General features: G+C 37.9%; 211 protein-coding genes, 6 tRNA genes, 2 rRNA genes, 1 other RNA gene, 6 pseudogenes and 2 riboswitches (1 of these 228 cut by a window edge). Of the genes and pseudogenes, 134 read left to right on the top strand and 92 right to left on the bottom strand.

Features of this window, described 5'->3' with window-relative positions; genetic code table 11:
• The 6 genes from ACPT8Q_RS05120 to ACPT8Q_RS05145 all read left to right on the top strand — a co-directional run.
• Window positions 1-1886: ribosomal RNA gene (locus ACPT8Q_RS05120) — 23S ribosomal RNA — on the top strand (it extends 1012 nt beyond the left edge of the window).
• Window positions 1887-2038: 152 nt separating this feature from the next.
• A 5S ribosomal RNA gene (gene rrf, locus ACPT8Q_RS05125) occupies window positions 2039-2154 on the top strand.
• Between the two features lie 240 nt (window positions 2155-2394).
• On the top strand, window positions 2395-3324 hold the full coding sequence (locus tag ACPT8Q_RS05130) for a LysR family transcriptional regulator (protein ID WP_050949451.1): 930 nt from the start codon (window positions 2395-2397) through the stop codon (window positions 3322-3324).
• 9 nt (window positions 3325-3333) lie between these two features.
• On the top strand, window positions 3334-4053 hold the full coding sequence (gene azlC / locus ACPT8Q_RS05135; RefSeq protein ID WP_050949450.1) for an azaleucine resistance protein AzlC: 720 nt from the start codon (window positions 3334-3336) through the stop codon (window positions 4051-4053).
• Window positions 4050-4379: a branched-chain amino acid transporter permease gene (locus tag ACPT8Q_RS05140; RefSeq protein ID WP_005670246.1), complete on the top strand. Its 330-nt coding sequence runs from the start codon at window positions 4050-4052 to the stop codon at window positions 4377-4379. Before azlC ends, ACPT8Q_RS05140 begins: the two co-directional genes overlap by 4 nt.
• Window positions 4380-4481: 102 nt before the next feature.
• On the top strand, window positions 4482-4715 hold the full coding sequence (locus ACPT8Q_RS05145) for a YgjV family protein (protein WP_050949449.1): 234 nt from the start codon (window positions 4482-4484) through the stop codon (window positions 4713-4715).
• Between the two features lie 75 nt (window positions 4716-4790).
• Here the strand turns inward: ACPT8Q_RS05145 and prfC are convergent, their stop codons facing one another.
• Complete coding sequence (gene prfC / locus ACPT8Q_RS05150; RefSeq protein ID WP_061671252.1) at window positions 4791-6371, bottom strand: peptide chain release factor 3; 1581 nt, start codon at window positions 6369-6371, stop codon at window positions 4791-4793.
• Between the two features lie 337 nt (window positions 6372-6708).
• On the opposite strand from prfC, the gene ACPT8Q_RS05155 reads away from it, so the two are divergent.
• The 7 genes from ACPT8Q_RS05155 (at window position 6709) to ACPT8Q_RS05185 (ending at window position 21169) form a co-directional block, all read left to right on the top strand.
• Window positions 6709-7497, top strand: a complete 789-nt coding sequence (locus ACPT8Q_RS05155) for an SDR family oxidoreductase (RefSeq protein ID WP_038439640.1) — start codon at window positions 6709-6711, stop codon at window positions 7495-7497.
• Between the two features lie 79 nt (window positions 7498-7576).
• A complete protein-coding gene (gene rnb / locus ACPT8Q_RS05160; protein ID WP_061671251.1) occupies window positions 7577-9556 on the top strand; it encodes an exoribonuclease II in 1980 nt (659 codons plus the stop codon).
• A 400-nt stretch (window positions 9557-9956) separates the two neighbouring features.
• Entirely contained in the window at window positions 9957-17405 is a 7449-nt protein-coding gene (locus ACPT8Q_RS05165) for a YadA-like family protein (RefSeq protein WP_061671250.1), read from the top strand.
• A gap of 235 nt (window positions 17406-17640) precedes the next feature.
• A complete protein-coding gene (gene pxpB, locus ACPT8Q_RS05170) occupies window positions 17641-18282 on the top strand; it encodes a 5-oxoprolinase subunit PxpB (RefSeq protein ID WP_061659681.1) in 642 nt (213 codons plus the stop codon).
• Window positions 18279-19208, top strand: coding sequence for a 5-oxoprolinase/urea amidolyase family protein (locus tag ACPT8Q_RS05175; RefSeq protein ID WP_061671249.1), 930 nt, complete (start codon window positions 18279-18281; stop codon window positions 19206-19208). Before pxpB ends, ACPT8Q_RS05175 begins: the two co-directional genes overlap by 4 nt.
• On the top strand, window positions 19195-19932 hold the full coding sequence (gene pxpA / locus ACPT8Q_RS05180; protein WP_061671248.1) for a 5-oxoprolinase subunit PxpA: 738 nt from the start codon (window positions 19195-19197) through the stop codon (window positions 19930-19932). Before ACPT8Q_RS05175 ends, pxpA begins: the two co-directional genes overlap by 14 nt.
• 43 nt (window positions 19933-19975) lie before the next feature.
• On the top strand, window positions 19976-21169 hold the full coding sequence (locus ACPT8Q_RS05185; protein WP_061671247.1) for an NRAMP family divalent metal transporter: 1194 nt from the start codon (window positions 19976-19978) through the stop codon (window positions 21167-21169).
• A 76-nt stretch (window positions 21170-21245) separates the two neighbouring features.
• Here the strand turns inward: ACPT8Q_RS05185 and argG are convergent, their stop codons facing one another.
• The 5 genes from argG to erpA all read right to left on the bottom strand — a co-directional run bounded on the left by argG (window position 21246) and on the right by erpA (window position 26846).
• Complete coding sequence (argG, locus tag ACPT8Q_RS05190) at window positions 21246-22580, bottom strand: argininosuccinate synthase (RefSeq protein ID WP_061671246.1); 1335 nt, start codon at window positions 22578-22580, stop codon at window positions 21246-21248.
• 176 nt (window positions 22581-22756) lie between these two features.
• Window positions 22757-23629 (bottom strand): phosphoribosylaminoimidazolesuccinocarboxamide synthase, encoded by an 873-nt coding sequence (locus ACPT8Q_RS05195; protein ID WP_061671245.1) that lies wholly within the window; start codon window positions 23627-23629, stop codon window positions 22757-22759.
• 165 nt (window positions 23630-23794) lie between these two features.
• Entirely contained in the window at window positions 23795-26140 is a 2346-nt protein-coding gene (gene mrcB / locus ACPT8Q_RS05200) for a penicillin-binding protein 1B (RefSeq protein ID WP_061671244.1), read from the bottom strand.
• 6 nt (window positions 26141-26146) lie between these two features.
• On the bottom strand, window positions 26147-26500 hold the full coding sequence (locus ACPT8Q_RS05205) for a YacL family protein (protein WP_061671243.1): 354 nt from the start codon (window positions 26498-26500) through the stop codon (window positions 26147-26149).
• Window position 26501: 1 nt separating this feature from the next.
• The gene (gene erpA / locus ACPT8Q_RS05210) at window positions 26502-26846 is read right to left on the bottom strand and encodes an iron-sulfur cluster insertion protein ErpA (RefSeq protein ID WP_021035408.1); all 345 of its coding nucleotides are present in this window, start codon (window positions 26844-26846) and stop codon (window positions 26502-26504) included.
• 136 nt (window positions 26847-26982) lie between these two features.
• On the opposite strand from erpA, the gene map reads away from it, so the two are divergent.
• Window positions 26983-27789: a type I methionyl aminopeptidase gene (map, locus tag ACPT8Q_RS05215; protein ID WP_061671242.1), complete on the top strand. Its 807-nt coding sequence runs from the start codon at window positions 26983-26985 to the stop codon at window positions 27787-27789.
• A 92-nt stretch (window positions 27790-27881) separates the two neighbouring features.
• The gene (gene glnD, locus ACPT8Q_RS05220) at window positions 27882-30473 is read left to right on the top strand and encodes a bifunctional uridylyltransferase/uridylyl-removing protein GlnD (protein ID WP_061671241.1); all 2592 of its coding nucleotides are present in this window, start codon (window positions 27882-27884) and stop codon (window positions 30471-30473) included.
• A 109-nt stretch (window positions 30474-30582) separates the two neighbouring features.
• Here the strand turns inward: glnD and ACPT8Q_RS05225 are convergent, their stop codons facing one another.
• Window positions 30583-30684, bottom strand: coding sequence for an SEL1-like repeat protein (locus tag ACPT8Q_RS05225; RefSeq protein ID WP_230304901.1), 102 nt, complete (start codon window positions 30682-30684; stop codon window positions 30583-30585).
• A 577-nt stretch (window positions 30685-31261) separates the two neighbouring features.
• On the opposite strand from ACPT8Q_RS05225, the gene wecA reads away from it, so the two are divergent.
• Entirely contained in the window at window positions 31262-32329 is a 1068-nt protein-coding gene (wecA, locus tag ACPT8Q_RS05230) for a UDP-N-acetylglucosamine--undecaprenyl-phosphate N-acetylglucosaminephosphotransferase (protein ID WP_050949439.1), read from the top strand.
• A 127-nt stretch (window positions 32330-32456) separates the two neighbouring features.
• Here wecA and ACPT8Q_RS05235 read toward each other — a convergent pair.
• Together ACPT8Q_RS05235 and orn are read right to left on the bottom strand one after the other, a co-directional pair.
• Window positions 32457-32532: transfer RNA gene (locus ACPT8Q_RS05235), tRNA-Gly, on the bottom strand.
• Window positions 32533-32626: 94 nt separating this feature from the next.
• The gene (gene orn / locus ACPT8Q_RS05240) at window positions 32627-33175 is read right to left on the bottom strand and encodes an oligoribonuclease (protein ID WP_050847501.1); all 549 of its coding nucleotides are present in this window, start codon (window positions 33173-33175) and stop codon (window positions 32627-32629) included.
• A gap of 70 nt (window positions 33176-33245) precedes the next feature.
• On the opposite strand from orn, the gene rsgA reads away from it, so the two are divergent.
• The 9 genes from rsgA (at window position 33246) to ACPT8Q_RS05285 (ending at window position 42155) form a co-directional block, all read left to right on the top strand.
• Window positions 33246-34286 (top strand): small ribosomal subunit biogenesis GTPase RsgA, encoded by a 1041-nt coding sequence (gene rsgA, locus ACPT8Q_RS05245; RefSeq protein WP_050949438.1) that lies wholly within the window; start codon window positions 33246-33248, stop codon window positions 34284-34286.
• Window positions 34287-34443: 157 nt separating this feature from the next.
• On the top strand, window positions 34444-34701 hold the full coding sequence (ptsH, locus tag ACPT8Q_RS05250; RefSeq protein ID WP_005654341.1) for a phosphocarrier protein Hpr: 258 nt from the start codon (window positions 34444-34446) through the stop codon (window positions 34699-34701).
• Window positions 34702-34780: 79 nt separating this feature from the next.
• On the top strand, window positions 34781-36508 hold the full coding sequence (gene ptsI / locus ACPT8Q_RS05255; RefSeq protein ID WP_050949437.1) for a phosphoenolpyruvate-protein phosphotransferase PtsI: 1728 nt from the start codon (window positions 34781-34783) through the stop codon (window positions 36506-36508).
• A 59-nt stretch (window positions 36509-36567) separates the two neighbouring features.
• Window positions 36568-37068: a PTS glucose transporter subunit IIA gene (gene crr / locus ACPT8Q_RS05260; RefSeq protein ID WP_005688036.1), complete on the top strand. Its 501-nt coding sequence runs from the start codon at window positions 36568-36570 to the stop codon at window positions 37066-37068.
• Between the two features lie 137 nt (window positions 37069-37205).
• Complete coding sequence (locus ACPT8Q_RS05265) at window positions 37206-37301, top strand: hypothetical protein (protein WP_005689745.1); 96 nt, start codon at window positions 37206-37208, stop codon at window positions 37299-37301.
• Window positions 37302-37415: 114 nt separating this feature from the next.
• On the top strand, window positions 37416-37781 hold the full coding sequence (locus ACPT8Q_RS05270; protein ID WP_005688032.1) for a YgiW/YdeI family stress tolerance OB fold protein: 366 nt from the start codon (window positions 37416-37418) through the stop codon (window positions 37779-37781).
• A gap of 63 nt (window positions 37782-37844) precedes the next feature.
• Entirely contained in the window at window positions 37845-38510 is a 666-nt protein-coding gene (locus ACPT8Q_RS05275; protein WP_061671240.1) for a response regulator, read from the top strand.
• Window positions 38507-39862, top strand: a complete 1356-nt coding sequence (gene qseC, locus ACPT8Q_RS05280) for a quorum sensing histidine kinase QseC (protein ID WP_005689743.1) — start codon at window positions 38507-38509, stop codon at window positions 39860-39862. Before ACPT8Q_RS05275 ends, qseC begins: the two co-directional genes overlap by 4 nt.
• Window positions 39863-40127: 265 nt before the next feature.
• Window positions 40128-42155: a BCCT family transporter gene (locus tag ACPT8Q_RS05285; RefSeq protein ID WP_050949436.1), complete on the top strand. Its 2028-nt coding sequence runs from the start codon at window positions 40128-40130 to the stop codon at window positions 42153-42155.
• Window positions 42156-42191: 36 nt separating this feature from the next.
• Here ACPT8Q_RS05285 and ACPT8Q_RS05290 read toward each other — a convergent pair whose 3' ends face one another.
• Window positions 42192-43667, bottom strand: coding sequence for a leucyl aminopeptidase (locus ACPT8Q_RS05290; RefSeq protein WP_032823616.1), 1476 nt, complete (start codon window positions 43665-43667; stop codon window positions 42192-42194).
• 106 nt (window positions 43668-43773) lie between these two features.
• Here ACPT8Q_RS05290 and lptF point away from each other — a divergent pair, with 106 nt between their 5' ends.
• The 3 genes from lptF to metE all read left to right on the top strand — a co-directional run bounded on the left by lptF (window position 43774) and on the right by metE (window position 48414).
• Window positions 43774-44877 carry an LPS export ABC transporter permease LptF gene (gene lptF / locus ACPT8Q_RS05295; RefSeq protein ID WP_005664886.1) on the top strand — a complete coding sequence of 368 codons (1104 nt, stop codon included), beginning with the start codon at window positions 43774-43776 and terminating at the stop codon, window positions 44875-44877.
• Window positions 44874-45950, top strand: a complete 1077-nt coding sequence (gene lptG, locus ACPT8Q_RS05300) for an LPS export ABC transporter permease LptG (RefSeq protein WP_050949435.1) — start codon at window positions 44874-44876, stop codon at window positions 45948-45950. Before lptF ends, lptG begins: the two co-directional genes overlap by 4 nt.
• Before the next feature lie 193 nt (window positions 45951-46143).
• Window positions 46144-48414: a 5-methyltetrahydropteroyltriglutamate--homocysteine S-methyltransferase gene (gene metE / locus ACPT8Q_RS05305; protein ID WP_050949434.1), complete on the top strand. Its 2271-nt coding sequence runs from the start codon at window positions 46144-46146 to the stop codon at window positions 48412-48414.
• Window positions 48415-49061: 647 nt separating this feature from the next.
• Here metE and ACPT8Q_RS05310 read toward each other — a convergent pair.
• Both ACPT8Q_RS05310 and ACPT8Q_RS05315 read right to left on the bottom strand, forming a co-directional pair.
• Window positions 49062-50072 carry a phage portal protein gene (locus ACPT8Q_RS05310; protein WP_061671239.1) on the bottom strand — a complete coding sequence of 337 codons (1011 nt, stop codon included), beginning with the start codon at window positions 50070-50072 and terminating at the stop codon, window positions 49062-49064.
• A gap of 9 nt (window positions 50073-50081) precedes the next feature.
• Window positions 50082-51749: pseudogene (locus tag ACPT8Q_RS05315) on the bottom strand (terminase large subunit domain-containing protein); the annotation flags it as partial.
• Between ACPT8Q_RS05315 and ACPT8Q_RS05320 the strand changes: the two are divergent.
• From ACPT8Q_RS05320 to ACPT8Q_RS05390, 15 genes and pseudogenes are all read left to right on the top strand, one after another.
• Window positions 51737-51916 (top strand): annotated as a pseudogene (locus ACPT8Q_RS05320) (GPO family capsid scaffolding protein); the annotation flags it as partial. The pseudogenes ACPT8Q_RS05315 and ACPT8Q_RS05320 overlap by 13 nt on opposite strands.
• A gap of 21 nt (window positions 51917-51937) precedes the next feature.
• The gene (locus ACPT8Q_RS05325) at window positions 51938-52987 is read left to right on the top strand and encodes a phage major capsid protein, P2 family (RefSeq protein ID WP_050949432.1); all 1050 of its coding nucleotides are present in this window, start codon (window positions 51938-51940) and stop codon (window positions 52985-52987) included.
• Between the two features lie 11 nt (window positions 52988-52998).
• Window positions 52999-53649, top strand: coding sequence for a phage terminase small subunit (gene gpM, locus ACPT8Q_RS05330; protein ID WP_050949431.1), 651 nt, complete (start codon window positions 52999-53001; stop codon window positions 53647-53649).
• A gap of 292 nt (window positions 53650-53941) precedes the next feature.
• Window positions 53942-54448 (top strand): head completion/stabilization protein, encoded by a 507-nt coding sequence (locus tag ACPT8Q_RS05335; RefSeq protein ID WP_050949430.1) that lies wholly within the window; start codon window positions 53942-53944, stop codon window positions 54446-54448.
• The gene (locus ACPT8Q_RS05340; protein WP_005653052.1) at window positions 54448-54657 is read left to right on the top strand and encodes a tail protein X; all 210 of its coding nucleotides are present in this window, start codon (window positions 54448-54450) and stop codon (window positions 54655-54657) included. The genes ACPT8Q_RS05335 and ACPT8Q_RS05340 overlap by 1 nt, the downstream gene beginning before the upstream one ends.
• A gap of 1 nt (window position 54658) precedes the next feature.
• On the top strand, window positions 54659-54880 hold the full coding sequence (locus ACPT8Q_RS05345) for a phage holin (RefSeq protein WP_005689816.1): 222 nt from the start codon (window positions 54659-54661) through the stop codon (window positions 54878-54880).
• Window positions 54873-55391, top strand: coding sequence for a lysozyme (locus ACPT8Q_RS05350; protein WP_050949429.1), 519 nt, complete (start codon window positions 54873-54875; stop codon window positions 55389-55391). The genes ACPT8Q_RS05345 and ACPT8Q_RS05350 overlap by 8 nt, the downstream gene beginning before the upstream one ends.
• Window positions 55376-55726 carry a chemotaxis protein gene (locus ACPT8Q_RS05355; RefSeq protein ID WP_050949428.1) on the top strand — a complete coding sequence of 117 codons (351 nt, stop codon included), beginning with the start codon at window positions 55376-55378 and terminating at the stop codon, window positions 55724-55726. Before ACPT8Q_RS05350 ends, ACPT8Q_RS05355 begins: the two co-directional genes overlap by 16 nt.
• Window positions 55641-55904, top strand: coding sequence for an Rz1-like lysis system protein LysC (gene lysC / locus ACPT8Q_RS05360; RefSeq protein ID WP_076773352.1), 264 nt, complete (start codon window positions 55641-55643; stop codon window positions 55902-55904). Before ACPT8Q_RS05355 ends, lysC (ACPT8Q_RS05360) begins: the two co-directional genes overlap by 86 nt.
• The gene (locus ACPT8Q_RS05365; protein WP_162790730.1) at window positions 55901-56134 is read left to right on the top strand and encodes a hypothetical protein; all 234 of its coding nucleotides are present in this window, start codon (window positions 55901-55903) and stop codon (window positions 56132-56134) included. Before lysC (ACPT8Q_RS05360) ends, ACPT8Q_RS05365 begins: the two co-directional genes overlap by 4 nt.
• The gene (locus tag ACPT8Q_RS05370; RefSeq protein WP_230304903.1) at window positions 56131-56355 is read left to right on the top strand and encodes a hypothetical protein; all 225 of its coding nucleotides are present in this window, start codon (window positions 56131-56133) and stop codon (window positions 56353-56355) included. The genes ACPT8Q_RS05365 and ACPT8Q_RS05370 overlap by 4 nt, the downstream gene beginning before the upstream one ends.
• The gene (locus ACPT8Q_RS05375; protein ID WP_050949427.1) at window positions 56285-56707 is read left to right on the top strand and encodes a phage virion morphogenesis protein; all 423 of its coding nucleotides are present in this window, start codon (window positions 56285-56287) and stop codon (window positions 56705-56707) included. The genes ACPT8Q_RS05370 and ACPT8Q_RS05375 overlap by 71 nt, the downstream gene beginning before the upstream one ends.
• Window positions 56708-56798: 91 nt before the next feature.
• Window positions 56799-57194, top strand: a complete 396-nt coding sequence (locus ACPT8Q_RS05380; RefSeq protein ID WP_230304904.1) for a hypothetical protein — start codon at window positions 56799-56801, stop codon at window positions 57192-57194.
• Between the two features lie 101 nt (window positions 57195-57295).
• On the top strand, window positions 57296-57535 hold the full coding sequence (locus ACPT8Q_RS05385) for a hypothetical protein (RefSeq protein ID WP_230304905.1): 240 nt from the start codon (window positions 57296-57298) through the stop codon (window positions 57533-57535).
• Window positions 57468-58760 (top strand): phage tail tape measure protein, encoded by a 1293-nt coding sequence (locus tag ACPT8Q_RS05390; protein ID WP_258894726.1) that lies wholly within the window; start codon window positions 57468-57470, stop codon window positions 58758-58760. The genes ACPT8Q_RS05385 and ACPT8Q_RS05390 overlap by 68 nt, the downstream gene beginning before the upstream one ends.
• 111 nt (window positions 58761-58871) lie before the next feature.
• On the opposite strand, the gene ACPT8Q_RS05395 is transcribed toward ACPT8Q_RS05390, so the two are convergent.
• From ACPT8Q_RS05395 to sohB, 10 genes and pseudogenes are all read right to left on the bottom strand, one after another.
• Window positions 58872-60245, bottom strand: a complete 1374-nt coding sequence (locus ACPT8Q_RS05395; RefSeq protein ID WP_061671238.1) for a sodium-dependent transporter — start codon at window positions 60243-60245, stop codon at window positions 58872-58874.
• A 57-nt stretch (window positions 60246-60302) separates the two neighbouring features.
• Entirely contained in the window at window positions 60303-60938 is a 636-nt protein-coding gene (gene nth / locus ACPT8Q_RS05400) for an endonuclease III (protein ID WP_005688005.1), read from the bottom strand.
• A gap of 179 nt (window positions 60939-61117) precedes the next feature.
• On the bottom strand, window positions 61118-61825 hold the full coding sequence (locus ACPT8Q_RS05405) for an electron transport complex subunit E (protein ID WP_050949068.1): 708 nt from the start codon (window positions 61823-61825) through the stop codon (window positions 61118-61120).
• 1 nt (window position 61826) lies between these two features.
• Window positions 61827-62450 carry an electron transport complex subunit RsxG gene (gene rsxG / locus ACPT8Q_RS05410; protein ID WP_111688988.1) on the bottom strand — a complete coding sequence of 208 codons (624 nt, stop codon included), beginning with the start codon at window positions 62448-62450 and terminating at the stop codon, window positions 61827-61829.
• A complete protein-coding gene (rsxD, locus tag ACPT8Q_RS05415) occupies window positions 62450-63526 on the bottom strand; it encodes an electron transport complex subunit RsxD (RefSeq protein WP_050949070.1) in 1077 nt (358 codons plus the stop codon). The genes rsxG and rsxD overlap by 1 nt, the downstream gene beginning before the upstream one ends.
• A 4-nt stretch (window positions 63527-63530) precedes the next feature.
• Window positions 63531-65990 carry an electron transport complex subunit RsxC gene (gene rsxC / locus ACPT8Q_RS05420; RefSeq protein WP_050949071.1) on the bottom strand — a complete coding sequence of 820 codons (2460 nt, stop codon included), beginning with the start codon at window positions 65988-65990 and terminating at the stop codon, window positions 63531-63533.
• Window positions 65991-66572, bottom strand: coding sequence for an electron transport complex subunit RsxB (rsxB, locus tag ACPT8Q_RS05425; protein WP_050949072.1), 582 nt, complete (start codon window positions 66570-66572; stop codon window positions 65991-65993).
• An 87-nt stretch (window positions 66573-66659) separates the two neighbouring features.
• Entirely contained in the window at window positions 66660-67238 is a 579-nt protein-coding gene (rsxA, locus tag ACPT8Q_RS05430) for an electron transport complex subunit RsxA (RefSeq protein ID WP_005631902.1), read from the bottom strand.
• 95 nt (window positions 67239-67333) lie between these two features.
• Window positions 67334-67468 (bottom strand): annotated as a pseudogene (locus ACPT8Q_RS05435) (OmpA family protein); the annotation flags it as partial.
• Between the two features lie 117 nt (window positions 67469-67585).
• Window positions 67586-68647, bottom strand: a complete 1062-nt coding sequence (gene sohB / locus ACPT8Q_RS05440) for a protease SohB (protein WP_050949073.1) — start codon at window positions 68645-68647, stop codon at window positions 67586-67588.
• Window positions 68648-68846: 199 nt separating this feature from the next.
• Here sohB and ACPT8Q_RS05445 point away from each other — a divergent pair, with 199 nt between their 5' ends.
• Window positions 68847-69512 carry a curli polymerization inhibitor CsgI-related protein gene (locus ACPT8Q_RS05445; RefSeq protein WP_050949074.1) on the top strand — a complete coding sequence of 222 codons (666 nt, stop codon included), beginning with the start codon at window positions 68847-68849 and terminating at the stop codon, window positions 69510-69512.
• A 67-nt stretch (window positions 69513-69579) separates the two neighbouring features.
• Window positions 69580-71736, top strand: a complete 2157-nt coding sequence (yccS, locus tag ACPT8Q_RS05450; protein WP_050949075.1) for a YccS family putative transporter — start codon at window positions 69580-69582, stop codon at window positions 71734-71736.
• 98 nt (window positions 71737-71834) lie between these two features.
• Here the strand turns inward: yccS and ACPT8Q_RS05455 are convergent, their stop codons facing one another.
• Window positions 71835-72377: a KdsC family phosphatase gene (locus ACPT8Q_RS05455; protein WP_116965264.1), complete on the bottom strand. Its 543-nt coding sequence runs from the start codon at window positions 72375-72377 to the stop codon at window positions 71835-71837.
• A 9-nt stretch (window positions 72378-72386) separates the two neighbouring features.
• Complete coding sequence (locus tag ACPT8Q_RS05460) at window positions 72387-73322, bottom strand: KpsF/GutQ family sugar isomerase (protein ID WP_162987610.1); 936 nt, start codon at window positions 73320-73322, stop codon at window positions 72387-72389.
• Between the two features lie 162 nt (window positions 73323-73484).
• Here ACPT8Q_RS05460 and rnpB point away from each other — a divergent pair.
• An RNA gene (rnpB, locus tag ACPT8Q_RS05465) (RNase P RNA component class A) lies at window positions 73485-73861 on the top strand.
• Between the two features lie 76 nt (window positions 73862-73937).
• Here the strand turns inward: rnpB and ytfE are convergent.
• Window positions 73938-74609 (bottom strand): iron-sulfur cluster repair protein YtfE, encoded by a 672-nt coding sequence (gene ytfE, locus ACPT8Q_RS05470; protein WP_116940043.1) that lies wholly within the window; start codon window positions 74607-74609, stop codon window positions 73938-73940.
• A gap of 314 nt (window positions 74610-74923) precedes the next feature.
• Window positions 74924-75065: riboswitch (molybdenum cofactor riboswitch) on the top strand.
• On the opposite strand from ytfE, the gene moaA reads away from it, so the two are divergent.
• The 4 genes from moaA to moaE all read left to right on the top strand — a co-directional run bounded on the left by moaA (window position 75054) and on the right by moaE (window position 77336).
• Window positions 75054-76067, top strand: coding sequence for a GTP 3',8-cyclase MoaA (gene moaA, locus ACPT8Q_RS05475; protein ID WP_116965271.1), 1014 nt, complete (start codon window positions 75054-75056; stop codon window positions 76065-76067). Its footprint overlaps the riboswitch before it by 12 nt.
• A gap of 86 nt (window positions 76068-76153) precedes the next feature.
• Window positions 76154-76636 carry a cyclic pyranopterin monophosphate synthase MoaC gene (gene moaC, locus ACPT8Q_RS05480; RefSeq protein WP_005642378.1) on the top strand — a complete coding sequence of 161 codons (483 nt, stop codon included), beginning with the start codon at window positions 76154-76156 and terminating at the stop codon, window positions 76634-76636.
• Window position 76637: 1 nt separating this feature from the next.
• Entirely contained in the window at window positions 76638-76883 is a 246-nt protein-coding gene (gene moaD / locus ACPT8Q_RS05485) for a molybdopterin synthase sulfur carrier subunit (RefSeq protein ID WP_005650054.1), read from the top strand.
• Window positions 76884-77336: a molybdopterin synthase catalytic subunit MoaE gene (gene moaE, locus ACPT8Q_RS05490; protein ID WP_116965267.1), complete on the top strand. Its 453-nt coding sequence runs from the start codon at window positions 76884-76886 to the stop codon at window positions 77334-77336.
• A gap of 54 nt (window positions 77337-77390) precedes the next feature.
• Here the strand turns inward: moaE and ACPT8Q_RS05495 are convergent, their stop codons facing one another.
• Window positions 77391-80036: a PqiB family protein gene (locus tag ACPT8Q_RS05495; protein ID WP_005667177.1), complete on the bottom strand. Its 2646-nt coding sequence runs from the start codon at window positions 80034-80036 to the stop codon at window positions 77391-77393.
• Complete coding sequence (locus tag ACPT8Q_RS05500; protein WP_005667179.1) at window positions 80020-81270, bottom strand: paraquat-inducible protein A; 1251 nt, start codon at window positions 81268-81270, stop codon at window positions 80020-80022. The genes ACPT8Q_RS05495 and ACPT8Q_RS05500 overlap by 17 nt, the downstream gene beginning before the upstream one ends.
• 183 nt (window positions 81271-81453) lie before the next feature.
• Between ACPT8Q_RS05500 and proQ the strand changes: the two genes are divergently transcribed.
• The 9 genes from proQ to odhB all read left to right on the top strand — a co-directional run bounded on the left by proQ (window position 81454) and on the right by odhB (window position 93637).
• Window positions 81454-82092 (top strand): RNA chaperone ProQ, encoded by a 639-nt coding sequence (gene proQ, locus ACPT8Q_RS05505; protein ID WP_005667181.1) that lies wholly within the window; start codon window positions 81454-81456, stop codon window positions 82090-82092.
• 27 nt (window positions 82093-82119) lie between these two features.
• Entirely contained in the window at window positions 82120-84201 is a 2082-nt protein-coding gene (prc, locus tag ACPT8Q_RS05510) for a carboxy terminal-processing peptidase (protein WP_005667183.1), read from the top strand.
• Between the two features lie 73 nt (window positions 84202-84274).
• Entirely contained in the window at window positions 84275-85744 is a 1470-nt protein-coding gene (locus tag ACPT8Q_RS05515) for a L,D-transpeptidase family protein (protein ID WP_005667185.1), read from the top strand.
• Window positions 85745-85759: 15 nt separating this feature from the next.
• Window positions 85760-86320 carry a YcbK family protein gene (locus ACPT8Q_RS05520; RefSeq protein WP_005632553.1) on the top strand — a complete coding sequence of 187 codons (561 nt, stop codon included), beginning with the start codon at window positions 85760-85762 and terminating at the stop codon, window positions 86318-86320.
• Window positions 86321-86371: 51 nt separating this feature from the next.
• Entirely contained in the window at window positions 86372-87127 is a 756-nt protein-coding gene (locus ACPT8Q_RS05525; protein ID WP_005667187.1) for a TatD family hydrolase, read from the top strand.
• Between the two features lie 9 nt (window positions 87128-87136).
• Complete coding sequence (locus ACPT8Q_RS05530) at window positions 87137-87775, top strand: MBL fold metallo-hydrolase (protein ID WP_005667189.1); 639 nt, start codon at window positions 87137-87139, stop codon at window positions 87773-87775.
• Between the two features lie 435 nt (window positions 87776-88210).
• Window positions 88211-89296, top strand: coding sequence for a YadA family autotransporter adhesin (locus ACPT8Q_RS05535; protein ID WP_005667194.1), 1086 nt, complete (start codon window positions 88211-88213; stop codon window positions 89294-89296).
• 197 nt (window positions 89297-89493) lie between these two features.
• The gene (gene sucA, locus ACPT8Q_RS05540; RefSeq protein WP_005667196.1) at window positions 89494-92301 is read left to right on the top strand and encodes a 2-oxoglutarate dehydrogenase E1 component; all 2808 of its coding nucleotides are present in this window, start codon (window positions 89494-89496) and stop codon (window positions 92299-92301) included.
• 106 nt (window positions 92302-92407) lie between these two features.
• On the top strand, window positions 92408-93637 hold the full coding sequence (gene odhB, locus ACPT8Q_RS05545; RefSeq protein WP_050949083.1) for a 2-oxoglutarate dehydrogenase complex dihydrolipoyllysine-residue succinyltransferase: 1230 nt from the start codon (window positions 92408-92410) through the stop codon (window positions 93635-93637).
• Window positions 93638-93751: 114 nt separating this feature from the next.
• Here odhB and nrdB read toward each other — a convergent pair whose 3' ends face one another.
• The 7 genes from nrdB to ACPT8Q_RS05580 form a co-directional block, all read right to left on the bottom strand.
• Window positions 93752-94882 (bottom strand): class Ia ribonucleoside-diphosphate reductase subunit beta, encoded by a 1131-nt coding sequence (gene nrdB / locus ACPT8Q_RS05550; RefSeq protein ID WP_005650087.1) that lies wholly within the window; start codon window positions 94880-94882, stop codon window positions 93752-93754.
• Window positions 94883-95030: 148 nt separating this feature from the next.
• A complete protein-coding gene (locus tag ACPT8Q_RS05555; RefSeq protein WP_050848624.1) occupies window positions 95031-95339 on the bottom strand; it encodes a hypothetical protein in 309 nt (102 codons plus the stop codon).
• A gap of 9 nt (window positions 95340-95348) precedes the next feature.
• On the bottom strand, window positions 95349-97619 hold the full coding sequence (nrdA, locus tag ACPT8Q_RS05560) for a class 1a ribonucleoside-diphosphate reductase subunit alpha (RefSeq protein WP_050949084.1): 2271 nt from the start codon (window positions 97617-97619) through the stop codon (window positions 95349-95351).
• 254 nt (window positions 97620-97873) lie between these two features.
• Complete coding sequence (gene dolP / locus ACPT8Q_RS05565; RefSeq protein WP_032823584.1) at window positions 97874-98455, bottom strand: division/outer membrane stress-associated lipid-binding lipoprotein; 582 nt, start codon at window positions 98453-98455, stop codon at window positions 97874-97876.
• Window positions 98456-98511: 56 nt separating this feature from the next.
• Window positions 98512-99096, bottom strand: a complete 585-nt coding sequence (locus ACPT8Q_RS05570) for a D-sedoheptulose-7-phosphate isomerase (protein WP_032823582.1) — start codon at window positions 99094-99096, stop codon at window positions 98512-98514.
• A gap of 12 nt (window positions 99097-99108) precedes the next feature.
• Window positions 99109-99468, bottom strand: coding sequence for a YraN family protein (locus ACPT8Q_RS05575; protein WP_050949085.1), 360 nt, complete (start codon window positions 99466-99468; stop codon window positions 99109-99111).
• Window positions 99468-101195 (bottom strand): penicillin-binding protein activator, encoded by a 1728-nt coding sequence (locus tag ACPT8Q_RS05580; RefSeq protein WP_050949086.1) that lies wholly within the window; start codon window positions 101193-101195, stop codon window positions 99468-99470. The genes ACPT8Q_RS05575 and ACPT8Q_RS05580 overlap by 1 nt, the downstream gene beginning before the upstream one ends.
• A gap of 71 nt (window positions 101196-101266) precedes the next feature.
• Here ACPT8Q_RS05580 and rsmI point away from each other — a divergent pair, with 71 nt between their 5' ends.
• The 3 genes and pseudogenes from rsmI (at window position 101267) to ACPT8Q_RS05595 (ending at window position 104288) form a co-directional block, all read left to right on the top strand.
• Window positions 101267-102118 (top strand): 16S rRNA (cytidine(1402)-2'-O)-methyltransferase, encoded by an 852-nt coding sequence (gene rsmI, locus ACPT8Q_RS05585; RefSeq protein WP_050949087.1) that lies wholly within the window; start codon window positions 101267-101269, stop codon window positions 102116-102118.
• A 101-nt stretch (window positions 102119-102219) separates the two neighbouring features.
• Window positions 102220-103668, top strand: a complete 1449-nt coding sequence (gene tldD, locus ACPT8Q_RS05590; protein ID WP_050949088.1) for a metalloprotease TldD — start codon at window positions 102220-102222, stop codon at window positions 103666-103668.
• Window positions 103669-103783: 115 nt separating this feature from the next.
• Window positions 103784-104288: pseudogene (locus ACPT8Q_RS05595) on the top strand (NlpC/P60 family protein).
• Between the two features lie 69 nt (window positions 104289-104357).
• On the opposite strand, the gene fbp reads toward ACPT8Q_RS05595, so the two are convergent.
• Window positions 104358-105359: a class 1 fructose-bisphosphatase gene (gene fbp, locus ACPT8Q_RS05600; RefSeq protein WP_050848629.1), complete on the bottom strand. Its 1002-nt coding sequence runs from the start codon at window positions 105357-105359 to the stop codon at window positions 104358-104360.
• A gap of 234 nt (window positions 105360-105593) precedes the next feature.
• On the opposite strand from fbp, the gene truA reads away from it, so the two are divergent.
• Window positions 105594-106403 (top strand): tRNA pseudouridine(38-40) synthase TruA, encoded by an 810-nt coding sequence (truA, locus tag ACPT8Q_RS05605; RefSeq protein WP_042602063.1) that lies wholly within the window; start codon window positions 105594-105596, stop codon window positions 106401-106403.
• 92 nt (window positions 106404-106495) lie between these two features.
• On the opposite strand, the gene ACPT8Q_RS05610 is transcribed toward truA, so the two are convergent.
• From ACPT8Q_RS05610 to ACPT8Q_RS05635, 6 genes are read right to left on the bottom strand one after another with little or no spacing between them, the layout of a single operon-like run.
• Window positions 106496-107512 (bottom strand): YeiH family protein, encoded by a 1017-nt coding sequence (locus ACPT8Q_RS05610; RefSeq protein WP_042602064.1) that lies wholly within the window; start codon window positions 107510-107512, stop codon window positions 106496-106498.
• 11 nt (window positions 107513-107523) lie between these two features.
• On the bottom strand, window positions 107524-108333 hold the full coding sequence (locus tag ACPT8Q_RS05615) for an ATP-binding cassette domain-containing protein (RefSeq protein ID WP_021035346.1): 810 nt from the start codon (window positions 108331-108333) through the stop codon (window positions 107524-107526).
• Window positions 108333-109382 carry an oligopeptide/dipeptide ABC transporter ATP-binding protein gene (locus ACPT8Q_RS05620; RefSeq protein ID WP_005647374.1) on the bottom strand — a complete coding sequence of 350 codons (1050 nt, stop codon included), beginning with the start codon at window positions 109380-109382 and terminating at the stop codon, window positions 108333-108335. The genes ACPT8Q_RS05615 and ACPT8Q_RS05620 overlap by 1 nt, the downstream gene beginning before the upstream one ends.
• Window positions 109383-109385: 3 nt before the next feature.
• Window positions 109386-110273, bottom strand: a complete 888-nt coding sequence (locus ACPT8Q_RS05625) for an ABC transporter permease subunit (protein WP_425622256.1) — start codon at window positions 110271-110273, stop codon at window positions 109386-109388.
• Entirely contained in the window at window positions 110263-111228 is a 966-nt protein-coding gene (locus ACPT8Q_RS05630; RefSeq protein WP_005653118.1) for an ABC transporter permease, read from the bottom strand. The genes ACPT8Q_RS05625 and ACPT8Q_RS05630 overlap by 11 nt, the downstream gene beginning before the upstream one ends.
• Window positions 111228-112922: an ABC transporter substrate-binding protein gene (locus ACPT8Q_RS05635; protein WP_050949092.1), complete on the bottom strand. Its 1695-nt coding sequence runs from the start codon at window positions 112920-112922 to the stop codon at window positions 111228-111230. The genes ACPT8Q_RS05630 and ACPT8Q_RS05635 overlap by 1 nt, the downstream gene beginning before the upstream one ends.
• A 69-nt stretch (window positions 112923-112991) precedes the next feature.
• Between ACPT8Q_RS05635 and ACPT8Q_RS05640 the strand changes: the two genes are divergently transcribed.
• Window positions 112992-114404: a YcjX family protein gene (locus tag ACPT8Q_RS05640; protein WP_050949093.1), complete on the top strand. Its 1413-nt coding sequence runs from the start codon at window positions 112992-112994 to the stop codon at window positions 114402-114404.
• Window positions 114405-114442: 38 nt separating this feature from the next.
• Here the strand turns inward: ACPT8Q_RS05640 and ppc are convergent, their stop codons facing one another.
• A complete protein-coding gene (gene ppc / locus ACPT8Q_RS05645) occupies window positions 114443-117082 on the bottom strand; it encodes a phosphoenolpyruvate carboxylase (protein WP_061671236.1) in 2640 nt (879 codons plus the stop codon).
• 182 nt (window positions 117083-117264) lie between these two features.
• Complete coding sequence (gene purR / locus ACPT8Q_RS05650; RefSeq protein ID WP_032824085.1) at window positions 117265-118275, bottom strand: HTH-type transcriptional repressor PurR; 1011 nt, start codon at window positions 118273-118275, stop codon at window positions 117265-117267.
• 357 nt (window positions 118276-118632) lie between these two features.
• Here purR and dapD point away from each other — a divergent pair, with 357 nt between their 5' ends.
• Window positions 118633-119460, top strand: a complete 828-nt coding sequence (gene dapD, locus ACPT8Q_RS05655) for a 2,3,4,5-tetrahydropyridine-2,6-dicarboxylate N-succinyltransferase (RefSeq protein ID WP_021035339.1) — start codon at window positions 118633-118635, stop codon at window positions 119458-119460.
• A 59-nt stretch (window positions 119461-119519) separates the two neighbouring features.
• Here the strand turns inward: dapD and purA are convergent, their stop codons facing one another.
• A complete protein-coding gene (purA, locus tag ACPT8Q_RS05660; RefSeq protein WP_061671235.1) occupies window positions 119520-120818 on the bottom strand; it encodes an adenylosuccinate synthase in 1299 nt (432 codons plus the stop codon).
• A gap of 129 nt (window positions 120819-120947) precedes the next feature.
• Window positions 120948-122300, bottom strand: a complete 1353-nt coding sequence (lysC, locus tag ACPT8Q_RS05665; protein WP_061671234.1) for a lysine-sensitive aspartokinase 3 — start codon at window positions 122298-122300, stop codon at window positions 120948-120950.
• Window positions 122301-122605: 305 nt separating this feature from the next.
• Between lysC (ACPT8Q_RS05665) and ACPT8Q_RS05670 the strand changes: the two genes are divergently transcribed.
• From ACPT8Q_RS05670 to ACPT8Q_RS05690, 5 genes are all read left to right on the top strand, one after another.
• Window positions 122606-122682: transfer RNA gene (locus tag ACPT8Q_RS05670), tRNA-Met, on the top strand.
• A 5-nt stretch (window positions 122683-122687) separates the two neighbouring features.
• Window positions 122688-122772: transfer RNA gene (locus tag ACPT8Q_RS05675), tRNA-Leu, on the top strand.
• Between the two features lie 28 nt (window positions 122773-122800).
• Window positions 122801-122875, top strand: a tRNA-Gln gene (locus ACPT8Q_RS05680).
• 47 nt (window positions 122876-122922) lie between these two features.
• Window positions 122923-122997 (top strand) — tRNA-Gln (locus tag ACPT8Q_RS05685).
• Between the two features lie 151 nt (window positions 122998-123148).
• A complete protein-coding gene (locus tag ACPT8Q_RS05690; RefSeq protein WP_061671233.1) occupies window positions 123149-123727 on the top strand; it encodes a DUF2726 domain-containing protein in 579 nt (192 codons plus the stop codon).
• Between the two features lie 98 nt (window positions 123728-123825).
• Here ACPT8Q_RS05690 and rplY read toward each other — a convergent pair whose 3' ends face one another.
• On the bottom strand, window positions 123826-124113 hold the full coding sequence (gene rplY / locus ACPT8Q_RS05695; RefSeq protein WP_050847556.1) for a 50S ribosomal protein L25: 288 nt from the start codon (window positions 124111-124113) through the stop codon (window positions 123826-123828).
• 213 nt (window positions 124114-124326) lie between these two features.
• Here rplY and ACPT8Q_RS05700 point away from each other — a divergent pair, with 213 nt between their 5' ends.
• Complete coding sequence (locus ACPT8Q_RS05700) at window positions 124327-124932, top strand: DedA family protein (protein WP_005660522.1); 606 nt, start codon at window positions 124327-124329, stop codon at window positions 124930-124932.
• A 46-nt stretch (window positions 124933-124978) separates the two neighbouring features.
• On the opposite strand, the gene ACPT8Q_RS05705 is transcribed toward ACPT8Q_RS05700, so the two are convergent.
• Together ACPT8Q_RS05705 and ACPT8Q_RS05710 are read right to left on the bottom strand one after the other, a co-directional pair.
• On the bottom strand, window positions 124979-125383 hold the full coding sequence (locus ACPT8Q_RS05705; RefSeq protein WP_061671232.1) for a YhcB family protein: 405 nt from the start codon (window positions 125381-125383) through the stop codon (window positions 124979-124981).
• A gap of 28 nt (window positions 125384-125411) precedes the next feature.
• Window positions 125412-125762 (bottom strand): RidA family protein, encoded by a 351-nt coding sequence (locus tag ACPT8Q_RS05710; protein ID WP_005660525.1) that lies wholly within the window; start codon window positions 125760-125762, stop codon window positions 125412-125414.
• A gap of 111 nt (window positions 125763-125873) precedes the next feature.
• Between ACPT8Q_RS05710 and ACPT8Q_RS05715 the strand changes: the two genes are divergently transcribed.
• Together ACPT8Q_RS05715 and ACPT8Q_RS05720 are read left to right on the top strand one after the other, a co-directional pair.
• A complete protein-coding gene (locus ACPT8Q_RS05715) occupies window positions 125874-126590 on the top strand; it encodes a YwiC-like family protein (protein ID WP_061671231.1) in 717 nt (238 codons plus the stop codon).
• Window positions 126591-127133, top strand: a complete 543-nt coding sequence (locus ACPT8Q_RS05720; RefSeq protein ID WP_061671230.1) for a tetratricopeptide repeat protein — start codon at window positions 126591-126593, stop codon at window positions 127131-127133.
• A 13-nt stretch (window positions 127134-127146) separates the two neighbouring features.
• Here ACPT8Q_RS05720 and ACPT8Q_RS05725 read toward each other — a convergent pair whose 3' ends face one another.
• Complete coding sequence (locus ACPT8Q_RS05725) at window positions 127147-127554, bottom strand: Cd(II)/Pb(II)-responsive transcriptional regulator (protein ID WP_061671229.1); 408 nt, start codon at window positions 127552-127554, stop codon at window positions 127147-127149.
• An 89-nt stretch (window positions 127555-127643) separates the two neighbouring features.
• Here ACPT8Q_RS05725 and ACPT8Q_RS05730 point away from each other — a divergent pair, with 89 nt between their 5' ends.
• The 6 genes and pseudogenes from ACPT8Q_RS05730 to ACPT8Q_RS05755 all read left to right on the top strand — a co-directional run.
• The gene (locus ACPT8Q_RS05730) at window positions 127644-128327 is read left to right on the top strand and encodes a DUF4198 domain-containing protein (RefSeq protein WP_061671228.1); all 684 of its coding nucleotides are present in this window, start codon (window positions 127644-127646) and stop codon (window positions 128325-128327) included.
• 12 nt (window positions 128328-128339) lie between these two features.
• Window positions 128340-128825, top strand: a complete 486-nt coding sequence (locus ACPT8Q_RS05735; protein WP_061671227.1) for a hypothetical protein — start codon at window positions 128340-128342, stop codon at window positions 128823-128825.
• The gene (gene cbiM, locus ACPT8Q_RS05740) at window positions 128825-129445 is read left to right on the top strand and encodes a cobalt transporter CbiM (protein ID WP_061671226.1); all 621 of its coding nucleotides are present in this window, start codon (window positions 128825-128827) and stop codon (window positions 129443-129445) included. The genes ACPT8Q_RS05735 and cbiM overlap by 1 nt, the downstream gene beginning before the upstream one ends.
• On the top strand, window positions 129445-130077 hold the full coding sequence (locus tag ACPT8Q_RS05745) for an energy-coupling factor transporter transmembrane component T family protein (RefSeq protein WP_061671225.1): 633 nt from the start codon (window positions 129445-129447) through the stop codon (window positions 130075-130077). The genes cbiM and ACPT8Q_RS05745 overlap by 1 nt, the downstream gene beginning before the upstream one ends.
• The gene (locus ACPT8Q_RS05750; RefSeq protein ID WP_061671224.1) at window positions 130078-130695 is read left to right on the top strand and encodes an energy-coupling factor ABC transporter ATP-binding protein; all 618 of its coding nucleotides are present in this window, start codon (window positions 130078-130080) and stop codon (window positions 130693-130695) included.
• A 6-nt stretch (window positions 130696-130701) separates the two neighbouring features.
• Window positions 130702-130833 (top strand): annotated as a pseudogene (locus ACPT8Q_RS05755) (hydrogenase expression/formation protein HypE); the annotation flags it as partial.
• Window positions 130834-130921: 88 nt separating this feature from the next.
• On the opposite strand, the gene ACPT8Q_RS05760 reads toward ACPT8Q_RS05755, so the two are convergent.
• The 3 genes from ACPT8Q_RS05760 to purE all read right to left on the bottom strand — a co-directional run bounded on the left by ACPT8Q_RS05760 (window position 130922) and on the right by purE (window position 133905).
• The gene (locus ACPT8Q_RS05760; protein WP_061671223.1) at window positions 130922-132112 is read right to left on the bottom strand and encodes an amino acid aminotransferase; all 1191 of its coding nucleotides are present in this window, start codon (window positions 132110-132112) and stop codon (window positions 130922-130924) included.
• Between the two features lie 141 nt (window positions 132113-132253).
• Window positions 132254-133342 carry a 5-(carboxyamino)imidazole ribonucleotide synthase gene (gene purK / locus ACPT8Q_RS05765; protein WP_061671222.1) on the bottom strand — a complete coding sequence of 363 codons (1089 nt, stop codon included), beginning with the start codon at window positions 133340-133342 and terminating at the stop codon, window positions 132254-132256.
• A gap of 68 nt (window positions 133343-133410) precedes the next feature.
• Window positions 133411-133905: a 5-(carboxyamino)imidazole ribonucleotide mutase gene (gene purE / locus ACPT8Q_RS05770; RefSeq protein WP_050949108.1), complete on the bottom strand. Its 495-nt coding sequence runs from the start codon at window positions 133903-133905 to the stop codon at window positions 133411-133413.
• 160 nt (window positions 133906-134065) lie between these two features.
• Here purE and pepN point away from each other — a divergent pair, with 160 nt between their 5' ends.
• The gene (gene pepN, locus ACPT8Q_RS05775; RefSeq protein WP_061671221.1) at window positions 134066-136675 is read left to right on the top strand and encodes an aminopeptidase N; all 2610 of its coding nucleotides are present in this window, start codon (window positions 134066-134068) and stop codon (window positions 136673-136675) included.
• Window positions 136676-136742: 67 nt separating this feature from the next.
• On the opposite strand, the gene ribE is transcribed toward pepN, so the two are convergent.
• Window positions 136743-137357, bottom strand: coding sequence for a riboflavin synthase (gene ribE / locus ACPT8Q_RS05780; RefSeq protein WP_006996444.1), 615 nt, complete (start codon window positions 137355-137357; stop codon window positions 136743-136745).
• A 43-nt stretch (window positions 137358-137400) separates the two neighbouring features.
• On the opposite strand from ribE, the gene hmrM reads away from it, so the two are divergent.
• From hmrM to tyrS, 3 genes are all read left to right on the top strand, one after another.
• Window positions 137401-138795: a sodium-coupled multidrug efflux MATE transporter HmrM gene (gene hmrM, locus ACPT8Q_RS05785; RefSeq protein WP_050949110.1), complete on the top strand. Its 1395-nt coding sequence runs from the start codon at window positions 137401-137403 to the stop codon at window positions 138793-138795.
• Window positions 138796-138803: 8 nt separating this feature from the next.
• On the top strand, window positions 138804-139520 hold the full coding sequence (gene sfsA, locus ACPT8Q_RS05790) for a DNA/RNA nuclease SfsA (protein ID WP_005647288.1): 717 nt from the start codon (window positions 138804-138806) through the stop codon (window positions 139518-139520).
• 200 nt (window positions 139521-139720) lie between these two features.
• Entirely contained in the window at window positions 139721-140908 is a 1188-nt protein-coding gene (gene tyrS / locus ACPT8Q_RS05795) for a tyrosine--tRNA ligase (RefSeq protein WP_050949111.1), read from the top strand.
• An 82-nt stretch (window positions 140909-140990) separates the two neighbouring features.
• Here tyrS and ACPT8Q_RS05800 read toward each other — a convergent pair whose 3' ends face one another.
• From ACPT8Q_RS05800 to ACPT8Q_RS05830, 7 genes are all read right to left on the bottom strand, one after another.
• Window positions 140991-141938, bottom strand: a complete 948-nt coding sequence (locus ACPT8Q_RS05800; protein WP_005657007.1) for a ribose-phosphate pyrophosphokinase — start codon at window positions 141936-141938, stop codon at window positions 140991-140993.
• 1 nt (window position 141939) lies between these two features.
• The gene (gene ispE / locus ACPT8Q_RS05805; RefSeq protein ID WP_050949274.1) at window positions 141940-142881 is read right to left on the bottom strand and encodes a 4-(cytidine 5'-diphospho)-2-C-methyl-D-erythritol kinase; all 942 of its coding nucleotides are present in this window, start codon (window positions 142879-142881) and stop codon (window positions 141940-141942) included.
• Between the two features lie 11 nt (window positions 142882-142892).
• Complete coding sequence (gene lolB, locus ACPT8Q_RS05810; protein WP_162690726.1) at window positions 142893-143513, bottom strand: lipoprotein insertase outer membrane protein LolB; 621 nt, start codon at window positions 143511-143513, stop codon at window positions 142893-142895.
• A 71-nt stretch (window positions 143514-143584) separates the two neighbouring features.
• Complete coding sequence (locus ACPT8Q_RS05815) at window positions 143585-144835, bottom strand: multifunctional CCA addition/repair protein (RefSeq protein WP_048954423.1); 1251 nt, start codon at window positions 144833-144835, stop codon at window positions 143585-143587.
• 6 nt (window positions 144836-144841) lie between these two features.
• Window positions 144842-145453 (bottom strand): TIGR04211 family SH3 domain-containing protein, encoded by a 612-nt coding sequence (locus ACPT8Q_RS05820; RefSeq protein ID WP_048954422.1) that lies wholly within the window; start codon window positions 145451-145453, stop codon window positions 144842-144844.
• Between the two features lie 65 nt (window positions 145454-145518).
• Window positions 145519-146781, bottom strand: a complete 1263-nt coding sequence (locus tag ACPT8Q_RS05825; protein ID WP_021035309.1) for an inorganic phosphate transporter — start codon at window positions 146779-146781, stop codon at window positions 145519-145521.
• Window positions 146782-146805: 24 nt separating this feature from the next.
• Window positions 146806-147486 carry a TIGR00153 family protein gene (locus tag ACPT8Q_RS05830; RefSeq protein ID WP_005647270.1) on the bottom strand — a complete coding sequence of 227 codons (681 nt, stop codon included), beginning with the start codon at window positions 147484-147486 and terminating at the stop codon, window positions 146806-146808.
• 223 nt (window positions 147487-147709) lie between these two features.
• On the opposite strand from ACPT8Q_RS05830, the gene ACPT8Q_RS05835 reads away from it, so the two are divergent.
• The 10 genes from ACPT8Q_RS05835 (at window position 147710) to ACPT8Q_RS05880 (ending at window position 158457) form a co-directional block, all read left to right on the top strand.
• A complete protein-coding gene (locus ACPT8Q_RS05835) occupies window positions 147710-148150 on the top strand; it encodes an HvfX family Cu-binding RiPP maturation protein (protein ID WP_005653243.1) in 441 nt (146 codons plus the stop codon).
• 38 nt (window positions 148151-148188) lie between these two features.
• Window positions 148189-148425 (top strand): HvfA family oxazolone/thioamide-modified RiPP metallophore, encoded by a 237-nt coding sequence (locus tag ACPT8Q_RS05840; RefSeq protein WP_032824069.1) that lies wholly within the window; start codon window positions 148189-148191, stop codon window positions 148423-148425.
• A 60-nt stretch (window positions 148426-148485) separates the two neighbouring features.
• A complete protein-coding gene (locus ACPT8Q_RS05845) occupies window positions 148486-149409 on the top strand; it encodes an HvfB family MNIO-type RiPP peptide maturase (protein WP_005623843.1) in 924 nt (307 codons plus the stop codon).
• The gene (locus ACPT8Q_RS05850) at window positions 149399-150115 is read left to right on the top strand and encodes an HvfC family RiPP maturation protein (RefSeq protein ID WP_005660567.1); all 717 of its coding nucleotides are present in this window, start codon (window positions 149399-149401) and stop codon (window positions 150113-150115) included. The genes ACPT8Q_RS05845 and ACPT8Q_RS05850 overlap by 11 nt, the downstream gene beginning before the upstream one ends.
• A gap of 319 nt (window positions 150116-150434) precedes the next feature.
• A complete protein-coding gene (locus ACPT8Q_RS05855; RefSeq protein WP_050949113.1) occupies window positions 150435-151481 on the top strand; it encodes a CYTH domain-containing protein in 1047 nt (348 codons plus the stop codon).
• A gap of 231 nt (window positions 151482-151712) precedes the next feature.
• Entirely contained in the window at window positions 151713-153089 is a 1377-nt protein-coding gene (gene radA, locus ACPT8Q_RS05860) for a DNA repair protein RadA (protein ID WP_050949114.1), read from the top strand.
• A gap of 91 nt (window positions 153090-153180) precedes the next feature.
• Window positions 153181-153660: a leucine-responsive transcriptional regulator Lrp gene (lrp, locus tag ACPT8Q_RS05865; protein WP_005653255.1), complete on the top strand. Its 480-nt coding sequence runs from the start codon at window positions 153181-153183 to the stop codon at window positions 153658-153660.
• Between the two features lies 1 nt (window position 153661).
• A complete protein-coding gene (locus tag ACPT8Q_RS05870; RefSeq protein WP_050949115.1) occupies window positions 153662-156421 on the top strand; it encodes a DNA translocase FtsK in 2760 nt (919 codons plus the stop codon).
• A 17-nt stretch (window positions 156422-156438) separates the two neighbouring features.
• The gene (gene lolA, locus ACPT8Q_RS05875) at window positions 156439-157056 is read left to right on the top strand and encodes an outer membrane lipoprotein chaperone LolA (protein ID WP_050847573.1); all 618 of its coding nucleotides are present in this window, start codon (window positions 156439-156441) and stop codon (window positions 157054-157056) included.
• Window positions 157057-157116: 60 nt separating this feature from the next.
• The gene (locus tag ACPT8Q_RS05880; RefSeq protein WP_050949116.1) at window positions 157117-158457 is read left to right on the top strand and encodes a replication-associated recombination protein A; all 1341 of its coding nucleotides are present in this window, start codon (window positions 157117-157119) and stop codon (window positions 158455-158457) included.
• A gap of 85 nt (window positions 158458-158542) precedes the next feature.
• Here the strand turns inward: ACPT8Q_RS05880 and aroA are convergent, their stop codons facing one another.
• The 3 genes from aroA to ACPT8Q_RS05895 all read right to left on the bottom strand — a co-directional run bounded on the left by aroA (window position 158543) and on the right by ACPT8Q_RS05895 (window position 161152).
• On the bottom strand, window positions 158543-159841 hold the full coding sequence (aroA, locus tag ACPT8Q_RS05885; protein WP_050949117.1) for a 3-phosphoshikimate 1-carboxyvinyltransferase: 1299 nt from the start codon (window positions 159839-159841) through the stop codon (window positions 158543-158545).
• Complete coding sequence (gene purU, locus ACPT8Q_RS05890) at window positions 159841-160677, bottom strand: formyltetrahydrofolate deformylase (RefSeq protein WP_050845835.1); 837 nt, start codon at window positions 160675-160677, stop codon at window positions 159841-159843. The genes aroA and purU overlap by 1 nt, the downstream gene beginning before the upstream one ends.
• Before the next feature lie 70 nt (window positions 160678-160747).
• Entirely contained in the window at window positions 160748-161152 is a 405-nt protein-coding gene (locus ACPT8Q_RS05895; RefSeq protein ID WP_050845834.1) for an H-NS family nucleoid-associated regulatory protein, read from the bottom strand.
• A gap of 208 nt (window positions 161153-161360) precedes the next feature.
• Window positions 161361-161537: riboswitch (Lysine riboswitch) on the top strand.
• 57 nt (window positions 161538-161594) lie between these two features.
• On the opposite strand from ACPT8Q_RS05895, the gene ACPT8Q_RS05900 reads away from it, so the two are divergent.
• The 3 genes from ACPT8Q_RS05900 (at window position 161595) to ilvN (ending at window position 165594) form a co-directional block, all read left to right on the top strand.
• Window positions 161595-163115 carry a Na+/H+ antiporter NhaC family protein gene (locus ACPT8Q_RS05900; RefSeq protein ID WP_050949118.1) on the top strand — a complete coding sequence of 507 codons (1521 nt, stop codon included), beginning with the start codon at window positions 161595-161597 and terminating at the stop codon, window positions 163113-163115.
• A gap of 266 nt (window positions 163116-163381) precedes the next feature.
• Complete coding sequence (locus ACPT8Q_RS05905; RefSeq protein WP_050949119.1) at window positions 163382-165103, top strand: acetolactate synthase 3 large subunit; 1722 nt, start codon at window positions 163382-163384, stop codon at window positions 165101-165103.
• On the top strand, window positions 165103-165594 hold the full coding sequence (ilvN, locus tag ACPT8Q_RS05910; protein WP_005691276.1) for an acetolactate synthase small subunit: 492 nt from the start codon (window positions 165103-165105) through the stop codon (window positions 165592-165594). The genes ACPT8Q_RS05905 and ilvN overlap by 1 nt, the downstream gene beginning before the upstream one ends.
• A gap of 284 nt (window positions 165595-165878) precedes the next feature.
• Here the strand turns inward: ilvN and argS are convergent, their stop codons facing one another.
• The gene (argS, locus tag ACPT8Q_RS05915) at window positions 165879-167612 is read right to left on the bottom strand and encodes an arginine--tRNA ligase (RefSeq protein ID WP_050949120.1); all 1734 of its coding nucleotides are present in this window, start codon (window positions 167610-167612) and stop codon (window positions 165879-165881) included.
• 79 nt (window positions 167613-167691) lie between these two features.
• Here argS and ACPT8Q_RS05920 point away from each other — a divergent pair, with 79 nt between their 5' ends.
• The 3 genes and pseudogenes from ACPT8Q_RS05920 to ACPT8Q_RS05930 all read left to right on the top strand — a co-directional run bounded on the left by ACPT8Q_RS05920 (window position 167692) and on the right by ACPT8Q_RS05930 (window position 169048).
• Window positions 167692-168261 (top strand): VOC family protein, encoded by a 570-nt coding sequence (locus tag ACPT8Q_RS05920; RefSeq protein ID WP_050845831.1) that lies wholly within the window; start codon window positions 167692-167694, stop codon window positions 168259-168261.
• Between the two features lie 5 nt (window positions 168262-168266).
• Window positions 168267-168561: pseudogene (locus tag ACPT8Q_RS05925) on the top strand (hypothetical protein).
• 22 nt (window positions 168562-168583) lie between these two features.
• On the top strand, window positions 168584-169048 hold the full coding sequence (locus tag ACPT8Q_RS05930) for a glycine zipper 2TM domain-containing protein (protein ID WP_011272483.1): 465 nt from the start codon (window positions 168584-168586) through the stop codon (window positions 169046-169048).
• A 173-nt stretch (window positions 169049-169221) separates the two neighbouring features.
• On the opposite strand, the gene pgi is transcribed toward ACPT8Q_RS05930, so the two are convergent.
• The 4 genes from pgi to pyk form a co-directional block, all read right to left on the bottom strand.
• Window positions 169222-170871, bottom strand: coding sequence for a glucose-6-phosphate isomerase (gene pgi / locus ACPT8Q_RS05935; RefSeq protein ID WP_050949121.1), 1650 nt, complete (start codon window positions 170869-170871; stop codon window positions 169222-169224).
• Between the two features lie 96 nt (window positions 170872-170967).
• Window positions 170968-172050, bottom strand: a complete 1083-nt coding sequence (gene alr / locus ACPT8Q_RS05940) for an alanine racemase (RefSeq protein WP_050949122.1) — start codon at window positions 172048-172050, stop codon at window positions 170968-170970.
• Between the two features lie 9 nt (window positions 172051-172059).
• Window positions 172060-173475, bottom strand: a complete 1416-nt coding sequence (locus ACPT8Q_RS05945) for a replicative DNA helicase (RefSeq protein WP_258172536.1) — start codon at window positions 173473-173475, stop codon at window positions 172060-172062.
• 129 nt (window positions 173476-173604) lie between these two features.
• A complete protein-coding gene (gene pyk / locus ACPT8Q_RS05950; RefSeq protein WP_041175346.1) occupies window positions 173605-175041 on the bottom strand; it encodes a pyruvate kinase in 1437 nt (478 codons plus the stop codon).
• A gap of 228 nt (window positions 175042-175269) precedes the next feature.
• Here pyk and ACPT8Q_RS05955 point away from each other — a divergent pair.
• Window positions 175270-175346: transfer RNA gene (locus ACPT8Q_RS05955), tRNA-Val, on the top strand.
• A 66-nt stretch (window positions 175347-175412) separates the two neighbouring features.
• On the opposite strand, the gene ACPT8Q_RS05960 is transcribed toward ACPT8Q_RS05955, so the two are convergent.
• The 3 genes from ACPT8Q_RS05960 to ACPT8Q_RS05970 form a co-directional block, all read right to left on the bottom strand.
• The gene (locus ACPT8Q_RS05960; RefSeq protein ID WP_061671219.1) at window positions 175413-178592 is read right to left on the bottom strand and encodes a type I restriction endonuclease subunit R; all 3180 of its coding nucleotides are present in this window, start codon (window positions 178590-178592) and stop codon (window positions 175413-175415) included.
• A gap of 541 nt (window positions 178593-179133) precedes the next feature.
• Window positions 179134-180420, bottom strand: coding sequence for a restriction endonuclease subunit S (locus tag ACPT8Q_RS05965; RefSeq protein WP_050949126.1), 1287 nt, complete (start codon window positions 180418-180420; stop codon window positions 179134-179136).
• Window positions 180413-182059: a type I restriction-modification system subunit M gene (locus tag ACPT8Q_RS05970; RefSeq protein ID WP_105882830.1), complete on the bottom strand. Its 1647-nt coding sequence runs from the start codon at window positions 182057-182059 to the stop codon at window positions 180413-180415. The genes ACPT8Q_RS05965 and ACPT8Q_RS05970 overlap by 8 nt, the downstream gene beginning before the upstream one ends.
• Before the next feature lie 189 nt (window positions 182060-182248).
• On the opposite strand from ACPT8Q_RS05970, the gene rbfA reads away from it, so the two are divergent.
• The 3 genes from rbfA to tyrA all read left to right on the top strand — a co-directional run bounded on the left by rbfA (window position 182249) and on the right by tyrA (window position 184768).
• Window positions 182249-182635 (top strand): 30S ribosome-binding factor RbfA, encoded by a 387-nt coding sequence (rbfA, locus tag ACPT8Q_RS05975; protein ID WP_005628626.1) that lies wholly within the window; start codon window positions 182249-182251, stop codon window positions 182633-182635.
• Window positions 182635-183555, top strand: coding sequence for a tRNA pseudouridine(55) synthase TruB (truB, locus tag ACPT8Q_RS05980; protein WP_061671218.1), 921 nt, complete (start codon window positions 182635-182637; stop codon window positions 183553-183555). The genes rbfA and truB overlap by 1 nt, the downstream gene beginning before the upstream one ends.
• Window positions 183556-183643: 88 nt before the next feature.
• The gene (tyrA, locus tag ACPT8Q_RS05985) at window positions 183644-184768 is read left to right on the top strand and encodes a bifunctional chorismate mutase/prephenate dehydrogenase (protein WP_061671217.1); all 1125 of its coding nucleotides are present in this window, start codon (window positions 183644-183646) and stop codon (window positions 184766-184768) included.
• Window positions 184769-184802: 34 nt separating this feature from the next.
• Here tyrA and queF read toward each other — a convergent pair whose 3' ends face one another.
• From queF to ACPT8Q_RS06010, 5 genes are all read right to left on the bottom strand, one after another.
• Window positions 184803-185642 (bottom strand): NADPH-dependent 7-cyano-7-deazaguanine reductase QueF, encoded by an 840-nt coding sequence (queF, locus tag ACPT8Q_RS05990; protein ID WP_061671216.1) that lies wholly within the window; start codon window positions 185640-185642, stop codon window positions 184803-184805.
• Between the two features lie 126 nt (window positions 185643-185768).
• A complete protein-coding gene (locus tag ACPT8Q_RS05995; RefSeq protein ID WP_061671215.1) occupies window positions 185769-186554 on the bottom strand; it encodes a Zn-ribbon-containing protein in 786 nt (261 codons plus the stop codon).
• Window positions 186545-186925, bottom strand: coding sequence for a SufE family protein (locus ACPT8Q_RS06000; protein WP_061671214.1), 381 nt, complete (start codon window positions 186923-186925; stop codon window positions 186545-186547). Before ACPT8Q_RS06000 ends, ACPT8Q_RS05995 begins: the two co-directional genes overlap by 10 nt.
• Complete coding sequence (locus ACPT8Q_RS06005; RefSeq protein ID WP_061671213.1) at window positions 186922-188121, bottom strand: cysteine desulfurase; 1200 nt, start codon at window positions 188119-188121, stop codon at window positions 186922-186924. Before ACPT8Q_RS06005 ends, ACPT8Q_RS06000 begins: the two co-directional genes overlap by 4 nt.
• Window positions 188111-188605 (bottom strand): thermonuclease family protein, encoded by a 495-nt coding sequence (locus ACPT8Q_RS06010; protein WP_061671212.1) that lies wholly within the window; start codon window positions 188603-188605, stop codon window positions 188111-188113. Before ACPT8Q_RS06010 ends, ACPT8Q_RS06005 begins: the two co-directional genes overlap by 11 nt.
• Window positions 188606-188720: 115 nt before the next feature.
• Here ACPT8Q_RS06010 and ACPT8Q_RS06015 point away from each other — a divergent pair, with 115 nt between their 5' ends.
• From ACPT8Q_RS06015 to ACPT8Q_RS06030, 4 genes are all read left to right on the top strand, one after another.
• On the top strand, window positions 188721-189143 hold the full coding sequence (locus ACPT8Q_RS06015) for a CidA/LrgA family protein (protein WP_021035280.1): 423 nt from the start codon (window positions 188721-188723) through the stop codon (window positions 189141-189143).
• Between the two features lie 17 nt (window positions 189144-189160).
• Complete coding sequence (locus ACPT8Q_RS06020) at window positions 189161-189856, top strand: CidB/LrgB family autolysis modulator (RefSeq protein WP_061671211.1); 696 nt, start codon at window positions 189161-189163, stop codon at window positions 189854-189856.
• 122 nt (window positions 189857-189978) lie between these two features.
• The gene (locus ACPT8Q_RS06025; protein ID WP_050949140.1) at window positions 189979-191334 is read left to right on the top strand and encodes an anti-phage deoxyguanosine triphosphatase; all 1356 of its coding nucleotides are present in this window, start codon (window positions 189979-189981) and stop codon (window positions 191332-191334) included.
• Window positions 191335-191427: 93 nt separating this feature from the next.
• Window positions 191428-193371, top strand: coding sequence for an ABC transporter ATP-binding protein (locus tag ACPT8Q_RS06030; RefSeq protein WP_061671210.1), 1944 nt, complete (start codon window positions 191428-191430; stop codon window positions 193369-193371).
• An 83-nt stretch (window positions 193372-193454) separates the two neighbouring features.
• Here the strand turns inward: ACPT8Q_RS06030 and ACPT8Q_RS06035 are convergent, their stop codons facing one another.
• The 4 genes from ACPT8Q_RS06035 to potA all read right to left on the bottom strand — a co-directional run bounded on the left by ACPT8Q_RS06035 (window position 193455) and on the right by potA (window position 197399).
• Complete coding sequence (locus ACPT8Q_RS06035) at window positions 193455-194537, bottom strand: extracellular solute-binding protein (protein WP_050949276.1); 1083 nt, start codon at window positions 194535-194537, stop codon at window positions 193455-193457.
• 129 nt (window positions 194538-194666) lie between these two features.
• A complete protein-coding gene (gene potC, locus ACPT8Q_RS06040) occupies window positions 194667-195437 on the bottom strand; it encodes a spermidine/putrescine ABC transporter permease PotC (RefSeq protein WP_050949143.1) in 771 nt (256 codons plus the stop codon).
• Window positions 195437-196297, bottom strand: coding sequence for a spermidine/putrescine ABC transporter permease PotB (gene potB / locus ACPT8Q_RS06045; protein WP_041175343.1), 861 nt, complete (start codon window positions 196295-196297; stop codon window positions 195437-195439). Before potB ends, potC begins: the two co-directional genes overlap by 1 nt.
• The gene (potA, locus tag ACPT8Q_RS06050) at window positions 196281-197399 is read right to left on the bottom strand and encodes a spermidine/putrescine ABC transporter ATP-binding protein PotA (RefSeq protein WP_050949144.1); all 1119 of its coding nucleotides are present in this window, start codon (window positions 197397-197399) and stop codon (window positions 196281-196283) included. Before potA ends, potB begins: the two co-directional genes overlap by 17 nt.
• Window positions 197400-197695: 296 nt before the next feature.
• Here potA and pepT point away from each other — a divergent pair, with 296 nt between their 5' ends.
• Window positions 197696-198934 (top strand): peptidase T, encoded by a 1239-nt coding sequence (gene pepT, locus ACPT8Q_RS06055; protein WP_050949145.1) that lies wholly within the window; start codon window positions 197696-197698, stop codon window positions 198932-198934.
• Window positions 198935-199474: 540 nt separating this feature from the next.
• Here pepT and ACPT8Q_RS06060 read toward each other — a convergent pair.
• A complete protein-coding gene (locus tag ACPT8Q_RS06060; RefSeq protein ID WP_050949146.1) occupies window positions 199475-199957 on the bottom strand; it encodes a Dps family protein in 483 nt (160 codons plus the stop codon).
• Window positions 199958-200231: 274 nt separating this feature from the next.
• Here ACPT8Q_RS06060 and cdd point away from each other — a divergent pair, with 274 nt between their 5' ends.
• On the top strand, window positions 200232-201113 hold the full coding sequence (cdd, locus tag ACPT8Q_RS06065) for a cytidine deaminase (protein ID WP_425622257.1): 882 nt from the start codon (window positions 200232-200234) through the stop codon (window positions 201111-201113).
• Between the two features lie 44 nt (window positions 201114-201157).
• Here the strand turns inward: cdd and cmoB are convergent, their stop codons facing one another.
• Together cmoB and putP are read right to left on the bottom strand one after the other, a co-directional pair.
• Window positions 201158-202123: a tRNA 5-methoxyuridine(34)/uridine 5-oxyacetic acid(34) synthase CmoB gene (gene cmoB / locus ACPT8Q_RS06070; RefSeq protein ID WP_050949148.1), complete on the bottom strand. Its 966-nt coding sequence runs from the start codon at window positions 202121-202123 to the stop codon at window positions 201158-201160.
• Window positions 202120-203634: a sodium/proline symporter PutP gene (gene putP / locus ACPT8Q_RS06075; RefSeq protein WP_050949149.1), complete on the bottom strand. Its 1515-nt coding sequence runs from the start codon at window positions 203632-203634 to the stop codon at window positions 202120-202122. The genes cmoB and putP overlap by 4 nt, the downstream gene beginning before the upstream one ends.
• Window positions 203635-203748: 114 nt before the next feature.
• Between putP and rng the strand changes: the two genes are divergently transcribed.
• The 5 genes from rng (at window position 203749) to ACPT8Q_RS06100 (ending at window position 208082) form a co-directional block, all read left to right on the top strand.
• Window positions 203749-205224 (top strand): ribonuclease G, encoded by a 1476-nt coding sequence (gene rng, locus ACPT8Q_RS06080; RefSeq protein ID WP_050949150.1) that lies wholly within the window; start codon window positions 203749-203751, stop codon window positions 205222-205224.
• A gap of 303 nt (window positions 205225-205527) precedes the next feature.
• A complete protein-coding gene (locus tag ACPT8Q_RS06085; RefSeq protein WP_061671209.1) occupies window positions 205528-205785 on the top strand; it encodes a hypothetical protein in 258 nt (85 codons plus the stop codon).
• Window positions 205782-207086: a YadA-like family protein gene (locus ACPT8Q_RS06090; RefSeq protein WP_230304879.1), complete on the top strand. Its 1305-nt coding sequence runs from the start codon at window positions 205782-205784 to the stop codon at window positions 207084-207086. The genes ACPT8Q_RS06085 and ACPT8Q_RS06090 overlap by 4 nt, the downstream gene beginning before the upstream one ends.
• A 259-nt stretch (window positions 207087-207345) precedes the next feature.
• Window positions 207346-207891: a sigma-70 family RNA polymerase sigma factor gene (locus ACPT8Q_RS06095; RefSeq protein WP_021035264.1), complete on the top strand. Its 546-nt coding sequence runs from the start codon at window positions 207346-207348 to the stop codon at window positions 207889-207891.
• Window positions 207892-207899: 8 nt separating this feature from the next.
• On the top strand, window positions 207900-208082 hold the full coding sequence (locus tag ACPT8Q_RS06100) for a zf-HC2 domain-containing protein (RefSeq protein WP_050829135.1): 183 nt from the start codon (window positions 207900-207902) through the stop codon (window positions 208080-208082).
• An 88-nt stretch (window positions 208083-208170) separates the two neighbouring features.
• Here ACPT8Q_RS06100 and ACPT8Q_RS06105 read toward each other — a convergent pair whose 3' ends face one another.
• On the bottom strand, window positions 208171-208554 hold the full coding sequence (locus tag ACPT8Q_RS06105; RefSeq protein WP_021035262.1) for a helix-turn-helix domain-containing protein: 384 nt from the start codon (window positions 208552-208554) through the stop codon (window positions 208171-208173).
• A 155-nt stretch (window positions 208555-208709) separates the two neighbouring features.
• Between ACPT8Q_RS06105 and ACPT8Q_RS06110 the strand changes: the two genes are divergently transcribed.
• From ACPT8Q_RS06110 to ACPT8Q_RS06135, 6 genes are all read left to right on the top strand, one after another.
• A complete protein-coding gene (locus ACPT8Q_RS06110; RefSeq protein WP_050949152.1) occupies window positions 208710-209255 on the top strand; it encodes an opacity family porin in 546 nt (181 codons plus the stop codon).
• Window positions 209209-209715 carry a DUF2846 domain-containing protein gene (locus tag ACPT8Q_RS06115; protein ID WP_050829132.1) on the top strand — a complete coding sequence of 169 codons (507 nt, stop codon included), beginning with the start codon at window positions 209209-209211 and terminating at the stop codon, window positions 209713-209715. Before ACPT8Q_RS06110 ends, ACPT8Q_RS06115 begins: the two co-directional genes overlap by 47 nt.
• Before the next feature lie 193 nt (window positions 209716-209908).
• The gene (gene msrAB, locus ACPT8Q_RS06120) at window positions 209909-210970 is read left to right on the top strand and encodes a bifunctional peptide-methionine (S)-S-oxide reductase MsrA/peptide-methionine (R)-S-oxide reductase MsrB (RefSeq protein WP_005631817.1); all 1062 of its coding nucleotides are present in this window, start codon (window positions 209909-209911) and stop codon (window positions 210968-210970) included.
• Window positions 210971-210981: 11 nt separating this feature from the next.
• On the top strand, window positions 210982-211623 hold the full coding sequence (locus ACPT8Q_RS06125; RefSeq protein ID WP_005656594.1) for a cytochrome c biogenesis protein CcdA: 642 nt from the start codon (window positions 210982-210984) through the stop codon (window positions 211621-211623).
• Between the two features lie 42 nt (window positions 211624-211665).
• Window positions 211666-212136, top strand: a complete 471-nt coding sequence (locus tag ACPT8Q_RS06130; protein ID WP_005662382.1) for a redoxin domain-containing protein — start codon at window positions 211666-211668, stop codon at window positions 212134-212136.
• Window positions 212137-212372: 236 nt separating this feature from the next.
• On the top strand, window positions 212373-213290 hold the full coding sequence (locus tag ACPT8Q_RS06135; RefSeq protein ID WP_050949153.1) for a lysine exporter LysO family protein: 918 nt from the start codon (window positions 212373-212375) through the stop codon (window positions 213288-213290).
• 67 nt (window positions 213291-213357) lie between these two features.
• On the opposite strand, the gene ACPT8Q_RS06140 is transcribed toward ACPT8Q_RS06135, so the two are convergent.
• The 3 genes from ACPT8Q_RS06140 to moeA all read right to left on the bottom strand — a co-directional run bounded on the left by ACPT8Q_RS06140 (window position 213358) and on the right by moeA (window position 215695).
• On the bottom strand, window positions 213358-213681 hold the full coding sequence (locus ACPT8Q_RS06140; protein ID WP_005628170.1) for an HI1450 family dsDNA-mimic protein: 324 nt from the start codon (window positions 213679-213681) through the stop codon (window positions 213358-213360).
• Between the two features lie 64 nt (window positions 213682-213745).
• Complete coding sequence (moeB, locus tag ACPT8Q_RS06145) at window positions 213746-214477, bottom strand: molybdopterin-synthase adenylyltransferase MoeB (RefSeq protein WP_050949154.1); 732 nt, start codon at window positions 214475-214477, stop codon at window positions 213746-213748.
• Between the two features lie 3 nt (window positions 214478-214480).
• A complete protein-coding gene (gene moeA, locus ACPT8Q_RS06150) occupies window positions 214481-215695 on the bottom strand; it encodes a molybdopterin molybdotransferase MoeA (RefSeq protein ID WP_050949155.1) in 1215 nt (404 codons plus the stop codon).
• A 137-nt stretch (window positions 215696-215832) separates the two neighbouring features.
• Between moeA and folE the strand changes: the two genes are divergently transcribed.
• From folE to bioD, 3 genes are all read left to right on the top strand, one after another.
• Entirely contained in the window at window positions 215833-216489 is a 657-nt protein-coding gene (gene folE, locus ACPT8Q_RS06155) for a GTP cyclohydrolase I FolE (protein ID WP_005688422.1), read from the top strand.
• A 60-nt stretch (window positions 216490-216549) separates the two neighbouring features.
• Entirely contained in the window at window positions 216550-216816 is a 267-nt protein-coding gene (locus tag ACPT8Q_RS06160; RefSeq protein WP_005688423.1) for a YcgL domain-containing protein, read from the top strand.
• A 100-nt stretch (window positions 216817-216916) separates the two neighbouring features.
• On the top strand, window positions 216917-217645 hold the full coding sequence (bioD, locus tag ACPT8Q_RS06165; protein ID WP_005660349.1) for a dethiobiotin synthase: 729 nt from the start codon (window positions 216917-216919) through the stop codon (window positions 217643-217645).
• Window positions 217646-217733: 88 nt separating this feature from the next.
• Here bioD and metF read toward each other — a convergent pair whose 3' ends face one another.
• A complete protein-coding gene (gene metF, locus ACPT8Q_RS06170; protein WP_005650448.1) occupies window positions 217734-218612 on the bottom strand; it encodes a methylenetetrahydrofolate reductase in 879 nt (292 codons plus the stop codon).
• A gap of 472 nt (window positions 218613-219084) precedes the next feature.
• Here metF and rplM point away from each other — a divergent pair, with 472 nt between their 5' ends.
• From rplM to ACPT8Q_RS06190, 4 genes are all read left to right on the top strand, one after another.
• A complete protein-coding gene (gene rplM, locus ACPT8Q_RS06175) occupies window positions 219085-219513 on the top strand; it encodes a 50S ribosomal protein L13 (RefSeq protein ID WP_005628896.1) in 429 nt (142 codons plus the stop codon).
• A gap of 16 nt (window positions 219514-219529) precedes the next feature.
• Complete coding sequence (rpsI, locus tag ACPT8Q_RS06180) at window positions 219530-219922, top strand: 30S ribosomal protein S9 (RefSeq protein WP_005631594.1); 393 nt, start codon at window positions 219530-219532, stop codon at window positions 219920-219922.
• Window positions 219923-220103: 181 nt separating this feature from the next.
• Complete coding sequence (gene sspA / locus ACPT8Q_RS06185; protein ID WP_050949156.1) at window positions 220104-220742, top strand: stringent starvation protein SspA; 639 nt, start codon at window positions 220104-220106, stop codon at window positions 220740-220742.
• The gene (locus ACPT8Q_RS06190; RefSeq protein ID WP_050949157.1) at window positions 220742-221194 is read left to right on the top strand and encodes a ClpXP protease specificity-enhancing factor; all 453 of its coding nucleotides are present in this window, start codon (window positions 220742-220744) and stop codon (window positions 221192-221194) included. The genes sspA and ACPT8Q_RS06190 overlap by 1 nt, the downstream gene beginning before the upstream one ends.
• Window positions 221195-221229: 35 nt before the next feature.
• Here the strand turns inward: ACPT8Q_RS06190 and dxs are convergent, their stop codons facing one another.
• Genes dxs through xseB form a run of 3 tightly spaced genes read right to left on the bottom strand, consistent with a single transcriptional unit; the run spans window position 221230 to window position 224293 of the window.
• Window positions 221230-223107 carry a 1-deoxy-D-xylulose-5-phosphate synthase gene (gene dxs / locus ACPT8Q_RS06195; RefSeq protein WP_050949158.1) on the bottom strand — a complete coding sequence of 626 codons (1878 nt, stop codon included), beginning with the start codon at window positions 223105-223107 and terminating at the stop codon, window positions 221230-221232.
• Window positions 223108-223148: 41 nt separating this feature from the next.
• Window positions 223149-224039, bottom strand: coding sequence for a (2E,6E)-farnesyl diphosphate synthase (ispA, locus tag ACPT8Q_RS06200; protein ID WP_050949159.1), 891 nt, complete (start codon window positions 224037-224039; stop codon window positions 223149-223151).
• Window positions 224039-224293 (bottom strand): exodeoxyribonuclease VII small subunit, encoded by a 255-nt coding sequence (gene xseB / locus ACPT8Q_RS06205; RefSeq protein WP_005656614.1) that lies wholly within the window; start codon window positions 224291-224293, stop codon window positions 224039-224041. The genes ispA and xseB overlap by 1 nt, the downstream gene beginning before the upstream one ends.
• 158 nt (window positions 224294-224451) lie before the next feature.
• Here xseB and thiI point away from each other — a divergent pair, with 158 nt between their 5' ends.
• The 5 genes from thiI (at window position 224452) to cspD (ending at window position 227473) form a co-directional block, all read left to right on the top strand.
• Window positions 224452-225909, top strand: a complete 1458-nt coding sequence (gene thiI / locus ACPT8Q_RS06210; RefSeq protein ID WP_050949160.1) for a tRNA uracil 4-sulfurtransferase ThiI — start codon at window positions 224452-224454, stop codon at window positions 225907-225909.
• Between the two features lie 14 nt (window positions 225910-225923).
• On the top strand, window positions 225924-226244 hold the full coding sequence (locus ACPT8Q_RS06215) for a YqcC family protein (protein WP_050949161.1): 321 nt from the start codon (window positions 225924-225926) through the stop codon (window positions 226242-226244).
• Window positions 226238-226957, top strand: coding sequence for a tRNA pseudouridine(65) synthase TruC (truC, locus tag ACPT8Q_RS06220; protein ID WP_050949162.1), 720 nt, complete (start codon window positions 226238-226240; stop codon window positions 226955-226957). The genes ACPT8Q_RS06215 and truC overlap by 7 nt, the downstream gene beginning before the upstream one ends.
• Window positions 226950-227108 carry a YoaH family protein gene (locus ACPT8Q_RS06225; RefSeq protein ID WP_005628875.1) on the top strand — a complete coding sequence of 53 codons (159 nt, stop codon included), beginning with the start codon at window positions 226950-226952 and terminating at the stop codon, window positions 227106-227108. The genes truC and ACPT8Q_RS06225 overlap by 8 nt, the downstream gene beginning before the upstream one ends.
• 146 nt (window positions 227109-227254) lie before the next feature.
• Complete coding sequence (gene cspD, locus ACPT8Q_RS06230; protein WP_021035241.1) at window positions 227255-227473, top strand: cold shock domain-containing protein CspD; 219 nt, start codon at window positions 227255-227257, stop codon at window positions 227471-227473.
• Between the two features lie 67 nt (window positions 227474-227540).
• Here cspD and matP read toward each other — a convergent pair whose 3' ends face one another.
• The gene (gene matP, locus ACPT8Q_RS06235) at window positions 227541-227987 is read right to left on the bottom strand and encodes a macrodomain Ter protein MatP (protein WP_005628871.1); all 447 of its coding nucleotides are present in this window, start codon (window positions 227985-227987) and stop codon (window positions 227541-227543) included.
• Window positions 227988-228113: 126 nt separating this feature from the next.
• Between matP and ACPT8Q_RS06240 the strand changes: the two genes are divergently transcribed.
• Entirely contained in the window at window positions 228114-229889 is a 1776-nt protein-coding gene (locus tag ACPT8Q_RS06240; protein ID WP_425627509.1) for an AAA family ATPase, read from the top strand.
• 168 nt (window positions 229890-230057) lie between these two features.
• Window positions 230058-230591 (top strand): bifunctional 3-hydroxydecanoyl-ACP dehydratase/trans-2-decenoyl-ACP isomerase, encoded by a 534-nt coding sequence (gene fabA, locus ACPT8Q_RS06245; RefSeq protein WP_005650386.1) that lies wholly within the window; start codon window positions 230058-230060, stop codon window positions 230589-230591.
• The last annotated feature ends 95 nt before the right edge of the window (window positions 230592-230686 follow it).

Below are 230686 nucleotides of genomic sequence, written 5' to 3' on the forward strand. Positions count from 1 at the left end.
ATTAAGTGGGAAACGAAGTGGGAAGGCTTAGACAGCTAGGATGTTGGCTTAGAAGCAGCCATCATTTAAAGAAAGCGTAATAGCTCACTAGTCGAGTCGGCCTGCGCGGAAGATGTAACGGGGCTGAAATATAGCACCGAAGCTGCGGCATCAGACGAAAGTCTGTTGGGTAGGGGAGCGTTCTGTAAGCGGATGAAGGTTAATCGAGAGGTTAGCTGGACGTATCAGAAGTGCGAATGCTGACATAAGTAACGATAAAACGGGTGAAAAACCCGTTCGCCGGAAGACCAAGGGTTCCTGTCCAACGTTAATCGGGGCAGGGTGAGTCGGCCCCTAAGGCGAGGCTGAAAAGCGTAGTCGATGGGAAACAGGTTAATATTCCTGTACTTGGTAAAGCTGCGATGTGGGGACGGAGTAGGTTAGGTTATCGCACTGTTGGATATGTGCGTTTAAGTTGGTAGGTGGGAAGTTTAGGCAAATCCGGACTTCTATTAAACACTGAGAGATGATGACGAGGCTCTAAGGAGCTGAAGTAACTGATACCACACTTCCAGGAAAAGCCACTAAGCGACAGGCTTTACTAAACCGTACTGAAAACCGACACAGGTGGTCAGGTAGAGAATACTCAGGCGCTTGAGAGAACTCGGGTGAAGGAACTAGGCAAAATAGCACCGTAACTTCGGGAGAAGGTGCGCCGGCGTAGATTGTAGAGATTTACTCTCGAAGGTTGAACCGGTCGAAGATACCAGCTGGCTGCAACTGTTTATTAAAAACACAGCACTCTGCAAACACGAAAGTGGAGGTATAGGGTGTGATGCCTGCCCGGTGCTGGAAGGTTAATTGATGGTGTAATCGAAAGAGAAGCACCTGATCGAAGCCCCAGTAAACGGCGGCCGTAACTATAACGGTCCTAAGGTAGCGAAATTCCTTGTCGGGTAAGTTCCGACCTGCACGAATGGCATAATGATGGCCAGGCTGTCTCCACCCGAGACTCAGTGAAATTGAAATCGCCGTGAAGATGCGGTGTACCCGCGGCTAGACGGAAAGACCCCGTGAACCTTTACTATAGCTTGACACTGAACATTGAATTTTGATGTGTAGGATAGGTGGGAGACTTAGAAGTAGTCACGCCAGTGATTATGGAGTCATCCTTGAAATACCACCCTTTAACGTTTGATGTTCTAACGAAGATTGCGGAACGTGGTCTCGGACAGTGTCTGGTGGGTAGTTTGACTGGGGCGGTCTCCTCCCAAAGCGTAACGGAGGAGCACGAAGGTTTGCTAATCACGGTCGGACATCGTGAGGTTAGTGCAATGGTATAAGCAAGCTTAACTGCGAGACAGACAAGTCGAGCAGGTACGAAAGTAGGTCATAGTGATCCGGTGGTTCTGAATGGAAGGGCCATCGCTCAACGGATAAAAGGTACTCCGGGGATAACAGGCTGATACCGCCCAAGAGTTCATATCGACGGCGGTGTTTGGCACCTCGATGTCGGCTCATCACATCCTGGGGCTGAAGTAGGTCCCAAGGGTATGGCTGTTCGCCATTTAAAGTGGTACGCGAGCTGGGTTTAGAACGTCGTGAGACAGTTCGGTCCCTATCTGCCGTGGGCGTAGGAGAATTGGTTGGGGCTGCTCCTAGTACGAGAGGACCGGAGTGGACGCACCACTGGTGTTCCGGTTGTGTCGCCAGACGCATTGCCGGGTAGCTAAGTGCGGAAGAGATAAGTGCTGAAAGCATCTAAGCACGAAACTTGCCAAGAGATGAGTTCTCCCTGTCTTTAAGACAGTAAGGGTTGTTTAAGACGAAGACGTAGATAGGTCTGGTGTGTAAGTGATGTGAGTCATTGAGCTAACAGATACTAATTGCCCGAGAGGCTTAACTATACAACGCTCAAGTGTTTTTGGGAAAAGAGCGAAAGAGAAGAGAAATTAACTAAACTAAACTAACTATTCAGCTTGTTGCCGATAAGAAGAGAGACGAAAAAAGTGAAGTCGTAAAAGAGAAGAAACAAAGAGAGAAGTTATCAAAGAATTATCCCGGCGGCGATAGTGCGGTGGAACCACCTGAGACCATACCGAACTCAGAAGTGAAACGCTGTAATGCCGATGGTAGTGTGGGGTTTCCCCATGTGAGAGTAGGGCACCGCCGGGTTATCAAATAAAAAATCTAAATTTAAATTTATCTAAGACAGATAAAATTAAATTAAGTAAAAACAGAATTAAAATTAAACAAATTAGATAAAGAATAAATATAGAACCCCAGTTGAATAACTGGGGTTTTATATTTTAACTAATACAATTATCCAAATAATTAATTTTATTAATTAGCATATTTTTAATTTTAAGGTATTATACTGATTCCCTAATTTTTAATTTTATATGAATATTATTAATGAAACCAACCTTTCTAGAATTTAGACATCTTAAAACTTTACTGGCTTTAAAAGAGACAGGCAGCGTTTCTCTAGCTGCAAAGCACGTATATTTAACCCAATCAGCACTTTCTCACCAAATTAAATTAATAGAGGAACAATTTGGCTTGCCTTTATTTGAGCGTAAAAGTAATCCACTTCGTTTTACTTCAGCGGGAGAGCGTTTAATTCGTCTTGCGAATGAAGTAATGCCGAAAGTGATTGATGCTGAACGTGATCTTGCACGGGTAAAACACGGCGATGCAGGACAATTACGTATAGCGGTGGAATGCCATACTTGTTTTGATTGGTTAATGCCAGCAATGGACGAATTCCGTCAGCATTGGGGGCTAGTAGAATTGGATATTGTATCTGGCTTTCATACGGATCCCGTTGGTTTATTACTTTCCCATCGAGCAGATTGGGCGATAGTATCAGAAGTAGAGCATAATGATGATGTTATTTTTAAACCGCTCTTTTCTTATGAAATGGTTGGAATTTGCTCAAAAAATCATTCTTTAGCAGAAAAAGATATTTGGGAAGCAGAAGATTTTATTGATGAAACTTGGGTGACTTACCCCGTACCTGACGATATGTTAGATCTATGGCGTAAAGTGCTTAAACCAAAAGGCATTAATCCTACTCGCCGTACAACAGAACTTACTATTGCAATGATTCAACTTGTTGCGAGCAAACGCGGTATTGCCACAGTGCCTTATTGGGCTACTTTGCCTTATTTGGAAAAAGGTTATGTTGTGGCAAGAAAAATCACAAAAAGTGGCTTATACAGCAACTTATATGCTGCGATTCGCAAAGAAGACGAATCCCTTTCTTATTTAGAAGATTTTTATCAAACAGTCAAATCTCAAAGTTTCTCAACTTTACCCGGACTTTCTGTTTTAAATTTATAGACGTAATTAATGGATTTATCTCAACAAAATCAACAGCCTAACCCAATTACTGAAGCGGCTAAGGCTGCTTTTCCCTACAGCGTACCAATGATTGCAGGATTTTTATTTCTTGGCATAGCATATGGTATTTATATGAAAGCACTTGGTTTCGGATTTTTATATCCCACTTTAATGGCTTTACTGATTTATGCGGGTTCTGTTGAATTTATTGCGGCAGGCGCACTTATCGCACCTTTCTCTCCAATCAGCGTATTATTAATTACCTTAATGATTAGTGCCAGACAAATTTTTTATGGCATATCAATGTTAGAAAAATATGGCATACATATAGGAAAAAAACGCTGGTATTTAATCACAACACTGGTAGATGAATCTTTTTCCTTAAATTATATGGCAAAAATCCCACCGCACTTAGATAAAGGCTGGTATATGTTTTTTGTGAGCTTATATTTGCATATTTATTGGGTGTTTGGTGCAGTAATGGGTAACTTATTTGGCACTGTTTTACCTTTTAATTTAAAAGGCGTGGAATTTTCAATGACCGCACTATTCTTAGTTATTTTTGCAGAAAATTGGCTAAAAGAAAAATCTCACGAAAGCTCTCTATTAGGTTTAGGCATTGCATTTGCTTTTTTACTTATTATAGGAAAAGAATATTTTTTAATTCCAACATTAATTAGCATTTGGTTAATTTTAACTATGCGAATAGCTAAATTAGAAACAAAATGACACTAACAGAACAAATTATTACCATCGGAATTTGTATAGTCGCGGTACAATTTACACGTTTATTACCATTTTTTGTGTTTCCTGTTAATCGCCCCATTCCACAATATATCCGTTATCTCGGAAAAGTTTTACCTCCAGCAATGTTTGGTATGCTTGTCGTTTATTGCTATAAAAATATTGATATTTTAACTGGCTATCACGGCATTCCTGATTTGCTTGCAGGGATAGTCGTGCTTGGCTTACATTTCTGGAAGAAAAATATGTTTCTATCTATTGCCGTAGGCACACTTTTCTATATGGCTCTTGTTCAACTTATTTTTATATAATTTTCCCTTGCAAACGGTTGCTTCTTTTTCTTATCTTTTCCTTGCATTAAAAATCTTTTATCATAGCCAATGTTTTTATTTTTAATCAAAGAGAACAACATAATGGACTTTAATTTTATTGAGTTTTTAGGTTATATGGCGACTTTTTTTGTTGCTGCATCTTTCTTATTTAAATCTATTGTGCATTTACGCATTGTAAATAGTATCGGCGCGATTTTATTTGTTATTTACAGCTTAATTATCACAGCATATCCCGTTGCAGTATTAAATGCGTTTTTAGTTGTGGTAAATATTTATCAACTTTGGCGATTAAAACAAGAAAACCTCTCTAAATAAAAGAAAAGCGTTGAATTAAATTTCAACGCTTTTTTTCTGGAAAAGTGCGGTAGAATTTTACCGCACTTTGTTATTTTAATGCTCCCGCGTTTTATAAAACGCCACATCGGGATAACGTTCTTGGGCTAAATTCAGATTTACCATTGTTGGTGCAATATAGGTTAAATTATCGCCGCCATCTAAGGCTAGATTTTGCTCGTTTTTACGTTTAAATTCTTCAAATTTTTTCCCATCGGCACATTCCACCCAACGAGCTGTGGCAACGTTTACATTTTCATAAATCGCTTCCACGTTATATTCAGTTTTCAAACGAGAAACCACCACATCAAACTGCAACACGCCCACAGCACCCACAATTAAATCGTTGTTTAATAATGGACGAAACACTTGCACTGCACCTTCTTCAGAAAGTTGCACCAAGCCTTTTAACAGTTGTTTTTGTTTAAGAGGATCTTTCAAACGAATACGACGGAATAACTCTGGCGCAAAGTTTGGAATGCCTGTAAATTTCAGCGTTTCGCCTTGCGTGAAAGTATCGCCAATTTGAATAGTACCGTGATTATGCAAACCAATAATATCGCCTGCGTAAGCTTCTTCAGCGTGAGCGCGATCGCCCGCCATAAAAGTAAGCGCATCAGAAATAACCACATCTTTTCCAATGCGGACGTGTTTAAGTTTCATCCCTTTTTCATATTTGCCCGAAACCACACGCATAAACGCCACTCTGTCACGGTGTTTCGGATCCATATTAGCTTGAATTTTAAACACAAAACCACTGAATTTTTCTTCCGCACTTTCCACCGTTCTTGTATCCGCTTGACGAGATTGTGGTTTCGGAGCCCATTGCGTTAAGCCATCAAGAAAATGATCCACTCCAAAATTGCCTAATGCCGTCCCGAAAAATACTGGTGTAAGTTCCCCTTTAATAAAGGCATCTTGCTCAAATTCATTACTTGCGCCTTGCACCAATTCCAATTCATCACGAAGCTGTTGTGCTAAATCATCGCCAACCGCGGCATCTAATTCAGGGCTATTTAAACCTTTAACAACACGAACTTCTTGAATAGTTGAGCCTTGACCAGATTGATAAAGATAGGTTTCATCTTTTGCAAGATGATAAACACCCTTAAACAATTTCCCACAGCCAATCGGCCAAGTAATTGGCGCACAACGAATTTTCAACACATTTTCCACCTCGTCCAACAATTCCATCGGATCGCGAATATCACGGTCGAGTTTATTCATAAACGTGATAATTGGCGTATCACGTAAACGTGTGACTTCCATCAATTTAATCGTACGTTCCTCCACCCCTTTGGCAGAGTCAATAACCATCAAACAGCTATCCACAGCGGTTAAAGTGCGGTAAGTATCTTCAGAGAAATCTTCGTGTCCGGGGGTATCGAGCAAATTCACTAAACAATCATTATAAGGAAATTGCATCACAGAAGTGGTAATCGAAATTCCACGTTGTTTTTCCATTTCCATCCAGTCAGATTTTGCGTGAGCCGCCGAGCCTTTGCCCTTGACCGAGCCAGCGGTTTGAATTGCATTGCCGTATAAAAGTACTTTTTCAGTAATCGTTGTTTTACCCGCATCAGGGTGGGAAATAATCGCAAAAGTGCGACGTTTATTCACTTCTTGAGGATAAGCCATAATCTTCTCTTATTCATTCAAATTGTATTAAAAAATCGGCGTATTATCCTTGAAAATAGCGTGTTTTGCAAAAACACCTTATATAGAACCCTACAATTTTACAAATTTATAATGGAACACCGCGTGGGCTTACGCCCACCCTACAATTTTACAATTTTACAATTTTACGGTTTTGCAATTTTACAAATTTAAGGAAAATTTAATGGTTATCATAACATTTCCATTGTAGGGTGGGCGTAAGCCCACGCGTTTAATTTAAAAATTGGTCGGCTTTGTATAAAAACAAATTTTCGCTTATACTACGCAAGTTTTTTACGCTAACAACATAGGAAAAATTATGGGTTTCTTAACAGGTAAACGCATTTTAGTCACAGGTCTTGCAAGCAATCGTTCCATCGCTTACGGGATCGCAAAATCAATGAAAGAACAAGGTGCAGAACTTGCTTTCACTTATTTAAACGATAAATTACAACCACGTGTAGAAGAATTTGCCAAAGAATTTGGCTCTGACATCGTGCTTCCTTTAGATGTTGCAACTGATGAAAGCATTCAAACTTGCTTTGCAGAATTAAGCAAACGCTGGGAAAAATTTGATGGTTTTGTTCACGCAATCGCATTTGCACCGGGCGATCAACTAGACGGCGATTACGTCAATGCCGCAACCCGTGAGGGCTACCGCATCGCACACGACATCAGTGCATACAGCTTCGTCGCAATGGCACAAGCGGCACGCCCTTATTTAAACCCAAATTCAGCATTATTAACCCTTTCTTACTTAGGTGCAGAACGTGCAATTCCTAATTACAACGTAATGTGCCTCGCAAAAGCCTCTCTTGAAGCCGCAACACGCGTAATGGCAGCAGATCTAGGCAAAGAGGGCATTCGCGTAAACGCTATTTCAGCAGGCCCAATCCGCACTTTAGCGGCATCAGGCATTAAAAACTTCAAAAAAATGCTTTCCACCTTTGAGAAAACCGCTGCATTACGTCGCACTGTGACTATCGAAGATGTGGGTAACTCAGCGGCATTTTTATGTTCTGACTTAGCCTCTGGCATTACAGGCGAAATCGTTCACGTTGATGCAGGTTTCAGCATTACGGCAATGGGCGAATTAGGCGAAGAATAAATTTTCTTCCATTCTTTTTAGGCAGGCTTTCAGTCTGCCTTTTCGCTTTTTTAAAATATAACTATGTTTCAAAATAACTATGTTTCAAGATAATCCTCTACTCGCACAACTTAAACAACAAATCCACGACAGCAAAGAACAGGTTGAGGGCGTGGTAAAAAGCACAGATAAAGCCTACGGCTTTTTAGAGTGCGATAAAAAAACCTATTTCATCGCACCGCCATCAATGAAAAAAGTGATGCACGGCGACAAAATCAAAGCTACCATTGAAAAACAAGGCGACAAAGAACAAGCCGAGCCAGAAGCCTTAATTGAGCCAATGCTCACACGTTTTATCGCAAAAGTGCGGTTCAATAAAGACAACAAATTACAAGTGCTGGTGGATCACCCAAGCATCAATCAACCCATTGGCGCACAACAGGCGAAATCGGTAAAAGAAGAACTGCAAGAGGGCGACTGGGTCGTCGCACATTTAAAAACCCATCCATTGCGTGACGATCGCTTTTTCTACGCCACCATTAATCAATTTATTTGCCGAGCTGATGATGAATTTGCCCCTTGGTGGGTTACATTGGCACGCCACGAACAATCTCGCTATCCCGTGCAAGGCGTAGAACATTATGAAATGTTAGATCAAAAAACACGTGAAAATCTGACCGCACTTCATTTTGTAACCATTGATTCCGAAAGCACAATGGATATGGACGATGCCTTATATATCGAACCCATCACACAAAACAACGAACAAACAGGCTGGAAACTCGTGGTCGCCATTGCCGATCCCACCGCTTACATCGCCCTAGATTGTCAAATTGAACAAGAAGCAAAACAGCGTTGCTTCACAAATTATTTGCCGGGCTTTAACATTCCAATGTTACCCCGTGAATTATCCGATGAATTATGTTCCTTAATCGCCAATGAAACTCGCCCCGCACTGGTTTGTTATATCGAAACCGATCTTGCAGGCAACATCACAGCCAAACCGCATTTTGTTTCCGCTTATGTGCAATCTAAAGCTAAACTGGCTTACAACAACGTATCAGATTACTTAGACCAAACCCAAAACGCATGGCAACCAGAAACGCCAGAAACAGCACAACAAATTCACTGGCTACATCAATTTACCAAAGCACGCATACAATGGCGTAAAACCCATTCCTTACTCTTTAAAGAAAAACCTGATTACGCCTTTGTGCTGGCAGAAAACGGCAAAGTGCAAGAAATCAAAGCAGAATATCGCCGCATAGCCAATCAAATTGTGGAAGAAGCAATGATTATCGCCAACATCTGCGCCGCCCAATTCTTACACGAAAACGCAAAAACAGGCATTTTCAACACCCACAGCGGTTTTGATAAAAAATACTTAGAAAATGCGCACAATTTCTTAATGGCAAATTTAGCCAATGAACAAAATAACGCAGAACTGGCAGAACGTTATTCAGTAGAAAACTTAGCAACCTTAAACGGCTATTGCCAAATGCGTCACGACATCGACCATCTAGAAAGTGATTATGTAGCCCTACGCCTACGCCGTTATTTAACCTTCTCCGAATTTAAATCAGAATTAGCACCGCACTTCGGGCTGGGGCTAGAGGGCTATGCCACTTGGACATCCCCAATTCGTAAATATTCTGACATGGTTAATCATCGCTTAATCAAAGCCGTGCTTTCCCAACAGCCTTGCGAAAAACCACAAAATGAAGTTTTGGCACGTTTGCAAGAAGCCCGTCGCCAAAATCGCCTCGTCGAACGTGATATTGCCGATTGGCTATATTGCCGCTATCTTTCGCCGAAAGTGGCTGAAAATGTGGAATTTAATGCAGAAGTGCAAGATGTAATGCGGGCAGGCTTGCGCGTGCAACTGCTCGAAAATGGCGCATCGCTATTCATTCCTGCTGCCACCTTGCACAACAACAAAGAAGAAATACAACTAAATCCTGATGAACTCGCTCTTTACATAAAAGGCGACCGCACTTATAAAATCGGCGACATGGTAAAAGTGAAACTCACAGAAGTGAAAGAAACCACACGCAGCATTGTCGGCGAAATCGTTCAATAAATTGCCGTTCCCTTTTGCCTAAAACCTGCTTTCAATGCCAGAAAGCAGGTTTTTCTTTTAATTTTTACCGCACTTTTCAACAAAAAACACCTAAAATGAGTCATGATTAATCTTTTTTCTTGCTAAAAAGAAATAAAAGATAAACAAACCTAAACCTTATTTTAAATAAAAAATAAATTAACTTATCTGAAAAGATTTGATTTTTGTGTAAATATTTGTTTTTTTTATTTTTTTATTTTTTTATTTTTTTATTTTTTTTTTTTTTTTTTTTTTTTTTTTTGAGGCTAAACTTTTCGTAAAATATCACTTTTTTATTCTCCAAATATAGAATAGAATGCGTGTAATTTCACTAAGAAAAGTGTATTTACTATTAATTTTATTAAATATGAGGTAAATAAAAATGAACAAAATTTTTAACGTTATTTGGAATGTTATGACTCAAACTTGGGTTGTCGTATCTGAACTCACTCGCACCCACACCAAATGCGCCTCCGCCACCGTGGCGGTTGCCGTATTGGCAACGCTGTTTTCTGCAACGGTTCAGGCGAGTGCTGCCAATGATGATGAAAATTTAGAACCCGTAGAACGCTCTCCTTTGGTGTTGCTATTCACCTCCGATAAAGAAGGCACGGGCGAAAGAAATCTGATAGGAGAAGAGAAAATAAAAATGACAATCAACTATTTAAAAGGAACAGAGGGCGACCTCATCTTCAAAGTCGGCGACAACCTGAAAATCGAACAACACACCAATAACAGAAGCTTCACCTACTCGCTGAAAAAAGATCTCACAGGGCTGACCAGTGTTGAAACTAAAAAATTATCGATTGGTGAGAACGGCAATAAAGTCAATATCACAAGCGACATCAAAGGCTTGAATTTGGCTAAAGCTGTTGCGGGTGCGAATAACGATACAACGCTTCACTTAAACGGCATTGCTTCGACTTTGCAAGACACGCTTGCAGGTACTCAGACTACAAAAGTAGAAAAAGAAGCCAATACCATTACCGATGAAGAAAAACATCGTGCAGCAAGTGTTCAAGATGTATTTAACGCAGGTTGGAATATTAAGGGTGTTAAAACTGGTATAACGATCTCTGATAACGTTGATTTTGTCCGTACTTACGACACGGTTGAGTTCTTGAGTGCGGATACAGAAACCACGACTGTTACTGTAGATAGCAAAGAAAACGGTAAGAGAACTGAAGTTAAAATCGGTGCGAAGACTTCCGTTATAAAAGACCACAACGGCAAACTGTTTACAGGCAAAGACCTGAAAGATGCCAATAATGGTGCAACCGTTAGTGAAGATGACAGCAAAGACACCGGTGTCGGCTTAGTGACTGCAAAAGCCGTGATTGATGCCGTGAACAAGAGCGGTTGGAGAATTAAAACAACAGGTGCTAATGGTCAAGTTGGTAAGTTTGAAACTGTCACATCAGGCACAAATGTAACCTTTGCTGATGGTAATGGTACAACTGCAGTCGTAACTGGCGATGCTACCAATGGTATTACCGTTAAGTATGATGCGAAAGTTGGCGACGGCTTGAAGATTGGCGATGACCAAAAAATCACTGCAGATACAGTCACACTTACTGTGAATAGTACTGATGGCGATGCACCTGCAGCTGCAGGTCAAGGTGCGGATACTAATAATCGCGGTAAAGTAGTTGTGACTGGTGTGGCAGACCTTACAAAAGCAACTGATGCTGACAAGAAAAAAGTCGCGACAGTGGTTGATGTTGCTAAAGCGATTAATGACGCGGCAACTTTCGTGAAAGTACAAAGTTCAGATGAAGACATTGAAAATGATGCTGCAGGTAAGGATGATACTAAAGACCAATCCCTTAAAGCAGGCGACACCTTAACCTTAAAAGCGGGTAAAAACTTAAAAGCTAAACTTGACGGTAAGAGTGTGACTTTTGCTTTGGCGAAAGATATTACTACGGAGAATGCGACTTTTAGTAACAAGTTATCTATTGGTGGTGCTGCTACTACAGCACCAAAAGTGGATATTACTAGTACGGATGACGGCTTAAACTTTGCTCAAAATGGTAAGGCAGGTAAGGATGCTTATGTTCACTTAACTGGTATTGCAACCACTTTAAATGAACCTGCGAGTGCGGGAGCGAAATCTACACACGTTGATTTAAGTCTTGATGACGCGAAAAAATCTAATGCAGCAAGTATTGAAGATGTGTTGCGTGCAGGTTGGAATATTCAAGGTAATGATAATAATGTTGATTATGTAGCGACGTATGACACAGTAAACTTTAAAGATGATGGTAAAACAACAACAGTCACTGTAACCCAAAAAGCAAATGGTAAAGGTGCTGACGTTGCAATCGGTGCGAAGACTTCTGTTATCAAAGAAAAAGACGGTAAGTTATTTACTGGAAAAGATAACAAAGAGACAAACAATGTTGTAAGCACTACAGCGACTGATAATGCAGACGAGGGTAATGGCTTAGTGACTGCAAAAGCTGTTATTGATGCTGTGAACAGCAGTGGTTGGAGAGTGAAAACAACAGGAACTCCTACTGCAGGTAAAGACGGCTTTGAAACTGTCACATCAGGCACAAATGTAACCTTTGCTAATAGCGATAGTACAACTGCGTCAGTGACTAAAGATGCTAATGGTATTACCGTTAAGTACGAAGCGAAAGTTGGCGACGGCTTAAAAGTGGATGCGACTAAAGGAATTGTTGCAGATACGACCGCACTTACTGTAGCGGACGGCAAAGTTACTACCCCAACTGCTGAAACCGACAAGAAAAAACTCGTTAATGCAGAGGGTTTAGCGGATGCGTTAAATAAATTAAGTTGGAAAGCAGTTGCTGGCAAAGACGACGGTGGCGAAGTTGAACCGAATGCAAATAATAAAGCTCAAGAAGTCAAAGCAGGCGAAACGGTAACCTTTAAAGCTGGCAAGAACTTAAAAGTGAAACAAGATGGTGCGAACTTTACTTATTCACTGAAAGATACGCTTAGTGATTTAACAAGTATTACTTTAGGTAAAACAGGAGCTGGTGCAAATGGTGCAACTACTCAAATTACCAACGAGGGCTTAACCATTACACCAGCGAATGGTGCGGGTGCAGGTACAAACACTGCAAATACCATCAGCGTAACCAAAGATGGCATTAAAGCGGGTAATAAAGAAATTACCAATGTTGCGAGTGCTTTAACAACTTATGGTGCAACTCCAAATGGCGGGGTTCAAACACAACCTACAGCAGGAAGTGTTGATTACGCTAAGAAAGACTTAGTTGATTTAACTAATGCTGCAAATGCTGCAGCAGGCGGTACTACAACAAATAACGAGCTAGCTAAAAAAGCCGCCACTGTAGGCGATTTAGCGGGCTTGGGCTGGGTGCTTTCAGCTGATAAAACCACGAAAGATGGCGGCGGTGTTGAAGATAATCCATTCCACGCAGCGGTTAAAAACGCCAATGAAGTTGAGTTCAAAGGTAAGGGTGCGGCGACTGTATCTGCGAAATCTGATGGCGGTAAATATGTAGTAACCGTAGATGTGAAAGAAACTTATCTTGGCGATGGTCTTGAAAAAGAAAACGGCAAGATTAAAGTTAAGGCAAGTAAAGATGCTAACAACTTATTGACTGTGACTGCTGATGGTGCCTCTGTTACTAAAGGCGAGTTTAATACAGTGGATACTTCAGTTCCTGCTGATGATGCAACTACTGAAACTAAAAATAATCGTGGTAAGGTTACTGTAAAAGATGCTGATAAGGCAGATAAATCAGTTGCAACTGTAAAAGATGTTGCAGAAGCAATTAACAGTGCGGCAACCTTTGTGAAAACAGCGAATTTAGATACCGCACTTGATGAAGCTGATGCGAAAGATGAAGGAGAAGACGCACTTAAAGCAGGCGATACCTTAACCTTTAACGCGGGTAAAAACCTGAAAGTTAAACGTGATGGAAAAAATATTACCTTTGACTTGGCAAAAAACCTTGAAGCGAAAACCGCGACCTTTAGTGATAAGTTGTCGATTGGTTCTGGCACGAATGTAGTTGATATTACGAATGAAAATGGCGGCTTGAAGTTATCGAAAGGTACTGCTGATATTCAATTACGAGGTATTGGCTCAACCTTAACTGACACTATCACAGGCACAACAACAAAAGCTGAAAATGGTGTAGATGTTAAAAATCATAACCTTGCAGCAAGTGTGAAAGATGTATTGAGTGCTGGTTGGAATATTAAGGGTGTTACAACTGGTTCAGCAACAGGTAAGTCAGAAAATGTTGATTTTGTCCGTACTTACGACACAGTTGAGTTCTTGAGTGCGAGTGCAGATACAACAACAGTGACTGTAGATAGTGAAGATAATGGAAAAACCACTAAGGTTAAAATCGGTGCAAAAACTTCTGTTATCAAAGAAAAAGACGGTAAGTTAGTGACAGGTCAAGATAGCAAGGATAATAATGCTCCTACTGCATCTGATACGGACACTGGAACAGGCTTAGTTACTGCAAAAACTGTGATTGATGCTGTGAATAAGGCTGGTTGGAAAGTCACTGGCGAGGGGACAACTGTTGGTAATAATGAAACAGCATTAACCAAAGACAACGCCCAAACCGTTACATCAGGCACAAGCGTGAACTTCAAAAACGGTAAGACAACTACGGCGACTGTAAGTAAAGATGATCAAGGTAACATTACGGTTAAGTATGATGTAAATGTTGGCGAAGTCTTAAAAGACAATGAATTCCTCACACAAGATGGCAAAAAACTTGTGAAGATCGGCGATGAATACTTCAGTGAGGAAGATATTGATCCGGCAACTGGTCAGCCAAAAGTGAAAGATGGTAAGAAAGTTCACGCTAAATATAAAAAAGTGAATGATAAAATCTCAACCGTTGGTGCTGATGGTACTACTACAATGGGCGATACCGTTACTTTAACTAACCAAAATCAAGGTGTGGTTACAGGTAAACAGGTGGCAGATGCCATTGCGAAGTCTGGTTGGAATTTAGGCTTGGCAAATGCTAAAGACGCTGTTTCTGCCTTTACGACTGGTGGCAAAGCCTTATCAGCTGATACGCTTGAACGTGTTAATGCAAATGACAATGTGCGTTTTGCAAATGGTAAAAATACTGTAGTGAAAGCGGCTGTTGTGGAAGATGTGGATAAAGATGGTAATAAAGTTACGAATACTTATGTCCGCACAGATGTGACAGGCTTGCCTGTTCAATATACGACAGAAGATGGCAAAGCGGTAAGTAAAGTGGGGGATAAATACTACACTTTAGATGACAAAGGCGAGCCGTCAGCAACTGCATTGACTGATGAACAAGTTGGTAAATTAAGTGTGAATTTGGTAAGCCCAACTGCAGGTAATAATCCAACTGCAGGCAATAAGCCAACAGCTTTAGGCAATCTTGCAAATGGTGCGAAAACCTTTGATTTACCTAAGACAGCGAAAGCTGCAGATGGTACGGAATTAGCATTGGCAAATGATGGTAAGTATTATCCGAAAGATAAAGTGGGGGCAAATAATGCCGCACCAACGGATGGTACAGCTTCTGTTAAAGTGGCTAAAGGCAATGTAGGATTGGCAGACTTGGCAAATTCAACATCAAGCAATGCGGCAACTGTGGGCGATTTGAAAAACTTGGGCTGGCAGATTTCTGCAGGCGATAGCTATAATGACCAAGTGAGAAATGCCGATAAGGTTAATTTCAAAGGCAGTAACGGTATTAGCGTTTCTGGTAAAACACTAGGTGACGGTACGCGTGAAATTACCTTTGAATTGGCTAAAGGCGAAGTGGTTAAATCGAATGAATTTACCGTTAAGAATGCTGATGGTACGGAAACGAACTTGGTTAAAGTTGGCGATAAGTATTATAGTAAAGAGGATATTGACTTAACAACTGGTAAGCCGAAAGTGACAGCTGGCAATACAGTTGCTGCGAAATATCAAAATAAAGGTGGCAAAGTCGTTTCTGCTGACGGTAGTGATACCGCTGTTACCCTAACCAACAAAGGTTCTGGCTATGTAACAGGTAACCAAGTGGCAGATGCGATTTCGAAATCAGGCTTTGAGCTTGGTTTGGCTGATGCAGAAAAAGCGAAAGCGGCGTTTGATGATAAAACAAAAGCCTTATCTGCGGATACAACGGAAACTGTAAATGCCCACGATAAAGTCCGTTTTGCTGATGGTTTAAATACCAAAGTGAGCGCGGCAACGGTGGAAAGCACCGATGCAAACGGCGAAAAAGTAACCACAACCTTTGTGAAAACCGATGTGGAATTGCCTTTAACGCAAATCTACAACACCGATGCGAGCGGTAAGAAAATCGTTAAAAATGGCGATAAATGGTATGAAGTGAATACTGATGGTACGGTAAGTAACAAAGAAGTGACACTTGGTAACGTGGATGCAAACGGTAAGAAAGTTGTGAAAGTAACCGAAAATGGTGCGGATAAGTGGTATTACACCAACGACAAAGGCGACGTTGATAAAAATCAAGCTGTTGATACTACTAAGGTTGCAGGCATTACTACCGATGAAAAACACGTTGTCAGCCTTGATCCTAATGATCAATCGAAAGGTAAAGGTGTTGTGATTAATAATGTGGCTAATGGCGATATTTCTCCAAATAGCAAACAGGCAGTAAACGGCGGACAGATTTTTGCATTAACTGGCAATAAAGCTCCGAATATCACTAATGTGACGGTAGAAAATAAAGTTGATGGTACGACTAAAGTCTATAAAAACGTTGTAGTGGGCGACGACGGTAAGCCATTATTGACCACTTATAATGTGGAGGGCAGAAAAGAAGTCATCACTAATTCAGTGGTTGAAGCCATCTACAATATGAATGAACAAGGGATTAAGTTCTTCCACTCTAATGACGGCACAGCCAAACGTAGAGAGGAACGAAGCAATGACTTTGACTCTAGTGCAAGCGGCATATACGCGACAGCGATTGGCGCGAAAGCTGATGCGGCAGGCAATAATGCCATCGCTTTCGGTTATGAATCAAAAGCCTTACGCGATAACACCGTGGCGATTGGTACGGGCAACGTTGTGAATGCGGAAAAATCTGGTGCATTCGGCGATCCGAACTACATCGAAGATGGTGCAAACGGCAGCTACGCTTTCGGTAACGATAACCGTATTACTTCTAAAAACACGTTTGTGTTGGGTAATGGAGTTAATGTGAAATATAAAGCCAATGGGGACGTTGATACTGAAACCGTAACCGTTAAGGACAAAGATGGTAAAGATACTACCGTTACCGTTCCTAAAGCGTTAGGGGCTACAGTTGAAAATTCTGTTTATCTCGGTAATGCTTCAACTGCGACAAAAGATAAGGGTAAAAACCTGAAATCCGACGGCACGGCGGGTAACACTACAACTGCTGGCGCAACAGGTACGGTAAAAGGCTTTGCCGGTGCGACAGCGCACGGTGCGGTTTCTGTCGGTGCAAGCGGCGAAGAAAGACGTATCCAAAACGTCGCGGCAGGCGAAATCTCTGCTACTTCAACCGATGCGATTAACGGAAGTCAGTTGTATGCCGTGGCAAAAGGGGTAACAAACCTTGCTGGACAAGTGAATAATCTTGAGGGCAAAGTGAATAAAGTGGGCAAACGTGCAGATGCAGGTACAGCAAGTGCATTAGCGGCTTCACAGTTACCACAAGCTATTATGCCAGGTAAATCAATGGTTGCTATTGCGGGAAGTAGTTATCAAGGTCAAAATGGTTTAGCTATCGGGGTATCAAGAATTTCCGATAATGGCAAAGTGATTATTCGCTTGTCAGGCACAACCAATAGTCAAGGTAAAACAGGCGTTGCAGCAGGTGTTGGTTACCAGTGGTAAAGTTTGGATTATCTCTCTTAAAAAGCGGCATTTGCCGCTTTTTTATGGGTGGCTATTATGTATCGTTTCAACCAAATGAATTTGTGCTAAATTTCCTTTTGATGGTTAAAGTGCGGTGTTTTTAAATTGAATTAAAAGATGAAAATAAAGACTTGACAAAACCTATAAATATCCTTTAAAAGAGATCTGTAACAAAAAAATAACAAATTACATAACATCATATAAAGGGTATATTATGAATATCGTTCCGATCAGTGAGTCGGCGGTGGTTTGCTCTTTGCCACCCCCAGCTTCCATTCAACAACAACGCCAATTATGGGCATTCGCTCGTCAATTGCAATCAGAACAAGATATTGTAGAAGTTGTCTTGGGAATGAATAATCTTACGGTTTTTACCGATTTTTTCGTAGATTTTAAGCCGCTTGTGCAACGTTTAGAACAACTTTGGGCTGAATTGAAAGTATCGGATTTTCAAGGACGCCATATTGAAATTCCTGTTATTTATGGGGGAGAGCGAGGTCAGGATTTATCTGATGTAGCGAAATTTCATCAGACAACACCAGAGCGGATTATTCAGATGCACAGTGAGCCTATTTATACTGTGTATATGATTGGTTTCCAAGCAGGCTTTCCTTATTTGGGTGGTTTACCTGAAAACTTACACACGCCACGCCGTGCCACGCCAAGAACGGTTGTTCCTGTTGGTTCTGTTGGTATTGGTGGTGTGCAAACGGGGATTTATCCTTTTTCTTCGCCAGGTGGGTGGCAGTTGATCGGTTATACTAAGCAAGCACTTTTTGATAAAAATCAAGTGCAACCAACCTTATTACAAGCTGGCGATACTGTGAAATTTATTGTGGAAGGGATTGAACTATGATTGATGTGCTTGATGTGCAATCCCGTGCGACTATTCAAGATTTAGGACGTTTTGGTTTACGCCGATTTGGTATTAGCCATTGTGGGGCAATGGATAAATTAGCCTTACGTGCAGGCAATATTTTATTGGGCAATGCAGAGAATGTTCCTGCTATTGAAGTGCCTTTAGGCGGCATTACATTGCAATTTCAGCAAGATATGAATTTTTGTGTGACTGGTGCTTTTTATGAAATGACGTTAGATGATAAGCCTGTTTTTGCTTATTGGCGTTATCAAGCACGTGCCGGTCAAATATTAAAAATGACCCGTGCAAAAATTGGAATGTATGGTTATTTATGTGTTCAAGGCGGTTTTGTTTTGCCTCAAGCATTGAATTCTTGTAGTACGGATTTGAGAGCGAAAATAGGGGGCATTGAGGGACGTTGTTTGCAGACAGGCGATCAGCTACAAACGGCAAATGATCATATTTTGCGTAGCGAAATTGGTGTTGCGCCGATTCCGCTTAGCGATGTTATTCGTGCTTTGCCATCTTCTGAATATCAGGCGTTTAAACGAAAATCCCAGTATCATTGGTGGCGAAATGAATGGACGTTGCAAAGTAATAGTGATCGTATGGGGTATCGTTTTCAAGGTCAGACATTAGAATTAAAGCAGCCGTTGGAAATGCTATCTCACGCCATTCAGTTTGGTAGTGTGCAAGTTCCACCAAGTGGTCAGCCTATTATTTTGATGGCGGATGCACAAACCACAGGTGGTTATCCTAAAATTGCTAATGTGATTGATGCCGATCTTGGGGCTTTGGCACAGGTGCGTTTAGGTTCAACGATTAAATTTGAAGCGGTTAGCTTACAAGAGGCTGCTAAATTACGCCGTAAAAATGAAATATACCTTGATCAAATTAGGAGAATTGTTGATGAAAAAAATTGATTTAAATGCAGATATTGCAGAGGGTTTTCCTTTTGATGAAAGTTTGTTGCAGTTGCTTTCTTCTGCAAATATTGCCTGTGGCTTACACGCTGGGGGCGCAAAGGAAATGCAAAGTGCGGTCAAATTTGTGAAAGAAAATAAGGTGCGTATTGGTGCGCACCCTAGTTTTCCTGATCGAGAAAATTTTGGTCGTACGGCAATGGCGTTGTCTTTACAGGAATTAATCGCACATTTGCGTTATCAATTAGGTGCACTAAAAGCAATTTGTGATGGCGAGGGGGCGGTAATTAGTTATGTTAAGCCTCACGGTGCGTTATATAACCAAGCGGCAAAAGATGAAAAAATAGCGCGTGTAATTGCACAAACTGTTTATCAATTTGATCCGAATTTGAAATTAATGGGGTTAGCGGGTAGTTTAATGTTGCGTATCGCAGAGGAAGAAGGGTTGCAAACTATTTCTGAAGTGTTTGCCGATCGACATTATATGCCTGATGGGAGTTTAGTGCCTCGTTCTCAACCAAATGCAATGGTAAAATCTGATAAGGAAGCTATTCAACAAGTGTTACAAATGGTAACAAAGGGGCAAGTCAATGCCATTGATGGAAGCCTCGTGCCTGTAAAAGCAGAAAGTATTTGCTTACACGGCGATAATCAACATTCTTTGCAATTTGCTAAACGCATTGTGGAAGAATTAGAAAAAAATCATATCAAAATAACGGCATAAGCCGAATAAACACATAACATCAACTTAACAATGGAGGTGCTTTATGGCATCAATTACTCACAGACGAAATGCGGTTTTAGGGGCGGCTTTCTTAATGGCGACATCCGCCATTGGGCCCGGGTTTTTAACTCAAACCGCAACCTTTACCAATACTTTATTAGCGAGTTTTGGCTTTGTTATTTTATTATCAATTTTGTTAGATATTGGTGCTCAACTTAATATTTGGCGAATTGTTATTGTGTCTGGCAAACGCGCGCAAGATATTTCTAATGCGGTTTTTCCGAAAGCAGGGTATTTTCTTGCTGCGCTGATTGTGATGGGCGGACTGGCTTTTAACATTGGTAATGTTGGCGGTGCGGGGCTTGGTTTAAATTCTATTTTTGGCATAGCACCAGAAATAGGCGCAGCGATTAGCGGTATTATTGCTATTTTGATTTTTTTGCGTAAAGAAGCGGGCTTATTAATGGATCGTTTTGCACAATTAATGGGCTTTATTATGGTCGCACTCACGTTTTATGTAATGTTTAAAACTGAACCGCCTGTGGCTGAAGCGGCATATCATTCCTTTATTCCAGAACAAATTGATCCCATTGCTATTGTTACATTAGTGGGGGGAACCGTAGGTGGTTATATTACTTTTGCAGGCGCGCATCGCTTATTAGATGCTGGCATTCAAGGCGAAAAAGCAATAGCTGAAGTGAGCCGTAGTTCTGTTTCAGCCATTTTAATTGCTTCAACGATGCGTATTGTATTATTTCTTGCGGTACTTGGCGTGGTGTCAAAAGGTGTGTCTCTTAATCCTAAAAATCCAGCTGAAACGCCTTTTGAATATGTAGCAGGCAATTTTGGTCAAGTGTTATTTGGGGTAGTTATTTGGGCAGCGTCTATTACATCGGTTATTGGTGCGGCTTATACTTCAGTTTCTTTCTTAACGACCCTTTGTCCAACTATTGAACGCAATCGTAATCGTTGGATTATTGCCTTTATTGTGATTTCTACCGTTGTTTTAGTGACAGTGGGAAAACCTGCTGCTGTATTAGTCTTTGTGGGAACATTAAATGGCTTAATACTGCCGATTGCATTGGCATTAATTTTGTTAGCCGCTTATCGAAGCGATATTGTTGGCACTTATAAACACCCTGTTTTTTTAGCTTTTTCAGGCTGGTTTGTTGTGATTATTATGGCAATATTAAGTGGAAAAACGATTATTTCTTATATTTCTAGTTTTTTTAGCTAACTACTATTTTTGTGAAAGGATCTGCATTTCATGATGTTAAATATCAGTCATTGAAATGCAGATTTTATTTTATGATTTATTTTTTGCCTAATTGTGGCAATACGGAATCTTTAACTGCGTTTAATAAACCTGTTTGCGCATAGATACCAAGTTTACCTCGGGTATCAGACACATCTAAATTACGCATTGTTAATTGACCGATACGATCAATAGGATCAAATGGCGCATCTTCCACTTTTTCCATACTTAAACGCTCTGCTTCGTAGGTTAAGTTTGGTGATTCGGTATTTAAGATAGTGAAGTCGTTACCACGACGAAGTTCAAGGGTTACAGTGCCTGTAATTGCTTTTGCCACCCAACGTTGAGCTGTTTCACGCAACATTAACGCTTGCGGATCAAACCAACGACCTTGATATAATAAACGACCTAAACGGATGCCATTAATACGATATTGTTCGATGGTATCTTCATTGTGAATACCTGTGACTAAACGTTCGTAAGCAATATGCAATAATGCCATCCCCGGTGCTTCATAAATACCACGAGATTTGGCTTCAATAATACGGTTTTCGATTTGGTCAGACATTCCTAAACCGTGACGCCCACCAATACGATTGGCTTCTAGAATAATATCAACTGCATTATCAAAATGTTTGCCGTTTAATGCCACAGGGACGCCTTCTTCAAAAGTAACTGTGACTGTTTCAGGTTTAATTTCTACATTGTCATCCCAAAATGCGACCCCCATAATTGGTTTCACAATTTTCATTCCTGTGCTTAATTGTTCTAAGTCTTTTGCTTCGTGGGTTGCACCGAGCATATTGGAATCAGTGGAATAGGCTTTTTCAACGGACATTTTGTAGTCAAAACCATTTTCAATAAGGAATTGAGACATTTCTAAACGACCGCCAAGTTCTTCAATAAATTGTGCATCCAACCAAGGTTTGTAAATTTTTAAATTAGGGTTTGTTAATAAGCCATAACGATAGAAACGCTCAATATCATTCCCTTTGAAAGTTGAGCCGTCGCCCCAAATGTTTACATCATCTTCTTTCATTGCTGCAACAAGCATTGTGCCTGTTACTGCACGACCAAGTGGTGTGGTGTTAAAGTAGGGAATGCCGCCTGTCGAAATATGGAATGCGCCACATTGAATTGCGGCAATACCCTCGTGAGCAAGTTGTGCACGGCAATCAATTAAGCGCGCATTTTCTGCACCATACGCCATTGCTTTTTTAGGGATTGCGTTGTAATCGTCTTCATCGGGTTGCCCTAAATTGGCAGTGTAGGCATAAGGTACAGCACCTTTTTGACGCATCCAAAGTAATGCTGCACTGGTATCTAAGCCGCCAGAGAAAGCGATTCCCACTTTTTGACCTTTAGGTAAGCTCTGTAAAATAGTATTTGACATATATTTTCCTTACTAATAATTAGGATTGAATAAATAATCGATTTTTGTGAATAAAAAATCGATAAAATATAACCGCACTTTTCCTGTTTGTCTAGTATTTTATGCATTAAGGCTAAAAATCTTTATTTGTAATAATGCATAAAAATCCCTGCTGTAAAAAGCAGGGATTTTGATTTCTATTTTGTTAATAAATCCAGTGCTTCTTGATATTTATCAACGGTTTTCTGAATAATATTTTCTGGCACTTTTGGTGCGGGGGCTTGTTTATTCCAGCCGCTATTTTCTAACCAATCGCGTACAAATTGTTTATCGAATGATGGAGGATTTGTTCCTGCTTGGTAAGTATCCACAGACCAAAAACGGCTAGAATCTGGTGTTAATACTTCGTCCATTAAAGTGAGCGTGCCATTTTCATCTAAACCAAATTCAAATTTTGTGTCGCAAATAATAATTCCTTTAGTCAGTGCATATTCTGCAGCCGTGGTATAAAGTGCAATAGCTTTTTCTTTTACTTGTGCGGCTAAATCAGAGCCGATAAGTTTTTCACATTCTGTATAGCTGATATTTATATCGTGATTACCAACTTCTTCTTTGCTTGATGGTGTGAAAATAGCTTCGGGTAATTTGCTGGCCTCAACTAAGTTTTCAGGTAATTTTAAACCGCAAATCGTGCCTGTTTGTTTGTAATCTTTTAAACCACTGCCAGTTAAATAGCCACGTACAATAGATTCAATTTTAATCGGGGTTAAACGTTTACACACGACGGCACGATCTTTGATTAAATCCGCTTCTTCTTTGGGTAGTACATCATAAACGCTGTCGCCAGTGAAATGATTGGGCATAATGTGAGCAAGTTTATTAAACCAAAAATTGGAAATTTGCGTCAGAATTTCACCTTTTCGTGGAATGGGATCATCTAAAATAACATCAAAGGCAGATAAGCGATCAGAAGCAACCATTAGCATGCGTTTATCATTGATTTCATAGAGATCACGTACTTTACCTGAATAGATTTTTTTTAGACTTAGCGTGAGGGATTGTTGTGTCATCCTTTTGCACCTGTATGAAAAAAACTGGCGAATATTATACCGCACTTTTAATGCAAATAAAGCAAACGTTTGCTATTTTTAAAAAGAAATAAAAATTCCCTGAAATTTCAGGGGAAGTATAGGGGGTAAAATGTTTATTATTGGAAATTCAGTAAATCCTATTAATTATTGAGCGGGTGGATTGGGATTATCCAATACGTCCCACAGGCTTTCTTGTGGTGGTGTTTCTGTTTCAGTTGTTGGCGTGAGAGAGGGAGATGATATTTCTCCACGGAAATTCTGACCATTATTTAGCCAAACAGGAATTGTTCGATAACTCTCACAATCCCAGCCACCGTATTGATTTATCCCCACCCATTTCACTGTTGCAGGAGGCGTAATTGCTAATTTTTCAATATTCGTACGGTTTAAATAATCTTTATAAATTTGCAATGCGCCAGAAGCCCCAGTCAGTTTTGTTTCGCCATTATCATCGCGACCAAGCCAAACTGTGCTGATATTTTTTCCGTCAATTCCCACAAACCACGTATCGCGAGCTTCATTGGTTGTGCCTGTTTTGCCTGCTAAATGTAAATCAGCGTAATCTTTTTGCAAACTACGTGCAGTGCCTCGTTCAACAGTTTGTTGCATCGCAAATAAGGTTTGGAATGCCGCTTCTTGTGCTACCACTTGTTTTGCGGTTTTATCATGTTGATAAATGATATTTCCTTGACGATCCGCAATGGTATCTACGGTTGTGAGCGAAATTCTCCCCCCTTGATTGGCAATAGTTTGATAAAGTTTTGTGACATCATAAGGCGAGATGGTATAAGAACCGAGTAACATCGCAGGCACTTTAGGAATTTCTACATTATCCCAGCCCATCGCTTTTTGTGTGTCAATAACTTTACTCAAGCCGACTTTCATTCCAATATTCACTGTCGGAATATTTAAAGAACGGGCTAAGGCATCCATTAACATTACCGAACCGCTATATTTTTTGTCATAGTTGCGTGGCTGCCAAGGTGGGCTACCTTTGAAATTAATCGTAATTGGCTGGTTATTAATTAGGGTATTTAAACGGAACTGTTCTGGATTAGAAAGTGCGGTCAAATAAATAGAAGGTTTTACTAAAGAACCAATCTGACGTTTTGCCATTAATGCACGATTAAAGCCTGCATATTGCGTTTGCAAACCGCCAACCACTGCACGAATTTCGCCTGTGCGATAATCCGTTATAATCATCGCCCCCTCTAAATGGGGATTTTTCGTTTTCAGTTGTAATTGCGAAACGGTATTGACCACGGCATTTTCCGCTTGAGTCTGTTGTTTTAAATCCATTGTGGAAAAAATACGTGCGCCAAGTAAGCTCGACATTTTGTGTTCGCCCAGTTCACGGCGTAAATCTGCTTGTAAAGTTTGAATAAACGCAGGGTATTTACGCGAGATTTGCCCTTTCTTTTGCACACCTAAAGGTCGCTGACTTAATAATTGATAAAGTTCATCGCCGATCATTTTATGCTCAAGCATTAGCTTTAAAACAATGTTGCGACGTTCGAGTGCGTTTTGCGGATTTCGCCACGGATTATAAAGTGAAGGCCCTTTGACCATCCCCACTAAAAGGGCAATTTGATCTAAGCTAATTTCACGAATCGAACGACCAAAATAAAATTGGCTGGCTAATTCAAAACCGTGAATTTGCGTATCGCCATTTTGTCCGAGATAAATTTCATTGAGATAGGTTTCGAGAATGCGGTTTTTATCGTAACGCCAATCTAGCACCAATGACATCAAGGCTTCGTTGGCTTTGCGTGTAATGGTGCGTGCACGCGATAAAAATAAATTTTTGACTAATTGTTGAGTGAGTGTACTTCCTCCCTGTACAGTTTGACCTGCACGAATATTGGCAATTAATGCGCGTAAAATCCCCACGGGATTAATGCCATTATGTTCATAAAAGCGGCGATCTTCCGTTAAAATTAATGTATCAATTAATAAACGGGGATAATTTTGCAAAGGAATTGCAAGACGATCTTCGTTGTCTGATTGCAACATCGCAATTAATTTTGGTGCAAGACGAAATTCATCAACAGTTTTGACTGTGACTAAATCTTCAATGCGAGATAACTTATTATTGCTAAAACGCAAACGTAAAACTCGTTGTGGTTCTGCTTTATCGGGGAAAGGAAAAGCGCGACGAAGTACTACAATGCTATCATCTTCTAACTTGAAGTCGCCAGGGGCGGCTACCATTGTGGTTTGGCGATATTCGTTATCTAATAAAATTTGAATGACTTCATCAAAAGTGAGATTATCGGCAATTTTAACACTTTCTAAGCGACTATAAACTTCCGCAGGCAAATGCCAAATTTGACCGTCCATTTTAGAACGAATTTGCCAATCAAGATAACCTCCATAAAAAATCGTTAAGACAAGCGCAGTGAAGCTAAATTTCAGTAAAAAACCTTTAAAAGTGCGGTTATTTTTTGGCGTGTTTTTCGATGATTTTTTAGCGGAGTGTTGAGAAGTCATAGTGAGTTAAGCAATAAAATCAACATAAGATTGGAGAAAATGAATAAAATCTTGCGTACCGCAAAAAGCAAGGCTTTCTTCATCATAATAGTGGAAATCTTGTTCTAAAATTTCATCTGATTCAATGGCGAGATTGTTGGCGCGCACCATTACTTCATCAGCATTTAAAAATAACGTATATTCCGCACCGACTAAGATTTTTTCTTGATTTTCAATAAGTGATTTTGCAGAGGAAAGTGCGGTTAAAATCTTGTCTGAATTTGACCGCACTTCTGTATTGAACCAGTTAGCAAGGGCAATGTGTTCCATTGAACATTTTACGGATACATTGCCTTGATAATGTGTAAATTGGAAATCCATCTTAGATACTAAAGGATGAACCACAGCCACAAGTGCTGGTGGCATTTGGATTATTTACAGTAAAGCGTGAACCCTCTAAACCCTCAGTATAATCGACTGTACCGCCGATTAAATATTGTAAACTCATCGGGTCAATCACAAGTTGAACACCTGATTTTTCAATGGTTAAATCGCCGTCATTGACTTTTTCATCAAAGGTAAAACCATATTGGAAACCGCTGCACCCCCCCCCTGTGATATACACACGTAATTTCAAATTAGTATTTTCTTCTTCGCTGATTAAACTTTTTACTTTATTTGCTGCTGCATCAGTAAATGTCAGTGGCACTGCAATATCATCTATCATAACTATTTCCTACTTTCCTAAAATTTCAATCCTGCCATTATCTAATAACCCTTTACTCCATTCAAGTGTAATCCAGTTTTTTCCTAGAAATCGTGCTATAATCTCGCAAAGTTTTTTTCAAAAAAGTGAGATAAAAATGGCTATTCCAATTAGAACTGAAAAAGAAATTGTAAAATTACGCGAGGCATGTAAATTGGCTTCCGATGTGCTTGTGATGATTGAACCTTACGTAAAAGCAGGCGTAACCACAGGCGAGCTTGATCGCATTTGTCACGAATATATGGTAAATGAACAAAAGGTTATTCCCGCTTGTTTGAATTATCACGGTTTCCCAAAGGCAACCTGTATTTCCATTAACGAAGTCGTTTGTCACGGTATCCCAAGTGACGATAAAGTGCTTAAAAATGGCGATATTGTGAATATTGATGTTACCGTGATTAAAGACGGTTATTTTGGCGATAACTCAAAAATGTATATCGTGGGTGGCGAAACGAATATTCGTAGTAAAAAGTTAGTGGAAGCCGCACAAGAGGCATTATATGTTGGGATACGCACTGTAAAACCCAATATTCGTTTAAATGAAATAGGTAAAGCTGTGCAAAAATATACGGAAAGTCAAACTTTCAGTGTTGTGCGTGAATATTGCGGACACGGCGTTGGTACAGAATTTCACTGCGAACCTCAAGTATTGCATTATTACGCAGATGATGGCGGTGTGATTTTAAAACCCGGAATGGTGTTCACGATTGAACCAATGATTAACGCAGGCAAAAAAGAAGTGCGTGTGATGGGAGATGGTTGGACAGTAAAAACCAAAGATCGTAGTCATTCAGCACAATATGAACATCAACTTGTTGTCACGGAAAGTGGTTGTGAAGTGATGACTATTCGTGATGAAGAAATTGCAGAAGGTCGAATTTCACGGATTATGATTAATATGTAATTGACATTAAATTGTAAGTAGGGGCGTAGATATACGCCCTTTTTGTTTTTCTTTATAATAAAGCCACTTCTAACCACTAAAGGGCAATCAACATGCTGTTTCCTTTGTCATTATCTTCTCCTTTAACGCCAAGTGCGGTCAAAATTGAGCGAGAAAATCTCAAGCAATTTGAGCTCGAGAATTTTTCTCGTTATTCCATTTTTGAGCTGATTGAAAATCGCAGTGATTTTTATGATGCCTTATTGATTCAACTTTGGCAGGAAATGGGATTAACTGAACAACTGGGGATTTCTTTAATTGCGGTGGGCGGTTATGGACGGCGTGAGATGTTTCCTTTGTCGGATTTAGATTTTTTAATTTTGGTCGAGCAAACACCAATCCCAGAAATTGAAGAAAAGATTACCCAATTTATCCAATTTTTATGGGATTGTGGCTTTGAGGTGGGACATAGCGTCCGAACCTTACGACAATGCGAATTGGAAGGAAAACAAGATATTACGATTGCCACCAATTTATTAGAAGCAAGATTTCTCACTGGAAATCGACCGCACTTTGATGCGCTAAATGAATTGGTAAAACGTGCAGATTTTTGGTCGAAAGAAGATTTTTTTAATGCCAAAGTGCAAGAGCAAATAGAACGTTATCAGCGTTATCACAATACGGCTTATAACCTTGAGCCAGATATTAAGTACAGCCCCGGTGGCTTGCGTGATTTGCATTTGTTGTATTGGGTGGCGTTGCACCATTCGGGGGCGCTGACCCTTGAAGCCATTTTACAAAGTGGTTTTATTTATCCTCAAGAATATCAGCAACTACAAGAAAGTCGTGCTTTTTTATTTAAAGTGCGGTTCGCTTTGCATTTGATTTTGAAACGTTACGATAATCGTCTGTTGTTTGATCGCCAAATTAAAGTCAGTGAATTGTTGGGTTTTCGAGGGGAAGGCAATCAAGCTGTGGAAAAAATGATGAAATGTTTTTTCCAAGCATTGCACCGAATTTCCCTTATTAGTAATTTGTTGATTCAGCATTATCGAGAAAATGTGCTTTCATCAAATCAGGATAGCGTGATTGATCAGTTAGACGATGATTTTCAACTGATTAACCAATGCTTATGTTTGCGTAATAGCCGTGTTTTTCAAGAAAAACCAGCACGAATTTTAGATCTATTCTTTTATTTAACGCAGTACGAACAGGCCAATATTCATTCTGATACCTTGCGTCAATTACAAATTTCCTTAGAGCAATTACCACAAAAATTATGTGAAATTCCTGCTGCTCGGGAAAAATTTCTGCGTTTGTTTAATCAACCTAATGCGATTAAGCGTGCGTTTATGCCGATGCACCAATATGGCGTATTAACTGCGTATCTTCCGCAATGGCAAGCCATTGAGGGCTTAATGCAATTTGATTTATTCCATATTTATACGGTGGATGAGCATACATTACGCGTGATGTTGAAATTGGAAAGTTTTCTGTCACAGGAAAGTGCGCAAGAACATCCGATTGCCCATCGAATTTTTAGTCAACTTTCTGACCGCACTTTGCTTTATATTGCGGCGTTGTTCCACGATATTGCAAAAGGGCGGGGCGGTGATCACGCAGAACTTGGTGCTGTGGATGTTGCAGACTTTGCGCAATTACATGGTTTAGATCGTCGAGAAATTGATACCCTTGCTTGGCTCGTAAAATCCCATTTACTGATGTCAATTACTGCGCAACGCCGTGATATTCATGATCCTGAAGTCGTCATGAATTTTGCGGAAGCCGTGCAAAATCAAGTTCGATTAGATTATCTCACTTGTTTAACGGTGGCGGATATTTGTGCAACCAATGGTAATTTATGGAATAGCTGGAAACGTTCGCTTTTTGCCTCTTTATATGAATTTACCGAACAACAATTTGCACAAGGCATGAAAGAATTGCTTGATTATTCAGAAAAATCGGCAGAAAACCGAAAACTTGCACAACAAATTTTAACGCAGGATTATTCCAATATTGCACTAATCTCGATTGAGCAATTATGGGAGCGTTGCCCTGAAGATTATTTTGTGCGTAATACGCCAAAACAAATCGCATGGCATACAAGTTTGCTGGTGGATTTAGTTGAGGCATTATTAGTGAAAATTAGTAATCGCTTTTCACTTGGTGGCACGGAAGTGTTTATTTATTGCCAAGATCAACCGCACTTATTTAATAAAGTGGTGAGTACCATTGGTGCAAAAAAATTCAGTATCCACGATGCACAGATTATTACAACACAAGATGGTTATGTTTTTGATAGCTTTATCATCACAGAACTTAATGGAGAATTAGTGGAATTTGATCGTCGCCGAGAATTAGAGCAAACCCTAACAGTAGCCCTTCAAAGTGAAAAATTACCCGCACTTTCTATTACACTTAATCGCCAGCTTCAACATTTTACTGTACAAACCGACGTGCGTTTTTTACACGAAAACAAAAAAGAGCATACTGAAATGGAACTGGTTGCCTTGGATAAAGCAGGGTTATTAGCCCAAGTGAGCCAGATTTTCACTGAGTTAAATCTCAATTTATTGAATGCGAAAATTACCACAGTGGGCGAGAAAGCCGAGGATTTTTTTATTTTGACGAACCAATTTGGGCAAGCACTTGCAAGAGAGGAAAGGGAAATATTAAAACAAATTCTTGTGAAAGAAATTAACTAACTAATAGTATAGTTTTACGACGATATATTCGTTGTAGAAGATTAGGTCTGATTTTCTACAAAAAAGGACGCTTTCAGCGTCCTAATTTCAAAATGATTTCGCTACATTTTTAAAGTATCACAAGCCTTTTATTACCCTTATCACAAGCCTTACGGAACCATTCTTTAGCTTTTGAAAGGTCACGTTTAACACCTTCTCCATTGTGATACATCGTCCCCAAATTAAATTGAGCCTTTGCATGTCCCTGTGCAGCTAAAGGTTGCAAAAGTTTGAGGGCAGTTTGATAGTCTCCTTTATTAGCAGCTTCAAAGCCTTGTTGAAATTTCTGTTCTGGCGTATCTGCCTAAGCCGTAGATTGAACAGAAAAAATTGAAGTAGCTAACAATGCGCTAGTGAGAAATGTTTTTGTCAGTTTCATATAATAATCTCTAGATTGATTTATAGAAGACGCCAAAATTTTTGTTTGGCAATATATTTTTAGTATCTACTGAATTGTCAAACTAAAAACGAGTCGTCATTATACTTTGAATTTATAACCTAACTGAAACACTTTCTTGATTTTTTAACGGTTAAATAAGGCAATATGTGTAGCTATTCATAAGGTTGATATCTTTCTTGTTGTACTAAACAAATTATATTTGATGTCCTTATAAACTACTTGGGGGGAGCTGTTAAATTTAAATATAAAAACAGTGGCGTTGAAGTGAAAAATAGTGGTTCTTGAAAAATATATTTCTAGGTAAATTTGCCTTATGTTATCCTTTGCAAAAAATTTTTAGGATCACATTATGTTGAGTATTTTTGTTACTTTTCTTGGCTCGTTTTTAACATTGATTGTGATGCGACCAGTTGCCAATTGGATTGGATTAGTTGATAAGCCAAATTATCGTAAACGTCATCAAGGCGCAATTCCGCTAATCGGTGGCGTGTCGCTTTTTGTTGGTAATCTTTGCTATTACCTAATGGAATGGGATCAGCTTCGATTACCGTATCTCTATTTGTTCAGTATTTTTGTTTTATTGGCGATTGGGATTTTAGATGATCGCTTTGATATTAGCCCTTTTTTAAGAGCAGGCATTCAAGCAATATTGGCGATTTTAATGATCGATCTTGGGAATGTTTATCTTGATCATCTTGGTCAAATTTTAGGGCCTTTCCAATTAACGCTGGGTTCTATTGGGCTGATTATCACTGTATTTGCCACTATCGCGATTATTAATGCCTTTAATATGATTGATGGTATTGATGGATTGCTTGGTGGGCTTTCTTGCGTTTCTTTTGCGGCAATTGGTATTTTAATGTATCGAGATGGGCAAATGGATATGGCACATTGGAGCTTTGCTTTAATCCTGTCGATTTTACCTTATTTGATGCTAAATCTAGGGATTCCATTTGGACCGAAATATAAGGTGTTTATGGGCGATGCGGGGAGTACATTAATTGGTTTTACCATTATTTGGATTTTGTTATTGAGTACGCAAGGAAAAGGGCATCCTATGAATCCAGTAGCCGCACTTTGGATCATTGCGATTCCTTTGATTGATATGGTTGCGATTATTTATCGCCGTGTACGTAAAGGTAAAAGTCCATTCCGCCCAGATCGTTTACACGTTCATCATTTAATGGTGAGAGCAGGTTTAACATCAAGACAAGCCTTTTTATTGATTACGCTTGTTTCGGCAGTTTGTGCAACTATCGGTATTTTAGGGGAAATTTATTATGTGAATGAATGGGCGATGTTTGTCGGCTTTTTCATTTTATTTTTCCTTTATGTCTATTCAATTACGCGTGCGTGGCGAATTACCCGTTGGGTCAGAAGAATGAAACGCCGTGCAAAACGGTTGAAAAAAGCATAAAAATAAAGGCTTGTGTTATTAAATCACAAGCCTTTATTTTTTGAGAAAATTCACCGCACTTTAGAGTTTGGGCGATATGTTTTGTAGATAGAAAAAATCCCCAGCCTTTTGGCTAGGGATTGAAATCTGGAGCGGGAAACGAGGCTCGAACTCGCGACCCCAACCTTGGCAAGGTTGTGCTCTACCAACTGAGCTATTCCCGCAGTTCACATCAGTGAATGGGGTAGTATTATACAAATATTTTTAGGGCTTGCAAGGGCAATTTCATAAAAAGAAATTTTTTTGTTGAAGTTTTCGTCAATCTAATTTGATGAAATGTTCGCGATAATAAGCTAGCTCTTTAATGGATTCTCGAATGTCATCAAGAGCCAAATGGGTATTTTCTTTTTTAAAGCTTTCTAAAATTTCAGGTTTCCAACGCGCTGCAAGTTCTTTTAATGTGCTTACATCTAAATAGCGATAATGAAAATAATCGGCTAAATCAGGCATATATTTCACTAAGAAGCGTTTATCTTGGGCAATGCTGTTACCGCAAATTGGCGACGCACCTTTCGGCACCCATTTTTTTAAAAAGTCTAAGGTTTGTAATTCTGCTGCACGTTCGGTAAGTTTACTGGCTTTTACGCGTTCAATTAAGCCGTTTTCACTATGCGTTTTTTGGCACCAATCATTCATTTTATTGAGTAATTCATCAGACTGATGAACCGCTAATACTGGGCCCTCTGCCAAAATATTCAAATTTTTATCTGTCACAATAGTGGCAATTTCAATAATACGTTCTTTTTCCGGATCTAAACCGGTCATTTCTAAATCAATCCAAATAAGATTTTGTTTATCGAATGGCATAATATCAGGTATCCTATGCAAAAATTTTTTTCATTTTACCAAAAACAAGGGAAAAAACGACCGCACTTTTATGGCTAAACGTAAATTAACTCAAAACCAAACCAGAAGAATTCAATCGAATAATGCGAAAACATTACATCGCCATAAGAAAAAAGACATTGAATGGTCAGATGAAATGTTGGGCGAATCGCAAGAAGGCGTTGTGGTCACACGTTATTCTATTCACGCAGATGTTGAAAATGAACAAGGCAAAATTTATCGTTGTAATTTGCGTCGTACCCTGTCGAGTTTGGTGGTAGGAGATAAAGTTGTTTGGCGTAAAGGCAATGAACAATTACAAGGTGTGAGTGGCGTGATTGAGGCGATTCATCCTAGAGAAAATGAAATTTCCCGCCCTGATTATTATGATGGCTTGAAACCCATTGCGGCGAATATTGATCGTATTATTATTGTATCAGCAGTATTGCCAACGCTTTCCTTAAATATTATCGATCGTTATCTTGTTGTGTGTGAAATAGCCGAAATCAAGCCATTAATTGTTTTGAATAAAGTGGATTTATTGACGCAGGAACAGCGTCAAGAAATTGAAGAACAACTTAAAATTTACCAAGATATTGGCTATGAGATTTTAATGATTTCAGCAAAGAGCGGTGAAAATATGGAAAGATTAACCGCACTTTTGGCACAAGGCACGGCGATTTTTGTTGGGCAATCTGGTGTTGGTAAATCGAGTTTAATTAATCATATTTTGCCTAGCGTAAATGCTCAAGTAGGGGATGTGAGCGAAACATCAGGCTTGGGACAGCATACCACGACATCGTCACGTCTTTACCATTTGCCACAAGGCGGTAATTTAATTGATTCGCCCGGAATTAGAGAATTTGGGCTTTGGCATTTAGATGCAGAGCAAATCACAAAAGGCTATCGAGAATTTCAATATGTTTTGGGCACCTGTAAATTCCGTGATTGTAAACATTTGAGCGATCCAGGGTGTGCGTTACGTGAAGCCGTTGAGCAAGGGAAAATTTCGCCTGTTCGTTATGATAATTATCATCGATTAATTGAAAGTTTAAGTGAAACAAAATCACAACGTCATTTTTCAGCAGTTTAACGATTGTGATTGTGCATAATAAATAAACTATTTGCCCTTTTTTATGATTTAATTCAGGCTTTTTGGTGTTTATTCTTGATTATTTTGTTTTGAAAAAGGATACTAGGGCAATTTTCTGGTTTTATATTTTTAATCATTGATTAGTCGAGGTAGCATTATGTATTCAAAAGATGTGGAAATTATTGCGCCAAACGGTTTACACACGCGCCCTGCCGCACAATTTGTGAAAGAAGCGAAAGCATTTTCTTCTGAAATTACAGTAACCTCTGGGGGAAAAAGTGCAAGTGCAAAGAGCTTATTTAAGTTGCAAACATTAGCTTTAACGCAGGGAACAATACTTACCATTTCTGCTGATGGAGAAGACGAGCAACAGGCAGTTGAACATTTAGTCGCGTTAATTCCTACTTTAGAATAATTCTTACTTAGCCATAAAATTGTGAAATTTTATGGCTATTGTTTATTTATTACTTTGTTAATAGTTTCGGAAGGTATCTATGATTTCTGGCATTCTCGCATCCCCAGGTATTGCCTTTGGTAAGGCACTTGTTCTTAAAGAAGAAAAGATTGTTCTTGATACGCAAAAAATTACAGATGATCAAATTGATGAAGAAGTCGCTCGATTTTATGAAGGGCGTGCTGCTGCGGTAGAACAACTTAATTCAATTAGAGAACGCGCATTAATTTCTTTAGGCGAAGAAAAAGCCGCAATCTTTGAAGGGCATTTGATGATTCTTGAGGATGAAGAATTAGAAGAAGAAATTCTTGATTATCTTCGTTCAAATAAAGTGAATGCAGGTGTTGCAGCGAGTAAAATTTTAGATCAACAAGTGACAATGTTATCTGAAATTGATGATGAATATTTGAAAGAACGTGCAGGCGATATTCGGGATATTGCTAACCGTTTAGTTAAAAATATTTTGGGCATGCACATTGTTGATCTTGGCGATATTCAGGAAGAATCTATTCTTGTTGCTTATGATCTGACTCCCTCAGAAACCGCCCAACTTAATCTCGAAAAAGTATTAGGGGTTGTCACTGATATTGGTGGCAGAACTTCCCATACTTCGATTATGGCGCGTTCTTTAGAATTGCCAGCGATTGTTGGTACAAATAAAGTGACTAAATTAGTCAATACGGGCGATTACTTAATTTTAGATGCGATAAATAATCAAGTTTATATTAATCCAACGGCATCTCAAATTGATGAATTAAAAGCACTCGAAGCGAAAATTTCTGAGGAAAAAGCAGAGTTAGCTAAATTAAAAGATCTTCCTGCAATCACATTGGATGGACATAAGGTTGATGTTGCCGCGAATATTGGGACGATCCGTGATTGTGACGGGGCAGAACGTAATGGGGCGGAAGGGATTGGGCTATACCGAACTGAATTTTTATTTATGGATCGTGAGCAGCTTCCCACAGAAGAAGAACAATTTATTGCCTATAAACAAGTGGTAGAAGCTATGAACGGACGTTTAACCGTGCTTCGTACGATGGATATTGGTGGCGATAAAGAGCTTTCATATTTAGATTTACCAAAAGAAATGAATCCATTCTTGGGATGGCGTGCGATTCGTATTGCGTTAGATCGGCGTGAAATTTTAAATGCACAATTACGTGCGGTGTTACGTGCTTCAGCCTTTGGTAAATTGGCTGTGATGTTCCCGATGATTATTTCTGTAGAAGAAATTCGAGAATTAAAAGCGGTTATTGAAACATTAAAAGCGGAATTACGTGCAGAGGGGAGAGTGTTTGATAATAATATCCAAGTTGGTGTAATGGTCGAAACCCCCTCTGCCGCAGTAAATGCAAAATTTTTAGCAAAAGAAGTAGATTTCTTTAGTATCGGAACTAATGATTTAACTCAATATACTTTGGCTGTAGATCGCGGTAATGAGTTTATTTCCCATCTTTATAATCCAATGCACCCTTCAGTGCTTGGTTTAATTAAACAAGTGATTGATGCCTCTCACACAGAAGGAAAATGGACGGGAATGTGTGGGGAATTAGCAGGGGATGAACGCGCGACTTTATTGTTACTTGGTATGGGATTAGATGAATTTAGCATGAGTGCGATTTCTGTACCTCGCATTAAAAAATTAATCCGTAATGTAAATTTCCAAGATGCAAAAGCGCTTGCTGATGCCGCATTACAAAAACCGACCGCTGCAGAAATTGATCAATTAATTGAAGAATTTTTGCTGGAAAATTCATTAAATTAAACAAAAGTATTTGATTTTACGTTAAAATAGCAGCCATCTTGAATGGATAGGAGATTAAAATGGGCTTATTTGACAAGTTATTTGGTTCAAAAGAAAACAAATCTGTGGAAGTTGAAATTTATGCACCGATCTCTGGCGAGATCGTTAATATTGAAGATGTTCCTGATGTGGTTTTCTCTGAAAAAATCGTTGGCGATGGTGTTGCTGTTCGTCCTATTGGTAACAAAATCGTTGCGCCAGTGGATGGTGTGATTGGTAAAATTTTTGAAACCAATCACGCTTTTTCAATGGAATCAAAAGAAGGCGTAGAATTATTTGTACACTTTGGTATTGATACTGTTGAGTTGAAAGGCGAAGGCTTTACTCGTATTGCACAAGAAGGTCAATCTATTAAGCGTGGTGATACCGTGATTGAATTTGATCTTCCTTTATTAGAATCAAAAGCAAAATCTGTCTTAACACCAATCGTAATTTCAAATATGGATGAAATTTCTTGTATCGTAAAAAAATCAGGCGAAGTAGTGGCTGGAGAATCAGTGGTATTAGCCTTAAAGAAATAATTTGTTTACGATAAAAAAAAGTCCGCCTTTGTGCGGATTTTTTATTTATTATAGTTACCTAGGGTAAGTATACCCCAGGCTAATTTAAGTGCTATCCCGTTGGGGTAGTTTTACGCTCAGAAACGACCGCACTTTCTTTGAAAGAAGGCGAGGCTGCTTTTATTACTGCAAATGCTTCTTATGAAGTGGACGGCTTAATTGAAGGCTATGCAGTGGTCGCGAAATTGCCTTGATAAAGTCTTACCAAAAAAGTATAGTCCTCTTAATCTTTTATTAAGATTTATTTGTTTTAATACACACATCCAAGCAATGGTGCTTGAAATTAACTAACTTAAAAAGGAAACGTCATGAAAAAATTTGCATTAGCAACAATCTTCGCATTAGCAACCACTTCAGCATTTGCTGGTTTTAATGGCAATAATAGTCAAGGTGGTTTTCAACAAACAGCCCCTGCTGCAATTAGCGTAAAACAAGCTTTATCTGCGGCTGATAATTCAATGATTACTTTGGTGGGTAATATTACACAACAAATTGATGACGATGAATTTTGGTTTACTGATGGGACAGGGCAAATCAAGATTGAAATCAAAAAACGCGTTTGGAATGGTTTAAACGTAGATTCAAAGGATAAAGTGAAAATTTATGGAAAATTGGATAACGAAGCCTTTGAGAAAGCAGAACTTGATGTATTGCGCGTTGAAAAAGCAGAATAATTATCTTTGAAGATAGCGGGCGTTAGCTCGCTATTTTTGTTTATAAAGTGCGGTCAATTTTTTATGAGAATTTTATTGATAGAAGACGATAATCTAATCGGCAATGGGTTACAGATTGGTTTAACTAAACTTGGTTTTGCGGTGGATTGGTTTACCGATGGAAAAACAGGAATGGTTGCTTTAACCTCTGCGCCTTATGATGCGGTGGTATTGGATTTAACCTTGCCTAAACTTGATGGATTAGATGTATTGCAACAATGGCGATCTAATCATCAAGATGTTCCCGTATTAATTTTGACTGCTCGCGATACTTTAGATGAACGAGTTAAAGGTTTACAAAGTGGTGCAGATGATTATCTTTGCAAGCCTTTTGCTTTGGCTGAAGTCGCCGCACGTTTACAAGCCCTTATTCGTCGTCGTTATGGACATCATCATTCTGTGATAGAACAGTCTGGGGTTAAGCTCGATCAGAATCAACGTTTCGTTTGGCTGAATAATCAACTTATTTCTTTAACAAGCCGTGAATATAAATTATTAGAATTATTTATGTTGAATAAAGATCGTGTGTTGTCTCGCACATCGATTGAAGAAAAATTATCCAGTTGGGATGAAGAAATTAGCAGTGGTGCATTGGATGTGCATATTTATAATTTACGCCAAAAATTGGGGAAACAATTTATTCGCACGGTACACGGTGTTGGATATGCTTTAGGACAAGTTGAAAAATGAAAAATAGAAGCATTACTTTGCGTCTTATTTCTGTGCTTTCTTTAACCGCACTTTTAGTTTGGTTTGGTTCTACGCTGGTGGCTTGGTGGCAAGTACGTCACGATGTGAATAAAGTTTTTGATGCACAACAAGTTCTCTTTGCCGAACGGCTCGCTAATTCTGATTTAAGTGCTATTTTGTTGGAATCTAGCACAAAGCTAGATAAAAATTCACAGTCGGCATTAAAAAAAAGTTATGACGATGATGCCTTAGCCTTTGCTATTTTTTCTAAAACAGGGAAACTTTTATTTAGTGATGGACGAAATGGAAAACGTTTTATTTTTAATAATAAAACGGGGTTTCATAATGCGAATATTTATGATGATGACGATAAATGGCGAATTTTTTGGCGTACGGCAGCTAATGGAGAATTATTTATCGCAGTAGGGCAAGAATTAGATTACCGTGAAGATTTAATTGAAGAAATGATTTTTGGGCAAATGTGGATTTGGTTTGCCAGTTTGCCTATTTTGATTATCGTTTTAGGATGGTTGATTCATAAAGAACTTCGACCAATTAAACGTTTAAGCCAAGAAGTGCAAAGGAGAAAATCTGGCGATGTGTCATTGCTGAATACGGAGGGGCTACCCGTTGAGATTTTACCCTTAGTAAAAAATTTAAATCAATTTTTTGACCGCACTTCAGCTATGCTGCAACGAGAACGCCGTTTTACTTCTGATGCAGCTCACGAATTACGTAGTCCATTGGCGGCATTGCGTATTCAAACTGAAGTTGCGCAACTCGCTGGCGATGATATAGCGTTACGAGAACAAGCACTTTTACATTTAACGCAAGGCATTGATCGGGCTTCGCAATTGATTGAACAATTATTAACGCTCTCTCGTTTGGATAATTTGCAAGCCTTAGAAACACTACAGCCGCTTGATTGGGAAGCCATTGTTCAATCATTAATTTCTGAGCGTTATTTTGTGGCAGAAAAACGTAAAATTACCTTGGTTTTTGAGAAAGAATCTGAACCAAAGCAAAAACAAGGGCAATCAATTTTAGTTTCATTGATGCTTAGAAATTTACTCGACAATGCCATTAAATATTGTCCAGAAGAAACAACCGTTTCAGTAAAAATTGCATCTTCTCAGATTATTATTGAAGATAATGGTGGCGGCGTTGAGCCTGAAGATTTGAAAAAACTTGGTCAGCGTTTTTATCGTCCAGCTGGGCAAAATGAAAAGGGCAGTGGCTTGGGGCTTTCTATTGTTATGCGAATTGCGGAATTACACGGATTTAAAGTGCGGTTAGAAAATGTAATAAAAGAAAGTCAAAGAATTGGCTTAAAAGCAATAATATACTTGTAGAAATGGCTTTAAAATAAATGATATTTGTGCGGTAAATTATTTTGTAAATTTTACCGCACTTTTCACTTTAGCTTTCGCTAATTTGAAATAATGACTGTATTTTGTTAATATATACAAGTTTTTGGAAACAATCCTTCAATTCCTACTGAACGTTTCCTTCAAAATCGCACTTCTATGTGCTGTCCTTTGTAGTGGTTCCATTACACATTTTTGCCTCTAGGCAATTTTTATTAAATCTATTCACTTAATCGTTAAGGGGAAAAGTTTGTCTTTATCTCAATTTATGGCAAAGAGAACGTCATTTAATCCTTTGGTAATTGGCGTTACATTATTTTTTGTGTTGTTACTGATGGCAATGATTTTTATTGCGCCAGAGCAAACTCAAGCATTATTGAATCAAGCTAAAAGTGGTATTTTTGCTAATTTTAGTTGGTTTTATGTACTCACTTTTTCAGTGTTTTTAGGATTTTTATTAATTTTATCAGTAAGTAGTCTTGGCAATATAAAATTAGGGCAGGATGAAGAAGAACCTGAATTTAGTTTCTTATCTTGGCTTGCAATGTTATTTGCCGCTGGAATGGGGGTGGGGTTGATGTTTTTTGGCGTAGCAGAACCATTAACCCATTATCTTTCTGACATTACAGCAGGTTCTGCAGAACATAAACAACAAGAGGCTTTACTTCATACTCTGTTCCACTGGGGCATTCACGCTTGGGCAGTATATGGCACCATTGCTTTAGCATTAGCTTATTTTGGGTTTCGTTATAAATTACCTTTAGCGTTGCGCTCTTGTTTTTATCCTTTATTAAAAGATCGTATTAATGGCAAAATCGGCGATGCGATTGATGTTATGGCATTACTTGCCACATTGTTTGGGATTATTACTACATTAGGTTTCGGTTCATCACAGCTTGGTGCAGGACTTGAACAAATAGGTTGGATAAGCCAGAACAGCTTTGGTTTACAAGTTGGCGTTATTGTTGTGGTGATGTGTTTAGCGGTGTTTTCTGCTATTTCTGGTGTTGGAAAAGGCGTGAAAATATTAAGTGAAATTAACTTAACTTTAGCATTTTGTTTACTTCTCTTTGTTTTAATTGCAGGACCTACGTTATACCTTTTATCTGCATTTAGCGACAATATGGGGAATTATTTCAGCAATTTAGTGCAACTCAGTTTTAAAACCTATGCTTATGAACAAGAACATACTAGCTGGTTTAGTGGATGGACTGTGCTTTATTGGGCTTGGTGGTGTTCTTGGGCTCCGTTTGTGGGTTTATTTATTGCCCGTATTTCTAAAGGACGAACTATCCGTGAATTTATTTTTGGTGTATTAGTTATTCCAAGTTTATTTGGTATTTTATGGTTTACTGTTTTTGGTAATACAGCAGTATGGCTAAATGATGGCATTGCTGCGGGCGGGCTTGGCGAATTTATTTCTTCCCCAGAAATTTTATTATTTAAATTTTTAAATTATCTGCCTTTGCCAACAGTAACAGGCTTTGTGAGTTTATTAGTGATTTCATTGTTTTTTATCACTTCAGCGGATTCAGGCATTTATGTGTTAAATAACATTGCATCTCGTGATAAAAGTTTAGCTTCGCCTGCGTGGCAAGCCATAATGTGGGGAACTTTAATGTCTGTTGTTGCAATTGTGCTTATGCAGTCTGGTGGACTTGCTAATTTGCAAACAATGACATTAATTGTTGCCTTGCCTTTTGCTTTATTAATGTTGGTAATGTGTTTTAGTTTATGGAAAGGCTTAATTGCGGATAAAAAATATTTTTCTACTAAAGTCAATCCAACTAGCATTTTCTGGAGCGGCGATAAATGGAAATCACATTTAGAGCAAATGATGAACCAAACGCAAGAGAAAGATATTTTACGTTTTCTTAAAAATACGGCGTTACCCGCTATGCGAGAATTACGTCAAGAATTAACAGGAAAATATAATTTAAGTGTAGAAATCAACAGATTATTTGAACAAGAAGAGCCAGCTTTGGAATTGGTAATTCATAAAGAATCAATGCGAGATTTTATGTATGGTATTAAATCTGTTGGGCGAGAAGTGTCAGAGCAACTAATTAACGATGAAAATCTACCGCACATTCAGCATAGCACTACTTATGAACCTTACACTTATTTTTTTGATGGACGAGTCGGTTACGATGTTCAATATATGGATCAAGATGAATTGATTGCTGATATGTTGAAACAATATGAACGTTATTTAAGTTTGCTTGATGATGTGGGTCAGGAACTAATGGCACACGAGCAAACCGAATTAGCAGAGTAATCGATTTAAAGGTGCAACGTGTGCCTCGTTTTTTGGTTATTTAACTTGATTAATCAAAAATTGGGTTAATAGCGAAACTGGGCGACCAGTTGCACCTTTATTTGCGCCTTGTAACCAAGCCGTACCTGCAATGTCTAAATGTGCCCAGCGATATTTTTTCGTGAAGTTAGACAAAAATGCACCAGCAGTAATTGCGCCCCCCCAGCGACCCCCAATATTGGCAAGGTCGGCGAAAGGCGATTTCAATTGCTCTTGATATTCTTCGCTTAATGGTAAACGCCACGCTTTGTCAGTAGTTTCTGTTGAGGCTTGGAGTAGTGCATTGGCAAGAGCGTTATCTGTAGAAACTAATCCGCTATTGTGTTGGCCAAGGGCAACCACACAAGCCCCCGTTAAGGTTGCAACATCAATAACAAGCTCTGGTTCAAAGCGTTCAACATAAGTAAGGGCATCACAAAGGACTAAGCGACCTTCTGCATCGGTATTGAGCACTTCTACGGTTAAACCGTTCATGGTAGTCAGAATATCGCCTGGGCGATAAGCATTGCCATCTGGCAGATTTTCACAACCAGCTAAAACACCAATAATGTTTAAAGGCAAATTCAACTCTGCAATGGCTTTCATTGTGCCGAAGACAGAGGCAGCCCCACACATGTCATATTTCATTTCATCCATGTCAGCGGCAGGTTTAAGTGAAATACCGCCCGCATCAAAGGTTAATCCTTTGCCGACAAGTACAATTGGTTTGGCGTTTTTATCTGGCGCATTATTGAATGTCAAAATAGACATGTAAGCACGGTTTTCAGAGCCTTTTGAGACGGCAAGATAAGCGTTCATTCCAAGTTTTGCCATTTCTTCTTCATCCACAACTTTCAATGCAAGTGCGGTAGAATTTTCTGCTAAATTTTTTGCTTGTTCAGCAAGATAAGCAGGGTTGCAGATATTTGGCGGCATATTTGCGATGTCGCGTGCTGCTTTTATGCCTGAGCTAATGGCATTGGCGTGAGCAATGGCTTGTTGTGCTTGTTCGCAATCCGCATTAAAGATGAAGGATTCTAAAACAGAGGCTTCCGTTTTTTGAGATTTGAAATGATCAAATTGATAATTAGTGTGTTCAATCGTTTCAATGGCAAAGCGGATATTCCAATAAAGATCGCGATCTTTTAATTCAATTTCAGTTAAATAAGAAACAACTTCACGCGTGTTGGTTTCTTTTAGCGTTTTTAATACAGCTTGGATGATTTGTTTATATTGACGCTCCGTGAGTTCTCCTTTTTTGCCACAGCCAACGATTAATACGCGTTTAGCAGATAAACCTTGAAGATCACGAAGTAAAACGATTTGGGCTAATTTTCCAGTTAGCTCACCTGATTTCACTAAATCGTTTAAATAGCCTTGGGTTAATTGATCGATTTCATTAAAACTTTTTGAAAATTCATTATTTTCATAGACGCCTAAAACAATGCAATCAGTGGTTTGAGAAAGTGCGGTATTTTTTGCTTGATATTTCATTTGTTATCCTTAAATTTCTGTTTAATTCAGCGAAAATAAGGTATCATACGCGACCGATTTTATCCAGTTTTCCCCCGTTTAGATTTAGAAAAACAAACGAAATAAGATGATTTTAATTCGATATTTAATAAAAGAAGTTTTCAAAAGCCAAATCGCAATTTTACTAATTTTGCTATTGATTTTTTTTAGTCAGCAGTTTGTACGTGTATTAGGTGCGGCGGCAAATGGGAATGTGCCAGCTGATTTGGTTTTCTCTTTATTAGGCTTAGGAATGCCGACAATGGCTCAGTTGATGTTGCCGCTATGTTTATTTATTGCAATTTTACTGACTTTTGGTCGCCTTTACGCTGAAAGTGAAATCACAGTGATGCGCGCGTGCGGTGTGGGGCAACGGATTTTGGTTAAAGTGGCATTGATTATGTCTTTATTAACAGCAGGTATTGCCGCTTATAACGCATTATGGCTTTCGCCTTGGGCAATTCAAAAACAAGTGAATATAGTGGAAGATGCAAAGGCTAATCCAACCGTTGGCGTGCTGTCTTCAGGTCAGTTTATTTCTACCAACAACAATAACGTTGTGTTATTTATTGATAAGATTAAAGATAACCAAATCCGCAATGTTTATTTATTTCAAATGACTCCTCAAAAACAAACAAAACCTTCAGTGGTAACGGCTGAAAAAGGGGAATTAATTGCGTTACCAAATGGCGATCAAGTATTAAATTTGAAAAATACAAAAAGGGTTGAAGGAACTTCTGTTTTGCCAGATTTTCGCATTACACATTTTGATGAATATCGTGCCTATTTAGGTTATCAAGCAGCAGAAAATACCAATGATGAAGCAGCAGAATTAACATTATCTCAACTTATCGATTTAGATTCTTCTTCTGCGAAAGCTGAATTGCATTGGCGTATTACCTTAATTTTGGCAGTGCCATTAATGGCATTGATTGCTGTACCATTAAGTCGCGTAAATCCTCGACAAGGTAGATTTGCCAAAATTTTACCCGCACTTTTACTCTATTTAATTTATTTCTTGTTACAAAGCTCTTTTAAATCTGCAGGTGCAGCGGGAAAATTAGAGGCTGAACTCTTAATGCCGCTTGTTAATATCGGATTTTTCTTACTTGCGGTGGTGTTGAATAGCTGGGACAGTAAAATAATGTATAAATTTCGCTATTTATTTAGTCAGAAAGGATCGGCAAAATGATAAATACCCTTGATCGTTATATTGGAAAAAGTATTCTTGGCGCGATTTTTGCTACTTTAATGACTTTAGTGGGATTGTCGGCGATTATTAAATTTGTCGAACAATTTCGTAGTGTAGGTAAAGGCACTTATGATATTTGGCAAGCGGTAATTTTTACTGGTTTAACTATGCCTAAAGATATTGAAACTTTCTTTCCTATGGCAACATTGCTTGGTGCATTAATTGCACTAGGTAATCTTGCTAGCAGAAGCGAACTTGTTGTTATGCAATCAGCAGGATTTTCTCGCTTTAAAATTGGAATGGCCGTGATGAAAACTGCATTACCATTAGTAGTATTTACAATGATTATTGGGGAGTGGGGAATTCCACAAACAGAACAATTTGCACGAGATATGCGCGCTAAGGCTCTTTCTGGTGGTTCTATACTTTCAATAAAAAATGGCGTGTGGGCGAAAGATGGTAATAATTTTGTATTTGTTAGGCGGGTAACGGATGATGCAAAATTAGACGATATTTATATTTATACCTTTGATCAACAGCATAATTTAACAGAATTAAAACATTCAAACCAAGCGAGTTATTCTGAAGATGAAGCTAAATGGACATTGCGTCAAGTTAATCATTCAACGATTACAAAAGATGAAATCATTACAACGAATCATTTATTAGAAACTTGGGAAACTAGTTTAACGCCAGATAAATTAGGTGCGGTTTCTTTGCGCCCGACATCATTATCTATCTCTGGTTTATATCATTACATTTCATTTCTGCGTGAAACAGGGCAAGATGTGAGTCGTTTTGAACTCACGTTTTGGCGTAAAATTTTCCAGCCTATATCCGTTGGCGTAATGATGTTATTAGCCTTATCTTTTATCTTTGGATCGCTACGCAGCGTGACAGCAGGCGCAAGGATAGTTACTGGGATTTGTGTAGGATTCTTATTTTATGTCGTTAATGAAATTTTAGGACAAATGAGCGTGGTTTATGGTATTCCAGCCATTTTCGGCGCATTGATCCCGAGCTTGCTTTTCATTGTGATGATTTGGTGGTTGTTAAGTCATAAGCGAGATTAGCTTTAAGGGGATAAATTAGTTGAATTGATTCATTGTTATTTAATAAATAGGGGAATGTTTAATTATGAATTTATTTAATGCAAATCCTGAAAATAATAAGTTTGCATAATAAATAAAGATCAAGCATTCTATATTGGTATAGACGTTTAGCCGTCTAAATGATTAAGAAAATTACTTTAAAGTGGGAGTTATTATGACAACAGCACATATCTTAGGCTTTCCTCGTGTAGGGGCAAAACGTGAATTAAAATTTGCACAAGAACGTTATTGGCGTAAAGAATTATCTGAACAAGATTTATTAGATTTAGCGAAAGCATTGCGTGAAAAAAACTGGAAACATCAAGCTGCGGCGAATGCAGATTTCGTTGCAGTGGGCGATTTCACGTTCTACGATCATATTTTAGATTTACAAGTGGCAACAGGGGCAATTCCTGCTCGTTTTGGTTTTGATAGTCAAAATTTAACCCTTGATCAATATTTCCAACTTGCACGTGGTAACAAAGATCAATTTGCGATTGAAATGACCAAATGGTTTGATACGAACTATCATTATCTCGTGCCTGAATTTCATAAAAATACACAATTCAAAGCTAATCCAGCACATTATGTAAACCAAATCCGTGAAGCAAAAGCGTTAGGCTTAAACTTCAAACCAGTGATTGTTGGTCCATTAACATTCTTATGGTTAGGTAAAGAAAAAGGCGAAACATTTAACCGTTTCGATTTATTAAATCAATTAGTGCCTGTTTATGTTGAAATCTTAAACGCATTGGTGGCAGAAGGTGCAGAGTGGATTCAAATTGATGAACCTGCATTAGCATTAGATTTACCTGCAGAATGGGTTGAAGCTTATAAATCTGTTTACGCTGAATTAAGCAAAGTGAATGCAAAATTATTATTAGCTACTTATTTTGGTTCCGTTGCAGAACACGCTGAGTTATTAAAAGCTTTACCTGTTGCGGGCTTACATTTAGATTTAGTTCGTGCACCAGAACAACTTGCAGCATTTGAAGATTACAGCAAAGTATTATCAGCTGGTGTGATTGAAGGCCGTAATATCTGGCGTGCAAACTTAAACAAAGTGTTAGATGTATTAGAGCCATTAAAAGCAAAATTAGGCGAGCGTTTATGGATTGCACCAAGCTGTTCATTATTGCACACCCCATTTGATTTAGAAGTGGAAGTACAACTAAAAGAAAAAAATACCGCACTTTATAGCTGGTTATCTTTCACGCTACAAAAAGTAGAAGAATTAAATGTATTAAAACAAGCCTTAAATCATGGTAGAGCGTCTGTACAAGCGGCATTAGATGCAAGCCAAGCGGCAGCAGATGCACGCGCAACATCAAAAGAAATTCATCGCCCTGAAGTGGCAGAACGATTAGCAAACTTGCCAAAAGGTGCGGATCAACGTAAATCGCCATTTGCAGAACGTATTGTTAAGCAAAATGCATGGTTAAATTTACCGCTTCTACCAACCACAAACATTGGTTCATTCCCGCAAACGACTGAAATTCGTCACGCCCGTGCGAGCTTTAAAAAAGGTGAATTATCCCTTGCAGATTACGAAGCAGCGATGAAAAAAGAAATCGAATATGTAGTGCGTCGCCAAGAAGAATTAGATTTAGATGTGTTAGTTCACGGTGAAGCGGAACGTAACGACATGGTGGAATATTTCGGGGAATTATTAGATGGTTTTGCCTTCACTAAATTTGGTTGGGTACAAAGCTACGGTTCACGTTGTGTAAAACCACCAGTGATTTACGGTGATGTGACTCGTCCTGAGCCAATGACAGTACGTTGGTCACAATATGCACAAAGTTTAACTAACCGTGTAATGAAAGGAATGCTTACAGGCCCTGTGACTATTTTACAATGGTCATTTGTGCGTAACGATATTCCACGTTCAACCGTATGTAAACAAATCGGTGTGGCATTATCTGATGAAGTGTTAGATTTAGAAGCAGCGGGCATTAAAGTCATCCAAATCGATGAACCAGCAATTCGTGAAGGTTTACCACTTAAACGTGCAGATTGGGACGCATACTTACAATGGGCTGGCGAAGCATTCCGTTTAAGCTCAATGGGCGTGCAAGATGATACACAAATTCACACACATATGTGTTATTCCGAGTTTAACGACATCTTACCTGCTATTGCGGCATTAGATGCAGACGTAATTACCATCGAAACTTCACGTTCAGATATGGAATTATTAACGGCATTTGCAGATTTCAAATATCCAAATGATATTGGCCCAGGTGTTTACGATATTCACAGCCCTCGCGTACCAACAGCAACGGAAGTGGAACATTTATTACGCAAAGCATTAAATGTCATTCCAAAAGAACGCTTATGGGTAAACCCAGACTGCGGTTTAAAAACACGTGGTTGGACAGAAACCATCGACCAATTAAAAGTGATGGTGGATGTAACCAAAAAATTACGTGCGGAATTAGCGTAAGTTATAATACAGAAAGTATAATTTTCAAACACAATATAATTAAAGCCGAATCTCTATGGGATACGGTTTTTCTTATAGATAAATAAACGTTGAATATAATAAAAAAGCCTTGATTTTAGTAAAATCAAGGCTTTTTAATGTCTTATAGTGATGTATGATTTTAGTTTTTGGTGGAGCTGGGGGAAACTGATCTAGATATATATCAACTTGTTTTTAATAAAGATATTTTACAAGTCAATCAGCTTTACTACGCTTACTGCCATAAAAACAAGACGCTAATTCAGATGATATTTTGTCTTTTAGGGACGGCGATTGTATCATCAAAACTTGCATTTACTTGAGTAATTTTGCGTTAAAGAATTTGATAATAAGGATCTGAATGGCGGTAGATGTGAAAAGGGTTAGGAAAGGATCTAAAATTGCGTTGAAATCGACATCTTTAGTGTGCGGGCGTGGCGAGGGTTTGACTGCGATTTTTCATACGTAAAATTGGGCGAAAAATCGGGCTGAAATAAGGATTTAAGATTTGTCATATTGATTGATTTGATATAATACACTGGGGCAATACTAATACTATACAGGACAAAAACAGCTCTTTTAGCAATAAAAAACCCGCATTTCTGCGGGTTGTTTATTTTTGAAAGGATCTAATTTAGCAATTTGTAATCGGAGAACGTGATCACTTCTTCCCCTACCCAACTATTAATCTCTTTCAATCGTTCTTGCAATGGGATTATCTCATTGATAAAAAACACTCGCGTTGCCTTTTCAACGTCACCAAAGCCGCCTGTATTGTTAGGAACAATTCCCATCAGTTGCGGTGGCACACGGTGCGCGGCTAACACATCATCACGGCTTGTATTCTTAATGTTTAAGAAATCATCTTTGGCGATAGCATCAGACAATGGAATAACTTGCATCCCATCTTTCTTTCCGTCTGGAATATACACAAATAAATTTTTAAAGTTACCAGTGCCTTTTGTTTGTCTGATTTGTGTTTTGATCGCTTCAATGTCGTCTTTGTTTTGTGTCGGGTCGGTCATGTAAATAATTGAACCCGCATGTGCGCCGTTCAAATAATATTTGCGACGAAATAACGTTGCACTTTCATTCAAGAAAGCTGATTGTAAAGCTGCGAGATATTCCGGCACGCCATAAATCTCTTGATTTACATCAGGGTTGATCAGATTAAACACCGCATCTTTCGGGAATTCGTATTCGTCAAAGCCATTCACAATCTGATAAAAAATGCCTTTCTTCACGCCAACGCGGATATATTTTGCAAGGGGCGATTTTAACGCAATCACTTTCCCGAATGTGTTTTCAACTTTTTCAAGGTAAGCATTACCGAATACTAAGTAATCTTGCACCAGTTTTTCTAACTGCGTGCGTGGTAAAAGTGCGGTCGTTTTACAGGTAGAAAGCAAAATATTTTTCTTCACCGTGATCGCACTGTTATGATGTGCAGATGCATTTAAGGCTTTGGCAAGATAACTTAAATTAATTGGCGGGTTGTAATATTTCTCATACATCAACACGCTTTCGAAATAATTCAATACTTCTGCACGGTCAAGCACGGGAATAGGTTCACCAAAGCTGAACGCCTGTGCTTGATTCCCCGTAGAAAGTGCGGTTGATTTTTTTGATTTTTTGCTCATTTGGTAATCCTATTCAAAAGTGAAAATGGTTGATTGGTTACTTGATACATCGCCGTTTAAACCATAAGGCACATTTAAAATGCAGTTCATAATTGCCCATGATAAGTCGCCATGGCTTGCATCTTCTGAACGGTCAGAAACATAAGTAATCTTCCCTGTTCCGGTAATACGTTTTTTGACTGTCATAAAACTGGTGATGATTTCGTTACCATCAAATTTAAGGCGGCGTTTCTGAATTAAGTTTTGCGTTTTTAATACCATCTCATTTTTTAAATCGGCGTTGTAATCAAGACCGATTGCCATTGGATAGAATTTTTTAACTTCTTGGAATACGCCAGAACCCATCCCCGTTTTATCAATCACAATACGGGTGACATTGTAATCATCACAGAAACTTTTAATTCTGCTCGCTTGTGCTTCATAATCCATGCCGTGAAATGTTTGCCAATGCAAAACACGATAATCACCGCCTTCCACTTTAGGCGGAGCGATGATCGCCAATGCTGCACGGTCGCCAGTAAAGGCGGGGTCATAACCTAACCACACTTCACGATTACCAAATGGGCGTTGATAGAATGGCTTGTAATCGTGCCATTCTTCCAAGCTGTCCACTTGGCAAAGTTGCAAGTCGGCAAATTTAAACGCCGACGTGTTATCATCTGCAAACTGGCATAAAAACAACTGTTCAAATTCTTCTTTGCTGTTTTCTGCGATTAGGTCGTCAATGTTGAATAGATTGCACCAGCCTTCCATTGCATCATAAATACTCACAATCTGTTTCCATTGCCGGTCGGCACAAAGTTTCCCATTCTTTAAGTTTGCGTGAGAAATATCGATTTCGATTTTTTCTGATTTCGTACGATTGCGATTAAATGCCTTGCCTGAAAAAAACGCATAAGCAGGGTGTGCAATCGTGGTCGGCGTGGAAAAATAAGTTTGGCGATACATCTTTTGCGCCGCCATACCCGATGCCACTTTACGAATCACATCAAATTTAGGCACCCAAAACACTTCATCGAAATACAAATTGCCGTGGTAGGATTGAGCTGTAGCGGAGTTCGTGCCAAGGAAAATTAATTCAGCCCCATTTGGCAGTTTGATTGTTTCGCCTTTTAAATCTACATCTGCCGTTTGCTTGGCATAATTCACAATATACGAGCGAAACTGTAAGGCTTGTTTTTTACTGGCAGATAAGAAAATTTGATTGTGCCCCGTCGTCAAGGCATCAATAAAGGCTTCGTGGGCAAAATAGTAAGTCGCCCCGATTTGTCGGCTTTTTAAAATATTTCTGATGCGGTGTTCTTTCGCCTTGTGCCAAATTCGCTGATAATTAAACATCCCATCAAGAAAGCCATTAATCAGCAATTCCTCTTGTTCCTGATCAATGGCATTGGGTTCGGCTTTCTTGCGGTTGCCCTTGTTGCGGTTCGCCAGTTTCGGGTTTAAATCTACTTCGTTACCATCGCCAAAAGAATATTTTTTCACTCTCGCCATCCGTTCCATTTGGCGACCAAGCAAATCAATTTCTTTGTAATCTGAACCGCTCTTTTCTTCTTTCGCAATCAGCAAATTCAATCTTGTCTCAAGGGCTAATTCAACCCGACCGACAGGCGCAATATCATCCCACTTTTCTCTGTCTTTCCAACTGGCAATCGTTGATGCAGGAAAAATTAACCGCACTTTCTGACGATTTAGCCAAACAAAAAGCCGCAATCGAAGAAATGAAAGCAGGCAATGCGGAAATCCAAGCAACCTTTGTTGAACTCAAAAAGCTGGTTGAACCCGAAAATCCTCGCCCTTTAGTTTACGGTGAACAACCTGAAACTGACGGTCGCTTCTTTTAATTTATCGTAGGAAAAAACCAAATGAATAAATTTACCAAACAAAAATTTAATGCTTATGTAGTTGGTGTTGCACAAGATAACGGCGAAGATGTGGCTTTTATCGCAAATGGCGGTCAGTTTACCGTTGAGCCAACTATCCAACAAAAATTAGAAAATGCCGTGTTTGAAAGCTCCGATTTCTTAAAACACATCAATGTAGTGATGGTGCAAGAGATGAAAGGTTCCGCATTGCGTTTAGGTGTGCTTTCACCAGTGGCTAGCCGCACAGACACTAACACAAAAGCACGTGAAACCACAGACATTCACAGCTTGCAAGAAAATACCTATTCTTGCGAACAAACCAACTTTGACACGCATTTAAATTATGCAACCTTAGACAGTTGGGCAAAATTCCCTGATTTTGCCGCACGTGTGGGCAAACTCAAAGCCGAACGCATTGCATTAGACCGCATTATGATTGGTTGGAATGGCACAAGTGTAGCCGCAACCACAAACCGCACTGAACATCCATTATTGCAAGATGTGAATAAGGGTTGGTTAGTCCAAATCGAAGATAAAGCCAAAGCCCGTGTGTTAAAAGAAATTGAAAAAAGCAGTGGCAAAATCGAAATCGGTGCAGGTAAAACCTATAAAAACCTTGATGCCCTTGTCTTTGCATTAAAAGAAGATTTCATTCCAGCACAATACCGTGATGACACTAAACTGGTTGCAATTATGGGTAGCGACTTATTAGCCGATAAATATTTCCCATTAATTAACCAAGAAAAACCAAGCGAAATTTTGGTAGGCGATACCGTCATTAGCCAAAAACGTGTGGGCGGTTTACAAGCCGTATCTGTCCCATTCTTCCCGAAAGGTACTGTGTTAGTCACATCGCTCGACAACTTGTCAATCTACGTGCAGGAAGGCAAAGTGCGTCGTCACTTAAAAGATGTGCCTGAACGCAATCGTGTGGAAGATTATTTATCGTCAAACGAAGCCTATGTTGTGGAAAACTACGAGGCAGTTGCCATGGCGAAAAATATCACCATTCTTGAGGCACCTGCGCCTATTTCGCCTGTGGCAGCATAACGGAATCAATAATGCGCCCAACCAAACGCCATTTTCTGGAATTTTCTGCCGCTATTGCTAATGCGGCAGAAACCGAAGATCTAAGCGACTTTACGGAATATGACAAAATGTGCCGTATTCTTGCTCGCCATCGAAAGGATTTGAAAAACATCCAATCAACGGAACGCAAAGGCGCATTTAAAAAGCAAATTTTGCCTGACTATCTACCATGGATTAAAGGGGCGTTATCTGTTGGAAGTGGTAAACAAGATAATGTCTTAATGACATGGTGCGTATGGGCAATTGACTGTGGCGAATATCATCTTGCCTTACAGATTGCTGATTATGCCGTTTTTCACGATTTACGCTTGCCAGAGCCATTTACCCGAACACTTGGCACCTTGTTAGCAGAAGAATTTGCCGACCAAGCCAAAACCGCAAGAGCAGCTAATAAACCGTTCGACGAATCTTACTTAGCGCAAATCCAACGCATTACTGCCGATTGCGATATGCCAGATGAAAGCCGTGCGAGATTATTGCGTGAATTGGGCTTGTTATTGGTTGAAAAGCACCCTGAACAAGCACTGGCATATTTAGAACGTGCTTTGGGTTTAGATCAAAAAATTGGCATAAAAGGCGACATCAAGAAACTAAAAAAACAATTATCAACAACTGAATATTGATGTTGTTTTAATGCCCCGTCTAAATCGCCTGACCGACTTGGCATTTTAGGAAAATTTTTCTTGTTTGAGCGTAGCGAGTTAAAAATTTTCCGTTAAGAAAATGACAACAAAGGGCAGAAAAGAGATTTAATCGGGGTGTGTTCTTTGGTTCTTTCTTGCACAAGCAAGAAAGAATATAAACCGAGCAAACCACGCAGCCGTCGGGCGGATTAAAAGTGCGGTCAAATTCTGACGGATTTATTGGCCGTGCTTAATTTAATCCTCACCCGACTTTTTTTATAAGGGTAAATCAATGAGCGACGGCGCAATATCAGTCAAACTTGCCCCTGATTATGAAATGGGCGAAGTGCAGCAACAGTTAAATGATTACGATACATCAGATGACATTATCAGTAATGATGGCTTCTTCCCCGATATGTCACTTTCTCAATTTCGTAATCAATACCGTGCAGACGGCACTATTACCACACAACGCTTACAAGATGCCTTAATTGAAGGAATGGCAAGCGTCAATGCGGAACTCTCCACGTTTAAAACACAAAGCAAACGCGACAGTTTAGAACAGATCACTGCCCCATCAGTCAATGGCGAAAGCGTACTGGTTTATCGCTATAAACGTGCGGTAAGTTGCTTGGCACTGGCAAACCTTTATGAACGCTATGCAAGCTATGACAGCACTAACGATGGCGAAAAGAAAATGGCACTACTCAAAGACAGCATTGATGAATTACGCCGTGATGCTCGCTTTGCAATTAGCGACATATTGGGCAGAAAACGCGTCGATGCGGAGTTAATCTAATGCAAGTTTACGCACAACAAAATGACAATTTAGATGCCATCCTTTATCGCCATTTTGGACGAAGTGAAGGCTTACTCGAAATAACCTGCGAACTCAATCCACATTTAATGGACAAGCCCATTATTCCCATTGGTACGGTAGTCAATTTGCCAGATGCCGATACAGAAAAAATCAGTGTAGCAAATGACACAATTCAACTTTGGAGCTGATATGCACGACACACCATCAAGAGCGTCTTACACATCAGGAATATTCGCTTTCTTAATTGGACGCATTGCCGATATGTTCTCAAATGTAAATTGGGCTGATGTCGCATCGATTACAGGTATTGTGATTGGTGTCGCCACCTTTCTTGTGAATTGGTATTACAAGAAAAAAGACTTTGAATTAAAAGAAAAAGAACTTAAACAACGGAGCCATCATTATGATTAAACGTTCAGCTAAATACATCTGCGCCATATCCGCCATTGTTGGACTTGTGATTGCCACTCATGGGAATGAAATTCGAACATCCGAAAAAGGCTTGTTACTGATTGGTAATGCAGAAGGTTGCATGAAAAAGCCTTATCAATGCCCTGCCGATGTTTTAACAGTCGGCATAGGCATAACCGATGCTGTTGAAAAAATTGACCGCAATAAAATTTACACCTTACAAGAAATTGCTGAGTTATACGTAAAGGGCATTAAACAATCAGAAAAATGCGTTAATCAATATGCCAACGGTCAAACCATGCCACAAGGCGCATTTGATGCCTTAGTCTCCATCACCTTTAACGTAGGATGCGGCAAATTAAAAAATAGCTCACTTTTTAAAATGGCACGCCAAGGCTACAGCAAAGCTATGTGCGGTCAGTTTGAGCGTTGGATTTATGCCGCAGGAAAACCATTAAAAGGATTGATTGAACGCCGACAAAAGGAGAAAGCCCTATGTTTAATTTCTTAACCGCCAAAGAAAGAAGCATTTTACTTATCGGGCCAATATTGCTTGTACTCTTGATTATGTTTCTGGGATTTGAGGCTAATTATTGGCGAAAAGAAATGCTCAAAGAAGAACAGCTAAAACTGAAATGGCAAAACGCTTACATTGAGTTAAATCATAGCGTTCAAAATTTTGCCGAACAGCAAGCACAACTTATTCAAGCCGTAAACAACCTCAAAGCAAAGCAAAATCAACAAACACAGAATTTAAAAAATGTACTTAAATCAAACCAAGATTGGGCTGACCGCCCTTTGCCTGATGATGTTAAACGCCTGTTCAACTCAGCAGGAAATCATTAAATCGCCGATTCTTTGTCCGCAAACCACAGAGTGCAGTGCGTATTCGCCACAAATTCGCACCAATGGTGAATTAGCCGAAGCCTATTTACAGACACAGCACCACCTTGATTTGTGCATTATTGAAAACTCAAGTTTAAAAAAATGTATAGATGAATTTAATAAAAAGGAACAGCCATGACAGATCAATTCGACCGAGCACAACAGCTTGAAGAAATGCAACGTGAAATCGCCCTTAAAAAACACCGCACTTTTAAAGCAGTAAGTCGCCTTTATTGTGAAGATTGTGAAGATTGTGAAGATTGTGAAGATTGTGAAGATTGTGAAGATTGTGAAGATTGTGAAGATTGTGAAGATTGTGAAGATTGTGAAGATTGTGATGCCCCATCCCAGAAAAACGCAGACAAATGATTCAGGGCGTAACAAGTTGCGTGGTTTCTAAAAAAGAGGGTAATAACGTACAAATTCATTACGCAAAAGAACCAGTATGGGATGAATCAACCCGAGTAAAAGTCTATTTAGAAAACTGGGATTCGCCAATTTTTGAGGGGATACCGTCTAATGGTTACAGTAGAAGAAGTTCAGGCAAAATTGACCGCACTTATTGCCAATCTTTCTCCGCAGGCACGTAGACAACTTGGGCGAAAAATCGGGCAAGCCTTACGAAAAAGCCAATCGAACCGAATTGCACGCCAACAAAATCCCGATGGTTCTGCCTTTGAACCGAGAAAACCATGTAAAGAATTTAGAAAAAAGAAAGGGCGAATCAAACGTAAAGCCATGTTCGCTAAACTTTGCACCGCCCGACATTTAAAAGTGCGGTCAAATGGTAACGAAGTTTCAGTGGGTTTTAATGGCTCAAGTGCCGCCATTGCTGCAGTGCATCAATACGGTTTAAGCGCTAGCCCATCTAAATATAAAGATTTCAAAGTGCAATTACACCAAAACCAATTGCAAGCCCAAGTAAGCCAACAGACAGAATAAATAATGAAAGTATCGCAATCATATTTCCCCCTTTTGCTTGCTCGATTATTGAGCTAAATAATTAATCTTGTTAATAGAAAAGTGAATAAAAATGAATAATTTACAACTTACCGTTTTATTAAATGCCATTGATAAAATTTCTGCTCCAGTTCGCAGTGCATCTAAAAGCGTTAATGAGCTATCGGCAAAACTAAAAGAAAGCAAATCGATTCAGCGACAACTAAATCAGCAAAATAAACAGCATCAAGCTGCAATGAAACAATATGCTTCTGCTATCAATCCATTGAAATCAAAATTAGATTCACTGAATCAAGAATTAGAGCAAGCAAAACAAAAAGCCGCATCTTATGCTCAATATATGAAGAATGCTCAACATCCTACTGCAGGACTTCAAAAGGAAGTAGAGAAAGCGAAAAGTGCGGTAAAAAACTCAAGCAAGAACAAATTGATGCAGCAAATAAATTACAGCAAGTACGCCAAGAATTAGCAAAATCAGGCATTTCTGCAGAAAAACTCGCACAAAAGCAAAGAGAACTACAGAAAAACACCAAAAGCGCAACAGTTCAAATTAAAAATCAAGAAACCGCATTGAAAAAACTCAACGCTAAACAAGTAGCTTACAATCAATACCGCGGACAAGTTGAAACTCTCAAAAATATTAGTGGAAAATCACAAATTATTGGAGCTCAAGCCTCTGCTGTGGGTACAACGATCACTGCACCAATTGTCAATTCCATTCGAGATTTTATGTCGTTTGAAGATGTTATGGTGGGGGGGCGCTCGCCAAGTTCCAGGGCTAAAAGACAAATTTGGGCAATTTACCCCTAAATACGATGAATGGAAAAATAAGATTAAACAGCTTTCAACTGAATTACCTCTTACCACAAATCAAATTGGTGACATGGTTACTGCTGCAGCGAGAATGGATATTCAGGAAAATGAATTGGAAGATTTTATTCGCTTAAATACCCAAATGGCGACAGCATTTGATGCAGAAAACCCCGATGAATTAGTAGAGTTATTTGGTAAAGTACAGAAAAACTTTAAATTAACCACCAAAGATGCCAAAGAGCTAGCCGATACTATTAACTATTTAGATGATAATGCCATTTCAAAGGGGACAGATATTATTAATTTTCTAAATAACACATCAGGAATTGGTAATTTAGTCAAAATTAGTGAAAAGAATCTTGCTGCACTTGGTTCAACTTTATTAACGGCAGGAAACGAAGCCAGTACATCAGCCAAAGCAATCGAAAGTACATTCAACCGTCTAAGTAAAGCCACTAGAATGAAACCCGTTAATAACGGACTAAAAGCGTTAGGTTTAGATCCAAAAGCGATTCAAAAAGCAATGGTAAAAGATGCTCAAGGTACGTTAATGATGATTGTTGAAAAAATAAAAAAATTGCCTAAACATTTACGGGCTGGCGTAATTAGCGATATTGCAGGCGGAAATTATAATACCCAATTAGCAGGGCTTGTTGCCAATACCGAAGAATGGCGCAGACAAATTGAACTGGCAAATAGTGAAGAAGCTAAAAATAGTATGGCTAGGGAATTCCAAACCCGAATGACTACTTTATCAGCAAAATGGCAATTATTTAAAAATCGTTTATTCAATGTAAATAGTTCTGTAGGAGCCAGTTTAAAAGATACGATGACTAGCTTAATGGACGGAGTTGGCTATTTGCTTGATAAAATCCAGACGTGGATTGATAAACATCCTAAATTAACCTCTACTATAGCAAAAACTGCAGCTGCAATCGGGGGAAGTTTAAGTCTATTAGGTGCATTAAGCCTTGCTTTAAGTTTTATACTCTATCCAGCTGCACGGCTATTTTTAGGCTTATCCAAACTAAATGTAATTCTTCATAAATTTTCAGGACATTTATCATCTGCAGGGTGGCTAATATTAAGAGGATTACTTTCTCCGCTAAAATTAATTGCACTGGCTATCAGTCCACTAGGGATAGTTAAATGCGTGGGCTTACGCCCAACCTACATTGGATTATATGTTGTTATATCAATAACCAAGCTAAAACAAGCATAAAGTGCGGTTAAAAAAGCTAATAAAAGAAAGACAAGGAATTAGCTTAAAACTAATAATATTTTGTAGAAATTTTAAAAAATAAAACCGAGCATTTACTCGGTTTTTTCTTTTTTAGAACAGATTGCTAATAAAAATCACTAAGATGATCACGGGGACAACAAATTTCACGTAGTTAAACCAAATTTTGATGAAAGTTGAATATTTTGTTGAAGAAAGTTCTTTTTTGGCTTCATCTTTTAATACAAAACCAACGAAAATAGCACAGCCAAGTGCGGTCAGCATAAAGAGAATATTTCCACTGGCGTAATCGTAGAAATCGAAAATGCTTTTGCCGAAGATGGTTACGCTTTTCCATAGATTATCCCCTAAAATTGCTGGAATATTGCCTAATAGAAAGATCCCTCCAAGCGTAAAAATAATGGCTTTACCACGACGCATTCTGAGTTTTTCTTGCAATGCCGTGATGATTACTTCATAAATTGTGATGGAAGTCGTTAGTGCGGCAATTAATAATAAGCCGAAGAAGATAATTGCAAAGAATTTACCTGCCCATAAGTGAGAAAATACGATAGGTAAACTTTGGAATACTAAAGTTGGCCCTGCGTTTGGTTCAATTCCAAATGTGAAAAGTGAGGGGAAAATCATAAAGCCAGCAAGTACGGCGATAATTGTGTTGGTAAAACCTGTAATCACTGCAGTATGGATTAAGTTTTCTTCTTTATTGAGGTAACTGGAAAGGGTAATTAATACACCAAAACCAAGGCTTAATGCGAAGAAGACTTGACCTAAAACGAAGATAAATAATTGTGGCGTAATTTTGCTGAAATCTGGTTTTAAATAGAATGTAATGCCTTCCATTGCGCCCGGTAATGTTACGTTGCGAATAACCATTCCAATTAAGAAGATAAATAGCAGTGGCATTAAATATTTTACCGAACGTTCAATCCCACCAATGATACCTTTTGCCAAGATAATGTAATTCACGATAACAAATAAGAGGGTGTAGAATATAATTTCATAAGGGCTATTGCCGATGTGAAGATCGTAGAAATTTTTGGCGATGTCTTTTGTGATGGGGGTTGAAATGTCTAATGTACCGTTAATTAGGCTAATGATATAAGAAATAACCCAGCCACCAAGCACCATATAATACGCCATAATGCCAAATGCGCCGAGTAAGCCCATATAACCTAGTATTTTCCAATATTTAGAAATGCCTTTTCCTTTGTCTAGGATTTTATCGCCGAACGCATCAATGGAGTTGACACGTAAGCGGCGACCTATCACGTTTTCAACTAAAATCATTGGGATACCGATTACAATCATTGCGATACAAAAAAGTAGAACGTAGGCGCCGCCACCATTTTCCCCAACAAGATAAGGGAAACGCCAAGTTGCACCGAAGCCAACAGTTGCGCCTGCAACCGTCATAACATAAGTGAGACGGCTCGACCAAGTTTGTCGCTGTTTATTATTTGTTGTCATTTTTTATCCTATTTCTAATAAAAGTGCGGTAAATAATTAGGCTGTTTTACCGCAAAATTAAAATTCAACTTTTTCTTTATATTCACAAAGATCTTCAATAATGCAAGATCCACAACGTGGTTTGCGTGCAATACAAGTGTAGCGTCCGTGTAAAATCAGCCAATGATGAACATCTACTTTAAATTCATTAGGCACGACTTTAAGCAGTTTTTCTTCCACTTTTACCACATCTTTACCTGGTGCAAAATTAGTTCGATTGCATACACGGAAAATATGGGTATCCACCGCAATGGTTGGATGACCAAATGCCGTATTTAGTACAACATTGGCTGTTTTTCGTCCAACACCTGCTAATGCTTCTAAGGCTTCACGATTTTCGGGGATTTCGCCGTTGTGCTTTTCGATTAAATCTCGGCAAGTTTTGATAATATTTTCTGCTTTGCTATTAAAAAGCCCGATAGTTTTAATATAGCTTTTTAAACCGTCTAATCCTAAATCTAAAATCGCTTGAGGCGTGTTTGCCACGGGGAATAGTTTCTCTGTTGCTTTATTCACGCCTTTATCCGTTGCTTGTGCCGATAGAATGACCGCAATTAATAATTCAAAGGGCGAATTATATTGTAATTCAGTGGTCGGGTGGGGATTTTGCTCTCGTAATCTTGTGAGTATTTCGATTCTTTTTGTTTTGTTCATATTTTGTAGAAATTAGTCTATTTGATTTATTGAAATTATTTGTTTAGAAGGTTGCAAGCCCCCTTCCGTCACTTCGTGACACCTTCCCCCGCAAGCAGGGGAAGGCAAGATTTTTTTGAACCTCTTTTTGTCACTTTGTGACATCGCCCTGTAAGTAGGGGAAGCAAGATTTGGTTGCCTTATTTTTTTACATTATCAATTCGATTTTTTATGGCGAGGAGCAAGCCTAAGCCTATAAATGCGCCTGGTGGCAGAATGAAAAGTAAAAAGCTACTGTCTGTATGGTAAATATGGTGCGTTAAAAATTTTGCTTGTTCGCCGAATAGATTTTCGATGCCCTCAAAAATCGTGCCTTGCCCAATAATTTCACGCAATGCACCGAGTACTGTTAAGCTAAGTGCCATTCCTAATCCCATTGAAAATCCATCCCAGATGGAATGGAGTAAGCTGTTTTTTGAGGCGAATGCTTCTGCACGACCGATAATAATGCAGTTAGTCACAATTAATGGAATAAAAATCCCCAGTGATTGATAAAGCGTATAAGTGTAAGCATTCATTAAAATTTGAACCGCTGTTACTGTGGTTGCAATGATCATCACGTAGATTGGAATACGGATTTCCTTAGGAATATATTGACGGAAAAGGGAAATGACCGTATTTGTGCAAGTGAGTACAAGCATTGTAGCTAAACCCAAACCAAGAGCGTTGGTGGCTGTGCTAGACACCGCTAAAAGTGGACAAAGCCCGAGAAGTTGAACAATGGCTGGATTATTTTTCCAAATTCCTTGAGTAAAAATGTCTTTCCAGATGGATTTTTGTTGATTTTCAACCGCACTTTCTATTTGTTCTTCTTCAAGTGCGGTATTTTTTTCAGTTAAATCTGTCATATTATTTCACTTGTGTTGAAAGCTGTTGTAACAAGGCTTGGTTATTTAGCATGATTAATGCTGAACGTTTAGTTTGATTAACCACTGCGCGAGGTGTAATGGTTGCACCCGAAAATTGATCAAATTTTCCGCCATCTTTTTTGACTGCCCATTCGCTTAAATTATGTTCATTAATCGGTTGATTTGTGAAACCTAAAATCCAGTTAGAAATTCGGCGTTCAATTTTATCGCCTAAGCCCGGTGTTTCGTGATGTTCGATTACTCGTACGCCTAACACTTCGCCTTTAGGATCTAATCCTACAAGCAAGCGAATATCACCAGAATAACCATCGGGTGCAGTGGTTTCATAGGCATAGGCAGAAACATTTCCATCTTTTTTCGCAAAATAAATTTTCTGAATGCCCAGCAAATTTTTATCTTGAGGAATAACCGCACTTTCTAGCAAATTATTGTTGAAATAATCTTGTGGAATAACTTGTAGAAGTAATTCTCGCTGTTGTGCTGCGATTACCGCATCAATTTTATCTTTTGTTAGGAAGAAAATTCCTGCAGAAATTATTGTGCAAAGTAGGGCAATAAAGCCTAGTAATATGCCGTAACGCGATGTGATTTTTACTGTACCCATTATTTTCTTCCTTTTGTTGGATAACCAGATACGCGAGGACGTGTGTAATGATCGATAAGTGGAACGCAAATATTACTTAATAAAATGGCAAATGCCACGCCGTCTGGATAATTTCCGTGATAACGAATGAGATAGACAAATAACCCCACTAATGCACCAAAAAAAATTTTTCCTCGTGGTGTAATGGAGGCTGTGACAGGATCTGTCGCAATAAAAAATGCGCCAAACATCATTGCACCACTCACGAGTTGGCTAATCGCACTTAAATGCGTGAAGCCAGTGAAAGCAGTGGCGGTGGCTAAACAGAAAAAGGTCACGATCATTGCCACTGGAATTTGCCAGTGAATGATGCGTTTTAAAATAAGGAAAATTCCACCCACTAAGAAAGCCACATTGACTTGCCACCAGCCTTGAGCAAAGTCGGTTCCATTACCTATAAAAATCGGTAGTTTAATTAATTCATAAAAATCATTTAATTGAGTGTGATTTTTATAGAAAATTTTTGCACTATCCAAAGGCGTTGCTTGGGTAATGCCATCAATGTTATGTGTAAGTTGTGAAAGCGTAAATCCGTCAGTGGTTAAACCTGAAAATATTAATGAAAAGGCATCCGAAAAAGTTGGTGGTTCCTGTAATAAATTAATTGGAGGCATCCAAGTTGTCATTTGTAACGGGAATGAAATTAGAAGAATTACATAGCCAATCATCGCGGGATTGAATGGGTTTTGCCCTAACCCCCCATAAACTTGTTTACCTAATAAAACTGCACAGAGTGTTCCAATGATGATGATCCAATAAGGTGCATAAGGTGGAATAGCCATCGCCAAAATTAACGCAGTCAGGGATACGCTGAAATCTGAAAGATAATTGAGCGGTTTTTTACCGCGTAATTTTATTGCAATAAACTCCGCAATGATTGCTGTACCAATGGCTAATGCGGATTGAAGCACCACGCCAAATCCAAAATAATAAATTTGCGTGAAAAAAGCGGGCATCATTGCCAATATTACCCAAAGCATAATACGCGCTGTGAGTTTTCCTGAATGGGTATGTGGGGAGCTAACCATTTTAAACATTATTTTATTCCTGATTATTTTCTAATGTTGCTTGTGTTTTTGCCAATTTCTTTGCTTTTGCTCGAGCAATCGCTGCGGCTACGGCGGCTTTTTTAGGGTCAAGTGCGGTTGAATTTTCTTCTGTTTTTTCTACCGCACTTTTTGTTTTTTCTACTTCATTTTCTGCGGTTTGAGAGTTTGAAATAGCTTCGGTGGTGCTATTTGCTTGCGCAAGTTTTTTCGCTTTTGCTCGAGCAATCGCTGCGGCTACGGCGGCTTTTTTAGGGTCAAGTGCGGTTGAATTTTCTTGTGTTTTTTCTACCGCACTTTTTGTTTTTTCTACTTCATTTTCTGCGGTTTGAGAGTTTGAAAAAGCTTCGCTGGTGCTATTTGCTTGCGCAAGTTTTTTCGCTTTTGCACGCGCAATCGCTGCGGCTACGGCGGCTTTTTTAGGGTCAAGTGCGGTTGAATTTTCTTGTGTTTTTTCTACCGCACTTTTTGTTTTTTCTACTTCATTTTCTGCGGTTTGAGCGTTTGAAATAGCTTCGGCGGTGCTATTTGCTTGCGCAAGTTTTTTTGCTTTTGCACGAGCAATCGCAGCGGCTACCGCTGCTTTTTTCGGGTCAAGTGCGGTTGAATTTTCTTGTGTTTTTTCTACCGCAGTTTTTGTTTTTTCTACTTCATTTTCTGCGGTTTGAGAGTTTGAAATAGCTTCGGCGGTGCTATTTGCTTGCGCAAGTTTTTTCGCTTTTGCACTCGCAAGTGCGGCTGCAACCGCTGCTTTTTTCGCATCGGTTGGCTGAACAGATTGTTCTTGATTTTCGACTTGAGATGCTGCTTGCTGACGAGCTAAACGGCGAGCCTTACGTTGTGCCATTAAATCTGTGTTATCAGGTAAAACTTCCCCTTTTTCTGAGGTTAGTGTTTTAATCTGCGTTGATTCTGTTTCATTGGCTTTTTTCGCTTTCAAGCGTTCGAGTGCCGCCTTGACTGGATCTTCCCCTTTAGTTTGTGCTAATTCTTCACGGCGAGCCTGTGCTGCACGTTGTGAACGTGCTTTACGCTCTTGTTCTTCACGTTCCATCCGTGCTTGTTTTGCTTCAAAGCGAATTTTGGCTTCATCTGATTTCTTTTGTTTTTCTTTTATTTGCCAGATTTTAGCTTTTTCTTGGCGGAAATATTGAATTAGAGGAATATGGCTTGGGCATACGTAGGCGCAAATTCCACATTCAATACAATCTTTGAGGGCGTATTCTTCCGATTTTTTGTGATCTTCACTGCGCGCAAACCAATAAAGTTGTTGTGGCATTAAATTTACTGGGCAGGCATCAGAACAGCTAGAACAGCGAATACAAGCCTGTTCTGCTTCAGGTTCGGCATATTCAAGATAATCTGGAGCAAGTAAACAATTGACAATTTTTGTCACAGGCGCATTGAAGTTTGGAAGCTCTAGTCCCATCATTGGCCCACCCACAAATACAGGAAAATACTTGTCAAATTGATAGCCAACATCGCTCAATATTTGGGAAATGGGTGTGCCAAGACGAACCCAATAATTACCTTTTTCAGCGATTTTATTTCCAGTAAGGGTAACGACACGTTCAATTAAAGGCTCGTCATTTATAACTGCTCTTTTTATTGCAAACATTGTTCCCACATTTTGCATTAATACGCCAATGCTGGACGAACGTGCACCACTTGGCACTTCTATCCCTGTGAGCAAATAAATCAGTTGTTTGGTAGCACCTGAGGGATATTTTGTTGGAATGATCCGAACGCTAATGTCATTTGCTCCCTGTAGTGCTTTGCGGATTGCCTCTATGGCTTCAGGCTTGTTATCTTCAATGGCAATGACAACTTTTTCAGGACGCAATATATAACGTAAAATACGAATGCCTTCTATTATTTCATCAGCGCGTTCACGCATAAGACGGTCATCACAAGTAATATAAGGCTCACATTCTGCACCATTAATAATTAAGAGTTTGACTTTTTGCTCTGCTGACTGAATTTTGGCAGCAGTCGGGAATACCGCACCGCCTAAACCTGCTATACCTGCTTGATAGATTTTGTGGATAAGTTGTTCTGGCGATAGCGTTGAAAAATCATCAATAGGATTACGTTCGATCCATTGATCTAAACTATCTGCTTGTAAATGAATTGTGGGTTCATCAAGACCTGAAGGATGGGTGGCAACATAAGGTTTAATCGATTTAATTATGCCAGAAGTGGGCGCGTGAACTGGCAACATACGCAAGCCATCGCCTTTTGTTAAGGCTTGTCCTTTTAAAACGTAATCGCCCTCTTTTATTAAGAGATTGCCTGTTGTTCCTACGTGCTGTTTGAGTGGAATGTAAAAATCCGTGCCGAGAGGCAGATGGCGTAATGGCTGTGAATTAGATTGAGATTTCATTTCTGGTGGATGAATGCCACCTTTGAAATCCCATAATTTACCGGAATTGAAACGAGATAATACGTCCGCCATTTATTCCCCCACAACCAATTTCTTTTCAAAGCCATCGACATTCATTACTGGAATAACAAGTTTTGCATCAAATTTCCAATCCCAATTATCGATATTTTTTTTCACGGGAATCATTAAAATACAATCTGTCGGGCAGGGCGCAACACAAAGCTCGCAACCCGTGCAAAGATCGGGAATAATCGTGTGCATTGCTTTATTTGTACCAATAATGGCATCAACAGGACAGGCTTGGATGCATTTTGTGCAGCCAATACACATATTTTCATCAATAAAAGCGACTTTCTCGATAGGTTCTTCTACGCCATCCATTGTTGGCACATCAACCCCTAGAATTTCGGCAATTTTTACGATAGTTGTTTGACCACCTGGAATACATTTTGTGATTTCATCGCCATTGCAAATGGCTTCAGCATAAGGCTTACAACCAGGATAACCACATTGCCCACATTGGCTTTGCGGTAAAATAGCATCAATTTTCTCTACGACAGGATCAGCTTCCACTTTGAGCTTAATTGATGCAAAGCCCAAAATTGCACCGAAAATTAAAGCAAGTAGCGTAATTACGATGAATAAAAAAGTCATTATTTCTTTCTTTTTCCTGAAAAATACTGAGACAGCCCAATAAATAAAATTAAGAGAGTTATTATCATTAAAAAGTAAATCATTTTATTACTTTACAAGTCCTGTAAATCCCATAAAAGCGAGGGACATTAAGCCTGCAGTAATTAAAGCAATGGCTGAACCGCGAAAAGTGACTGGTACATCAGCGGCGACTAAACGTTCACGAAGCGCGGCAAAAAGTACCAATACTAAGGAAAAGCCGAGAGATGCACCAAAACCATAAACGACAGATTCTGTTAAATTATGAGCAAGATTTATATTTAATAGTGCGACACCAAGTACTGCGCAGTTTGTGGTTATCAAAGGCAAGAAAATGCCGAGTAAACGATATAATGTTGGACTTGTTTTGTTTATTGCCATTTCGGTAAATTGTACCACTACAGCAATAACTAAAATAAACACTAATGTACGTAAAAAAGTGGCATTTAAGGGAATTAGAATATAGTGATCGACCAAATATGCACAAAGGGAAGCAACAGTTAAAACAAACATTGTTGCTAATCCCATTCCCACAGCCGTTTCAATTTTTTTGGATACGCCCATAAAAGGGCAAAGTCCTAAGAATTTTACCAATACAAAATTGTTAATTAATGCGGTTCCGATAATTAATAAAATATAGTGCGTCATTATTTTTTGCCTTTTGAATAGGGGCGTTATTATCCCTATTTATGGAAGCAAGAACAATAGAAAATTTTGCTAAGGGGAAATGCTAAATAGCGATTTTGGTCTTTATTCATACCACTTTCAATCATTCGGAGATTGTCCCAATTTGGCCAAGAACCAAATTGACTGCCATCGTGATTAAAGGTTGCGGAATCAATTTTTGGCCATACTAGTTGGGGAACTTGTTCTCCATTTATATTTTTATGAATTAAATATAATAACCCCCCTAAAGATCGGCGAGTGTCTTAATGACAAAGATTTGTCTTGTAAACATAGAAATAAAAACTTCTGTCTTTTTTGTGAATAAATTTTTAGTACATAAAGTCTTTAGACTGTTTTGCACTATAACGATGAATGATATTTATCGCACTTTCTTCAGCTTGTCGTCCGAATTTTTTTATTAGGGATTTTTTTAAACGGTATTTAACATTAAGCACCCGTTTTTCTTTCATTTTTTCCAAAATTAAATCATCACTCGTTGAGATTTCATCGACAAGTTGTAATTCAATGGCTTGTTGTCCAAACCAATGTTCGCCTGTTGCGATTTTGTCAATATCTAGGCAAGGGCGATTTTGTGAGACAAACTGTTTGAATAATTTATGTGTTTCTTCCAATTCTTGTTGAAATTTTTGTTTGCCTTTTTCCGTATTTTCGCCCAATACGGTCACTGTACGTTTAAATTCGCCCGCAGTCATTACATCTACATCGACATCGTGTTTTTTCAATAGTCGATGAACATTTGGAATTTGAGCGACAACGCCAATAGAACCGATAACAGCGAAAGGTGCGGATACAATTTTATCGGCAACGCAAGCCATCATATAACCGCCACTTGCAGCCACTTTATCAACGGCAACGGTTAATTTTATGCCTTTTTGTTTTAAGCGAGACAATTGAGAGGCTGCAAATCCATAATTATGCACAATGCCACCAGGACTTTCTAAACGTAGTAATACTTCATCTTCAGGTTTGGCGACATTTAAGATAGCTGAAATTTCTTTGCGAAGTGCGGTTGTTTCTGAGGCTGAAATATCGCCGCAAAAATCTAATACATATACGCAAGCTTTCTTTTCATCTTCTAAAGTATCGCCTTTTTTCAATTTTTCTTTACGTTTTTTAGCATTTTGTTTTTCAGCTTTTTTTTCTGCTTTGGCTTGCTGTTTTAGTTCTTCTTCAGAAAGATTAAAATCACGTAATAAACGAACTTGTTCATTAAATTCTTCTGATAAATCTTTAATTTCTAATTCTCCCGTTTTAGACTTGTTATGTTGGCGATAAGAAATAATCAAACCAACAATAGCAAGAATGAGTAATAAAATTGTTAAAATTTCCAAAATAAAAATTCCATAGCCTGTTAAAATATCGTTCAACATTGTTACTCCCGTTGATATTTAATGGATTAAATTTTCACGACACTGGTTTAGTGTGTAGATCGCCAACATAATAAAACATTGTGATTGTTTTTGCTATTTATAACAAAAAATTTTAAATTAATTCTTACTTTTTATATTTTCATTTTGCTTAATTTGGCATAGCATAAGCGAGTATTTCATTTATACCAAAGGAGCAATTATGAAATTACGTGCTGTTGTATTAGGTCTTGCCACTTTATGCGCAAGTACGGCAACCTTTGCTGGAATGGTTTCTACGTCATCTAACCTTGAGTTTTTAGCGATTGATGGTCAAAAAGCCTCTAAATCTCTCGGAAAAGCTAAGACATTTACTGTAGATGATACCCAAAGCCATCAGGTTGTTGTGCGTCTAAATGAAATTGTTGGTTCAGGATCGAATCAATCTCTTTTTGAATCTAATCCCGTGATTGTGACATTTCAAGGTAATGCTGAAGATTTAGTTATTTCTGCACCAGTTATTCGTAATCTTGACAGTGGCGATAAATTCAATCAAATGCCAAATATTACTGTGAAAACAAAATCAGGTAATGCTATTTCAGCGAAAGTGGATGTGTTAAAACAAGAAGGTTTATTCCCAAGTGCTAATGTGCTAAATGATCTTGCTGAATATAATGCGTCTGGTGCAGCTGCATCAGTTTCTGCATTTGCTACAACAACTTTTGTTAATTCAATGGTTGCTGCTCCAGCAGGTAATGCAAAAGCGAATAAAGGCAAAGTGGTTGTTCAGGGCGAAAATGTTACAGAGCAACAGCTCCAATATTGGTTCCAACAAGCGGATAAAGAAACTCAAACACGTTTCTTAAATTGGGCAAAATCCCATAAATAATGACCGCACTTTATACAATAAAAAGTGAGCCTTGTTGTTCACTTTTCTATTTTGATAAGGATTTGAAATGAATATTCGGTTAAATGCTAAAGTAATTTCTACAATTCCTGTTTTTATTGCCGTAAATATTGCGGCAGTGGGAATATGGTTTTTTGATATTTCTTCGCAATCAATGCCTTTGATTCTCGGCATCATTGCAGGTGGTTTGGTGGATTTGGATAACCGTTTAACTGGACGATTGAAAAACGTATTTTTTACCCTTATTGCCTTTTCTATTTCTTCCTTTATTGTGCAGTTACATATTGGTAATCCTATCCAATATATTGTGTTAATGACGGTGCTGACGTTTATTTTCACTATGATTGGTGCCGTGGGGCAGCGTTATAGTACCATTGCGTTTGGTTCATTAGTGGTTGCGCTTTACACCACATTAACTTATATCCCAGAGGTAAATGTATGGTTTATTAACCCTGTAATGATTTTATGTGGTACTTTGCTTTATAGTGTGGTCGCTATCATTGTTTACCTGTTTTTCCCAAATCGTCCTGTACAAGAAAGTGTCGCTAAAGCGTTTTGTGCGTTGGGCGAATATTTAGATACAAAATCCTGTTTTTTTGATCCTGACGAAGTGGCTGAGATTGAGAAAAAACATCTCAAATTTGCAATGAAAAATGCAAATGTTGTCACGGCATTTAATATTGTTCGCACTGCGCTTTTTTATCGCATTCGAGGGCAACATCGCCATCCGCGTACCCAGAGAATGTTACGTTACTATTTTTCCGCACAAGATATTCACGAACGCGCCAATTCTACGCATTTTGATTATCAACAAATAACGGAAAAACTAAAAAATACAGATTTGATTTTCCGTATTCAACGTTTATTAGAACTACAAGCACAATCTTGTAAAGAAATCACCGCGAGTTTGCGTGAAAATAAACCTTATCATTTTAATGAATGTGTGGAACGTGCGCTTTTAGGCACTTTGCATTCCTTTGAGTTATATCAAACTCAACATACTAATGTGCAAGATGAACTGATTGATATTCAAACCTTGTTAGATAATTTACAGAGTATTAACTGGCAACTTCGCCAGTTAGCACAAGAAACGACGGATACAGAACAATTGGCTCAAATTCATACGGAACAAATCACAGGGTTAAAAAATATCAGTGCGGTGATTTTTAGCCATTTTACTTTTGAATCGCCGTTGTTTCGTCATGCAGTGCGTTTATCTATTGTGGTATTTTTGTGTTGTGCCATTGTTGAGTTTTTCCAATTTAATCTTGGTTATTGGATTTTATTGACCACTGTATTTGTATGTCAGCCAAACTATTCAGCAACTAAAGTACGTTTACGTCAGCGTATTATTGGCACGATATTAGGTGTAGTGGTGGGGTCATTATTACCTTATTTAAATCCAACCTTAGAATTAAAACTGGGTCTTGTGGTGCTTACAAGTACGTTGTTCTTTTTCTTCCGTAGTAATAATTACAGTTTCTCGACCTTTTTCATCACATTACAAGTCTTGCTGAGTTTTGATGTCATGGGATTTGATACGGCAGCTGCGTTAATGCCTCGTTTACTCGATACTTTGCTTGGTGCAGCGATTTCATGGTTTGCCGTTTCTTATTTATGGCCAGATTGGAAATATTTGCAACTTGATAAAGTGAGTCATCAAGCATTGCGTAGCGATGCGGTGTATTTATTGCATATTATTAGCCAATTGCAATTTGGTAAAAGTGATGATCTTAAATATCGCATAGCACGTCGCAATGCCCATCAATATGCAGCCGCACTGAGTGCAACTCTTTCTAATATGAATAATGAACCAGTGAAATACAAGGCATATTTACAGAAAGGTTTTGATTTGCTCAAGCTTAATTATTCTTTATTAAGCTATATTTCTGCCCTTGGTGCTTATCGCGACAGAATGAAAAATTTGCAACAGACCGCACAGTTTTTATCTGGTTTTTATCCTGTGGCGAAGAAAATTATTTATACCTTAGAACACATTGAAGAAATCCCCGAAGCTATTTTTAGCCAACAGCAAGAAAGTATCGAAACACATTTAAAGGAATTGGAAAAACAAGAGATGACTGGGGAAGAACGCACCGTCTTTAGTTTACCGTATCAGCAATTAAATTTGATTACGCAACTATTGCCACAACTTTATGGGTATTTTAAGAAAGAGATAAACTGTCAGAACATAGGGGCGTTATAAAGATAAAAGTGCGGTTGATTTTTGAGAGGTTTTTAAAACGCTTTGAAAATTGACCGCACTTTATTTTTTATTAAGCAATAACACTGACGAATTAGTTATCATTGCCCCATATTTTTCACTGATTTTAGGAAACCTTGGGCGGTATCAAACACAGAGGATTTTCCCTGTGCCTGTAAAATCATATCGGACATTTCACGGAATGCTCCTTTTCCTCCATTAGTAGAAAGTACATGATCAACAGTATTCTTTACATAAATAGGGGCATCAGCCACAGTAAAAGAAGTTCCACACGCTGCAAAGGCGGGGAGATCTACGCTATCATCGCCAATATAAGCGGTCTGATCGGCGGTGACGCCTGCTTGTTTCATAAGATCAAAACAAGCGGTTTCTTTTTCAAGTTTGCCAAGAAAGAATAATTTAATACCAAGATCGGCAATGCGACGACGTAAAATAGGAGAGTCGCGACCAGAAAGCACTGCCACTTGAATACCTGCATCCATCAGCATTTTTATGCCTAAACCATCGCGAACATGAAAACTTTTGATGGCTTCACCATTGGCATCATAATGAAGTTGTCCATCAGTGAGTACACCATCTACATCAGTAATGACAAATTTAATATTTTCTAATTTTTGTTGCATTGGGATTCCTTAGCTTGAAAATTCGACTAAACCCACCACGTGATTTTCATTATTAACAACCACTAGCGAGTGAATTTTTTTCGCTTTCATAAAGTCTTCTGCTTTTGATAAAAATTCGTCTTGATGAATAGTTTTTGGTGAACTTGTCATAAAGTCTTTGGCTGTTTTATTCAGCGTTTCTGCACCATTGGCTGTAAGCGCACGGCGAATATCGCCATCCGTGATAATGCCTTTAAGTTGTTCATTTTCCATCACTAAGGCAACGCCCATTCGCCCTTCATTCATCACGGTCAGACAATCTGTAAAATTGGTATTGGGTAAAATTGTTGGTAGGCGAGTTTGCATTTGATCTTTCACTTTACATAATAAACGACGACCAAGACTGCCACCTGGATGGAATTTGGCAAAGTCAGCTGGTTGGAAATTGCGTGCCGTAATAAGCGATACGGCGAGCGCATCACCAAGCGCAAGCGTCACAAGTGCGGAGGTTGTTGGTGCGAGATTATTTGGACACACTTCACGCTCAACAGTTATATCTAGAACATAATCTGCATGGCGTGCGAGCGTGGAATTTTTGTTACTCGTCACAGCAATAATTTTATTACCGAAATTTTTTAAACTTGGAATCAGTTTATTGACATCATCGGTTTCGCCGCTATAGGAAATTAACATCACGATATCAATTGGTTTTAACATACCTAAATCGCCGTGGAAGGCTTCTGTTGGATGTAAAAAGAAACTTGGTGTACCCGTAGAGGCAAAGGTAGCCACCATTTTTTTGCCGATTAAACCCGATTTTCCTATCCCTCCGATTACCAAACGTCCTTCGCAAGCAAGGATTAAATCCACGACTTGATTAAAATCCTCGCCTAAACGCTGGCTGAGTTGCAAAAGTGCGTTACTTTCCACTGAAAGGGAATCCTGTGCAATTTTTAGATAGTTCATTTTTCTTCCTAAAAGTGCGGTTGAAATTGGCATTATTTTAGCGGAATCATAAAAAAATACGAATGAAAAATTAGGCAATTATTGTTTATAAGATTGATGAAGCAATATTCAAAAATTGGGGATTTTATTGACCGCACTAGTGATTGCCCCTATACTACGTGCCGAGTTGGTTAGACAATCGCTGGTTTATTGAAGCCCTTAACCGTATTTATACGACCTAGTGGGACAAGTAAACGAGAGGAAAGTCCGAGCTACACAGGGCAGAGTGCCGGATAACGTCCGGGCGGCGTGAGCCGACGACCAGTGCAACAGAGAGCAGACCGCCGTGTAAACGGTAAGGGTGAAAGGGTGCGGTAAGAGCGCACCGTGCCGTTGGTAACAACGTGCAGCAGGGTAAACTCCACTCGTAGCAAGACCAAATAGGAACTCAATGGGTGGCCCGTCCAGAGTTCGGGTAGGTTGCTTGAGCGGCAGAGCAATTTGTCGCCTAGAGGAATGATTGTCCACGACAGAACTCGGCTTATCGACCAACTCAAAACGCTTGTAAAAATGACCGCACTTTAGTTTGTTTTTCGGAATAGATTAAAGTGCGGTTATTTTTTGACGAATATTAAATTATTTTTCGTTTAATACACGTGGAAATAAAATATTATTTTCCAAATGAATATGATGCATTAAATCATCAATAAATTCATTAATACCGCTATATAAGGCTTTCCAACTGAAACAAGCATCTGCTGGTAGCGTGCAGTTATTAGTAAGGGATTTGATCACTTCCACATCTTGTCCTGCTTCATCGTGTTCCATTTCCATTACACGAATTGGCATTGAGGCCATAGCATAATTCCCCATTTTGATCATTGGGAACAAAATTTGTTCTTCTTTCATTAAATGCTGGCTAAGTTCAGCATAAATTTTTTCTAACTGTGCGGTTACGCCTATAGGACAGTCATCACGATCACCATGTACATTTTCTACTTTCTCCGCCAATGTAATTAATTCAGGGAGTTGTTCACGGTGGCGATTATGAAAACGAGTAATAATGTGATCGATCATCTCCGCATAAGATGCCGAAGTCCAATCTTTATCATTATTTTCTGCTTTACTTTGTTGTAAATCAGTTAAACGTTTTTCAATTTCAGCAAGGTTAAGATTCTTTTGTTGTGCTGCGACTTCTAATAATACAGAACCTCCGCAGCAAAAATCTAAATCATATTCACGAAAAATTTTAGTTGCACCTGGAATTGAAACAGCGAGTTCGCTAAGTTTTTGTTGGGCAAAAGACATAAATCACTCCTATATTGATTAGTAAAAATAAATCCGATAAAAATGGTAGGATATTTTTCTGATTATGAAAAGTAGAGAAATTTATTTATTGATTAAATTATGATTTAAATCAATAAAAATACCTCATAATAATCAGCTAAAAATTTATGGTTATTAATATAAATAGGATTAATTATCACTAATGAGCTAGTCTTATATTCATTATGTATTTTTTTATATAATTGATTTTTAAGAATTTAGGAAAATACTGATTTTCATCAATATTATTGATTGTGTTTATGAAGTGAAATCTTTTAGAATGACGACAAATCAAATTTAACGCATAACTCCGAGCTTGTTTAGCCTAAGTTTCACAAGAAATACGGTGGCAAGCCAATAACGCGCTACGTTATTCAGGGATACGCTGGAAACGGTTTATCCTCTCCATATTTAGAAAGGTGTAAAATGCAATCCATTCCTATCAAGAACGTAGGAGAGTCTCGCTTAGTCGATCCTTTCCAACGTCAATATTACTATCTACGACTGTCGATTACCGATCAGTGTAATTTTCGTTGTACCTATTGTTTACCTGATGGTTATCAACCCGAAGCTAACAAACCAAGTTTCTTAACTTTAAAAGAAATCACCCATCTTGCTCAAGCCTTTGCTGAAATGGGCACAGAGAAAATCCGTTTAACGGGTGGCGAACCGACTTTACGCAAAGATTTTATTTCTATTGCTGAAAGCATTGCTAATATTGATGGCATTCGTCAATTAGCCGTCACGACAAACGGCTATCGCATGGCAAAAGATGTGGCTGATTGGAAGCAAGCAGGGATTACGTCTATTAACGTCAGTGTTGATAGCCTTGATCCCAAAATGTTCCATCAAATTACAGGTATCAATAAATTTGATGACGTGATGCGTGGTATCGATCGTGCATTTGAAGTGGGCTACAACAAAGTCAAAGTTAATTCAGTTTTGATGAAAAATCTGAATGATAAAGAATTTGAACAATTTCTCGCTTGGGTTAAAGATCGCCCAATTCAAATGCGCTTTATTGAGTTGATGCAAACGGGCGAAATGGATAGTTTCTTTGATAAATTCCATCTTTCTGGACAAGTATTGGCGGATAAATTGCTTAAAAATGGTTGGACATTACAGCATAAGTCTCACACTGATGGCCCTGCTAAAGTCTTTACGCATTCTGATTATACTGGCGAAATTGGTTTAATTATGCCTTATGAAAAGAATTTCTGCGCAAGTTGCAATCGTTTAAGAGTGTCAGCAAAAGGTAAACTTCATCTTTGTTTATTTGGCGAAGAAGGCATTGAATTACGTGATTTATTGCAGTCGCACGAACAGCAAGGTATTTTACAGGCTCGTATTTTTGCCGCACTTCAAGGCAAACGTGAACATCATTATTTGCATATCGGCGATACTGGTGTAAGAAATCATTTAGCGTCTATTGGTGGTTAAAAAAAGTGAAATGAATAGCAATATTCATCTGCTTTTTTGTCGCTTATTTAAAACATTCAATATTTTAACCGCACTTTTATTATATTATGACTACATTTACACATATCAATTCTCAAGGCGAAGCCAATATGGTGGATGTTTCTGCTAAAGCGGAAACTGTTCGTGAAGCTCGTGCTGAAGCCATTGTAACTATGTCAAAAGAAACTCTTTCCATGATCGTGGAAGGTAAACATCACAAAGGCGATGTATTTGCTACTGCTCGTATTGCGGGTATTCAAGCCGCAAAACGCACTTGGGAGCTTATCCCACTTTGCCATCCATTGTTACTTTCTAAAGTAGAAGTGAATTTAGAACCATTACTTGAAACCAACCAAGTTCGCATTCAATCTCTTTGCAAATTAACTGGAAAAACTGGCGTAGAAATGGAAGCACTAACTGCGGCAAGCGTAGCAGCCTTAACCATTTACGATATGTGTAAAGCTGTGCAGAAAGACATTGTGATTGAGCACGTTCGCCTGTTAGAAAAGAGCGGTGGAAAATCAGGTCATTTTATTGCGGAGGAAAAATAAGATGTTAAATGTTTTATTTTTTGCTCAAACTCGTGAATTAATTGGCATTGATGCCATTCAATTAGAAGATGATTTTGCCACTGCGGAAGCGGTGCGTGAACACCTTGCTCAAAAGGGCGATAAATGGGCATTGGCACTGGAAAAAGGTAAACTTTTAGTGGCAATTAATCAAACCTTAATGCCTTTAGAAAGTGCGGTAAAAAATGGCGATGAAATTGCCTTTTTCCCACCAGTAACAGGGGGCTAAATGACGGATATTCAAATTGCGGTACAAGAACAGCCTTTTGATCAAAATGCCGTTTATCAATGGCTTTCTGAGCAACATTCAATTGGTGCAACGGTTATATTTGTTGGCAAAGTACGCGATCTTAATTTAGGCGATGTAGTATCTAGTTTGTATTTAGAACATTATCCCGCAATGACTGAAAAAGCGTTGAATGAAATTGTTGCACAAGCGAAAGCGCGTTGGGATATTCAACGTGTATCGGTAATTCATCGTGTTGGGCTTTTACAAACTGGCGATGAAATTGTTTTAGTGGGGGTAAGTTCCGCACATCGTGGAGATGCCTATCATGCCAATGAATTCATTATGGATTTTTTAAAATCTAAAGCACCATTTTGGAAAAAAGAACAAACCAATCAAGGCGAGCGTTGGATTGAAGCAAGAGAGAGTGATAAAGAAGCATTAGAAAAATGGTAATAGCTTATCTGCACCCTAATTCATTAAGGTGCAGATTAAATATTTTCATTTATGTTATTTTGATAACGCGCCACTTCCCCAAGTTTGCACTTCTTCAGGGCGGTTTATTTGAAGCAAGAAACGTTTGTTGGGCTGCGCTTGCGGTTGAATTTCTTTTTCTGCTGGTGTGGAGAAAGAAATCCCACCTTTTAGCAACTGCTGAACGCTACCCGTATTAAATACCGCACCTTTCCAGCCTAAGCTAAAGTCGTAGCCTGATGCGATCCAAAATTCTGTGTTTTGTCGAACAAGATGGCTATATTTCGGCATAATGGCAATATGCACTAATACACGATCACCAAGACTATTAAGTTCAAATTTCTTCACTGTGCCAACTTCTACACCTCGATAAAGAATTGGCGAACCTTCACTTAAATTCATCGCATCACGCGTTTCTAAAATAAACGGCGTGCCATTGCTAAATTTATTACGTTGTGGTGCTGTTTGCGCTAAATTAAATTGTGTTTTTGTGTTGCCATTACCAATTTCAATATCAATATAAGGTTGTAATAAACTATCAAGGTTATCTATTCCACCTGCCGAAATTTGTGGCGAGATTATCGTAAAATTAGCCCCCTCTTTTGCAATTATATTCATATAATTTGGATTTATTAGGGCTTTTGCAGTGATGCGTTTCGCTTTTGCATCAAGCTGAATGCTGTCAATTTGCCCCACATCTAAGCCTAAATAGCGCAGATTCATTCCTTTGCTAAGATTAGTTGCATCATCTGTGATTAACGTGATGACAAACCCGATGGATTTTGCATAACTTTCATTTGCATAAAGTGTTCGATTATTGCCTGAACCGCCATTATCAAAGCTAATCGCCCCTTTTAAGGAACGTGCAAGTGGCGTTGCTTGAATACTAATACCTTTTGGACTGACATCTATTTTTGCCGCACTTTCTACCCAAAAACGGCTTTTATCTGTCAATAAATGTTGATAAGCAGGATAAATATAAATGTCTACATCAAAGTTATTTGTTTTAGGTTTAATACTTAAAATTTTTCCTACTTCAAATTGACGATATAGTACAAGAGAGCCTTTATCAATGCTTGGTAAGGTTTGGGTGTGTAAGGTTATCGTTGGCGTAAGAATATTTCCTGTGATGCCATGTTCAGCATTGCTGATATTTTGATAAAGCGGATAACTGGTTTTAGCTTTTCCCAAAGCTTGTTTTGCCAGCACTCGAACGCCGCCTTGTAACCATTTTTCTGGTGTCGCGGATTCAAAACGCAATCCATCTAATCCAACGCTTATATCAAAATTGGTTGCTGCCACAAATTGTGTATCTTCGTGAATTAAATTGCGGTATTCAGAGGCAATTGCTGCTTTAAATTGTACGCCATTTACATCTATTGTTTGTGAAACAATTTGCCCAATTATCATATTGTTATAAAACACATTTTGCCCTTCGCTTACACCATAATTTTCAGGCGCAGTAAGGGTTAAAACTAACGTGTTAGGCGCATTGAGTAATAATTCATTTTCTTTAATCACGTTAAATTGATGTTTAGTTTCGCCGTCTCCCGCAATCACATCAAAATATTCGCCACGAAAGAATTTTTTTGGTTCTGCTAAATTGCCAAGATCCATTTTTTTATTGCGTAGGACAATTTTGCTATTCGCTTTAAACAAAGAGGCTTGGTTTGGATCTATCAATAAACTGCCCTCTAAAATTTCATCGTTATTTTCTACCGCACTTAGCTTGGCGAGAATCCCTATAGCATTATCTTGAGAATAAACTTCCGTTTGCCCTGCAATAAGAGCGGAAGAGGCAGGAATTGTTACCTTAATTTCAATCCCACGTTTAGCTGCTTTTAAATTGGTATAGAGCGTGAAATGACTATTTTCATCTGCTTTTGGGCTGTCAGCTGGAGAGTCAAAAGAAACCGCCCCCTGTACAACTGCATTTAAACTTTCTACATTTAGGTTTAAGCCTGCTGGGCTAATGTTCGCGTTAATGCCACTAATATTCCAAAAGCGTGAATCTTTTTTCACAAACTTGGCATAGGCTTTATCAATGACCACATCTATTTCTACTTTATTGTTTTTATTAATACGGTAATCATAGATTTTTCCTACAGGTAATTTTTTAAAATACACAGACGCACCAATAGAAATCGAACCTAAATCATCAGAAATTAAGTGAATCAATAAATCTCCCGCAGAAACTTGCGCAATAGGACCTTGTTCTTCTGCTATAAATTCATCTTCACGATCGCCATCACCCGGTTGAAGAGTAATGTAATTACCTGACACGAGAGAATCTAATCCTGAAATGCCTGCAAGTGAAACATTTGGTTGCACAAGCCAAAATTTTGTATTTTCACGCAAAATACTTGATGCTTCAGGATTGATATTGGCTACAACTTCCACTTTTTGCAGGTTATCAGTGAAATGAACTTCTTTTACTATGCCAATTTGTAATCCTTGATAACGAATTTGAGTTTTATCCGCAACGATACCTGAACCATTGGTAAAAGTAATCGTAATGCTAGTACCGCGTTCTTTCACAATTTGGAAGAATAAAATTGCCCCGATACATAATGCGATAAAAGGCAATAGCCAAAAAGGCGAAATGCGTTTTGTTTTACGTAAGTTCGCTGTTATTTCTTGACATTTTTCTTCTATTGAGGAGGAATTATTTTTCTCTGTCATAAATTTTCCAAATTAATTTGCTATCAAATTGTGAGGTGGAAAGCATAGTGCAAAATACGGCTGCACCAAAATAAAATGCGCCTGGCCCTACGGTAAAATTAATGATTTCTCCGCGTGTGACAAGCGACATCATTAAGGCTAATACAAATAAATCAAGCATAGACCAGCGTCCAACAAAATGTACTAGATGCAATAAACGCATTTGCCATTTAATAGAATGTTGCCATTTAAAATGCACGCAAGCAAGTAAGTAAAGCATAATAAAAATTTTGCTGATAGGCACGAAAATACTGGCAAAAAATACAACAAAAGCAACAAAATAACTACCTGATTTAACAAATGAAATAACCCCAGAAATTAAAGTATCTTCAGATAATGCGCCTGTTAAATAAATGCCAGATATAGGTAATAAATTTGCAGGAAAAAGCATAATAATCCCTGCAATTAAGGTTGCCCAAGTTGCTTGTAATTTTAGCTTATCCGATGTATTAAGAGGCGATTGGCAGCGGGGACAACAAATTTTTTGTTGATGATCGTAATGGATAGATTTTTGCGTGAATGTGTAATGGCAAGCAGGACATAATTCAACAGCTTGTTTTGTATAAACTGAAGTGCATTCAGGATAAAATTCCTGCCATAAGGCGGAAAGATTAAGTTTGATAAAAAGCAGCGTAGTTAAAAGTGCGGTAAAAATAAAAGGAATTAAATAAATATTAATTTCTAATGTTGCATATTCGCGTACTTTAAATATGGTTACTCCGAGTGCCACTAAATAAACATCAAACATTACCCAAGCTTTAATGTAACCAAGAAATAGTAAAACACTACGAGGTTTTATCTGAAAAATCTTAGCCAGCCAAAGCATAATAACTAAAAGTGCAAACGTAATCGGCATTACTACTGCACAAATAAAGATCATAAACGCAGTGTATTCATAACCACCCACTGCCATTTTCCAAATGCCATCCCAAATAGAGGCATCAATTTTAATACCCAATAAATGTAAACTTAATAAGGGGTAATTCAAGGAAAAGGGCATTAATATCAAAATAGATAATGCAATCATTGCACAACGATGTAATGACCACCTCGTACCACTTGCTAATAGATGATGACAACGTGGGCATTCGGCTTGTTCATTTGATTGAAGAATAGAAGGCACGTTAATGCAAGCATCACATTCTGTGCATTTTAAAATTTTAAATGGAGGCGAAGTTAGCTTTGTTTTAGGCACGCTTGTGGTCTTTCTTTATAAATCAAAAACGTGCCATTCTATCGTTGTTTTAACGTATTTGTGAAGTCTTGGCGTTATTTTTGTGTGAAATTTATTCAGCATAACGGGATCCGTTGTTAATTTTGTAAAAAGTGCGATAAACTAGGCAAATCTTTATTTTATTAATGCCTCAAGGATATAACTATGACTGACACACAATTATCATCTCAAGTTACAGATGTGCAAACGGAAGTGCAAAAATTAACCAACGCAAAAGCTATCATTACTTATTTAGCAGAAAAATTTCCTCTTTGCTTTGTTTTAGAGGGCGAAGCAAAACCATTAAAAATAGGTTTATTTCAAGATTTAGCTGAAGCATTACAAGATGATGAACGCGTAAGTAAAACCCAATTGCGTCAGGCTCTTCGCCAATACACATCAAATTGGCGTTATTTATATGGCTGTCGTGAAGGTGCAGTGCGTGTTGATTTACAGGGTAATCCTGCGGGTGTATTAGATGCAGAACATGTTGCTCACGCTGCACAGCAACTTGCTGAAGCGAAAGCACGTTTTGCGGAAAAACGTAAAGCAGAAGCCGCAGCTAAAAAAGCACAACAAAAAAAGCATCTGCGTAAACCAGCGAATAAAAACCTTAAAAAAGAGAGTAAATTATCACTAAGTGCGGTTGATTTTTCACAAATTTCTGTTGGTTCTGTTGTGAAAGTTAAAGCTGGAGATAATGCTAAAAAAGCAACAGTGGTAGAAGTATTAAAAGATTCAGCACGTGTTGAACTTGAAAACGGTTTGATTATGAACGTTGCTGCAGATCGTTTATTTGCTTAATAAATGAAAATTGACTCGGAAATGGTTATGAAATTTAAAATGTCAAAAAATGTGATTTGTTATGCGTGGTTATCGGTATGTTTGAGCAGTGCAATTCCTGCATTTGCTGTACAACCTAAGTTAAAGCCAAGTGACATTAGTACTCCAGCGATAAGTGAAGAAAACCAGCTGGCAACTAAGCGTGCAACGACGAGATTAACTCAATCCCATTATCGTAAGATTAAATTAGATGATGATTTTTCCGAGAAAATTTTTGATCGTTATATTAAAAATTTAGATTTTAGCCACAATACTTTTTTGCAGTCTGATATAGACGAACTTCGTCAAAAATATGGTAATAAGTTAGATGATCAGTTAAATCAAGGCGATCTTTCTGCTGCGTTTGAGATTTATGATGTAATGATCAAACGTCGTTATGAACGTTATACTTATGCGTTATCTTTATTAGATAAAGAGCCTGATTTAAATGGTCAAGATCAAATTGAAATTGATCGTGAAAAAGCGGCTGCTCCACAAACTGAAGCTGATGCGAATAAACTTTGGAATGCTCGCGTAAAAAATGACATTATTAATCTTAAATTAAAAGATAAAAAATGGTCAGAAATCAAAGCAAAACTTACAAAACGCTATAATTTAGCCATTCGTCGTTTAACGCAAATAAAAGCAGACGATATTGTTCAAATTTATTTGAATGCTTTTGCGCGTGAAATTGATCCTCACACCAGTTATCTTTCCCCAAGAACAGCGAAAAGTTTTAATGAAAGTGTGAATCTTTCCTTGGAAGGCATTGGGGCTACTTTACAATCAGAAGATGATGAAACTAGCATAAAATCTCTTGTACCTGGTGCGCCAGCGGAACGTAGTAAAAAACTGCATCCTGGGGATAAAATCATTGGCGTTGGGCAAGCAACAGGCGATATTGAAGATGTTGTTGGTTGGCGTTTAGAAGATTTGGTAGAAAAAATTAAAGGGAAAAAAGGCACTAAAGTTCGCTTGGAAATTGAGCCTGCTAAAGGGGGAAAATCACGTATTATTACTTTGGTGCGTGATAAAGTCCGTATTGAAGATCAAGCGGCTAAACTAACTTTTGAAAAAGTGTCAGGAAAAAACATTGCGGTAATAAAAATTCCAAGTTTTTATATTGGACTAACCGAAGATGTCAAAAAACTACTGGTTAAATTAGAAAATCAAAAAGCTGAGGCTCTAATTGTTGATTTACGTGAAAATGGCGGTGGTGCATTAACGGAAGCCGTGGCATTAAGTGGTTTATTTATTGCTGATGGCCCTATTGTGCAGGTTCGCGATGCTTATCAGCGTATTCGTGTTCACGAAGATGATGATGCTACGCAACAATATAAGGGGTTATTATTTGTGATGATTAATCGTTACAGTGCTTCCGCATCAGAAATTTTTGCTGCAGCAATGCAAGATTATCGTCGAGGTATTATCATCGGGCAAAATACTTTTGGTAAAGGTACGGTGCAACAGAGTCGATCGCTAAATTTTATCTATGATTTAGATCAGAGTCCGTTGGGTGTTTTGCAATATACTATTCAAAAATTTTATCGAGTTAATGGTGGTTCAACCCAATTAAAAGGTGTTGCAGCCGATATTAATTTCCCCGAAATTATAGATGCGAAAGAATATGGGGAAGATAAAGAAGATAATGCGCTTGCTTGGGATAAAATCCCATCAGCGAGTTATATGGAAGTAGGAAATATCGATGATATTAATAATGCAGTAAATATTCTAAATGAAAAACATCTTGCTCGTATTGCTAAAGATCCTGAATTTGTTGCATTGAATGAAGAATTGAAAGTGAGAAATGAACGCCGAGAACGAAAATTTCTATCATTGAATTATAAAATGCGTAAAGCAGAGAATGATAAAGATGATGCAAGACGTTTAAAAGATTTGAACGAACGTTTTAAACGTGAGGGTAAGAAAGCGTTGAAAGATATTGATGATTTGCCGAAAGATTACGAAGCACCAGATTTCTTCTTAAAAGAAGCTGAAAAAATGGCAGCTGATTTCGTTATCTTTAATTCAGATCAGAAAATTAATCAAGCAAACAGCCTATCCGAAGAAAAAACGGAAAGTAAAAAATAAATACTAAATGATTTTGACCGCACTTTGTTTGAGAAAAGCAACAAGTGCGGTTATTTTAATAAAGGTTTAGGAAATGGTAGTGTTTAAAAGCACCTTAAAGTTATCATTATTCGCCTTATCATTATCTATGATGATGTCGGGTTGTGTTTTAGCCGATTTGAGCAAAAATGACCAATCTAAATCATTGAACGGCATTAATCTTTCCCATTTGTCACTAGCGGAAAGAAAAGAGCTTGAAGAAGCCATTTATGCGGATCAGCAACGTTTAACGGAAGAAAAACAAACATTGCTTAATATGACGCTAACACACGAAATAGGCGATCATAAGTTACAATTTAAGCCCTTACTCGCGCGTTTATATGCTTCTCGTAAATATGCCCCGTTATGGACTGACAATGCGGCAGCTCGTCAATTGTTACGTGATTATGCGGCAATGGTGGCAAGCGGTATTTCAAAATCGTCGGCAACTTCACTAGAAACATTGGCATTGGTAGAACAACAAGGCGGATTGGTTTATGATGTGTTATTAAGTGATATTTTGTTAGATTACTTATATTACACACAAAATGTTCGTTCTCAAGCATCTAATTGGTTGTATTCATCTGCTCAGTATCAAGCACAACAGCCTGAAAATGATCATATTCAACGCTGGTTAAGTGCGGTGGAAAATAATCAACTTCTTGATTTCATACAAAGTTTAGCGGGAGAAAATCATTTATATCGCCAAACAGTTCAATCATTGCCGATGTTTATTCCGACTTCTAAAGAATCAAATATTGCTCAAAAACTGGCAATGAATGCACAGCGTTTACGCGTAATTCCTGATTTTCATAATGGGATTTTTGTGAATATTCCAAGCTATAAATTACAGTATTATCGTGATGGCGATTTAATTTTAGAATCTCGGGTAATTGTTGGCAAAAATTCGCGCCGAACACCTGTAATGTATAGCAAATTAAGTAATGTAGTTGTAAATCCGCCTTGGAATGCGCCAATTCGCTTAATTAATGAAGATTTACTGCCAAAAATGAAAGCCGATCCAAATTATATTACGGAGCATAATTATTCAATTTTAGATAATCAAGGCAATGTTGTTGATCCTGCTTCTATTGATTGGGAATCTATTGGTAATAAATTTCCTTATCGAGTTCGACAAGCGGCTGGCGATAGTGCATTAGGTAATTATAAATTTAATATGCCAAGTTCTGATGCAATTTATTTACACGATACGCCAAATCACGGCTTGTTTAATCGTAAAAATCGAGCGTTAAGTTCTGGCTGTGTACGCATTGAAAAATCAGATCAATTGGCAAGTATTTTATTAAAAGAAGCAGGTTGGACAGAAACTCGAAAAAATACAGTATTAGCAAGTAAAAAAACCACTTCTGCGCCGATACGCTCGGATAATCCTGTCTTTTTATATTATGTTACTGCGTGGATTGAAAACGGAAATATTGTAAATTTACCTGATATTTATGGTTATGATCGTCAGATTAATCTTGCTGAGATTAATTGGGATCTCGTAAAAAAATATCTTCAATAAAATAAGGGAGCTATAATGAATTATGTGGATCAGAATAAACGAAAATGGTTATCGCTGGGCGGTATTGCGTTAGGAATATCTATTTTACCAAATTCTGTATTAGCAATGGTTTCAACACCTAAACCTCGTATTTTAACTTTCCGCAACATTAATACGGGCGAAAGATTAAGTGGCGAGTTTTCTTTAGCAAAAGGTTTTTCGCCTGCGATGTTAAAAAAATTGGATTATTTAATGCGTGATAAAAGGACAAATCAAGTGCATAAAATGGATCCAAATTTATTCCATAAATTTTATAATATCCAAACTAATTTAGGCTTACGCAATGCTGAAATTGAAGTAATTTGTGGTTATCGTTCAGCCGCTACTAATGCAATGCGTCGTCGCCAAAGTCGTGGCGTAGCGAAAAATAGTTATCACATTAAAGGAAAAGCCATTGATTTTCGTATTGCGGGTGTGCCTTTGATTAAAGTGAAATCTTCTGCGGAAAGTCTGCGAAATGGTGGCGTGGGTTATTATCCAACCAGTAATTTCATTCACGTAGATACAGGCCCTGTGAGAACTTGGAAAGGCGTGTAAAACAAATGTAAAATTAACCGCACTTTTGTGCGGTTTTTCATTGGAAAAGAAATGTTATTTGACAGCCATCTTCATTTAGACCAACTCTCTGACGAGAATATTCAGCAAACACTTGCTCATTCAAAGATTATAGGTATGCTTGCGGTGAGTACTAATCTCAACAGTGCTAAAAAACTGCTGAATTTAAAACAGACTTACCCAAAGAAACTTTATATTGCAGCTGGTTTTCATCCTGAACAGCAATTACCTAGTTTAGAAGAACAAAAAGAATTATTTCAATGGATTGACGAACATCATTCCTTAATTTCTGCCATTGGCGAGGTGGGCTTGCCACATTATTCTAAACGAGAAAATCCGAATTTAGATTACGCACCTTACATTGAATTACTAGAACGATTTATTCTGATCGCGAAAAAATGGGATTTACCGTTAAATTTGCATATTGTACATAACGATGTAGAGATTGCCCTTGAATTATTGCAGAAACATAATATTCAATTTGCCCATTTTCATTGGTTTAAGACAGATGAAAAATCTTTTCAGAAATTTTTATCTACACCCTATTTTGCAAGCCTAACGCCTGATATTTTATGGAATCCTAAAACCCAATATGTCGCACAACATTTACCCCTAAATCGCTTGATGATTGAAACGGACAGCCCTTGGCAACACGAGGGATTTGAAAGTGCGGGCATTTCTGAACAATTATTGGCAGTATTGCAAAAACTAGCTGAATTAAAATCTTTGCCATTACATTCTGTTCAAAATCAACTGTTTTTGAATACTCAACAATTTTATCGATTATAAGGAGTAAAAATGAATATTGAAATTATCCCTGTTACTGCATTCCAACAAAATTGTTCTTTGATTTGGGATGATGACAAAAATGCCGCAATTATTGACCCAGGTGGCGAAGCCGAACGCCTAATTCAACGCATTGAAGAACTGAATTTAAATCTCAAAGTGATTTTAATTACTCACGGTCATTTAGATCACGTTGGTGCTGCAATGCAATTAAAACAACATTTTGGCGTTGAAATTTGGGGGTCTCAAGAAGAAGATAAATTTTTATTTGAGAGTTTACCCGAACAAGCCCAACGTTTTGGCTTACCAAATATTGAAGCTTTTTTGCCTGATCGTTGGTTTAATCAAGAGGGCGAAATTTTAAAATTAGATGGCTTTAATTTCGAGATTTTACATTTACCAGGACACACACCAGGGCATATCGGTTTTATTGAACACGAGAAAAAAGTGGCATTTACAGGCGATGTATTATTTCAAGGTGGTATTGGTCGTACCGATTTCCCTCGAGGCGACTATGAAACATTGATTTCTTCAATCCGAACAAAATTACTCCCATTAAATGACGATCTTATTATTATTGCTGGGCATGGATCTTACACAACCATTGGGCAAGAAAAGCAGACCAATCCATTTTTAAATCCTAAAACCTAAATTCTTGGAGGTTATTGATCGCTCAATTGCCAACTGAAAAATAAATGATCAATTAGCCTAAAAGTGCGGTAAATTTTTTCCACGATTTTTATTTGATTTCCAAAAATGTGAAGTGGATCACATTTTTTGGCATTATTTTCTATTATAATTAATGCCCTTAATTATTTTCTTGACAAAGGAGCAAAACAATGAAAATCATTAAGCAAGCAAGCAAGCAAGCAAGCAAGCAAGCAAGCAAGCAAGCAAGCAAGCAAGCAAGCAAGCAAGCAAGCAAGCAAGCAAGCAAGCAAGCAAGCAAGCACTAATAAAAGCTTAACCCGCCTTTCTTTAATCAGCCTATTTATTTCCACTTCTTTTTATTCTATTCAATCTTTTGCTGACGATCCAAAATGGACACCAGAGTATGGAACTGTCCCTAGTGGTACAGCTTTTGGCGTGGCATTGGGTGATGAAAGCCAAGTATTAAATCAATCTAACGGGAAACCGTCTCACGCTTCCGTAGCAATTGGAGGTTTGGCTAAAGCTCAAAATTTGGGTTCAATAGCAATTGGTTATAAATCTGAAGCAGGACTGGATAATGCGACCACAGGCGAACAAGGCGATGCGTTTAGTTATGCTATTGGGCGTGAAGCTAAAGCACCAAAAAGTGGTTTAGCATTTGGTAGTTCAGCTGAAGCTCTAGGTAATGAAGCTATTGCTATTGGTACACATTCATATAGTAAAGATGGGATTGGTGCAATGGCTATCGGTGTTGGTAGCCGAGTGGCTGTTTTGGAAAAAGGAAAAAGTAATAAAATTGATAATCAAAACAGTAAAGTGGTAGAAGTAGATGCAGAAGGTCGTGTAAATAAAATTAGTGTAGATCGAACTTCTGAAGCTGATATTATCAAAAAAAGTGGTGCAACTTACGGTGCATTAGCATTTGGTTGGAAAGCATCTTCGCATAATTTATTTGCTACCTCAATAGGTGCATTTTCTACGGTTGCTGCAATTGAAGGTACTGCTGTTGGTGGCGGAACTCAGGTCACTGGCTATCGCGGTTCTGCTTTCGGAATGCACAGCAAGGCACAAGCAGAAAAAAGTTTAGCTTTGGGTTATGAAAGTGAAGCCGCCGCTTACAACTCTGTTGCTTTAGGTGCTAGTTCTCTTGCTAACCGCCCTAACACCGTTTCTGTTGGCGATGGCAATTATAATCTTTACCGTCAAATCACTAATGTCGCTGATGGTACTCAAGAAAATGATGCAGTCAATGTTCGTCAGCTAAATGCTCAAGCTCAACGACTGACAAAAGAATACCGCTCAGGGATTGCGAGTGCGATTGCAATTGGAGGACTGCAATCTGCTTCCATACCAGGTAAACAAGGTGTTTCTGTCGGGGTAGGGAATTTTAAAGGGGAAAATTCACTCGCAGTAGGGTATTCACGTTTATCTTCTGATGGTTCAGTGAGTTTGAAAATTAACGCAGCTCTTTCATCTAGTGGCTATTCTGGCGGTGGAGCAAGCGTAGGATTTATGTGGTAATTTAAAAACACAAGTAAAAATAACCGCACTTTGTTTAAGAGATGAAGTGCGGTTTTTTTATATACAAAGAGTTTGAACTAGATCACAAATTTGTAACAATTTCTTATAAGAGGCTTATTTCCTTTTTAATCCTATGTATAATGCGTAAAAAAATGGAGCGAAAATTTTGCTTCAAATATCATAATAAAGAGGTAATTATGCAGCAAAACAAGGCATTTGATGATTGGTTAGCCAGCACAGCGTTAGGCGGTGCAAATCAATCTTATATAGAAGAACTTTATGAAAGCTATTTGAGTGATCCGCAGTCGGTGGAGGAAAGTTGGCGAACAACTTTTGATTCTTTACCAAAAACCACCGCACTTGAACAGCCCCATACACCAGTGCGAGATTATTTTCGTCGTTTAGCGCGGGAAAATCATAATGAAGCAGTGACAGTAATAGATCCTGAAGCTGGCGCAAAATTAGTGAAAGTTCTACAATTTATCAATGCCTATCGTTTTCGTGGCCATTTAGAGGCTAATCTTGATCCCCTCAATTATTATCGTTGGAAAGTGTCTTCTGTTCCTGAATTAGATTATCGCTATCACGGTTTTACTGAACAAGATCTCAACGAAACTTTCAATATTAATCAGTACGTTTACAAACGAGATACCATTAAACTTGGCGAATTAGCTCAAATGTTGAAAGAAACATATTGCGGTTCAATTGGTTTGGAGTTTATGCACGTACAGGATATGGAGCAGAAAATGTGGCTTCAGAGTAAGATGGAAAGTGTGTTAGAGAAACCGCTTTTTACATCTGAAGAACGTGTTAATTTTCTGCGTGAACTGACGGCTGCAGACGGTTTAGAACGTTATCTTGGTGCGAAATTCCCTGGGGCGAAACGCTTTTCTTTAGAAGGAAGTGATGCCTTTATTCCATTGATGAAAGAAATTATTCGCCATTCTAGTCGCCAAGGGGTAAATGATGTGGTAATGGGAATGGCACACCGTGGGCGTTTGAATATGCTTGTGAATGTATTAGGTAAAAAGCCTGAAAATTTATTTGATGAATTTGCAGGTAAACATTCCAGTGAACGTACGGGGGATGTGAAATATCATCAAGGTTTTTCTTCTGATTTCGCCGTAGATGATAAGCGAGTTCACTTAACTTTGGCATTTAATCCCTCCCATTTGGAAATCGTAAGCCCTGTTGTAATTGGTTCTGTTCGATCTCGACAAACTCGTATGAATGATACAGAACATAGCAAAGTGCTTGCTATTACTGTTCACGGAGATTCAGCTGTGGCAGGACAAGGGGTTGTTCAAGAAACATTGAATATGTCAAATGCCCGTGGGTATAGTGTGGGCGGTACCATTCGTATCGTGATTAATAACCAAATTGGTTTTACCACATCTAACCCGAATGATACGCGCTCTACAGAGTATTGCACCGATATCGCGAAAATGATTCAAGCACCGATTATTCACGTTAATGGTGATGATCCTGAAGCGGTGGCGTTTGCTGCACGTATGGCGGTGGAATATCGTAATTTATTCAAACGAGATATTTTTATTGATTTAATTTCTTATCGTCGCCACGGTCATAACGAGGCAGATGAACCATTAGCCACTCAACCAATGATGTATAGCATCATTAAAAAACATCCTACACCTCGTAAAGTTTATGCTGATCGTTTAGTTTCAGAAGCTGTAATAACTGAAGAACAAGTTATTGAAATGGCAAATAATTATCGTGATGCGCTAGATAATGGCGATCGCGTGGTATCTGAATGGCGTGAAATGGACGCGGCAAAAATGGATTGGTTGCAATATCTTAATTATGATTGGACTGCACCTTATGAAAGCAAATTTTCGCAGGAACGTTTTTTAACCCTTGCCAAACGTGTGTGTGAATATCCCGAAAGTTTACGTGCGCATCCTCGCGTAGAAAAAATCTATAATGATCGTAAAGCAATGTATCAAGGCGAAAAATTGCTCGACTGGGGTATGGCTGAAACCATGGCTTATGCAACCTTACTTGATGAAGGTGTTAATGTTCGTTTATCAGGCGAAGATGCGGGACGAGGTACTTTTTTCCATCGTCATGCCGTTGTGCATAATCAAAATGATGGTACGGGGTATGTACCATTAACACATTTACACGCCAATCAAGGTCGATTTGAAGTATGGGATTCTGTACTTTCAGAAGAATCTGTACTTGCTTTTGAATATGGTTATGCAACGACAGATCCAAAAACTTTAACTATTTGGGAAGCGCAATTTGGCGATTTTGCTAATGGTGCGCAAATTGTTATTGACCAATTTATTAGCTCTGGCGAACAAAAATGGGGCAGAATGTGCGGTTTGGTAATGCTGTTACCACACGGCTACGAAGGACAAGGGCCAGAACATTCTTCTGCTCGTCTTGAACGTTATTTGCAACTTTGTGCCGAACAAAATATGCAAGTTTGCGTGCCATCAACGCCAGCGCAGGTGTACCATATGTTACGCCGTCAGTCTTTACGTAAAATGCGCCGTCCGTTGATTGCTATTTCTCCAAAATCTTTGTTACGCCATCCATTAGCCGTATCCAGTTTAGATGAATTGATTAATGGAACTTTCCAAACGGTAATTGGAGAAATTGATGAGCTAGATCCTAAAGATGTAAAACGTGTGGTAATGTGTTCAGGTAAAGTTTATTACGATTTACTTGAACAACGTCGTGCTAATAATCAGAAAGATGTGGCGATTATTCGTATTGAGCAGCTTTATCCATTCCCTCACGAGGATGTGAAGAAAGCACTTGAGCCTTATGCGCACGTGACTGATTATGTTTGGTGTCAAGAAGAACCACTTAACCAAGGTGCGTGGTATTGTAGCAAACATAATTTTGAAGCAGCAATTCCAGAATCCGTTAAACTCAAATATGCAGGGCGTCCTGCTTCTGCTTCGCCTGCTGTGGGCTATATGTCGCTTCACACTAAGCAGCAAAAGCAGTTAGTGGAAGATGCGTTGAGTTTTTAAAGTGCGGTTAATTTAATAAAGGTTTTTATATCTTTGCTTTCCTCTGTAAATAGGGGAGCCAAGATAATTAAGATATAGAGTAAAAAAGAAGAAAAGGAAAAATAAAATGACCATCGAAATTCTTGTTCCAGACCTACCTGAATCAGTTGCAGATGCAACGGTTGCCACTTGGCATAAAAAATTGGGCGATACTGTGAAACGTGATGAAGTTATTGTGGAAATTGAAACGGATAAAGTCGTGCTAGAAGTCCCCGCACTTTCTGATGGTGTACTGGCAGAAGTTGTTCAAGCTGAGGGCGAAACTGTCGTAAGCAAACAGCTGCTAGGAAAAATCTCTACGGCTCAAGAAGGAGATGTCAGTTCAGCGACGTTAAAAGCAACGAATGAACCCACACCATCTGATCGTCAAAATGCAGCGATTGAAAATAGTCATAATCATAATGCGGATCATAGCCCAGCAATTCGTCGTTTATTAGCAGAATATGATTTACAAGCAGATCAAATTCAAGGTTCGGGTGTAGGCGGTCGTTTAACACGTGAAGATATTGAACGTGAAATCGCAAAACGACAAGCTCAGCAAGTGAAACAAGAAGCTGCCACTGAGCAAAATACAATTAGTACGGTGGCTTATAGCGCACGTTCTGAAAAACGTGTGCCAATGACCCGTTTGCGTAAACGTATTGCTGAACGTTTACTTGAAGCCAAAAATAGTACAGCAATGCTTACTACTTTCAATGAAGTGGATATGCAGCCGATAATGACTTTACGTAAAACCTACGGCGAAAAATTTGAAAAACAACATTCAGTGCGTTTAGGATTTATGTCTTTTTATATCAAAGCCGTTGTGGAAGCATTAAAACGCTATCCTGAAGTTAATGCTTCTATTGATGGCGATGATGTTGTTTACCATAACTATTTTGATATTAGTATTGCAGTTTCAACTCCGCGTGGATTAGTCACACCAGTGCTTCGTGATTGCGATAAGCTCAGTATGGCAGAGATCGAAAAACAAATTAAAGCATTAGCTGAAAAAGGTCGTGATGGCAAATTGACTGTAGAAGATCTTACTGGCGGCAATTTTACCATCACAAATGGCGGCGTGTTCGGTTCTCTTATGTCCACCCCAATTATTAATCCGCCACAAAGTGCGATTTTAGGGATGCACGCAATTAAAGAACGCCCAATTGCGCTTAATGGTCAAGTTGTGATTCGTCCTATGATGTACCTTGCTTTATCTTATGATCATCGCCTAATTGATGGCCGTGAATCTGTTGGTTTCTTGGTAACGATTAAAGAATTATTGGAAGATCCAACAAGATTGTTATTAGAAATCTAAGAAATAAAAGGCTTTCTGTGTTAGAAAGTCTTTTAAAATGAACAAAAATTTAACCGCACTTTAAATATTTAAAAAGTATATTCCAAAGTGCGGTTAGTTTTTATGTGTTTTTAATTAGAGAGAAAAATCGTCAAAATCATTCGTATCAACTTTTGAGTCAATTTGACCTACAAGGTAAGAACTTACTTCTACTTCTTGTGGTGCAACCTGTACGTTATCTGACACTAACCAAGCGTTAATCCAAGGAATTGGATTTGAACGTGTTTGGAATGGTAGTGGCAATCCAACAGCTTGCATACGGATATTGGTAATATATTCTACGTATTGAACTAAAATATCTCTGTTGAGACCGATCATTGAACCGTCTTTAAATAGATAATCAGCCCACGCTTTTTCTTGTTCTGCCGCTGCAACAAATAAATCATAGGCTTCTTGTTTACATTCTTCCGCAATTTCTGCCATTTCAGGATCGTCTTGACCTGCTGCCATAATATTTAAAATATGCTGTGTACCTGTTAAGTGTAAGGCTTCATCACGTGCGATAAATTTAATAATTTTCGCATTGCCTTCCATTAAACGACGTTCTGCAAAAGCAAATGAACAAGCGAAAGAAACGTAGAAACGAATAGCTTCAAGCGCATTAACACTCATCAGGCAAAGGTAAAGTTGTTTTTTCAAACTGCGTAAAGTCACGACGCATTCTTTGCCATCTACGGTATAAGTGCCTTCGCCGTATAAGCCATAAAGTTGGCTATCGCGGATTAAATCATCGTAGTAAGATGAAATATCTTGTGCGCGTTTGATGATTTCTTCGTTGGTCACGATGTCATCAAACACGATAGAAGGATCGTTCACAATATTACGAATAATATGTGTGTAAGAGCGAGAGTGAATGGTTTCAGAGAATGTCCAAGTTTCAATCCAAGTTTCTAATTCAGGAATAGATACTAAAGGCAATAATGCCACGTTCGGGCTACGGCCTTGAATAGAATCCAATAAGGTTTGATATTTTAAGTTACTGATGAAAATGTGTTTTTCATGTTCAGGTAACGCGGCATAGTCAATACGGTCTTGCGACACATCTACTTCTTCCGGACGCCAGAAGAAAGAAAGTTGTTTTTCAATGAGCTTTTCAAAAGTCTCATATTTTTGTTGATCGTAACGTGCAACGTTAACGTTTTGACCAAAGAACATAGGTTCTTTTAACTGGTCGTTTTTATTTTGTGAGAAAGTGGTGTATGCCATTTTTGTTTGTCCTTCAATCTTATGAGTAAAGTGCGGTCAGTTTTAACGCTTTTTTCATGCTACCGCAAGTGTCTTCGCTTATGCCTTTAGTTTATTTACTTAGCACAAGAATGGATGCTTGCAGTATCGGAGGTCTTAGCTTGTGTTATCAGAGCGGATTCACTTTAATATATTGAGTCCATAAATGTTGTAATTGTCTTCCAATTGTGAGCTGAGCATGTTTTATTACTTCATTTCTTGTATGATCATCAAAATTCTTAAAATATCCAACTAATATTCCTCCTTTTTCTAAAACGGATATATTTATATCAGCAGGAATCGGAGGAGAAGATATTTCTAATTTAATATCTGGGTATTCTTCTCGTAGCAATGATAATGAATAGGATAAAAAATCTAATAAATATTTTTTAGTAAAAGTTTTATACATATCATTACTGAAACCTATAGTAAGCAACATGTTTACCTCCTAAATCTTACACGCCCCACCAGCACAGCCGTCATCAAGATCTTCTTGAACATCTTCGGCACCGTCGCGGGTGTTTTGATAGTAAAGGGTTTTTAAACCGTATTTGTAAGCGGTTAATAAATCTTTTAATAATACTTTCATTGGTACTTTACCGTCTTCAAAACGTTTTGGATCATAGTTTGTGTTTGCAGAGATCGCTTGATCCACGAATTTTTGCATAATACCAACTAAGTGTAAGTAACCGTCATTACTTGGAATATCCCAAAGTAATTCATAGTTATCCATTAAATTTTCATATTCAGGTACAACCTGTTTTAAGATACCATCTTTTGACGCTTTAATACTTACGTGACCGCGTGGTGGCTCAATACCATTAGTCGCATTGGAAATCTGTGATGATGTTTCTGATGGCATTAAGGCCGTTAATGTTGAGTTACGTAAACCAAATTCTTGAATATCTTTACGTAAACTTTCCCAATCATAATGTAGAGGCTCTTGTGTTAAAGCATCTAAATCTTTCTTATAGGTATCAATCGGTAAAATGCCTTTTGCATAAGTGGTTTCATTGAAGTATTCACACGCACCTTGCTCTTTGGCTAAGTTCATAGAGGCTTTCAATAAATAATATTGAATGGCTTCAAAAGTGCGGTGAGTTAAATCGTTGGCTGAACCATCAGAATAGCGAACACCATTTTTCGCAAGGTAATAGGCATAGTTAATGACCCCAATACCGAGTGAACGGCGTGCAAGTGAGCTACGTTTTGCTGCCACAATAGGGTAATCTTGATAGTCTAATAAGGCATCAAGAGAACGAACCGCAAGATCCGCAAGTTCTTCTAATTCATCTAAGTTTTCAATTTTACCTAAGTTAAAGGCGGAAAGCGTACAAAGTGCAATTTCCCCATTTTCATCGTTAATGTGTTGAAGCGGTTTAGTTGGTAATGCAATTTCTAAGCACAAGTTAGATTGACGAACTGGTGCCACTTGCGGATCAAACGGAGAGTGGGTATTACAGTGATCCACGTTTTGAATGTAAATTCGACCCGTTGATGCCCGTTCTTGCATTAATAAAGAAAAGATTTCAACTGCTTTAACAGTACGCTTACGGATAGTTGGATCTTGTTCGTATTTTACATAAAGTTCTTCAAATTTATCTTGATCCGCAAAGAATGCTTCATAAAGTCCCGGTACATCTGATGGGCTGAATAAAGTAATCTCGCTGCCTTTAATTAAGCGTTGATACATTAATTTGTTTAATTGCACGCCATAATCCATATGACGAACGCGGTTGTCTTCCACACCACGGTTATTTTTTAATACGAGCAAGTTTTCTGCTTCTAAGTGCCAAATTGGGTAATAAAGTGTTGCTGCACCGCCACGAACGCCACCTTGTGAGCAAGATTTCACTGCAGTTTGGAAATATTTATAGAATGGAATACAACCTGTATGGAATGCTTCTCCACCACGAATCTCACTACCTAATGCACGAATAGCCCCTGCATTAATACCAATCCCTGCGCGTTGTGAAACATATTTCACAATAGCTGATGCTGTTGCATTGATTGAATCTAAACTGTCATCACATTCAATTAATACGCAAGAGCTGAATTGACGAGTTGGAGTACGCACACCCGCCATAATTGGCGTTGGTAAGGAAATTTTGAAGGTCGATGTTGCATCGTAGAAACGTTTTACATAATCCAAACGTGTTTCTTTTGGATATTTAGAGAATAGACTTGCGGAAACGAGCAAATATAAGAATTGTGCAGATTCGTAGATTTCTCCTGTCACACGGTTTTGTACCAAATATTTACCCTCTAATTGCTTCACGGCTGCATAAGAGAACGTCATATCACGCCAATGGTCGATGAATCCGTCCATTGTGTCCCATTCTTCACGGGTATAATCATCTAATAACGCTTGATCATATTTTCCCATACGTACTAGTTTTTTGACGTGATCGTATAAACGAGGGGGATCGAAATGACCATAGGCTTTTTTACGTAAATGGAAAATTGCTAAACGAGCAGCTAAATATTGATAATCTGGCGAATCTTTGCTGATTAAATCTGCGGCTGCTTTAATAATGGTTTCGTGGATGTCTGAAGTGCGAATGCCTTCATAAAATTGAATATGTGAACGAAGTTCTACTTGGGAAACAGAAACATTGTCTAGTCCTTCAGCAGCCCACGTAATCACACGATGGATTTTATCAAGATTGATTTGTTCTTGCGTACCGTCACGCTTTGTAACCATTAAACTTTTATTCATTGTATTAGCCTTCTTGTTGTTATTTAAAACAGGATTTAAAACACAAGATATAGTGTTTTTATGAAAACGATGCACAAGATAATGTGTTTGAGAAAAGATCGCAAGTAATAAATTCTTTGTTTTAATTCTTGACAATAGATAACTTATTTAAAAATAAACGGTTTTTGTGAGAATAAAAATTAAAATTTTTTATTTAGAAAAATAAGAAAAAGTGCGGCAAAATTTTGTTGAATTTTTCACCGCACTTTGAAGGATTAGTCTAGGTATTTGAATACTTTAATTACTTTTTTCACGCCGCTGATTTTGCTGGCAATGTCGGCTGCCGCATTGGCTTGGGATTGTGTGACGTTACCCAGTAAAAATACTTCTCCATTTTCACTAATCACTTTGACATCTGTGGCTTTAACTCGACCATCAACGAACATCTTAGATTTGACTTGCGTTGTGATCCAACTATCTTTACTTATTTGTGCAAAGGAAATTTTAGGGCCTATAGTGAGTTGGTTATAAGTATCATTAACGCCTTCAACGCCACGTGTTAAGTCCGTTGCTGTTTCCTTGACGTTATCATTTGGTACTTGACCGATTAAAAGTACTCGACCATTGTAAGATACGGCATTTACACGGCCTTCAGCCTTAATTTGGGCATCTTTTTCTACAGCATTTTCTACTTTAAATTCTAGGGTTTCGTCATCAATTTGTGTCCCTGTGGTTCGGGGATCTGTACCTACTTTAGCTGCTACAGCACCACCTCCAATCACAGCTGCAACACAGCCTTGTAGAAAAATAGTCGCCCCAAGCAGGATAGCGAGTTTTTTTAACGGGGATAATGTCATAATTAACTCCTTTTTAAATTAAATTACTATTAGTTTGAAAGTGATTTATTTTCCTGTCAAGCACTTGGGAATAAAGTCTGATCAACTAATTCACAAAGTGCATTAATCACAAAAAGATGGTTTTCTAAAATACGGCTTTCTTTGCTGGCTGGGATTGATATTTCTAAATCCTTGTCAGCTAAAATTCCTTGAATGGCATCATTGTTAGAGCCAGTTAGCGCAATAACATTAATTTCTTTGCTGACAGCGTGGGAAATCGTATTTAGCACGATTTTTTCTGTCCCCAAAGGTGCAAAAGCAATAAGTAAGTCGCCCGATTTTGCAACAGCATTAAATTGATGACAATACAATTCTTCAGGCGATTGTTCAAAAACAAGTGAAGAACCTACCGCACTTTCTAAACTCAATAGTACAGAAGGGAAGCTCGGTCTAACTAAATCGTATCGATTAAGTAAGTTTGAGACGAGAAACTGTGCATTAGCATAAGAACGCGACACGCCACAGGCTATAACCTTATTACCGCCTAATAAACATTGCATTACCATTTGTGTGGCGTTGGTAATATTTTCAGAAAGCATACTTGATGCTGCAATTTGAATTTGAATACTTTCGCTATAAATATCTTTTACTTTTTGTAACATTATAAAAAGCCGTTAATCGAGAAAATTAGGAATCCATTGAATATCTTGAGGTGTTTTGCCAAAAGCGATTAAATCAAAGCGGCAATTAGCATCTTCTAAGCTCATATTTTGTTTTGCAAGCCATAAATTTGCGGCATCCAACCATTTTTGTTGTTTTCGCCAATCTACGCTTTCTATAGCAGAACCATAGGCGGAATGACTTCGTTGGCGAACTTCAACAAAGACGATAGTTTCTTTGTCATTCATTATTAGATCAAGTTCACCACATTTGAGATTTTGATTAGCCGCAATAAATGTTAAGCCTTTTGCTTCTAAAAAAAGGCGAGCTTGATGCTCAAAGCTCGCCCCTTGCTGACGTTTTAAAGAAAACATTAGTTTGCAACTGGTACAATTGCACCATCTTGATATTGATACCAAGTCATATCGCGTTCAACATTACAGTTGGTATCAGCACTTAAAATCCCTGTTAAGCCACTTAAGCGATAGCCTGGCACTTGGCGTAATTCATTAAATTGATTAATTAGCAACCAAGCATCCGCACCCATTGCATACAAACGCATCAATTGATATTCGCCACCCGTGGATTTTGCTAACTTCTGATATTGTGGAGAATTGGTATCTTTAAAAAATGGAATATCACTAAACTGTACACCGCTCATCTGCGCAATGAAGTCAGCATTAGTGTTTGTCGCATTTGCGCTTGCTCGAGAACTGGCATAAATCGGTAAATTAGGTACGATATTTGTTAAATAACCTTTCATTTCTGCCAGTTCAGTTGGACTTGCTACGGCATAAAGTGCGGTTGTATTTGAGTTATTTTCTTGAACGAAATAAGTCACATCCGCAGGCAAATTGTAGTAACGGATATTCGCATCAGTACCTGCTAATTGCTGCCAACGTACATTAAAGGCATTGCCTACGCGTTGTCCTAAATCATTTTGTGGCATTGCGACAAGTGGATTACGCACGCCATCGTTCCACATTTTATTGGCAGCAGATTCAGCTTCATCTTCTGGAGAAAGTCCGTAATAACAAAGTTGAGGAATCGCACGAGAATTTGGTGTGGCATTTAATGCAAGCACATCTATACCTTGAATTTGAGCAGGATCCGCTAAAATCACATCAAGATTTTGTTTTAGTAATGGGCCGACTAAGGTTTTAATTCCTGCTTGTTTTGCTTGTACAATAATTTCTTGAACAGAATTCATTGAGGTATCAAATACTTGTACTGGAACGGTTGAGTTACCTTTTGCATCGTTGAAACCCGATTGAATGGTTGTACCAAGAATTTGTCCATCACCACTTAATGGCAGTAGCAAACCAATTTGTGAAAGAGTTGTTTGCTGGAAATTTAATAAAGAAAGTAATTCTTTTGGAAATAAAATTGCGGCTGAATGATTTGGATAGGCATTTTTCCAGCTTTGTAGTGTTTGGCTTAATTGCACAGGCTGACGAATATAATCGTTGTAAGCTTTGATTAAAGTGAGCCAGCCGCCTAAAGCCGCGCTGCCTTCATCAGAAGCATTATTGATTACGCCAGTATTCGCTGAACGCAATAAAGCCCAAGTTTTATCAATGTTATCTTGACGACGTTGTACATCCGTTAAATTCTTATCCATTTCTATCCGCGCTTTTACCGCTTCAATAATGTCTTTACGGTTTTCGGCAACAATAGCTAAGGTTTCGTAATAACGAGATTTTTGTGACGGGCTTAATTTATTCAAATCTAATACACGTAATTGATTTTGAGCGACCTCATTAGCATTTTTTGCAGCAGAAATTCTCGCTTCAATTAATGCTCGATCTAATTTTTGCGCATCATTTAATTCGCCTAATTCCCTTAATAACGCTTCCGATTGTTCAATTTTATTTTCACGGATTAACACGCGAGCTGCGAGCAATTTATAGGTTTGTTGATCTTCAAGTTCTTGTGTTTGCCCTAATTTATTTATATAAAATTCAGAACTTGCATTTGCATCTTGTTGTAAGGTTTGTGTGAAATTGCTGCCAAGTAGATTTGAACAGCCAGCTAAAGCCATTGACAATAAAATTGGCATTAAACGTTTTTTAAAACGTCCACCTTGTAATAGAATAGACATCTTTGCTCCATCATAAACAGACAATAGTTGTAGCAGATCTTACTTATCTCATAACTTAAAAGCAAACAAAAATGACTGATTTAACCGGAATTTTATACATTGTTGCCACGCCCATTGGTAATTTACAGGATATTACCCAGCGTGCTTTAGAGACTTTTGCGCAAGTGGATTTAATTGCAGCAGAGGATACTCGCCATAGTGGACTTTTATTGAGCCATTACGGCATAAAGAAGCCATTTTTTGCTTTGCACGATCATAACGAACAAGAAAAAGCCCATATTTTGGTGGAAAAGCTCAAGCAGGGGAGTAGTATTGCTTTGATTTCTGATGCGGGGACGCCATTAATCAGTGACCCTGGTTTTCATTTAGTACGTCAATGTCGTGAAGCTGGTATTCGCGTTGTGCCTTTGCCTGGAGCCTGTGCGGCAATTACCGCACTTTGCGCATCGGGGATTGCTTCTGATAAATTTTGTTTTGAAGGTTTTTTACCTGCGAAAAGTAAAGCGCGCAAAGATAAATTAGAAAATATCGCCGAAGAAGACCGCACTTTGATTTTTTATGAATCTACCCATCGTATTTTAGATACGCTAGAAGATATGCAATCAGTGCTAGGGGAAGAACGCTATATTGTGTTAGCCCGTGAAATGACTAAAACGTGGGAAACGATTACGGGTAATACCATTAAAAATTTACGTGAATGGCTTTTAGAAGATCCCAATCGTACAAAAGGCGAGATGGTTTTGATTGTGGAAGGCAAACCAAAATCTGACAATAACGATGAAATTTCTCCACAAGCAGTGAAAGCGCTTGAATTAATTGCAGAAGAATTGCCATTAAAAAAAGCAGCAGCTATTGTTGCGGAATTGTATGGTTATAAGAAGAATGCTTTGTATCAATTTGGATTGGCGCATTTGGAAAAATAACCTCAAAATTAACCGCACTTTATTAATCCGATTTTAATCTGTACTGTTGTACTAAACGGATATAAGCACTCATAAGATATTTACTTTAGACTGGAAAAAATATGTTAAACCAAGTTTCAAATACATTACTCACGCCAAGCAATCTTTCAACTCAAACATTACTCAATATTTTTGATGTTATGTCGCATCGCAATATTGATTATGCCGATCTGTATTTTCAACTTAGCCAAGATGAAAGTTGGGTATTAGAAGATGGTATTATAAAAGAAGGCGGTTTTCATATTGATCGTGGCGTTGGCGTGCGGGCAGTTTCTGGCGAGAAAACAGGCTTTGCTTATGCCGATCAAATTAATCTTGCTTCTTTGCAGCAATGTGCAGAAGCCGTGAAAGGAATTGCGCAAGTCAAACAGGGAAATTTGATTTCGCCATCCGCTTTTAATGTTGTAAATCTTGTTGCTCGTTATGCAGCGATTAATCCTTTGGAAAGTTTAACCAAAGAGAAAAAAATTGAGCTATTACATTTGGTTGATCGTACAGCTCGAGCTGAAGATCATCGTGTAACCAAGGTTTCAGCAAGCCTCAGTTCCGTTTATGAAGAAGTATTAGTCATGGCGACGGATGGTACACTAGCAGCAGATATTCGTCCTTTAGTTCGCTTATCTATTTCTGTGTTAGTAGAGGAAAATGGCAAACGTGAGCGAGGAAGCTGTGGTTCTGGTGGGCGTTTCGGTTTAGATTGGTTCTTTGAAGTGATTGATGGAGATATTAGAGCAGTACGATTTGCTAAAGAAGCGGTTCGTCAAGCACTTGTAAACCTCAGTGCAATTGCAGCACCAGCTGGATTAATGCCTGTTGTATTAGGTGCTGGTTGGCCTGGTGTATTGCTACACGAAGCAGTAGGTCACGGTTTAGAAGGCGATTTTAACCGTAAAGAAAGTTCACTTTTTACAGGCAAGATTGGCGAACAAGTAACTTCTCCATTATGTACAATTGTAGATGACGGCACCATTGAAAATCGTCGAGGCTCATTGACTATTGATGACGAAGGTGTGCCAAGCCAGTGCAATGTACTCATCAAAGATGGGATCTTGCAAGGTTATATGCAAGATAAAATGAACGCCCGTTTAATGGGCGTCTCACCAACAGGGAATGGACGACGTGAGTCTTATGCACATTTGCCAATGCCTCGAATGACTAACACCTATATGCTTGCGGGACAAAGTCACTTTGATGATTTGATTGCTTCTGTAGAACAGGGGATTTATGCACCGCACTTTGGGGGCGGTCAAGTGGATATTACCTCTGGTAAATTTGTATTTTCTACTTCAGAAGCTTATTTAATTGAAAAAGGGAAAATCACGAAACCAGTGAAGGGTGCAACTTTAATCGGTAGCGGCATTGAAGTGATGCAAAAAATTTCTATGGTTGCAGATAAATCAGAACTTGATTTAGGTATCGGGGTTTGTGGTAAAGAGGGACAAAGTGTACCCGTTGGCGTAGGGCAGCCAGCATTAAAAATTGATGAAATTACTGTTGGTGGAACAAATTAAGTCGAATTTGTGTGAAAGATCACAAAATGCTTATCAAAATTGGATTTTTACTGGTAATTCTATTCAAATTTTTATAGCCTCTGCTAGATTTTATTTCTTTTAATTATTTGAAATTATGTTGAAAAGAATTTTAGTTATTATTGGTTTAGCTGTATTAGCAACCGCTTGTTCTAATACACCACGAACGGCAAATCATCAGATTATTTCGGAAAATGATGATGTTCAATTAACGGGTTTAATTAATAATTTAGAAAAAGATAATCGAACAGGTATTTTTCACAAAGTGAGAACAAACCGCTCCTCGGCTTTGATGGGCGATAAGGCTCTCGCTAGTGTATATAATGAATGGGTTGGCACTCGTTATCGTATGGGCGGTACGACTAAACGTGGTATTGAATTGCCTCGTTCTACGGCTGAACAGCGTCATTTAGGTAGAAAAATAAATAAATCCGAAACTTAAAAAAGGCGATTTAGTTTTCTTCCGTAAAAATAATCACGTTGGTGTTTATATTGGTAATAACCAATTTATGCACGCAAGTACAGGGCAAGGTGTGACGATAAGTTCCCTTGATGAAAAATATTGGGCTAGAACCTATACTCAATCGCGTCGTATTATGTAATATAAAAAAACCGAACATTAAGTTCGGTTTTTTGATAAAAATTTCCTCTTTTAGTCGAGGGGATTTTTATTATTCTTTAAATTCTTCCATCATTTCTTGCGCTTTTTTTACCATATCTTCTGAACCCACAAATAATGGAGCACGTTCATGAAGTGCGGTTGGTTCGATATCTAAAATTCGACGATAACCATCCGTTGCGACACCACCAGCTTGCTCCGCTAAAAATGCAATAGGATTGCCTTCATATAATAAACGGAGTTTTCCATTTGGATAGTTGGTTGCACTTGGGTAAATATAAATGCCACCTTTTAATAAATTGCGGTGGAAGTCTGCTACAAGTGAACCAATATAGCGAGAGGCGTAAGGGCGATTGGTCGCTTTGTCTTCTTCTTGGCAATATTTAATATATTTTTTCACACCTTGTGGGAATTTGAGGTATTGTCCTTCGTTGATGGAATAAATACGCCCCGTTTTTGGCATTTGCATGTTTTCGTGAGAAAGACAGAATGTACCGATTGATGGATCATAAGTAAAACCATTAACCCCATTACCAGTGGTATATACCAACATAGTTGATGAACCGTAAACAATATAACCTGCGGCAACTTGTTTATTCCCTGGTTGTAAGAAATCTTCTAAGGTCACAGGTGTGCCAATTGGAGATACGCGACGGTAAATGGAGAAAATTGTACCGACGGAGACATTTACATCAATATTTGAAGAACCATCAAGGGGATCAGTTAAAATAATGTATTTTGCATTGCGTCCACGTTCCGTATCAAACGCAATAAAACTTTCTTCTTCTTCAGATGCAAACCCTGCCACTTCTTCACGTGCCATTAATGCCGCTTTCATCGTGTTATGGGCGAATAAATCAAGTTTCATTTGACTTTCGCCTTGTACGTTTTCAACACCAGATTGACCTAGAATATTTGTTAAACCTGCTTTGTTAATATCTCGATGAATAATTTTTGCTAAAAGACGAATTGACGACAAAATACCACTCAATTCCCCTTTTGCGTTTGGATATTCAGCTTGGCGTTCAACGATAAATTCACTCAATGTTTTCATAATTTTCCTTTTAGTTTTTCATAATGCGTAAGTTAATTATAGGGAGTTTGGAGTGTAAACTCTAATGGCAGATTATCAGAATGGGATCTTTATCACAAAAAATTCACATTTATTACTGCAATTTTTAGAAACTATCGCTTATTTTTGAATAAATTTTGGAGTGTTTTTATGCATTTGCGCTCCAAATAAACTTGAGCTACCATAACCGCACTTTATTAAGCCAAAAGGTAAAAAATGAAAATTGCATTAGGCATTGAGTATAATGGGCAAAATTATTATGGTTGGCAGAGACAAGAAAAAGTCCGCAGTGTACAAGAAGAATTAGAAAAGGCACTTTCTCACATTGCAAATGAAAAAATTGAAATATTTTGTGCTGGAAGAACGGATTCTGGCGTAAGTGGAACGGGGCAGGTTGTTCATTTTGAAACCAATGCGGTTCGTCCAGAGAAGGCTTGGGCTTTTGGCACTAATGCTCATTTACCTGATGACATTGCAGTGAGTTGGGCAAAACAAGTCGATGATGAATTCCATGCGAGATTTTCCGCAACAGCACGCCGTTACCGCTATATTCTTTATTGTAATAAATTACGCTCTGCGATTTTAGCGGGAGGAATAACCCATTGCCATTTAGATTTAGATGCGGAAAAAATGCATCAGGCAGGGCAATGTTTACTTGGCGAACATGATTTTTCCTCTTTCCGTGCAGCACAATGTCAATCCCATACCCCTTGGCGTAATGTGCATCATTTGAATGTGTCTCGTATCGGGCAATATATTATTGTTGATATTCAGGCGAACGCTTTTGTGCATCATATGGTGCGTAATATTGTGGGAAGTTTGATTGAGGTCGGTGCTGGAAATAAGCCGATTGAATGGATGCAATGGCTACTTGAGCAGAAAAATCGTCAGCTTGCTGCAGCAACAGCAAAACCCGATGGATTGTATTTGGTTGATGTGATTTATCCGCAGAAGTTTGATATTCCTAAACGCCCAATTGGTCCTTTATTTTTAGAGGATGGTTTATTAAATCGTACTTTGAAGTAAAGCGTAATTTCATGTTTTAAATAATCATATCTGAAAATATTCTTCATAAAAAAAGACCGCACTTTAAAAGTGCGGTCAATCTTAAGTGAATTTTATATTAATTTTGATATTCCATAATTCACTAAAAATCCACCAACCACTAGCCATAAATAAATTAGTGTTCCTAAAACAAGCGGTTTTAATCCTGCCTTTTTGATTGCACTTGCTTGTGTCGTTAAGCCAAGCGCAGCCATCGCTGAAATTAATAAGAAAGAATCGATTTCAACTAATAATTTCACGAGTTCTTTTGGTAATAAATCAAAAGAATTAAATATGGCAACGCCAATAAAAAGTACAGCAAACCAAGGAATTGTAATTTTGTGTGATGTATTTTCTGATACCCCATCACTACGTGTTAATAACCAAGAAAGCATTAATAAAAATGGTGCGAGCATCATTACTCGGATCATTTTGGAAATGACGGCAGTATTCGCCACGATAGGATCAATATTTTCCCCAATCGCATAAACTTGAGCCACTTCATGCACACTAGAACCAACATAAATACCAAATTGATGGGCGTTAATTAAATGTTGTGACCACGTGTAGAACAAGGGGTAAGTAAAAATAGCAAGAGTCCCGAAAATGACCACGACGGCAATCGCCACTGAAACTTTATGAGATTCTGCTTTGGTAACAGGCTCTGCCGCCATAACCGCTGCTGCACCACAAATACTGCATCCTGCCCCAGTGAGATAAACCAATTGTTTATCCATTTTTAGATAACGAATGCCTAAAAGTGCGGTAAAAAAGAAGGTTGAAATTAGCATGATTGCATCAGTGACAACCGCATTTAATCCTACATCGGCAATATCGCCAAAAGTGAGGCGAAAACCATACAGCACAATGCCAGTGCGAAGAAGCGTGCCTTTCGCAAACAAAACGCCTTTTTCCACTTGTGTTGAAAATTGCGGATAAATGGTATTGCCGATTGCCATTCCCAGCAAGATAGCAATAATTAAAGCACTGATATGATAATGATGGGAAAAATCAGTGTTTCCTAAATAGTTAGCAAGTATAGCGATAATCGCGATAAATATAAGTCCGAAATAAAAAGGACGCGTGTTCATTTTTTCTTTCCTTAGTGAGTGTTTTTGTCTTTTACCCAAGCGGTTTCATCTAAAATTTTGCCAAAATAGCTTTCGACTAAGCGACGAGTAACATCAGTTTGTGGATCAGTAAAAAGATTTTGAGGGCTGCCATATTCAATCATTTTTCCGTCATCCATTACGATAATCGTATCTGCAATATGTTTAATTACACCGAGATCCTGTCCCACATAAATATAAGATATACCTAAACGTTGTTGTAAATCAAGGGTTAAATTAAGCAATTGAATACGTACAGAAGCATCTAAATTGCCAATTGCATCATCTATTATAATAATTTCTGGTGCTAAAATTAATGCGCGAGCTAGGGCAACCCGCTGCTTTTGGCTGATAGAGAGATGCTTAATATTGAGATTTGTGTAATCAGGATAAAGTCCAACAAGAGAGAGGGTTTCAAAGATTTTTTCATTACGTTGTGTCTCTGTCCAATCTGTCGCTAGGCTTAATGGTTCGTCTAATATTTGCCCAATATTTAAACGTGGGTTGAATGCAGAATTAGCATCTTGGAAAACCATACGAATATGTTTAGCTCTAGATTGTACATCCTGATATTGTAATTCTCGATCATTAAATAAAATTCGACCAGAAGTCGGCGGAATAATACCTGCTATCATTTTCACTAGGGTTGATTTACCAGAGCCATTATTGCCAATGATCGCTAGTGTTTGTTTGCGTTCAAGGGTAAAACTCACGCTATCCACTGCATTGAATTGACTTCGTCCAAATAAACTGGCGTGACCTTTGAAAGTTTTAGTTAAATCTTCCACTTGTAGTAAGGGCATTATTCATTTCCTTTGCAATTAAGTATAAAAGGGGTGGCTGTTGTTTTTTCTTTAAAATTTTTTTCTCGTAAATTAATAGGATAATGACAAGAAAATTCGTGTTGTTTTATTTTCAATCGTCTTGGTTTTTCCATACATTTTTTTTGTGCAAAAGGGCATCTTGGGCCAAGACGACAGCCAATTGGCATTTGCTCTAAAATAGGCACGGTGCCTTCTAACGTACCCAATTTAGTTTTAAATCCTAAAGGTTGAGTAAAATCGGGTACTGCATTAATTAAGGCTTGGGTATAAGGGTGATGGGGACTTTCGATTAATATTTCAGTCGGGGCGGATTCTGTATTTTGCCCACAATAAAGCACTGAAATTTGATCGCACCATTCACTAATACTTTTAATATCGTTACTCGTAAGTAAAATTGTTGTTCCCTGATTTTGATTCATACTGGAAAGTAAACGAAAAACTTGTAGGGCAGTGGTTGATTCTAACGCATTTGTTGGTTCATCCGCGATTAATAAACGTGGCTGATTAGCGACAGCCATTGCGATCATAACTTTTTGTCCTTCGCCTTCTGTCAGTTCGTTAGGATAGCTTGCCATAATATCACGATGATCTTTAATTCCTACGCGATGTAACAATTCAATAGCACGTCTTTTTTTCCACCCAAACCATTTCCACCATTTATTTTTAAATGTCCAATTAGGAATATTTTGGATGAGTTGTTTCCCTATTTTTCGGCTTGGATCAAGGCAAGATAAGGGATTTTGGAAAATCATTGAAATTTCTTTGCCGACAATCTTACGTCGTTTATTAGGACTGAGTTTAAGTAATTCGACATCGTGAAAACGAAAGCGATCGGCAGTAATAATCCAATTTTCTTTGATTGCATTACAAATGACTTTAGCGATTAAGCTTTTTCCTGAGCCTGATTCGCCAACTAATCCACTGATTTCCCCTTCGTTAAGGGAAAGATTGACGCCATCTACAATTTTTATACGTCCATTGGAGGTTTGAATTTCAATATTGAGGTTACAAATGTCTAAAAGTGCCATAGGCTATTCTTGATGTTGATTGATGGTTTTAGTTAAGCCATTGCTAAAAATAATGCTTAATAAAATAGTAAAAATAATTGCAAAGCCAGGGAGTAATACCGTCCAAGGTGCAAGATAGAGTAGTTCTAAAGAATCTCGAATCATTGCGCCCCATTCTGGGGTTGGTCGTTGTGCGCCAAGGGAAATAAAACTTAACGCGCTAATATCCAACACGGCTATCACAAAAGCACGAGCCACTTCTTGAATATAAATAACAGTAATATTCGGTAAAATAGTGCTTTTTAATAAGGCTTGATTGGAAATGCCTTCAAGTTTTAGCATCAGCACATAATCTTTTTTCAATTCTTGTTGAATGGCTTGATAAATTGCATGGATGAAATACGGCAATATCGCTAAGAGTGTTGCGAACATTGCATTCCATAAACTTGGTTCCATTAATGTTGAAATAACAATGGCAATTAATAGAATAGGTAACGATAAAAAAGCATCAAAAATATGCCCGACAAAACGAGCTTTAATACCTTTCAGTAATCCTGCAATAATTCCTAGTGTGCCGCCTATTATTGCCACTGAAAAGACAACCAGTAAAGCAGAACCTAAGGTATAGCGAGTACCCATAATTAAACGACTTAATATGTCGCGACCTAAATCATCAGTACCAAAGAAAAAAGCAATTTTTCCTCTATCTACCCAAGATGGAGGCATTAATTCTTGCCCAATAAATTGTCGATTATCAGCATAAGGTGCAAGATAACTAGCAAAAAGTGCGGTAAAAATTAATGCGATTAATAAATAAAAGCTAAAAAGTGCGATGGTATTTTGACGAAAGCGTAACCAAATTTGAAAGATTGAGGTACTTTCGCGGAATTCATCAGGTTCTTTATTTTGCATACCAACCTTTCTTTTTAAATGGATCGAGTATAAAAGTGAATAGTTTAGTGAATGTATCAATTAAAATAATACATACACCAATAACAATTACACCTGCGGCAATGCTGTTGTAATCTTGTTCATTTACGGCATTAATTAACCAACGACCAATGCCTGGCCAGCCTAAAGCCGTTTCTACCAACATACATTGCGTTAATACTAATGTGAATACACGTGGTACTTGTGGAACAAGCAGGGGAAAAGTATTACGGAAGACATATTGATGGAGAATTTTCCATTTTGACCAACCCCGTGTTGCCGCTACTTTGGAAAAATTTTGATTCAAAATATATTCTGCTCGTTGATGAATAATGCGGATAATTTCCATTGTTGGCAAAATACACAATACCAGTGTTGGTAAGGCTAAATGTTGTAATATATTTTGTACAATTTTTGTGCGATAAGGCACTTCCATAAACCACATATCAATAACAGGAAATCCTGTAATGGATTTAATTTCGTAAAGTAAATTATATTGCCCAATAGCGGCAATTTCCCAATGTGAGAGCGCGGCAACATACAGTAAAATGGGGGCTAACCAAAATATTGGAATAGATAGTCCTACATAAGATAGGCTTTGTAAACTTTTTGCAAAAACTTGTTCAGAATTGACCGCACTTATAATGCCAAGTGGCAAACCAAAAATAAATGCCAAAAACAATGTAATGAAACAAAGTTCTAATGTGGGAGGAAGAACCGTAAGAATAAGGTTCATTAATGATTTTCCACCGTTATAGGTAATGCCAAAATCACCTTGTAACAAGGTGCCTAAATAATGAAAATAGCCGATATAAATGTTTTGTGTAACAAGATTCGCATTAAGAGGATCACGTAATAAAATGACAAAGCCTAATAACGATAGTACGAGTAATAATAATGCCACCCACAGGATATGGCGAAGAGCCGACCATAACATTAGTGTTTCTCCTGAATAAAATGTAAGGTGGAAAAATCTAAGCTACCAAAAGGTGTTATTTTTACTCCTTTCACACGACTATTTGCGACTAAAATACGTTTTACATTGGCAATAGGAATAATGGGTAATTCACGTAAAACGAGTTCTTGGGCTTCATTATAGGCTTTTGCGCGTGAACTTAAATGTGAGGTGGTAATGGCGCGATCCATAAATTGATCAAATTCTTCATTACACCAATTAGATAAATTAGTGAGTTCATTTTTTGTTCCACAGCTTAAAATTGGACGCATAAAACCATCAGGATCAAGATTACCAGCTAACCAACCAGATAGAATCAAATCATAATTTTCTGATTGATTGCGTAATTGCGCCGTTAAAAATGGACGAGTTACGGCACGCACTTTAACTTTTACACCCGCTTGAGCTAAATCCCATTTGATCATTTCAGCCATTTTAAAAGGTGCAGGATTATAGACTTGTTCTTCATTAATTACCCATAAATTTAACAAAAGGTTTTTATCTGCTAATTTATTTTTGGCGATTTTGGGATGGTAATCAAACTCAAATTCTGGCGTATTGACAGTTGAAGCCCAAGACACTTCAGGAATAATGTTATTAGCAACAGTTGCCGTGTTATGGTAAATGCTATGAATGATTCGAGCTCGGTTTAAACTTTGTGAAATAGCAGCACGGATTTCGTGATCTCGCATTAATGGCTTATCAAAATTAAACGCTAAATAGGCTAAATTCATCCCATCAGTAGATTGCATATAATAATGTTTGTCATCATTTTTTAATAAGCCAATTTGGCTTACTTCAGGATAAGAAGCGATTTGACATTCGTGATTGAAAAATTTGACTAAACGCCCGCTTCGATCAGTAGAAAGATCCACAATAATATGTTCTATCTTAGCTTCTTTTTTCCAATAGTTTTCGTTACGCACTAAGCGAACATATTGATTATATACATAATCTTTTACTTGATACGGCCCTGTGCCTACTGGATGAGTATCTAATTGAGCAAGGTTATCATCTGCACTTAATTGATAGGCATATTCTTGTGAAAAAATAATGGCATATTGGCTGGCAAGATGCGACAAAATGGAGGAATCTGGTTCAAATAATTCAATTTTTACTTGATAAGGCGAAAGTGCGGTCACAGATTTGATTTTTTCGTTAAGTTTAATGCTATCAAAATAAGGAAAACGCACTTTTCTTGCTTGTTCGTGAAACACTTTATATTGTGGATTACTATAGGTAACATTCGCCTTTGCTAAGGTTGGTAAATAAGTATTATGCCCTAATACACGATTAATCGAAAATACTACGTCTTCCGCGTTAAAATCACGTGTTGGGGTAAACCAAGGGGTTTGGTGAAATTTTACGCCGTGACGTAAATTTAATAAAATTTCTTTACCATCAGCTGAGATGGAATAAGATTGAGCCAGCATTGGTGTTAATGTTGCACTGTGATTTTTTATATCAAATAATTTGTTATAAATTTGCTCCGTGACCACATTCATACTGGTTCCTGCATCTGCCGTTTGCGGATTAAATGAAAAACCTGAAGCGTGGGTGCAATAAGTTAAGCCATTTTCAGTTAAAAATGTTGGGATACTTGGTGCGGCTTGTAATCCTATACTTTGGCTTATACAGAGCAGAAAAGATAAAAATCTCAGATTTAGACGTAACATAACAAATGCTTTGTGATAAATTATGTTGCGAATTGTAAAATATATTGGCAAAAATGGCTAGGATATTGAATGTTTAATCGGGTTCAAAAGGAAATCAATCAAATTATTAATCGTGGTTTTGACCGCACTTTGAGCTTGGCGGTGACGGGGTTAAGTCGAAGTGGAAAAACGGCGTTTATTACAAGTTTAATTAATCAACTTCTCTCTATTAATCAAAATTCGTCACAGCATTTGCCCTTGTTTGAAGCGGCTAGAAATGGTTCAATTTTGGCAGTCAAACGAGTATCCCAACAAGATCTCAGCGTGCCACGTTTTGATTATGAAAGTAATTTAAATGATTTGTCACAAAATCCGCCTCAATGGTTTCAGTCTACTCGTGGCGTGAGTGAAACGCGTTTAGCCATTCGTTTTCAACGTCAATCTGGCTTGCTACGTCATTTGAAAGAACGCAGCACGCTTTATCTGGATATTTTTGATTATCCAGGGGAATGGCTACTCGATTTGCCGTTGTTAAATCTAGATTTTCAACAATGGTCGCAAGAACAAGTCAAGGCAACCACAGGTATTCGCGAAGAATTAGCGCGAAATTGGCTTGCTATGTTACAGGATTTGGATTTAAGTGCGGTCGCAAATGAAGATGTTTTAGCCAAGATTGCGAAAAGTTATACGGATTATTTACACCAATGCAAGTCGCAAGGCATGCAATTTATTCAGCCTGGGCGATTTGTGTTGCCAAGTGATTTAGAGGGCGCGCCCGCATTACAATTTTTTCCATTAATTCATCTTTCAGAAGAACAGTGGCAAACCTTGAAAAAAACAGCCAAATCGAATAGCTATTTTGCCGTGCTGACAACACGTTATAATTATTATCGCAATAAAATTGTGAAAGGTTTTTACGAAAATTATTTTTCTAATTTTGATCGCCAAGTGATTTTGGCGGATTGTTTAACGCCTTTAAACCACAGCCAGCAAGCCTTTTTAGATATGCAAATGGGCTTAAATCAGTTATTTAATAATTTCCATTATGGCAGTAGAAATTTTCTTCATCGTTTGTTTTCCCCGAGAATTGATCGATTAATGTTTGTTGCGACGAAGGCGGATCATATTACTCGCGATCAAATGCCTAATTTAGTGAGTTTAATACGCCAAATTGTGCAAGAGGGCGGTCGCCATGTGGAATTTGAAGGAATTGATACGGAATATACCGCGATTGCGGCTGTTCGTACCACAAAGCAAGTGATTGTAAATCAGCAAGGAAAAGAAATTAAAGCGATTCAAGGGATTCGTTCTATTGATAAACAACCGATTACGCTTTATCCAGGAACGGTGCCGAGTAAATTACCAAGATCAGAATTCTGGCAAAAACAACCGCATTTTGATTTCGATAGTTTTGAACCTCAGCCTTTAGAACAAGGCGAAACTATTCCCCACCTGAGAATGGATGCAGTTTTACAATTTTTATTAAGTGATCGATTTGAATAAAAAAGTGCGGAAAATTTTTCCGCACTTTTTTCATCGTTCTAGCCCGTATTACGCATTCCAGCTGCGATACCTGTAATGGTAATCATTAATGCTTGTTCCACATCGGGATTTACTTGCTCTGGATTTTCACGGAAACGGTGAAGTAATTCTACTTGTAGTAGATTGAGTGGATCCGTGTAGATATTACGCAATGCGATTGAATCTGCAATCCAAGGTAAATCAGACATCAATTCACTTTGATGAGAAAGTGAAAGTACAGTTTGAATATCATCTTCAAGTTGCTTACGTAAATTTTCCCCTAAATACCAAAGTTCTTTTTTCACTAATCGTTGATCATATTGTTGGGAAAGCCAAGTATCCGATTTACTAAAGACCATTTCCAACATTCCGATTCGCGTTGAAAAGAACGGCCAGTTTTCACACATTTTATGAATAATATCGCCTTTTCCTTGTTCGATAATTTGACGTATAGAGGCACCTGCGCCTAACCAAGCAGGTAGCATTAAGCGATTTTGCATCCACGCAAAAATCCAAGGGATGGCACGTAAACTTTCCACGCCGCCATTTGGATTGCGTTTTGCTGGGCGAGATCCAAGCGGCAATTTGGACAGCTCCTGTTCTGGCGTCGCACTGCGGAAATAAGGCACGAAATCTTTATCGCCACGCACCACACTACGGTAAATATCGCAAGAAATCGTGGAAAGCTCGTCCATTATGTTACGCCATTCTGGTTTCGGTTCTGGTGGTGGTAAAAGATTTGCTTCTAAAATGGCGCTGGCGTAGAGATCAAAGGTTTCTACCGCTACAGCCGGTAAACCCAGTTTAAAGCGAATCATTTCGCCTTGTTCTGTTACACGTAAACCATTTTTTAGGGAACGAGGCGGTTGAGAAAGTAATGCCGCATGTGCTGGCGCACCGCCACGACCAATCGTGCCACCACGTCCGTGGAATAAAATGAGTTCAATACCAAGTTTTTCCGTTAAATTCACTAAGGCTTCTTGTGCACGATATTGCGCCCAAGAGGCAGCCATCATTCCCGCATCTTTTGCCGAATCTGAATAACCAATCATTACCATTTGACGATTATTGATAACTCCACGATACCAACCTACATTGAAAAGTTGAGTCATCACTTTTTCAGCTGCATCTAAATCGTCTAAGGTTTCGAATAATGGCACAACAGGAATATGATATGGCACGCCCGCTTCTTTTAAGAGTAAATGAACGGCTAAAACATCAGAGGCACTGCGTGCCATCGAAATAACATAACAAGCTATTACACCTTGTTTTTGTTGAGCAATGACTTTGCAAGTATCTAAAATTTCTTGGGTTTCAGGCGATGGCGTCCAGTTTTGCGGAATTAATGGACGGCGTGAGCTTAATTCTCGAATTAAGAAGGCCTGTTTATCGTCTTCCGTCCATTGAGAGTAATCGCCTAAACCAATATAGCGCGTGATTTCAGCAATGGCATCGGTGTGACGAGTGCTTTCTTGGCGAATATCCATCTGAGAAAGTATCACGCCAAAACAGCTAATACGGTGCAAAATATTCAACAATGAACCGTTCGCAATAATGCGCATACCGCATTGAATTAAAGATTGATAGCAATCGTAAAGCGGTTCCCAAAGTTGATTATCTTCTAAAATAATTTCGCTTTCAGATACGCGCGGTGTGCGATCAGATAAGCGATCATCAAAATAAGCTAAGGTTGCTGTTAGCTGATGGCGTAAATTTTTTACTACGAAACGATAGGGTTCTAAATGCTCGCCGTATTTAGTGCGAAATTCATCGCTACATTTCATCATTGAAAGTTCATCGGCTAATTTGCTGATGTCTTGTAAGAATAAATCTGCCGCTTTCCAACGGGCAAAATAAAGTACTTTTTTGGTGATTTGTGCGGTGACAAATGGATTTCCATCACGGTCGCCACCCATCCAAGAGGAAATACGCACAGGTTTTAATCCCACTGGCAAATCGTAACCTAAAAATTCACGGGCGGTTTCATTTAGTTGGCGTAAAAATTCTGGTACAGCTTGCCACAAACTGTTTTCCAACATCGCAAAGCCCCATTTTGCTTCATCAAATGGTGTTGGACGAACAGTACGAATTTCGTTGGTATGCCACGCTTCTGCGATTAAACGAAGTAATAGACGCTCAATAATATTGCGTTCTTTTTCAGTTAAATCATTATGCTCTAATTTGCTTAAACATTTATTGATTTCAATGTGTTTATGAATTAATGAACGACGTGTTGTTTCTGTTGGATGTGCGGTCAGAACAAGCTCAATTAATAATTTTTCGACGGTTTTATGCACCTCTTCCACTGAGGCATTTTGTTCTTTTAAACGTTTGAAAAGTTCGCTTAAGGATTGAGAAGAACTTTGTGCAAGAGAATGTTCACGGGAAATCGTTTGATATTGTTCAGCAATGTTTGTGAGGTTTAAAAATTGGCTGAAAGCACGCGCGACGGGAATAATATTTTCATTAGAAATACTACCGAGCGTGTCGAGCAATGCTTGTCTTGCTTTATCATCGCCAGCACGAGAATTACGAGAAAGTTTACGAATGTTTTCGATTAATTCGAGAATATCTTCGCCCTGTGCATCATTGATAGTTTCTCCGAGAAAACGCCCTAACATACTAATGTTATTGCGCAGAGTGGCGTACTCTTGTGTCATAGGAACTCCTAAAAGTAAAAAATAAAATTTGTCAGTTGGCGGTAGATATAACTAAAAATAGGGTGGAGGGCAAATGCTATTCAGAGAAATTTTGAAAATAATCAAGAAAAGCTAAAAAATAGCTAAAAAAGAACCGCACTTTTTAGGGATTGTTTAAAAAATGCAGTCTATTTTTGCTAAGTTTATAAAATCGATTTAACGGATTTTCGAATGATAAGCTCAGGGGCTATATCAATACGACCATATTGTTGAACGCTTTCATCTTTGTGACTAATTCGTTCTAACAGAATATTTACTGCCTGTCTGCCTAAACGTAGTTTTGATTGATGAATGGTGGTTAATGGTGGTGCGTAGAAACGTGAGGCGTGAATATCATCATAGCCGATAATGGACATATCCTCTGGCACGCGTAAGTCTTTTTCTGTCAGAGCGGAAATTGCACCTAACGCCATCACATCGTTACAACAGAATAGGGCAGTTGGTAATTCCTCTTGAGTCAGTAAACGATTCATACATTCATAGCCATCTTCAGGCTCAAATGCACCTTCTAGTACCCAAGACGGATTGATGGTTAATTTAGCTTCTTCCATTGCTTTTACAAAGCCTTCATAACGCGTTCTTGCGGTAGTTTTATTGAGTTCGCCGCAGATAATCCCGATTTTTTTATGACCGCACTCAATGAGGTGTTTGGTTGCTAAATATCCGCCATCAAAACTATGATCATCAATCACATCGGTATTAGCATTTGGGCCCCAATCCATTACAACCATTGGAATAGTGGAAAATGATGAAAGTAAATCCAATGAATCTTGCGTATATTCAGAACACATTACAAGCAAGCCATCGACCCGTTTTTTTGCCAACATTTCTAAATGATTTTTGACTTTTTCAGGATCATTTTGTGTGTTACATAAGAACAAAGAATAACCTTGTCGATAGCAATGTTCTTCAACAGAATGAATGATTTCGGCAAAATAGGGTGCTTCACTGGTTGTCACAATCATACCAATGGATTTGGTGGTATTGACTTTTAAACTGCGTGCCACAGCACTAGGGGAATAATTAAGTTGTTTAATTGCGGATAACACCGCTTCCTCCGTATCTTTTGCAACGAAACGGGTTTTATTAATTACGTGAGATACGGTTGTGGTGGACACACCAGCCATTTTTGCCACATCTTTAATTGTTGCCATATATTTAAATCCCTAAAAAATTTTTCCTATTATAAAGGTTTGTTGAGAATTTAGTCATCTTTATTGCAAATTTTTTATAAAAAGAAGTGATTTTTTCGTATTATTCTTGCTAGAATGTCTGCGTTATTTTTTATGAGGAGAACAAAATGAGCGATTTTGGTTATGCAATGATTATGGTTGTTTTTAGTATGTCTGTTGTCGTGGGGCTTGCACTTTCAATCTTTTAATCAAATCAACTTTTTATTATCACCGCAGTTTTGTTTCTACAAAGTGCGGTGATTTTTTTCGGTGTTTTGCTTGCCCGTTTAAAATATGGTAAAACTAACGCCGTTTTATTCACAACATATAGGAAGTTCTATGTCAAATTTACAAGCAATTATTGAAGCTGCATTTGAAAAACGTGCAGAAATTACACCAAAAACCGTTGATGCAGAAACGCGCGCGGCAATTGAAGAAGTAATCGAAGGGTTAGATTCTGGAAAATATCGTGTAGCCGAAAAAATTGATGGCGAATGGGTAACACATCAATGGTTAAAAAAAGCGGTATTGCTATCTTTCCGCATTAACGATAACCAAATTATTGATGGCGCAGAAACAAAATATTACGACAAAGTGGCATTAAAATTTGCGGATTACACCGAAGAGCGTTTTGCTGAAGAAGGTTTCCGTGTTGTGCCTTCTGCAACGGTGCGTAAAGGCGCATATATTTCTAAAAACTGCGTATTAATGCCATCTTATGTAAACATTGGTGCTTACGTTGGCGAAGGCACCATGGTGGATACTTGGGCGACAGTAGGCTCTTGTGCGCAAATTGGTAAAAATGTTCATTTATCTGGCGGTGTAGGTATCGGCGGCGTGTTAGAGCCATTACAAGCTAATCCAACCATTATCGGCGATAACTGCTTTATTGGCGCACGTTCAGAAGTGGTTGAGGGTGTTATCGTTGAAGATGGCTGTGTGATTTCAATGGGCGTATTCATCGGTCAATCAACTAAAATTTATGATCGTGAAACAGGAGAAATTCACTACGGCCGTGTACCAGCAGGTTCTGTTGTTGTATCAGGTAGCCTTCCATCAAAATGTGGAAAATATAGCTTATACTGTGCTGTGATCGTGAAAAAAGTGGATGCGAAAACTTTAGGTAAAGTTGGCATCAATGAATTATTACGTTCTATTGAAGAATAGTAAAAAAATCATAAAAAAAAGACCGCACTTTTAAAGTGCGGTCTGAAAATCAAAAGAAATTAAGCGGCGAATGGGTCGCGTAAAATCATCGTTTCCACACGATCAGGGCCTGTTGAAAGAATATCAATAGGTACGCCAGTCACTTCTTCAATACGTTTAATATAGTTAATACAGTTTTGTGGCAATTTATTTACATCTGTGATGCGGAAAGTATTTTCTTTCCAACCAGGTAATGTTTCATAAATTGGTTCTACACCTTCCCAATCTTTTGCCGCTAACGGTGCATATTCAACGATTTCGCCATTTGGCATTTTGTAAGCAACGCAGATTTTTACTTCATCAAAACCATCTAACACGTCTAGTTTAGTCATACAGAAACCTGAAATGGAATTGAGTTGGATTGCACGGCGAATTGCAACGGCATCGAACCAACCACAACGACGTGGACGACCTGTTACCGCACCAAACTCGTTACCTTTACGTGCAATCTCAGCACCCACATCATCAAATAATTCCGTTGTGAATGGGCCACCGCCTACACGAGTACAGTAAGCCTTGATGATACCAAGTACATAATCAAGATTGCGTGGGCCAAATCCAGAACCTGTTGCGACACCACCAGCCGTTGTATTTGAGCTAGTGACATACGGATAAGTACCGTGGTCGATATCTAACATTGTGCCTTGCGCACCTTCAAATAAAATATGCTCGCCATTTTTGCGCGCAGTATCAAGAATTGTAGTGATGTCTGCCACCATTCCCGTAATTACATTGGCAATTGTCATTACATCATCTAAGCTTTTTTGATAATCGACAGGTTCAACTTTATAGTAGTTCACTAATTGGAAATTATAGTATTCAAGGATATTTTTGAGTTTTTCGGCAAAAGTTTCTTTGTCGAACAAATCGCCTACGCGTAAACCACGACGAGCCACTTTATCTTCATAAGCAGGACCAATACCGCGACCCGTTGTACCAATAGCTTTTTTGCCAAGGGCTGCTTCGCGTGCGTGATCCATCGCCACATGATAAGGCAAGATTAAAGGACAAGCTTCAGAAATTAATAAACGTTCACGAACTTTAATACCACGGCTTTCAAGTTCGCCCATTTCTTTCATTAATGCTTCAGGCGAAACCACAACGCCATTACCAATTAAGCAAGTTACGTTTGGATGTAACATACCAGATGGAATTAAACGTAATACGGTTTTTTCTCCATTGATAATAAGTGTGTGACCTGCGTTATGACCGCCTTGATAACGAACCACGTACTTTACGCGATCCGTCAAAAGATCAACTATTTTCCCTTTACCTTCATCGCCCCATTGTGCACCTAAGATAACAACGCTTTTTCCCATAATTTCCGCCTTTTATTCGGTTAAATTAGTCAAAATAAACAGCCGTTTACTTTACTCTTTTTCAACTTTAATCTCAATGATATAAAAGAAAAAGTGCGGTGATTTTTCACCGCACTTTAGGTTTAAACTTCATTCAAATAAGGATTTGTGTAATGAGCGTACAATTTCATCAGAATGTTCACTTTGTACTAACATACAAACATTGTTGGTACTTGCCCCATAACTAATCATTCGCACATTATAAGATTGAACAGTATCAAAAATACGTTTTGCCACACCTGAAGTAATATGCAGGTCATTACCGATTAATGCAACTAATGATAATCCTGTATCGACTTTTACTGAACAGTATTGACGAAGTTCATCTAATAATTCGGTTGAAAGTAATTCCGCACCTGAAGATGCAGAGCCTGTTTTATCTAATGTTAATGCAATGCTGACTTCTGACGTAGTAATGGTATCTACTGAAATTTTATGTTTAGCTAAAATGTTAAATACATTTGCTAAGAAACCTTGCGCGTGCAACATACTTAAGCTCGAAAGAGTGAGTAAAGTTTGATCTCGGCGTAATGCAATTGCACGGAAAGTTGGACGCGGTTGAGGATCACGAGTAACCCAAGTTCCGCCCGCTTCAGGTGCTTTACTTGAACCCACATAAACAGGGATATTGCTGCGTACGGCAGGGAGCAATGTGGCTGGATGTAGCACTTTAGCCCCAAAGGTTGCCATTTCAGCAGCTTCAGCAAAGCTCATTGTGTCGATGCGTTGTGCTGTCGGAACAATGCGTGGATCGGTTGTATAAATGCCTGCTACATCAGTCCAAATTAAAACGTCTTTTGCATTTAATACTTCGGCTAATAAAGCAGCAGAGTAGTCGCTACCGCCACGGCCTAATGTGGTTGTTTTACCGCTTGGTTCACGTCCGATAAAACCTTGGGTAATAACTAATTCGCCGCGGTCTATTAATGGTTTTAAAATGCTATCGCTGTTTGATTGAGTTTGTTCATCATTTGGCGCAGCTTTACCAAAATGGTTATTGGTTGCAACAATTGTACGCACATCAACCCAAGTAGCAGATGCGTTTTGCTCTCGTAAAATCTCAATAAAAATTTGAGTAGACATCATTTCGCCGTGACTAATAAGTTCATCGGTTAATGCGGGGGAGGTTGCAAGACTCGCTGCTTCAGAAAGTGCGGTAATATTTTCAAGATATTTTTCAATAATTGGACGAATACGGCTATCGTCTTTTAATTCATTCAAAATATTCTCTTGAATTTGACGGATTTCGCCAATTAATTTTTCACGTTCTGTCGCTTTTACACCATTTGCTAAAGCCACTAATAAATTTGTTACACCAGCTGATGCAGAAAGCACAACTACGCGTGTATTGGGATCGGCAATGATAATTTTTGCACAAGCTGTCATTGCATCGTGGTTAGCAACGGATGTTCCGCCAAATTTGGCGACCGAGAGATGGGACATAAGGTACTCCTAGATGTTGTGTTTTTTTAGAATAATAGGTATAGAAATAACGATTTCATCATTTTTTGTCAAATAAATTTTAATTAACAATAAATGAACGGATAAAAGAACAATATGATTAGGAAAAATTTGGTCGTTGAGAAAGCCATATAAGTTGTATAAATGAATAAAAAATAAGTGATATGCTTCATTAATAAGCAAACAAACATAAAATTGCTTTTTTTGTAAAAAAGTATTTGACGAGGATCATCAAAATCAGCATAATACGCCCCGCAAAGCCGATATGGTTAAGCAAATTAAGTAATGGCTACATAGCTCAGTTGGTTAGAGCACAACACTCATAATGTTGGGGTCGCAAGTTCGAATCTCGCTGTAGCCACCAAATTTGCGGGACTGGCGAAATTGGTAGACGCACCAGATTTAGGTTCTGGCGCCGAGAGGTATGTGGGTTCAAGTCCCTCGTCCCGCACCATTTATCGCTTTGTAATTCAAATAGTCGTTGGGGTATCGCCAAGCGGTAAGGCACTGGGTTTTGATCTCAGCATTCCTAGGTTCGAATCCTAGTACCCCAGCCATACTATCAAAAAAGTCTTCTTTATATCCAATCAAAGATTTATCTAATTGGGGTATCGCCAAGCGGTAAGGCACTGGGTTTTGATCTCAGCATTCCTAGGTTCGAATCCTAGTACCCCAGCCATATTTTTTAACTCCCATAGTACTAACAAAAGTTAGTTTTTTGTCTTATTTAAGGTTGTTTTTGCGATCCAGATCTCAAACAGGTTTATTTGTAATGTAAAGTAATATTCTATTAATGCTATCTTGTTTTCCTGTTCATTTAGGAGAGCAATATGGAATTTTCTTTACAATACATCATTATTTTCATTTTTGTTATTTTATTTCTCATTGGCTTATTTTCATCTAAATCAAGATCAACTCGTCGTAATGCAAAGAAGAGTCGTCTTTATCTTTCGACAGAAAATAAAATTAATATTGTGAATAAAAATGATCATCTTGATGTCGTCATATTGAGTAAGTATAAAAGAAAAGCCTTGATGAATAAGAGTGAATATCAACTTTTTCTTCGTTTAGAAAAGTTGTTGTCTAAAGGTTATCAAGAGTTCCGTTTATTTACTCAGGTTTCAATGGGAGAGTTTTTAGAATCAATAGATATAGATAAAGAGGCCCATTTTGTGATAAATAGTAAACGAGTAGATTTTTTGATTGTGGATAAGAAAGGCTATGCCGTAATAGTAATTGAATATCAAGGGCAGGGACATTATCAGGATAATGCAGCTAAGCGTGATGCTGTGAAACGGGAGGCTTGTCGAAAGGCTGGGGTGATTTTTTTAGAATTTCAGCCGAACTATGGAAAAGCAGAATTAGAATTTGTTGTTGAAAATTTAAAACGTTATTTGATAAAAAATTAAAGTTTAGATATTTATTGAGAAACAATGAATATGTAAGAAAAAAGCTAAGATGAATGTCTTAGCTTTTTTGTTATTTTATTTAAATGTGTGAACTAGAATTACGAGCGTTTGAAGTCAATGTGAACCAATTTTGGTTTGAATGGGTGACGTTGCATTGCTTGTACTTTAACTGCAACTTCTTTACCACCGATCACTAATGTAATCACTTCAGAATAGAAAGATTCGTGTGCTTGCGCGTTGTTTAATTCATCGTGGTTTAAGATGATTGAAACTGGTTCTTCACTGCCACCATAAACAATTGCAGGGATTTGACCATTGTTACGCAGGCGGCGGCTCGCACCCTTACCTTGCGCAGTACGAACTTCAGCGTTAAATTTAAATGCCATTTTTATGTTCTCTTGAAATTAAATGTTAAAAGAAAGAAAATCGCAGGCGACCCAGCAATTTTCCTAAAAACCGCTCAAAGACAAGCCTTGAGAGCGGTGGATTATAGAATATCCTTATTTTCAAATCAAACTTTTTTCTAGGCTTTTTGATTTGAAAAGATTAAAATGTGAACCAATTTTTTGTCACATCTATTAATAAAAAAGCAGGAACAAATGGAATTTTTGATTGGATTTTTTACTGAATATGGTTATTGGGCTGTTCTTTTTGTTTTAATTATTTGTGGATTTGGTGTACCTATTCCAGAAGATATAACATTAGTTTCAGGTGGTGTCATTGCGGGGCTTTATCCAGAAAATGTCAATTCTCATTTGATGTTGCTAGTTAGTATGATTGGTGTGCTTGTTGGCGATTCCTGTATGTATTGGCTTGGTCGAATTTATGGTACGAAAATTTTACGTTTCCGACCAATACGTAGAATTGTAACATTACAGCGTTTAAGAATGGTGCGTGAAAAATTCAGTCAATATGGAAATCGAGTACTGTTTGTTGCACGATTTTTACCCGGTTTACGCGCTCCAATTTATATGGTCTCAGGCATTACACGCCGTGTAAGTTATGTTCGTTTTGTTTTAATAGATTTCTGTGCTGCGATTATTTCTGTACCCATTTGGGTTTACCTTGGGGAATTAGGGGCTAAAAATTTAGATTGGCTACATGCACAAATTCAAAAAGGTCAAATAGTGATTTATATATTTGTTGGTTTACTTGTAGTATTCTTTTTTTGGAAATGGAAAAAATCTAAAAAATCAGTGCAATAATAGAATAATAAACGGCTAAAAACATTCCTATTTTTAGCCGCACTTTTTAATTTTCTTCTCTCTTTTCTTTAAATAAACCTGATGTGCCTTCAGAATAATCTCTTGGTTGTTCATTTTGAGATTTATCTGTTGCAGTAATCAACTGTTGGGTGAATAAACCTTTGTGATCTTTTTCGCCCAGTAAATTATTGGAGGAGGTTGCGTAGTGGTGATAAAGTTTTTGATAATCCTTAATTAAGGTTTTGAATAATTCAGCACTTTCTGCAAAATGTTTTTCGATTTGCGCCTTTTGTGTATCAAGTTGGTTTTTGACTGTTTTTAATTCAGCTTCTGTTTTAGCTTGATGTTTTACGGAGCCTTTGGTTAAACGCACGGCAATGTAACCAATAAATAATCCAACAATAAAAGCGATACTAATCGCTACCCAAATTTCATTTGTCCAATTTTCCATAATGTTCTCCCATTAATGTGATTAAAAACTAGCAGGTTGCAATAACAACAATTTCAACTTTCCAACGAGGATCCGCTAATTTAGCTTCGACTGTCGCTCGACTTGGTGGGCTAACATGATCGACCCATTCATCCCAAGCTTGATTTAATTGTGCATAATCTTGCATATCTGCCAAGAAAATTTGCGCAGTTAAAATATTGCTTTTATTGGAGCCAATTTCTGCTAACAATTTATCAATTAATCCTAATACTTCTTTGGTTTGTTCGTAGGCATTTTGCTCTATGGTTAGCTCTGGAACTTGCCCTGCAAAATAGGCGAGGTTGTTATGAATTGAAACTTCACTTAAACGTGCATTGGGTAAAATGCGTTGAATTGTCATAGGATTCTCCTTTGGGGTATTTTCTTCTATTCTAAATAGCCTTTACTGCTTTGTAAAATCCTCTTTACTAAGCTAGAATACCTGACAGTTATTCTCAATTATTTAATTATTATGAAATTGCTTATTTCTAATCAGCACGGTGCTATTGTTATGGCATTGGTGCCTTTTATTTACGGTATGTTACTTGCTAATCCAGTATGGGCTCACTTATTTTTACTATTAGGATGGTTTTCGCTTTATTTGATGACTTATCCTTTTTTGAATTTATTTAAAGGTAAAAATCTTGAGTTATACAAAAAATGGTCTGTGATTTATTTTGCTGCCGCAGTGATTTTTGCGATTCCCGCGTTAATTTATAATTGGCAAGTGCTTTATTTTATGTTTGCCATGCTGCCTTTTGTAATAGTAAATATTTACTTTACCAAGAAAAAAGATGAACGTAATTTATGGAATGATTTGGCTGGGATCTTAATTTTTGCTTTAGCTGGAATGGGATCCTATTACTTTTCTGACCGCACTTTTGATGAAAAAATACTTTGGGTGGCGATTTATCCAGCATTATTTTTTATTGGAACAACGCTTTATGTGAAATCTATGATGCGTGAGCGAAAAAATCCACGTTATTTTTGGGCATCAGTGATTTTTCACTTATTATGTGTACTGATTTTTGTGGTTTCGCAACAATTTGTTTTAGCATTAGCTTTTGTCCCTGGATTAGTGCGAGCGGTTTATCTGCCCACTAAAAAGCTCTCTGTTATGCAAGTTGGACTAACCGAATTTGCGATTACTGCTGTGTTTTTTATTTTACTTTTAATAGCAACTTTATAAATGAAACTGAAGTTATTTTTTTACACCGTATTACTTTGTTTTAGTTTGCCTATTTGGGCAATGAAAACCGTTGATGTTACAGCGAGTCCGAAAATGGATGATCAAGCAAGAATGAATTTGGCACAAGAGTTTGCTAATAAACAGCAATGGATCTCTGTTTTCGATATTATGTATCCGATGGCGTTGGAAGGAAATATAACGGCTCAAAGCAATCTTGGTATGTTATATAATCTCGGGCGTGGCACAGCGAGAGATTATGAAAAGGCTTATTGGTGGTTTAGCGAAGCCGCAGAGAAGGGCAGCGTGAAAGGGCTAAATAATCTTGGCGTTATGTATCTGCGTGGCGATTACGTCAAACAAAATACAGAGCAGGCCATTAAGCTTTTTGAACGTACAGCTCGGGCTAAAGATACGGATGCGATGATGATGTTAAGTAATATTTATCGCTCACAAAACCAACCTAAAAAATCATTGGAATGGCTGAAGAAAGCTGCTGAATTAGGTAATCAGGAAGCAAAACAGCGTTTATCTAGCCAGCCATAATCTAAAAGTGCGGTTATTTTAATCGCACAAATTTCACGCCACTATGTTGCAATAGCAATTTCATTGGATCTTCATCATTCGAGACTGCTTTCTCACGTAATTCAATTAATTTCATCCGTAAATGGGCGAGTTCGTGAATCCTTGTCGCCACCTCTTTAATGTGTTTGTCTAACACGCGATTAATTTCTTCTGCTTGTTGTTTGGAGGCGTTTTCTAAATTCAGTAGGGTTTTTATTTCACTTAATGAAATATCTAGATTTCGGCAGTTACAAATAAATGATAAACGTTGCAAGTGTTCTTCATTATATTGGCGAAAATTGCCTGAAGTGCGTTTTGGGGGCGGGATTAAACCTTGTTGTTCATAATAACGAATGGTTTCTACGGTACAGCCTAGGGCTTTAGCAAGCGCTCCAATTTTCATCAATTTCCTTAAAAAATGACTTGATTCTAAAGTTACTTCATATTTTATCATACGCCTAAATTTTCTTAAACAAACAAGGAGTATCCAAAATGGAATTAAAAAAAATCGCCGTGGGATTAACCGCACTTTTAGGTATGTCTGTTGCTAACGCACACAATGTTTGGCTTGAACCTACTTCAGCTAAAAATGAATACGTAGTGAAATTTGGACACGAACAAACTGAAACCTATCCAGAATCTAAACTTAAATCTATCCAAGCCTTAAATGCGCAAGGAAAATTAACTGCTGTTGATTACCAATTCAGAAATGGCGAAGCCTATCTTATGCCTAAATCTGATTTAGTATTCATTCATTTCGATAATGGTGTATGGTCAAAACTACCAAGCGGTAAATACGTTGAAAAAACAAAACGTGAAGAACCAACTGCTGAATTTAGTACCAATCCTGTTAAATTTGGTAAAGCGATTTTGAAATGGGATGCTGAATCTTTCAAATCTCATCAACAAGCTTACGAATTGATTCCTCAAGAAAAACCACAAGCGAACAAACCACTTTCTATCCTTGTTTTACATAATGGTAAACCCGTTCAAGGGATTAAAGTAGGTGTAAGTGAAGATGCACCGTTCAATTTAACCAATGAAAAAGGTATCGCTCAATTTACGCCAACTAAAGGCTTCAACAAAGTATGGGCAGAGTTTGAGGAAAAAGTAACAAATAATGCGGATTACGATCGTCGCTCTGTGGAATATATGCTAACTTTTGACGCGCAATAATATGGATTTGGGATGAAAAAAATTGTTTTTTTAACCGCACTTTTTGCGGCTTGCTATCTCCCGAATACTTATGCCCATGCGCTTTATGTGTTTGCCCAATATGATGGGCAAACACTCTCTGGCAAATCCTATTATTCTGATATGACCCCTGCAGCTGAAACTTATTTAGAAGTTTTCCGCTCGGGTGTTTCAGATCCTGTTTTAACTGGAAAAACAGACCGCCAAGGCGCATTTAAGCTTTCTATTGCTGATGTGCCACATACCACCTTAAAAGTGGTGGTGGAAGGAGAGGAAGGACACCGTGCGTCTGTTGTTGCGGCTCATACCTCTGCTGAAAATCAAAGCGGTGCAGATTTAATGTTGCTTCGTGAAGATATTGCGCATTTAAAAGATAAAATTTATTTGCATGATATTTTAGGCGGAATTGGTTATATCGTTGGTATTGCTGGACTTATTGCTTTACGTAATGCGCGTAAAATTAAACAAGGACGTATTTAATGCATTTATCTGAAGGCGTGTTACATACGCCTATTTTATTAGCTGGCGTAGTGCTTGCTGTTGTGGGCATTGCCGTGGGGTTGCGTCGTTTAGAATCAGAACGTTTACCGCTCACCGCACTTTTTGCCGCTGCATTTTTTGTGGCTGGAACTATTCATATCCCCGTAGGAATTGGTAGTGTGCATTTAATTTTAAATGGTATGGCTGGTTTATTCCTTGGGTGGGCTGTTTTTCCTGCGTTTCTTATCGCACTTTTATTGCAAGTCATCTTCTTTTCTTTTGGCGGATTTGCAGTGTTAGGCGTCAATCTATGCGTGATGGCAACGCCAGCAGTGATTGCTCATTATCTTTTCCGTTCTCGTTTACAACCAAACATGGCTTTAAAAGATCGCTTATTCGTCGGTATTGGATCTGGCGTAATTGGCGTTGGCGGGGCAGGCGCGCTTGCTTCTTTTGTGCTGATGTTAGATGGTGGAAAAAGTTATCTGAATCTTGTTTGGCTCTTGCTAGTCTCTCATATTCCGGTATTTATTTTGGATAGTATTATCAGCGTAGGAGTGATTACCTTGCTTGGTAAAATGTATCCTGAAGTCATGAATCGTACCGAGAATTTCTCTTAATGAAAATTCATCACTTATTTCAACCGCACTTTAAGTTGATTTATCTATTTATCTGGGGGCTAATCATTAGTGGATTGAGTGATCTCACTTGGCTTATCCTCCTTAATGCACTTGCAGTTTCTCTCTTTTTTATTTCACTGCAGTTCAGTCAAAAATCTTTTTTGCCCTATCTTAAACGTTGGTTTGCTTTAGTTATTTTTATTGCTTTAATGTGGGCGACATTAAGTTGGCAAATTGGCGAAAATGGCATTGAACTCAATTTTCAAGGTATAGAATTAGCAGAAAAATTGAGTTTACGGAATCATTTATTGCTGATTTCTCTTTGGCTCTTTTTGTGGAATATTAATGATGCGGTGCTTGTTCAAGCCATTGGCAAATTGCCTTTGCCAGAAAAATTAATTCAACTTTTTGTGCTGACTGTACGTTACATTGCACTGCTTGGCGAATTGCGTCAAAAAATGGATATTGCTATGCGAGCTCGTGGATTTCGTCCTGGGCTTAATCGCCGAACCCTTTATGTGACCGCTCAAAGTGTCGCTTTATTATTGATTCATGCCCTATTAAAAGCCGAAACGGCGCAAATGGCTTTAAAATGTCGTGGTTTTCAGTTCGGCAAAAAGAGAGAAAAATAAATGTTAGCTGTAAATAATCTTTGTATAGAACGCAATGGTAGAGTGATTATTCAAGATTTGAGTTTTACCTTGGAAGGTCAAAAACGCCTTTTCGTACAAGGGGAAATTGGCTCAGGAAAAACCACTTTACTGCTTGCTTTGTTGGGATTTGTTCCAGTAACCAAGGGGGAAATTAAACTATTTGGCAAAGTTTGTCGTAAAGAAAAAGATTTTGCGCCATTTCGTGGCACGATTGGTATTTGTTTTCAAAATGCGGATGATCAACTTTTTGGCCCAACAGTATTGGATGATATTGCCTTCGGGCCATTAAACCAAAATGTGCCTAGAGAGCAGGCGTATCATATCGCAGAGCAGCAATTAGAACGTCTTGGTATCACACGTTTAAAAGATCGTATGGTACATACCTTATCTGGTGGTGAGAAAAATTTTACCGCACTTGCAGGTGTCTTAGCGATGCAGCCAAAAATCTTATTATTAGATGAACCCACCAATGGATTAGATCGAAAAAATACTGAAAAATTGACCGCACTTTTGCGAGAACTTTCCTTACCCATTTTGATTTCATCCCATCATCATGGATTTATTAACGAATTAGCCACAGAAATTATCAGTTTATGATTTCTATATCCATTAGGTAAAAATGCGGCTGTGATTGGTGAAGTAATAACCGATAAAAAAGTGCGTTTAGTAGGCATTTTTGGACAAAGTCGATTGTTAGATTTACCAACAAATGAACCATTGCCGAGAATTTGTTAATGATTAGATAAAATTAAAGCCTTGATAATCAAGGCTTTAACTATTTATATTTGCTCTATTTTAGGTTAGAGATGATTTCTAACTCTAATTAAAGTACTTTCACGATACTTTCACATAGATAGCGAATATTATCTTCTGTGATTCCAGCTACGTTGATACGACCAGAACGAACAGCGTAAATGGCAAATTCATTTTTTAAACGATCCACTTGTTCCCCTGTTAATCCACTGAAAGAGAACATACCGTTTTGTTCAATGATAAAGCTGAAATCTTGTTCTGCACCATATTCTTTTAATAACTGAACGAATAAGTGACGCATTTTTTTGATGCGTTCACGCATTTCAGTTAATTCATTTTCCCATTCTTGGCGAAGTTGAGCATCATTTAATACTGTTGCTACGGTCGCCCCGCCGTGAGAAGCTGGGTTAGAGTATAGGGTGCGAATAATTGATTTTACTTGGGTTAATGAGGTTGATGCAATTTCTGCATTTTCTGCCACAAGGGTAAATGCACCAACACGTTCATTATATAAACCAAAGTTTTTCGAGAATGAACTCGCCACTAATAATTCTTTGTGGTTTGCTGCAAAAGCACGTAAACCATAAGCATCTTCATCTAATCCGTTGGCTAAACCTTGATAAGCAAAGTCAAAGAGTGGCAACCAACCATTTTTAGCTGAAAGTGCGGCTAATTCTTGCCATTGTTCTGGAGTAGGGTCAATACCAGTCGGATTATGGCAACAACCGTGTAAAAGCACCACATCGCCTTCGCTTGCTTGGCTTAAATCTTCTAATAAGTGTTCCCAATCAAGGGCTTTGCGTTCAGCATCATAATAACGATATTCACGAATGGTCATACCGACAGCATTGAAAATCGCATTGTGGTTTGGCCAAGTTGGTGTGCTGATCCAAACATTTTGTGCTTTAGTTTGGCGTTTAATAAATTCTGCCGCAATGCGTAATGCACCTGTTCCGCCTAAACTTTGTACTGTTCTTGCTCGATTAGATTGGATGACTTCAGAATCTTTACCGAAAAGGAGTGCTTTTGTTTGTTCGTTATAATCCGCAATACCATCGATAGTCAGATAATTCTTGGTTTTTTCCTTATCAAATAATCGTTTTTCGGCTTCTTTTACCGCGCGCATAATTGGGGTTGTGCCTTGCGCATCTTTATAAACGCCAATACCCAAGTTAATTTTATTTTCGCGAGTTTCGGATTTGAATGCTTCGCCTAAGCCTAAGATGGGATCGGCTGGTGCCGCTTTGATATGTTCAAACATAGCTTTTCCTTATGTATGTCAGTTGTGTGGTGGATAATTTTATACTTCAGCCGTTTTATTTTATCAAGAAAGATTTTTATAAAAATTAACCGCACTTTGATATTTTTAAATATTCATCAAAAAGTGCGGTCATTTTTTACATTATTTTAGTTTTTCAATCGCCCAATTTAATCCAGATTGATAATCTTCGGGTAACTCAGAGCGAAGTTTTTCTAATTGTTGAATAATGACCGCTTTATTGGGATGAGAAAGATTGATATGCCCAACCTTACGCCCTGCCCTCACTTCTTTACCGTACCAATGAAGTTGTGCAAAAGGTATATTAAGCCATTTTGGATTATGGTTTGTGCCGATTAAATTTACCATTACACTTGGGGCAAAAATTTGTAAGTCAGGCGTTGGCAAATCAAGTAGCGCACGTAAATGTAATTCAAATTGGCTAATCGAGCATCCTAGTTGTGTCCAATGTCCACTGTTATGTACACGAGGCGCAAGTTCGTTAATCAGTAATTTGTCGCCTACAACAAAACATTCCATTGCCATCACACCCACATAGCCTAATTTATCCATAATTTTGCCGAGCATTGTTTCAGCTTGTTTTTGTTGTGCGGATTGTTCAGGAAATGCATTATCAATCACACTGTAACGCAAAATACCATTTTGTTGCAGGTTATGCGTAACGGGATAAAAACGCTTTTCGCAATTTTTAAGCCTTGCGCCCACAATAGAAACTTCATAATCGAAAGGAATAAATTTTTCTGCGATCACTTCAGCAAATAAGTCATCAGTGATGTCCGCTTTATTTTCATCGCAGATAATCCATTGACCACGCCCATCATATCCGCCTGTTCTACGTTTGACGACGACTTTCTCGCCAACAGTTTGGAAAACATCATTCCATTGCGTTTTATCTTTTAATAAACACCAAGGCGAGGTAGAAAGATTGAGTTCATCAAGTAAGGATTTTTGCGTAAAACGATCGGCTAATAATCCAAATACATGTTGATTAACGAAGTTTTTATGATTGCCGAGTAATTCAGTCAAAGGCGTTTTTTCCCAGCGTTCAATTTCCGCCGTGATGATCGCATTTTCAGGTAAGTCAAAAACTGGCGCATTGAAGGCTAAAGGTTCAACATAAATATCTAAAGGTGCGCCAGCATAACCTAACATTTTGCCGAGTTGTCCGTTGCCAAGTATATAAACCGTTGGGTATAAGGTGGAGTTTTGCATAATATTTCTCGTTAAATTTACGAAAAAACAACCGCACTTTAAAAGTGCGGTCAGATCTAAAGATGTTTTTATGTGCGTGGATCAGGATTGTCCAATACCATATTGGTTTGATTTTCGCGGAATGCTTGTAGGCGAGCGAATAACGCATCATCCCAACCTGCTAGAATTTGTGCCGCTAACAATCCAGCATTTGCCGCGCCTGCAGGGCCAATCGCTAATGTTCCGACTGGAATCCCTTTTGGCATTTGCACAATTGAATAAAGACTATCCACACCACTTAACATAGAACTTTTTACTGGCACCCCCAGCACTGGCACAAGTGTTTTGGCTGCGATCATACCAGGTAAATGTGCCGCACCGCCTGCACCAGCAATAATTACTTTGTAACCATTTTTTTGTGCATTTTCAGCAAATTCAAAAAGTTTATCAGGCGTACGATGAGCAGAGACGATTTCCACATGATAAGGTACTTTTAATTCATCCAAAATCTGAGTTGCCTCTTGCATTGTAGCCCAATCGCTTTTGGAACCCATTACAACGGCAATTTGTGCAGTTTTTGACATGCTATTTTCTCAATTTTTTAATTAAAAACGTGGTGTAGAATAGCATAGATTACATATATCGAGCAAACGTTTGCTAAATGGTTTTTATAGGAAAATACCATTGCAACTTTAAGGATAAAATTTTATCCTAGGCACAATTTTTATAAGAATAGGTCAAATTATGTTAGCCAAAGCAAAATATAGAAAAGATTACAAACAACCAGATTTTACGGTCACTGACATTTATTTAGATTTTCAACTCGATCCTAAACATACCGTGGTAACCGCAACCACAAAATTCCAACGCTTAAATAATGAAGCGACTTCTTTACGTTTAGATGGGCATAGCTTCCAGTTTTCTTCTATTAAATTTAATGGCGAGCCATTTTCTGCGTATCAACAAGATGGCGAGAGTTTAACGCTCGATTTGAAAGGCAAAAGTGCGGAAGAATTTGAGCTTGAAATTGTGACCTTCCTTGTACCAGCTGAAAATACGTCATTACAAGGGCTATATCAGTCTGGCGAAGGTATTTGTACGCAATGTGAGGCGGAAGGTTTCCGTCAAATCACTTATATGCTTGATCGTCCAGATGTATTGGCGCGTTACACAACCAAAATTACGGCAGATAAAATTAAATATCCATTCTTACTTTCTAATGGCAATCGCATTGCAAGTGGCGAATTAGAAGATGGTCGCCATTGGGTGGAATGGAATGATCCATTCCCAAAACCAAGCTATTTATTTGCTTTAGTGGCGGGGGATTTTGATTTATTACAAGATAAATTTATTACTAAAAGTGGCCGTGAAGTTGCGTTAGAGCTTTATGTGGATCGCGGTAATCTTAACCGTGCAACTTGGGCAATGGAAAGTTTGAAAAAAGCGATGAAATGGGATGAAGATCGCTTTAATTTAGAATACGACCTCAATATTTATATGATCGTTGCTGTCGATTTTTTCAATATGGGCGCAATGGAAAACAAAGGATTAAATATCTTTAACTCTAAATTTGTGTTGGCAAATCCACAAACGGCAACCGATGAGGATTATCTTGCCATTGAAAGTGTGATTGCACACGAATATTTCCATAACTGGACAGGTAATCGTGTGACCTGCCGTGATTGGTTTCAATTAAGTTTGAAAGAAGGTTTAACGGTTTTCCGTGATCAAGAATTTTCTTCAGATACAGGTTCGCGTGCGGTGAATCGCATTAATAATGTGAAATTTTTACGCACCGTGCAATTTGCCGAAGATGCAAGCCCAATGTCGCACCCAATTCGCCCTGAAAAAGTGATTGAAATGAATAACTTTTACACGGTGACAGTATATGAAAAAGGGGCAGAAGTCATTCGTATGTTGCATACTTTATTAGGGGAGCAAGGCTTTCAAAAAGGGATGCAACTTTATATTGCTGAAAACGATGGCAAAGCGGCAACCTGTGAAGACTTTGTTTCTGCGATGGAACGTGCAAATAACCTCGATTTAAACCAATTCCGCCGTTGGTATAGCCAATCGGGTACACCAGAATTGTTGATTAGCGATGCTTATGACGAAAAAACACATATTTATCGTTTAACGGTTTCACAATCCACACCGCCAACTGCTGATCAAATGGAAAAAGTGAATTTACATATTCCATTAAAAATCGTGCTTTATGATGCGAACGGCACGAAACAAATGCTACAACATAATGGCGAATTGTTGAGTGATGTATTAAATATTACTGAAAAAGACCAAGTCTTCGAGTTTCACGGCATTTATGGTCGCCCAATTCCCGCATTGCTATGTGATTTTTCTGCGCCAGTAAAACTGGATTATGATTATAAAACGGAGCAGTTATTAGGCTTGCTTAAATTTGCAGATAATCAATTTATCCGTTGGGATGCGGCTCAAATGTTATTTACCCAAGAATTGCGTCGTAATGTTGTGCGTTTCCAACAAGGCGAGGCTTTAGAAATTTCGCCTGAAATTTTGACCGCACTTTCTTATGTTCTGAACCATTATGAGAAAGATATTGAATTGGCAACCTTAATTCTCACACTGCCGAAAGAAATGGAGTTTGCAGAAAGTTTTAAAACAATTGATCCTGAGGGCATTTCAGCCGCAAGAGAATTTATGCAAGCGCAAATTGCAGAATCTTTAAAAGATGATTTCTTGTGTGTTTACACCCATATTCGTCTTGATGAATATCAAGTTACACAACAAGACATCGCCTTGCGTGCAATGCGAAATCTTTGCTTAACTTATTTGGCTTATACCAATTTGGGCAACAACCTAGTGCAAAAACACTACAATAATGCGAATAATATGACAGATACCTTAGCCGCATTAAGTGTTGCAACTAAAGCGGCATTACCTTGCAGAGATGCGTTATTAGCTGATTTTGAACAAAAATGGCAGCACGATGGATTAGTAATGGATAAATGGTTTGCATTACAAGCCACTCGCCCAGATGAAAATGTGTTGGAAATTATTCAGTTATTAATGGATCACCCAAGTTTTAACTTTAATAATCCAAACCGTTTACGTGCATTAGTAGGTAGCTTTGCAAATCACAATTTAAAAGCATTTCACAACGTCAGCGGTTCTGGCTATCGTTTCTTAACGGATGTGTTAATCCGTTTAAATGAAAGTAATCCGCAAGTGGCTGCGCGTTTAATCGAGCCATTAATTCGTTTTTCTCGCTTTGATGCTCAACGCCAAACCTTGATGAAACGAGCTTTAGAACGCCTAAGCATTGTAGAAAATCTGTCAAAAGATTTATTTGAAAAAATTGAGAAAGCGTTGCAGTAATACTTGATGATGTGAGAATAGGCTTTATGCCTATTCTCTATTCAATTACCGAATATTTTTAAATGAACTAAAAATTTTTTGACTGCAAATAATTTTCTACCGTATCTACAATGGCTTGCGTTTGAGGATCGATTTCAATATTCACAATATCGCCCACTTTACGTTGCCCCATTAAAGTTCTTTGCAAGGTTTCAGGAATTAAATTCACACAGAATTGTGTGTCTCTTACTTCGCCAATAGTGAGGCTAATGCCATCTACCGCAACAAATCCTTTCGTTAAAATATATTTCATTACATCTGTGCTTGGCAGCTCGAACCAAATTTGTCGGTTATTTTCACTAGCGATAATATCTGAAATTTTTGCGGTGCAATAAATATGACCAGATAATAAATGTCCGCCAATTTCCGTTCCCATTTGCATAGCACGTTCGATATTCACATAATCGCCCACTTTTACTGTGCCGAGATTTGTAATTCTTAAGGTTTCTTGCATCAGATCAAAGCTAACCAGATCGCCGTTAATTTCAGTTACAGTTAAACATACGCCGTTATTTGCTACTGATGCGCCAATTTCCAGATCTTTACGCATTTCAGGTGGTAATTTTACTACTTGTGTTCTAAAATTAGCCTTTTCTTTAATGGAGTGGATAGGGACGGTGCCTTGGACAATTCCAGTAAACATAATTTTTTCCTTTTCTAAAAATTTTTAGCAGTATATCAAATTTATGAATTTTCGTCTTTTATCTCAATACCACGCTGATATTAAAAAGTTGATTAAAATTTCCTTGCCTATTTTATTAGCGCAAATTGCACAAAACTCAATGGGATTAGCGGATACCATTATGGCGGGGCGAGTGAGTTCCACTGATATGGCAGCCATTTCTATTGGTGCTTCAATTTGGATGCCATTGATGTTTTTTGGGCAAGGTTTATTGTTGGCATTGCCGCCTACAATTTCTTATTTGAATGGTTCAGGCCAACACCATCGCATTGCACATCAAGTTCGCCAAGGCATTTGGCTTGTGTTAGGCGTGAGTATTCCTTTAGGTTTACTGATTTATTTCTGTGAAATTCCGCTGCAATATATGCAAATGGAAAGCAAAATGTCAGATTTAGCACGCGATTATTTACATGCCATGTTGTGGGGATTGCCAGCTTATTTGATGCTGATTAATTTTCGTTGTTTAAATGATGGGATTGAGAAAACCAAGCCTGCAATGGTCATTACCTTTTTAGGTTTATTGATTAATATTCCGCTTAATTACATTTTTATTTATGGAAAATTTGGTATGCCTGCTTTTGGTGCGGTGGGCTGTGGTATTGCGACAGCTATTGTGAACTGGGCAATGTGCTTAATGATGATTTTCTATTCCTACACGAATACTCAAGAACGTTCACTAAAAGTATTTAGTCAATTAATTGAAATGCCAAATCCGAAAACACTTAAAAAATTACTGCGTTTAGGATTACCCATTGCCATTGCAATTTGTTGCGAAGTGGCGTTATATGCACTTACGTCCTTAATGCTTTCTCCGCTGGGTGCAACTATTGTCGCAAGCCATCAAATCACATTGAATACCAGTTCTTTTATTTTTATGTTCCCTATGTCGATTGGTATGGCAACGACGATTTTAGTTGGACAAGCATTGGGTGCAGGTTCTCCACAAAATGCGAAGAAAATTGGCTATGCCGCATTATTATTAGGGCTAACTGTGACAATTATTACTGCATTAATTACGATTTTTTTCCGTTATGAAATTGCCTCTATTTTCGTAACAGATGAAATTGTCATTGCAATGGCGGCAAATTTATTATTATTTGCCGCACTTTATCAATTTTCAGATACCATTCAAATGGTGGTTGGTGGCATTTTACGTGGTTATAAAGATACCAAAATGATTTTATATATTACTCTTTTCTCTTATTGGGTAATTGGTGTGCCACTTGGTTATACGCTCGGTCGTACAGATTGGCTTGTGCCACACATTGATGCGAAAGGTTTCTGGATTGCCTTTGTGGTCTCGCTCACTTTTGCGGCATTCTTACTTTCTTTGAGAATGAAAAAAATGCAAGCTATGAACGACAACGCTATTTTACAACGTTTAGAAAAACTTAAATAAGGAACTTTATGCAACTTCCAGCTTTACAATCGGCAAAATTAATTCGTCGTTACAAACGCTTTCTTGCGGATATTGAATTGCCAACTGGTGATGTTATGACAATTCATTGTGCAAATACTGGGGCGATGACAGGATGTGGAGAAAAAGGCGATACAATTTGGTATTCACATTCCGATAGTCAAACTCGTAAATATCCCCATTCTTGGGAGCTTACTCAACTCGCAAATGGACAGCTTTGCTGTATCAATACGCATCGTTCTAATCAGCTTGTTTTTGAAGCATTGCAAAATAAGCAAATCAAAGAATTGGCAATGTATGATGAAATTTACCCTGAAGTGAAATACGGCGAGGAAAATAGCCGCATTGATTTCTTACTAAAAGGCGAGGGTTTGCTTGATTGTTATGTAGAAGTGAAATCAATCACGCTTGTAAAAGGTAATTTAGGTATGTTTCCCGATGCGGTTACTACGCGTGGACAAAAACACGTTCGAGAATTATTGGCAATGAAAAAACAAGGTCATCGAGCAGTAGTGCTGTTTGCTGGGTTACATAATGGGTTTGATCGTTTCAAAATTGCGGAATATATCGATCCTGAATATGATCGCTTATTAAAAGAAGCAATGGAACAAGGTGTTGAAGCCTATGCTTATGCGGGACAATTTGAAATTTCTAATGAAATTCCTACCGCACTTTCTTTGACAGAATCGGTGCCTTATATAAAATAATATTTTTTTGATAATTATTTTCATTTAGTTATTGACAAGATTATTGATAACAATTATCATCTAATCATTCCAACAACAATATTAGATAATCACTCCAACATTCCCGCCTATTTCCCCACAAATAGGCGTTTTTTTTTATTCACAAATTGCTAAGAATCCCTATAATGAAACCTTTCAAAAAACATAATTAGGAAATAATAATGACTGACATTAATACCGTTCTCGCGGAACTAAAGCGTGGTACTGATGAAATCCTTTCAGAAGCGGATTTAATCGAAAAATTGAAAGAAAATCGCCCATTAAAAGTAAAATTAGGCGCAGATCCAACCGCACCAGATATTCATTTAGGACATACTGTTGTATTAAACAAATTACGTCAATTTCAACAACTCGGTCATGAAGTCTATTTCTTAATTGGCGATTTTACTGGAATGGTGGGCGATCCATCAGGTAAAAATGCAACGCGTCCTCCACTCAGCCGTGAAGATGTATTGCGTAATGCTGAAACCTATAAAGAGCAAATTTATAAAATTCTCGATCCACAAAAAACCAAAATCGTCTTCAACTCTGAATGGTTAAGCAAACTTGGTACAGAAGGTATGATTCGCCTTGCAAGCAACTATACGGTTGCACGTATGCTTGAACGCGACGACTTCAAAAAACGCTTTGGCAACAACCAACCCATTGCCATCCATGAATTTATTTATCCATTACTGCAAGGCTACGATTCTGTTGCATTAGATGCAGATGTGGAACTAGGCGGTACAGACCAAAAATTCAACTTACTTGTTGGTCGTGAATTACAAAAATCAGCAGGCAAAAAACCACAGGTTGCGATTACACTCCCATTACTCGTTGGCTTAGATGGCGAGAAAAAAATGTCCAAATCACTTGGTAACTATATCGGCGTAACGGAAGCACCAAGCGATATGTTCGGTAAAGTGATGTCGATTTCTGATGAACTCATGTGGAATTGGTATAACCTTCTTTCATTTCGTCCATTAAGCGAAATTGCACAATTAAAATCGGAAGTAGAAAACGGCAAAAATCCTCGTGATGTAAAAATCTTACTAGCAAAAGAATTAATTGCACGTTTCCACAATGAAGAGGCAGCAAACTCTGCAGAACAGGAATTTATTAATCGTTTCCAAAAAGGCGCGATACCTGATGAAATGCCTGAATTTACCTTCTCTGGCGAAATTGGTTTAGCTACTTTATTAAAAGAAGCGGGACTTGTTCCGTCTACTTCAGAAGCAATTCGTTCTGCTCAACAAGGCGGCGTGAAAATCAACGGCGAAAAAGTAGATAACGTGAAAGACAATGCACCAAAAGGCACAAATGTTTACCAAGTGGGCAAACGAAAATTTGCTCGTGTAACGGTTGAATAAAGTAGATACAGTTAAATAAAGTAAATAAAAAAATACCGCACTTTGGCAATAAAAGTGCGGTATTTTTTATTGAAATTTTAATTTAGTTAAACATCGCAGAAATAGATTCTTCGTTGCTAATTCGGCGAATGGCTTCTGCTAGCATAGAAGAAAGTGTTAATACACGAACTTTACCGATAGCTTTCATTTCTTCTGATAGAGGAATAGTATCGGTAACAACAACTTCATCAATGGCATCGCTAGCTAAGTTTTTGGCTGCTGCACCAGAGAAAACGGCGTGAGTTGCATAAGCAAAAACACGTTTTGCACCACGTTCTTTTAATGCTTCTGCCGCTTTACAAAGCGTACCGCCAGTATCAATCATATCATCTACCAAAATACAATCACGGTCTGCAATATCACCGATAATATGCATCACTTGTGCTACATTTGCACGAGGGCGACGTTTGTCAATAATAGCCATATCCGTATCGTTTAATAATTTAGCGACAGCGCGAGCACGCACAACGCCGCCAATATCTGGGGAAACAACAATTGGATTTTCAAGATCAGATTTTTTCAAAATATCGTGAATTAAAACTGGCGAACCAAATACGTTGTCTACGGGAACATCAAAGAAACCTTGGATTTGTTCTGCGTGTAGGTCGCAGGTTAAGACACGGTCAATACCAACAATTGAAAGTAAATCTGCCACAACTTTAGCGGTAATAGGCACACGAGCAGAACGAACACGACGATCTTGGCGAGCATAGCCGAAATAAGGAATCACGGCAGTAATACGACCAGCAGATGCGCGACGTAACGCATCTACCATCACAACCAATTCCATTAAGTTATCATTGGTTGGCGCACAAGTTGATTGGATGATAAATACATCCGCACCACGCACATTTTCATTAATTTGAACTTGGATTTCACCATCGCTGAAACGTGCGACCGTCGCATCGCCTAGTGAAATATATAAACGTTCAGAAATACGTTTTGCAAGTTCAGGTGTTGCATTACCCGCGAAGAGTTTAATGTCAGGCATTTTATAAAACCTCAGGTTTAGATTGTCGATGAATATGAATTGATGATAGCTGCTTCAACATTGCGTGCAAGGGAGAAACATTGAATCCTTTCGCAACAAAGCCAAAAAATGCTTCTGGTTTTTGTCTCAATACCGCTTGCGCTTCTGCTTCATTATCAAATTCAGCAAAAACACAAGCTCCCGTTCCTGTTAGTCTTGCCGGCGCATATTGTAGCAACCAGTTTAACGCTTTTTCAACGTTTGAATAATGATTTACCACAACTTTTTCGCAATCGTTTTTATAAGATTCACTCAAAAGTTGTTCAAGGGATTTTTTCGGTGTATTACGTGGTAAATTTGGATCTTGAAAGATGACAGCCGTTGATATGGAATCATCGGGTTTTAATACAACAAACCATTTTTCGGCAGGTTCACAATAAGTGATTTTTTCCCCAACGCCTTCAGCAAAAGCAGCCTGTCCGTGTACAAATATTGGCACATCCGCCCCTAATGTTAATCCCAATTTTGCCAGTTCATCAATGGATAAATTGGCTTGCCATAAATAATTTAAAGCGACCAATGCGGTTGCTGCATTGGATGAACCGCCACCAACACCGCCTCCCATTGGAAGAATTTTATCTAAATGAATATTTGCACCCAATTGAATATTGGCTTTTTCTTGTAAAAGTTTTGCAGCTCGATAAATCAAATTATCTTCCGTTTTTAGATTTGGAATTTCTGGGGTTAAAACAATTTGATTATCTTCTTCACGGATACTAATTTCCAACCAATCGCCGAAATCTAAAAATTGGAAAAGCGTTTGTAATTCGTGGTATCCGTTCGGCAATTTTCCGTTGATATAAAGAAATAAATTCAGCTTGGCGGGGCTAGGGAAGCGTAATGACTTCCCATTTGATTGAGTTGTGTTTTGACAAAGTGCGGTAGAAAATTGATGTGATTTCATTAATGTGTTCATTAGTAAATCCACTCATCCACGCGAATTTTTAGAGTTTGTTTCGTGCTGTCATTTTTTAGCAGAATGTTTTCAGGCATCGAATTATTTGAGTGATAAGTGAGATAATCTGCTGTCCATTGAGAACCATCCACATGATAAGTAAATGCGCCAAGTAAATGGTTAGTACTGACTTGATAATCTGCATTTATTGCTGGTTCGCCTTTCAGCCAATAAGCTAAATGTTCTAATGGCACATCCATTCCAATGATCTCTTGTAATAGTAGTTTGGCATTGGCTGCAGATTGTTGATTGCCGTTGTTATCGGAAATTGTCATCCCACTTTGGTGCATTTGAATCCAAAGGGTAGATTTACTGATTAAAGAATAGAGTTTAAGCGTATAAGATTTTGGATTTTGGTATTGCCATTCAAAGCGGCTAGAAAAACGTTCTGTAGGACTGATATAACCAATTTGTCCTTTAGCTTGATAGGATTGAATTTTTTGAATCTTTTGTAAATGCTGTTGCCATATCGCATCTGTTTTATCAATATATTGCACATTTGTAGGTCGATCCATATCTAATGTACAAGCGGTTAGAATAGCAGTGGCAAAAAGTGCGGTAAGAAATTTAAACGTTTTCATATTATTCATCAAGTCAATAAGCTCGCATATTTTAAGGATTTAGTTTAATTGAGTAAAGTTACTTTTATTTGTTAATTTTTTTGGTAATTCGCTTTTGCTTGTTTAACTGCTAAGATTCTTCGTTTCGTCAATTCATTTCTGATTTCTTGTTTCTCAAATCCATCTGCAATAACTTGCTGTACATCTACTTCATTTGCCGCTTGTAATAATTGATTAATGTAATCTATTTGTGGATAGTCTTTATTTTCAAAACCTGTTCTACCTCGAGTATCAGCTAGACAGACTTGTAGAAATTCTTGAAAGTGTTGTGGTTTTCTCCACACATCAAAACGATTAAACAGCGTTATGACGGTTTCAGCTCGAAGCTCAAAGGCTTTGTGAATATGCGTGTGAAATTCACAAGTCAGTTCTGCAAGTTCTTGAAAATAACTTCGGACTTTCAAGCGTTTGCACAAGGTTCTAGTTGGTTTTATGCCAGCTTGTTCATGTCCATAATGATGAGGAAGGATATTTTGAGGCGTAAGAGCCTTACCAAGATCATGACAAATTGCGGCAAAACGGACCGCACTTTTATTTAGGATAGGGGTATTTTCAGTTAAATTAACCGCTTGTTTTAATACCAACATTGTGTGAATAAAACTATCCACTTCTGGATGATGTTTTACTGGATTTGGCACCCCATAAAGAGCATCGATTTCAGGAAATAAAACGCTTAATGCGCCTGTTTTATGTAAGGTTTCAAAATAAATTTCAGGATTTTTTTCGTTTAAGGCTTTTTCTGTTTCTAGCCAAACGCGTTCCGCCGTGAGATGTTGTAATTCTCCCGATAGGGCAAGTTCTGCCATTAGAGCTAATGTTTCCGAGGCGATTTTAAAACCGAGAGAATGATAACGGGCTGCAAAGCGTGCCACGCGCAATACACGTAAAGGATCTTCTGAAAAAGCGGGAGAAATATGGCGTAAAATTCGATTTTCTAAATCTTGTTTTCCGCCATAAGGATCGATAATTTCACCGTCTTCGCTTTGAGCCATCGCGTTAATAGTGAGATCTCGTCGAATTAAATCTTGTTCTAATGTGATTGTTGGGGAGAAATCACAAATAAAGCCCGTGTAACCTGTGCTAGATTTACGTTCTGTTCGGGCAAGCGCATATTCTTCTTTTGTTTTAGGATTGAGAAAAACTGGAAAATCTTTGCCTACTTGCTGATAACCGAGAGAGAGTAGCGTAGCGGGATCTGCGCCTACCACAATCCAATCACGATCTTTTACTGGTAACCCCAATAATTGATCGCGAACAGCCCCACCAACTAAATAAATTTTCATTTGTGATTATACCCAGCCATCGCGACGGCGACGTTTTGGTAACACATAAGGAATGAGCAAGCCGAAAAGTAAGCCTACACCTAATACTGAACCGCCATAAATAAACCATTGGATCGCAATTTCTCGTTTACCTGCATCAAGTATCGCTTCTAAATCACGATTTTTATTTTTGGTCATTTCAAGTTCACGTTTAAGTTGAGAATTTTGCTCTAAAAGATCCGCACTTTGTTGCTCAGCTTGTTTGGTTCGACGTTGCATTTCGACGGTACGCTGTTGCCAATCGCCATCTAAACGACTAAGTTTTAAGGTTAATTCTTGGACTTGCGCTTTTAATTTTGGATTTTCTTCTTTACTACTTGGCGTGCTACTTAAGTCTGAATTTAAAATCCAAGCTTCACGATTTTTATTGTCGCGAATGAGTGTGTATTTGCCTTGGCGTTCTAATACATTTACCGCTTCGCCTGCTTGAATTGAACCTGCAATTTTAAATTGTTCGCCAGCACCACGACGTAAGAAAGTACTTAAATTTTCAGTAACATATTGGGTTTCCGCATAAGCAACATTTATTGATGTACTTAAAAGTAAAGATGAGATTAAGGCTTTATAGATCTTTTTCATTTTTTCCCCTTAAACATCACAACAAAAGTGCGGTTAAAATTAACCGCACTTTTTATTGAGATCAATTAATTAAAGATAGTTCTTAGCACATAGAAAATAATGATGGCGAAAAATGCACCTGCTGGTAATGTGACGATCCAAGAACTAATGATGTTTCGGATAACCGTTAAATTCAGTGCTGCGATACCACGTGCAAAGCCGATACCTAAAATAGCTCCAACAAGTGTTTGTGTTGTTGAGATGGGTAAGCCTGTGCCTGATGCCACGACAACGGTCATCGCAGTAGCAAATTGAGCGGCAAAGCCACGGCTTGGCGTTAAATCGGTGATCCCAGATCCAACAGTCGCCATCACTTTTTGCCCCATAGTGATTAATCCTACTGCAATACCTAATGCGCCTAAGGGTAAAATCCACCATGCAAGAGTGCTATTAGAGGCAATTTTTCCTCCTTCATTTACAATGGAGACCACCGCAGAAAGAGGACCTATAGCATTAGCAACATCATTAGAACCGTGCGCAAATGCCATCGCACAAGCGGTTAATAACATTAATATACTGAAGACTTTTTCTACCGCACCAAAGGTGCCTTTACTTGCAGATTGAGTAAATGTTTTACTTTTGAAATAGAAATGGAAGAACAACATTCCGATAAGACTGATGACAAGTGAAATAATTAAAGTTTCACTATTTGAAAGATTTAAGCCTATGTGTTTTAAGCCTTTTTTCATCGTTACGATACAAAGTACAAACATGGTTATCCCCATATAATAAGGGCCATATTTTTGTGCATTTTTTAATGGCTGTTCAGTATCAAAAATAAGTTTTTGCGTACTTGCAAAGATTGCATAAGCCAAAATACCCGAGATGACAGGCGTGATAAACCAGCTACCAACGATGCTGCCAATATTTGACCAATCTACAGAACTAGGGCCAATCGTAATACAGGCAAATCCAATAATTGCACCAATAATAGTGTGTGTACCAGAAACTGGCCAACCCATTTTGGTTGCAATAAATAACCAAGCACCTGATGCAAATAAGGTTGAAAGCATACCTAAGGCTAAAATATCGGGTGTATCAACAAATTGCATTGGGTCGATTACGCCACTTTTTATGGTTTGTGTTACTTCGCCACCAGCTAAATAGGCTCCAGCAGATTCAAAAATTAACGCAATAATAATTGCTTGTTTGGCTGTTACAGTACCAGATCCTACGGATGTACCCATTGAGTTTGAGACATCATTTGCTCCAATTCCGAACGCCATAAAAAAGCCAAAGGCTGCTGTGATCCACACCAACCAAGAACCATATTGACTAATAATTTCCATAGTTAATTTCCTATGTTTTGTTGATTATGAACGCGCCAGCATTAATTCAATGCGCGAACCGACACGTTGTGCTTGGTCAGCCAAAACGCCAACCCATTCAATAATTTTATATAAGAACATTACATCAATTGGATTATAACGGCTTTCGATGGTGTAAAGCATTTTACGCAATTTGATCTGCATTTGGTCTGTATCATCTTCAATTGAATCAAGTTCTTGAATCATATCATTGACTAATTTGAGTTCACGACCTTTAAAACCCGTTTCTAATAGCTTATCCATTTCTTCGATTACTCGGTGGGCTTGATGAATTGCATCTAAACTACGTTTTACGTAATGTAAGAATTCTTCCTGCATTTCTTCAGGAATACCAAATTGACGACCAATCATACGGCCTGCAATATCTTTGGCATAATTGGCAAGTTTATCTTGTTGCGTGACTAATTCTAAAAGATCAGTACGATCGATAGGTAAGAATAAACCACGTGGCAATTTCAACCGAATTTCGCGTTTTAAACTATCTGCCTCACGTTCGCATTGAGAAATTTCTAAGCGTTTTTCTTCCGCTTGTTCCCAATTCTTTGAGAAAGTCGTTTGAAAAAAAGGAATCAAAAGATCGCTACATTCGGTCACTTTTTCAGAGTGTTTTTGTAACGGCTTGAGAGGCGAATGGGCAAATAATCCGAGAATATTATTCATTGCCATAAGTGATTTACTCCAAATTAAGGGGTTAAAAAATTCGTGCGCATATTACCTGATTTTTGTTGATAGTTAAAATTTTTCAAAAAAATTTGTAAGAAACAAGGTTTATCTTCGACTAACTAAGTAACTGGGTAATATTTCCTAGTGTGGTAAGATAAGTAACTCAATACACTTTTCGCTTTAAAAGCGAGAAAATTTGAAAGGTAAAAAAATGAAGGATTGTAAGATGCAAGGTATCGGCAGTGGCGTAAGTTTATTGATTTTACGCTTTTTTCTCGCGTGGGAGTTTTTTGAATCAGGATTAGAAAAATGGAATGGACAAAATTGGTTCGCTGAAATACAAGATCGTTTTCCTTTTCCATTTAATCTTATTCCTGCCGATATTAATTGGCACGTTGCAATGGGATCAGAATTAATTTTCCCATTCTTGCTGATATTTGGGGTGCTAACACGTTTTAGTGCATTAAGTTTAACGATTTTAATCTCTGTCGCGTGGTATAGCATTCACGCCGATTCAGGTTATAACGTATGTGATAATGGTTATAAATTACCATTAATTTATGTGGTGACTTTATTAATCTTAATTACACAGGGAGCGGGGAAACTCTCTTTAGACACGCTTATTAAGAAGGTTTATCCAACTAAAAGCTGGTTGAAATTTCTCTAATTATTTATTCAAAACTCAAACTTTAGGAGATTATTCAAATGAAAAAATTAGCAACCTTAACAGCATTAGCAGGTGCATTAACGATGGCAGTAGCGACAGCAGCACAGGCTGAATCAAAGTCAAGCAATACTGATAATACAGCAACACCTTGTGTGGGCGATAAATGTGTCAAAACGAAAGCTGCAGAAGGTAAATGTGGTGAAGGCAAATGCGGTGCAGACAAAGCTAAATCTGCTGAAGGTAAATGTGGCGAGGGTAAATGCGGTTCTAAATAAGAATAATAATTATGCTGGTGTAAGAATTTATGCCAGCTTTTATTAAAAAAGGAGTTAATTATGAAATTACAAGGTGCTGGATTAGGTTATCGTCGGAATTTAGCTGAGGATTTTTTACAACTTCCCCCAAACAACGCTATTCAATTTATTGAAGTCGCACCAGAAAATTGGAGTAAAATGGGTGGAATGGCTCGTTATCAATTTGATCAAGCAGCAGAAAGATTTCCATTAGCAGTACACGGTCTTTCACTTTCTTTAGGTGGGCAAGCACCACTTGATCGCAAATTACTCCGTAATACTAAAGCACTAATGAATCAATATAATTCATCTTTCTTTTCTGAACATTTAAGTTATTGTGAATGTGAAGGGCATTTATATGATTTATTACCTATGCCATTTACAGAAGAAGCTGTAAAACACGTTGCGCAACGAATACGTGATGTGCAAGATTTCTTAGGATTGCAAATTTCATTAGAAAATACTTCTTATTATTTGCATTCTCCAACTAGTACAATGAATGAAGTGGAATTTTTAAATGCTATTGCACAAGAGGCTAATTGTGGCATTCATTTAGATGTGAATAATATTTATGTTAATGGTGTTAATCACGGATTGCTTGATCCTTATGTCTTTTTAGATCAAGTGGATGTTAAACGTGTTAATTACATTCATATTGCAGGGCACGATGAAGAACATTCTGCTGCACAAGTTGTGGAGAATTCAGCAGATGAATCATTTAATAAAGTAAAAGGAGCATATCGCCATTTACCTGAATTATTAATTGATACACACGGTGAAGCTGTAAAAGGCACTGTATGGGATTTACTCGAATATGCCTATCAACGACTACCTACGATTCCCCCAACATTATTGGAACGTGATTTCAACTTCCCACCATTTGCAGAACTTTACGCCGAAGTTGAGCATATTGCACAATTACAGCAAAAATACGCTCACACAGAGGTAATGTCTTATGCAGCCTAAGTCATTACTGAAAGAAACTCAGCAAGCACTGGCAAATGCTATTCGGTTAGGTAATGCAGATCCTTTAAATGGTTATGCTGCAAACCGTTTAGCGGTATATACACGTTTAGTTCGTAATAATGCTTTTGGTTTTATTGATCGTTGTTTTGTTGAAGCACCATTACATATTGAGCCAGAGTATTGGAAAAATGCTAAAGAAAATTTTGTACAAAATGGTAATGCGCATTCTCCTTATTTCCAAGATATTGCAGGAGAATTTCTCTTGTTTTGTCAAGAAAAAGAGATATTTGATGCAAATATATTGGCATTGATGGATTTTGAAAATACACAATTACTTGCAGAAGTTTCTTTAGCTAAAGTGCCTGAAAAATTTGAGTGGGATAGACATAGCGTAATGCAATTATCTGGCGCAGCTTATTTAAAAAGTTATGAAGTTGATTTTTTATCAAGTGACTTTAAACAATTTGATGATACGCCAATTCAAGTTATTATATGGCGTGATAGTGATTTTAGGATTCAGCAACAAATCCTTTCAGAGTTAGATTACTGGTTGTTAAGTTATCTACAAGAACAACCAAATTCATTAGAAAATGTTTTGTCTGCACTTAATACAATGGTTGAAGACAGTACCTCAATAATCCCATTATTAGAGCAAGTATGGATGAAATGGGTTACATCTGAAGTAATTTATCCCGAACAAAGATAAAATTTTTGAAAATGCTGAGTAAGATGAAAATATTCATATTTTCATCTTATTTTTATTGACATTTCGCAATTATTGCTAATTTAGATTAGCAAATATTCACATTTTAATCTGGCTTTGTTATTTAAAATTATCAATTTTATCCGATGAAATTTGTTGTATGTTTTTCGGATTATTTTGTATTTTTAGTCGCAATATTTTAATCACAATAAATATAAATTTGTTTGTAGGTGCTTAATATGTAAAGTAAAGCATCACAAAAATCTTGATTTATTTTTATTGTATTGTATATTTAACCAGTTTATTTGAGTGGGGAAATATTATGCTACAAGAAATTGAATTAAAATTGGCGATTTCGCCACAAATAGGTATTGAATTGCCACAATATCTCGCAAAATTTACGATTTTAGAACATCAAAATTTATTTTTGGGCAACACCTATTATGATTATCCCGATTATTTTCTTGCTAAACAAAAAATGGGATTACGTATTCGTCAAGAAGATCAGGAACTTACATTAACGCTTAAAACCAACGGCGAAGTTGTTGGTGGATTGCATAGTCGCCCAGAATATAATTTATCATTAACTGAAAAAGAAACGCCAACCAATGCCCAATTAAGAGAACTTTATCCTTTTGAACAATTACCTCGTTCTACACTACAACCTATTTTCTCCACGGATTTTAACCGCACTTTTTGGTTAGTTGAATTTCAACAATCCAAAATTGAAGTGGCGTTCGATCAAGGCAAAATTATTGCTGGCGAATATGAACAGCCTATTTGTGAAATTGAGTTTGAATTGAAATCTGGAAATGTGCAGGATCTTTTTGATTTTGTGGAAACTTTGCCTTTTGAAAGAGATATTTATTTTAGTAGTGCAAGTAAAGCGAAGAGAGGTTATTTGTTAGGTTCAAAACAATTTTTGACGGATTGGTTAAATAAATGGCGTGATTTCTTAAAAGAAGAACGAGAAGAAAGTGCGGTAGATTTTTGTGTAAAATTTAATTCCGTATTGAAAATGGAACAGAAACTTTTGGAAGAAACCTTATCCTTTTCTCCCGCACTTTTTAGTCAAGATTTTATGAAAACAGTGGAGCGAGTTGGGGCATTTTTTAATCTTTATCATTATTATGATGAAAATGGAAAAATCCTAGAAACAGTGGCAATAGAGAAACAAAAAGAAACGCTATTACCAGATCTGTTAGAAAGCAATCAGAAAATCTTTGCTGAAATTCGTGACTTGATTCGTTTTCATAGTGAAACGAAAGACAATGAAAAAACTATTGAAAAATTGACCGCACTTTTGAAAAGTAGAGTTTATTTTGAGCGAATGATCAAATTAATGGAATTATCTTATGACCTAGGGTAGGTATACCTAGGCTAATCTCAGTGCTACTCCGTTGGAGTAGTTAGATGTTCCCCAAAGGGGGCTAGTATAACCATAATTAACTGAGGGGATTTAATGTAACCTAGGGTAGGTATACCCTAGGCTAGTCTCAGTGCTACCCCGTTGGGGTAGTTTGATGTTTCCCAAAAGGGAACCACTATAAACATAAATTAACTGTGGGTATACTTACCCACGGCAAATACGGAGAATGAAATGGCTAAAGCCCCGAAAACAGCTTATGTATGTAACGATTGTGGTGCAGAGTTTTCTCGTTGGCAAGGGCAATGTTCGGCTTGTAAAGCGTGGAATACCATTACGGAAGTGCGGTTAATTTCCACGGCAAAATCAAAAAATGATCGTTTTAGTGGCTATGCGGGGGAAACTCAGGCAAAAATTCAAACCCTTTCTGAAATTAGTTTGCAAGAAACACCACGTTTTTCCAGTGGCTTTAATGAATTAGATCGGGTATTGGGCGGTGGGATCGTACCGGGCAGTGCGATTTTAATTGGTGGGCATCCTGGTGCAGGGAAAAGTACATTGTTATTACAGGTCATGTGTGGTTTAGCGAAAAATATGACTGCACTTTATGTGACGGGAGAGGAATCGTTACAACAGGTTGCGATGCGTGCAAGTCGATTGGGATTGCCAAACGATCAATTAAAAATGTTGTCAGAAACCTCTGTGGAACAGATTTGTAATTTGGCGGATCAGTTAAAACCGCAAATTATAGTGGTGGATTCCATTCAAGTAATGCATTTAGCAGATATTCAATCATCGCCAGGCAGTGTGGCACAAGTGCGTGAATGTGCTTCTTTCCTCACTCGTTATGCGAAAACCCGCCAAGTTGCCATTATTATGGTGGGGCATGTAACGAAAGACGGTACGCTTGCAGGGCCGAAAGTGTTAGAGCATGCTATTGATTGTTCATTACTATTAGAAGGCGAGGCCGATTCTCGCTATCGTACTTTGCGTGGCCATAAAAACCGTTTTGGTGCAGTGAATGAATTAGGTGTATTTGGTATGACCGAACAAGGTTTGCGAGAAGTGAAAAATCCATCGGCGATCTTTTTAAGTCGTGGGGATGAGATTACATCGGGCAGTTCCGTGATGGTGCTTTGGGAAGGCACCCGCCCTCTTTTAGTTGAAATTCAAGCTTTAGTAGATCATTCAATGCTGGCGAATCCTCGCCGTGTTGCGGTGGGGTTAGAGCAAAATCGTTTGTCGTTGTTATTGGCGGTTTTACATAGACACGGAGGTTTGCAAATGGCGGATCAAGATGTCTTTGTAAATGTCGTTGGTGGTGTAAAAGTTAGTGAAACAAGTGCGGATTTAGCCTTATTGCTTGCGTTAATTTCTAGTTTCCGTAATCGCCCTTTGCCGCAAGATTTAGTGATTTTTGGCGAAGTTGGATTAGCGGGAGAAATTCGTCCTGTGCCAAGTGGACAGGAACGTATTAGCGAGGCTGCAAAACACGGTTTTAAACGTGCTATTGTTCCTTTTGGTAATAAGCCGAAAAGTGCGGTCGAAAATATGCAGGTTTTTACTGTAAAAAAACTCACGGATGCGCTCGCTGTGTTAGATAATTTATAAAAAAATCATTGCCTACTGAAAATGAAAATGAAAATGAAAGTGAAATTCTGTAGAATAGTTGTTCCTTTTTATGTGTAAAGAAATAAAGAAAATGGAAAAAAAACGAAATAAAGCATTGGATGCGATAGATATAAAAATTCTGAATGAATTACAACGCAATGGTAAAATTTCCAATATCGATTTGTCGAGAAAAGTGGGGCTTTCGCCAACGCCTTGTTTAGAACGCGTTAAACGTTTGGAAAAACAAGGTGTGATTATGGGGTATCGCGCGCTGTTAAATCCAGAATTATTGGATGCGCCATTGCTAGTAATTGTTGAAATTACATTAGTACGGGGTAAGCCCGATGTGTTTGAAGAATTTAATGCGGCGATTCAAGAGTTAGATGAAATTCAAGAATGCCATTTGGTATCGGGCGATTTTGATTATTTATTAAAAACTCGTGTGGCAGATATGGCTGAATACCGAAAATTGCTGGGGACGACATTATTGCGTTTACCAGGTGTAAATGACACTCGCACTTATGTTGTGATGGAAGAAGTAAAACAAACTAATTTCCTTGTATTGAAATGATATGATTAAACAAATTACAGAACGATTTACGCCAAGACAGTATTTAGCTGAATTTTTGCTAGGATTGACCGCACTTTTTGGACTTTATTTGATTGTTGCTTGGTCAAGTTATACGCCTCTTGATAATTCTTGGGCTACAGCCAGCGCGTATGAAAACACAATTAATAAAGTGGGGACATTTGGAGCGTGGATAATCGATCTTTTTTTTGTTTTTTTTGGCTATGTCGCCCATATTATTCCTTTCACCGCTTTTCTCGTGCCTATTTATTTATTGAAAACAAAAGCAGTTAAACATCTTTCCTGCACTCGAATTATTCTGCGTAGTTTCGGATTTATTATGCTGATTATTGGGCTTTGTGTAGTGAGTATGTTGCTTTTATCAAGTAATACTTTTTATTTGAGTGGCGGCGTATTGGGTGGATCGCTTGTTGTAAATTGGTTTTATCCTGTATTAGGTAAATTCGGTTCAATTTTAATTGGTTTTGTGTTTGCTTTAATTGGCTTTATTTTTTGTTCTGGCGCATCATTAATTCGATTAATTGTTGCATTTTATTATTGGCTAACAATGAAGAATGAGCAATCAGAAAATGCTGAACAAGAAAAATCAACAGAAGAATTAGAGCAAATCGTGATTGTAAAATCAGATCGTTCAGAAACAGAAAATCTAGATCAAAATCCTCTCAATGTAGAACAAAACAGTGAAATAGAAACAGTAAAGCCATCATTAGAAGCAGAAAATATTTCAATTGACGCATCTTCATCACATTTAATTAATATTAGCGGGTTAAATCCAGAGGTTTCTATAAAATCAGAATATGAACTCGCTAACGAAGATAGTGAAAAACCGCAATTTTCTTTTGGGTTTGATTCTGAAAGCTTGCCTAGTGTGAATTTATCGAGTGATTCAGATGAACAAAGAGTAAGTAAAAATGATTTTGTAGCAGTTTGGAATAAGCCTGTAAAAACAGTTGTTCAAGAAGATCTAGCAATTAATCAAAGTGCGGATGATTTTACGCAAGTTTCTTTGCTGACAAATGATGAAATACCAACAGTTTCATTAAAATCAACGTCTGATACTGAAATGGCAGATAATCATTTTGCTGCTCAAGTTGATGAAAAGGCAGATTTAGAAAAAGATGAAGTGAAATTTAGCGTATCTTTACAGAATAATGTGGACGCAATTGAATTAGACAAAAATCAAGAGCCTAATTATAAAGGTTACAGTGGTAGTTTGATTCATCCTGCATTTCAGCAGCAAACAACTAAACGTGAAAAACCGAGTACGCCATTACCTAGTTTGAACTTGCTTTCAAAACATCCGCCAAGTGAACAACGTATTACACCAGATGAAATAATGGAAACCTCACAGCGTATTGAACAACAATTACGCAATTTTAATGTAAAAGCCAGCGTAAAAGATGTGCTTGTTGGCCCTGTTGTTACGCGTTATGAATTAGAATTACAGCCCGGTGTGAAAGCATCAAAAGTTACGAGCATCGATACCGATTTAGCAAGAGCATTGATGTTTCGTTCTATTCGTGTGGCAGAGGTTATTCCGGGTAAACCTTATATTGGTATTGAAACACCAAATCTTCATCGTCAAATGGTGCCATTACGTGATGTGTTAGATAGTAATGAATTCCGTGATAGCAAGGCAACTTTACCTATTGCTTTAGGGAAAGATATTAGTGGAAAACCAGTCATTGTTGATTTAGCGAAAATGCCACATTTGTTGGTAGCAGGATCAACGGGATCAGGTAAGTCTGTTGGTGTGAATACGATGATTCTAAGTTTACTTTATCGTGTTCAGCCAGAAGATGTGAAATTCATCATGATCGATCCTAAAGTTGTCGAACTTTCTGTTTATAATGATATTCCGCATTTACTGACACCAGTTGTAACGGATATGAAAAAAGCCGCTAATGCGTTGCGTTGGTGCGTAGATGAAATGGAACGTCGTTATCAGTTGCTTTCAGCTCTACGAGTACGCAATATTGAAGGTTTTAACGAAAAAATTGATGAATATGACGCAATGGGAATGCCAGTGCCGAATCCAATTTGGCGACAGGGCGATACAATGGATGCAATGCCCCCCGCATTGAAAAAATTGAGTTATATTGTGGTTATTGTCGATGAGTTTGCTGATTTAATGATGGTGGCGGGTAAGCAAATCGAAGAACTCATTGCACGGTTGGCACAAAAAGCCCGAGCCATTGGTATCCATTTAATTTTAGCCACACAACGCCCCTCTGTGGATGTGATTACTGGTTTAATTAAAGCAAATATTCCAAGTCGCATTGCTTTTACCGTTGCAAGTAAAATTGATTCACGCACTATCCTTGATCAAGGTGGCGCAGAGGCTCTTTTGGGTCGTGGAGATATGCTTTATTCTGGACAAGGTTCATCTGATTTAATTCGCGTACACGGAGCCTATATGAGTGATGACGAAGTAATTAATATTGCGGATGATTGGCGAGCACGTGGTAAACCTGATTATATTGATGGAATTTTGGAAAGTGTGGATGATGAAGATAATGCAGAAAAAGGAATATCAAGTGGTGGAGAATTAGATCCACTCTTTGATGAAGTAATGGATTTTGTTATTAATACTGGTACAACTTCAGTATCTTCTATTCAACGTAAATTCAGCGTAGGTTTTAACCGAGCCGCTCGCATTATGGATCAAATGGAAGAACAAGGGATTGTCAGCCCAATGCAAAATGGTAAGCGTGAGATTTTATCGCATCGTCTAGAATATTAATTTAAAAGGAAAGTAAAATGAAAAAAACAACCTTAAAATTTGCCGCACTTACCTTACTTGGTTTGAGTAATTTTGCATTGGCTGATGCGGCAAGTGAATTGCAAATGCGTTTGGCTAAAGTCGATGTTTTAAGCGCAGAATTTGTGCAAACAGTGACTTCTGGAAGTGGCAAGAATGTTCAACAAGGAAGTGGCAAACTTCAAATTAAACGCCCAAATTTATTCCGCATGGAGACTAAAACCCCTCAAGAAACCCAGATTATTTCTGATGGTAAAACCTTATGGTTCTATGATCCATTTGTGCAACAGGTAACGGCACAATGGGTTAAAGATGCGGTAAATAACACGCCTTTCGTGTTGCTTACCAGTGATGATAAGACCCATTGGCATCAATATACGGTAACACAACAAGCGGATACCTTTGTGTTAAAACCAACCTTATCAACAAGCAATATTAAGCAATTTGATATTCGTGTCGATGCCAATGGCGTATTAAGAAATTTCAGTACGACCGAGAAAGATGGGCAAACCAATCTTTATGCTTTACGTAATATTACTAATCAAGCTTTGTCTGACAGTTTGTTCCAATTCAAGCCAGAAAAAGGCGTTGAAGTGGATGATCAACGTAAAAAATAACAAATGATCATTTTAAATAAGGGCGTAGAAATACGCCCTTCAATCTTGTGAGAAATAAAAATGTCGAACTTCAATTTTGATTTTGCCGAAAATGATTTTCGTCCACTGGCAGCCAAGATGCGTCCAACGAGTCTAGAGCAGTATTTTGGGCAAAGCCATTTAATTGGCGAGGGCAAACCACTGCGAAAAGTGATTCAAGCTGGACATATTCATTCTATGATTTTCTGGGGACCACCAGGTACGGGGAAAACAACACTCGCAGAAATTATTGCTCAGCGTATTAATGCGGAGGTTGAACTAATTTCTGCGGTAACGAGTGGTATCAAAGAAATTCGTGAAGCCATTGATCGTGCAAAACAAAATCGTCTTGCGGATCGTAAAACTATCTTATTTGTGGATGAAGTCCATCGTTTTAATAAAAGCCAGCAAGATGCATTTTTACCGCATATTGAAGACGGAACTGTTATTTTCATTGGGGCGACAACAGAAAATCCCTCTTTTGAGCTAAATAATGCGTTGCTTTCTCGTGCCCGAGTGTATGTGCTGAAATCACTTACAACGGCTGAAATTGAACAAGTTTTGCAGCAAGCTGTAGAAGATCCTGAACGAGGATTGGGTAAAGAGCGGTTAATTTTAGAAGAGAATTTACTGCAAGTACTTGCCGAATATGTTAATGGGGATGCTCGATTAGCCTTGAATTGCCTCGAATTAATGGTGGATATGGCGGATGAAACGGAAAATGGAAAGAAAATTGACCGCACTTTATTAAAAGAAGTCCTGGGCGAACGTCAAGCGAGATTTGATAAACAAGGCGATCGTTTCTATGATTTAATTTCTGCTCTACATAAATCTGTCCGAGGTTCTGCTCCAGATGCTGCGTTGTATTGGTATGCAAGAATTTTAACGGCAGGTGGCGATCCTCTATATGTCGCGCGCCGATTACTTGCCATTGCTTCAGAAGATGTGGGAAATGCAGATCCTCGCGCTATGCAAGTCGCATTGGCTGCATGGGACTGCTTTACTAGAGTGGGGGCTTATGAAGGGGAGCGTGCCATTGCCCAAGCCATCATTTATCTTGCGGTTGCTCCAAAAAGCAATGCAGTTTATACGGCGTTTAATACTGCAAAACAGCAAGCGAAAGATTTACCCGATTACGATGTTCCCCCACATTTACGCAATGCGCCGACTAATTTAATGAAAGAGCTTGGCTATAGTGCAGAATATCGTTATGCCCACGATGAACCTAACGCTTATGCAGCTGGTGAAAATTATTTCCCGCCTGAATTAAAAGACACTCAATATTATTTTCCAACAAATAGAGGTATGGAAATTCAGATCAAGGAAAAACTAGAACGATTACGTGAGCAAGATAAAAGTGCGGTAAAAAAACGGTATAAATAATCTTGATTTAGGATTTGTTTTTAAGAATGGAATGAAAGTGCGGTCAATTTTGAAAACTTTTTTGAAATTGACCGCACTTTTTTACTTAATCTCTTAAGCAAATTTTCTCAAATTCACTAAAGAATGTTGGGAAGGTTTTGGCAGTACATTTAGGATCTAAAATTGTCACTGGTGTGTTTGATAGTGCGATTAGAGAAAAACACATTGCCATACGGTGATCGTTATAGGTCTCAATATTGGCGTGTTTAAATTGATTGAGTACAAGCGGTTGAATACGAATAAAATCTTCGCCTTCTTCGACTTCTGCACCGATTTTACGTAATTCGGTTGCCATTGCTGCTAAACGATCTGTTTCTTTCACACGCCAGTTATAAATATTGCGAATGACGGTTTCGCTGTTGGCAAAAAGAGCAGTGGTTGCAATCGTCATTGCGGCATCTGGAATGTGGTTCATATCCATATCAATACCATTTAATTCAGCGTATTCGGCTTGGATAAAATCCTCTCCCCAAGTGATTTTTGCCCCCATTTTTTCTAATACATCAGCAAATAAACGATCGCCTTGAATTGAATTTTTGCCAATGCCTGTTACTTTCACTTTTCCTTTAATGGCGCCAGCTGCAAGAAAGTAAGAGGCTGATGATGCATCGCCTTCTACCAAGTATTTATTAGGCGAAATATAGGATTGATTGCCTTTAATGTAGAATTTTTGGTAGTGATGATTTTCAATCTTAACACCAAAATCTCGCATCATTGCAAGGGTAATGTCAATATAGGGTTTAGAGACTAGTTCACCGATAATTTCTATTTCTGTGTCATTTTCTGCAAGTGGCGCAGACATTAAAAGTGCGGTCAAAAATTGAGATGAAATTGAACCATCAATTTTGACTTTTCCACCTTTTATCCCTTTGTTGCGAATTGCGAGCGGAGGATAACCCTCATTCTCTAAGTAGCGAATATCAGCCCCTGCTTGGCGTAGCGCATCGACCAAATGAAGAATAGGTCGTTCTTTCATACGAGGTTCACCTGTTAAGATGATTTCGCTTTCGGTTTTTCCTTTTAAGCAAAGTGCTGCGGTTAATGGACGCATTGCAGTCCCAGCATTGCCAAGAAAGAGTGAAAGATTATTCTGTATATTGAATGCTCCGCCTAATCCCTCTATTTCACAAATAGTTTTATCATCAGACAGTTGATAGCGTACGCCCAATGCTTTGAGGGCGTTAAGCATATGTCGAATATCATCGCTATCTAATAAATTGGTTACTTTTGTTGTGCCTTTCGCTAAGGCGGCTAAAAGTAATGCGCGATTTGATAAACTTTTAGAACCTGGTAAATTAATTGTTCCTTCAACCGCATTTATTGGTGCAAGAGTAATTTTTTCCATTACAACACCACCGTTTTATTTTTATAAACAAAAATTCTATCGTGTAAAGCGAGATCAAGGGCGCGACTTAGCACGGTTTTTTCCACATCACGACCAGCACGCATCATCGCTTCTGCATTATAAGTATGATCCACATTAATCACATTTTGCATAATGATTGGGCCTTGATCTAATTCATTATTAATAAAATGTGCAGTTGCACCAATAATTTTTACACCTCGTTCATAGGCTTGTTGATAAGGCTTGGCACCAATGAAAGCAGGTAAGAATGAATGGTGGATATTAATCACTCGATTTGGATAACGCGCGACAAATTCAGGGTTTAGCACACGCATATATTTAGCGAGAACAATATAATCTGGCGTATATTCATCAATTTTTTCTGCCAGTAATTTGTCATGTTCCACACGGGTTAAGTTTTCGTGGCTAATCAAATGAAATGGAATATTAAAACGTTCAACAAGTTCACGTAAATTATCGTGGTTGCCGATGACTGCCGCAATTTCTACATCAAGCGCACCATAATAATTTTTCATTAAAATATCGCCAAGGCAGTGAGCTTCTTTTGTGACTAAAATTACAATTCGCTTACATTGGGTGCTAATCAATCGACAATTCGTTCCTTCGGGTAAGCTATATTTTAGATCTTCTAATAAAGTAGCTTCGTTAAAAATACCTTCCAATTCTGTACGCATAAAGAAATGCTTGGTTTCAAAATCTACAAATTCATTATTATGCAGAATATTTAGTTGATGTTTGTAACAAATATTAGTTATTTTTGCGATTAAGCCTTTATCATCAGGGCAATCAGTGAGTAATATTTTTTTTTCGATCATAATGTTGTGTGCTATGTTTAAATAAAAAAATAGAACCCATAAAAATGAGTTCTAGTTTCAAATAGAAAAATTAAATTTCGAAATCAGATAATGATTTACCTTTGTTCAATGCATTTTGAATTGGACGTGGTGTGCGACCTTGACCCGTCCAAGTTTTATGCTCACCATTTTCATCAATAAAGGCATATTTTGCAGGGCGTGGAGCACGTTTTGTTCGAGTGGATACAGTTGTTGTGCCAAAAATTTCTCGTAATTCTTCAGGCGTAATACCTTCTTTTTCCATTAATTCTTTATATTTAGCTAAACGCTCTTTTCGCTCTGTCTCTGCTTTAATTAATTCTGCTTGATTAGCACGTTTTTCTTCGATAGCTGTTTGTAATTTTTCTAGGGCATTTTCTGCTTGTTCTAACGTTAATTCACGTACAGCTGCGCGTAAACTACGAAGATTTGTTAAACCTCTTACTAATTCGTTCATAATAAACCTCAATAAATAACATTAAATGTGGGAAAATTTATTTAATAATAGAGAAAATAAAATTTATTGTAAATATCTATTATTAAATAAATGATCGAAACAGATATATTTTTTTGTGTTTATTTTCTTTATATTTTTATTCGAGTTTATAAATTTTTTACAAAATCTGTTGGCATTTTGTTTGTTTTACGGTAATCTCTCGAATTACTACAAAAGTAGAGGTGCAATTATTATAAGTATTTTTTCAGAGTGGATAACGAAGAAGAAAAAAGAAAGGAATAGTTGCCGAAATCAAATAAAAGTCATTTTGTTTGGTTGGTGGCGTACTCGAAAGGGGCGGCACTGTCATAGTTTTTCTGATTAACTATGGAGCGCTACGGTTGTTCTGGTCTTATTCTGTCCTGTGCTTTCCGTTCTCTCCATTAATTATAGGTATTATTTAATGGAACTTATTGATTTTTCATCATCTGTTTGGTCAATCGTCCCTGCCTTGTTGGCGATAATTTTGGCGATAGCAACTCGCCGTGTTTTGGTTTCGCTTAGTGCGGGGATTGTTATTGGATCATTAATGTTAAACGATTGGCAAATCGGCAGCACATTTAATTATTTGGTAAAAAATGTGGTTTCTTTGGTTTATGCTGATGGTGAAATCAATTCAAATATGAATATTGTTTTGTTCTTATTATTGCTTGGTGTTTTAACCGCACTTTTAACCGTATCAGGCAGTAATCGTGCCTTTGCTGAATGGGCGCAAAGCCGTATTAAAGGTCGTCGCGGTGCTAAATTATTAGCGGCATCATTAGTTTTTGTTACTTTTATTGATGATTATTTCCATAGTCTTGCTGTAGGCGCAATTGCTCGTCCTGTGACAGATCGTTTTAAAGTTTCTCGTGCGAAACTTGCTTATATTTTAGATTCAACGGCTGCACCGATGTGTGTAATGATGCCTGTTTCAAGTTGGGGCGCATATATTATTACTTTAATAGGTGGTTTATTAGCGACTTATTCCATTACTGAATATACGCCAATTGGTGCATTCGTGGCTATGAGTTCAATGAACTTCTATGCAATTTTTTCCATTATTATGGTGTTTTTTGTGGCATATTTTTCTTTTGATATTGCTTCAATGGTGCGTCACGAAAAATTAGCTTTGGAAAATGCTGAAGATCAGTTGGAAGAAGAAACGGGTGCAAAAGGTCACGTGCGTAATCTTATATTACCTATTTTAGTTTTAATTATCGCTACAGTTTCAATGATGATTTACACAGGGGCAGAGGCATTAGCTGCGGATGGAAAAGTGTTTAGTGTTTTAGGTGCATTTGAAAACACAGTAGTAGGAACATCTTTGGTTGTAGGCGGATTTTGTTCAATTATTATTTCTACTTTATTAATTATTCTTGATCGTCAAGTGAGTGTTCCTGAATATGCACGTTCTTGGATTGTGGGAATTAAATCAATGTCAGGCGCAATCGCAATTTTATTCTTTGCTTGGACAATTAATAAAATCGTAGGCGATATGCAAACAGGTAAATATCTATCTTCTCTTGTGTCTGGTAATATTCCAATGCAATTTTTGCCTGTTATACTTTTTGTTCTTGGTGCAGCGATGGCGTTCTCAACAGGTACGAGCTGGGGGACATTTGGCATTATGTTACCAATTGCCGCAGCAATGGCAGCGAATGCGGCACCAGAATTATTGCTTCCTTGTTTATCTGCAGTAATGGCTGGGGCTGTATGTGGTGATCATTGCTCGCCAGTGTCGGATACAACAATTTTGTCTTCAACGGGAGCAAAATGTAATCATATTGATCACGTTACTACTCAGCTTCCTTATGCTGCCACAGTTGCAACAGCGACTTCTATTGGTTACATTGTGGTAGGGTTTACTTATTCAGGTTTAGCTGGTTTTGCAGCAACGGCAGTTTCATTGATTGTCATTGTATTTGCAGTTAAAAAACGCTAAAAATGTGATCCAATTCAAAAATTTGAATAAAAAATAATATTTTTACTATTTTATAAAATGTGGCATTTTGTCGCATTTTTTTGTTTTTATTGATGGAAGATTTTATAAAAAACTAAATTTTCATTTGTCTTTGGTTTTTTATATTTTTTTAATTGATTTTTTTATTGTTTTAGTGGCTAGACAAATTTTTTTTACTTTGTATGATGTGAAACATTGACATAACCTGTTCGTATTTTTAAAAGTGCGGTAAATTTAAGGAGTAAAAGATGAAGAAGTTATCTGGCGCAGAGATGGTGGTTCAATCTTTACGTGATGAAGGCGTAGAGTACGTATTTGGTTATCCTGGTGGGGCGGTATTAGATATTTATGATGCAATTCATACGCTAGGTGGCATTGAACATATTTTAGTTCGTCACGAACAAGCTGCGGTGCATATGGCGGATGGTTATGCACGTTCAACAGGTAAAGTTGGATGTGTGTTAGTGACTTCAGGACCAGGAGCAACAAATGCAATCACTGGAATTTTAACGGCTTACACCGATTCTGTGCCTATGGTTATTATTTCGGGTCAGGTTATGAGTAATTTAATTGGCAGTGATGCTTTCCAAGAATGCGATATGCTAGGTATTTCTCGTCCCGTTGTGAAGCATAGCTTTATTGTAAAAAAGGCGGAAGATATTCCATCTACTTTGAAAAAAGCCTTTTATATTGCGTCTACAGGTCGCCCTGGCCCTGTTGTTGTGGATATTCCAAAAGACACTGTAAATCCTAATTTTAAATATCCTTATGAATACCCAGAATCTGTCGAGTTACGCTCTTATAATCCCACAGTAAATGGGCACAAAGGCCAAATTAAAAAAGCGTTAAAAGCACTTTTAGTGGCGAAGAAACCGATACTTTTTGTCGGTGGTGGCGCAATCACTGCTGAATGTAGTGAGCAGTTAATTCAGTTTGCACAACGCTTAAATTTGCCAGTGACTTCATCGTTAATGGGATTAGGGGTTTATCCAAGTACAGATAAACAATTCTTAGGTATGTTGGGTATGCACGGTACTTTAGAAGCTAATACGGCAATGCACGAAAGTGATCTTATTTTGGGGATTGGCGTTCGTTTTGATGATCGAACAACAAATAATTTAGAAAAATATTGCCCAAATGCAAAAGTGATTCATATTGATATTGATCCAACCTCGATTTCTAAAAATGTGCCAGCCGCGATTCCAATTGTCGGAAATGCGAAAAATGTATTGGAAGAATTTTTTAGTTTATTGAATGAGGAGGGATTGAAATCTCAAACGGATCTTGAAAGTTGGTGGCAAGAAATCAACCAATGGAAAGCAAAAAAATGTTTGGAATTTGACCGCACTTCTGGTGTGATTAAACCACAACAAGTAATAGAAGCCGTATATCGCCTCACGAAAGGACAAGCCTATGTCGCTTCTGATGTAGGTCAGCACCAAATGTTTGCTGCGTTACATTATCCATTTGATGAACCTCGTCATTGGATTAATTCTGGCGGTGCTGGCACAATGGGTTTTGGTTTTCCTGCGGCACTAGGTGTGAAATTAGCTCATCCTGAAGGAACTGTTGTTTGTGTTACTGGTGATGGCAGTATTCAAATGAATATTCAAGAGCTTTCTACCGCAACCCAATATGGCATTCCAGTTGTTATTATTTGTTTGAATAATCATTTCTTGGGAATGGTAAAACAATGGCAAGACTTGATTTATTCTGGTCGTCATTCACAAACCTATATGAATTCCTTGCCTGATTTTGTGAAATTGGCTGAATCTTACGGTCACGTAGGAATAAAAATTGCTACCCCCGATGAACTTGAAAGCAAATTGCAAGAAGCATTCAGTATTAAAAATAAATTAGTCTTTGTAGATATTAATGTAGATGAATCTGAACACGTTTATCCAATGCAAATTCGTGGTGGCGCAATGAATGAAATGATTTTAAGTAAACCTCAAGAGGAGACAAACTAATGCGTAGAATTTTATCTGTTTTACTCGAAAATGAATCGGGAGCATTATCGCGTGTTGTTGGTTTATTCTCTCAACGTGCCTTTAATATTGAAAGTTTGACGGTGGCGCCAACGGATGATCCAACGCTTTCTCGAATGACTATTGAAGCAGTGGGCGATACTCAAGCATTGGAGCAAATTGAAAAACAACTTCATAAATTAGTGGATGTGTTCAAAGTGGTTAATTTAAGTGAACAGGAACATATAGAACGAGAAATTGTTTTAGCGAAAGTAAGAGCAGTGGGGTCATCTCGCGATGAAATTAAACGATTAGCCGATATTTTCCGCGGTCAAATTGTAGATGTCACACCAAAGTCTTACACAATTCAATTAAGCGGTACAAATGATAAAGTTGATGCGTTTATTTCTGCATTGAAAGAAGAAACCACATTGTTAGAAATTGTTCGTTCTGGCTTGATTAGTGTATCTCGTGGAGAAAAGAATATTCTTTAAAGTAGGGGCGTAAAGTGCGGAAATATTTTAATAGAATTTTACCGCACTTTATTATAAATACATTTGTTTTTTATAAAAAAATCGTGACCAAGTTCACAAATCTAAAAATATGTATTTGCATAACTGATAGGATTTCTTTATTCTGAACCCACTAAAAACAAGTGCTATCCTAAATAGCCGACATCTATTTTGCTTTCCGAGTAGTGCCCCATTGGGGCACTTTTTTTATTCAGTAAACAAGCATAAAAAATCCCTTTCGTAGGAAAGGGATTTAATTATCGAAATTACATTTTTTCTACGGTTTTAATACCGAGTAACGCTAAACCTTGTTTCAAGGTTTTTTCCGTTAATAATGCTAATTTCAAACGACTTAATTTTACGGCCTCATCTTCAGCATTTAAAATTGGGCAATGTTCATAGAATGATGAGAAGATGCCTGCAAGTTCGTATAAATAAGCACAAAGCACGTGTGGTGTGCCTTCTTTTCCGACAGTTTGCACGGCTTCTTCAAATTGTAGAAGTTTGATTGCAAGCGTTCTTTCTTTATCATCTTTAATAGTTAAAGGTGCAGCCAAAAGTGCGGTCGAATTTATCTCTGTTTTATTAAAGATCGAACGAATACGGGTGTAAGCATATTGCATATAAGGCGCAGTGTTGCCTTCGAAACTTAACATATTATCCCAATCAAAAACATAATCCGTGGTGCGGTTTTTGGATAGATCTGCATATTTTACCGATCCAATACCAATAGCCTCAATCACAGCTTGTTTTTCATCATTAGATAAATTGGTATTTTTTTCATTAATTAATACAGTGGCGCGTTCGATGGCTTCATCTAATAGATCGGCTAATTTTACTGTGCCGCCAGTACGAGTTTTAAATGGTTTGCCATCTTTACCAAGCATCATCCCAAAGTTTTTATGCTCTAACGAGAAACTGTCTGGTACATAACCTGCTTTACGAGTAATTAGCCAAGCTTGTTGCATATGTTGGCTTTGGCGAGTATCTGAAAAAACAAGTGCGCGATTAGCTTTTAATGTTTCATAACGATATTTTGCTGCAGCAATATCGGTTGTAGTGTAAAGGAAACCGCCGTCTTTTTTCTGAACGATCACGCCCATTGGGTCGCCATCTTTATTTTTAAATTCATCTAAATAAACAACCAATGCACCATCATTTTCTACAGCTAAACCTTGTTTTTTAAGATCTTCTACAATGCTTGGTAACATAGGATTATAAAGACTTTCGCCCATTACATCTTTTTCGGTTAAAGTCACGTTTAAGCGAGCATAGTTGTGCTGATTTTGTTGCATAGTAATATCGACTAAACGTTTCCACATCGCTCGACAATATTCATTTCCACCTTGTAATTTCACGACATAATTACGTGCTTTTTCAGCGAATATTTCATCTTCATCGTAGTGTTTTTTGGCTTCGCGATAAAAGGCTTCAAGATCTTGCAATTCCATTTCACTGGCGTGTTCGTTTTGCATTTTTTCAAGATAAGCAATAAGCATTCCGAATTGCGTTCCCCAGTCGCCTACGTGGTTAGCGCGGATGACATTGTGACCTAAAAACTCAAGGGTTCTGGCTACAGCATCGCCGATTATCGTAGAGCGTAAATGACCTACGTGCATTTCTTTTGCTACGTTTGGAGATGAATAATCAATCACAACTGTTTGTTTATTGGTAGCTTGAATACCTAAATTTTTGTGGGAAAGTGCAGCTGAAATTTCAGTTGTTAGCCAAGTTGGATTTACGAAAATATTGATAAAACCTGGGCCTGCGATTTCTAATTTTTCTGCAATATCAGATAGTTGAAGATTATCTAAAACTTTTTGAGCAAATTCTCGTGGATTTAAACCTAATTTTTTTGCTGTAGCCATAATACCGTTGGCTTGATAATCGCCAAATTGTGGTTTGCCTGATTGACGAACAAGCGCATCACAAGATTGATCAGCACCTGCAATAACCATTGCTTGTTTAATTTTATCGGATAGAATAGATTGAATATTCACGTTTTTTCCTATGTTCAAATTGAATAATAAAAATAATCGGTTATGATACCGTTCTTTGTATATTTCTCAAAGGGACAAAATGACAAATTTACAGGAAAATTTGACCGCACTTTCAGCAGATTTAGCAACGTTTGAAAGAAAAATTCAGCATTTAGCCAAAGAAATGACAATAGATCTGTCTCACTATGAAATCGATCATCTTGCATTACGGGTAAATAGTGAGCAAAGTGCTAAAAATTGGCTGATACTTTTATTAAAGTGCGGTAGAATTTTATCTGATAATATTGTTAATGGTCGTAAGATTTATCTTATTGAATTAGAAAAACCAGTTAAATTTGCCAATCAATTTGTGGATATTATTGAACTTCCACTTCCTAAAAATAAAAAATATCCAATTGAAGGTTGGGAACATATTGAGATTGTAGTGCCATTTTTACCGAATGAATCGATAAATGAATGGATTGACCGTGTTAATATGTATTTTTTATGGGACAAATTAACTCACTTAACCATTAAAGTGAGCGAGCCTAAGGTGGATGGGGAAAGATTACCAAATCCATCTATTGCAGTAAGTTTTACGGATAAAACAGTAAATCATACTTGCATTAAGGTTCATCCTTATTCTATTAAAAAAATACTTGAGGTTTAGTAAAAATGAATAAATTATCACTTGCATTCGTTGTTTTAGCAACAGTAGGCTTGAGTGCTTGTTCTTCTTTTCAAAAAGATGAAAATGCTTAAAGGTCAAATCGTTTTTAGCCAAATGGAAGGCGAAAATCTTAAATTAACTATTCGTAAAAATGATTGTTCTGGTAACCAGCAGAAAGGAGAGGAAGTTATTATTGTGCATAAGTATGATTCAACTCTTGCTATTGGGGCTTGTGTGATGGTGTCTAATAATAGCCAAGTAAAGAATATTTCATCATTTTCGCCAAGAAATCCATTTTAATTCTTAAATTAAGGATATAGATATGAAAAAGAAAACACTAGCATTAGCTATCTTAACTATTTTTAGTGTGGCTGGATGTACGAATACAGATATTTTTAGTGGCGATGTGTATAGTGCATCTCAAGCAAAGGAAGCTCGTTCAATTACTTATGGTACGATTGTTTCTGTGCGTCCTGTTAAGATCCAAGCTGATAATCAAGGCGTAATTGGTACTCTTGGTGGCGGTGCGTTAGGTGGTATTGCGGGTAGTGCAATTGGCGGTGGTCGTGGTCAAGTTATCGCAGCAGTAGTTGGTGCGATTGGTGGTGCAGTAGCTGGAAGCAAAATCGAAGAGAAAGTAAGTCAAGTAAACGGTGCTGAACTTGTAATTAAAAAAGATGATGGTCAAGAGATCGTTGTTGTTCAAAAGGCTGACAGCAGTTTTGTAGCTGGTCGCCGAGTTCGTATTGTTGGTGGCGGCTCGAACTTAAATGTTTCTGTGCTATAACTAATAGCATTAAAGTCTAATATGATTAATCAGTGCCTTAACTTAGTAAGGCACTGATTTTTTATAATTAAACTCATTTAAAATATATATTTATCGTTTATCTAAGATAAATTTAAAGGACTAAATTAGAATTTAGTCCTTAGATAAACTTGGAATTATTCAAATCTAAATAATTAACGCCATACTTTAAATTGATTAATTAATCCATTTGTTGAACTATCGTGGCTTACGACTTTTTCAGAATCTGTTAATTCAGGAAGAATTCTGTTTGCAAGTTGTTTGCCTAGTTCGACACCCCATTGATCGAAGCTAAAGATATTAAAAATCACACCTTGTACGAAGATTTTGTGTTCATACATGGCAATTAATGCGCCCAAAGTAAATGGCGTGATTTTTTGAATAAGAATTGAATTAGTCGGTTTATTACCCGTAAATATTTTAAATGGAATGATATTTTTTACATCATCTAAAGATTTACCCGCTTTTATAAATTCAGCCTCGACTTCCTCTTTTGTTTTTCCGAATGCTAATGCTTCTGTTTGTGCAAAGAAGTTTGAAAGCAATTTATTGTGATGATCCGCCAATGGATTGTGGGTTTGGGCTGGTGCGATAAAATCACAAGGAATTAAAGTGGTGCCTTGATGAATTAATTGATAGAACGCGTGTTGTCCATTTGTACCTGGTTCTCCCCAAATAATCGGGCCCGTTTGGTAATTGTTAATGACATTGCCATCACGATCCACATATTTACCATTTGATTCCATATTACCTTGTTGGAAATAAGCCGCAAAGCGATGTAAATATTGATCATAAGGTAAGATTGCTTCTGTTTGGGCTCCAAGGAAATTGGTATTCCATAAACCAACTAAGGCTAAAGTAGTTGGAATATTTTTTTCGATTGGAGCAGAGCGGAAATGTTTATCCATTTCATGTGCGCCACTTAATAACGCTTCAAAGTTTTCAAAGCCAATGGATAGTGCAATTGAAAGACCAATAGCTGACCATAAAGAGTAACGACCGCCAACCCAATCCCAAAATTCAAACATGTTATTTGTATCAATACCAAATTTTTCTACATCTTTAGCATTGGTTGATAATGCTGCAAAATGTTTTGCAACCTCATTTTCATCTTTCGCTGCTTTCAGTAACCAATCACGTGCACTTTGCGCATTTGTCATGGTTTCTTGAGTTGTAAAGGTTTTCGATGCCACTAAGAAAAGAGTTGTTTCTGGATTGACTTTTTTTAAGGTTTCTGCGATGTGTGTACCATCCACATTTGAAACAAAGTGCATATTTAAGTGATTTTTATACGGGCGAAGTGCTTCAGTTACCATATAAGGACCTAAATCAGAGCCACCAATACCAATATTCACAACATCAGTAATCGCTTTGCCTGTATAGCCTTTCCATTCACCAGAAATAATACGCAGACAGAAATCTTTCATTTTAGCTAGCACAGCATTGACTTCAGGCATGACATCTTTGCCATCAACAAGCACTGGAGTATTAGAACGATTGCGAAGTGCGGTATGTAGTACAGCTCGATTTTCAGTACGATTGATTTTTTTACCGGTAAACATTGCTTCTTTTGCGCTATCAAGAGAGCATTCTTGAGCAAGTTGGCGAAGATGTGAAAGGGTTGTTTGATTGATGTTGTTTTTGGAAAAATCTACAAGAATTTGGTTATTGAATGTTAAAGAATAATTGTCAAAACGATTTTTTTCTTGTTTAAATAAATCTAGGATGGTGGTGTTTGACAATTCAGCTTTATGTGCTTCGAGAGATTTCCACGCATGGGTGTGAGTCGGGTTAATGTTTTTCATGGTATTTCCTTTCATTAAAAATAATCAAAATTTTAACCGCACTTTCTAGGATTTTTATTAGGGAGAATGACTCCCTCTGTTCAAAAAATGCAGTGATTAATCAACATATTCAGTTATAACACGCGGCGTTAATTTTGTAATTAGCTCGTAGCTTAAAATGCCTGTGAATTTAGCTACGGTTTCAATAGGTAATTCCTTACCCCATAGAATTACTTCATCGCCTACCAAATCTTGGCTCTCTGCGCCTAAATCAACAGTGAGCATATCCATTGACACACGTCCAACAATTGGTACAAGACGGCCATTTAAATAGACAGGCGTACCTTCAGGCACATCGCGCGGATAACCATCGCCATAACCCATTGCGACCACGCCAATTTTTGTATCTCGTGGGCTTGTCCAAATACCGCCATAACCTACAGGATCGCCTTGTTTATGATGGCGAATGGCAATTAATGACGAGGTTAAATTCATTACAGGCGTTAAGCCAAACTCTTTACCGATAGTATCAGTTGGAGAAATGCCGTACATAATAATGCCCGGGCGGATACATTCTAAGTGAGATTTTGGCCAGAAAAGAATGCCGCCTGACGCCGCAATAGTACGCTCACCTTGCTTATCTTTTGTAGCGGATAAAAAACGATTGATTTGAAGTTGGGTGTAATCTGATTCTAGTTCATCGGCACGGCTGAAATGGCTGACAAAGCCTAAGTGCGGTTGAATTTGAGGGAGTTTTTTGAGTTCTTGATAAAAATAATCCACTTCATCAAGAGCAACGCCCAAGCGATGCATGCCCGTATCTATTTTTAACCAAACCTTAATTGGACTTGGTAAATTTGAATGTTTTAAAGCTTCAAGCTGTTCGTGATTATGCACCACGGTTTCAATATTATTAACGGCTAGAATAGGCAAATCTTGTTCATTGAAAAAGCCTTCAAGCAATAAAATCGGTTTAGTGATGCCGTTTGAGCGTAATGCCAAAGCCTCTTCTAAACGAGCCACGCCAAAGCAATCGACGCTTTGTTCTAAGGTTGAAGCAACGAATACAACGCCGTGACCATAAGCGTTTGCTTTAACCACAGCAATAATTTTGCTATTTGGTGCTTTTTGTTTAATTATTTCTAAATTGTGTTTTAAGGCGTGCGAACTGATTTTCGCTGTCGCCGGTTTTACGTTCATTATTTTTCCTTAATAATCATCTCGATATTCACGTTGTTCAGCGAGATTGTCGAAGCGTGAAAATTGTCCATTAAATTTTAACCGCACTCGACCAATTGGACCGTTACGCTGCTTACCAATAATAATTTCTGCAACACCTTTATCTTCCGAGTTATCGTTATAGACTTCATCTCGGTAAATAAACATAATTAAGTCAGCATCTTGTTCAATGGAGCCTGATTCACGTAAATCTGAGTTTACAGGGCGTTTGTCCGCGCGTTGTTCTAAAGTACGATTTAACTGAGAAAGGGCGACTACTGGCACTTGTAATTCTTTGGCTAGCGCTTTGAGGGAGCGAGAAATTTCTGCGATTTCTAGTGTTCGGTTATCTGAGAATGCAGGTGCACGCATTAGTTGCAAATAATCCACCATAATCATACTTAATCCACCATTTTCACGATAAACTCGGCGTGCGCGGGAACGAACGTCTGTAGGGGTTAAACCTGAAGAATCATCGATAAAAAGATTATTTTTTTGCTTAAACATTCCCACTACGCTAGCAATTTTGTTCCACTCAATCTCATCTAAATTTTGACCTGTTCGGATTTTAGTTTGATCAACGCGAGCAAGGGAAGCGATCATACGCATCATAATTTGTTCTGCGGGCATTTCTAAACTAAATACTAAAACAGGTTTTTCACTTGCCATTGCCGCATTTTCGCAAAGGTTCATGGCAAAAGTGGTTTTACCCATTGATGGACGTGCCGCAACGATAATTAAGTCAGAAGGCTGTAAACCTGCCGTTTTTTTATCAAGATCAGTGAAACCGGTTGTAATGCCCGTTACGCCTGAATGATTTTCAAGTTTGCTCAAAATATCGATTTTTTCAATGGTACTTTCTAGCACATTGATCACATTCTGCGGGCCTTCGCTAGAAGTTGTTCGTTTTTCTGCAATCGCAAATACTTCACGTTCCGCTTCATCAAGAATTAATTTGATGTCTTGCCCTTTGGGAGAATAGCTATTTTCAGCAATACGATTTCCTACCGAAATAAGTTCTCGTAATATGGCTTTCTCACGCACAATATCCGCATAAGCCAAAATATTAATGGCGTTCGGAGTATTATTGGAAAGCTCTGCTAGATAGGCAAATCCACCTACTTCATCGCTTACTCCACGGCTTCTTAAGGCTTGATCTAGCGTAATTAAATCAATAGGCGATTGATTACGCATCAGATGTTCCATTTCTGTAAAAATTAGACGATGCTGAAAAGTATAAAAATCGTCAGCAATCACACGTTCAGCAATACTATCCCAATGTTGATTGCTCAGCATGATGCCACCCAATACAGCTTGTTCAGCTTCAATTGAGTGCGGGGGAATACTTACTTGTGCCGTTTTTTTGTCAGAAGATTTGATTTGAGGTTGTGATGCCATAGGACTTATTTCGATACTAGAATGTCGCCTATAATACCGCAAATATCTATTGGGTTTAAGTGAAAAGTGCGGTAAAAAAAGGAAATAAAAAACGGTGGAAAATCCACCGCTCTTTATTTAAAGTATTCAGATTATTGATTATTCAACAATTAATGTGCGACAAACGTTAGTTTCTGTCGCACCTTGTCCACCCTGCGTTAGAAGCACTAAATCGCCTGCAGATAAATAACCTTTTTCTTTTAATGATTGTAGTGCAGCTTTTGCACCAGCTTCAGTACGGCTATCTTCACCATAGAAAACAGGGGTTACACCGCGGTATAATGCACAAAGATTTAAGGTTTCTTGATGACGAGATAAAGCAAAGATTGGTAAACCAGAGCTAATACGTGACATCAATAATGGTGTATGACCTGTGCTAGTTAAAGTAACGATTGCTGCAACACCTTTCATATGGTTTGCTGCATACATTGCAGACATAGCAACAGATTCTTCAATGGCTTCAAATTCTTTATCCATACGGTGACGAGAAACATTAATGCTTGGCATTTTTTCTGCCCCTAAACATACGCCCGCCATTGCCACTACTGTTTCAGAAGGATACTGACCTGCTGCTGTTTCAGCAGAAAGCATAACCGCATCAGTACCATCTAATACTGCGTTTGCAACGTCCATCACTTCAGCACGAGTTGGCATTGGGTTGCTAATCATTGATTCCATCATTTGAGTTGCTGTAATTACTGCACGATTTAATTGACGTGAACGACGGATTAATTTTTTCTGCACGCCAACTAATTCAGGATCGCCAATTTCCACACCTAAATCACCACGAGCAACCATAATTACATCAGATGCTAAAATAATATCGTCCATTGCCTCATCATTAGCAACAGTTTCTGCACGTTCAACTTTAGCAACGATTTTTGCATTTAAACCAGCTTGTTGAGCAAGTTCACGCGCATAATTTAGGTCAGCACTTGAACGAGGGAAAGAAACAGCTAAGAAATCAACGCCAATGCGTGCAGCGGTAATAATGTCTGCTTTATCTTTTTCTGTTAATGCATCTGCAGATAAACCGCCACCTAATTTGTTGATACCTTTATTATTTGATAATGGACCGCCAACAGTGACTTCGGTGAAAACTTTTGCACCATCAGTTGATAATACTTTTAATTGAACACGACCATCATCTAATAAAAGAATATCGCCTGGTACAACATCTTGTGGAAGCGTTTTATAGTCTAAACCAACAGATTCTTGTGTACCTTCGCCTTTTGGCAATTCCGCATCAAGAATGAATTTATCGCCAACTCTTAAGAAAATTTTACCGTCTTTAAAGGTAGAAACACGAATTTTAGGACCTTGTAAATCACCTAAGATTGCCACGGTTTTACCTAATTTTTTCGCGATAGAACGTACACGTTCTGCTCGTTCGATATGATCTTCAGGTGTACCGTGAGAGAAGTTCATACGAACTACGTTTGCGCCCGCTGCGATAATTTTTTCAAGATTGTTATCACGGTCAGTTGATGGGCCCATAGTACATACAATCTTCGTTCTTCTTAGTCTTCTAGACATTATTTACTCCGTCAATAATTACAAAATTTTAAAGGTATTATTTTATTTCGCTACATCTTAGCCAGATAAAAAATCGGTGCAGATTATACGCTTAAAAATTTGGGAAATCAAAAACAGCCCTGTTAGTTAAGGCAAGACTGTTTACTTTTTTGCCAGTTATATCGAGTTTTAAGAAAAATACTTGTTTTCAGATTAAAAATATCTATAATTCCAAACACTTTATACAGTGCGACTATAGCTCAGTTGGTTAGAGCACCACCTTGACATGGTGGGGGTCACTGGTTCGAGTCCAGCTAGTCGCACCAAATTTATTCTTCTTTATTCCCCAATCTTCAGAGAAAAATATAATAAAAACAATATCTTATATAATTTTACATGCTTAAATCCCCCGCAATTTCTTCCGCTTGTTTAATCACATAAGTTACCGCTTCTTCCTGTTTATCGGGTGGATATTTATATTTTTGTAAGGCACGTCGAACGAGTAATCGAATTCTTGCCCGCACCGCTTCTTTGTGTTGCCAATCAATACTGACTGAGCGGCGTAAAATATCGGTAATCTCTTTTGCTAGTTTAGAAAGCACTTCATCGTTCATCAATTCTTTGGCACTCTCATTTTGAGAAAGGGCATCGTAAAACGCTAATTCTGCCGTGCTTAAACCGAGTTTTTCGCCCCGCGATAAGCGTTCGGAGAAATCCCGCCCCATCTGCACAAGTGCATCAAGAATTTCCACCACGCTCAAATTGTGATTGTGATATTGCGTGAGGGCTTCTTGCAAACGTTGCTCAAAATCTTTTTGTGCGGTCAGATTTCTGCTGGCTTTGGCTTTAATTTCCTGCTTTAAATAACGCTCCATCGCTAACACCCACAGGCTTTTGGTCTCGCTGTTTTTGATCGCTTGCAAAAATTCGTCGGAAAGCAAATTAATCTGCGTTTGTTCTTTGCCTAACAAATCAAATAAATCAATGGTACCTTCAGATACAATACTTTGATTGATTAAGGCTTTAAGCTGAATTAGGCGTTCCGTTGTCCCCTTTCCGTTTTGTTCACGTTTGGCAAGCACTGCACGCACAGCATCATAAAAAGCCACTTCTTGACTATATGGTTCGATTTCAGGTAATGCCCCACATAAAGCGTAACCTTTTTTCAAGCTTCCTGCCGTTTTCAAAAAGGCTTTTTTACGTGGCTCAATATCATCTGCATTATGCCAATGTTGATCGTATGCTTTGCCTTCGTTTAGTAATTGATCCAGCGTAGCAATATGGTTTGCTGCTGTCGCAATGGCTTTTAGCAATAATGCAGGTTCTCGTTCAGAAATTGCCATCTGAACATCAAATGCTTCGCCTTCAATTGGTGTCGCAAACAAAGTTCGGATAAATTCAAGCTGTTCTTTTATTTTAAAGAACACGCTTTGCACATCTTCCGCTAATTGCCCTTTGCCAGTAGAGTTGGTGTATTGCTGTGTGGCTGCTCGTAATTCTTCTGCCAAACCAACATAATCCACGATTAGCCCACCGTTTTCGCGACTTTTGTTAGCGAATACACGATTTACTCGTGCGATGGCTTGCATTAGGTTATGCCCCTTCATTGGCTTATCAAGATACATAGTGTTACAGCACGGTGCGTCAAAGCCTGTCAACCACATATCACGCACAATCACCACTTTCAGCGGATCGGTAGGATCTTTGAAACGGCGTTCTAATGTTTGCTTTTCCTGCTTACTGTAAATATGTTTTTGCATTTCAGGCGTATCGCTTGCTGAACCTGTCATTACAATTTTAATCTCACCCTCATTGATATTATTCGAATGCCATTCAGGGTGCAGAGCGATGATCTGATTATACAAATCCACGCAAATTTGACGGCTGGAAACAACAATCATCGCCTTGCCGTCTTGTTGCTGATTGCGTTTTGCAAAATGTTGCACAAAATCGACCGCTAAATCGTGCAATCGTGCTTCTGAGCCGAGTAATTTTTCTCGCAAGCGTAATTTCGGGTTTTCTTCGCCTTCCAGCAGTTCATCAATTTCTGCAAATAATTCATCGTGATTAGCATTCTCCGCTAGCTTGATTTGGCGAGCTTCGTAAATAATCGGCACGGTTGCACCATCTTCCACCGCATCTTGCAAATCGTAAATAGATACATACTGACCGAAAACATCTTGTGTATCGCGATCTTCAAGGCTAATTGGCGTACCTGTAAAACCAATAAACGAGGCATTAGGCAGTGCATCACGTAAATGACGGGCGTAGCCTGCTTGGAATTTGCCGTTATGTAGTTTTTGGGTAAAACCGTATTGGCTGCGGTGTGCTTCATCACTGATCACAATAATATTGCTGCGTTCATTTAACACAGGGAAGCGGTTTTCCTCCTCATTTAGGGCGAATTTTTGAATGGTAGTAAAAAACACGCCACCGACTTCATTTTGTGCGAGCAGTTGGCGTAGTTGTTCTCGGTCTTCTACTTGTTGCGGCGTTTGTTTGATTAAATCTTTGCCTGAAGAAAAGGTTTGGAAAAGCTGACCGTCCAAATCGTTGCGGTCGGTAACTACCACAATCGTCGGATTTTTTAATTCAGGCTGTGTAAGCAATTTGCCAGCATAAAACAACATCGAAATCGATTTACCCGAACCCTGCGTATGCCACATCACACCAATGCGTTTATCGCCTTGCTCGCTTGTGGCAAAAATCGTGGATTCTACAGCTTCATTCACACCGTAATACTGATGATACGCCGCGATTTTCTTGATTAATGCTCCGTTAGAACCGCGTTCAAACAGCACAAAATAACGTACATAATCCAGCAGTTTTTGCGGTGTCATCAAGCCGTTTAATAGATTTTGCAATTCATCGCCAAAATCCAACCGCTTACTTTTTGCCTTTTCGTCCACGACTTTCCAAGGTGTAAAGCGTTGGAAATCTGCCGAAAGCGAGCCTAAACGTGCAGCAATGCCGTCTGAAATAATTAAGGCTTGGTTGTATACAAACAGCTCGGCAATTTCATCTTTATAGGTTTCAAACTGATTAAACGCCTGCAACAAATTTGCCGATTCACGCAGCGGATTTTTCAGCTCAAACACCACTAACGGCAGACCATTTACAAAGCCGATAATATCGGGAATCCGCTTGCCTCCTTTACGGCTGCGGATTTCCAGTTGATTGACGGCAACAAAGCGGTTATTCTCCCAATGCTCGAAATCCACCAAACGCGCCATCTCGATTTTTTGCTCATTTTGACCGAAGCTATTGGGAGCCTGATATTCAACTCGTACACCATCACGCAACAGCTTATAAAACGCCTGATTTCGCACCACCAAGTCGCCAATATCGCTTTTCGTCGCCGATTTGACCACAGAATCCACCGCACTTTCAGGCAGCTGCGGATTAAGCTTACGCACCGCCTCACGCAGTTGCTCAATAAAAACTACGCCGCTCAAATCGCCACGGGCAAACTCGCCCTCATGAACAGGCAAGTCTTTACCATAGCGATATTCCCAACCGAGTGATTGCAGGCGTTGAAGAGTGAGTTGTTCGATGTCGTTTTCGTTGAGCATATAGTGTTCCTTTTGTGTATTTGCTGTCTTTGGGGAGCTAATGGATTAATTTCTTCGTTTATTGATACTGCCAAATCTCCCCTACCCCTCTTTGCTAAAGAGGGGGATCTCTTGAGTAAATTGTCAGCAACTGGCTCATGGTTAATCTAAGAAAATTTCAATCTCTCATCACATGTTAAAGTAGAAAACCAAAATTTAAATTACCCTCGACCCATTCCCCTCTTTAGCAAAGAGGGGGATTCCTTGAGTAAATTGTCAGCAACTGGCTCATGGTTAATCTAAGAAAATTTCAATCTCTCATCACATATTAAAGTAGAAAGCCAAAATTTAAATTACCCTCGAGCCAATCCTCTCTTTAGCAAAGAGGGGGATTCCTTGAGTAAATTGTGAGCAACTGGTTCATTGCTAATCTAAGAAAATTTCAATTTCTCATCGCATATTAAAGTAGAAAGCCAAAATGCAAATTACCCTCGAACCAACCCCTCTTTAGCAAAGAGGGGGAGGGGAGATTTGGCAGAGGTGAAATCAACCTCGTGAGTAATTAAATTTCCCCATTCAATAATCTAAGCAATAATAAATCTCTTATTTCAGATAGCTTCTTATTTTCAATAGAGTTTGATAAGATCTTTTCAAAAATAGAAACAACTTTGTTTTGGAAAATATCAATAATTTCTTTTGATGGTGTAATTATCTCTATTTTAGAGAATGTGCTTGTGTTTAAATTTAAAGTTGCACTGCCACCACTTGCCAAATCTTTTAGATATTTCGTCATTGATGACTGTTTTAACGATAAATATAAAAATTCAGAGGTTTGTTCATCGTTTGGAATAATTGAATTAATTTGCTGGTTTGTATGAGATGGCTTAGATGTCATTGAAACCAATCCGACCGTAGCAATACAACTTACACAAATGCTTTTTGGTGGAATATATTTTTTAGATTGAGAATTTGCACCAGATAAACTCAAGTTATCTGTTGTTTGAGTAATAAATGCTTGATTATGCATATCTGGAATCTTAATAAATGGCACTTCATTACCATAATATTCTTTGTTGGATTTTGATGGTGTTTTCCCACAGATAATTTGACCTAAATCTGATAAGGCTTTCATCTCCCACCCCTTCGGCACTTCAACCCCATCAACTTCTACCATCTCACACGGAAACGCTTTGGCGGTTTCGGCTAATTCGGCGTAGCGGTCAGGCTGTGTTTGTGAAAGTGCGGTCAGTTCTTCGGGTGTTTTTCCGCTGATTGCCTGCATGGCTGCCAGTTCGGCTTGTTCAAGGCTAAGGCCGTCTGAAAGGGCTTGGACTTTGGCACGTACGGGATCGAAATCGATAAACCAACTTTTAAACAGCGCTTGGACGATTTGTTCTAAGGTTTGATTGATTTGGGTATTGAGTTGGATTTTTTGGTCAAGATTTCCTAAGATGTTGGCAATTTCTTTTTCTTTATCAATTCCCAAATCTGAAATTAAAATGCTTGATAAATGGTTTCGATTTAATGTAGGAACACCGGTTCCTACATTAAAACTTGTGAAATCAATACTTTTTAATAAGTAATAAATAAATCTGGGATAATGTCCTTTGAAATCTTTTACATATAATGTTGTATTTAAAGGGAAAAAATCTTTTTCAATATATTGTCCACCACCAATACTTCCGCTTCTTCCAATTACAACTCCAGGTGCTTTAACTTTAATTTCATTGTGATAACCAGCAATCCCTGTTGAAGCAACAACGGGAACACTTCCTGAAATTCTTTTGTTACTTGGTAAATCAAATCCACGCTGTAAAGTTATAAATTCATTTAATGGAATTTTACTCATACCCCAATCTCCCTAAATTCTTCTTAATCTCCGCTTCCAATTCCGCACTTTTCGCAAATTGCTCCTTCAAAAGAGCGGTCAGATTTTGCATTTTTTCTGCAAATGGTACGCCGTCGTCTTCTTGTTCTGCGGTGCCGACGTAGCGCCCCGGTGTGAGGACGAAATCGTTGTCTTTAATTTCTTCTAAAGTAGCGGATTTGCAGAAAGCGGCTTGGTCTTCATAGCCTGCTGATTGTTGCCAAGCGTGGAGGATGTTGGCAATTTTGGCGATGTCGTCAGCGGTGAAATCACGCAATACGCGGTCTTTCATATAGCCGATTTGGCGGGCGTCGATAAATAACACTTCGCCTTGACGCTTTTTGTTGCGGTTTAAAAACCAAATACAGGCGGGGATTTGGGTGTTGGTGAAGAGCTGGCCGGGCAGGGCAACCATACATTCCACCAAGTCGGCATTGATGATGGCTTTGCGGATTTCGCCTTCGTTGTTGGTTTGGCTGCTCATTGAGCCATTGGCAAGCAACAATGCCATTTTGCCGTTGGGCGAGAGGTGGTAAATCATGTGTTGTAGCCAAGCGAAGTTGGCATTGCCTTTGGGCGGTGTGCCGTATGCCCAACGTGGATCATCGGCAAGAGATTCGCTCCACCAATCGCTGATATTAAATGGTGGGTTTGCCATAATGAAATCCATCTTTTTGTCGATGTGTTGTGGCTGCGTAAAGCTGTCGGCGTTGTGTTTGCCGAAGTCGTAATCAATGCCGCGAATCGCCATATTCATTGCAGCGAGTTTCCAAGTGGTGGGGTTGAATTCTTGCCCGTAGATGGACACGTTGTTGATGTTGCCTTGATGGGCGGTGATAAAGCGTTCGGTTTGCACGAAAAAACCGCCACTGCCCATGGCTGGGTCATACACTCGTCCTGAATAGGGTTCGAGCATTTCGACAATCAAGGAAACAATGGATTTCGGCGTGAAATATTGCCCACCTCGTTTGCCTTCTGCTTGGGCAAAGCGACCGAGGAAGTATTCGTAAACGTGACCGAGAATGTCTTTTGCACCTAAATGCACGGGCTCGCCGTTGTAAGTCGGACGGGTAAAATTAGTATCGGAGAAGAGGATAATCAGCCCGCGCAGGGTGTCTTCGTTTACGGCATAGCCGCTGATGCGTTGGAGGACGCCTTTGAGTTTTTCGTTATCTTTTTCAATAGCATCAAAGGCATCATCAATCAGTTTGGCGACGCCTGAGAATTTTCCACCCCAAGGCAATTCTGCCCCAGTGTTGAGAATAGAGACTTCTTGTAAGGCTTGCCAACGTGCAGAAGCTGGCACCCAAAATACGTTATCCGCGGTGTAATAATCACGGTTTTCTAGTTCAGCGGTTAAGGCTTCTTGATACTCTTCTTCAGTATCAAAAAAAGTGCGGTCAAGATAGAATTGGTTTCCAGGTGTGGGGAGTCCCGCCTGAATTTTTTCCTGTTGATGGGTGAAATTATCAGAAATGTATTTTAAAAAGATAAGACCAAGAACGATATGTTTATAGTTCGCGGCATCAAGTTGTTGGCGGAGCTTATCGGCAGATGCCCAAAGTTTTTCATCTAATTCATTTAAAAATGCTTGTTGTAATGTGTGATTTTCATCGACAATCTTGGTCGCCTTGTCTCGCTTGCATAAATTATGCCCTCAGTAAAGTGATTTTTATCGGAAGTTTGAATATTCAAACAAATTATCAGGTGTCATTTTATCGAAAAACAGTATCAGGTTGAAAGGGATTTTTGCGTGCTAAATCCAATGATTTCCAGTAGAATGGGGCGATTTTATAAATAAGGAATAACTATGGCAAGAGAATTTAAACGTAGCGATCGCGTCGCTCAAGAAATACAAAAAGAAATAGCAGTCATTTTACAACGCGAAGTGAAAGATCCCCGTATTGGGATGGTGACGGTTTCTGATGTGGAAGTGTCGAGTGATTTATCTTACGCAAAAATCTTCGTGACTTTTTTATTCGATCACGATGAAACGGCAATTGAGCAAGGCATGAAAGGCTTAGAAAAAGCATCGCCTTATATTCGTTCGCTGCTAGGCAAAGCGATGCGTTTACGTATCGTGCCAGAGATTCGTTTTATTTACGATCAATCCTTAGTGGAAGGGATGCGTATGTCAAATCTTGTGACAAATGTTGTGCGTGAAGATGAGAAAAAACATGTTGAGGAAAGCAACTAATGTCTAGACCTCGTAAACGCTGGCGTGATGTTGATGGAGTGTTTTTGTTGGATAAACCACAAGGCATGTCATCAAATGACATTATGCAAAAGGTAAAGCGTTTATTTCAAGCGAACAAAGCTGGGCATACTGGTGCGCTCGATCCGTTGGCTACGGGAATGTTGCCGATTTGCTTGGGCGAAGCAACTAAGTTTTCACAATTTTTGCTTGATGCAGATAAGCGTTATCTTGTTACGGCAAAATTAGGCGAGCGTACTGATACTTCCGATGCGGAAGGGCAAGTGGTGGAAACTCGAGAAGTTAATGTTAAAACTCAGCAAATTTTGACCGCACTTGAACAATTTCGTGGTGATATTTTGCAAGTGCCGACAATGTTTTCTGCGCTAAAACATAACGGTAAACCGCTTTATGAATATGCACGACAAGGTATGACAGTTGAGCGTGAGGCGCGTCCAATAACGATTTTTGAACTTAATTTTATTGAATATCACGCACCTTATTTAACCTTAGAAGTGCATTGTTCAAAAGGCACTTATATTCGCTCCTTAGTAGATGATTTGGGTGAAGTGCTAGGTTGTGGCGCGCATGTGACAACGTTACGTCGTACAGCCGTAGCGGATTACCCCGTAGCAGAAATGATGCCAATCGATGAGTTACAACTGCTCGCTGAAAGTTTTCCATTAAGTGAATTAGATCGTCTATTACTGCCAACTGATACCGCTGTAAGTAAATTGCCCACTTTGCATTTAGATGCAGAGCAGAGTAAAGCCATTGGTTTTGGTCAGCGAGTGAAATTTGCTAACGAACAGCAATTAAGCGGTCAAGTGCGGTTATTTTCAGCGGAGAATTTATTCTTAGGCGTGGCATTAATCGACAGGAATATTATTCGCCCACAACGGTTAATAACACAATCTGCATAACTTCATTGCCTTTCCTGTAAAATTCTAGTAATCTCCCTGTAATTAATTTTTTACAAAATGTGTAAACTAAATATTGCAGGTGAGTTTTATGGAAGCCCTTAAAGATTTACGTTCTGAAATTGATTCGCTTGATCGCGAACTTATCCAACTTTTTGCTAAACGTCTTGAGTTGGTTTCTGAAGTCGGTAAAGTTAAACATCAACACGGATTACCTATTTATGCGCCAGAGCGTGAAATAGCAATGCTCCAAGCGCGTCGTTTAGAGGCTGAAAAAGCAGGCATTTCAGCAGATCTGATTGAAGATGTTCTACGCCGTTTTATGCGCGAATCCTATGCCAATGAAAACCAATTTGGCTTTAAAACCATCAATCCTGATATTCAAAAAATTGTTATTGTGGGCGGTTATGGTAAATTAGGTGGCTTATTTGCCCGCTATTTACGTGCATCTGGCTATCCAATTTCTATTTTAGATCGCGAAGATTGGACGGTGGCTGAAAGTATTTTAACGAATGCTGATGTCGTGATCGTTTCCGTTCCCATCAATATTACTTTGGAAACGATTGAGCGACTAAAACCTTATTTAACAGAAAATATGTTGCTTGCAGATTTAACTTCCGTTAAGCGTGAACCGCTAGCGAAAATGCTTGAAATTCATACTGGTGCTGTTTTAGGTTTACATCCAATGTTTGGTGCAGACATTGCAAGTATGGCAAAACAAGTGGTTGTGCGTTGTGATGGCCGTTTCCCCGAACGTTACGAATGGTTACTTGAGCAAATTCAAATTTGGGGCGCAAAAATTTATCAAACCGATGCCACAGAACACGATCACAATATGACTTATATACAAGCCTTGCGCCATTTTTCAACTTTCGCAAATGGTTTACATCTTTCCAAACAGCCCGTTAATCTTGCTAATTTATTGTCGCTTTCTTCCCCTATTTATCGCTTAGAACTTGCGATGATAGGTCGTTTATTTGCGCAAGATGCTGCGCTTTATGCTGATATTATTATGGATAAACCAGAAAATTTAGCAGTAATTGAAACGCTAAAACAAACTTACGACGAAGCCTTAGCTTTCTTTGAAAATAATGATCGTCAAGGTTTTATTGATGCTTTCCACAAGGTGCATGACTGGTTTGGCGATTATTCCGAACAATTCTTAAAAGAAAGCCGTCAGTTATTACAACAGGCAAATGATTTGAAGCAAGGGTAGGGAAAGTGCGGTGAAATTTCACCGCAATTTTCTTTTACTGTCTCGCCAATCTTAAATTTTCAGGTAAATTCTCAAAATTAGAACGGAACGGGTTGATGTCTAATCCGCCACGACGAGTATAGCGTGCGTAAACGGTGAGTTTTTCTGGTTTTGCGTAGTGCATTAAATCACAAAAAATACGTTCGACACATTGTTCGTGGAATTCATTGTGTTGGCGGAACGATACAACGTAACGTAATAGTTTTTCGTGATCGATTTTGTTACCAACATAGTGAATATGCAAGGTTCCCCAGTCTGGTTGATTGGTAATGAGGCAGTTGGATTTTAGCAAATGGCTGACTAATTTTTCTTCGACAATTTCGTCAGATACGCAATCTTTCAGCCAATCAGCGTTAAATTCGTAGCTGGTTATTTCAATATCTTGTTCATCAATGCAATCGCCTTGTAAATGATCAATTTTTTGAGAATCATAAACTGCCACTGGATTTAACCGCACTTTTACATCGCCTTGCGCACATTCGCTTAAATCGCCTTGCATAGTTTGTTGAACGGCGTTGAAGTCGGCAAATTTGCTTTGGTTGAAGCTATTTAAATAAAGTTTAAAACTTTTTGACTCAATCAAATTTTGGCTTTGGTAATCCAGATAAATGTCTGCGATAGCCACTTGTGGCAAGCCTTTTTCATTGAGCCAAGAGATTTCATAAGCCGTCCAAATATCGGCACCAATGGTAAAAGGCTGGTTTTGGGTAATGCCCAATCCATCGCGATTTAACGCGCGTGGCACAGGCTGTAATAAAGTGCGGTCATATTGAGAGGCGTATTCCGTTTTTTGACCGAGTTTTAAGGATTTTAAGCTGTTGTCTTGGTAATTCATTTATTTTTCCTTTATATGTTAAAAAATAATTTTGCCTTCCCCTGCTTGCGGGGGAAGGTGGCGCGAAGCGTCGGAAGGGGGATAAGACTTTATCATTCCAACAGAGAGTTGAGGCATCGACTTAAATTACAAAAAATTCCACGATAGATTCGAAACTAATCGACAGGTATCGCATTTAAAATGAAAGGTATCAAAAATCGCGTTTTTTAATGCCCAATTTGCACCACAAGAAGGGCAGCAACGGGATTTTTCAGATTCTAAAGATTGCCCACCTACACGATATAAATAATAGTAAGTCGGTATGCCGGTTTCTTTTTCTATTTCTTGAGCTAAATATCGTCCGTGTTTTGAAAGCGTGCTTTGATGATCCGAAATTTCTGCCAAAGATTGTTGTTCTAATACCGCACCATTCATTTGTAGTTGATCGCAGGCTTGCCAATTTTCTTGCCATTTAATGAGATCTTGGCTTAAGTGCGGTTGATTTTTTAGTTGTTTATACAACGGTATTGGTGCGAAATTTTCTCCGCTGTGAATTGGCGAGCAACTTTGTAAATGGGTTGTATAAAGCACTTGCCAAGCTGGCGATGCATTTTCTGCTGTTTGATCTGAATTGAAATCATCGCCCACAAGTTGAAAACCATCAAAAATTACACCGCACTTTTCTGCTTCTTGTAATGAGCGATTTACTTCTGCGTTATTATTTTGCGGGAAAAGACTATCTTGCTCAGGGCAAATGGCACGCATAGCAAAACCTTGTTCGCCATCTTCTTCCGCTAAATATAAAGGAATTTCACGTCCGATAATTTGCCCGTTATACCGCCATTGATCAATAACTGCATTAAGTAAACGGCTTTGTGATTCAATGTTATTTTCTAGTGCAGTTAGGCGAAAATAGGTCTCGATTAAATACATAAATTTTTTAATTGCTGTCCGATTTGGTTTAAGCCGTTTAAACGCGTTTCACTTAAACGTTGTGAAATGCCGAGTTCGCTAAAAAATACATTAATATCAAATGTATTCAATTCATCCGCTGTTTTACCATTGATTTGATTGAGTAAAATCCAAAGCAAGCCATTCATAATTCTGGCTTCGCTAAATCCGTTGAATTGAAAAGTGCGGTCATTTTTAGGCATAATTTGAAACCACATTTGTGCTTCGCAGCCAGTAATGGGTTGCATTTGAGCAAGTTCATCATCGCTTGGGCACGATAAATTTTTGCCAGCTTGAATAATCAGTCGATAGCGATCTTCCCAATTTTTAGCTTGTTTTAATTGTTCTATCATTGTAATAAATCCAGTGCTTTATCTAAAGCTGTAAAAAATGCCTCTACATCTTCCTGCGTATTATAAGGCGCAAAAGACAGGCGCAATGTGGTGCGTTCGCCTAAGCGGGCTAAATAAGGCTGGGCGCAATGTTCGCCCACACGAAGCGCAATATTTTGTTCGCTTAAAAGTGTAGAAAGATCAGAACAGTCAATGCCGTCAAATACAAAGCAAACGACGCTGCTTGGGTGAGGAGAATTGAATAATCGGCAATTCTCGTAAGATTTTAACCGCACTTTGACGGATTCAGACAAAGATATAGCGTTCTGTTCTGCTGCGGTAAAATCCCATTTTTGTAGCCAATTCAGTATGGCATTAAAGCCAATAACCCCAGCAATATTAGGTGTGCCAGCTTCTAAACGATAGGGCAATTCGGAAAAAGTAATTCGATCATTTGATACACGATCAACCATTTTTCCACCGAAAAAGAGCGGTTGAAGTTGAGAAAGTGCGGTCAATTTTCCTGTTAAAACGCCAAGCCCATTTGGGCCATAAATTTTATGGGCAGAAAATGCGAGGAAATCGGCATCTAAATCTTGTAAATCAATTTTAATATGACTAATCGCTTGTGCTGCATCCACTAAAACCAACGCATGACTATGTTTTCTAATAAGTTGAATCAGGCGTTTAATCGGCTGTTCTGTGCCAGTGACATTTGAAACAAAATTCAGCGCAACGAGTTTTGTTTTTTCAGAAAGGGCAGAAATAAGCGCATTTTCATCAATTAGCCAATTATCTAAAATCGGCAAAACTCGAATTTTTGCACCGCACTTTTTCGCCGTTTCGTGCCAAGTGACAAAATTGGCATGATGATCTGCTTGGCTAATCAGAATTTCATCTTCTGTGTTTAATTGCGGCAGCAATCCATTTGCCACTAAGTTTATTGCGTGAGTTGTACCCGAAGTCCAAATAACAGCACGTTTATCTTCTGCATTAATTAATTCTTTAACTTGTGTGCGAGCCTGTTCATATTGCGCAGTTTGGGCTGCATCATATTGACTACGATGCACTGAACCTGCAGAAGCATAAAATTCAGCGGTGCGATCAATTAACACTTGAGGTTTCAACGCGGTGGCGGCGTTATCTAAATAAACAACCGCATCTTCACGTTGGAAATAAGGAAATGCTTGACGGAAAGTTTGAACATCAAAAGCCATATTTATTTTTCTCCTGTCTGCGCCATTGACTTGGTTCAATTGGATTATTGTCCGCCCAAATACCAATTTGTTTGGCTTGTGCATTTTCTTGTGCTTGAAGATAAATCGGATCGTGAGAATATTGTTTATAAGCCCAAGCCATACCCTGTTTAACCATTTCTAAATTAATATTTTTATCTTGATAATAAACAATCGCCAATGTGCGTTTATAGCGATCTTTTCCTTTTTGCGCAAGGCGTACATTTTTTTGATAAACCAGATCAGACAAGGTTTTTTTCGATTTTTGCCCAAAGGCTTGGGATTTTTCTGGCGCGTCGATTTCGGCTAAACGAACTTTAATGGATTTATTACCTTTAGTGAGGCAAGTGAGCGTATCGCCATCACTAATTTTAACCACACGACAGGTATTTTTTTCGCGAGAACAAGTAGAAAGTGCGGTAAAAATAAGTAATAAACTCGTCAATAGTATTTTTCGATTTATCATTTGCAAAGTTTTTGATCTAAGTCTGGTTATTTTACCGAAAAAATGGCTCAAGTTAGCAAAAAAAAGCGTAAAATAATTTTGAAATATTATGAAAATAGTTGAAAAAAGGTTGTATATGATTCAAAAATTATTTTTATTAGTTCGTTCCTTGGTCATTTTATCCATTATGTTATATCTCGGAAATCTTATTGCTTATTACATTCCAGCTGGCGTTCCGGGAAGCATTTGGGGATTATTGCTACTCTTTTTAGGTTTAACAACACGAGTAATTCATTTAAATTGGATTTATTTAGGTGCAAGTTTGCTAATTCGTTTTATGGCGGTGCTTTTTGTGCCAGTGAGTGTGGGAATTATCAAATATTCTGATTTATTGAGAGAGCAAGTTAATATTTTGCTTGTTCCTAATATTGTGAGTACTTGTGTCACGTTACTTGTTATAGGATTTTTCGGTCATTATTTGTATCAGGCGCAATCTTTTACACATAAACGCAAAAAAGTAATGAAACGTAGAGAAAATCAAGTAAAACAAGCGAATTAGTATGTTAGGAAAGTTATATGCAGCAGTACATTATTTATTTTTATACATTTTTGACTATTTTTGGATTTTGGCTCGCACTACAAATTAGTAAACGTTGGAAGTCAATGATTTTTAATACTTTTGTTTTAACAGTATTAATTTTGGCGGTGATTTTAGTGATAGGTAAGATTCCTTACGATGATTATATGGCAGGAAATGCGCCTATTAATAATTTACTTGGCTTGAGTATCGTTGCTCTCGCATTGCCTCTTTATGAACAACTTCGTCAAATTGCCAAACAATGGAAAATTATTCTTTCAACGGTGGTTATAGCTTCTTTTTTAGCGATGTTAAGTGGTGGACTTTTAGCATTTCTTTTAGGCGCAACGCCCGAAATGATCGCAACAGTTTTACCTAAATCCATCACAACGCCTATTGCGATGGAGGTTTCTCGTCATTTAGGCGGCATTCCAGCCGTAACTGCAGTTGGTGTTGTGGTTGCAGGTTTGCAAGGATCGATATTTGGTTATCTTGTATTAAAAAAATTAGGTATTAAACATCAAGAAGCCATTGGGCTTTCTGTTGGTTCGGTTTCTCACGCACTTGGTACAGTAAGCTGTATGGAAACTAATCCAACTGCAGGCAGTTACAGTTCGATTTCTCTCGTGCTTTGTGGGATTATTAGTTCTATTCTTGCTCCATTTGTATTTAAGCTGATTTATTTCTTTGCTTAAATATCAATAAAAATTCAACCGCACTTTATTCATTCTAGATTTTGTTTGTTCTAGATAAAGTGCGGTTGTTTTTTACGCTGAATGGTTAGATAATGCAGAAAAACTAAATAAAACAAAGCGATATGAAATTACTTACTGTTAATTCTTCTTGGGCAGAACGTTTTCTACCCGATCCTCCACGCGAAAAAGATAATCGTCCACCATTTCGTCGCGATCGTGGGCGAATTTTACATTCTGCCGCCTTTCGTTGCTTACAAGCGAAAACCCAAATACACGCAATTGGCGAAAATGATTTTTATCGCACTCGCTTAACCCATTCTTTGGAAGTGGCTCAGATTGGCAGTAGTCTAGTTGCTCAGTTGAAATTTGTAGAAACCTTTGAAAGCCTTTCGCAAACATTAAATATTGATAAAAACGAGTTGCAAAAACAATTAAAACCTTTATTGCCAAGTAACGATCTTATTGAGAGTTTGTGTTTTGCTCATGATATTGGGCATCCGCCTTTTGGGCATGGTGGCGAAACGGCATTAAATTATATGATGGCAGAGCTGGGCGGTTTTGAAGGCAATGCACAAACCTTTAGAATTTTAACGAAACTTGAGCCTTACACTGAAAATGCAGGGATGAATTTAACGCGCCGAACACTATTGGGTGTAGTGAAATATCCCGCGTTGTTAGATGTGGCATCGCCTCAATATGCAGAACTTAATTTTTCTCGCAATATTGATCCGCGTTTTGTGCGTATTCACGATTGGATTCCTGGAAAGGGCATTTTCCGCGATGATTTAAAAATGTTTAATTGGTTGCTGGAAAATCTTTCTGAAAATGACCGCACTTTATTTGGGAAATTTAAAAAAGTGCGGGAAAATCCTGCGGAATTTTTACAGACGAGCTTTAAATCTTTGGATTGTAGCATTATGGAATTGGCAGATGATATTGCCTATGGTGTACACGATTTAGAAGATGCCATTGTAACTGGCGTGGTAAATCCACATCAATGGCAAGCAGCACATGCTGAATTAAAACAAATTCCCTCTACTTGGTTGCATAAAAATATTGATTCAATTAGCCAACGACTTTTCTCTGATAAACATTTTGAACGCAAACAAGCGATTGGTGCATTGGTAAACTTTTTTATTACTAATGTGCGGTGGAAATTAACGGCAAATTTTGATGAACCTTTGTTACGTTATAACGCAGAGCTGCCACCTGAAGTGATTGCTGCACTTGGTATATTTAAAAAATTCGTTTGGGATTATGTTATCCGTAATGTGGATACTCAGAGAATTGAGTATAAAGGGCAGAGAATGCTGACAGAAATGTTCCAAATTTTTGAATCTGATCCAGAGCGTTTATTACCAAGAAATACGGCAAATCGTTGGCGTAATGCCCCTGAAGAAAGGAAGAAGCGGATTATTTGCGATTATATTGCAGGCATGTCAGATGCACACGCATTGCGGGTATATCAACAACTTTGATTTAAGAGAGAATCCCATTGAATTGATGGGATTTTTTATGTAAACCGTATAGAATAGTGCGGTTAATTTTCACTGAATTTTTATGGGGCAGTTGTGGCATTAATTAGTTTAACCAATGGATACCTTTCTTTTAGCGATGCACCTTTATTAGATCACGCAGAACTACATATTGAACCGAATGAACGCGTTTGTTTAGTTGGGCGTAACGGCGCAGGTAAATCAACTTTATTGAAAATCATCGCAGGCGATGTGTTGATGGATGATGGCAAAATCCAATACGAAAAAGATCTTGTGGTTTCTCGTTTAGAACAAGACCCACCGCGTAATGCACAAGGCAATATTTTTGATTATGTTGCGGAAGGTGTAGAGCATTTAACGGATTTATTGAAAGAATATCATCATATTTCTGTTCAATTGGAAGAAAATTACAGTGATCAAATTTTAACTCAATTAGAACAGGTTCAAACTAAATTAGAACACGCTGATGGCTGGCGATTTGAAAATAAAATCAATGAAGTGTTGTTAAAACTGGGCTTAAATCCAAACACAAAATTATCCGCACTTTCGGGCGGTTGGTTGCGTAAAGCAGCATTAGCACGCGCATTGGTGTGCGATCCTGATGTGTTACTACTTGATGAACCAACCAACCACTTGGATGTGGAAGCTATTGAATGGTTGGAAAATTTCTTACTTGATTTCCAAGGTAGTATTATATTTATTTCTCATGACCGTTCTTTTATTCGCAAAATGGCAACACGGATTGTGGATTTAGATCGCGGTCAATTGCGGTCTTATCCAGGAAATTACGATTTATATTTAACCACGAAAGAAGAAAATCTACGCGTTGAAGCCTTGCAAAATGAATTATTTGATAAACGTTTTGCACAGGAAGAAGTGTGGATTCGCCAAGGTATCAAGGCTCGCCGTACAAGAAATGAAGGGCGAGTGCGAGCATTAAAAGCGATGCGTGAGGAACGCCGCCAACGCCGTGACGTAATGGGAACAGCCAAATTACAGTTAGATACTTCAAGTCGTTCAGGCAAAATTGTCTTTGAAATGGAAAATGTGAGCTATGAAATCGCAGGAAAAACCTTGTTAAAAGATTTTTCAACAACGATTTTACGTGGAGACAAAATTGCTCTTGTTGGGGCAAATGGCTGTGGGAAAACCACGTTCATTAAATTATTGTTGGGGGAAATTCAACCTACATCTGGCAAAATTCGTTGTGGTACCAAATTAGATATTGCTTATTTTGACCAATATCGAGCTGATTTAGATCCCGAAAAAACCGTGATGGATAATGTGGCAGATGGTAAACAAGATATTGAAGTTAATGGTGTAAAACGCCATGTGCTAGGGTATTTGCAAGATTTCTTGTTCCCACCAAAACGAGCCATGACGCCAGTTAAAGCCTTATCTGGGGGAGAGCGAAATCGTTTATTGCTCGCCAAATTACTGCTTAAACCAAATAATTTATTGATTCTTGACGAACCGACCAATGATCTCGATGTAGAAACATTAGAGCTTTTAGAAGAAATTTTGACTGATTATCAAGGTACATTGTTAATTGTGAGCCACGACCGTCAATTTATTGATAACACTGTGACAGAATGTTATTTATTTGAAGGCGAAGGATGTTTGAATAAGTATGTGGGTGGATTCTTTGATGCTAAACAGCAACAAACCAATTTCTGGGCAAGCAAAGCCGTAGAAGAACAGGCTAAAGCGAAGAAAACTGAATCGCTAAAAGAAGAAAATGCAGTGAAAAATGACCGCACTTCTAAGCCGAAATCCGTGAAACTTTCTTATAAAGAACAACGTGAGTTAGAACAACTTCCACAATTATTGGAAGAGTTGGAAACTAAAATTGCCGAACTTCAAGCTGAAATTGCCGATCCTGCTTTTTTCCAACAATTTCACGATATTACTGATGCTAAATTAAAAGTATTATCGGATGCTGAAGCTGAATTAGAAAAGGCATTTTTACGCTGGGAAGAATTGGAAGAAAAGAAAAATTTGGCTGACGGTAAAGCTTAAAAAAATAACGCCCGAAAGGGCGTTTTTATTTAGAGGAAATATCTCACAGAATTAGATTTTAATTCTGTGCTAATTATGACCGATTATTTTGCAGCTTTTAATTCTTGATAATATTGTTCATAGAATTGAATTGCATCGCCAACGTCATCTTGCCAGTGACTATTTTTTAATACATCAGCTGACGGATAAATCGCTGGATCTTCAGTGATTTCTTTTGGTAATGCTTTTTTCGCTTCAATATTTGAGGTTGGGTAACCGATAGCTAAGGTTAATTTTTCAGCTGTTTTTTTCCCTAACATGTAGTTAATCAGCTTGTGTGCGCCTTCAGAATTTTTAGCTGTTGCAGGAATTGCAAGAGTATCAACCCAAAGTACAGGACCCTCTTTTGGGAATACCATATTTAGAGGTGCTTTTTCTTTTTTAGCAATACGTACCGAACCATTCCATAATTGACCCACTTCCACTTCGCCTGAGATGAACGAGTTAGCTGGGTTATCGGAATTGAAAGAAAGTACATTTGGACGTAATTTCAATAATTCTTCATAGGCTTGTTTGATAATTGCTGGATCTTGAGTATTTGGATCTTGACCAATTTTCAATAAAGCAATGTTGAATACTTCACGTGCATCGTCTAATAACTGAACTTTGTTTGCAAATTCTGGTTTCCATAAGTCTGCCCAAGAAGTGAATTGTTCGCCTTTGTAGGTGTTGGTATTGAATGCAATACCTGGTGCACCTAAAAGTTGTGGAAGAGAGTATTTGTTACCTTTATCATAAGGTTTATTGAGCCAATCAGGATCTAATTCTTTAATAACAGGTAATTTGCTGTGATCAAGTTCTTTTAACATTCCTTCGCGTGCCATTTTGGAAACGAAGTAGTTAGAAGGTGCGATAACATCATAGCCACCAGACTCGCCTTGAGTTTTGAGTTTTGCGTACATTGTTTCGTTTGATTCTAGGCTTGAAACGATAACTTTGATGCCAGTTTCTTTAGTAAACTCATCTAAAAGACCATCTGGTACATATTCAGTCCAAGTGTAGAGATACACAGTGTCATTAGCAGCAGCCGTAGCTTTTGCAGTTTCTTGCTTAGCATCTTTATCGTTGCAAGCGGTTAAAGTTGCAGCTACGAAGCTGGCAGTAATTAAACCTGCAAATTTTTTCATTTTTGTTTGTTCTCCTGTTAAAGAGTCGTAAAAAACCACCTGCCGAATGACAGGCATAAAAAAACGCCTTGATTGTGCGTCAAGGCGTATTCTATTTTAAATTCAAAGGTTTGTGAAACCTTTTGTTAATTAATGGTTATTTTTTCGTGTAATTAGCTGGCTTAAAACGACAAGAGCTAATGAAAGCACGATCATAATCGTTGCTAAAGCATTAACTTCAGGTGTTACACCGGTTTTCACTAGAGAGAATATTCTCAATGGTAAGATTTCATAACTTACACCACTGACAAATGATGAAACCACAACATCATCTAATGAAATAGTGAAACTTAATAACCAACCAGATACAACTGCAGGTAATGCTAAAGGAAGGATAATTTTACGTAAAATGGTCACTTCACTTGCGCCTAAGTCTTTCGCCGCTTCTAACATTCTGGAATCAAAGCCATTTAAGCGAGAGAAGATAGTTACGGTCACATAGGGTAAACAGAAGGTCACATGGGCTAGTAATAAAGACCAGAAACCTAATGAAATACCGACAATCATAAATAACGCAAGTAAAGATACTGCCATTACAATATCTGGAGACATCATAACGACAAATAGCATACCGCTTACTGCTTGTTTACCGCGGAATTTATAGCGGTAAAGTGCGATTGCAGTTAATCCACCTACAATAGTAGCTAGTGTAGCCGCAAAAAATGCAATAGTTACCGAATGAATCGCAGCTTGTATTAAGGTGTCGTTATTAAATAAACGCTCGTACCAATTCCAACTAAAGCCTTTCCAGCTTAAACCATAACGATCTGAATTGAAGGAATTGGTTACCAAGATAATAATTGGGATATACAAATAAGCGTATACCACAAACATAAATGCTTTACGTAGTAAACGACTCATTATTCTAACTCCACTTTCTTATTCAATAGTTTGTTCGCGCGGTAGTACACGAAAATCAACAATGCCATTAGAACAGTTAAACCAATACTGATTGCAGAACCAAATGGCCAGTTACGAGAAATTAAGAATTCGCTCTTAATTACGTTCCCCACTAGTAATACTTTTGCTCCACCAAGTAGGTCTGCTACATAGAACATTCCCATTGCTGGCAATAATACCAATAAACAACCTGCAATAATGCCTGGCATAGTTAATGGTAAAATCACTCGGAAGAAACGTTGGAATGCATTTGCGCCTAAATCTCTTGCAGCCTCTAATAAGCGACCGTCTAATTTTTCAATCGCAGAGTAGAGTGGCAAAATCATAAATGGCAATAGCAAATAAACTAATCCAATGATTACCGCAATTTCAGTATTCAAAATGCGAACGGGTTCACTCAAAATTCCCATGTCTATCAACATGGTGTTAAGCACACCTTTCACACCGAGAAACACTTTCATTCCATAAATACGAACCAATGAGTTTGTCCAGAATGGTAAAACCACAAGGAACAATAAGAGCGGTCGATATTTAGGATGAATTTTGCTCATCATAAAAGCAAATGGATAACCTATTAGTAAGCAAATAATGGTGGCGATGCCCGACATAGACAATGAATTCCACACAACTTGTGCATAAAGTGGATTAAACAAGTTTGTATAGTTTTCAACAGTAATTGGGAACGCATAAAAGTTGCTACCGTCTCGAGTCAGAAAACTGACGGCGAATACCAACAAGTTTGGAATCAACACAAAGAAAATGAGCCAACTGAAGATAATCGCAACAGTAATTTTCTGGAATTTATTATTGATTATCTTCATCGTTGAGAACAACCTCCCAGCCCTCATGCCATGTAATGCCTACGCGCTGACCTACGCTATGATCCATATATGGATCGTCTTCATTAAAGAATTCACTTACAAGGACACGCATTCCGTTATGATCAAACTCTACCGTTGATTCTAATGTCATTCCTTTATAAGTGCGGTCAATAATATGACCGATAATCGCTTTAGAATGTTCATTTTCATCTAATTCTTCAATCACAATATCTTCAGGGCGAAGGAGTACTTGAAGTTTTTGCTCTTTCTCAACAGGCATGTCTGTGTAAATATCACAAACTCGACCTTCAACATTCGCCAGTACAACTTGTTCTGATTTACGTTCAATCACAGTGGCTTCAAATACGTTAATTTCGCCAATGAAACGAGCAACGAATAAGTTCGCTGGATCTTCATAGATTTCACGTGGAGAACCATCTTGTGCGATTTTACCTTTACGCAATAATACGATACGATCAGACATTGTAATCGCTTCTTCTTGATCGTGTGTGACGAAAATAAAGGTAATGCCAAGCTGACGTTGTAACATTTTGAGCTCTTGTTGCATTTGTTTACGCAATTTGTAATCTAATGCAGATAAAGACTCATCAAGTAACAACACTTTTGGTTTATTTACTACGGCACGAGCGATAGCAATACGTTGTTGTTGTCCGCCAGAAAGTTGAGTTGGCTTACGATCAGCCATTTCTTCTAACTGTACCATACGCAAGGCTTCTAAAACACGCGGTTTAATTTCCTCGTTTGGTACTTTTTGCATACGCAAACCGAAAGCTACGTTCTCAAAAATTGTCATATGTGGAAATAGCGCATAGCTTTGGAATACTGTATTAATATGACGTTTTTCCGCTGGCACATTGGTAATATCTTCGCCATCTAAAATAATGCTACCTGAATCCAATTCTTCTAAGCCTGCAAGTAAGCGTAAAACTGTGGTCTTACCACAGCCTGAGGGGCCAAGAATAGTGACAAATTCACCGTTATTAATTGTAAGATTGAAATCGTTAATAATAGTGTTAGAACCATAGGATTTTTTGATTGAACGAAGCTCAATAATAGGCTTGTTTTGAAGCTGATTTTCCACTAGCTTTGGTTTTCTCCCTAATTTCACCAATGATTTGGTACTGAGTAGAAATAAAACCTGCAAGACTGCAGGGGCGACATATAAAAATAGACGCCTATGATATAGTGAATTGTTAATAATTAAAAGGACTTAATGCCTTAGAAAGTAAAAAAACTGCCATTCATAAAAATAACGAGAAATTTAACCGCACTTTCGATGTATTTTACTTCGTTAATTTTATAAATATTGTTATATATCAAGATGTTTTCTATTTTTCTCGTTAAACTAAAAAAGATATTTTTAAAAGGAGCGAGAATATGATTTCTCAAACAGATAAAACAGAACTTTTAGAACGATTTTTACATTATGTGTCTTTTGACACCCAATCAAAACCTCATGCTAAGCATTCCCCTAGCTCAGTTGGACAAATGAAGTTAGCCATGCAGTTGCAAAAAGAGCTCACCCAACTTGGTTTAGAGAATGTTGAAGTAAGTAAATACGCGGTGGTGACAGCATTTTTACCCGCTAATGATCCTAACTTAACGAAAACCATCGGTTTAATTGCGCATCTTGATACGTCTCCGCAATGTAGAGGCAAAAATGTACGCCCCGAAGTGATAGAGCAATATCGTGGCGGAGATATTGCATTAGGTATTGGCGAGGAGTTTATTAGCCCTGTTTATTATTCTTTTATGCAAAAATTGGTAGGACAAACGCTTATTGTTGCCGATGGAACCACTTTGCTTGGGGCGGATAATAAAGCGGGAATTGCAGAAATTATGACCGCACTTTCCATTCTTCAAAAAGAGAATATTCCTCATTGCAATATTCGTGTTGCTTTTACGCCTGATGAAGAAATTGGTTTGGGAATCCATTATTTCCCAATGGAAAAGTTTTCCTGTGATTGGGCATATACTATTGATGGGGGAGAAGTAGGGGAATTAGAATACGAAAACTTTAATGCAGCAACGGCAAAAGTGCGGTTTTTCGGGCGAAATATTCACACAGGTTATGCAAAAGGAAAAATGCTGAATGCACTGACTTTAGCTTGTGAGTTCCAGCAAATTTTTCCTGTTGATGAAGTACCAGAAAAAACGGATGGGAAAGCGGGCTTTTATCATTTAGAAGATTTTTCTGGCGATATTGAGCAAGTAGATCTCACTTATTTGATTCGTGATTTTGATGAGCAGAATTTCGCACAAAGAAAAGCTTTTATTAAAAGTCAGGTGGAAAAATTTAATGCTAAAAAAGGTTTGAAAAAGCCTATTGAGTTAGAAATTCAAGATAGCTACCAAAATATGTATGATGTGGTAAAAAACGTTCCTCAATCAATTGAACTTGCTGATCGCGCAATGAAAGCGGTGGGAATTAAACCAAATCATAAGCCGATTCGAGGTGGTACAGATGGGGCATTTTTAGCATCTGAGGGTTTAGCATGCCCAAATATTTTCACGGGTGGTTATAATTTCCATAGTAAACACGAATTGGTTTCTTTACAAGGCATGGAAAAGACGGTTCAAGTAATTATCGAAATGCTGAAATGTAAAGATTTGTAAAGAAATGTAAAGATTTTTCTTGCTATTTTTTACAAAGCCAATATAATGGTGGCGTTTTATCAAGATTCCTTTGATAAGCTAAACTTTAAAGATTTTATTCATAAATTCCTTTTTGATGCCCCTAATTATTTAGGGGCTTTTTTTATCTAATTGGACAAGAAATAATAAAATAGCTAACAAATTTAATATTTCTTCATTTTAAATTATTTTTATCGTATTAATTTAAGTCTAAATTCTCAAGAATATATTTTATCAACTAAAAATAGTTAATAATCACAATTTTTAACGCTCTACAATATTTATTTCTATAGATTTATTTACTGATTTAAAAAACGTTAAATTTAGTGGCTAAATTGACTAAATTAGTTTAAAGAGGTCGCTGTGAAGAATAGGTATAAGAGTTTCCTATTCTAAATAGGAAACTCTTACTTTTGAGGTAATTTGTTAGATCAAGTTTGATCTTAGACAAATTAAATTTATCTAACTTTATTGAGTTAGATTGATTGCAGGTTAGTTTTCGTTAGCGTTGAAATTTATTCATTAAGCGTGACAAGTTTGGCAAGCTGCTTGGAACATCCATACCAATTTTTCTTGTTCTTTAATGTAGTCACTCATTTGTGATGCAGTACCTTCATCATTAGCATTATTTGCAAAAGAAAGAATTTCACGTTGTTGATCTAGCAATGTTTTTAGACCTTGTAATGTACCTGATAAACACTCTTGTGCGTTACTTACTGCAATATCTTCTTTAATTCGAGATATTTTTAAGTATTGGCTGTAAGCATTATTTGGTGTGTAACCTAAAGTTAAAATACGTTCAGCCACTTCATCAACTCTAGCAATTAAATTAGTATAAATTTCTTCAAATTTTGCGTGTAATGCAAAGAAGTTTACACCTTTAATGTTCCAGTGATAGCCTCGCACATTAGTATAGAAAACTTGGTAGGTTGCAAGTAATTCGTTAAGTTTATTGGCTAATTCTGCTGACTGAACTTTATCTAGTCCGATTGATGTTTTTGACATAATAATTTCCTTTTTCTAGTTAAATAATTGAGCTAACGCCCTCCCTTTGGTATGGGTATTATACGTTTCTATAATTTGCAGTGAAATTGTTCTATTCAATATAATTGATAGCCTTAGCCTTATTTGTTAATAAATTGTAATAAATAAAAACTATCAAAATAAGTGATCAAGATCACAGTTTTAATGAATATTTAATCAAACTATCGCGGCTAACAGTAAATTTTGATTTAATAAGTACAGTTATAATTTTTAATATTTTTTCTAAGGATATGTTATGCAAGAACTTATTAAGCACGCCTTGCCACAAGATGATGCACTCAATCAAGCTATTGTGAATGAACTTCGTTCACAAAGTTGGGCTGGTTTTTTAAATTATTCCCAAGTGCAACTGCTTTGTCGTAATTTTGAACTTACATCACTAAAATTAGCTATGCACTTGTTGCCACTTGCCGCAAGTTATAGTCATACTGCTATTTCTCATTTTAATGTGGGGGCAGTTGCTATTGGCGAACAAGGGGATTTTTATTTTGGTGCGAATCAAGAATTTGCTAATTCAGCCATTCAGCAAACGATTCACGCGGAACAAAGTGCAATTTCTCACGCTTGGTTGCGTAATGAACGCCGTATTTCAGATATGGTAGTCAATTATACGCCGTGCGGGCATTGTCGTCAATTTATGAATGAATTGCACGGTGCTGAAAAAATTTCAATTCATTTGCCGCATAGTCAAAATAATCCATTACATTCTTATTTACCAGATGCTTTTGGACCGAAAGATCTCGATATTGCGGCGCATCTTTTGGCGGAAGAAAATCATCATTTAGTTGCAGATCATCAAGATGATTTGGTTAATCGAGCTATTTTGGCTGCAAATCAATCTCATTGTCCTTATTCAAATAGTCCGCACGGCATTGCGATTTTATTTAAAAATGGTGATGTGGTGACAGGACGTTATGCAGAAAACGCCGCATTTAATCCGAGTTTGCCAGCGTTGCAAACCGCACTTAATTTTGCGTATTTAAATGATAAAAAATTGAGTGATATTGAACGAATAGTGATGGCTGAAAAAGCATTAAAACTTAGCCATAAAACGATGGCTGAAACCTTATTATCCACATTAACTTCAGTAGAATTAGAGTATTATTATTCGTTGTAAATATGAAACGCGAGTAAAATAAAAAAGGGAATAATTTCCCTTTTTTATTTATTCGCTAAAATTACCGCTCTTTTCGGTGCTTGATAACCTTCAATGGTTTTACTGTGATCATTTGGATCTAAGAAATCAATTAGACTTTCATTTTCCAACCAATCAGTTTTACGCTGTTCTTCTAATGTAGTTGTCGCTACATCAACACAACGTACGTTGGTAAAGCCAGCTTTTTCTAGCCAGTTGATTAGTGCGGCGACAGAGGGGATAAAATAAACATTTTTCATTTTTGCATAGCGATCTGCTGGTACGAGTACAGTATTTACATCGCCATCCACCACTAAGGTTTCTAATACCAATTCGCCACCTTTTACCAATTGATTTTTCAACTGGCTTAAATGATCTAATGGGGATTTACGATGATAGAGTACGCCCATTGAAAATACAGTATCAAATGCCGCTAATGGTTGCATTTGCTCAATACCAAGTGGGATAAGATTTGCTCGACGATCATTATTAAGCAGCTTGCGTACGGCTTCAAATTGGCAAAGGAAAAGCTCGGTAGGATCAATCCCCACCACCATTTTTGCGCCTTCGCCTACCATTCTCCACATATGATAACCGCTGCCACAGCCCACATCTAAAATAGTGCGACCTTGCAAGGGCGATAAGTGAGGAAGAACACGATCCCATTTAAAATCTGAACGCCATTCACAATCAATATGAATGCTAAAAAGATGATAAGGCCCTTTTCGCCACGGCATTAATTGCTTTAAATGATGGATAATTCGTTGTTTTTCTCCTGTTGAAAGGGGAAAAGTGCGGTCAGATTTCACCGCACTTTTTAGATCGATTTCGTCAGCTTGTAAATCAGGCAAAAAATCAACAATTTTGCGCCATTTCGCATAATCAGCGTGAGTTTGATTTTCCCACTCTTTTAATTGGCGCGGTAAGGTTTCTAACCAGTCTGATAAATTTGTGGTCGCAATTTGTTGATAAAAAGGGCGAAAGTCGATCATTTTGCTTCCTTATAAGCCTTTTCTGCTTTATCAAAGGTATTAAGAATATCTTGTTCTGGTTTATTGGAAAGTAATGAAATAACAATAATTGCAAGGCTGGCGAAGGCAAACCCCGGGATCATTTCATATACTTTAAACCAATCGGTATCAGTTGGAATAATTTCTTTCCATGCAAATACTGTCACTGCGCCTACCAGCATACCTGCCATCGCGCCCGATGATGTCATTCGTTTCCAGAAAAGAGAGAAAAGTACAACAGGGCCAAATGCACTACCAAAACCAGCCCAAGCGAATTCTACAAGTTTTAATACTTTGCTGTTTTCATCTTGTGCGATCCAGATAGCAAATGCAGCAATCACTAAGACCATTATTCTGCCAAGCCATACGAGCTCTTTTTCTGAAGCCTTAGGGCGAATAAAACCTTTGTAGAAATCTTCAGTGATTGAGCTTGAAGAAATTAATAATTGCGCACTTAATGTACTCATTACAGCGGCTAAAATAGCTGAAAGTAATATACCTGCGATCCAAGGATTAAATAAAAGTTTAGCTAATTCAATAAAAACCTGTTCTGGTTCGCGATTAACTGTGCCTGCAATAGCTGGATTTGCAAAGAAATACGGAATAGCGAATAAGCCAATGCCAATTGCACCTCCTAAGCAAAGCACCATCCAAGCCATACTAAGACGACGAGCTTTGATAAGTGATTTGACAGAATCTGCAGCCATAAAGCGCGCTAAAATATGCGGTTGCCCGAAATAGCCTAATCCCCAAGCGGCAAGGCTTAATAAACCAAGTGGTGTGGTAGAAGTAAATAAATCCGTGAAATCTTTATTTACTGCAGCCTCAGCTTGTTCTAATACGGCGGAAAATTGAGCGGTATCAGTGAAACTTAATAACACAAAAACAGGGGTTAAAATTAATGCAAAAATCATTAATGTCGCTTGAATGGTATCTGTCCAGCTTACCGCAAGGAAACCTCCGATGAACGTGTAAGCAATGGTTGCCGCTGCGCCGTACCAAAGTGCGGTGGAATATTCCACAGAAAATATATTTTGGAATAATTTTGCACCTGCCACGACACCTGAAGCACAATAAATAGTAAAAAACACTAAGATAATCGTAGCAGAAACAAGTTTTAATAATTTGTGTGATGAACCAAAACGATTATGAAAATATTCTGGGAGAGTGAGGGCATTATTATTTAATTCTGTATAAACACGCAAACGACCAGCCACTAAAAGCCAGTTAAAATAAGCCCCGATAGTTAAACCAATAGCAATCCAGCCTTCAACTAAGCCTGATAAATATACCGCACCCGGTAAGCCCATTAAAAGCCAACCAGACATATCTGACGCACCTGCTGACATTGCGGTGACAAAGCTGCCTAAACGACGTCCACCGAGAATGTAATCTGATAAATTATTCGTGTAATAATAGGCGAGTACGCCAATTAGTAACATTCCGAAAATATAAATAGTAAAAGTAATAAGAGTTGGGTCGAATCCAAACATTATATCAGTCCAAAATGGGTTAAAATTTCAGAAAGGGTGCATTTTACCTTATTTCGGGCTATTATTCTATTTAGACTAAATATTTGATGAAATTTAAGAAATTAGGAATATAAAATGGATGCTGTCGAGTTATTGATGAACGTAACGCCTAACGAAACACGCATTGCGCTAGTCGAAACAGGAATGTTGCGCGAAGTGCATATTGAACGCCAAGCCAAACGAGGAATTGTCGGAAATATTTATAAAGGTCGTGTCACTCGAGTGCTACCGGGAATGCAATCTGCTTTTGTTGATATTGGTTTGGAAAAAGCCGCTTTTTTACACGCCGCTGACATTGTATCTCACACGGAATGTGTAGATGAAAATGAACAAAAGCAATTTAAAGTTAAGAGCATTTCAGAATTAGTACGAGAAGGGCAGGATATTGTAGTACAAGTGGTGAAAGATCCGCTAGGCACAAAAGGCGCGCGTTTAACAACAGACATCACATTGCCATCACGTTATCTTGTTTTTATGCCAGAAAATAGCCACGTAGGCGTTTCACAACGTATTGAAAGCGAAGAAGAACGCGCCCGTTTAAAAGCATTAGTTGAACCATTTTGTGATGAACTTGGCGGTTTCATTATTCGTACCGCCACAGAAGGAGCAAGCGAAGAAGAATTACGTCAAGATGCTGAATTTTTAAAACGCTTATGGCGTAAAGTCTTAGAGCGTAAATCTAAATATCCAACCAAATCAAAAATTTACGGAGAGCCAGCTCTACCACAACGCATTTTGCGCGATTTTATCGGTACAAACTTAGAAAAAATTCGTATCGACTCTAAACTTTGCTTTGGCGAAGTGAAAGAGTTTACCGATGAATTTATGCCTGAACTAAGCGATAAACTTGTGCTTTATTCTGGCAACCAACCTATCTTTGATGTGTATGGAGTTGAAAATGCGATCCAAACAGCGCTAGATAAACGTGTTAATCTCAAATCGGGTGGCTATTTAATTATCGAGCAAACGGAAGCCATGACCACCATTGATATTAATACAGGTGCATTTGTAGGGCATCGTAATCTAGAAGAAACCATCTTCAATACCAATATTGAAGCAACTAAAGCCATCGCGCAGCAACTCCAACTACGTAATCTTGGCGGCATTATCATTATTGATTTTATTGATATGCAAACAGATGAGCACCGCAATCGAGTACTAGAATCTTTATGTGATGTGCTTTCTAAAGATCGCGTGAAAACCAATGTGAATGGGTTTACGCAATTAGGTCTTGTAGAAATGACCCGTAAAAGAACTCGTGAAAGTCTTGAACACGTGCTATGTGATGAATGTCCAACGTGCCATGGCCGCGGTCGAGTGAAAACTGTTGAGACTGTTTGCTACGAAATTATGCGTGAAATTATTCGGGTTTATCATTTATTCAGCAGCGAACAATTTGTTGTTTATGCCTCGCCAGCGGTTTCCGAATATCTGATTAATGAAGAATCTCACGGTTTGCTACCAGAAGTGGAAATGTTTATTGGCAAACGCGTTCAAGTGAAAACTGAGCAATTTTATAATCAAGAACAGTTTGATGTGGTTGTTATGTAAATGCTGCTTCAAAAAAGTGCGGTAAAAATTTTTAAGATTTTCACCGCACTTTTTATGTATAAAAACAATATTTCCTTTATATCTTAATCTATATGACGTAAAATTGAGTATCTTTTATTTAATACAGTGAGGATCTAAATATGTTTTTATATAATTCTGTAAACAAACAATACTAGTCTTTTCTTCCCATCTTGTACAATAACTACAGCTCTCTCCATTATTGGTGGAATATTCACTAATCCAGCTTTAGCAGATACTTCTCTCCCTGCCACTTCAAATACTAACTTCTCAGAAAATTTTGGAATGAAAGATATTAGTACATCTGATAGTACGAGCAATAACAATATCATTATCGGTAATTTAAAAACTAATAAAATTAATGATGTTAAAGGTACTGATACTTCTAATCCTAATCCTAAATTATCTCACGCAACTAATAATTTAATCGTTGGCGATAACAACACTTTAACGGGTAATAGTACGGTAGTTGTAGGGCTTAGTAATAATGCAACAGGCATTTCTTATGGTGGGGTAATGGTAATTTACAGGTTTATGGTTTGAGTAATACAGTAAAAGGTGCTTCAAGCCAGGTGTTTGGGCAAGGAAATGAAGTGTATGGTGTCTATCACACTGTGTCTGGTTATGGTAATAATGTAGGCAAATCTAGTGATGGTATAAGTGATAATCGCTACAATGTAGTATCTAGTTATAAAAATAAGGTGGAAGGTAGTCATAATGTTGTGTTGGGCGAAATGAATGAAGCGAAGAAAGCTGATAATACTGCGGTAGCTCATACAGTGGCGTTAGGCTATCACGCGAAAACACTTGGAAATGATGCGGTGGCAATTGGCAAGAAAACCGAAGCAAATATTGGTTCTACGGCAATTGGTGGAAACGCAAATGCTACAGGTAATTATTCGGTTGCTTTAGGGAAAGAAAGTGAGGCATCGAAAAGCTATACAGTAGCAATTGGTAAGGGGGCAAAAGCCTTAAAATCATCAGCCGTAGCTCTTGGAGATGGTGCAAAAGCTGAACACAGTAACAGCGTTGCATTAGGTTCTGACGCACAAACAACAAGATCGAATGAAGTTTCTGTGGGTAAGGTTGGCACTGAAAGATACATTGCCAATGTAAAAACAGCCGAAAAAGACACTGACGCAGTAAATAAAAAACAAATGGATGATGGCGATAAAGCCACATTGGCAAGTGCTAAATTATTTACTGTTGGAAAAATTGTTTCAGAAGCACTTAAACGTGAAGCAGGCGATGCAAAAACTTTAGCAGATGCAAAACAATATACCGACAATAAATTCAGTCCATTAAATACAAAAGTGACAGGTATCGAAACTAAAATAACTGCAACAGAGGGTAAACTTACTCAAATTGAAGATAAAGTTACTGATGTAGAAACTAAAGTTGCTGGTGTGGATAGCAAAATTGTTCAAGCAAAAAATGAAGTGGTTTCACAAATTACAGCAGAAGTTGCTAACCGTGAAGCAGGAGATACACAAACTTTACAAACTGCAAATCAATATACCGATCTCAAATTAGGCACATTGCAAACGCAAGTGCATAATTTACAATCAGATTTTAACGAGTTAAATGGCAAACTTGGTAAGTTAGACAGCAAATTAGAACGTGGCTTGGCTGCAGCTAACGCGCTTTCTGGTTTAGTGTTGCCACAAGCGATTGGAAAAGCGATTTTTTCTGCTGCAGTGGGTGGTTATGGTAGCCGTAATGCGGTGGCGATTGGCGTAGGTTACACACCAAAAGAAAATATCACATTAAAAAGCGGTATCGCCGTGAATGCAGGCAAAAACAGTAAAATTTTCTATCAAATGGGAGCTGGCTGGGTTTGGTAAGGATAAAACAACCAATCTGATCGGATAAATTAGTATCTAAAACGAGCATTTTCTGTTTAGCATCAAGTTAAATCGAAAATGCTCGTTTTTTATCCTAATTATTCTTTCATTAAATACCAGATTTTTTTCCTAACTTCGCAAAATAGATTCAATGTAAAATTTTTCATTTTAAATTTCCTTTTTTGAGTGTAAAAATAGCTACCTTAGTTTATTAAAGGAAGTGGGTTTCATTTCTTACATAAGTTTTAAAGGAGTTAAAATGAATGTTATTTCTGATCTTGAGCTTCAGCAAATTCGCACTCAAATGCTGACATTTGCACAATTGCAAGTAAATCAAGCCGATCTTGCTGAAGATTTAGTACAAGAAGCTTTTTTAAGTGCATTCAAAAATCTTGATAATTTTAAGCATCAATCTGCATTTAAAACTTGGATTTTTGCGATTCTTAAAAATAAGATTATTGATTATTTACGTCAGAAAGGGCGGTTTGTTTTAGAAAGTGAACTTGAAGATGAAAATACCAATAATTCATTTTTTGATGAAAAGGGGTATTGGAAACCAGAACATTACCCGAGTGAATTACAAGGCGAAGAAGAAACGGTTTATTCCGATGAATTTTGGCTGATTTTTGAAACTTGTTTGACTTGTTTACCCGCCAAACAGGCAAAAATTTTTATGATGCGAGAGTTTTTAGATCTTTCATCTGAAGAAATTTGTCAAGAAACGCATTTAACTTCGTCTAATTTACATACCACCCTTTATCGGGCTCGTTTACAGTTGCAAAACTGTCTTTCAAAAAAACTTTAGGAGAGATTATGCGTTGTCGCCAAGCCACTCGAATGATTTCCGAATCGCACGAACGTTCATTAGATATACAAGAAAAAGTTGGGTTAAAAGTTCATTTAGTTACCTGCTCACGTTGTCGTCGTTTTCAAAGAAATTGCAAAACCTTAAGCGAGATGATGAAGCAATTTAGGGATGCCGAAAACCATCTATAGAATTAACTGATAGGTAGCAAAAAAATAAGCGGTTGAATTTGCAAAATATTTTACAGCTTCAACCGCTTATTGTTAAAAATACTTTATTTCACTTTTCTAATAATGAAATCATTTTTCTAAGCATTTCTAATTCTTTTTCTTTCTGCTCTAATAATTCATCTTTATGAATAAGTTGTAATTTTAATTTTTCAATTTCAAACATTATAGAGTGATCACCACTATAATAATTTGCAGAAGTATTATTTCCATTTTTATTCATAAAGAAGATAACACCTTTATCATTATCAACAAGATCAGATAAACTCACATTAAATATCTGAGCAATTTGCACTAATTTATCGTATTGTAGGCGAGTTTCACCTCGTTCAATCTTGGCATAACCACTTGGCGACATATTCATTTTCTCAGCCATATCTTCTTGCGATAATTGACGAAGCTCTCTCATCATACGAATTTTATCATGCATTCCCATCTAAATTTACCCCTTTCCAAATTGAGCAATTTTTGCCGAAATTAGGTGCTATTTTGTCCTTTTTGTTGTTGTTTTTAATGGTTAAACTTCCATAAAATTTACCCGCATTTACTTATGCAATTGATGTATTTTCACACATTTAGAGGTCTTAATCTATGAAAAAATTACTTATTGTAACTATGTTATCTACTTTAGCACTATCAGCTCAAGCTCAATGGTATGTTCAAGGCGATTTAGGTGCTTCAAAAATTGATATTACTCATGTAAATAGTTCAGACAGTTCATCTTTTACCCAACGAATTAGTGTTGGCTATGCTTTTGATAAGAACTTTCGTTTAGCCGTAGATTATACAAACTACGGAAAAGTAACTGCAAATTATGCTGATGTTGTAGATGTATCTCTTAAAGGTAAATCATTAGGCCTCACTGGTTTTTATGATTTTGACTTAGCCGATTTCAAACCTTATGTTGGTGTCCGTGTATCTGCCAATGAACCAGATGTAACTGTAACTGAAAATGCAAATGCAAGATATTATCGCATAGATTTTGTAACCGAAACGAGCATAGGCATTGGTGCATTAGCTGGTGTTCAATATAAATTAACTGATAACGTGGCACTTAATACTAATATTGAATATAACCGTTTAGCCTCAGATGCTTCTGATGTGGGCGTTAAGGCTGGTTTACGTTTTAGTTTCTAATGGGTATTTTGTGAAACAGTTATTTGCAAGAGCATCAATTATAGGGGTAGCGTTATTACTTTCAGCTTGTGCAACCGTTCCTATGGCTTCTGTTGAAGAAAGTAATACCGCCAAACAATTCAGATCTCCCGAAAAAGGAAATTCAGGATTATATATCTACCGTGATTCTTTTATAGGAAAAGCTTTAAAGAAAGATCTCTATATTGACGATAAATTTATAGGTGAGTCTGCTCCTGATGTATTTTTTTATAAAACCATTAAAGCGGGAGAGCATAAAATTTCAACTGAATCCGAATTCAGCAATAATGATTTAAACATTAAAACTGAAAGTGGTAAAAACTATTTTATTCGTCAATATATTAAATTTGGTGTATTTGCAGGCGGTGCAAATTTAGAACAAGTTTCTGAAGAAGAAGGTAAGAAGGCTATTTCTAAACTAAATATGGCTGTAAGTCATTAAAATTCTGCTCTAACAACATCATTTTATTTAAACAAGACTAAGTCTATATTTAATTTAGACTTAGTCTTTTTTATCTAAAATTCCCCTCTTATTCCTACTACAATTTAAATTTAAGTAAAAAAATCTGTAAGAAATCCAATTCTTCGCCGTCTAACCTTATGTAATGTTAATTTTTACTTCATAAGGAAAAGCAATGAAACTATCAAAAACATTTCTATTTATTACCGCACTTTGCTGTGCAGCACCAACTTTAGCAATACAAAATTCAACATCATCATCTGGAGAACAAAAAATGGCAATGGAAAATACACAAAACATTCGAGAAATTTATCTTGCTGGTGGTTGTTTCTGGGGTATGGAAGCATATATGGAGCGTATTCACGGTGTGAAAGATGCGATTTCTGGCTATGCCAATGGTAATACGGGGAAAACCAGTTATCATATGATTGGGCTAACCGATCACGCAGAAACGGTAAAAGTCACTTACGATGCAAACCAAATTTCGTTAGATAAATTGCTTAAATATTATTTTAAAGTGATTGATCCAACGAGTGTAAACAAACAAGGTAACGACCGTGGTAGACAATATCGCACAGGGATTTATTATCAAGATGGGGCAGATAAAGCGGTGATCGAACAAGCTCTCGCCCAGCTTCAAACCAAATATAAAAAACCAGTGCAAATTGAGGTACAACCGATTAAAAATTACATCGTAGCAGAAGAATATCATCAGGATTATTTGAAGAAAAATCCAAATGGTTATTGCCATATTGATATTACCAAAGCAGATGAACCTGTGATTGACGAAAAAGATTATCCGAAACCGAGTGATGCAGAACTCAAAGCGAAATTGACACCGTTGCAATATTCCGTTACTCAAAATAAACATACTGAACGCTCTTTTAGTAACGAATATTGGGATAACTTCCAACCCGGTATTTATGTTGATGTCACTACAGGCGAGCCTGTTTTCTCTTCAAATGATAAATTTGAATCAGGTTGTGGCTGGCCAAGTTTTACGAAACCGATCATTAAAGATGTGGTGCATTATGAAACCGACAATAGCTTCAATATGCAACGTACCGAAGTGTTAAGTCGTGCGGGCAATGCCCATTTAGGACACGTTTTTGACGACGGCCCGAAAGATAAAGGTGGTTTACGTTATTGCATTAACAGTGCATCAATTAAATTTATTCCGTTAGCTGAAATGGAAAAGGCAGGATACGGATATTTGATTCAATCCATTAAAAAATAAGGAGATGTAGGATGTTAGATCAGCAACTCCTTATTGGAACTGTATTTTTAGCTGGGCTTGCTTCTTTTCTTTCGCCTTGTATTTTCCCGATTATTCCAATTTATTTTGGTATTTTGAGTAAAGGCGGTAAAAAAGTCTTAAATACTTTTTTATTTATTTTAGGGCTTTCCCTTACATTTGTCAGTTTAGGCTTTAGTTTTGGTTTTTTAGGGAATATTTTATTTAGTAACACTACCCGCATTATCGCTGGCGTTATCGTGATTATTTTGGGTATTCATCAACTTGGCATTTTCAAAATTGGTTTGTTGGAACGCACGAAATTGGTGGAAATAAAAACATCAGGAAAATCAACCGCACTTGAGGCATTTGTTCTTGGTTTAACGTTTAGTCTTGGTTGGACACCTTGTATTGGCCCGATTCTGGCTTCCGTGTTAGCTTTATCAGGCGATGAAGGCTCTGCACTTTACGGTGCATCAATGATGTTTGTTTATGTCTTAGGGCTTGCGACCCCGTTTGTACTGTTTTCGTTCTTATCTGACAGCTTGCTCAAACGTGCCAAAGGGTTAAATAAACACTTAGACAAATTTAAAATCGGTGGCGGAATTTTAATTATCGTGATGGGTATTTTATTAATTACGAATAATTTTTCGTAAAACATAACCTCAACAAAAGAAATTTATAAAAGGAAAAAAGCAATGAAAAAACTACTATCAATATTTCTAATGGCATTCAGCCTAAACGCTTTTGCACAAACTAATTTGGCAGATGTGCAACTCAAAGATTTAAACAATCAGCCAGTTACTTTAAGCCAATATAAAGGCAAACCTGTGTATGTAAAAATGTGGGCATCTTGGTGTCCGATTTGCTTGGCTGGATTAGCTGAAATTGATGATTTAAGTGCGGAAAAAGATCGCAATTTTGAAGTGATTACCATTGTTTCGCCCGATCACAAAGGCGAAAAAGACACCGCTGATTTTATTGAATGGTACAAAGGATTGGAATATAAAAATATCACGGTGCTTTTAGATGAAAAAGGCGAAATCATTGACAAAGCAAGAGTGCGTGGCTATCCGTTCAATCTCTTTTTAGATAGTGATTTAAACTTGAAAAAAACCGTACCAGGGCATTTAGGTGCAGAGCAAATAAAAGTTTTTGCAGTGAAATAACGATAAAAAGCGGCTTATTTTAAGCCGTTTTTTATATCCCATTTTTACAGAGTAAAGAGACAAAATAGCTAAGATTGGCGTTTGTACATTGAGCATTTGGTAGATTGATAAAAAATATATATTATAAGCGGTATGATTTTATTGCTTGTATAAGTAATTTTTATTTTTACTGTAATATTTATTCAAATTATCTTTGAAAATTAAATAAAGTGCAGTGATCTACAAAAAGGAAAATAATGGAAGAAATTATTAACGGATTGCTTATCGTACTTGTGCCGATGATGTTGGGTTACTTAGTTAAAATACAGAATCAAAATGCGTTGGCATTCATTAATAAAATTGTGATGTTATTGCTTTACATCATTTTATTTATGATGGGGTTTATGCTTGGTCAGCTAGAGCATTTAGAACAAAAATTGCCAATTATTGGTATGACCGCTTTAGGGCTATCGGCTATTATTTTGACTTGTAATATCGTAGGCTTGGCTATTTATGACCGCACTTTGCCTAAGCCTGTTAATTACTTACAGGGAGAATTGCCATCTCGTTGGCATTCGTTAGTGGACTCAATTAAATTATTAAGTGCGGTGATTATCGGCATTGTTTTAGGTTGGTTGTGCAATGATTGGTTGCATTTCCCAAATGCCTCTAATCTTTACGTGCTTATTGCATTGATCTTTTTTGTCGGGATTCAGCTTCGTAATAACGGAATTTCCTTGAAAGAAGTTTTATTAAATAAGCAAGGCTTAATGATGGGAGCAATTTTTACCCTAAGTTCTTTAATTGGTGGCATTATTTCTTCATTTTTTCTAAGTATGCCGATTACCCAAGGTTTAGCCTTTTCATCGGGATTTGGTTGGTATTCTTTATCAAGCGTCGTGCTGACAAATGCTTGGGGACCGATGCAGGGCAGTATTGCTTTTTTCAATGATTTATCACGCGAAATTTTGAGCTTATTTTTAATTCCACTGTTTATGCAACATTATCGTTCTACAGCTATTGGAATTACAGGTGCAACGGCATTAGATTGTACATTGCCGATTATTCAGAAATCAGGTGGAATTGAAGTGACGCCTATCGCCATTTCTTTTGGTATGGTAACGAATTTATTACCGCCGTTGTTGTTAGTTTTTTTCTCAAGTTTTCCAATTTGATGGCTTGTTAATTTTAAGCGAAAAGAAAAAGGGAAATCAGCTGATTTCCCTTATTTTTACTTTATCGTTACTTTTTCCAAATAACATGAAATTCGCGATCTTCTTCTCGGTGAGAAATTAAGAATTTAGCAAATACATCATCCATTTCATCTTGTTCATTGACTAAGCCCACCCATACTTCAGCGTATTCTTCTGGGTCAATTAGTACACCAATTTCTTCTTCCCAATCATCGGCAGTTTCAACAAATTCCACACCACCGCGTTCTTCAAATTGTAGGTTGAATAAAAGAATATCAGCAGGATCTAAATTTTCTCCAGCCATCTCTAAGAAAATATCGTAAGCAATATCAATGGCTGTATCTGGATCAAGTTTTTTAATTTCTGTTGTCATAGTGTTTTGTCGTAAAGGTTATGGTTAATAAAAGTGCGGTTAAATTTTTTCTCTTTTAAGCGTTTTATTCCACATTGGTTGGAAGCTTAATTTCTCGAATATTCATCGAAAAACCATCAATCATCAATAAGCGTCCACACAAATTCTTACCGGTTTTTAACCGCACTTTAATTGCTTCTAAGGCTTGAATGCTTCCCACAATGCCGACGATTGGTGCAAGCACGCCTGCTTCCACACAGCTTAATACATTTTGCCCAAATAATTTGCTGAGATCACGATAAGTGGGTGTATTCGGTTCATAAGTGAAAACGGAAACCTGACCTTCCATCCGAATCGCGGCGCCAGAAATCAGAGGGATTTTTGCATTATTACATTGGCGATCCAATTGATTACGGATTTCTACATTGTCTGTACAATCTAAAACAATATCAAAGTGCGGAATGATCTCTGCGAGTTTTTCTTCGTCTAACTTAGCATTAATCGTCTCAATGTTTATATGTGGATTGATTTGTTCCAGTGCAATTTTAGCTGATTCTACTTTGGGCATATTCAAGCGTGCATCGCAGTGCAAGACTTGTCGCTGAAGATTCGAAAGAGAAACAGTATCGAAATCCAACAGCGTTAAATTGCCAACGCCTGCCGCTGCGAGATATTGGCTGGCTGCGCAACCTAAGCCGCCAAGCCCAACGATCAACATTTTGCTTGCTTTGAGTTTTTCTTGCCCATCAAAATCTATGCTTTTAAGAATAATTTGACGGTTATAACGCAATTCTTCTTCGTGACTAAGCTCGATCATTTGTTATCCTAATAAATGATTGAAAGGCTCAATTGTCACTGTTTCCCCTGCAGTGACATTGCCTCGTTCTTGTTCTAAAACGATAAAACAATTGCTTTTTACAAAAGTGCTAAAGAGATGAGATCCTTGGAATCCCACTGATTGTACTTCAATTTGACCTTGTTCATTGATGTGATAAAAACCCCGTTGGAAGTCTAAACGTCCCACTGTTTTTTTCAAATTCATTGTGGCAATGGCTGAAAAGTGCGGTAGATTTTTCCATTGTTTTTGGCCTTGAAGTTTAGCAATGAGTGGCTGAACAAGTTGATAAAATGTCACTAATGCAGAAACAGGATTACCGGGTAAACCACAGAACCAAGCGTTTTCTAATTTACCAAAAGCGAATGGTTTGCCCGGTTTGATTGCAATTTTCCAGAAATTTACTTGACCTACTTTTTCCAATACCGCTTTAGTGAAATCCGCTTCACCAACGGAAACACCGCCACTGGTAATCACTAAATCGGCTTGGCTTTGTGCGACAATAAATGCTTTTTCAAATTCAGCTTCGTTATCAGGTAATAGCCCTAAATCAATGACTTCACAGTTTAGTTTTTCTAGCAGTAATTTTACGGTAAAACGGTTAGTGTCATAGATTTGTCCGCTTTGTAATGGCTTGCCGACTTCCACAAGTTCATCGCCAGTTGAGAGTACGCCGACTTTTAATTGACGATAGCATTTTACTTCTGCAATGCCTAAAGAGGCTAATAATGGCAAGGAAACAGGGGTGAGAGGTGCACCTTGTGCTAATACCACATCGCCTTTTTCTACATCTTCTCCAATACGGCGGATGTTTTGGCTTGGTTTAGGCAATTCACTAAAAGTGACGGTACCGTCTTCATTGAGTGTCACTTGCTCTTGCATTATCACGGCATCTGCGCCTTCAGGAATCATCGCACCAGTCATAATTCTGACCGCACTTTTTGATGGCCATTCCCCTTGGAATGGATTACCTGCAAAAGATTTTCCTGCCACTGAAAGGGTTAAGGATTGTTGTAAATCCGATAAACGTACAGCATAACCATCCATTGCTGAATTATCGAAAGAGGGAACATTGATAGGCGAAATAATATCTTCTGCACAAATTCGATTGGCGGCTTCTTGTAAATTTAGGCTTTCAGTTTGAGTTGGGAAGGGAATCTGTTCGAGCATTTTCGAGCGAGCTTGATCCAATGTAAGCATAGAAAATCCTTATTTAATAAAATAAGTCGGTATTTTATCTCTAAAGACTTATTCATTCAAATTTGCAATTTTTATCATTTTACCATCCTATTATCCTTTGCTAGAATAGCCGATTATTTTTTTAGGAAAGACTATTTATGAGCAAAATTTCACTGGATGCACTGAATGTAAGAAATGCCTTGATTGAGAAAGGCATTGAAACACCAATGATTGATCCAACACAGGCTAAAAATGAACGCCGAGAAAACATTGCAAAACATATGAATGAAGTGATGAAGCTGATTGGATTAGATTTGCGAGATGATAGTTTGGAAGAAACGCCAAATCGTTTGGCTAAAATGTTTATTGATGAGATTTTCAGTGGAATGGATTATGCCAATTTTCCTAAAATGACGAAAATCAAAAATCAGATGAAAGTCAGCGAAATGGTGCAAGTGAATGGCATTACACTAACAAGCACTTGTGAACATCATTTTGTGACGATTGATGGTAAAGTTTGTGTGGCATATTATCCAAAAGATTGGGTGATTGGTCTTTCTAAAATTAATCGAATTGTCTCGTTTTTTGCGCAACGTCCACAGGTTCAAGAACGCTTAACTGAACAACTTTTGACAGCATTTCAAACCATTCTTGAAACCGATGATGTCGCGATATATGTGAAAGCGACCCATTTCTGTGTGAAAGCGCGTGGTATTAGAGATACAAATAGTTATACTGTCACATCTGCTTATGGTGGGGTGTTTTTGGAAGATAGAGATACACGTAAAGAATTTTTAGCCACAGTTCAAAAATAGGAAATAATAAATTACAATCCGCACGTAAAATGTGCGGATTTTTATTTTGGGAAATTAAATATGTTATGTGCCATTTATAAAAGTAAAAAGAAGTTAGGAAGTTACCTTTATGTTGCCAATAGAGAGGATTTTTCTTCAGTTCCCAGCGTTTTACTCGAACATTTTGGTAAACCAGAATTAGTAATGATGTTTAATCTGCTTGGGCGTAAAGCATTACACAATGTAGATTGTAATGAAGTATTAGAAACAATTAAACGCCAAGGATTTTATTTACAAATGGCAAAACAAGATGATGGTTTATTTTATAGCTTGAGTGAGATCAAATAATTTGTCTATTTCTAAGATAAAAAAGTGAAAATTTGCGTTATCTCAAATTATTAAATAAAAAATTCCTTTAAAATCCACCGCACTTTTTAAAGGAGAAAAAATGAGTAGCTTTTTTGTCGCAGGGACAGATACGAATGTGGGAAAAACAACAGTAGCGCGCGCAATGATTCAAGCCTTGCAAGGGCAGGGCGTGCAAGTTGTCGGCTATAAACCCATTGCTTGTTGTGGGGAAGAGAGTATTTATCCTGTTGCTCAGTCAGAAAATACATCTGATTATGATAATTTCGTAAATGCTGATGTATTAACGCTGATGAATTCAACAAAAGAAAATGTGTCTTATCAGGATATTAATAGCTATACTTTTAGTCACTGTGCACCAATGCTCACACAAGATAAAATGCGGATTAAATTAGATAAAATTAATTGTGATTTAACGCGTTTGAATCAAACTTATCAATCTGTTGTGGTGGAAGGATCTTTTGGTTTAATGACACCAATGGCAGAAGGAAAAAGTTTTGCAGATTGGATTACTCAACGAAAAATGCCAGTAGTACTTGTAGTTGGAATTAAAGATGGTTGTGTAAATCACGCTTTATTAACGGTAAAGGTTATCCAACAGTTAGGTGTGCCTTTATTAGGTTGGATAGCGAATCGAATTAATCCATTATTAAGCCATTATGCAGAAATTGTTGATTTGCTTGTTGAACATATTGATGCGCCGCTTTTAGGTAAAATTCCTTATTTACATAAACCCGAAGAACAAGAATTAGGGCATTATTTAACGAATATAGATCGATTAATGTATATGCAAACTGAATTAGTAAAATAACGAAGTGCGGTTGAATTTTTTTAGTTTTGTATAAGGGCGAAATATCGCCCTTATTTTGTGTTTGAAAAGAAATATATTATTGTGATAATTAAGGTCTTACACCTAACATATGACAGATAGCATAAGTTAATTCACTACGATTTAATGTATAAAAGTGGAAATCATTTACGCCTTCACGAGATAAAATTTTTACCATATCCATTGCAACACTTGCTGCTACAAGATTACGTGTAGTTGGATCATCATCCAAACCATCATAGGCTTTAACTAACCACGCTGGAATTTTCACATTAGTGAATGATGCCATTTTTTGGAGTTGTTTAAAATTAGTAACAGGTAAAATACCGGGTACGATTTCAGTATCAATACCAATTGATGCACAACGATCACGAAAACGCAGGTAGTTTTCAATATCAAAGAAAAATTGCGTAATCACGTGATTTGCACCTGCATCAATTTTACGTTTTAAATTAATCAAGTCTGCTTGTGCGGATTTTGCTTCTGGATGAACTTCAGGATAAGCAGCTACAGAAATATCAAAATCAGCGACAGAACGGAGTAATTCCACAAGATCTGACGCATAAAATGGTTTTTTCGCGTAACCTTTAGGTTCGTCACCGCGTAACGCAACAATACGGCGAATACCACTATCCCAATAATCTCTCGCAATTTGTTTTAATTCTTCAGGTGTGGCATCAATTCCAGTTAAATGTGGTGCGGCTTCTAAGCCCGTTTCTTGTTTAATGGCTTTCACAATGCCGTGAGTGCGGTCACGTTCTCCCGAATTTGCGCCGTAAGTGACTGACACAAATTTAGGCTTTAAGACTTTTAAACGATGAATTGAATCCCATAGAAGGGTTTCCATTTTTTCGTTTTTAGGAGGAAAAAATTCAAAAGAGACATTAATTTTTTTATTAAAATCTGCAATATGTTGATTTAATGTATCAATTTCTTTCGCGTAGCTCATAAGGCTTCCTTTAGGATTCTAAAATAGTATTTGTACAATAAAATAGGTTTTAATATGAGTCAATTTCAATTTATTCATTAAAAGTATGATTATTATTAATAATTCAATAAATGGATAATGATTGTTCAATAATAACTAATTTTTAGATCAAAACGTACCCAAAACTACCGCACTTTTGTTAGCAATGATTTATCCCATTTTACAACGAAAAAGAAAGTGCGGTAATTTTTTTGTGTATTTTTATAGAAAGATAGAAAGATAAATGCGTGTTAAATAAATACAATAGATTTATTTTTTAGTGTAAAAAATTAGCATTTTATGAAAAAACGAGTATAATACGCCGACCCTGTAAATGTGCGAATTCCCATCGTACATTATTTTATCGAGATCACACTCGAAGGGGTGATGATTAAGATTAATGGTTGTGTTCATAAGAACACTGGGTATCAAACTAATTTTTGGTAATTAATTAATGAAAACTTTTGTAGCAAAACCAGAAACGGTTAAACGCGACTGGTACGTAGTAGATGCGACAGGTAAAACTTTAGGTCGTTTAGCGACTGAATTAGCACGTCGTCTTCGTGGTAAACACAAGGCTGAGTACACTCCACACGTAGATACTGGTGATTACATCATCGTTATCAACGCAGACAAAGTGGCAGTAACTGGTCGTAAAGAAACAGATAAACTTTACTACTGGCACACTGGCTATGTAGGTGGTATTAAACAAGCGACTTTCAAAGAAATGATCGCTCGCCGTCCTGAAGCAGTGATTGAAATTGCGGTTAAAGGTATGTTGCCAAAAGGTCCATTAGGCCGTGCAATGTTCCGTAAATTAAAAGTGTATGCAGGTGCTGAACACCAACACGCTGCACAACAACCACAAGTATTAGATATTTAATCACGAGGTTTAGAAAATGGCAGAGAATCAAAACTACGGCACAGGTCGCCGCAAAAGCTCTTCAGCTCGTGTATTTATCAAACCGGGCAGTGGTAAAATCACTATCAACCAACGTGAATTGGATGTTTACTTTGGTCGCGAAACAGCGCGTATGGTAGTACGTCAGCCATTAGAATTGGTTGAATTAACTGATAAGTTAGATCTATACATCACAGTTAAAGGTGGTGGTATTTCTGGTCAAGCGGGTGCAATCCGTCACGGTATCACTCGTGCATTGATGGAATACGATGAAACATTACGCCCAGCACTTCGTGCAGCTGGTTTCGTTACTCGTGACGCACGTCGCGTAGAACGTAAAAAAGTGGGTTTACACAAAGCACGTCGTCGTCCACAATACTCAAAACGTTAATTTTTATTTTCGTTTCGAAAAAGAAAAGCAGAGAGAAATCTCTGCTTTTTTATTATTTGAGTTACTCTAACTTATTGATTATAAAACAATAAAAAAGATTATATTGGCAAATAGGTAATGCTTTATGGTAGAATATTGCCCCTTAAAAACCTAGAATATTTTTGGATCTTCGGAGGAATAAATGTCCAGCGCATCAAATAAACGTTCAGTAATGACCCTTTTTTCAAATAAAGATGATATTTATTGCCATCAGGTAAAAATTGTTTTGGCTGAAAAAGGTGTGCTTTATGAAAACGCAGAGGTTGATTTGCAAGCACTACCAGAAGATTTAATGGAATTAAATCCATACGGCACTGTGCCTACGTTGGTTGATCGTGATCTCGTATTATTTAATTCACGCATCATAATGGAATATCTTGATGAACGTTTTCCACATCCTCCATTAATGCAAGTGTATCCTGTTTCTCGTGCTAAAGATCGACTTTTAATGTTACGTATTGAACAAGATTGGTATCCAACCCTTGAAAAAGCAGAAAACGGTACAGAAAAAGAAAAAATTTCAGCATTAAAACAGTTAAAAGAAGAATTATTAGGGATTGCACCAATTTTTCAGCAGATGCCTTATTTTATGAATGAAGAATTTGGTTTGGTTGATTGCTATGTTGCACCATTATTATGGAAATTAAAACATTTAGGTGTGGAATTTACAGGCACAGGAAGTAAAGCAATTAAAGCTTATATGGAACGTGTGTTTACACGCGATTCTTTTTTGCAGTCTGTAGGTGAGGCTGCACCAAAAAATTTAATGGATGATAAGTAATGGAATACAAAGCTTCCCCTAAGCGCCCTTATTTATTACGCGCCTATTATGATTGGCTAGTAGATAATAGTTTCACGCCTTATTTAGTTGTTGATGCGACTTACTTGGGCGTGAATGTTCCTGTCGAATATGTAAAAGATGGACAGATTGTATTAAACTTGTCTTCTAATGCTACGGGTAATTTACAACTTACAAATGATTTCATCCAGTTTAATGCCCGATTTAAAGGTGTCTCTCGTGAATTGTATATTCCAATGGGCGCAGCGCTTGCGATTTATGCTCGTGAGAATGGCGATGGCGTGATGTTTGAACCTGAGGAAATTTATGATGAACTTAACATCGAGCCAGATACTGAACAACCAACAGGTTTTTATGAAGCAGTAGATAAGCCTAAAAAACGAGAAGAAAAAAAGAAAACAAAATCAGTTTCCCATTTAAGAATTGTGGATTAAGAAAAAACGCGATGAAATTATCATCGCGTTTATTTTTATAAATTGTCCTGTTTTGCAATAAAGTTGATAATTTTTTCTTCAATGCCTTTTGTATCCAATCCTAAATCTTCCAATGCTTCTTGCTGTGTCGCTTGGGGAATAAAATAATCTGGTAAACCAATTTGTAAAAGTGCGGTTGATTTTCCTGATGAATTTAGTACTTCTGCCACAGCTGATCCCGCTCCACCTTGAATTGCATTTTCTTCTAATGTGACTAAATAATCGTGAGTTTTAGCAAGCACATTAATCATTTCAATATCAATCGGTTTTACAAAACGCATATCGACAACTGTTGCATTGAGTTTTTCTGATGCTTCTAACGCAGATGGTAACAGGGTACCAAAGTTTAAAATCGCAATTTTTTGACCCTCTCGAATTAAACGTGATTTACCGATAGGTAGCATTTCCAAAGGAGTAAGTTTTACACCAACGGCATTTCCGCGAGGATAACGCACTGCCGCTGGTTTGCCACATTGATAACCTGTATAGAGCATTTGACGGCATTCATTTTCATCACTTGGTGTCATGATAATCATATTGGGAATACAACGCATAAAGCTGAGATCAAATGCCCCTTGGTGTGTAGCACCATCTGCGCCAACTATTCCCGCTCGATCAATCGCAAATAGCACAGGGAGATTTTGAATGGCAACATCGTGAATTAATTGATCGTAAGCACGTTGTAAAAATGTCGAGTAAATTGCGACAACAGGTTTGTATCCGCCAATTGCAAGTCCTGTAGCAAAAGTGACAGCGTGCTGTTCTGCAATTGCTACGTCAAAATATTGTTTTGGGAAGCGTTGGGAAAATTCTACCATACCTGAACCCTCACGCATTGCAGGTGTGATACCAATAATTTTGGCATCTTTTTCTGCCATTTCGCATAGCCAATCGCCAAAAATTTTCGAATAAGTTGGTTTACTATTGTTTTTGGGTAATTCGCCACTGATTGGGTCAAATTTTGGTACGCCGTGGAAACCAATCGGATCTTTTTCTGCAGGCGCATATCCTTTACCTTTTTTTGTTTTTATATGTAAAAATTGCGGGCCTTTCAGATTACGCATATTCGTAAGTGTTGCCACTAATTCCTCAATGTTATGGCCGTCCACTGGGCCAATATAATTAAAACCGAGTTCTTCAAATAATGTACTTTCTGGCGAAAACATTACACCTTTCATATGTTCTTCGGTTTTTTTCATAAAGTTTTTGATTGGAGGAACTTTATCAAGGATTTTTTTACTGCCATCACGAAGTGTAGAGTAGAGAGAGCCAGAGAAAATACGCGCAAGATGATTATTTAATGCGCCAACGTTTTCTGAAATAGACATTTCGTTATCATTTAAAATAACTAACATATCTGTATGCAATGCGCCTGCGTGATTTAATGCCTCAAATGCCATTCCCGCCGTAATTGAGCCGTCACCGATGACACATACTGTTTTTCTACTTGCATTTTCTCGTTCTGCAGCGACTGCAATACCTAATCCCGCACTAATAGACGTGGAGGAGTGACCAACACTTAATACATCAAATTCACTTTCTTCACGCCAAGGGAAAGGATGAATACCGCCTTTTTGACGAATTGTGGACATCTGCTCTCGGCGACCCGTTAAAATTTTATGTGGATAAGCTTGATGTCCAACATCCCAAATTAACTGATCAAATGGTGTTTCATACACATAATGTAGTGCAACAGTCAGTTCCACCGTGCCTAAACCTGATGCTAAATGCCCGCTAGTTTGACTAACTGATTCTAAAAGATAAGCACGTAATTCTTGGCAGAGTTGTGGTAGCTGGTCTTTATTTAAAAGACGTAAATCTTCTGGAGAATTAATTAAAGATAAAAGAGGATAATTGTTCATATTGTTAGTCATTTTAAAAACGTTATAAATTTTGACCGCACTTTTGTGAGTGTTTAACTTTTTCTAGTAATAATGAATTCAGCTAATGCACGAAGTGCGGTCGTATTAAAAGGAATTTTTTCTAATTCAGACAAAGCACTTTGATATAGATCTTGTGCTTTTTGTTTTGCGCCACTTAACCCAAGTAATTTTGGATATGTACTTTTATCTAAATCAAGATCGGCGCCGACTTGTTTGCCAATTTCTGCACTATCGCCTTCAATATCTAAAATATCATCTTGAACTTGAAAGGCTAAGCCAATGGCTTCCGCATATTGTGTTAAGGATTGTTCTAACTTTTTGTCGGTAAAATGCGGAGAACAAATGAAACCTAATTTCAATGCGGCAATTAGCAACGCGCCCGTTTTGTTACGATGGATTAATTCTAATTCGCTTAAACTAATTTGTTTATGTTCAGAAATAAGATCTAAACTTTGCCCTAAGCACATTCCTTGTACGCCTGAGCCTTGAGCTAAAATTTGAACTAAAGCCAGTTTTTGTTCAGCAGAAATATTCGGAGTTTTGGTTAATATTTCAAATGCGAAACTTTGTAGTGCATCGCCCGCAAGAATAGCTGTAGCTTCATCAAATTGGATATGACAAGTAGGATGTCCACGACGTAGATTGTCATCGTCCATCGCAGGTAAATCATCGTGAATTAAGGAATAGGCGTGAATGGCTTCAATGGCAGCAGCAGCGTAATCTAAGGTTTGTTTCTCTGCGCCAAGCATTTGACCAGTTGCGTAAACCAAAAAAGGTCTAACTCGTTTACCACCAAGTAATAATGCGTATTTCATCGCGTCAAGCAAAGGTGCATTATGACTTTCAATGCCCTCAAATTGAGCTTCTAAAAAGTGATTAATACGATTTTGAACCTGTTGTAATTCTTCAGAAAAGTGACCCATTAAGCATTCCCTTCATAATCATTCCCTTTATAATCATTCAGTGGAGCATCTTCTGTTTTTTGCAATAAGATCTGAATGCGTTGTTCTGCTTGTTGTAAACGTTCTTGTCCTAACTTAGCGAGTTGCACACCTTGTTCAAATTCTTTTAATGCTTCTTCTAACGGTAGATCGCCATTTTCTAAATGTGTAACAATATTTTCTAACTGCGCTAACGTTGTTTCAAAATCTTGTGAAGATGCAGGTTTACGCGCCATTTAATCGTCCTTTTTCACGGTAAAAATTGCTTGTCATTGTACTGTATTTTACTTGAGTTGTTAAAAAATTATTTCAAGCTAGGACCAGTGGACTTTTCACTATCTTTGCGTAAAATACTCGCTACTTTAAATACCCAAGAAATACCTAAGCTATTTATATGAAATTTATCGTTAAACTTTTTCCTGAAATTATGATTAAGAGCGAAACTGTGCGTAAACGTTTCGCAAAAATTTTAACTTCTAATATCCGCAATATTTTACAGAAATATGATGAAGAAACTGCAGTTGTACGTCACTGGGATTACATTGAAGTGCGGTCAAAAAATGAAGAAAATCGTGAAGAATTAATCGCCTTGTTACAACGTATTCCTGGTATTCATCATTTTTTAGAAGTTGAAGAAAAACCGTTTACCGATTTACATCATATTTTTGAATTGACGCTTGCTGATGTCGCGCAACAACTTCCAGGCAAAACCTTTTGCGTTCGAGTAAAACGTAAGGGAAAACATAAATTTAGTTCGATTGAAGCAGAACGTTATATCGGCGGTGGATTAAATCAACATATTGAAAGCGCAAAAGTGCGGTTGAAAAATCCAGATGTGACTGTTCGTATTGATATTGAAGATGACAAAATGATGTTAGTTAAAGCACGTCACGCAGGGATTGGCGGTTATCCGATTGGTACGCAAGAGGATGTGCTTTCTTTGATTTCTGGGGGATTTGATTCTGGCGTATCGAGTTATATGTTGATTCGTCGTGGTTCCCGAGTTCATTATTGTTTCTTTAATCTTGGCGGCGCAGCCCATGAAATTGGCGTTAAACAAATGGCTTATCATATTTGGCAACGCTATAGCGCTTCACATAAAGTGCGCTTTATTGCGATTAACTTTGAGGGAGTTGTCGGTGAGATTTTAGAGAAAGTCGATAACGGTCAAATGGGTGTTGTATTAAAACGGATGATGGTGCGAGCCGCAAGTAAAGTCGCTCAACGTTTTAATATTGAAGCGATTGTGACAGGGGAGGCATTAGGACAAGTTTCTAGCCAAACTTTAACCAATTTACGCTTGATTGATGAAGCCTCTGGTACCTTAGTATTACGCCCGTTAATTACGCACGATAAAGAACAAATTATTGCGATGGCGAAAGAAATTGGCACTGACGATATTGCAAAATCTATGCCTGAATTTTGTGGTGTGATTTCAAAAAATCCTACGATCAAAGCTGTTCGCGAGAAAATTGTTACAGAAGAAGGGCATTTTAATTTTGAGATTCTTGAAAGTGCGGTGCAAAATGCGAAATATTTAGATATTCGCCAGATCGCAGAAGAAACAGAAAAAGAAGTCGTGGAAGTCGAGGCAATTTCTATATTAGGCGAAAATGAAGTGATTTTAGATATTCGTAGCCCAGAAGAAACGGATGAAAATCCATTTAAATCGGATGCACATGAAGTCATTCAAATGCCGTTCTACAAACTTTCCTCTCAATTTGGTAGTCTTGATCAAAGTAAAAATTACGTGTTGTATTGTGAACGTGGTGTGATGAGCAAATTACAGGCCTTATATTTGAAAGAAAATGGTTTTTCAAATGTGCGTGTGTTTGCAAAAAACATTCATTAATTAGGATATAAAATATGCGTAATCAAACTAAACAGCATCTTGAACAGCTTCAAATTACCATGCAGCAGCTTAATTTATGGCAAACGATGCCCCCTGCTGCAGAGGCGTTTTTAAGTGAAGAACCTTTTTCAATTGATACGATGTCTGCCGAAGAATGGCTACAGTGGATATTTATTCCACGCATGCAGGCATTATTAGAAAGTGGTTCAGCCTTGCCAAATAAAATTGCCATTTCGCCTTATATTGAAGAAGCAATGAAAGAATTTGATGAATTGCAAAAATTATTAGCCCCTTTGGTTGCTTTAGAAGAACTTCTGAACAAGAAAGAATGTTAGAAATTTTATATCAAGATGCGTTTCTAGTTGCGGTGAATAAGCCTGCTGGCATGTTGGTTCATCGCAGTTGGTTAGATCCTCATGAAACTCAATTTGTGATGCAAACTTTGCGAGATCAGATTGGTCAGCACGTATTTCCTATTCATCGTTTAGATCGACCGACATCTGGCGTGTTATTATTTGCATTGAGCAGCGAAATTGCGAACTTAATGTGTGAACAATTTGAACAAAAGTGCGTTCAGAAATCTTATTTGGCTGTAGTGCGAGGGTATCTACAGGGAAAAGAGCGGATAGATTATCCACTAAAAATCCAATTGGATAAAATCGCAGATAAATTTTCTCAAGAAGATAAAGAGCCTCAAGAAGCGATTACTGATTATGAAGGATTAAAAATAGTCGAAATGCCTTATCCTGCTGGGCGTTATCAAACGGCGCGTTATTCTTTAGTGAAATTAATTCCTCATACAGGTAGAAAACACCAACTACGTCGCCATATGAAACATATTTTTCATCCGATTTTAGGGGATACACAATATGGTGACTTACATCAAAATCGTGCATTAATCTCACATTTAGGTTGTTCTCGATTATTTTTACATTCTAATAGTTTGTCTTTTATTCATCCAATAACGAAAGAGCAAATAACAATTACAGCAGGGCTAGACGAACAATGGCAGCAATTAATGAATCAATTTGGATGGGAAAATGTTTGATATTAACTTAACACACGAACAGCAACAAAAGGCAGTTGAACAAATTCAAGAACTTATGGCAAAAGGAATTAGTAGCGGAGAAGCTATTCAAATAGTGGCGAAAGCACTACGAGAAATTCATAAAAATGATAAAAAAACTCCAGAAAATTAAATTTTTTGTGATCTACTTATCATTTTTGAATATTGCTCGTTGCATAACCGTTCAAAATATTTAAACATAACGGACCTATATTAGGTGATAAGGCGAGAGTCTTGTTGATTTATTGTTTTAATAGGCGAAGCCTAGAGAGGTCTTTTATGGAAATTGGTATTGTAAAATGGTTCAATAATGCAAAAGGATTTGGTTTCATTTCCGCAGAAGGTGTGGATGCCGATATTTTTGCACATTATTCAGTGATTGAAATGGACGGCTATCGTTCATTAAAAGCAGGTCAAAAGGTGCAATTTGAAGTTATCCACGGCGATAAAGGATCTCACGCCACAAAAATAATCCCAATTTTGGATACTCAAGAATAATAACAACCCTAGATTTTTTCTCTATTAGTCCTAACTTAAAAGACAAGAATTGCAGCTTGTCTTTTTTTTATTTTAATAAATTCTTTAAACTAGTTTTCATTGCTGCCATTTGATTTTCAAATTGTGCTTTGCTTTCTCTTTCATCAATCATATAGGTAATTGTTTCCGAAAGTGTCATTTTCATTTTTCGAGAATATTTAGAAAGACGTAGCCAAACCGCATATTCCAAATCAATGGATTTTTTCTTGGTATGTTGCTTTTCTCCATTAAAAAAGCGTTTACGGCGGGCGCGAATGGCTTGATCAAGCTTAATTGGTAAGGCTGGAGAAAGATGATTTTTAATCCATTCTTCAATTTTTTCTGGATAATTTTGGGATTCTAATAATTCTTGCGCTTTGGCTTCTTGTAAACTACGTTCTTCATAACGCGTGATATTTTCCCCTTCGCGATGTTTACGAATTAGGTAAATCCATTTCCAATTTGCTTCTTGATTTTCGAGTTTTTGGTATTTCATTTTTTATCATTGAGTGACGTGGTAACTGCATTAATATACGTGTTTTTATGCTGATTTTCTAGTGGATTTTCACAAGGCTATTAAATATGCGATAATGTGGCTAATTTTTCTAGAAAGAGACCAGCCGTGAGTTCATCATTTTCTCAACAACAAGCTATGGAGCAATCCTTAAATTGGCAGGCATTGCAACCTGATTTAGCAATTCAAGATTTTCCTTTAGAACCAGTGGATTTCTGGGCATTACAACCGAATGCTACACAGGCTATCGATTTATTTTTACGCCATCCAACGCGTTCTTTATTGATGATGAAAGTCGGTGAGCCAGTTGAATATGCGGAGTTATTGCAAAATTTTATATCGCAAAACCATCATAAAGTGCGGTCAATTTTTGGTGTGAATTATGTGATAGAGCAGGGGGGTTCTTTTTCTTTTCCGTATATTTATACTGAGCCTGCAAAATCTTTAGATGATAATTTTGCCAGTCAAGGAGAGGTATTAAGCGCATTGTATTGCGATCAATTCCAGCTTTTTGGTAGTTTTCGGATTCATCCAAGTTCACAAGATATTCAATTAGTGCCAGGATTAGTGCATAAAGCTAATGGCGGAGTTTTGATTTTAAGTGCGGCAACATTGTTATCTCAATTTGATTTGTGGGGGCGATTAAAACAAATTTTGCAAACCCAAACTTTTGACTGGTATTCAGCCCATCCATTTAAAAATTTACCTTGTGATATACTAAGCTATGCGCTGAACTTAAAAGTGATTGTACTTGGTAATCGTACTGAATTAGCCACTTTGGCTGAGTTAGAAGAAAATCTTTATTCTTTCGCCGATTATGCTGAAATTGAAAGTTATATTTCTGTAGCTGAAGTGGAGGAACAAAAAACTTGGGCGAGTTATGTACAACAAATGGCTCAAGAGCAAAATATTGAGCTAGATTTTCTTGCTTTAAATAAACTCTATCAATTATTAGTTCGTGAAAGTGAAAATCGCTTTTTAATTAATGCATCTCCTCTCAAATTAAAAGAAATATTACAGGATGCTTCAACTTTTGCTGAAAAAACTGCATTAAGTGCGGTGGATTTTGAGGGTATTTTTCAACAAAAATTAGCACAATATGGTTTCTTAAAAGAACAAACTTATGCCGATATTTTAAACGAGCAAGTTTATGTCGAAACGCAAGGCGAAATTGTTGGACAAATTAATGGGCTTTCGGTAATTGAATATCCTGGTACGCCAGTATGTTTCGGCGAACCTTCGCGTATTAGTTGTATTGTGCAATTTGGCGATGGGGAAGTGATTGATGTTGAAAGAAAAAATGAACTAGCGGGAAATATTCACGGTAAAGGCATGATGATTGCGCAAGCTTGCCTTTCCAATATCTTAGATTTGCCCTCACAATTGCCATTTTCTGCCTCATTAGTGTTTGAACAGTCTTATGGTGAAATTGATGGTGATAGTGCATCTTTGGCGATTTTCTGTGTGCTAGCAAGCGCTTTAGCTGATTTGCCTTTGCCTCAACATATCGCAATTACAGGATCGATTGATCAATTTGGACTTGTTCATTCTGTTGGTGGTGTAAATGATAAAATTGAAGGCTTTTTTACTATTTGCCAACGTCGCGGTTTGACTGGAAAACAAGGTGTAATCATTCCAATGACGACTATTCAGCAACTGAGTTTGTCTAATGAAGTGAAAAGTGCGGTAAAAAATGGCGAGTTTTTTATTTATCCTGTGGAAGATATTTATCAGGCTTGTGAATTGTTATTTGGGCGTGATTTGTTAGATGAAAACAAAGATTATACAGAAAAAACTGAGCCTTTATCTCGTCTTATTCAACGTCGTATTGAGGGACGTGCCGATTCTGAACGAAAAAGTTTTTGGCATTTTTTCCGCTCCTAATAGAGAAAAGCGAGCATTTTTTCGCTTTTCTTTTTTTCTATAATTTCTAAGAGTGACTGCTCCGACAAGTTTTGCGAACAAGTGTTAGCTATTTACAGTTTACTGCGTTCATTTTAAAATAGATATATCAGTTATAAACTGGATTTATCATATATAAAGGAATCTGAAATGCAAAACGCTTGTACACTTAATAAAAAAAGTAGCTATTCTTATGATGATTTGCTCGCGTCAGGTCGCGGCGAATTATTTGGTAAAGAAGGCCCGCAATTACCCGCGCCAACAATGTTGATGATGGATCGTATTATTGAAATGAATGAAGAAACAGGTGCTTTCGGTAAAGGATACATTGAAGCCGAACTTGATATTAAACCTGAATTGCCGTTCTTTGGTTGCCATTTCATTGGCGATCCAGTAATGCCAGGTTGTTTAGGATTGGATGCGATGTGGCAGCTTGTTGGGTTTTATTTAGGCTGGATTGGTGGCAAAGGAAAAGGGCGAGCATTAGGCGTTGGAGAAGTTAAATTCACAGGACAAATTTTGCCAACAGCTAAAAAAGTGGTGTACCGAATCCATATGAAACGAGTTATTAATCGTAAACTAGTTATGGGAATGGCTGATGGTGAAGTTGAAGTAGATGGTCGTGTTATTTATACCGCGACAGATTTAAAAGTGGGACTATTCCAAGATACCTCAACATTTTAATTTTTCTTTATTAATTCATACAAAAGTGCGGTGAAAGTTTTTCTTAGATTTTCACCGCACTTTTACTTATTAAATTGTAATAAATTTTTAAAATA

Origin of the sequence: Haemophilus sp. HN_Hi10 (genome assembly GCF_049821985.1) — a bacterium.
Taxonomy (GTDB): Bacteria; Pseudomonadota; Gammaproteobacteria; order Enterobacterales; family Pasteurellaceae; genus Haemophilus; species Haemophilus influenzae_D.

Coding starts and splice junctions, on each gene's coding strand:
- ACPT8Q_RS05855 (WP_050949113.1), top strand. CDS start 150,435: ATGCTACAAGAAATTGAATTAAAATTGGCGATTTCGCCACAAATAGGT.
- ACPT8Q_RS05760 (WP_061671223.1), bottom strand. CDS start 132,112: ATGTTTGAACATATCAAAGCGGCACCAGCCGATCCCATCTTAGGCTTA.
- ACPT8Q_RS05195 (WP_061671245.1), bottom strand. CDS start 23,629: ATGACACAACAATCCCTCACGCTAAGTCTAAAAAAAATCTATTCAGGT.
- queF (WP_061671216.1), bottom strand. CDS start 185,642: ATGAATTACCAAGACAACAGCTTAAAATCCTTAAAACTCGGTCAAAAA.
- ACPT8Q_RS05745 (WP_061671225.1), top strand. CDS start 129,445: ATGAAAATTCATCACTTATTTCAACCGCACTTTAAGTTGATTTATCTA.
- ACPT8Q_RS05730 (WP_061671228.1), top strand. CDS start 127,644: ATGGAATTAAAAAAAATCGCCGTGGGATTAACCGCACTTTTAGGTATG.
- pxpB (WP_061659681.1), top strand. CDS start 17,641: ATGAATATCGTTCCGATCAGTGAGTCGGCGGTGGTTTGCTCTTTGCCA.
- ACPT8Q_RS05965 (WP_050949126.1), bottom strand. CDS start 180,420: ATGAGTAAAATTCCATTAAATGAATTTATAACTTTACAGCGTGGATTT.
- lolB (WP_162690726.1), bottom strand. CDS start 143,513: ATGAAAACGTTTAAATTTCTTACCGCACTTTTTGCCACTGCTATTCTA.
- ACPT8Q_RS05815 (WP_048954423.1), bottom strand. CDS start 144,835: ATGAAAATTTATTTAGTTGGTGGGGCTGTTCGCGATCAATTATTGGGG.
- rsxG (WP_111688988.1), bottom strand. CDS start 62,450: ATGGGTACAGTAAAAATCACATCGCGTTACGGCATATTACTAGGCTTT.
- ACPT8Q_RS05870 (WP_050949115.1), top strand. CDS start 153,662: ATGATTAAACAAATTACAGAACGATTTACGCCAAGACAGTATTTAGCT.
- pyk (WP_041175346.1), bottom strand. CDS start 175,041: ATGTCTAGAAGACTAAGAAGAACGAAGATTGTATGTACTATGGGCCCA.
- hmrM (WP_050949110.1), top strand. CDS start 137,401: ATGAATTTTCGTCTTTTATCTCAATACCACGCTGATATTAAAAAGTTG.
- ACPT8Q_RS05555 (WP_050848624.1), bottom strand. CDS start 95,339: ATGTTGCTTACTATAGGTTTCAGTAATGATATGTATAAAACTTTTACT.
- putP (WP_050949149.1), bottom strand. CDS start 203,634: ATGTTTGGATTCGACCCAACTCTTATTACTTTTACTATTTATATTTTC.
- ppc (WP_061671236.1), bottom strand. CDS start 117,082: ATGACACAAGAGTACGCCACTCTGCGCAATAACATTAGTATGTTAGGG.
- rsxA (WP_005631902.1), bottom strand. CDS start 67,238: ATGACGCACTATATTTTATTAATTATCGGAACCGCATTAATTAACAAT.
- moaA (WP_116965271.1), top strand. CDS start 75,054: ATGCAATCCATTCCTATCAAGAACGTAGGAGAGTCTCGCTTAGTCGAT.
- moaE (WP_116965267.1), top strand. CDS start 76,884: ATGACGGATATTCAAATTGCGGTACAAGAACAGCCTTTTGATCAAAAT.
- prc (WP_005667183.1), top strand. CDS start 82,120: ATGAAATTTAAAATGTCAAAAAATGTGATTTGTTATGCGTGGTTATCG.
- alr (WP_050949122.1), bottom strand. CDS start 172,050: ATGAACGTAAAACCGGCGACAGCGAAAATCAGTTCGCACGCCTTAAAA.
- erpA (WP_021035408.1), bottom strand. CDS start 26,846: ATGATAGATGATATTGCAGTGCCACTGACATTTACTGATGCAGCAGCA.
- ilvN (WP_005691276.1), top strand. CDS start 165,103: ATGCGTAGAATTTTATCTGTTTTACTCGAAAATGAATCGGGAGCATTA.
- ACPT8Q_RS05835 (WP_005653243.1), top strand. CDS start 147,710: ATGCAAGGTATCGGCAGTGGCGTAAGTTTATTGATTTTACGCTTTTTT.
- purR (WP_032824085.1), bottom strand. CDS start 118,275: ATGGCAACAATTAAAGATGTGGCAAAAATGGCTGGTGTGTCCACCACA.
- ACPT8Q_RS06000 (WP_061671214.1), bottom strand. CDS start 186,925: ATGATAGAACAATTAAAACAAGCTAAAAATTGGGAAGATCGCTATCGA.
- ACPT8Q_RS06140 (WP_005628170.1), bottom strand. CDS start 213,681: ATGACAACAGAAATTAAAAAACTTGATCCAGATACAGCCATTGATATT.
- folE (WP_005688422.1), top strand. CDS start 215,833: ATGAGCAAAATTTCACTGGATGCACTGAATGTAAGAAATGCCTTGATT.
- ACPT8Q_RS05715 (WP_061671231.1), top strand. CDS start 125,874: ATGAAATTGCTTATTTCTAATCAGCACGGTGCTATTGTTATGGCATTG.
- ACPT8Q_RS05445 (WP_050949074.1), top strand. CDS start 68,847: ATGAAATTACGTGCTGTTGTATTAGGTCTTGCCACTTTATGCGCAAGT.
- ACPT8Q_RS06125 (WP_005656594.1), top strand. CDS start 210,982: ATGTTAGATCAGCAACTCCTTATTGGAACTGTATTTTTAGCTGGGCTT.
- ACPT8Q_RS05825 (WP_021035309.1), bottom strand. CDS start 146,781: ATGGAAATTATTAGTCAATATGGTTCTTGGTTGGTGTGGATCACAGCA.
- ACPT8Q_RS05155 (WP_038439640.1), top strand. CDS start 6,709: ATGGGTTTCTTAACAGGTAAACGCATTTTAGTCACAGGTCTTGCAAGC.
- crr (WP_005688036.1), top strand. CDS start 36,568: ATGGGCTTATTTGACAAGTTATTTGGTTCAAAAGAAAACAAATCTGTG.
- matP (WP_005628871.1), bottom strand. CDS start 227,987: ATGAAATACCAAAAACTCGAAAATCAAGAAGCAAATTGGAAATGGATT.
- purE (WP_050949108.1), bottom strand. CDS start 133,905: ATGTCAAAAACTGCACAAATTGCCGTTGTAATGGGTTCCAAAAGCGAT.
- lrp (WP_005653255.1), top strand. CDS start 153,181: ATGGAAAAAAAACGAAATAAAGCATTGGATGCGATAGATATAAAAATT.
- ACPT8Q_RS05705 (WP_061671232.1), bottom strand. CDS start 125,383: ATGGAAAATTGGACAAATGAAATTTGGGTAGCGATTAGTATCGCTTTT.
- ACPT8Q_RS05390 (WP_258894726.1), top strand. CDS start 57,468: ATGTTATGGTGGGGGGGCGCTCGCCAAGTTCCAGGGCTAAAAGACAAA.
- moeB (WP_050949154.1), bottom strand. CDS start 214,477: ATGATCGAGCTTAGTCACGAAGAAGAATTGCGTTATAACCGTCAAATT.
- lolA (WP_050847573.1), top strand. CDS start 156,439: ATGAAAAAAACAACCTTAAAATTTGCCGCACTTACCTTACTTGGTTTG.
- ACPT8Q_RS05850 (WP_005660567.1), top strand. CDS start 149,399: ATGCAGCCTAAGTCATTACTGAAAGAAACTCAGCAAGCACTGGCAAAT.
- ACPT8Q_RS05620 (WP_005647374.1), bottom strand. CDS start 109,382: ATGGCACTTTTAGACATTTGTAACCTCAATATTGAAATTCAAACCTCC.
- ACPT8Q_RS05370 (WP_230304903.1), top strand. CDS start 56,131: ATGATTCAGGGCGTAACAAGTTGCGTGGTTTCTAAAAAAGAGGGTAAT.
- gpM (WP_050949431.1), top strand. CDS start 52,999: ATGCGCCCAACCAAACGCCATTTTCTGGAATTTTCTGCCGCTATTGCT.
- aroA (WP_050949117.1), bottom strand. CDS start 159,841: ATGGAAAAAATTACTCTTGCACCAATAAATGCGGTTGAAGGAACAATT.
- truB (WP_061671218.1), top strand. CDS start 182,635: ATGTCTAGACCTCGTAAACGCTGGCGTGATGTTGATGGAGTGTTTTTG.
- ACPT8Q_RS05355 (WP_050949428.1), top strand. CDS start 55,376: ATGTTTAATTTCTTAACCGCCAAAGAAAGAAGCATTTTACTTATCGGG.
- ACPT8Q_RS05570 (WP_032823582.1), bottom strand. CDS start 99,096: ATGTTACAAAAAGTAAAAGATATTTATAGCGAAAGTATTCAAATTCAA.
- ACPT8Q_RS06085 (WP_061671209.1), top strand. CDS start 205,528: ATGAAAGATATTAGTACATCTGATAGTACGAGCAATAACAATATCATT.
- ACPT8Q_RS05130 (WP_050949451.1), top strand. CDS start 2,395: ATGAAACCAACCTTTCTAGAATTTAGACATCTTAAAACTTTACTGGCT.
- ACPT8Q_RS05145 (WP_050949449.1), top strand. CDS start 4,482: ATGGACTTTAATTTTATTGAGTTTTTAGGTTATATGGCGACTTTTTTT.
- odhB (WP_050949083.1), top strand. CDS start 92,408: ATGACCATCGAAATTCTTGTTCCAGACCTACCTGAATCAGTTGCAGAT.
- ACPT8Q_RS05995 (WP_061671215.1), bottom strand. CDS start 186,554: ATGTATTTAATCGAGACCTATTTTCGCCTAACTGCACTAGAAAATAAC.
- ACPT8Q_RS06100 (WP_050829135.1), top strand. CDS start 207,900: ATGCGTTGTCGCCAAGCCACTCGAATGATTTCCGAATCGCACGAACGT.
- ACPT8Q_RS05690 (WP_061671233.1), top strand. CDS start 123,149: ATGGAATTTTCTTTACAATACATCATTATTTTCATTTTTGTTATTTTA.
- ribE (WP_006996444.1), bottom strand. CDS start 137,357: ATGTTTACTGGAATTGTCCAAGGCACCGTCCCTATCCACTCCATTAAA.
- nth (WP_005688005.1), bottom strand. CDS start 60,938: ATGAACAAAACAAAAAGAATCGAAATACTCACAAGATTACGAGAGCAA.
- prfC (WP_061671252.1), bottom strand. CDS start 6,371: ATGGCTTATCCTCAAGAAGTGAATAAACGTCGCACTTTTGCGATTATT.
- orn (WP_050847501.1), bottom strand. CDS start 33,175: ATGCCATTCGATAAACAAAATCTTATTTGGATTGATTTAGAAATGACC.
- ACPT8Q_RS05710 (WP_005660525.1), bottom strand. CDS start 125,762: ATGACAATTCAACGCATTTTACCCAATGCACGTTTAAGTGAAGTTTCA.
- ACPT8Q_RS05820 (WP_048954422.1), bottom strand. CDS start 145,453: ATGAAAAAGATCTATAAAGCCTTAATCTCATCTTTACTTTTAAGTACA.
- moeA (WP_050949155.1), bottom strand. CDS start 215,695: ATGCTTACATTGGATCAAGCTCGCTCGAAAATGCTCGAACAGATTCCC.
- thiI (WP_050949160.1), top strand. CDS start 224,452: ATGAAATTTATCGTTAAACTTTTTCCTGAAATTATGATTAAGAGCGAA.
- ACPT8Q_RS05700 (WP_005660522.1), top strand. CDS start 124,327: ATGGAATTTTTGATTGGATTTTTTACTGAATATGGTTATTGGGCTGTT.
- tldD (WP_050949088.1), top strand. CDS start 102,220: ATGTTAAACCAAGTTTCAAATACATTACTCACGCCAAGCAATCTTTCA.
- ACPT8Q_RS05290 (WP_032823616.1), bottom strand. CDS start 43,667: ATGAAATATCAAGCAAAAAATACCGCACTTTCTCAAACCACTGATTGC.
- fbp (WP_050848629.1), bottom strand. CDS start 105,359: ATGAAAACATTGAGTGAATTTATCGTTGAACGCCAAGCTGAATATCCA.
- ACPT8Q_RS05345 (WP_005689816.1), top strand. CDS start 54,659: ATGCACGACACACCATCAAGAGCGTCTTACACATCAGGAATATTCGCT.
- ACPT8Q_RS05530 (WP_005667189.1), top strand. CDS start 87,137: ATGAATATTGAAATTATCCCTGTTACTGCATTCCAACAAAATTGTTCT.
- cbiM (WP_061671226.1), top strand. CDS start 128,825: ATGCATTTATCTGAAGGCGTGTTACATACGCCTATTTTATTAGCTGGC.
- ACPT8Q_RS06160 (WP_005688423.1), top strand. CDS start 216,550: ATGTTATGTGCCATTTATAAAAGTAAAAAGAAGTTAGGAAGTTACCTT.
- ACPT8Q_RS05920 (WP_050845831.1), top strand. CDS start 167,692: ATGACAAATTTACAGGAAAATTTGACCGCACTTTCAGCAGATTTAGCA.
- dapD (WP_021035339.1), top strand. CDS start 118,633: ATGTCAAATTTACAAGCAATTATTGAAGCTGCATTTGAAAAACGTGCA.
- ACPT8Q_RS05175 (WP_061671249.1), top strand. CDS start 18,279: ATGATTGATGTGCTTGATGTGCAATCCCGTGCGACTATTCAAGATTTA.
- ACPT8Q_RS05830 (WP_005647270.1), bottom strand. CDS start 147,486: ATGGCAATGAATAATATTCTCGGATTATTTGCCCATTCGCCTCTCAAG.
- rsxB (WP_050949072.1), bottom strand. CDS start 66,572: ATGACTTTTTTATTCATCGTAATTACGCTACTTGCTTTAATTTTCGGT.
- purU (WP_050845835.1), bottom strand. CDS start 160,677: ATGATCGAAAAAAAAATATTACTCACTGATTGCCCTGATGATAAAGGC.
- lptF (WP_005664886.1), top strand. CDS start 43,774: ATGATTTTAATTCGATATTTAATAAAAGAAGTTTTCAAAAGCCAAATC.
- ACPT8Q_RS05895 (WP_050845834.1), bottom strand. CDS start 161,152: ATGAACGAATTAGTAAGAGGTTTAACAAATCTTCGTAGTTTACGCGCA.
- ACPT8Q_RS06190 (WP_050949157.1), top strand. CDS start 220,742: ATGGAATACAAAGCTTCCCCTAAGCGCCCTTATTTATTACGCGCCTAT.
- ACPT8Q_RS05270 (WP_005688032.1), top strand. CDS start 37,416: ATGAAAAAATTTGCATTAGCAACAATCTTCGCATTAGCAACCACTTCA.
- ACPT8Q_RS05845 (WP_005623843.1), top strand. CDS start 148,486: ATGAAATTACAAGGTGCTGGATTAGGTTATCGTCGGAATTTAGCTGAG.
- ACPT8Q_RS05525 (WP_005667187.1), top strand. CDS start 86,372: ATGTTATTTGACAGCCATCTTCATTTAGACCAACTCTCTGACGAGAAT.
- ACPT8Q_RS05460 (WP_162987610.1), bottom strand. CDS start 73,322: ATGAACTATCTAAAAATTGCACAGGATTCCCTTTCAGTGGAAAGTAAC.
- ytfE (WP_116940043.1), bottom strand. CDS start 74,609: ATGTCTTTTGCCCAACAAAAACTTAGCGAACTCGCTGTTTCAATTCCA.
- msrAB (WP_005631817.1), top strand. CDS start 209,909: ATGAAACTATCAAAAACATTTCTATTTATTACCGCACTTTGCTGTGCA.
- ACPT8Q_RS06060 (WP_050949146.1), bottom strand. CDS start 199,957: ATGTCAAAAACATCAATCGGACTAGATAAAGTTCAGTCAGCAGAATTA.
- ACPT8Q_RS06015 (WP_021035280.1), top strand. CDS start 188,721: ATGATTCAAAAATTATTTTTATTAGTTCGTTCCTTGGTCATTTTATCC.
- ACPT8Q_RS05610 (WP_042602064.1), bottom strand. CDS start 107,512: ATGAACACGCGTCCTTTTTATTTCGGACTTATATTTATCGCGATTATC.
- truA (WP_042602063.1), top strand. CDS start 105,594: ATGAAAATTGCATTAGGCATTGAGTATAATGGGCAAAATTATTATGGT.
- ACPT8Q_RS05575 (WP_050949085.1), bottom strand. CDS start 99,468: ATGTTTTCTTTAAAACGTCAGCAAGGGGCGAGCTTTGAGCATCAAGCT.
- pgi (WP_050949121.1), bottom strand. CDS start 170,871: ATGAAAAACATTAACCCGACTCACACCCATGCGTGGAAATCTCTCGAA.
- ACPT8Q_RS05165 (WP_061671250.1), top strand. CDS start 9,957: ATGAACAAAATTTTTAACGTTATTTGGAATGTTATGACTCAAACTTGG.
- ACPT8Q_RS05140 (WP_005670246.1), top strand. CDS start 4,050: ATGACACTAACAGAACAAATTATTACCATCGGAATTTGTATAGTCGCG.
- ACPT8Q_RS06025 (WP_050949140.1), top strand. CDS start 189,979: ATGAAATTACTTACTGTTAATTCTTCTTGGGCAGAACGTTTTCTACCC.
- ACPT8Q_RS05185 (WP_061671247.1), top strand. CDS start 19,976: ATGGCATCAATTACTCACAGACGAAATGCGGTTTTAGGGGCGGCTTTC.
- rnb (WP_061671251.1), top strand. CDS start 7,577: ATGTTTCAAGATAATCCTCTACTCGCACAACTTAAACAACAAATCCAC.
- ACPT8Q_RS05580 (WP_050949086.1), bottom strand. CDS start 101,195: ATGTCTATTCTATTACAAGGTGGACGTTTTAAAAAACGTTTAATGCCA.
- tyrA (WP_061671217.1), top strand. CDS start 183,644: ATGGAAGCCCTTAAAGATTTACGTTCTGAAATTGATTCGCTTGATCGC.
- truC (WP_050949162.1), top strand. CDS start 226,238: ATGTTAGAAATTTTATATCAAGATGCGTTTCTAGTTGCGGTGAATAAG.
- yccS (WP_050949075.1), top strand. CDS start 69,580: ATGAATATTCGGTTAAATGCTAAAGTAATTTCTACAATTCCTGTTTTT.
- ACPT8Q_RS05225 (WP_230304901.1), bottom strand. CDS start 30,684: ATGTATCACAATGGAGAAGGTGTTAAACGTGACCTTTCAAAAGCTAAA.
- cmoB (WP_050949148.1), bottom strand. CDS start 202,123: ATGATCGACTTTCGCCCTTTTTATCAACAAATTGCGACCACAAATTTA.
- ACPT8Q_RS05275 (WP_061671240.1), top strand. CDS start 37,845: ATGAGAATTTTATTGATAGAAGACGATAATCTAATCGGCAATGGGTTA.
- ACPT8Q_RS05350 (WP_050949429.1), top strand. CDS start 54,873: ATGATTAAACGTTCAGCTAAATACATCTGCGCCATATCCGCCATTGTT.
- sucA (WP_005667196.1), top strand. CDS start 89,494: ATGCAGCAAAACAAGGCATTTGATGATTGGTTAGCCAGCACAGCGTTA.
- purK (WP_061671222.1), bottom strand. CDS start 133,342: ATGCAAAACTCCACCTTATACCCAACGGTTTATATACTTGGCAACGGA.
- pepT (WP_050949145.1), top strand. CDS start 197,696: ATGATTTCTCAAACAGATAAAACAGAACTTTTAGAACGATTTTTACAT.
- lysC (WP_061671234.1), bottom strand. CDS start 122,300: ATGTCCCATCTCTCGGTCGCCAAATTTGGCGGAACATCCGTTGCTAAC.
- ACPT8Q_RS05630 (WP_005653118.1), bottom strand. CDS start 111,228: ATGTTATGGTCGGCTCTTCGCCATATCCTGTGGGTGGCATTATTATTA.
- pxpA (WP_061671248.1), top strand. CDS start 19,195: ATGAAAAAAATTGATTTAAATGCAGATATTGCAGAGGGTTTTCCTTTT.
- ACPT8Q_RS05205 (WP_061671243.1), bottom strand. CDS start 26,500: ATGGATTTCCAATTTACACATTATCAAGGCAATGTATCCGTAAAATGT.
- ACPT8Q_RS06135 (WP_050949153.1), top strand. CDS start 212,373: ATGGAAGAAATTATTAACGGATTGCTTATCGTACTTGTGCCGATGATG.
- glnD (WP_061671241.1), top strand. CDS start 27,882: ATGCTGTTTCCTTTGTCATTATCTTCTCCTTTAACGCCAAGTGCGGTC.
- radA (WP_050949114.1), top strand. CDS start 151,713: ATGGCTAAAGCCCCGAAAACAGCTTATGTATGTAACGATTGTGGTGCA.
- azlC (WP_050949450.1), top strand. CDS start 3,334: ATGGATTTATCTCAACAAAATCAACAGCCTAACCCAATTACTGAAGCG.
- rplM (WP_005628896.1), top strand. CDS start 219,085: ATGAAAACTTTTGTAGCAAAACCAGAAACGGTTAAACGCGACTGGTAC.
- rplY (WP_050847556.1), bottom strand. CDS start 124,113: ATGGCATTTAAATTTAACGCTGAAGTTCGTACTGCGCAAGGTAAGGGT.
- ispE (WP_050949274.1), bottom strand. CDS start 142,881: ATGAAATCACATCAATTTTCTACCGCACTTTGTCAAAACACAACTCAA.
- moaC (WP_005642378.1), top strand. CDS start 76,154: ATGACTACATTTACACATATCAATTCTCAAGGCGAAGCCAATATGGTG.
- ACPT8Q_RS05495 (WP_005667177.1), bottom strand. CDS start 80,036: ATGACAGAGAAAAATAATTCCTCCTCAATAGAAGAAAAATGTCAAGAA.
- dolP (WP_032823584.1), bottom strand. CDS start 98,455: ATGACATTATCCCCGTTAAAAAAACTCGCTATCCTGCTTGGGGCGACT.
- ACPT8Q_RS06110 (WP_050949152.1), top strand. CDS start 208,710: ATGAAAAAATTACTTATTGTAACTATGTTATCTACTTTAGCACTATCA.
- potC (WP_050949143.1), bottom strand. CDS start 195,437: ATGAGTCGTTTACTACGTAAAGCATTTATGTTTGTGGTATACGCTTAT.
- ACPT8Q_RS06215 (WP_050949161.1), top strand. CDS start 225,924: ATGCGTAATCAAACTAAACAGCATCTTGAACAGCTTCAAATTACCATG.
- ACPT8Q_RS05625 (WP_425622256.1), bottom strand. CDS start 110,273: ATGCAAAATAAAGAACCTGATGAATTCCGCGAAAGTACCTCAATCTTT.
- ACPT8Q_RS06225 (WP_005628875.1), top strand. CDS start 226,950: ATGTTTGATATTAACTTAACACACGAACAGCAACAAAAGGCAGTTGAA.
- pepN (WP_061671221.1), top strand. CDS start 134,066: ATGTTAGCCAAAGCAAAATATAGAAAAGATTACAAACAACCAGATTTT.
- ACPT8Q_RS05340 (WP_005653052.1), top strand. CDS start 54,448: ATGCAAGTTTACGCACAACAAAATGACAATTTAGATGCCATCCTTTAT.
- ACPT8Q_RS06035 (WP_050949276.1), bottom strand. CDS start 194,537: ATGAAAAAATTTGCAGGTTTAATTACTGCCAGCTTCGTAGCTGCAACT.
- ACPT8Q_RS05395 (WP_061671238.1), bottom strand. CDS start 60,245: ATGACAACAAATAATAAACAGCGACAAACTTGGTCGAGCCGTCTCACT.
- rsxC (WP_050949071.1), bottom strand. CDS start 65,990: ATGGCGGACGTATTATCTCGTTTCAATTCCGGTAAATTATGGGATTTC.
- rsgA (WP_050949438.1), top strand. CDS start 33,246: ATGGCTAAACGTAAATTAACTCAAAACCAAACCAGAAGAATTCAATCG.
- rpsI (WP_005631594.1), top strand. CDS start 219,530: ATGGCAGAGAATCAAAACTACGGCACAGGTCGCCGCAAAAGCTCTTCA.
- nrdA (WP_050949084.1), bottom strand. CDS start 97,619: ATGAATAAAAGTTTAATGGTTACAAAGCGTGACGGTACGCAAGAACAA.
- map (WP_061671242.1), top strand. CDS start 26,983: ATGGCTATTCCAATTAGAACTGAAAAAGAAATTGTAAAATTACGCGAG.
- qseC (WP_005689743.1), top strand. CDS start 38,507: ATGAAAAATAGAAGCATTACTTTGCGTCTTATTTCTGTGCTTTCTTTA.
- argG (WP_061671246.1), bottom strand. CDS start 22,580: ATGTCAAATACTATTTTACAGAGCTTACCTAAAGGTCAAAAAGTGGGA.
- moaD (WP_005650054.1), top strand. CDS start 76,638: ATGTTAAATGTTTTATTTTTTGCTCAAACTCGTGAATTAATTGGCATT.
- ACPT8Q_RS05640 (WP_050949093.1), top strand. CDS start 112,992: ATGTTTAATCGGGTTCAAAAGGAAATCAATCAAATTATTAATCGTGGT.
- ispA (WP_050949159.1), bottom strand. CDS start 224,039: ATGGGTCACTTTTCTGAAGAATTACAACAGGTTCAAAATCGTATTAAT.
- ACPT8Q_RS05635 (WP_050949092.1), bottom strand. CDS start 112,922: ATGTTACGTCTAAATCTGAGATTTTTATCTTTTCTGCTCTGTATAAGC.
- proQ (WP_005667181.1), top strand. CDS start 81,454: ATGACTGACACACAATTATCATCTCAAGTTACAGATGTGCAAACGGAA.
- ACPT8Q_RS05365 (WP_162790730.1), top strand. CDS start 55,901: ATGACAGATCAATTCGACCGAGCACAACAGCTTGAAGAAATGCAACGT.
- metF (WP_005650448.1), bottom strand. CDS start 218,612: ATGAGCTACGCGAAAGAAATTGATACATTAAATCAACATATTGCAGAT.
- lptG (WP_050949435.1), top strand. CDS start 44,874: ATGATAAATACCCTTGATCGTTATATTGGAAAAAGTATTCTTGGCGCG.
- rbfA (WP_005628626.1), top strand. CDS start 182,249: ATGGCAAGAGAATTTAAACGTAGCGATCGCGTCGCTCAAGAAATACAA.
- ACPT8Q_RS05800 (WP_005657007.1), bottom strand. CDS start 141,938: ATGCCTGACATTAAACTCTTCGCGGGTAATGCAACACCTGAACTTGCA.
- ACPT8Q_RS05380 (WP_230304904.1), top strand. CDS start 56,799: ATGAATAATTTACAACTTACCGTTTTATTAAATGCCATTGATAAAATT.
- ACPT8Q_RS06115 (WP_050829132.1), top strand. CDS start 209,209: ATGCTTCTGATGTGGGCGTTAAGGCTGGTTTACGTTTTAGTTTCTAAT.
- ACPT8Q_RS05405 (WP_050949068.1), bottom strand. CDS start 61,825: ATGACAGATTTAACTGAAAAAAATACCGCACTTGAAGAAGAACAAATA.
- bioD (WP_005660349.1), top strand. CDS start 216,917: ATGAGTAGCTTTTTTGTCGCAGGGACAGATACGAATGTGGGAAAAACA.
- ACPT8Q_RS05615 (WP_021035346.1), bottom strand. CDS start 108,333: ATGCCCTTACTACAAGTGGAAGATTTAACTAAAACTTTCAAAGGTCAC.
- ACPT8Q_RS06130 (WP_005662382.1), top strand. CDS start 211,666: ATGAAAAAACTACTATCAATATTTCTAATGGCATTCAGCCTAAACGCT.
- ACPT8Q_RS05325 (WP_050949432.1), top strand. CDS start 51,938: ATGAATAAATTTACCAAACAAAAATTTAATGCTTATGTAGTTGGTGTT.
- rsmI (WP_050949087.1), top strand. CDS start 101,267: ATGACTGATTTAACCGGAATTTTATACATTGTTGCCACGCCCATTGGT.
- cdd (WP_425622257.1), top strand. CDS start 200,232: ATGCAAGAACTTATTAAGCACGCCTTGCCACAAGATGATGCACTCAAT.
- sohB (WP_050949073.1), bottom strand. CDS start 68,647: ATGTTGAACGATATTTTAACAGGCTATGGAATTTTTATTTTGGAAATT.
- fabA (WP_005650386.1), top strand. CDS start 230,058: ATGCAAAACGCTTGTACACTTAATAAAAAAAGTAGCTATTCTTATGAT.
- ACPT8Q_RS05515 (WP_005667185.1), top strand. CDS start 84,275: ATGGTAGTGTTTAAAAGCACCTTAAAGTTATCATTATTCGCCTTATCA.
- ACPT8Q_RS05900 (WP_050949118.1), top strand. CDS start 161,595: ATGGAACTTATTGATTTTTCATCATCTGTTTGGTCAATCGTCCCTGCC.
- ptsH (WP_005654341.1), top strand. CDS start 34,444: ATGTATTCAAAAGATGTGGAAATTATTGCGCCAAACGGTTTACACACG.
- ACPT8Q_RS05735 (WP_061671227.1), top strand. CDS start 128,340: ATGAAAAAAATTGTTTTTTTAACCGCACTTTTTGCGGCTTGCTATCTC.
- ptsI (WP_050949437.1), top strand. CDS start 34,781: ATGATTTCTGGCATTCTCGCATCCCCAGGTATTGCCTTTGGTAAGGCA.
- lysC (WP_076773352.1), top strand. CDS start 55,641: ATGTACTTAAATCAAACCAAGATTGGGCTGACCGCCCTTTGCCTGATG.
- rsxD (WP_050949070.1), bottom strand. CDS start 63,526: ATGTTTAAAATGGTTAGCTCCCCACATACCCATTCAGGAAAACTCACA.
- ACPT8Q_RS05905 (WP_050949119.1), top strand. CDS start 163,382: ATGAAGAAGTTATCTGGCGCAGAGATGGTGGTTCAATCTTTACGTGAT.
- ACPT8Q_RS05725 (WP_061671229.1), bottom strand. CDS start 127,554: ATGAAAATTGGAGCGCTTGCTAAAGCCCTAGGCTGTACCGTAGAAACC.
- ACPT8Q_RS05720 (WP_061671230.1), top strand. CDS start 126,591: ATGAAACTGAAGTTATTTTTTTACACCGTATTACTTTGTTTTAGTTTG.
- ACPT8Q_RS05840 (WP_032824069.1), top strand. CDS start 148,189: ATGAAAAAATTAGCAACCTTAACAGCATTAGCAGGTGCATTAACGATG.
- purA (WP_061671235.1), bottom strand. CDS start 120,818: ATGGGAAAAAGCGTTGTTATCTTAGGTGCACAATGGGGCGATGAAGGT.
- ACPT8Q_RS06095 (WP_021035264.1), top strand. CDS start 207,346: ATGAATGTTATTTCTGATCTTGAGCTTCAGCAAATTCGCACTCAAATG.
- dxs (WP_050949158.1), bottom strand. CDS start 223,107: ATGACTAACAATATGAACAATTATCCTCTTTTATCTTTAATTAATTCT.
- ACPT8Q_RS06005 (WP_061671213.1), bottom strand. CDS start 188,121: ATGGCTTTTGATGTTCAAACTTTCCGTCAAGCATTTCCTTATTTCCAA.
- sspA (WP_050949156.1), top strand. CDS start 220,104: ATGTCCAGCGCATCAAATAAACGTTCAGTAATGACCCTTTTTTCAAAT.
- ACPT8Q_RS05960 (WP_061671219.1), bottom strand. CDS start 178,592: ATGCTCAACGAAAACGACATCGAACAACTCACTCTTCAACGCCTGCAA.
- ACPT8Q_RS06020 (WP_061671211.1), top strand. CDS start 189,161: ATGCAGCAGTACATTATTTATTTTTATACATTTTTGACTATTTTTGGA.
- ACPT8Q_RS05880 (WP_050949116.1), top strand. CDS start 157,117: ATGTCGAACTTCAATTTTGATTTTGCCGAAAATGATTTTCGTCCACTG.
- potB (WP_041175343.1), bottom strand. CDS start 196,297: ATGAAGATAATCAATAATAAATTCCAGAAAATTACTGTTGCGATTATC.
- nrdB (WP_005650087.1), bottom strand. CDS start 94,882: ATGGCATACACCACTTTCTCACAAAATAAAAACGACCAGTTAAAAGAA.
- mrcB (WP_061671244.1), bottom strand. CDS start 26,140: ATGACTTCTCAACACTCCGCTAAAAAATCATCGAAAAACACGCCAAAA.
- xseB (WP_005656614.1), bottom strand. CDS start 224,293: ATGGCGCGTAAACCTGCATCTTCACAAGATTTTGAAACAACGTTAGCG.
- ACPT8Q_RS05310 (WP_061671239.1), bottom strand. CDS start 50,072: ATGAGCAAAAAATCAAAAAAATCAACCGCACTTTCTACGGGGAATCAA.
- tyrS (WP_050949111.1), top strand. CDS start 139,721: ATGACTGACATTAATACCGTTCTCGCGGAACTAAAGCGTGGTACTGAT.
- ACPT8Q_RS05520 (WP_005632553.1), top strand. CDS start 85,760: ATGAATTATGTGGATCAGAATAAACGAAAATGGTTATCGCTGGGCGGT.
- ACPT8Q_RS06105 (WP_021035262.1), bottom strand. CDS start 208,554: ATGGGAATGCATGATAAAATTCGTATGATGAGAGAGCTTCGTCAATTA.
- ACPT8Q_RS06010 (WP_061671212.1), bottom strand. CDS start 188,605: ATGATAAATCGAAAAATACTATTGACGAGTTTATTACTTATTTTTACC.
- ACPT8Q_RS05750 (WP_061671224.1), top strand. CDS start 130,078: ATGTTAGCTGTAAATAATCTTTGTATAGAACGCAATGGTAGAGTGATT.
- wecA (WP_050949439.1), top strand. CDS start 31,262: ATGTTGAGTATTTTTGTTACTTTTCTTGGCTCGTTTTTAACATTGATT.
- ACPT8Q_RS05335 (WP_050949430.1), top strand. CDS start 53,942: ATGAGCGACGGCGCAATATCAGTCAAACTTGCCCCTGATTATGAAATG.
- ACPT8Q_RS05930 (WP_011272483.1), top strand. CDS start 168,584: ATGAAAAAGAAAACACTAGCATTAGCTATCTTAACTATTTTTAGTGTG.
- metE (WP_050949434.1), top strand. CDS start 46,144: ATGACAACAGCACATATCTTAGGCTTTCCTCGTGTAGGGGCAAAACGT.
- ACPT8Q_RS05455 (WP_116965264.1), bottom strand. CDS start 72,377: ATGCAACAAAAATTAGAAAATATTAAATTTGTCATTACTGATGTAGAT.
- sfsA (WP_005647288.1), top strand. CDS start 138,804: ATGCAACTTCCAGCTTTACAATCGGCAAAATTAATTCGTCGTTACAAA.
- rng (WP_050949150.1), top strand. CDS start 203,749: ATGGATGCTGTCGAGTTATTGATGAACGTAACGCCTAACGAAACACGC.
- ACPT8Q_RS05375 (WP_050949427.1), top strand. CDS start 56,285: ATGGTTACAGTAGAAGAAGTTCAGGCAAAATTGACCGCACTTATTGCC.
- cspD (WP_021035241.1), top strand. CDS start 227,255: ATGGAAATTGGTATTGTAAAATGGTTCAATAATGCAAAAGGATTTGGT.